General features: G+C 40.5%; 158 protein-coding genes, 2 tRNA genes and 2 pseudogenes. 92 read left to right on the top strand and 70 right to left on the bottom strand.

Going from position 1 to position 175,033, the window contains the following annotated elements; genetic code table 11:
* Nucleotides 1-77 precede the first annotated feature (77 nt).
* The 3 genes from ABWV72_RS12430 to ABWV72_RS12420 all read right to left on the bottom strand — a co-directional run bounded on the left by ABWV72_RS12430 (nucleotide 78) and on the right by ABWV72_RS12420 (nucleotide 1,322).
* Nucleotides 78-242 (bottom strand): hypothetical protein, encoded by a 165-nt coding sequence (locus ABWV72_RS12430; protein WP_353370830.1) that lies wholly within the window; start codon nucleotides 240-242, stop codon nucleotides 78-80.
* 94 nt (nucleotides 243-336) lie between these two features.
* Nucleotides 337-876, bottom strand: a complete 540-nt coding sequence (locus ABWV72_RS12425) for a hypothetical protein (protein ID WP_342807360.1) — start codon at nucleotides 874-876, stop codon at nucleotides 337-339.
* 179 nt (nucleotides 877-1,055) lie between these two features.
* Nucleotides 1,056-1,322, bottom strand: coding sequence for a helix-turn-helix transcriptional regulator (locus ABWV72_RS12420; protein ID WP_216050139.1), 267 nt, complete (start codon nucleotides 1,320-1,322; stop codon nucleotides 1,056-1,058).
* Between the two features lie 234 nt (nucleotides 1,323-1,556).
* On the opposite strand from ABWV72_RS12420, the gene prfC reads away from it, so the two are divergent.
* From prfC to lysS, 4 genes are all read left to right on the top strand, one after another.
* The gene (gene prfC / locus ABWV72_RS12415) at nucleotides 1,557-3,134 is read left to right on the top strand and encodes a peptide chain release factor 3 (RefSeq protein WP_353370827.1); all 1,578 of its coding nucleotides are present in this window, start codon (nucleotides 1,557-1,559) and stop codon (nucleotides 3,132-3,134) included.
* 34 nt (nucleotides 3,135-3,168) lie between these two features.
* Complete coding sequence (gene argS / locus ABWV72_RS12410; protein WP_353370825.1) at nucleotides 3,169-4,905, top strand: arginine--tRNA ligase; 1,737 nt, start codon at nucleotides 3,169-3,171, stop codon at nucleotides 4,903-4,905.
* Nucleotides 4,906-5,092: 187 nt separating this feature from the next.
* A protein-coding gene (prfB, locus tag ABWV72_RS12405) for a peptide chain release factor 2 (RefSeq protein WP_216050192.1) occupies nucleotides 5,093-6,191 on the top strand; the annotation gives its coding sequence in 2 pieces (ribosomal slippage) (nucleotides 5,093-5,167 and nucleotides 5,169-6,191; 1,098 coding nt in all).
* A gap of 44 nt (nucleotides 6,192-6,235) precedes the next feature.
* On the top strand, nucleotides 6,236-7,780 hold the full coding sequence (gene lysS / locus ABWV72_RS12400) for a lysine--tRNA ligase (protein WP_353370823.1): 1,545 nt from the start codon (nucleotides 6,236-6,238) through the stop codon (nucleotides 7,778-7,780).
* A 33-nt stretch (nucleotides 7,781-7,813) separates the two neighbouring features.
* Here lysS and ABWV72_RS12395 read toward each other — a convergent pair whose 3' ends face one another.
* From ABWV72_RS12395 to ABWV72_RS12380, 4 genes are read right to left on the bottom strand one after another with little or no spacing between them, the layout of a single operon-like run.
* Entirely contained in the window at nucleotides 7,814-8,698 is an 885-nt protein-coding gene (locus ABWV72_RS12395) for a ketopantoate reductase family protein (RefSeq protein WP_342807364.1), read from the bottom strand.
* Nucleotides 8,698-9,066 carry a VanZ family protein gene (locus ABWV72_RS12390; protein WP_216050195.1) on the bottom strand — a complete coding sequence of 123 codons (369 nt, stop codon included), beginning with the start codon at nucleotides 9,064-9,066 and terminating at the stop codon, nucleotides 8,698-8,700. Before ABWV72_RS12390 ends, ABWV72_RS12395 begins: the two co-directional genes overlap by 1 nt.
* Nucleotides 9,063-9,764 carry a TIGR01621 family pseudouridine synthase gene (locus ABWV72_RS12385; protein ID WP_216050196.1) on the bottom strand — a complete coding sequence of 234 codons (702 nt, stop codon included), beginning with the start codon at nucleotides 9,762-9,764 and terminating at the stop codon, nucleotides 9,063-9,065. Before ABWV72_RS12385 ends, ABWV72_RS12390 begins: the two co-directional genes overlap by 4 nt.
* A 21-nt stretch (nucleotides 9,765-9,785) precedes the next feature.
* Nucleotides 9,786-10,346, bottom strand: coding sequence for an Hpt domain-containing protein (locus ABWV72_RS12380; protein ID WP_353370820.1), 561 nt, complete (start codon nucleotides 10,344-10,346; stop codon nucleotides 9,786-9,788).
* Nucleotides 10,347-10,483: 137 nt separating this feature from the next.
* Between ABWV72_RS12380 and ABWV72_RS12375 the strand changes: the two genes are divergently transcribed.
* From ABWV72_RS12375 to ABWV72_RS12365, 3 genes are all read left to right on the top strand, one after another.
* On the top strand, nucleotides 10,484-13,330 hold the full coding sequence (locus ABWV72_RS12375; RefSeq protein WP_353370839.1) for a M16 family metallopeptidase: 2,847 nt from the start codon (nucleotides 10,484-10,486) through the stop codon (nucleotides 13,328-13,330).
* A gap of 134 nt (nucleotides 13,331-13,464) precedes the next feature.
* The gene (gshA, locus tag ABWV72_RS12370; protein WP_502902144.1) at nucleotides 13,465-15,069 is read left to right on the top strand and encodes a glutamate--cysteine ligase; all 1,605 of its coding nucleotides are present in this window, start codon (nucleotides 13,465-13,467) and stop codon (nucleotides 15,067-15,069) included.
* Nucleotides 15,070-15,173: 104 nt separating this feature from the next.
* Nucleotides 15,174-15,815: a transglycosylase SLT domain-containing protein gene (locus ABWV72_RS12365; RefSeq protein WP_216050198.1), complete on the top strand. Its 642-nt coding sequence runs from the start codon at nucleotides 15,174-15,176 to the stop codon at nucleotides 15,813-15,815.
* An 18-nt stretch (nucleotides 15,816-15,833) separates the two neighbouring features.
* On the opposite strand, the gene ABWV72_RS12360 is transcribed toward ABWV72_RS12365, so the two are convergent.
* Both ABWV72_RS12360 and smrB read right to left on the bottom strand, forming a co-directional pair.
* On the bottom strand, nucleotides 15,834-16,562 hold the full coding sequence (locus ABWV72_RS12360; protein WP_353370818.1) for an NAD(P)-binding domain-containing protein: 729 nt from the start codon (nucleotides 16,560-16,562) through the stop codon (nucleotides 15,834-15,836).
* A gap of 453 nt (nucleotides 16,563-17,015) precedes the next feature.
* On the bottom strand, nucleotides 17,016-17,618 hold the full coding sequence (gene smrB / locus ABWV72_RS12355) for an endonuclease SmrB (RefSeq protein ID WP_216050200.1): 603 nt from the start codon (nucleotides 17,616-17,618) through the stop codon (nucleotides 17,016-17,018).
* A 97-nt stretch (nucleotides 17,619-17,715) separates the two neighbouring features.
* On the opposite strand from smrB, the gene prmB reads away from it, so the two are divergent.
* The 4 genes from prmB to ABWV72_RS12335 all read left to right on the top strand — a co-directional run bounded on the left by prmB (nucleotide 17,716) and on the right by ABWV72_RS12335 (nucleotide 21,925).
* Nucleotides 17,716-18,657 carry a 50S ribosomal protein L3 N(5)-glutamine methyltransferase gene (gene prmB / locus ABWV72_RS12350; RefSeq protein WP_342807372.1) on the top strand — a complete coding sequence of 314 codons (942 nt, stop codon included), beginning with the start codon at nucleotides 17,716-17,718 and terminating at the stop codon, nucleotides 18,655-18,657.
* 20 nt (nucleotides 18,658-18,677) lie between these two features.
* Complete coding sequence (gene aroC, locus ABWV72_RS12345; protein ID WP_353370815.1) at nucleotides 18,678-19,775, top strand: chorismate synthase; 1,098 nt, start codon at nucleotides 18,678-18,680, stop codon at nucleotides 19,773-19,775.
* A 59-nt stretch (nucleotides 19,776-19,834) separates the two neighbouring features.
* Nucleotides 19,835-20,968, top strand: coding sequence for an MFS transporter (locus ABWV72_RS12340; protein WP_353370835.1), 1,134 nt, complete (start codon nucleotides 19,835-19,837; stop codon nucleotides 20,966-20,968).
* A gap of 153 nt (nucleotides 20,969-21,121) precedes the next feature.
* Nucleotides 21,122-21,925 carry a hypothetical protein gene (locus ABWV72_RS12335; RefSeq protein WP_353370813.1) on the top strand — a complete coding sequence of 268 codons (804 nt, stop codon included), beginning with the start codon at nucleotides 21,122-21,124 and terminating at the stop codon, nucleotides 21,923-21,925.
* Between the two features lie 6 nt (nucleotides 21,926-21,931).
* Here the strand turns inward: ABWV72_RS12335 and ABWV72_RS12330 are convergent, their stop codons facing one another.
* The 4 genes from ABWV72_RS12330 to ABWV72_RS12315 all read right to left on the bottom strand — a co-directional run bounded on the left by ABWV72_RS12330 (nucleotide 21,932) and on the right by ABWV72_RS12315 (nucleotide 25,096).
* Nucleotides 21,932-23,095 carry a retropepsin-like aspartic protease family protein gene (locus tag ABWV72_RS12330; protein ID WP_342807376.1) on the bottom strand — a complete coding sequence of 388 codons (1,164 nt, stop codon included), beginning with the start codon at nucleotides 23,093-23,095 and terminating at the stop codon, nucleotides 21,932-21,934.
* Nucleotides 23,096-23,119: 24 nt separating this feature from the next.
* Complete coding sequence (locus ABWV72_RS12325) at nucleotides 23,120-23,527, bottom strand: acyl-CoA thioesterase (protein WP_252729404.1); 408 nt, start codon at nucleotides 23,525-23,527, stop codon at nucleotides 23,120-23,122.
* Between the two features lie 107 nt (nucleotides 23,528-23,634).
* Nucleotides 23,635-24,336: a DUF8198 family protein gene (locus ABWV72_RS12320; protein ID WP_353370811.1), complete on the bottom strand. Its 702-nt coding sequence runs from the start codon at nucleotides 24,334-24,336 to the stop codon at nucleotides 23,635-23,637.
* A 7-nt stretch (nucleotides 24,337-24,343) separates the two neighbouring features.
* The gene (locus ABWV72_RS12315; RefSeq protein WP_353370809.1) at nucleotides 24,344-25,096 is read right to left on the bottom strand and encodes a CBM9 family sugar-binding protein; all 753 of its coding nucleotides are present in this window, start codon (nucleotides 25,094-25,096) and stop codon (nucleotides 24,344-24,346) included.
* Between the two features lie 167 nt (nucleotides 25,097-25,263).
* On the opposite strand from ABWV72_RS12315, the gene ABWV72_RS12310 reads away from it, so the two are divergent.
* The 6 genes from ABWV72_RS12310 (at nucleotide 25,264) to ABWV72_RS12285 (ending at nucleotide 29,661) form a co-directional block, all read left to right on the top strand.
* Nucleotides 25,264-25,806: an elongation factor P hydroxylase gene (locus tag ABWV72_RS12310; RefSeq protein WP_353370807.1), complete on the top strand. Its 543-nt coding sequence runs from the start codon at nucleotides 25,264-25,266 to the stop codon at nucleotides 25,804-25,806.
* Nucleotides 25,803-26,933 (top strand): ATP-NAD kinase family protein, encoded by a 1,131-nt coding sequence (locus ABWV72_RS12305; RefSeq protein ID WP_342807380.1) that lies wholly within the window; start codon nucleotides 25,803-25,805, stop codon nucleotides 26,931-26,933. Before ABWV72_RS12310 ends, ABWV72_RS12305 begins: the two co-directional genes overlap by 4 nt.
* 40 nt (nucleotides 26,934-26,973) lie before the next feature.
* Nucleotides 26,974-27,255, top strand: a complete 282-nt coding sequence (locus ABWV72_RS12300; protein ID WP_216050208.1) for a YfcL family protein — start codon at nucleotides 26,974-26,976, stop codon at nucleotides 27,253-27,255.
* A 278-nt stretch (nucleotides 27,256-27,533) separates the two neighbouring features.
* Nucleotides 27,534-28,154: a FlgO family outer membrane protein gene (locus tag ABWV72_RS12295; RefSeq protein ID WP_216050209.1), complete on the top strand. Its 621-nt coding sequence runs from the start codon at nucleotides 27,534-27,536 to the stop codon at nucleotides 28,152-28,154.
* Nucleotides 28,155-28,169: 15 nt separating this feature from the next.
* Entirely contained in the window at nucleotides 28,170-28,922 is a 753-nt protein-coding gene (locus ABWV72_RS12290; protein ID WP_353370804.1) for a FlgO family outer membrane protein, read from the top strand.
* A 4-nt stretch (nucleotides 28,923-28,926) separates the two neighbouring features.
* Nucleotides 28,927-29,661, top strand: coding sequence for a FlgO family outer membrane protein (locus ABWV72_RS12285; RefSeq protein ID WP_353370802.1), 735 nt, complete (start codon nucleotides 28,927-28,929; stop codon nucleotides 29,659-29,661).
* 16 nt (nucleotides 29,662-29,677) lie between these two features.
* On the opposite strand, the gene mnmC is transcribed toward ABWV72_RS12285, so the two are convergent.
* Complete coding sequence (mnmC, locus tag ABWV72_RS12280; RefSeq protein WP_353370800.1) at nucleotides 29,678-31,702, bottom strand: bifunctional tRNA (5-methylaminomethyl-2-thiouridine)(34)-methyltransferase MnmC2/FAD-dependent 5-carboxymethylaminomethyl-2-thiouridine(34) oxidoreductase MnmC1; 2,025 nt, start codon at nucleotides 31,700-31,702, stop codon at nucleotides 29,678-29,680.
* Between the two features lie 210 nt (nucleotides 31,703-31,912).
* On the opposite strand from mnmC, the gene fabB reads away from it, so the two are divergent.
* The gene (gene fabB, locus ABWV72_RS12275) at nucleotides 31,913-33,127 is read left to right on the top strand and encodes a beta-ketoacyl-ACP synthase I (protein ID WP_216050212.1); all 1,215 of its coding nucleotides are present in this window, start codon (nucleotides 31,913-31,915) and stop codon (nucleotides 33,125-33,127) included.
* 35 nt (nucleotides 33,128-33,162) lie between these two features.
* Here the strand turns inward: fabB and ABWV72_RS12270 are convergent, their stop codons facing one another.
* The gene (locus ABWV72_RS12270) at nucleotides 33,163-33,855 is read right to left on the bottom strand and encodes a Crp/Fnr family transcriptional regulator (RefSeq protein ID WP_353370798.1); all 693 of its coding nucleotides are present in this window, start codon (nucleotides 33,853-33,855) and stop codon (nucleotides 33,163-33,165) included.
* Nucleotides 33,856-33,953: 98 nt separating this feature from the next.
* Here ABWV72_RS12270 and ABWV72_RS12265 point away from each other — a divergent pair, with 98 nt between their 5' ends.
* Nucleotides 33,954-34,709, top strand: a complete 756-nt coding sequence (locus ABWV72_RS12265) for a class II aldolase/adducin family protein (RefSeq protein WP_353370796.1) — start codon at nucleotides 33,954-33,956, stop codon at nucleotides 34,707-34,709.
* Between the two features lie 247 nt (nucleotides 34,710-34,956).
* Here ABWV72_RS12265 and bamJ read toward each other — a convergent pair whose 3' ends face one another.
* Both bamJ and ABWV72_RS12255 read right to left on the bottom strand, forming a co-directional pair.
* Nucleotides 34,957-35,427, bottom strand: a complete 471-nt coding sequence (gene bamJ, locus ABWV72_RS12260; protein WP_342807390.1) for a BamJ family beta-barrel-assembly machinery protein — start codon at nucleotides 35,425-35,427, stop codon at nucleotides 34,957-34,959.
* A gap of 59 nt (nucleotides 35,428-35,486) precedes the next feature.
* Nucleotides 35,487-36,881 (bottom strand): M20/M25/M40 family metallo-hydrolase, encoded by a 1,395-nt coding sequence (locus tag ABWV72_RS12255; protein ID WP_303500247.1) that lies wholly within the window; start codon nucleotides 36,879-36,881, stop codon nucleotides 35,487-35,489.
* Between the two features lie 240 nt (nucleotides 36,882-37,121).
* On the opposite strand from ABWV72_RS12255, the gene ABWV72_RS12250 reads away from it, so the two are divergent.
* The 5 genes from ABWV72_RS12250 to ABWV72_RS12230 all read left to right on the top strand — a co-directional run bounded on the left by ABWV72_RS12250 (nucleotide 37,122) and on the right by ABWV72_RS12230 (nucleotide 48,631).
* The gene (locus ABWV72_RS12250) at nucleotides 37,122-41,120 is read left to right on the top strand and encodes an eCIS core domain-containing protein (RefSeq protein ID WP_353370793.1); all 3,999 of its coding nucleotides are present in this window, start codon (nucleotides 37,122-37,124) and stop codon (nucleotides 41,118-41,120) included.
* A gap of 695 nt (nucleotides 41,121-41,815) precedes the next feature.
* A complete protein-coding gene (locus ABWV72_RS12245) occupies nucleotides 41,816-42,352 on the top strand; it encodes a hypothetical protein (protein WP_353370791.1) in 537 nt (178 codons plus the stop codon).
* A 379-nt stretch (nucleotides 42,353-42,731) separates the two neighbouring features.
* A complete protein-coding gene (locus ABWV72_RS12240; protein ID WP_353370789.1) occupies nucleotides 42,732-43,862 on the top strand; it encodes a 4-phosphoerythronate dehydrogenase in 1,131 nt (376 codons plus the stop codon).
* Between the two features lie 58 nt (nucleotides 43,863-43,920).
* Nucleotides 43,921-44,937 (top strand): aspartate-semialdehyde dehydrogenase, encoded by a 1,017-nt coding sequence (locus tag ABWV72_RS12235; protein WP_216050221.1) that lies wholly within the window; start codon nucleotides 43,921-43,923, stop codon nucleotides 44,935-44,937.
* 406 nt (nucleotides 44,938-45,343) lie between these two features.
* Nucleotides 45,344-48,631 (top strand): FimV/HubP family polar landmark protein, encoded by a 3,288-nt coding sequence (locus ABWV72_RS12230; RefSeq protein ID WP_353370786.1) that lies wholly within the window; start codon nucleotides 45,344-45,346, stop codon nucleotides 48,629-48,631.
* Nucleotides 48,632-48,938: 307 nt separating this feature from the next.
* Here the strand turns inward: ABWV72_RS12230 and ABWV72_RS12225 are convergent, their stop codons facing one another.
* Nucleotides 48,939-49,634, bottom strand: a complete 696-nt coding sequence (locus ABWV72_RS12225) for a DUF6090 family protein (RefSeq protein WP_342807400.1) — start codon at nucleotides 49,632-49,634, stop codon at nucleotides 48,939-48,941.
* 343 nt (nucleotides 49,635-49,977) lie between these two features.
* Between ABWV72_RS12225 and truA the strand changes: the two genes are divergently transcribed.
* The 6 genes from truA to purF all read left to right on the top strand — a co-directional run bounded on the left by truA (nucleotide 49,978) and on the right by purF (nucleotide 55,898).
* Nucleotides 49,978-50,775, top strand: a complete 798-nt coding sequence (truA, locus tag ABWV72_RS12220; protein WP_303500242.1) for a tRNA pseudouridine(38-40) synthase TruA — start codon at nucleotides 49,978-49,980, stop codon at nucleotides 50,773-50,775.
* 194 nt (nucleotides 50,776-50,969) lie between these two features.
* A complete protein-coding gene (accD, locus tag ABWV72_RS12215; protein ID WP_303500241.1) occupies nucleotides 50,970-51,818 on the top strand; it encodes an acetyl-CoA carboxylase, carboxyltransferase subunit beta in 849 nt (282 codons plus the stop codon).
* Entirely contained in the window at nucleotides 51,818-53,089 is a 1,272-nt protein-coding gene (gene folC / locus ABWV72_RS12210) for a bifunctional tetrahydrofolate synthase/dihydrofolate synthase (protein ID WP_353370783.1), read from the top strand. Before accD ends, folC begins: the two co-directional genes overlap by 1 nt.
* A 48-nt stretch (nucleotides 53,090-53,137) precedes the next feature.
* A complete protein-coding gene (locus ABWV72_RS12205; protein ID WP_216050227.1) occupies nucleotides 53,138-53,794 on the top strand; it encodes an SPOR domain-containing protein in 657 nt (218 codons plus the stop codon).
* Nucleotides 53,795-53,870: 76 nt separating this feature from the next.
* Nucleotides 53,871-54,362: a CvpA family protein gene (locus ABWV72_RS12200; RefSeq protein WP_216050228.1), complete on the top strand. Its 492-nt coding sequence runs from the start codon at nucleotides 53,871-53,873 to the stop codon at nucleotides 54,360-54,362.
* A 9-nt stretch (nucleotides 54,363-54,371) separates the two neighbouring features.
* The gene (gene purF, locus ABWV72_RS12195; RefSeq protein ID WP_216050229.1) at nucleotides 54,372-55,898 is read left to right on the top strand and encodes an amidophosphoribosyltransferase; all 1,527 of its coding nucleotides are present in this window, start codon (nucleotides 54,372-54,374) and stop codon (nucleotides 55,896-55,898) included.
* Between the two features lie 143 nt (nucleotides 55,899-56,041).
* On the opposite strand, the gene rnt is transcribed toward purF, so the two are convergent.
* Nucleotides 56,042-56,665 (bottom strand): ribonuclease T, encoded by a 624-nt coding sequence (gene rnt / locus ABWV72_RS12190; protein ID WP_303500240.1) that lies wholly within the window; start codon nucleotides 56,663-56,665, stop codon nucleotides 56,042-56,044.
* 204 nt (nucleotides 56,666-56,869) lie between these two features.
* Between rnt and ABWV72_RS12185 the strand changes: the two genes are divergently transcribed.
* The gene (locus ABWV72_RS12185) at nucleotides 56,870-57,733 is read left to right on the top strand and encodes a flagellar protein MotY (RefSeq protein ID WP_353370780.1); all 864 of its coding nucleotides are present in this window, start codon (nucleotides 56,870-56,872) and stop codon (nucleotides 57,731-57,733) included.
* Between the two features lie 58 nt (nucleotides 57,734-57,791).
* Here the strand turns inward: ABWV72_RS12185 and glpQ are convergent, their stop codons facing one another.
* Both glpQ and ABWV72_RS12175 read right to left on the bottom strand, forming a co-directional pair.
* Complete coding sequence (gene glpQ, locus ABWV72_RS12180; protein WP_353370778.1) at nucleotides 57,792-58,772, bottom strand: glycerophosphodiester phosphodiesterase; 981 nt, start codon at nucleotides 58,770-58,772, stop codon at nucleotides 57,792-57,794.
* Between the two features lie 78 nt (nucleotides 58,773-58,850).
* Complete coding sequence (locus tag ABWV72_RS12175; RefSeq protein WP_303476392.1) at nucleotides 58,851-59,744, bottom strand: LysR family transcriptional regulator; 894 nt, start codon at nucleotides 59,742-59,744, stop codon at nucleotides 58,851-58,853.
* 144 nt (nucleotides 59,745-59,888) lie between these two features.
* Between ABWV72_RS12175 and ABWV72_RS12170 the strand changes: the two genes are divergently transcribed.
* The gene (locus ABWV72_RS12170) at nucleotides 59,889-60,875 is read left to right on the top strand and encodes a zinc-dependent alcohol dehydrogenase family protein (RefSeq protein WP_353370775.1); all 987 of its coding nucleotides are present in this window, start codon (nucleotides 59,889-59,891) and stop codon (nucleotides 60,873-60,875) included.
* A gap of 128 nt (nucleotides 60,876-61,003) precedes the next feature.
* Here the strand turns inward: ABWV72_RS12170 and ABWV72_RS12165 are convergent, their stop codons facing one another.
* Nucleotides 61,004-61,915: a LysR family transcriptional regulator gene (locus ABWV72_RS12165; RefSeq protein WP_353370773.1), complete on the bottom strand. Its 912-nt coding sequence runs from the start codon at nucleotides 61,913-61,915 to the stop codon at nucleotides 61,004-61,006.
* A gap of 119 nt (nucleotides 61,916-62,034) precedes the next feature.
* Here ABWV72_RS12165 and ABWV72_RS12160 point away from each other — a divergent pair, with 119 nt between their 5' ends.
* From ABWV72_RS12160 to ABWV72_RS12150, 3 genes are read left to right on the top strand one after another with little or no spacing between them, the layout of a single operon-like run.
* Nucleotides 62,035-63,231, top strand: coding sequence for an MFS transporter (locus tag ABWV72_RS12160; RefSeq protein WP_353370771.1), 1,197 nt, complete (start codon nucleotides 62,035-62,037; stop codon nucleotides 63,229-63,231).
* Between the two features lie 10 nt (nucleotides 63,232-63,241).
* Nucleotides 63,242-64,396, top strand: a complete 1,155-nt coding sequence (locus ABWV72_RS12155) for an MFS transporter (RefSeq protein ID WP_353370769.1) — start codon at nucleotides 63,242-63,244, stop codon at nucleotides 64,394-64,396.
* On the top strand, nucleotides 64,393-64,929 hold the full coding sequence (locus ABWV72_RS12150; protein ID WP_353370767.1) for a redoxin domain-containing protein: 537 nt from the start codon (nucleotides 64,393-64,395) through the stop codon (nucleotides 64,927-64,929). The genes ABWV72_RS12155 and ABWV72_RS12150 overlap by 4 nt, the downstream gene beginning before the upstream one ends.
* 82 nt (nucleotides 64,930-65,011) lie before the next feature.
* Here ABWV72_RS12150 and ABWV72_RS12145 read toward each other — a convergent pair whose 3' ends face one another.
* Entirely contained in the window at nucleotides 65,012-66,412 is a 1,401-nt protein-coding gene (locus ABWV72_RS12145; RefSeq protein WP_353370765.1) for a M20/M25/M40 family metallo-hydrolase, read from the bottom strand.
* Nucleotides 66,413-66,904: 492 nt separating this feature from the next.
* Here ABWV72_RS12145 and ABWV72_RS12140 point away from each other — a divergent pair, with 492 nt between their 5' ends.
* Together ABWV72_RS12140 and ABWV72_RS12135 are read left to right on the top strand one after the other, a co-directional pair.
* Complete coding sequence (locus ABWV72_RS12140; RefSeq protein ID WP_353370763.1) at nucleotides 66,905-67,318, top strand: hypothetical protein; 414 nt, start codon at nucleotides 66,905-66,907, stop codon at nucleotides 67,316-67,318.
* A gap of 33 nt (nucleotides 67,319-67,351) precedes the next feature.
* Nucleotides 67,352-68,023 (top strand): hypothetical protein, encoded by a 672-nt coding sequence (locus ABWV72_RS12135; protein ID WP_353370761.1) that lies wholly within the window; start codon nucleotides 67,352-67,354, stop codon nucleotides 68,021-68,023.
* Nucleotides 68,024-68,097: 74 nt separating this feature from the next.
* Here ABWV72_RS12135 and ABWV72_RS12130 read toward each other — a convergent pair whose 3' ends face one another.
* Both ABWV72_RS12130 and ABWV72_RS12125 read right to left on the bottom strand, forming a co-directional pair.
* Nucleotides 68,098-69,117 carry a serine hydrolase domain-containing protein gene (locus tag ABWV72_RS12130; protein ID WP_353370759.1) on the bottom strand — a complete coding sequence of 340 codons (1,020 nt, stop codon included), beginning with the start codon at nucleotides 69,115-69,117 and terminating at the stop codon, nucleotides 68,098-68,100.
* Between the two features lie 300 nt (nucleotides 69,118-69,417).
* The gene (locus tag ABWV72_RS12125; RefSeq protein ID WP_353370832.1) at nucleotides 69,418-70,596 is read right to left on the bottom strand and encodes an MFS transporter; all 1,179 of its coding nucleotides are present in this window, start codon (nucleotides 70,594-70,596) and stop codon (nucleotides 69,418-69,420) included.
* 155 nt (nucleotides 70,597-70,751) lie between these two features.
* Between ABWV72_RS12125 and ABWV72_RS12120 the strand changes: the two genes are divergently transcribed.
* Nucleotides 70,752-71,633, top strand: a complete 882-nt coding sequence (locus ABWV72_RS12120; protein ID WP_342808254.1) for a LysR substrate-binding domain-containing protein — start codon at nucleotides 70,752-70,754, stop codon at nucleotides 71,631-71,633.
* 86 nt (nucleotides 71,634-71,719) lie between these two features.
* Here ABWV72_RS12120 and ABWV72_RS12115 read toward each other — a convergent pair.
* The 12 genes and pseudogenes from ABWV72_RS12115 to ABWV72_RS12060 all read right to left on the bottom strand — a co-directional run.
* Nucleotides 71,720-71,968 (bottom strand): annotated as a pseudogene (locus tag ABWV72_RS12115) (iron-sulfur binding domain-containing protein); the annotation flags it as partial.
* A 565-nt stretch (nucleotides 71,969-72,533) separates the two neighbouring features.
* Nucleotides 72,534-72,977: a DUF3015 family protein gene (locus ABWV72_RS12110; RefSeq protein ID WP_216050247.1), complete on the bottom strand. Its 444-nt coding sequence runs from the start codon at nucleotides 72,975-72,977 to the stop codon at nucleotides 72,534-72,536.
* Nucleotides 72,978-72,988: 11 nt separating this feature from the next.
* Nucleotides 72,989-74,830: an Lnb N-terminal periplasmic domain-containing protein gene (locus ABWV72_RS12105; protein ID WP_342807422.1), complete on the bottom strand. Its 1,842-nt coding sequence runs from the start codon at nucleotides 74,828-74,830 to the stop codon at nucleotides 72,989-72,991.
* A gap of 194 nt (nucleotides 74,831-75,024) precedes the next feature.
* Nucleotides 75,025-75,657: an endonuclease III gene (gene nth / locus ABWV72_RS12100; RefSeq protein ID WP_216050249.1), complete on the bottom strand. Its 633-nt coding sequence runs from the start codon at nucleotides 75,655-75,657 to the stop codon at nucleotides 75,025-75,027.
* Nucleotides 75,658-75,670: 13 nt separating this feature from the next.
* Complete coding sequence (locus ABWV72_RS12095) at nucleotides 75,671-76,369, bottom strand: electron transport complex subunit E (protein ID WP_353370756.1); 699 nt, start codon at nucleotides 76,367-76,369, stop codon at nucleotides 75,671-75,673.
* Between the two features lies 1 nt (nucleotide 76,370).
* On the bottom strand, nucleotides 76,371-77,033 hold the full coding sequence (gene rsxG, locus ABWV72_RS12090) for an electron transport complex subunit RsxG (RefSeq protein ID WP_216050251.1): 663 nt from the start codon (nucleotides 77,031-77,033) through the stop codon (nucleotides 76,371-76,373).
* Between the two features lie 3 nt (nucleotides 77,034-77,036).
* Entirely contained in the window at nucleotides 77,037-78,149 is a 1,113-nt protein-coding gene (rsxD, locus tag ABWV72_RS12085; protein ID WP_353370754.1) for an electron transport complex subunit RsxD, read from the bottom strand.
* Nucleotides 78,150-78,154: 5 nt separating this feature from the next.
* Nucleotides 78,155-80,497, bottom strand: a complete 2,343-nt coding sequence (gene rsxC, locus ABWV72_RS12080; RefSeq protein ID WP_353370752.1) for an electron transport complex subunit RsxC — start codon at nucleotides 80,495-80,497, stop codon at nucleotides 78,155-78,157.
* An 11-nt stretch (nucleotides 80,498-80,508) separates the two neighbouring features.
* On the bottom strand, nucleotides 80,509-81,063 hold the full coding sequence (gene rsxB, locus ABWV72_RS12075) for an electron transport complex subunit RsxB (protein ID WP_216050254.1): 555 nt from the start codon (nucleotides 81,061-81,063) through the stop codon (nucleotides 80,509-80,511).
* Nucleotides 81,063-81,644, bottom strand: coding sequence for an electron transport complex subunit RsxA (gene rsxA, locus ABWV72_RS12070; RefSeq protein WP_216050255.1), 582 nt, complete (start codon nucleotides 81,642-81,644; stop codon nucleotides 81,063-81,065). Before rsxA ends, rsxB begins: the two co-directional genes overlap by 1 nt.
* Nucleotides 81,645-81,796: 152 nt before the next feature.
* Nucleotides 81,797-81,873: transfer RNA gene (locus ABWV72_RS12065), tRNA-Asn, on the bottom strand.
* A 21-nt stretch (nucleotides 81,874-81,894) separates the two neighbouring features.
* Nucleotides 81,895-81,971, bottom strand: a tRNA-Asn gene (locus tag ABWV72_RS12060).
* Nucleotides 81,972-83,044: 1,073 nt separating this feature from the next.
* Here ABWV72_RS12060 and ABWV72_RS12055 point away from each other — a divergent pair.
* From ABWV72_RS12055 to ABWV72_RS12045, 3 genes are all read left to right on the top strand, one after another.
* Nucleotides 83,045-84,409 carry an MATE family efflux transporter gene (locus tag ABWV72_RS12055; protein ID WP_216050256.1) on the top strand — a complete coding sequence of 455 codons (1,365 nt, stop codon included), beginning with the start codon at nucleotides 83,045-83,047 and terminating at the stop codon, nucleotides 84,407-84,409.
* An 18-nt stretch (nucleotides 84,410-84,427) separates the two neighbouring features.
* A complete protein-coding gene (uvrB, locus tag ABWV72_RS12050) occupies nucleotides 84,428-86,446 on the top strand; it encodes an excinuclease ABC subunit UvrB (protein WP_303500224.1) in 2,019 nt (672 codons plus the stop codon).
* Between the two features lie 228 nt (nucleotides 86,447-86,674).
* A complete protein-coding gene (locus ABWV72_RS12045; RefSeq protein ID WP_216050258.1) occupies nucleotides 86,675-87,598 on the top strand; it encodes a LysR family transcriptional regulator in 924 nt (307 codons plus the stop codon).
* Between the two features lie 69 nt (nucleotides 87,599-87,667).
* Here the strand turns inward: ABWV72_RS12045 and ABWV72_RS12040 are convergent, their stop codons facing one another.
* Nucleotides 87,668-89,302 (bottom strand): M28 family metallopeptidase, encoded by a 1,635-nt coding sequence (locus ABWV72_RS12040; protein WP_353370749.1) that lies wholly within the window; start codon nucleotides 89,300-89,302, stop codon nucleotides 87,668-87,670.
* Between the two features lie 66 nt (nucleotides 89,303-89,368).
* Here ABWV72_RS12040 and ABWV72_RS12035 point away from each other — a divergent pair, with 66 nt between their 5' ends.
* The gene (locus tag ABWV72_RS12035; protein ID WP_353370747.1) at nucleotides 89,369-90,511 is read left to right on the top strand and encodes a DUF3025 domain-containing protein; all 1,143 of its coding nucleotides are present in this window, start codon (nucleotides 89,369-89,371) and stop codon (nucleotides 90,509-90,511) included.
* An 11-nt stretch (nucleotides 90,512-90,522) separates the two neighbouring features.
* Here ABWV72_RS12035 and ABWV72_RS12030 read toward each other — a convergent pair whose 3' ends face one another.
* Entirely contained in the window at nucleotides 90,523-91,227 is a 705-nt protein-coding gene (locus tag ABWV72_RS12030) for a YIP1 family protein (RefSeq protein ID WP_353370745.1), read from the bottom strand.
* 236 nt (nucleotides 91,228-91,463) lie between these two features.
* On the opposite strand from ABWV72_RS12030, the gene ABWV72_RS12025 reads away from it, so the two are divergent.
* Together ABWV72_RS12025 and ABWV72_RS12020 are read left to right on the top strand one after the other, a co-directional pair.
* Nucleotides 91,464-92,249, top strand: coding sequence for an ABC transporter ATP-binding protein (locus ABWV72_RS12025; RefSeq protein WP_342807440.1), 786 nt, complete (start codon nucleotides 91,464-91,466; stop codon nucleotides 92,247-92,249).
* Nucleotides 92,249-93,442: an ABC transporter permease gene (locus ABWV72_RS12020; protein WP_353370742.1), complete on the top strand. Its 1,194-nt coding sequence runs from the start codon at nucleotides 92,249-92,251 to the stop codon at nucleotides 93,440-93,442. Before ABWV72_RS12025 ends, ABWV72_RS12020 begins: the two co-directional genes overlap by 1 nt.
* Before the next feature lie 56 nt (nucleotides 93,443-93,498).
* Here the strand turns inward: ABWV72_RS12020 and ABWV72_RS12015 are convergent, their stop codons facing one another.
* From ABWV72_RS12015 to putP, 7 genes and pseudogenes are all read right to left on the bottom strand, one after another.
* Nucleotides 93,499-94,464, bottom strand: a complete 966-nt coding sequence (locus ABWV72_RS12015) for a transposase (protein WP_342807444.1) — start codon at nucleotides 94,462-94,464, stop codon at nucleotides 93,499-93,501.
* A gap of 167 nt (nucleotides 94,465-94,631) precedes the next feature.
* Entirely contained in the window at nucleotides 94,632-96,359 is a 1,728-nt protein-coding gene (locus ABWV72_RS12010) for an SLC13 family permease (RefSeq protein ID WP_216050265.1), read from the bottom strand.
* Nucleotides 96,360-96,377: 18 nt separating this feature from the next.
* Nucleotides 96,378-97,787, bottom strand: a complete 1,410-nt coding sequence (cysN, locus tag ABWV72_RS12005; protein ID WP_216050266.1) for a sulfate adenylyltransferase subunit CysN — start codon at nucleotides 97,785-97,787, stop codon at nucleotides 96,378-96,380.
* A gap of 3 nt (nucleotides 97,788-97,790) precedes the next feature.
* Complete coding sequence (gene cysQ, locus ABWV72_RS12000; protein ID WP_216050267.1) at nucleotides 97,791-98,576, bottom strand: 3'(2'),5'-bisphosphate nucleotidase CysQ; 786 nt, start codon at nucleotides 98,574-98,576, stop codon at nucleotides 97,791-97,793.
* Complete coding sequence (gene cysC / locus ABWV72_RS11995) at nucleotides 98,576-99,172, bottom strand: adenylyl-sulfate kinase (protein ID WP_216050268.1); 597 nt, start codon at nucleotides 99,170-99,172, stop codon at nucleotides 98,576-98,578. Before cysC ends, cysQ begins: the two co-directional genes overlap by 1 nt.
* A complete protein-coding gene (cysD, locus tag ABWV72_RS11990) occupies nucleotides 99,172-100,086 on the bottom strand; it encodes a sulfate adenylyltransferase subunit CysD (RefSeq protein ID WP_216050269.1) in 915 nt (304 codons plus the stop codon). Before cysD ends, cysC begins: the two co-directional genes overlap by 1 nt.
* 179 nt (nucleotides 100,087-100,265) lie before the next feature.
* Nucleotides 100,266-101,778, bottom strand: a pseudogene (gene putP, locus ABWV72_RS11985) (sodium/proline symporter PutP).
* 159 nt (nucleotides 101,779-101,937) lie between these two features.
* On the opposite strand from putP, the gene ABWV72_RS11980 reads away from it, so the two are divergent.
* Nucleotides 101,938-102,387: a GNAT family N-acetyltransferase gene (locus tag ABWV72_RS11980; protein WP_353370738.1), complete on the top strand. Its 450-nt coding sequence runs from the start codon at nucleotides 101,938-101,940 to the stop codon at nucleotides 102,385-102,387.
* Between the two features lie 69 nt (nucleotides 102,388-102,456).
* Here ABWV72_RS11980 and ychF read toward each other — a convergent pair whose 3' ends face one another.
* Genes ychF through ABWV72_RS11965 form a run of 3 tightly spaced genes read right to left on the bottom strand, consistent with a single transcriptional unit; the run spans nucleotide 102,457 to nucleotide 104,828 of the window.
* Complete coding sequence (gene ychF / locus ABWV72_RS11975) at nucleotides 102,457-103,548, bottom strand: redox-regulated ATPase YchF (protein WP_216050272.1); 1,092 nt, start codon at nucleotides 103,546-103,548, stop codon at nucleotides 102,457-102,459.
* Between the two features lie 48 nt (nucleotides 103,549-103,596).
* Nucleotides 103,597-104,181, bottom strand: coding sequence for an aminoacyl-tRNA hydrolase (pth, locus tag ABWV72_RS11970; protein ID WP_216050273.1), 585 nt, complete (start codon nucleotides 104,179-104,181; stop codon nucleotides 103,597-103,599).
* Between the two features lie 5 nt (nucleotides 104,182-104,186).
* Nucleotides 104,187-104,828, bottom strand: coding sequence for a 50S ribosomal protein L25/general stress protein Ctc (locus tag ABWV72_RS11965; RefSeq protein ID WP_216050274.1), 642 nt, complete (start codon nucleotides 104,826-104,828; stop codon nucleotides 104,187-104,189).
* Between the two features lie 232 nt (nucleotides 104,829-105,060).
* Here ABWV72_RS11965 and ABWV72_RS11960 point away from each other — a divergent pair, with 232 nt between their 5' ends.
* Complete coding sequence (locus ABWV72_RS11960) at nucleotides 105,061-106,437, top strand: amidohydrolase family protein (RefSeq protein WP_353370735.1); 1,377 nt, start codon at nucleotides 105,061-105,063, stop codon at nucleotides 106,435-106,437.
* A gap of 80 nt (nucleotides 106,438-106,517) precedes the next feature.
* Here ABWV72_RS11960 and ABWV72_RS11955 read toward each other — a convergent pair whose 3' ends face one another.
* From ABWV72_RS11955 to lolB, 4 genes are all read right to left on the bottom strand, one after another.
* Nucleotides 106,518-106,925, bottom strand: coding sequence for a hypothetical protein (locus ABWV72_RS11955; protein WP_216050276.1), 408 nt, complete (start codon nucleotides 106,923-106,925; stop codon nucleotides 106,518-106,520).
* Nucleotides 106,926-107,069: 144 nt separating this feature from the next.
* Nucleotides 107,070-108,017 carry a ribose-phosphate pyrophosphokinase gene (locus ABWV72_RS11950; protein ID WP_216050277.1) on the bottom strand — a complete coding sequence of 316 codons (948 nt, stop codon included), beginning with the start codon at nucleotides 108,015-108,017 and terminating at the stop codon, nucleotides 107,070-107,072.
* Between the two features lie 106 nt (nucleotides 108,018-108,123).
* Nucleotides 108,124-108,996, bottom strand: coding sequence for a 4-(cytidine 5'-diphospho)-2-C-methyl-D-erythritol kinase (gene ispE / locus ABWV72_RS11945; RefSeq protein ID WP_342807452.1), 873 nt, complete (start codon nucleotides 108,994-108,996; stop codon nucleotides 108,124-108,126).
* Entirely contained in the window at nucleotides 108,993-109,601 is a 609-nt protein-coding gene (gene lolB / locus ABWV72_RS11940) for a lipoprotein insertase outer membrane protein LolB (protein WP_353370732.1), read from the bottom strand. Before lolB ends, ispE begins: the two co-directional genes overlap by 4 nt.
* A gap of 188 nt (nucleotides 109,602-109,789) precedes the next feature.
* On the opposite strand from lolB, the gene hemA reads away from it, so the two are divergent.
* The 7 genes from hemA to kdsA all read left to right on the top strand — a co-directional run bounded on the left by hemA (nucleotide 109,790) and on the right by kdsA (nucleotide 117,692).
* Nucleotides 109,790-111,067: a glutamyl-tRNA reductase gene (hemA, locus tag ABWV72_RS11935; protein WP_216050280.1), complete on the top strand. Its 1,278-nt coding sequence runs from the start codon at nucleotides 109,790-109,792 to the stop codon at nucleotides 111,065-111,067.
* Entirely contained in the window at nucleotides 111,064-112,152 is a 1,089-nt protein-coding gene (gene prfA, locus ABWV72_RS11930) for a peptide chain release factor 1 (RefSeq protein ID WP_216050281.1), read from the top strand. The genes hemA and prfA overlap by 4 nt, the downstream gene beginning before the upstream one ends.
* Nucleotides 112,142-113,002, top strand: a complete 861-nt coding sequence (gene prmC / locus ABWV72_RS11925) for a peptide chain release factor N(5)-glutamine methyltransferase (RefSeq protein WP_303500213.1) — start codon at nucleotides 112,142-112,144, stop codon at nucleotides 113,000-113,002. Before prfA ends, prmC begins: the two co-directional genes overlap by 11 nt.
* A gap of 626 nt (nucleotides 113,003-113,628) precedes the next feature.
* A complete protein-coding gene (locus tag ABWV72_RS11920; RefSeq protein WP_353370727.1) occupies nucleotides 113,629-115,179 on the top strand; it encodes a DUF3369 domain-containing protein in 1,551 nt (516 codons plus the stop codon).
* 195 nt (nucleotides 115,180-115,374) lie between these two features.
* Nucleotides 115,375-115,746 (top strand): SirB2 family protein, encoded by a 372-nt coding sequence (locus ABWV72_RS11915; RefSeq protein WP_252729378.1) that lies wholly within the window; start codon nucleotides 115,375-115,377, stop codon nucleotides 115,744-115,746.
* Between the two features lie 81 nt (nucleotides 115,747-115,827).
* A complete protein-coding gene (locus tag ABWV72_RS11910) occupies nucleotides 115,828-116,643 on the top strand; it encodes a SirB1 family protein (protein ID WP_353370725.1) in 816 nt (271 codons plus the stop codon).
* Nucleotides 116,644-116,840: 197 nt separating this feature from the next.
* Nucleotides 116,841-117,692: a 3-deoxy-8-phosphooctulonate synthase gene (gene kdsA, locus ABWV72_RS11905; RefSeq protein WP_216050287.1), complete on the top strand. Its 852-nt coding sequence runs from the start codon at nucleotides 116,841-116,843 to the stop codon at nucleotides 117,690-117,692.
* A gap of 17 nt (nucleotides 117,693-117,709) precedes the next feature.
* On the opposite strand, the gene ABWV72_RS11900 is transcribed toward kdsA, so the two are convergent.
* Nucleotides 117,710-117,985, bottom strand: a complete 276-nt coding sequence (locus ABWV72_RS11900) for a hypothetical protein (protein WP_216050288.1) — start codon at nucleotides 117,983-117,985, stop codon at nucleotides 117,710-117,712.
* Nucleotides 117,986-118,217: 232 nt separating this feature from the next.
* Between ABWV72_RS11900 and ABWV72_RS11895 the strand changes: the two genes are divergently transcribed.
* Genes ABWV72_RS11895 through rlmM form a run of 4 tightly spaced genes read left to right on the top strand, consistent with a single transcriptional unit; the run spans nucleotide 118,218 to nucleotide 121,164 of the window.
* A complete protein-coding gene (locus ABWV72_RS11895; protein WP_216050289.1) occupies nucleotides 118,218-119,135 on the top strand; it encodes a transcriptional regulator GcvA in 918 nt (305 codons plus the stop codon).
* Complete coding sequence (locus tag ABWV72_RS11890) at nucleotides 119,119-119,736, top strand: alpha/beta family hydrolase (protein ID WP_353370722.1); 618 nt, start codon at nucleotides 119,119-119,121, stop codon at nucleotides 119,734-119,736. The genes ABWV72_RS11895 and ABWV72_RS11890 overlap by 17 nt, the downstream gene beginning before the upstream one ends.
* A complete protein-coding gene (locus tag ABWV72_RS11885; RefSeq protein ID WP_216050291.1) occupies nucleotides 119,733-120,104 on the top strand; it encodes a DUF423 domain-containing protein in 372 nt (123 codons plus the stop codon). The genes ABWV72_RS11890 and ABWV72_RS11885 overlap by 4 nt, the downstream gene beginning before the upstream one ends.
* Nucleotides 120,100-121,164 (top strand): 23S rRNA (cytidine(2498)-2'-O)-methyltransferase RlmM, encoded by a 1,065-nt coding sequence (gene rlmM, locus ABWV72_RS11880; protein ID WP_216050436.1) that lies wholly within the window; start codon nucleotides 120,100-120,102, stop codon nucleotides 121,162-121,164. Before ABWV72_RS11885 ends, rlmM begins: the two co-directional genes overlap by 5 nt.
* Before the next feature lie 50 nt (nucleotides 121,165-121,214).
* Here rlmM and ABWV72_RS11875 read toward each other — a convergent pair whose 3' ends face one another.
* From ABWV72_RS11875 to ABWV72_RS11865, 3 genes are all read right to left on the bottom strand, one after another.
* Complete coding sequence (locus ABWV72_RS11875; protein WP_353370720.1) at nucleotides 121,215-123,242, bottom strand: transglutaminase TgpA family protein; 2,028 nt, start codon at nucleotides 123,240-123,242, stop codon at nucleotides 121,215-121,217.
* The gene (locus tag ABWV72_RS11870) at nucleotides 123,239-123,946 is read right to left on the bottom strand and encodes a DUF58 domain-containing protein (RefSeq protein ID WP_353370718.1); all 708 of its coding nucleotides are present in this window, start codon (nucleotides 123,944-123,946) and stop codon (nucleotides 123,239-123,241) included. Before ABWV72_RS11870 ends, ABWV72_RS11875 begins: the two co-directional genes overlap by 4 nt.
* A gap of 262 nt (nucleotides 123,947-124,208) precedes the next feature.
* Nucleotides 124,209-125,126, bottom strand: a complete 918-nt coding sequence (locus ABWV72_RS11865; RefSeq protein WP_342807474.1) for an AAA family ATPase — start codon at nucleotides 125,124-125,126, stop codon at nucleotides 124,209-124,211.
* Nucleotides 125,127-125,399: 273 nt separating this feature from the next.
* Between ABWV72_RS11865 and seqA the strand changes: the two genes are divergently transcribed.
* From seqA to ABWV72_RS11830, 7 genes are all read left to right on the top strand, one after another.
* Nucleotides 125,400-125,996, top strand: coding sequence for a replication initiation negative regulator SeqA (gene seqA, locus ABWV72_RS11860; protein ID WP_216050294.1), 597 nt, complete (start codon nucleotides 125,400-125,402; stop codon nucleotides 125,994-125,996).
* 29 nt (nucleotides 125,997-126,025) lie between these two features.
* A complete protein-coding gene (gene pgm, locus ABWV72_RS11855) occupies nucleotides 126,026-127,678 on the top strand; it encodes a phosphoglucomutase (alpha-D-glucose-1,6-bisphosphate-dependent) (protein ID WP_216050295.1) in 1,653 nt (550 codons plus the stop codon).
* Between the two features lie 195 nt (nucleotides 127,679-127,873).
* Nucleotides 127,874-130,366 carry a glycogen/starch/alpha-glucan phosphorylase gene (locus tag ABWV72_RS11850; protein ID WP_353370715.1) on the top strand — a complete coding sequence of 831 codons (2,493 nt, stop codon included), beginning with the start codon at nucleotides 127,874-127,876 and terminating at the stop codon, nucleotides 130,364-130,366.
* A gap of 180 nt (nucleotides 130,367-130,546) precedes the next feature.
* Complete coding sequence (locus ABWV72_RS11845; RefSeq protein WP_353370713.1) at nucleotides 130,547-131,860, top strand: putative bifunctional diguanylate cyclase/phosphodiesterase; 1,314 nt, start codon at nucleotides 130,547-130,549, stop codon at nucleotides 131,858-131,860.
* Between the two features lie 69 nt (nucleotides 131,861-131,929).
* Entirely contained in the window at nucleotides 131,930-132,955 is a 1,026-nt protein-coding gene (astE, locus tag ABWV72_RS11840; protein ID WP_353370711.1) for a succinylglutamate desuccinylase, read from the top strand.
* Between the two features lie 9 nt (nucleotides 132,956-132,964).
* A complete protein-coding gene (locus ABWV72_RS11835; protein ID WP_216050299.1) occupies nucleotides 132,965-133,390 on the top strand; it encodes an HIT domain-containing protein in 426 nt (141 codons plus the stop codon).
* Complete coding sequence (locus ABWV72_RS11830; protein WP_216050300.1) at nucleotides 133,384-133,707, top strand: heavy metal-binding domain-containing protein; 324 nt, start codon at nucleotides 133,384-133,386, stop codon at nucleotides 133,705-133,707. Before ABWV72_RS11835 ends, ABWV72_RS11830 begins: the two co-directional genes overlap by 7 nt.
* 11 nt (nucleotides 133,708-133,718) lie before the next feature.
* Here the strand turns inward: ABWV72_RS11830 and ABWV72_RS11825 are convergent, their stop codons facing one another.
* Entirely contained in the window at nucleotides 133,719-134,219 is a 501-nt protein-coding gene (locus ABWV72_RS11825; protein ID WP_303500202.1) for a DUF2244 domain-containing protein, read from the bottom strand.
* A gap of 52 nt (nucleotides 134,220-134,271) precedes the next feature.
* On the opposite strand from ABWV72_RS11825, the gene ABWV72_RS11820 reads away from it, so the two are divergent.
* The 6 genes from ABWV72_RS11820 (at nucleotide 134,272) to ABWV72_RS11795 (ending at nucleotide 140,451) form a co-directional block, all read left to right on the top strand.
* Nucleotides 134,272-135,156: a sulfite exporter TauE/SafE family protein gene (locus ABWV72_RS11820; protein WP_342807478.1), complete on the top strand. Its 885-nt coding sequence runs from the start codon at nucleotides 134,272-134,274 to the stop codon at nucleotides 135,154-135,156.
* 42 nt (nucleotides 135,157-135,198) lie between these two features.
* Nucleotides 135,199-136,026: a formate dehydrogenase accessory sulfurtransferase FdhD gene (gene fdhD / locus ABWV72_RS11815; protein ID WP_353370708.1), complete on the top strand. Its 828-nt coding sequence runs from the start codon at nucleotides 135,199-135,201 to the stop codon at nucleotides 136,024-136,026.
* A gap of 26 nt (nucleotides 136,027-136,052) precedes the next feature.
* On the top strand, nucleotides 136,053-137,357 hold the full coding sequence (locus tag ABWV72_RS11810) for an alpha-amylase family glycosyl hydrolase (protein WP_502902143.1): 1,305 nt from the start codon (nucleotides 136,053-136,055) through the stop codon (nucleotides 137,355-137,357).
* On the top strand, nucleotides 137,347-137,910 hold the full coding sequence (locus tag ABWV72_RS11805) for an isochorismatase family protein (RefSeq protein WP_342807482.1): 564 nt from the start codon (nucleotides 137,347-137,349) through the stop codon (nucleotides 137,908-137,910). Before ABWV72_RS11810 ends, ABWV72_RS11805 begins: the two co-directional genes overlap by 11 nt.
* Before the next feature lie 43 nt (nucleotides 137,911-137,953).
* A complete protein-coding gene (locus ABWV72_RS11800; protein ID WP_216050306.1) occupies nucleotides 137,954-138,385 on the top strand; it encodes a DUF3859 domain-containing protein in 432 nt (143 codons plus the stop codon).
* 512 nt (nucleotides 138,386-138,897) lie between these two features.
* On the top strand, nucleotides 138,898-140,451 hold the full coding sequence (locus ABWV72_RS11795; protein ID WP_353370704.1) for an amidase: 1,554 nt from the start codon (nucleotides 138,898-138,900) through the stop codon (nucleotides 140,449-140,451).
* A gap of 182 nt (nucleotides 140,452-140,633) precedes the next feature.
* Here ABWV72_RS11795 and ABWV72_RS11790 read toward each other — a convergent pair whose 3' ends face one another.
* Both ABWV72_RS11790 and ABWV72_RS11785 read right to left on the bottom strand, forming a co-directional pair.
* A complete protein-coding gene (locus tag ABWV72_RS11790; protein ID WP_303500198.1) occupies nucleotides 140,634-141,002 on the bottom strand; it encodes a hypothetical protein in 369 nt (122 codons plus the stop codon).
* A gap of 20 nt (nucleotides 141,003-141,022) precedes the next feature.
* Nucleotides 141,023-141,196 carry a hypothetical protein gene (locus ABWV72_RS11785; protein WP_216050309.1) on the bottom strand — a complete coding sequence of 58 codons (174 nt, stop codon included), beginning with the start codon at nucleotides 141,194-141,196 and terminating at the stop codon, nucleotides 141,023-141,025.
* Nucleotides 141,197-141,641: 445 nt separating this feature from the next.
* Here ABWV72_RS11785 and yoaA point away from each other — a divergent pair, with 445 nt between their 5' ends.
* From yoaA to ABWV72_RS11730, 11 genes are all read left to right on the top strand, one after another.
* Entirely contained in the window at nucleotides 141,642-143,570 is a 1,929-nt protein-coding gene (gene yoaA, locus ABWV72_RS11780) for a DNA repair helicase YoaA (RefSeq protein ID WP_216050310.1), read from the top strand.
* A gap of 4 nt (nucleotides 143,571-143,574) precedes the next feature.
* Entirely contained in the window at nucleotides 143,575-144,258 is a 684-nt protein-coding gene (tsaB, locus tag ABWV72_RS11775) for a tRNA (adenosine(37)-N6)-threonylcarbamoyltransferase complex dimerization subunit type 1 TsaB (protein ID WP_216050311.1), read from the top strand.
* 108 nt (nucleotides 144,259-144,366) lie between these two features.
* A complete protein-coding gene (locus ABWV72_RS11770) occupies nucleotides 144,367-144,687 on the top strand; it encodes a hypothetical protein (RefSeq protein ID WP_216050312.1) in 321 nt (106 codons plus the stop codon).
* A 310-nt stretch (nucleotides 144,688-144,997) separates the two neighbouring features.
* On the top strand, nucleotides 144,998-145,651 hold the full coding sequence (locus ABWV72_RS11765; protein ID WP_342807490.1) for a Slp family lipoprotein: 654 nt from the start codon (nucleotides 144,998-145,000) through the stop codon (nucleotides 145,649-145,651).
* Nucleotides 145,652-145,794: 143 nt separating this feature from the next.
* Nucleotides 145,795-146,649, top strand: coding sequence for an alpha/beta fold hydrolase (locus tag ABWV72_RS11760; RefSeq protein WP_342807492.1), 855 nt, complete (start codon nucleotides 145,795-145,797; stop codon nucleotides 146,647-146,649).
* Between the two features lie 95 nt (nucleotides 146,650-146,744).
* Nucleotides 146,745-148,397: a long-chain-fatty-acid--CoA ligase FadD gene (gene fadD, locus ABWV72_RS11755; RefSeq protein ID WP_303500193.1), complete on the top strand. Its 1,653-nt coding sequence runs from the start codon at nucleotides 146,745-146,747 to the stop codon at nucleotides 148,395-148,397.
* Between the two features lie 87 nt (nucleotides 148,398-148,484).
* Nucleotides 148,485-149,633 (top strand): ribonuclease D, encoded by a 1,149-nt coding sequence (gene rnd, locus ABWV72_RS11750; RefSeq protein ID WP_216050317.1) that lies wholly within the window; start codon nucleotides 148,485-148,487, stop codon nucleotides 149,631-149,633.
* Nucleotides 149,633-149,935 carry a YcgL domain-containing protein gene (locus ABWV72_RS11745; protein ID WP_303500192.1) on the top strand — a complete coding sequence of 101 codons (303 nt, stop codon included), beginning with the start codon at nucleotides 149,633-149,635 and terminating at the stop codon, nucleotides 149,933-149,935. Before rnd ends, ABWV72_RS11745 begins: the two co-directional genes overlap by 1 nt.
* Nucleotides 149,932-150,921 carry a lytic murein transglycosylase gene (locus ABWV72_RS11740; protein WP_342807496.1) on the top strand — a complete coding sequence of 330 codons (990 nt, stop codon included), beginning with the start codon at nucleotides 149,932-149,934 and terminating at the stop codon, nucleotides 150,919-150,921. The genes ABWV72_RS11745 and ABWV72_RS11740 overlap by 4 nt, the downstream gene beginning before the upstream one ends.
* Complete coding sequence (locus tag ABWV72_RS11735) at nucleotides 150,922-151,596, top strand: fumarylacetoacetate hydrolase family protein (protein WP_353370698.1); 675 nt, start codon at nucleotides 150,922-150,924, stop codon at nucleotides 151,594-151,596.
* Nucleotides 151,593-152,084, top strand: a complete 492-nt coding sequence (locus tag ABWV72_RS11730; protein WP_216050321.1) for a YcgN family cysteine cluster protein — start codon at nucleotides 151,593-151,595, stop codon at nucleotides 152,082-152,084. Before ABWV72_RS11735 ends, ABWV72_RS11730 begins: the two co-directional genes overlap by 4 nt.
* Nucleotides 152,085-152,116: 32 nt before the next feature.
* Here ABWV72_RS11730 and dsbB read toward each other — a convergent pair whose 3' ends face one another.
* Nucleotides 152,117-152,641 carry a disulfide bond formation protein DsbB gene (gene dsbB / locus ABWV72_RS11725; protein ID WP_216050322.1) on the bottom strand — a complete coding sequence of 175 codons (525 nt, stop codon included), beginning with the start codon at nucleotides 152,639-152,641 and terminating at the stop codon, nucleotides 152,117-152,119.
* A gap of 22 nt (nucleotides 152,642-152,663) precedes the next feature.
* On the bottom strand, nucleotides 152,664-154,250 hold the full coding sequence (gene nhaB, locus ABWV72_RS11720; protein WP_216050323.1) for a sodium/proton antiporter NhaB: 1,587 nt from the start codon (nucleotides 154,248-154,250) through the stop codon (nucleotides 152,664-152,666).
* 264 nt (nucleotides 154,251-154,514) lie between these two features.
* Here nhaB and fadR point away from each other — a divergent pair, with 264 nt between their 5' ends.
* From fadR to ABWV72_RS11705, 3 genes are all read left to right on the top strand, one after another.
* Nucleotides 154,515-155,225 carry a fatty acid metabolism transcriptional regulator FadR gene (fadR, locus tag ABWV72_RS11715; protein WP_216050324.1) on the top strand — a complete coding sequence of 237 codons (711 nt, stop codon included), beginning with the start codon at nucleotides 154,515-154,517 and terminating at the stop codon, nucleotides 155,223-155,225.
* Between the two features lie 234 nt (nucleotides 155,226-155,459).
* On the top strand, nucleotides 155,460-155,813 hold the full coding sequence (locus ABWV72_RS11710) for a phasin family protein (protein ID WP_216050325.1): 354 nt from the start codon (nucleotides 155,460-155,462) through the stop codon (nucleotides 155,811-155,813).
* Nucleotides 155,814-155,908: 95 nt separating this feature from the next.
* On the top strand, nucleotides 155,909-156,481 hold the full coding sequence (locus ABWV72_RS11705; protein WP_216050326.1) for a hypothetical protein: 573 nt from the start codon (nucleotides 155,909-155,911) through the stop codon (nucleotides 156,479-156,481).
* A gap of 411 nt (nucleotides 156,482-156,892) precedes the next feature.
* On the opposite strand, the gene ABWV72_RS11700 is transcribed toward ABWV72_RS11705, so the two are convergent.
* Nucleotides 156,893-158,380: a DUF3336 domain-containing protein gene (locus ABWV72_RS11700; protein ID WP_353370694.1), complete on the bottom strand. Its 1,488-nt coding sequence runs from the start codon at nucleotides 158,378-158,380 to the stop codon at nucleotides 156,893-156,895.
* A gap of 451 nt (nucleotides 158,381-158,831) precedes the next feature.
* On the opposite strand from ABWV72_RS11700, the gene ABWV72_RS11695 reads away from it, so the two are divergent.
* Nucleotides 158,832-160,034 (top strand): DUF445 domain-containing protein, encoded by a 1,203-nt coding sequence (locus tag ABWV72_RS11695; protein WP_216050328.1) that lies wholly within the window; start codon nucleotides 158,832-158,834, stop codon nucleotides 160,032-160,034.
* An 18-nt stretch (nucleotides 160,035-160,052) separates the two neighbouring features.
* Here ABWV72_RS11695 and ABWV72_RS11690 read toward each other — a convergent pair whose 3' ends face one another.
* A complete protein-coding gene (locus ABWV72_RS11690; RefSeq protein ID WP_436792313.1) occupies nucleotides 160,053-160,814 on the bottom strand; it encodes a ParA family protein in 762 nt (253 codons plus the stop codon).
* Nucleotides 160,815-161,154: 340 nt separating this feature from the next.
* Between ABWV72_RS11690 and ABWV72_RS11685 the strand changes: the two genes are divergently transcribed.
* On the top strand, nucleotides 161,155-161,805 hold the full coding sequence (locus ABWV72_RS11685) for a TetR/AcrR family transcriptional regulator (RefSeq protein WP_216050330.1): 651 nt from the start codon (nucleotides 161,155-161,157) through the stop codon (nucleotides 161,803-161,805).
* 28 nt (nucleotides 161,806-161,833) lie between these two features.
* Nucleotides 161,834-163,333 (top strand): wax ester/triacylglycerol synthase domain-containing protein, encoded by a 1,500-nt coding sequence (locus tag ABWV72_RS11680; RefSeq protein WP_216050331.1) that lies wholly within the window; start codon nucleotides 161,834-161,836, stop codon nucleotides 163,331-163,333.
* Here the strand turns inward: ABWV72_RS11680 and ABWV72_RS11675 are convergent.
* A complete protein-coding gene (locus ABWV72_RS11675; protein ID WP_353370690.1) occupies nucleotides 163,330-164,055 on the bottom strand; it encodes a DUF1439 domain-containing protein in 726 nt (241 codons plus the stop codon). The two genes, ABWV72_RS11680 and ABWV72_RS11675, sit on opposite strands and share 4 nt — an antisense overlap.
* 232 nt (nucleotides 164,056-164,287) lie before the next feature.
* On the opposite strand from ABWV72_RS11675, the gene ABWV72_RS11670 reads away from it, so the two are divergent.
* Complete coding sequence (locus ABWV72_RS11670; protein ID WP_353370688.1) at nucleotides 164,288-165,907, top strand: GMC family oxidoreductase; 1,620 nt, start codon at nucleotides 164,288-164,290, stop codon at nucleotides 165,905-165,907.
* 6 nt (nucleotides 165,908-165,913) lie between these two features.
* On the opposite strand, the gene ABWV72_RS11665 is transcribed toward ABWV72_RS11670, so the two are convergent.
* Entirely contained in the window at nucleotides 165,914-166,537 is a 624-nt protein-coding gene (locus ABWV72_RS11665) for a TetR/AcrR family transcriptional regulator (protein WP_303500183.1), read from the bottom strand.
* Nucleotides 166,538-166,728: 191 nt separating this feature from the next.
* Between ABWV72_RS11665 and ABWV72_RS11660 the strand changes: the two genes are divergently transcribed.
* Entirely contained in the window at nucleotides 166,729-167,601 is an 873-nt protein-coding gene (locus ABWV72_RS11660) for a crotonase/enoyl-CoA hydratase family protein (protein ID WP_353370686.1), read from the top strand.
* 23 nt (nucleotides 167,602-167,624) lie between these two features.
* Complete coding sequence (locus tag ABWV72_RS11655) at nucleotides 167,625-169,664, top strand: FAD-dependent oxidoreductase (RefSeq protein ID WP_353370684.1); 2,040 nt, start codon at nucleotides 167,625-167,627, stop codon at nucleotides 169,662-169,664.
* 659 nt (nucleotides 169,665-170,323) lie between these two features.
* On the opposite strand, the gene ABWV72_RS11650 is transcribed toward ABWV72_RS11655, so the two are convergent.
* Nucleotides 170,324-170,905: a superoxide dismutase gene (locus tag ABWV72_RS11650; RefSeq protein ID WP_216050336.1), complete on the bottom strand. Its 582-nt coding sequence runs from the start codon at nucleotides 170,903-170,905 to the stop codon at nucleotides 170,324-170,326.
* A 335-nt stretch (nucleotides 170,906-171,240) separates the two neighbouring features.
* Here ABWV72_RS11650 and ABWV72_RS11645 point away from each other — a divergent pair, with 335 nt between their 5' ends.
* Nucleotides 171,241-171,582, top strand: coding sequence for a Grx4 family monothiol glutaredoxin (locus ABWV72_RS11645; protein WP_216050337.1), 342 nt, complete (start codon nucleotides 171,241-171,243; stop codon nucleotides 171,580-171,582).
* A gap of 70 nt (nucleotides 171,583-171,652) precedes the next feature.
* Here the strand turns inward: ABWV72_RS11645 and ABWV72_RS11640 are convergent, their stop codons facing one another.
* Nucleotides 171,653-171,847 (bottom strand): bacterioferritin-associated ferredoxin, encoded by a 195-nt coding sequence (locus ABWV72_RS11640; protein ID WP_216050338.1) that lies wholly within the window; start codon nucleotides 171,845-171,847, stop codon nucleotides 171,653-171,655.
* 277 nt (nucleotides 171,848-172,124) lie between these two features.
* On the opposite strand from ABWV72_RS11640, the gene ABWV72_RS11635 reads away from it, so the two are divergent.
* Nucleotides 172,125-172,730 carry a peroxiredoxin gene (locus ABWV72_RS11635; protein ID WP_216050339.1) on the top strand — a complete coding sequence of 202 codons (606 nt, stop codon included), beginning with the start codon at nucleotides 172,125-172,127 and terminating at the stop codon, nucleotides 172,728-172,730.
* Nucleotides 172,731-172,816: 86 nt separating this feature from the next.
* Here the strand turns inward: ABWV72_RS11635 and ABWV72_RS11630 are convergent, their stop codons facing one another.
* On the bottom strand, nucleotides 172,817-173,416 hold the full coding sequence (locus ABWV72_RS11630) for a Yip1 family protein (RefSeq protein WP_216050340.1): 600 nt from the start codon (nucleotides 173,414-173,416) through the stop codon (nucleotides 172,817-172,819).
* A gap of 378 nt (nucleotides 173,417-173,794) precedes the next feature.
* Entirely contained in the window at nucleotides 173,795-174,697 is a 903-nt protein-coding gene (locus ABWV72_RS11625; protein ID WP_353370681.1) for a LysR family transcriptional regulator, read from the bottom strand.
* Between the last annotated feature and the right edge of the window lie 336 nt (nucleotides 174,698-175,033).

The raw sequence follows: 175,033 nt of genomic DNA, 5'->3' as shown, positions 1-175,033 counted from the left end.
GAGCGTTAGCATAGCGGCTTTGATTAGTGTGTTGTGTTTCATGGTTATTCCTTAAATTAGTAAATGGATATGGTGGCTTAGAAGTTGAACAAGCTAATAATACTGTCGTACAAGGCGCTTGCATTAACTGTTTCGGCTATAGGGGGTTTTTGTTTAGAACCTGCATAAGCGTTAGAAGCCACAACAGAGGTGGTCAGTAGTAACGTGAGCAGGGCGACTTTGATTATATTTTCGCTTCTCATTGCTTTTCCTCATCTTTAATCAAAATGCAAAATGTGGATTTAAATCCACAACAGTGTAACAGTATGCGTTTTTTTTAAACAATTTTGCAGTGATTTATGCGCGAAGTAGCTTAGGAATTAACAATTTATAGCTTTCGTAGAAAACGATCCAGATAAGGTAGGTATAGCAAAGTTGAGCTAGGTATGGATAAGAAGTCCAAATCAACAGTACTTTTTTATATTCGAATACACTACGAATTATGTATTCAAAAATCATAAATAGTTGAAGTACGGCAAACAGGGCATTTAATTTATACATCTGCCAATCAAGGTTGATTGATTCAATTTTTTGTTTGGGCAGAATATCTGACATGTAAGCAACACGCATGAAAAAAAGGTGCCGCGCAAATAAATAGGAAGACTGTAAGGTAATATACCAATAGATTTCAGGGGCGAGTTGTTGATTCAATATCCAATAAAATTCAGCGGATAAAGAAATGATAAGACCTAAAAGCAGTAACCTGGATGCTTTGTCGTATTTGATTTTCCAATAGACCGCGATACTAAGAAGGTAAAACGAGGCTTTTATTAGATCTGCAAATTCTAATTCGCTAATCGACCATGCGGTTTCTTCAACCAGTCTTTGAATTACCAAAATAATGACAACCCCTAAAACGTTGACATTTTTTCGACAGACGATAGCGGTAAATACAAGGATACAAATAAACAATCGGTCGAATAAAAGGGGGTTACCAAAAGTATACATACCCGCAAAGATAAAAAGCCCTCCTAGGAGGGCTGTTAGCAATTTGGGTAAATAATGGGAAAGTAGCATCAGCTATGGGAAAAGCCGAAATAATCCATCACTGTTGAGAAAAAAGACTCTCTAGTTTGTTCTGAGGCCCTTTGGCGGCATACTGACCACCATTTACTAATAACTTCCACGCCGATACTGTTCATCGTTTCAGGTTTGTCATTTTCAATAGCTGACACAGTCTCTCTGCTGATCCCAACTCGCTGACCAAGCTCTTCTTGAGTGTATCCAGCTTCTTTCCTCAAAGAACGCAGTTGCTCGCCGCTAAATCTTTTTCTTCGTGACATCGGATCTTCCATTAAAAAATTATGAACAGGTAAAAAACTTACCAGTCCAAAATATAAGCTAAAAAAATCTAACAGTAAATCTAAAATTTCAATTTTTTACTTTATTTTTAAAGATCTGAGGTTATTTTACTGAAAAAGTTGAAACAATTAACAAGCAACGGGACTTTTTCGCCTATCTCATATACAATTCGCGCCCGAAATTCTTTGTAATAATTTAGCTAGATTGAAGGGCCCATGTCATATCAGCAAGAAGTCGATAAACGTCGCACCTTTGCGATCATCTCGCACCCGGATGCGGGTAAAACCACGATCACTGAAAAAGTGCTTTTGTTTGGAAATGCTTTGCAAAAAGCAGGAACCGTCAAAGGTAAAAAATCCGGTCAGCACGCTAAGTCTGATTGGATGGAAATGGAAAAAGAGCGGGGTATCTCCGTTACTACTTCAGTGATGCAATTTCCGTATAAAGAGCATCTGGTAAATTTGTTGGATACGCCTGGGCACGAAGACTTCTCAGAAGATACTTACCGAACTCTGACTGCTGTAGATTCTTGCTTGATGGTGATAGATGCAGCCAAAGGTGTTGAAGCTAGAACTATCAAACTTATGGAGGTAACGCGTCTACGTGATACCCCAATCATTACGTTTGTAAATAAGTTAGATAGGGATACTCGCGATCCTATCGACCTATTAGACGAAATCGAAGACGTAATGAAAATTAAATGCGCACCTATTACTTGGCCAATAGGCATGGGCAAAGAATTCAAAGGTGTCTACCACTTACTTAGAGATGAAACCATTCTTTACCAAACGGGAATGGGTCACACTATACAAGAAGAACGAATTATCAAAGGTATTGATAATCCGTTGTTAGACGAAGCTATTGGTAGTTATGCAGAAGAACTCCGTGAAATGCTGGATTTAGTAAAAGGCGCTTCACATGAATTTGATATGCAAGAGTTTTTAGATGGCGAACTGACACCGGTTTATTTTGGTACAGCTCTAGGTAATTTTGGTGTTGATCATATGTTGGATGGGTTGGTCGAATGGGCGCCAAAACCACAGGGAAGAGAATCTGATACTGGAGCTGTATCATCTGACCAAAATAAGTTCAGTGGCTTTGTGTTTAAAATACAAGCCAACATGGATCCAAAACACCGCGATCGTATTGCTTTTTGCCGCATTGTTTCTGGTAAATACGAAAAAGGCATGAAAATGCATCAAACTCGAATTGGCAAAGATGTACGTATATCTGATGCGCTTACATTCTTGGCCGGTGATCGCGCATTGCTAGAAGAAGCCTACGCTGGTGATATTATCGGGTTACATAATCACGGTTCGATTCAAATTGGTGATACTTTTACTTGGGGTGAAAAATTTCGCTTTGCTGGTATTCCTAATTTCGCACCAGAGTTATTTAAACGCATTCGTTTAAAAGATCCATTGAAACAGAAACAGCTACAAAAGGGCCTAATTCAATTATCCGAAGAGGGCGCTGTGCAGGTATTTAGACCATTAGTGAACAATGATCTAATTGTAGGTGCTGTTGGGGTTTTGCAATTTGATGTGGTCGTGGCGCGTTTAAAAGCTGAATATAATGTAGACGCATTATATGAGCATGTAAATGTCAGTACAGCCCGTTGGGTTTACAGTAAAGATGCTAAAAAGCTGGATGAATTTAGGCGTAAAGCAGAAATCAATTTAGCCCTAGATGGTGGCGACAACCTGACATATATCGCTCCTACTATGGTGAATTTGAATTTGTCTCGGGAACGCTATCCTGAAATTGAATTTCATACTACTCGTGAACACTAATACTTATAAATTACTAAGAAATTAAGTTTAAATTATGAATTTACATACTGTCTTGTTAGACCGTTTTAAAGCCGCTTTAGTCGCCATAGGTGCACCCGAAAACGCCCCTGCGCCTCTGGCAAAAAGCACGCGCCCAGAGTTCGGTGAATATCAATTCAATGGCGCTATGGCGTTGGCAAAGTTATTAAAACAGAAGCCTAGAGATATCGCAGCAAAAATTGTGGATGCCGTTGAGTTAGATGATATCGCTAAAAAATTGGAAATTGCCGGTCCGGGTTTTATCAATATTCATTTGAACCCGCAATGGTTAGCAACACAATTACAAACTGCGTTTAGCGATGAGCGTTTAGGGGTTGAAAAGCAAGAAGCGAAAACCGTAGTGGTTGACTATTCTTCTCCTAATCTCGCCAAAGAAATGCATGTTGGCCATCTTCGCAGCACAATTATAGGTGATGCCGTTGTAAAAGCCCTAGAATTTATGGGGCATAACGTTATTCGTCAGAATCATATGGGGGACTGGGGTACACAGTTTGGAATGTTGTTAGCCCATTTGAGTGATAAAATTGCCGCTAACCAAGTAGCGGAAACCGCTTTATCTGACTTAGAAGATTTCTATCGTGAAGCTAAAGTTAGATTTGACGAAGAGCAAGGCTTTGCCGATCGCGCTAGACAATACGTAGTGAAACTGCAAGGTGGCGACGCTCACTGTTTGTCGTTGTGGCAAGATTTTATCGATATCTCAATTAAGCATAGCGAAGAAGTGTACAACAAGTTGAATGTTTCCCTTACGCGCAAAGATATTATGGGTGAGAGCGCATATAACGATGATTTAAAGCCTACCGTTGACGAGCTAAAGCAAAAAGGCATCGCTGTAGAAGACCAAGGTGCGTTAGTTGTATTCATTCAAGAATTAGCCAATAAAGAAGGCGAGCCGGCAGTATACATAATCCAAAAGTCTGGTGGTGGGTATTTGTATTCAACAACCGATCAGGCTGCAATTCGCTACCGCTGCCAAAAGCTCCATGCAGATAGAACCCTAATCTTTACTGATGCACGTCAAGCTTTACATTTTAAACAGACTGAAATCGTTGCGCGAAAAGCTGGTTTTATTTCGGCACAACAAACCTATGAACATTGTCCGTTTGGCATGATGTTGGGCCAAGACGGTAAACCATTTAAAACGCGCAGTGGCAGTACCGTAAAACTAGCTGATTTGTTAGATGAAGCTGTAGAGCGTGCCGAGAAATTGATGGCGGCCAGAAAATCAGATTTCAGTGAGCAAGAACGTCAACAAATTGCTGAAAAAATTGGTATAAGCGCAGTTAAATACGCAGACTTGAGTAAAAATAGAACCACTGATTATATTTTTAATTGGGACTCAATGTTAAGTTTCGAAGGCAACACTGCGCCCTACATTCAATATGCTTACACCCGAGCCAATAAAATATTTAAAGATGGAGCCGGCGACACCAGCAATTTTGTGGCTAATTTTAATTTACAAAGTACACAAGAGCGCACGTTAGCGGTTAAATTATTGCAATATGTTGAAGCGTTGAACTTGCTTACTAGTGAAGCAACGCCTCACGTTTTATGTAGCTACTTGTACGATTTGGCCAGCAACTTTATGACTTTCTACGAAGCTTGCCCGATATTTAAAGATGGGGTAACTGATGAGCAAAAAAATAGTCGCATCGCGCTTTCTGCTTTAACGGCAAAAACCATTAAGTCTGGTTTGGATTTGCTGGGTATTAGTACATTAGAGAAGATGTAGTTAAATGTACTATCCGTTTGCTAAAACTGCGGTATACATTTAGCTTCTAGGTTAAAACGAAGGAATTGTTTTAAGATTAGCTAAAGGCAGTGTGATTAATACTGCCTTTATGCTGTTTGCTATCTGTCCAAACGCCGCGAAATCCGGTAGAATCCACGCCCTAATTTAAAATACTCATATAAGATTTATGTTTGAAATCAATCCTATACAAAATTTGCTAGCAGACGTTAGAGAACGTAATGCTTTGCTTCGGGGGTATCTTTGACTTCGATCTTAAGAAAGAACGCTTAGAAGAAGTTAGCCGCGAACTAGAAAGTCCTGATGTTTGGAATGAACCTGCGCGTGCGCAAGCATTAGGTAAAGAGAAAGTTGCTTTAGAACAAGTTGTTGAAACTATTGAAAAACTTGATCAAGGAACGGAAGATGTGGAAGGCTTACTTGAATTAGCTGTTGAAGCAGAAGATCAAGAAACCTTCGATGAAGCTCAAGCTGAACTAGACCAGCTTGTTGAGAAACTTGAATTACTCGAGTTTCGTCGCATGTTCTCAGGACCGAACGATAGCAATGATTGTTATCTTGATATTCAATCGGGATCTGGTGGCACCGAAGCCCAAGATTGGGCCAACATGATTCTGCGCATGTATTTGCGTTGGGGTGAAGCCCACGGCTTTAAACCAGAGTTAATTGAAGTCTCCGATGGCGATGTGGCAGGCATCAAAAGTGCCACTATTCGATTCGCTGGTGAATATGCATTTGGTTGGTTACGCACTGAAACAGGTGTACACCGCTTAGTAAGAAAATCGCCATTTGACTCGGGTAACCGTCGACATACGTCGTTTGCATCCGCGTTTGTTTATCCTGAAATCAATGATGATATAGAAATTGATATCAACCCTGCTGATTTGCGGATAGATACTTATCGTGCATCAGGTGCGGGGGGACAACACGTTAACCGTACAGATTCAGCGGTGCGAATTACTCATTTACCCACTAATATAGTGGTGCAATGTCAGAATGACCGTTCACAACATAAAAATAAAGATCAGGCGTTTAAACAACTGAAGGCGAAACTTCACGAATACGAAATGCAAAAACAGAATGATGAGAAGCAAGCCATGGAAGACAGTAAGTCAGATATTGGTTGGGGTAGTCAAATTCGTTCTTATGTTTTAGATGATTCGCGAATTAAAGATTTACGTACAGGTGTTGAAACCAGAAATACCCAAGCCGTGTTAGACGGTGACTTAGATAAATTTATTCAGGCCAGCTTAAAGTCTGGTCTTTAACAAACATAGTCTTTTTAAAGATATAAACACTTTCAGGAAAGTCGATGACTGACATTCAGCAAGATGAAAACAAATTGATTGCGGAACGCCGCAGTAAACTAGAACAAATTCGGAGCGAATGCAGCTCTAATGGTTTTCCAAATTCATTTAGACGTGAATTTTATAGCCAAGATTTACAGAACGAGTTTGGAGAGCACGAAAAAGAAGCCCTTGCTGACTTGGGTAAAGTGGTTAGTATCGCTGGACGTATACTCGCCAAACGTGGTCCATTTTTATTATTACAAGACATGAAAGGGCGTATTCAATCTTACGCTGCCAAAGATACCCAAAAAGATATTAAAGCCCGATACGGTAGCTTGGATATTGGTGACATTATTGGTGTAAAAGGCGTCTTACATAAATCTGGTAAAGGCGACTTGTACGTCAATATGGATGAATATCAGTTGCTCACAAAGTCATTGCGTCCATTGCCTGAAAAGTTCCACGGCTTGGCTGATCAAGAAACCAAATATCGTCAGCGTTATGTTGATCTGATCACTAATACGCAAACTCGTGATACTTTCATGATTCGCAGTAAAATTGTTACTGGTATCCGTAATTTCTTAACTGAAAGAAATTACATGGAAGTCGAAACGCCAATGCTTCAAGTGATTCCTGGTGGGGCTACAGCGAAACCTTTTGTCACTCATCATAATGCGCTCGATATTGACATGTACCTCCGTATTGCGCCTGAACTTTATTTGAAGCGTCTAGTGGTCGGTGGTTTTGAACGTGTGTTTGAAATTAACAGAAACTTCCGTAATGAAGGTTTATCGACACGTCACAATCCTGAATTCACCATGCTTGAGTTTTATCAGGCGTATGCCGATTATCATGATTTGATGAATTTGACCGAAGACATGTTGCGCACTCTGGCGCAGGATGTATTGGGTAGCACTATTATTAAAAGTACTGAAAAAGACATTGAAGGCAATGTTATTAGTGAGATCGAATATGACTTCGGTCAACCTTTCGAACGCCTGACTATGAATGACGCTGTCTTAAAATATTGGCCTGAAGCCAATGAAGCGGCAATTAAAGATCCAGAAAATCATTTGGATGAACTAAAAGCCATGGCGAAACAGCTGAATATCAAAGAACCTGAAGTGGATGGTATTTGGGGAGCGGGTAAGTACTTGTGTGAAATCTTTGAAGCAACCGCAGAAGAAAAATTAATCCAACCTACTTTTATCACCGCCTATCCATGGGAAGTTTCACCTTTGGCTCGCCGTAACGATGAAAATCACTTTGTTACCGATAGATTTGAGTTTTTTGTAGGTGGACGTGAGTTAGCCAATGGGTTCTCGGAATTGAATGATTCTGAAGATCAAGCTGCACGATTTAAAAAGCAAGTAGAAGAAAAAGATGCTGGGGATGATGAAGCCATGCATTTTGATGAAGATTACATTACGGCACTTGAGTATGGTCTTCCACCTACTGCTGGCGAAGGGATTGGTATCGATCGCTTGGTCATGTTATTCACTGATAGTCCAACTATTAAAGACGTTATTTTATTCCCGCATATGAAGCCTCAGGCTCCACAGGAATAAGTTTAAAGTTTGGATCAGATAGAGACTTATTATCTAAAGGTAATAAGTCTCTATTTTTTTGACCTGCTCAAACAACTCGTTGTTGAATGGCACTGGTATCGATAATTGTTTTCCTTGGCTAACCACATAGCCACTAATATTTTCAATTTCTGTTTTGCGTTTATACTGCACATCTTGATGCATTGAAGAATAATTGCCTGCTGTTTTTTCAATAATTGCCATACAATTAGCGAACAATTCCTGCTGTGTTACCGCTAAATTTACAGCATTCATGAGCGCCGAGATTTCCTTAGTGACACCCATAATTGTGCTGCGATATGGTTGTTTAGCTAATTCACCATTGGCAACGTTATGAATCGCGGTAAGTGGATTAATCACTGAGTTTACCGCTAATTTTCGCCACAAAATCTGTAAAATATCTTTATGCCAACTGCAGGGCGGCAATAGCTTTTCAAATACTTGTTGGTAACCCAAGTTATCGTCGCTGTTTCTTAACCATCCAGCTTGAGTTGCACCTATTCCTGTTACATTTAAGCCATCATACTGGGGTTTAAATGCTCCATAACTCGTGGTCGCAACTAAAATCGGATTGTTTGGTAACAACTCCAAAATCTGTGCATGATCCACCATCCCATTGTGCAACAAAACCAACGGGACCTCAGCGCTCAATTGCGACTTAAATTGCCCGATAGCTGGAATGATTTGATAGGCCTTGAGTGGCAAAATGAATAAGCCTTGCTCAATAGTATCACTGCTACGCTGATAAACTGGGCGCAGTATTTCTTGTTGATGTACAGTCTGGCAACGTATTTCTGATGGCGATTGATTGCGCACTACAATACGATAATCAAATTGCAAGTGGTGGCATTGCAAGGCCAATAAGTTACCTATTGCACCATTGCCTACTATAGTCAGCATTAAACCCCGCTCCGCCACGCTTGATAAATCCGAATGGCTATTTCGATAATTAGGCACGCTACAGAAATACCAATAATATCAGCATAGAGATCTTCCCAACTGCCGCTGCGGTAAGGTATCAAGTCTTGAATACACTCACTTGCTATTGCCAATATTGCTAGGAAAATACCAATAAACCAATGATTAATACGCAAACATGCTGAGATTGAGCAGGTTAAAATGAGAAAAACGCAGGCGTGTTGTATTTTGTCGTACCGGGTATCAACGGGTATGTATTCGACGGGGATCACCATGGCAATGGAAAACGTGAGAAAAATCGACACAGCGATCAAAACGCCAATTGGATGTCGAATATAGCTGTTAATCATTTGTTCGATTTTTTAATGGTTAATTTAGGCCAAACTAAGTCCCATGGAGACAACAAAGCTACGGCTTTTTGATTGTCAGTTGGAATTGTAAAGTGTTGTCCTGAGACTGGCATGCAGCTTATCTGAATTTGTTGTCCACAATCCTCGAAGGCTAGTCCGTATGCGTGCAGGTAAGTACGCTCAGATTCGGTCCCAGCATAAGTATTATCGCCGAGAATTGGACTGCTTAAGCTTTTTAACATGACTCTAATTTGATGGGTTTTACCGGTATGGGGTTTGATTACAAACAAACGTAGCCCATTACCTAGACCGGCACTAAAAAATTGTCCAGCGGCTGGTTGATGCAGCGATGTTTTTAAGGCCCACTTTCCATCACGTATTTTATGCATGTCGCCGATCACTGCCCCCTGTTTTTTCTTGGGCTTTTTGTCACTGATCGCTAAATAATATTTTTGAATTTTACGCTCAGCAAAATACTGACTTAATCGACTTGCTGCGCTGGCGTTTTTAGCTAATAGAAGCAAACCTGATGTGACTTTATCTAATCTGTGAACCAGCCACAATTTGTCTAACTGCAATTGTTTTTGAATGTACGGCAGAATACCTGATTGCAACTGTTCATTTTGAACAGCTACACCGTCAGGCTTATTTACAATGACAAAATCGTCATTTTCAAACACAATGGGAATTGTCTTCATCTATCTAATGCCGTGAGTAAATTAGCTGTTTTTATTTATTACGCTGAGGGCTTCTTCGTAATCTAAGTCACCAATCGCATTGTGCAATGCTTGTTTCTCCATTTCGGAAATCGCGCAGTCAGCGAGCAAGGAGTTTAGCTTATCAGGGGTAATGAATTCGTTATTTTCTAACATCTCAATTAATATACTTTGACTACTTTTGTCCGCTTGTTCTGCACCCGTATCCGCAGAGGCGTTTTCGTCGTTGGCTAAACTGTTAATTTTATTCACAGTGGCGTTGAGTTGATTAACAAAATTTTCTTCAAGTTCAGTAAAATCGTTTTGATTGATAACTGATGTTTCCAACTTTTTAGATGCAAAATGCAATGCGTTTAGACCCAAGTTACCGGATACCCCTTTTACCGTATGAATAACTTCCTTGTAGGCTTTGAGATCGTTTTTTTCTTTTAAAACAACTAACTCTTGCCCTAAGTTTTGATATTGATCGTTGAACTTCAACAGTAATTTAATCAGTAATGATTGATTGCCACTTAGCTGAGAAACAGCAAAATTTAAATCAATAATTTGTTCTTCTTTATTCATTTCATTCCCATCGTACACATTTTCTAACAACATATTACTTTATTTGTACCATCAAGGTAGACTTAATACACATAGTTAAACAAAAAATCACGAATAGCATATTAATATAAGGCAGTATTGTGAAGAGACTCGTTTTGATGTTGGGAAGTGTGACTTTACTTCTCGCTGGATGTTCCACTGATAATCAATCTAAACCGCAAGTATTTATCGATAATTTACCCGCTGGTGTACAACTAGTTGAGCAACACTTAGCTAACCAAGATGGCGATGTTTCCATCCCTTTTAGTAAATATAAGTTAGATAATGGTCTCACCGTAGTGTTGCACGAAGACCATTCCGATCCTTTGGTCCATGTTGACGTTACTTACCATGTTGGCTCTGCTAGAGAAGAGATTGGAAAATCCGGTTTCGCACACTTTTTTGAACACATGATGTTTCAAGGTTCTAAGAACGTGGCGGATGATGAACATTTTAAGATCATCACTGAAGCTGGCGGCAGTATGAATGGCTCAACCAATAGTGACAGAACTAACTATTATGAAACTGTGCCGGCCAATCAATTGGAAAAAGTGCTTTGGTTAGAATCTGACCGTATGGGGTTTTTACTCGATACTGTCACCCAAGAGAAGTTCGAAATCCAACGTGAAACTGTTAAAAATGAACGTGGACAAAGTTACGACAACCAACCTTACGGATTGAGAAGTGAGCGCAACAGTGAAACTTTATATCCCGTAGGCCACCCGTATTCTTGGTCTACCATTGGCTACGTCGAAGATCTTGACCGCGTAACCGTGGATGACTTAAAAGCATTTTTCAAACGCTGGTATGGACCAAATAATGCGGTGTTAACCATAGGCGGAGACATTGATACAAACAAAACCTTGGCCTGGGTTAAAAAATATTTTGGTAGCATACCTGCAGGACCAGCAGTAGAAGCGCCAGAGAAAGTGGCGGTGACATTGGAAAACGACCGTTACGTCACAATCGAAGACCAGGTCTATTTACCGCTTATTCAATTAACATTTCCAACCGTGTATGTCAGACACCCTGATGAAGCACCATTGGACGTGCTGTCTGATATTTTAGGTGGTGGTAAAACTTCACTGTTTTACAAAAACTTAGTGAAAGATAACCATGCTGTTCAAGCAATGGTTTCTCATCCTTGCAGAGAACTTTCCTGCGAATTTCAATTAATTGCCTTAGCTAACCCAGCTAAGTCCACAAAGCTATCTGATTTGCAAAAGCGCATTGAAGAGTCTTTGGTCGAGTTTGAATCACGCGGTGTCAGTGAAGATGATTTAGCTAGAACCAAAGCAAGCATCGAATCTTCGACCATTTTCGGTTTACAGAGTGTTTCAGGCAAAGTCTCTACGCTAGCAGCAAATGAGATCTTCGACGCTAAGCCAGATTTAGTTCAATATGATCTTGATCGATACAACAATGTCACTGCACAAGATGTTATGCGCGTTTATCGCCAGTACATTAAAGGTAAAGCCAAGGTTGTATTGAGTATTGTGCCCGTTGGACAAACTGAATTGGTCGCAAAACCACAGAATTTTGAGTTACCAGAACGTCAAATTACCACTACTACGGTCAACCAAAAAGTCACCGCTGAGGTGATAAATGATAATTTTGACCGCTCGATTATGCCCAAGGCTGGTCCAAACCCTACGGTGAAGGTGCCTGAGTATCAACGTACTCAATTTGCCAATGGGATTGAAATGTTGACCCACAGCACGGATGAAACACCCACAGTCACACTTTTATTGAGTTTAGAAGGCGGCCCACTGCTTGATCCAATAGAAAAAGCCGGATTAGCCAGCTTTACTGCTGAAATGATGAATGAATCCACCACCACAATGTCAAATGAACAAATGGCTAATGAGCTAGCATTGCTGGGTAGCCAGATTAGCTTCAGCGCAGGTGGTCGATATACACAAATTCGCGTTAATTCTTTAGTGCATAATTTAGATAAAACACTGGCACTATTAAAAGAAAAATTGTTTAAGCCTGCGTTTTTGCCTGAAGATTTTGAGCGTAACAAACAAAATTTAGCGCAACAGTTGCAGCAACAATTAAAAAATCCGTCAGTGTTGGCGGCGCGTGCCACTGATACTTTATTGTATGGGCAGGATAATCGTATTAGCTTACCTGACTCGGGTAATTTGACCACCTTAAGCAATATTGAACTTAACGATGTTAAGGCTTTCTATCAGCAATACTATTCGCCAGTAATGGCTAATTTGGTCATCGTGGGAGATATCGATCAACAGCAGATTGCCAACGATATTCAGTTTTTAATTGACTGGCAAGGAGCGCCTTATCAAATTCCTGAGTACCAGACATTTCCTAAGCACAATGAAGGTAAAATTTACCTCGTTGATAAACCTGATTCGGCGCAGTCTGTAGTGCGCGTTGTTGAACTTGCGTTACCTTATGACGCTAGCGGAAAACAGTTTAAAAGTAAGCTAATGAACTACCCATTAGGGGGCATGTTTAACAGTCGTATTAATCTAAATTTACGTGAAGATAAAGGTTACACCTATGGTGCTTCAAGTCGCTTTATTGGTGGCAAAACCTTAGGGCGTTTTCAAGCTTCAGCGGATGTGAAGCAAGAGAATACGGGTGACAGTATCGTGGAAATTCTCACAGAAATAGATACCTTTAGTAAAAGCGGTATGACCGAAGCTGAATTGTTGTCTATGCGCAGTGCATACACGCAAGCAGATGCGTTGAGCTACGAAACCCCATTTAGTAAAGCGAACTTTTTAAATCACTTATTAACTTATGACCTAGAGCGCGAGTATCGCGATAAACAAGGCGAAGTAATTGAGAATATCACATTGGCAGAGTTAAATAGCTTAGCGCGTTCTTTGCTTGATATTAACCGTATGCAAGTTATTGTAGTGGCTGATGCTAAAAAGGTTAAACCGCAATTAACTAAATTAGGCCGTGAAATTGTTGAAATACACGTTTCTGAATAATATTTGTTATTATTTGCTTTAACTTTAAAATAGGGGGGAGGGAATATGTATTTAGTCGATATTTGGCGATTTTTGCTTGAAAATCAGATATTTTTCCCCACCTTTAAAATTCGATTTTTCATTAGGAATGTATTTTGACGTCCAGTTCAATGTCTTTTACTGATCGGTTAGCGATCCTTCAACGCCCAGAAGTGCGTGCTACTTTACCTCAAATCAAACATGGTGTAGAGCGTGAAACTCTGAGAATTAATGCCGATGGAGGCCTAGCGCAAACTCCCCATAATGAAAAATTAGGGTCAGCGTTAACCCATGATTTTATCACCACCGATTTTTCTGAGTCTCTGCTTGAATTTATTACACCACCAGAGTCTGATCCCAATGTTACTATCGAACAACTCCGTGATGTTCACAAATATGTGATGGAAAATATTGGAGATGAACGTTTGTGGCCAATGAGTATGCCGTGTTTTATTAATGGTGAAGACAATATTCCTATTGCTAATTATGGTAGCTCGAACGTCGCAAAAATGAAGAGTCTCTATCGGGTTGGATTAAAAAATCGTTACGGTAGTATGATGCAAGCCATCGCAGGGGTGCATTTTAACTTTTCGTTGTCGACAGAGTTTTGGCAGCAATGGTTAGCTAACCTTGATGGGACTAAAGCCGACAAACACAGTATTTCAGATGCATATTTTGCAATGATAAGAAATTATCGACGTTTTTGTTGGTTAATCCCCTTTTTATTTGGTGCTTCGCCAGCTATTTGTGGTTCTTTTATTCGTGGTAAAAAAACAAATTTACCGTTTCAGCATTTGGCTAAGGGAACTATGTATTTGCCTTATGCGACGTCTTTAAGAATGAGTGATCTAGGATATACCAACTCAGAACAATCGGGTTTGAATATCTGCTACAACCAAATGGACAGTTATATTTCATCGGTGCGCAAAGCGATTAATACACCTTCGGAAAAATATGCCGAATTTGAGGCCAAAGAAGGTGAAGAGTATCGCCAACTCAACAGCAATGTATTGCAAATTGAAAACGAGCTTTATTCTCCAATTCGTCCTAAACAACCAACCTTGCCGCTAGAGAAACCTACGGATGCATTAGCGAAAAGAGGCGTTAATTATATTGAAGTTCGAGCCCTTGATGTGAACCCGTTTAGTGACATCGGTATCGCGAAAGAACAGTTTTATTTCTTGGATGTATTCCTAACCTATTGTCTCATTGCCCCAAGTGATTTTATGACCCAGCAACAATACGCTGAAACCGAGTCTAATCTAAAAGCGGTAGTGGTGAATGGTAGAGATCCAGAATTAAAATTAAGTGATGATTCTGTAGCCAAATCTATTCCTCAATGGACAGAAAAGCTGTTCGCGGAAATGGCACAAGTTGCCGCTGTATTAGATGAAGCTAATAATTGTACGCTTTATACTCAAGCCCTTGAACAACAAAAGCAAAAGGTTGCGGATCCCTCCTTAACGCCTTCTGCACAGTTGTTGGACATGTTGATTACCCAAAACAAAGATAATGGTCGATTCGGTGTAGAGCTTGCACAGAAGTATCGTGACGAGCTTATGTCTGCTGATTATAAGGTGTATTCCAAAGCATCATTTGAACAACAGGCTAAAGACTCCATTGCGATACAAAAACAAAAGGAAAAAGAAGACACTGTGTCTTTTGAAGATTTTTTGAAGGATTATTTTGCCGCTCCTCAGAGCAATTATTTAGCCAAGTAACTAAATTGTAGGCAAAAAAATGCCTGACTCTAGGTCAGGCATTAAACTACTACCAGGGAAAACACACAATAACTTAAACACACACAGGTATAGAGTCAGTAGTAATGAGAAAGTTCACAAAAATTCCTAGTTTTTTTATAAAAACTTTCTTTATCGCTACGATATCTTTATTTTTTGTGGGCTGTAGCACCACCCCTCCCAAAAATATCAGCAATATTTGTAATATTTTCGAAGAAAAAGATCATTGGTACGACGCTGCTAAAGATATGAATGAAAAATGGGGCGTACCCATACATGTTCCTATGGCGATGATGTATCAGGAGAGTTCCTTTAGGCACGATGCATTGCCGCCCAGAGATTACGTATTTTTTGGTTTAATTCCTTGGGGAAGAATAAGTAGCGCTTATGGTTATTCTCAAGCAAAGACGCCTACTTGGTCTGACTACATTAGAGAAACTAATAATAGCGGTGCAGATCGCGACGATTTTGATGATGCCATTGATTTTATGGGATGGTTTATTTCTAAAACCTATAAAGTGAATGGGATTTCCAAGTGGGACGCGTACGCGCAATACCTGAACTACCATGAAGGTTGGGGGGGCTACAAAAGGCGTACCTACAATAAAAAAGCTTGGTTAGTAAAAGTCGCTAAAAAGGTCAACGCCCGTTCTCTGCGCTACGCGACTCAACTTAAAAAATGTGAAGCCGAGTTAGACAAAAGCTGGTTTTGGAAGTTATTTGACTAACTCTGGGTGTTTCATTTTTTAATCTGAATTCAGGCTTGCAGCGACCCCCACATTTTTCAATCCGATATCTAAGGTGGAAAATAACCTGGAAGCGGCATTTGCACTTTTATTGTCGTGGGCGCCTTGCAAAATACCATCATGTATTTTGGCTGTTGAATATTGGCTTTTGTGAGCAACATATAAGGGCAAATAGCACAAACCAAAATCTTTACCACAGCGCTTGTTTGACCACTTCTCTATGATCGGTTTTAAGTGCTGCTCACAACTCGTTGTTTCCAAGTTGCTATGAATCACAACCAAGTGATACTGACCTTTGATTGCTAAGGTTGCGCCAATTTGCTGGCAAACAGTTTCTATATTTTTGGCTACTGTTGATTCCTTTAAATCGATTTTCCCAATACAGACTAAGGTCACTTCTGTTTGCAAAATTGCATTATGCAAATCGCTAGTTGCAATCAAATTACGCTTGTTTCGCGCTGATACTATAGCGGCTTCTAATTCGGCGTCTTGAATGGGGGAATGATTTTGGTTGATACCATTTACTTTGCGAGAATCCATATCAACCGCAATCACTTTATGATCATTGTTGGCAAAAGAAACACTGAGTAGACTCCCCATCAAACCGATACCCACTACACTAATACGTTCGTTCTGCGAACTGACAGCAGAGTTTATAGGGGAGGTCGCTGGGTGTCTGTAATTGTAGATAGGGCGTGTTCTTGCTTGGCTTTGGAGTGAGTGATACATGATAAATTACCTACTTAGTACTTTAAAAACGTATGTTTAGAATCGGTATTTAATGTATCGCATAATTCATTCCAATGTTTAAAAGTGTAGCTGTATCAATGGTTTATGGAATATCTTTGGTTTTTGAAAGTTCTGAGTGATGCTTTTTGCAGACACTTCATGTGAGGGCTCCCAAATTATGGGTTAATTTGTTGATCCAGATCAGTTCGACTTTTTCCTTCGATCTTATACTTAGCTCATAAATTAGTTAATCAAATTACATCGCTATGAGGAAAAAGACATGTTTGAATTATTAATAAAAGATCCTGTCGTTTGGGGTTCACTATTAGGTTTATCTGTAGTGGTTGGAATTTGTGTTTATTACACTTACTTGTTTTTACACAATACTAATCAGGATTTATAAAACACGGCTTTTTGAGCTAAAGTAACAGAGGTTTAAGTTTGCTTGCCGAGTCAGTATAAATCTTTAAACGACTCAGGTTGCTCGATTAAGACTAAAAGTGCGCCTTTGCCACCCCATTCCAATGGTGCTTGGTGAAAACCTTCGACATCGGGATGTTGAACCAGCCAATTGGGCACGGCGTTTTTTAAAATCAGTGAGCCAAGACCATGAACAATGCAAACACAGTGCGCATTTTGTTTCTTGGCCGCAACAATTAATGCCGCTATCTCCAATTTTGCATTTTCTCTGGTAAGTCCGTGTAAATCCAAAATTAAATCCGGTGGGTATTCTCCCCGTCGCAGTCGTTTTACTTCATAACTCGGTTTTCCCGGTTTTATATATTTCAGTGGTCCTTGCTCAGAAAAGTAGGCTTCAAACCCATCTGAAAAATGAAATGACGCCATTGCTTGTTTCGTTTCGCGGTTTTCTTGCTGCTTTTTAAGCTGTAAATGCGAAATCTGCTTGCTGGAAGGACGCGGAGGCGTTATTTTGTCCTGCTTAATTGGCGCAACATCCTTAAATTCACCTCTAAACAGTGAATGGTCATCTGGCTCGACTGGTTTAACCGATGCTACAGATAACGTTTTAAGTGGGTTGTTGGGCTGCTTTTTCATATTTTGTTATGGTTTATGCGTAATTCGACAGGCAATTTTGTTTGAAGCATAGCAAAATACTGACTGGCACTAAACATCTTAAATAAGACCATTTTATATGACATCAATTGACTCCATTGATTTGGAAAGCACGGCAACTGAACTTACCTCCATTTTGGATATAGTAAGATGGTCCATGAGCCAATTTAATCAAGCAGATTTATATTTTGGCCATGGTACTGATAATGCCTGGAGCGAAGCACTTACCCTTGCTCTTCAAGTGTTACATTTACCGCAAAATATGCCCGAAGAAGATATACGCATGTTGCTGCAATCAACGCTGACAACGGCTGAAAAGAATCAGATTTTGGCATTGGTAAAAAGGCGTATTACTGAAAAAGTGCCTGTAGCCTATTTGACCAATCAAGCTTGGTTCTGCGGATTGCCCTTTTATGTGGATGAGCGTGTGTTAGTACCCCGTTCTCCTTTCGCTGAATTGATTAATCAACACTTTTCTACGTGGTTAAAGACTGAACCACAACATATTCTTGATTTATGCACAGGCAGTGCATGTATTGCGATTGCATTGGCTTATGAATTTTCAGAAGCGCAAGTAGACGCCGTTGATATCAGTGATGATGCGTTGGAAGTTGCCGAGATTAATATTCAAGAGCATGCTCTGAATGAACAAGTTTTTCCAATTAAGTCAGATTTAATGAATGCACTGCAAGGCCAAAAATACGATTTGATTGTTAGTAATCCGCCATACGTCGATGCCGAAGATATGGCTGATTTGCCAGATGAATTTCAGCACGAACCAGAACTTGGCTTAGCCGCCGGTGATGATGGATTAGAGTTGGTTGATCACATACTCCGTCAAGCAGTAGAGCATTTAAATCCCAATGGTTGGTTGTTCGTGGAAGTGGGTAATAGTGAAGTGCATATGAACCATAAGTACCCGGATTTAGATATTCAATGGGTCGAATTTGAACACGGCGGAAGTGGCGTGTTCGCTATTAACCAAGCTAAGCTTAAAGCATATTGGGCTACACATAGTTAACGTTAGGAATTGAAATAAATATGGCTGGAAATACATTTGGTAAGCTGTTTACCGTAACCACATTCGGTGAAAGTCACGGTATCGCGATCGGTGGAGTAGTGGATGGTTGCCCACCTAACCTTGAAATTAGCGAAGAAGATTTACAAATAGATTTGGATCGTCGCAAACCCGGCACATCGCGCTACACCACGGCAAGACGAGAAGGCGACGAAGTGCAAATTTTGTCCGGTGTATTTGAAGGTAAAACTACGGGCACGAGTATTGGTTTATTAATCAATAATACAAATCAGCGTAGTCAAGACTACTCAAAAATTAAAGATACCTTTCGTCCTGGACATGCTGACTATACTTACCAGCAAAAGTATGGGTTACGTGACTATCGAGGCGGTGGCCGTTCTTCTGCTCGTGAAACAGCTATTCGTGTGGCCGCGGGCGGTATTGCTAAAAAGTACCTGAAACAAATGCATGGCATAGAAATACATGGCTATTTGTCACAATTAGGGCCAATAAAAATTGATAGTGTTGATCAAAGCGTGACCAATACTAATGCGTTTTTCTGTCCAGATGCCTCAAAGTTGGATGCGCTCGACGAATATATGCGAGATCTAATCAAACAGGGTGATTCCATTGGCGCTAAGGTCTCAATTGTCGCGAAAAATATGCCGGTTGGATTAGGTGAGCCAATATTTGATCGTTTAGATGCGGATTTGGCGTCGGCTATGATGGGCATCAATGCAGTAAAAGGCGTTGAGGTTGGCGATGGCTTTGATGTAGTAGAGCAAAAGGGAAGTGAACATCGCGATGAGATCACCCCGCAAGGTTTTAAATCCAATCGTGCTGGTGGCATATTGGGTGGCATTTCGTCTGGTCAAGATGTGATAGTGCATTTGGCGCTAAAACCCACATCTAGCATCAGCGTTCCTGGCGATTCGGTAGATATTCACGGAGAAGCGGCGGAAATTATCACCAGAGGTCGACACGATCCCTGCGTAGGAATCCGCGCTGTGCCTATCGCTGAAGCTATGATGGCCATTGTTTTAATGGATCATTTACTGCGGCACCGTGGACAAAATGCAGATGTCAGTTCTATCACTCCTATCATTCCCGGGCAGGCGTAACACCATTGCCCGGAGCCAGTTCCTCTGTTAAGCAAGCAAATTCTAAAATAAATTTAATCTTGTTGGCGATTACCTATCTTCTCTACTTTGGGCAGTTGGGTGTTCTGGTGCCTTACTTGGGTGTTTTTTTGGATGGCCGAGGCTTCAGTTCGCAACAAATTGGCGAATTGTTCGCGCTTATCACAATTGCTCGTATTCTAGGCCCCAATCTCTGGGCTTCGATGGCCGATAAATCAGGCAAAGGCCTAGCTATCTTACGCTTAGGTAGTTTACTCACGGTTGCAACATTTTGTCTGGTGTTTTGGCTGGATGGTTTTTGGGGATTAACTTTAGCATTTGCTTTAATGATGATGTTTTGGACTGCGGTTTTGCCTCAGCTTGAAGTATTAACACTTAATTGCGTAGCCAGTGATCCAAGTCGTTACAGTCGTATTCGGTTGTGGGGAAGCGTTGGTTTTATCATCTTAACCATCATTACCGGTAAAGCCATTGACATTAGCTCATCAGAAGCACCTATTTATGTAAGCGCAGCGGTTTTGTTGTGTTTATTTTTTTCTACTTTGTTTATTTACGAAGGTCGCAGTTCAGTTAAAAGTGCGCCTGCGCAAGGCAATATATGGCGTAAAGCGAGCACCATACCTTTTATATTATTTATGCTCAGTGCGATATTTTTACAAGTTAGTTTTGCAACCTATTACGGATTTTTTGCGTTATATACTCGAGATTTAGGTTACAGCGGCCAAACCACCGGCCTATTGTTGGCTTTGGCTGTTGCTGCAGAAATAGTAATCTTTTTGCTGGCCGGAAAATTAATTAAAATATTTGGACTTAAATGGATTTTATTTATCAGTATTGGGCTAACTGCGGTTCGTTGGTATGTGTTAGCCGTTGCAGCAGAATACCTGTGGATACTTATTTCAAGTCAAATCATACATGCATTTAGTTTTGGTATGCATCATGCGGCTTCAATAAAATTCATCCACGACTATTTTGGACAGGCATACCAAAGTCGTGGACAGGCGCTGTATATCAGCATCGCATTCGGGTTTGGTGGGGCAGCGGGCAATTACGTATCTGGATACTTGTGGCAACAAGGGGCTGGTTCTTACAACGCCTTTATTTTCTCTGCCATTACAGCCTTACTAGCGGCTTTTTTCTTGTTGGCAATTAGTGCTAGAAAAATGTCGTACTGATTTCAATTCTTCAGCCAATCACATTCTTGAGTTAACTGCGCACAAGTAACCGCCTGCACACAAACCTGCATTTTGACCTCACTTGGGTATATACTCTATTTACAAATTTAAAATCACTGATTTTACAACCAAGCCAGAGTGTGAAGTTTAATTATGCTTAGAAGTATCTGTATAGCCTGTACACTTTTAGTTTCAAACGTCTTTGCTCAAGATGATAAAAATCTGTCCAGCTTAACTCGTTTTGACAGTAATCTTAATCTCAATGTCCATTCGCAAATGGATATTCGTGATGTCAGAATTGGCGATAATGTATTGGGCCAAGCTCTTAATCTGATTAACAAAAATGGCGAAGTACAATATATCTCTGGTGGAAATCGCAGTGAAAAAGTAGACATTATTTTTAGGCAAGCGTATTTAGAATCCGAGCTTCTGCAAACACTATCGTTACTATTTGATAAAGATCTTGGTTTTGTGAATCAGGTATCTCTGACCTATCGGATTGCCAGTCGCTATCTCGATATTTTGCCGGTTTACAATAAAACCGTAGATCAAGCGATTATAAAATACGGTCAACCTATGAGTTTTAAGCAAGTACAAGAGATGACCCAGGACAAGGGGGATAAAGTCAGGTTAAGCGCCTTTGTTGCCAAGTTACCCCATAAAGCCGAAATCGCAGATTTAATTAAAGGGTATTTCAAGTACTTGCAAGTCACCCCTAAAACCCATTTCGTGGAAACAGATACAGGGCACGCACTGTTGTTAACTGGATTTAGACAGTGCTACTTTTGGCCACTTAATGAGTTTGAAGAGTTATTGAGCTTGTGTTCCTTTCAGCCATCTAGTGGCAATATGAAGGGGCAGGGAATAACACTCACCCTGCGAAATTTTGCAATTCAAAACAAAATTGAACATTTCGAATTAGAGCAACAGCAACCTGAAATAGAGATTACCTTTTAACCTGAACTAAGAACTGGTTCTGTTTAAAAGCAATAGATCATTTTGTTGGTCAATTTTAAAGTCGAATTGGCGTAGAATGTTCATACCAAGAAGACCGTCAGCGTAGCTGAATTCTGGCATAGGTAACACCACGACCGCGACATTATCCAGTCGAAAACCGGCAAAAAATACTTGCTTGATTTGATAAACTGGCGCATCAAAAAGACCGCCAGCGGTATTTATTTTATAGGTTCCTACATATTCCCAACTCGTCCTTCTGGAGATTTTATCGAATGCTTCCGAGGTCAGTACCGTTGTTGTTGCGCCTGTATCCAGCATTAATTCGTGGGTGCTTCTGCCAATCATTATTGGGGTTGTGTAATGATCACCCAAAGAACGCAATTTAATATTACGTTCATAGTCTTCAGCCAGTGGATCCTTCTCTTGAATAGGATCTGAGTGATTGATGACGGTCGTTTGTTGTCCTAAGATTTGCCGTATTCGCGCAGCATCTAAATCACCTTGTTGTAAAGATGCCAACACATTTTCCATCAGAAATTCCTGATTTTGATAAGCATAGGCTTCAGCAAGTGCGACAATAATGGAGCGTCGAGTTGGGTCAAATTGCCACAGCGGCTCAAGAAATGTAGCCAGTACATCCCAAGAACGAATGCCTTTGAGTTTATTAATATTAGTGTTGGTCAGATCGGTAATCAGTGCAAGTACTTGGGCTTTTTGCTCAGTTTCTAAGGGCAAGTCTAGCAACCCATAATAGTGGGCCAATACTTCGCTCGTGGAGGCCGTTTTGGCAATCAGTTGTCCTTCTAGCAATAAGTAATCAATATTTTGTGGTTGATTGCGCAAATAAGCTTGTATCGCCTCTTTAGCATCTACCAATTCGCCAGCGGCCAGTTGCTGCTTAATCCAATAGATGGCTTTTTGATATTGACTGTTTTTGTTCGTATTGATTGTTTGATCAAGGGGTTGTTGTTCCGCAGTTCCACTACCGGAAACGAGCAAAGGATCGCTGCTTGCATTGCCGTTATTGGCGCTAAACGGTTGTTGCTTTTGTGGTCTATTATTCGTGTTGGCAGTGGATTCCGCTGATGTTAATTGATGCCAGAAAAACACATTCAAAGACACCGAAATCCCTAAGCATAACAAACCAAAAATAGCCCAATATTTGCTCATTGCTCAGTGGCCCTTAAATACAATTTATTCACTGGATAAACATACGTTGCCATATGTCTCGCTAAATTCAATGGGCATACGTTTGGGTTTTCCTGACGATAAAGCGATGCACACGAAGTCCGTTTGAGCCGTCAATACAGTGACCCCATCCGATTCACGAATAAACTGAAATCGACGAGACAGTTTTAATTTTCCATCACACTTTGTTACCCAAGTTGCACACAGCAAATGATCACCTAATAAGGCCGCAGCATGGTATTCAATCACATGTTTACTAATTGCCATACCTCTGTCTAATTGCTGATATATGCCAATATCCAAACCTAAAGACATCGAGTGTGACCAAGATACTCGCTCCAATTGCGAAACATAGGCAACATTATTTACATGGTTATAGTGGTCGATTTGCTCGGGGGCAATAATCCATTTCATAATGTGTGGAGAAGGTAACTGCCATTGGAAGTTATCTTGATAAGCAGTTTGATTGTTCGCCGTTTTTTGCGTCTCAATTTTATCTATCATCGACTCGTGTGACATGATTACACCTCAACATCGGGCAGGGGATTGGGACGTTGTTGGGCAAAAAGCGCATTTTTTAAAGCCCGCTCTCGAGTAATAATTGGTTGAATAAATTCATCCACATTACCGAGTTTTTTGAAGGATTTAAATCCGGACTCAAGAAATGTATGAAGACTTTCCACACCAGCCATTTTGGCAGGCTTACGCGACAACATTAATAAGGTTGAAATACCTTTAATTTTGACCACGTCGGCTAAATCCACGCCTAACCTTTCAAGTAGCACTATTTGCTCTTCACGCATAGCTTCATTGTCACATTTTAAGTAGGCTTGGGCATAACTTTCTCGAGAAACAGGCGTTGTCGATAATTGTTCTGTTAGGGCTATATCCAATTCCAAGGATAAACTATTCAAGCGCAGGGCAGCCTCTAAAGATTCTAAAGCTTGTTTGGGGATTATCTTGGCCATTTTGGGTACGACTCTGGCTAACTCTTGATCCCGTTGGCTGAAGTCCTGCGGCCCGTATAATTCATCAATGAAGAAACTCATTGCGGGACGAAAACGTTTGCTTTCCCATAAATCGTGATGGGTAGCTAAAAGCCGTTTGGTTTGCCAATGTTGCAACTCCCGTAACGGCTCAGTCAGATTAGCCTCAATGGTATGCTCATGCATTTCGTTGGCATGGTGAAGGTGTTGGATAATATTATCCAAAATTAAACTCATAACTTTCTTATTCACTCAAAATTAAAGTATCAAACACGCTGGCATCTATCCAACCCCGGTTTTTGTCGCCATTTACTGCTTCAACATCTTTTGAGCCAATGAAGTGCTCGCGAACTTCACTGTTGTCGTTATCGCAGTAGGCCAGCATGAAGCCGACCTTTTTACCGGCAGTTAAACTCACAGGAGAGTTAGACTTGGTTGGATCAAAATCATCTGAATAGAGCGAAATTGCCGCTTCCCAAATAATTTTATGAGGTGCATTGACGTCTCTTTTCCAGCGACTCTCTATGTGATCATTGAACAGCGCAAAAGTACGCTCTGGCGTTATATCAACAACTTGGTTATCTAAAGCGATGTGGTAAGCAAACGCGTTATAAGAATACTGATGATTACCGCCTGATGCGTCTTCGTCCAAAAAAATTTCTAAGGTATCGTCATCCCAATATTTATCCAAGGGATCGGCATTAAAATCGACTAAGCGGTCGTCGACGATTTCAACTTGTAAATAAAGCTTGTTGGCGTCCCACAGCAATCGGTACTGACCTTGGAAGTCTTGTTTACTTAACGGACCGCCCATAATGACTTGGTCAATTGGCAACCATTTCGCTTTTTGCCATTGAGCTTCGTTGTTTTCGCCATCAATGATCGGAGGAGTGGCGGTGGCGACTACATCGATAGCAGAAACCCGTCCACTGAAAATCAATGAAAAGAATAAAACGATTGTGCTTAGCGCGAAAATTTTCATGCGAAGTATATTCATATTCATTCCTGTTAAGTTATTAACCTTAAGTGCTAGCTTGTCTTAAACCAGCTTTTATAACAATAACTAAATACATCAATTGAAGACAAGGGTTGATGGTGGTTGAGTTACCCAGTTGCAATTGGTTACAATAGCCCTCTAAATTGCAACCTTGTTTCGGATAATTTGTGCATCACTATCGTGACTTAATTGACATATTTAATCAGTGCTTCGAAAAAAGCGAGAATACGCGGTTAATTAAAGGGGAAAGTGAGCCGATTTATTTGCCCGCCAACGAACAGGTTGACTATCATCAGGTTGTTTTTGCCAATGGTTTTTTTGCCAGTGGTTTGCATGAAATAGCCCACTGGTGCATTGCGGGTAAGCAAAGGCGACTACTAGAGGATTATGGCTATTGGTACTGTCCAGATGGTCGTGACGAACAGCAGCAACTAGCATTCGAACAAGTTGAAATAAAACCTCAAGCAATTGAGTGGGCGTTCAGCTTAGCCGCGAATTTCCCCTTCCAGGTCAGTACAGACAATTTGAATGGTGTTCAGCCTGACAGAGCTGCATTTCAACAAAAAGTGCGTCTACAACTAGAGTACTATCAGCAACATGGTTTTCCACCAAGGGCGCTGGTGATGATTGGGGCGCTGTGTTCGTTCTATCAGGTTTCTTTGCAATCCATTATTGTTTCTCATTGCCACTCAAATAGATTAAGCGCATGAGACATTTTAAATTAGGTCTGGTTATCAATCCTTATGCGGGAATCGGTGGCGCGCTGGCGTTAAAAGGCAGTGATGGCCCCGAAATCCGAGCAAAAGCTCTGGCAATGGGGGCTGAAAAACGCGCCAATGCAAAAACAAAGTTAGCACTGGAAGAATTATTAGCACACAAAGAAAATCTGACTATCTACACGGCAGCAGGAGAAATGGGCGAAGACCTAAGCCGTTCAATGGGGTTTAACACCCAAGTAATATATACACCAGAAACCTCTCAAACAGAGGCGTTTGATAGCCAACAGGCCGCCGCTTGTTTGCTCGATGTTAATGTGGATCTAATACTGTTCGCTGGAGGCGATGGAACTGCCCGTAATATTTATGACACTGTCGCTGATAACGTCGCAGTGTTAGGCGTGCCCGCAGGCTGTAAAATTCATTCTGGTGTTTACGCCATCACACCTAAATCTGCCGGTCGGGTTGTGAATATGTTGATTCAAGGGGAAATCGTCAGTTTGAGTGAAGCTGAAGTGAAAGATATCGACGAGGAGCAGTTTCGCCAAGGCCGAGTGAGTGCACGATATTATGGCGAAATGCGAGTCCCCACTGAGTTGCGTTATGTTCAAGCTGTTAAAATGGGCGGCAAGGAATCAGAAGAGTTAGTGTTAACTGATATTGCCGCGCAGATTATAGATTTGATGCAAGATTTGCCCGAGACTGTATTCGTGATGGGGTCGGGGTCAACAGTAGCCGCCATCATGCATGAGTTAGGACTGGAAAACACTCTGTTGGGCGTTGATATAGTGATCGACCAGCAATTAGTCCATCAAGATGCAACTGAACAAGATATTTTAGAATTCATTAAGGATAAACCCAGCAAACTGGTGATCACATTAATCGGTGGTCAAGGACATATCTTTGGACGAGGAAATCAACAACTTAGTCCGCAAGTAGTCAATACTATCGGACGTCAAAATATCAATATAGTCGCCACTAAGACTAAACTGCAATCTTTGCAAGGTCGGCCATTAATTAGTGACTCAGGGGATACTAAGTTGGATGCCCAGTTATCAGGGTTAATTCCGGTGATAACCGGTTATCGTGACCAGGTTTTATATCCAATTGCAGAAACTTAAAAATTACAATATTTATCATTATCAATAGGAAGTTATCGTAGTGTCGCACCAGCAATTAGAAAATTTTATTCAACAAGCCGAATCTCAGTTAGATGGAGTGGTGGAAACAGGCACCGATGACGAACTTTTTATTGCTGGTTATTTGCATGGCCACTTTTCACTCGTTGTCAGTCAAGCGCTAAGCAGTGAGCAAGCCAATATCGAAACCTTAGATACCTTGTTATCTGAAAACTTAAACAGCGCCTTTGAGCAAAAGGAGCTGGAACCAGAGGATCAGCAAAAAGTGTTGATGTTGTGGCAGTCCATCTTGAAAAGCGCTTAATACTCATCAAATTCTTGGTTAACCACCTTCGATTTCGCCTAAACTTTGCCGCTAAAAGGTGATTCATTGCCGTTTTTTTAGATTATCTTACCAAACATACATCATATATAGCTGAATTGAGTGTGATACACGGCCATTTATGAAATGGCTTAATATTTGCTTTTGAGCCTATTAACCAGCATGTCTTTGCGCATGTTAACAATGGATGATGAAAAATATCTCATCATCTATTGTTGAGATAATTGATGGCTGAATGCCCAAGACCAAGAGAGTAGAGTGTGAAGATTCTAAAAAAACAAAAACTGCATGGCTGTGTATGGACGATTCTAGCTTTGTGTTTGACAGGCTGTTCTTCTATGTCGGATTCTGAAAATCAGCCAAAAATGCAATATGAAGAATCTTTACCGGCACTTGGCAACATTGAATATCACACGTCAATACTCGCCAATGAATTGTTTGCAGGTGTGACCGCCAATCGCGATTATCGCTATGCTGTGGTGAGCTTTGTGCCTGTGACCAATCTGCAATTTGATAAAACTTATCAGCATCCGTTGATGCTTTTAGGGCATCAATTATCGGAAGGAATGGTCACTGAAGCGAGTCGTCGTGGATTTATTACTCAAGACTATAAGATTACAAACGATATATTAGTAACGAAAGAAGCAGAATACGCCTTAAGTCGTGACGTTTCTCGATTGGCGCCATTGCAAAATGTAGACTTTTATATTGCCGGTACTATTACCGAACAGCAAGAAGGGGCTATTGTAAATGCGAGAATTATTCACGTGGAAACTAAAGATGTTGTGGCTTCGGCAACTAAATTTTTTCCTGCAGAACTGTTTTGGCAAAGAGAAAAAGTCACCATGAGAGGTGGCATGATTTATCGCACAGGTTCTTAAATAAAGGAGTCTTAAGTGACTAGACTAATATTATTATTCACTGCCACCTTACTTATGTCAGGTTGTTCAAGCTTTTCTTTATTTGGAGAGTCAGACTCACAAAAGCCTGAGAATAACTCTAAAACGGAAATGACACCGCAAATGCAGGTAGTCAATATTGTTGCTGATCCTGCTATGCAATCTACTGACAATACAAAGTCATCAACCTCGTCACAGCCAGATTTATATGGCAGTGAACAGGCAGACGCGCTTTACGGTAATGGCAGCGGTACTAGTGCGCGCATGGTAACAAAACATGTTGGAGATTATGTGCAAAACATGACCCAAGATTTGATTTCTAACATGGAGTACATAACCGATAAAACTCCCGTTGGTGTGACTAATTTTGCGCTAATCGACAGTAACCTGCAAAGAAGTAACCTTTTAGGATTTCAACTCACCGAGTCTTTTATGCATGAATTGCACAAATTTCGGATTCCCGTGATTGATTTCAAAGCCACTGAATATATTCGTGTTACCGAACATGGAGACTTTTTGCTAAGCAGAGATTTTTTAGAGTTAACAGAGCAATCTCCAATCGAATATATCCTAACGGGTACTTTGACTAAGCATCAAGGTGGATACATTGTTAATGCACGGATACTTGGTTTAAAAAGTAAAGCCGTGGTGGCAAGTGCACAAATGCTGATGCCGTTTTACGTGGTAGATGCTTTATTACCAAGTGAACACAATATGGTTGATGGTGTGCAATTAACCCAAGGGGAATAGAGCCGTGAAGTGCATTAAAAATATTCCAGTTTTATTGACTTGCACATGCTTGTTGATAAGCGGCTGTGCTTCGACTGAAAATGCATTTGCTAACTGGTTCTCGACTCCTGAACCTCCTCCCGAAGCACCTGCTGTAAAGGTCGATATGTCCCCAGATCCTGACACTGGATTGGTTTATCGTGCTGACTCGAGGCAGCGGATGAAGGATTCAAATTTGCAAAGTGAGCAGCAGTCTAGGGCAATTTATCGTGCCCCTAACTCCTTGTATCAACCCGCGTACACCCACAAATCTCTAGCTGACTATGCTGAGCAGTTGACTATGGAGCTGGTCAGAAATGGCCGACAATTAGACACCCAAAGTAAAGTGGGGATTGCATCTTTTGTAAACTTCGACAATACATTAAAACACACTAGCGTACTAGGCAATCAATTGGCTGAAATGTTGATTGTAGAAGTGCAAGGGTTTGGTGTGCAAGTAATCGATTTTAAAACTACCGATTACATAGGTGTTGGGGCCAACGGAGACATGGTGTTTAGCCGTGATGCGCGAAAATTGTCCAACCAGTTAGGGCTAGATTTTATCTTGTCAGGTACCTTGGTTCGCAATGAAAAGGGAGTTCGTGTGAATGCAAGAATTATCTCCATGGATTCTAAAATTGTGGTTTCTAGTGCTTCGGTACTTATCCCCAATTTTGTTGTGAAATCCTTACAGCCGGAATATGTTTTAGTCGGCGAATAAGCTCTAAACTTTCAATTTAATCGTAAATCCGCCTGATTAAATTTTTAATTAAAAACCGATTTGGATTAAGCGCATTGAGCAACTGATTAGCCATTGGGAGTGGTTCATTACTAATCTGCGATGCCAATAGCTCTGACAGTAAAGGGGCGGTGGTTAATCCTCTTGAGCCTAAACCTGCAAAAATAAATAATCCTCCTAAATCCTTTGCATCTTCATAATGCTCAATGGGTAACGCTTTGTATAAATGCTTAAATTGCTGTGCTTGTTGACTGGATTCAAACGCTGCACCTACTGCTGGAAGGTGATCTGGTAAGGAACAGCGAATCGCCGCCCGTCCTGTTTCTTGTGCATAAATACCTTCTGCCCAACTGGTTTTTGCTAAGGCTTTTTTGTGCATGTCTAAATTACTAGCTTGTTCTTTTTCTCTATAAACCTGACTAGTATCTTGTTTGACATAGGTGGACCCTAAAGCATGAAACCCATCCAAAGCAGGTGTCATGTAACCTTTGTGGCATAAAACTGTTCGCAGATTATCCAACGGTGGTTGGGTTGGAATTGCTTCAACCTGTCCTCTTACTAACTGGAAAGGAATTGCATCACAGTACGAAAAATGTGGAATATCAGAGCCTGTGGCAATAATTAACCCATCAAATGTCTTACACTGACTGTGATACTTCTCAGGAAGGTCTACAACCCATTGCTCGTCTTGTTTAGTAATTTGTGAGACTTCTGCATCTAATAGAATGTCGCAATGACCTTGCTCTTGTGCCCATTTAAACATTGCATTGACTAAATCTGGTGGACTTAACCATCCCCCTTGTTGAATAAATAATCCTTCGTAGGGCAAGTCTAGGCCGGAGACGAGAGTGGAGTTTTGCTCATCACTGTAATTTATTAAAGTGTCTGGCCAAATGCCATTTTGCAATAGGTTTTGCTGGCGCTTTAGTACCGCAGGATTAAATCCCACTTGCAATACGCCACACCATTGGTGAGCGTATTGGTAGCCTTGGTTTAGCAGTTGTCGGTATCGACGACAGGCAAAACCAAACGATAATGCTTGAATACGGCTGGAAATATTCGCTTCTGCGTTGAGCTGTGGATAAAAACCGCCTTGGGGGTTACCTGAAGCGCCTTGGGCCAATTTAGCGTCCTTACACATGACTGTCACTTGAAATCCTTTTTGGATAAGTGATAGGGCTAAATTCGCAGCAGCTATGCCGCCTCCCACGATGCCAATGGAGCGTTTTTTTGCTGACGTGAGTTGCATACCATGGCGTTGGAAATAGCGACTAGATCGGCGATTAACGCCAGCCTGGTTAAACTGACCCACTAACATGTCCCGTTTGCGCCCAAACCCTTTGACCTTTTTTACTTCAAACCCTTGTTCGGCTAAACCTCGCTTAACAATTCCAGCAGCGGTGAAAGTGGCAAAGCTAGCCCCTTGTTTGCTCAGCCTTGCCATTTGTTGATAGAGATCAGAGTTCCACATCTGAGGATTTTTACTCGGTGCAAATCCATCTAAAAACCAAGCGTCTACGAGACCTTGAGGTTGATTGTGCATACTTGAAAAAACCTCGGTAGCTTCTCCTAACCAAAGGTCTAGGATAACTTTCCCTTGGGCAAAGCTCATACGATGGCAACCAGCAACCAAATCCGGGTATTGGTCAATTAGTTGCGTAGCGTACTGTTTTAGGTCTGGCCATTTATCTAAAGCAGTGATTAAATCAGCTTTGGGTATTGGAAATTTTTCACAACTTATAAAGTGTAAACACGAAGGTTCAGATTTTTCTGAATGAAGGGAAAATTGTTCGAATAGCTGCCAAGTGGCCAAAAAATTTAAACCGGTGCCGAAACCAGTCTCAGCAATTACAAAACTTCTTTGACTGTGTGTTGTCCAACTTTCCGGCAATTGATTGTTTTTCAAAAAAACGTATCGACTTTCTTCTAAGCCATTGTGATTAGAGAAATACACATCGTCGAAATCTTCTGCCACGGGAGTACCATCTGAGTTATATACAATTTTGGCAGGTTTGATAGTCAACGGGTGTCCTTAATTCATCTTTGAATTGTTGAGATAACTAAATTTAATTTTAATTGTGTTTAAAATAGTGATTTTTAGGTAACTTAGTAATTCACATGCTAGCATTACTGAATACATTATTTCATTTAGCAGAAGAGCAGACCAGTTAAGTCTGTAAAATCATTATTATATGCGAAAAATTTTTCGACTAAATCGTAAAAAAGGTGAAAAATGAGAAGAGCAGTCATAACAGGTATCGGCATTGTTTCTAGCATAGGTAATAACCAGCAAGAAGTTCTGGAATCTTTGCAACAAGGTCGTTCAGGCATCACCTTTTCAGATGAGTTCGCGGAAATGGGTCTGCGTTCACAGGTCTGGGGAAAGGTAGATATTGATTTTAAAGAGCACATAGATCGTAAACAGTTACGCTTCATGGGTGACGCAGCGGCTTATGCATACATTGCAATGCAGCAAGCTGTTGAAGATTCAGGTTTGCCTGAAGATCAAGTGTCTAACATTCGAACTGGTATTATTGCTGGTTCTGGCGGCGCATCGTCTAAAAGTCAGGTTGATGCTGCTGATATTTTGCGTGAGAAAGGGGTTAAGCGCGTTGGTCCTTATATGGTTACCAAGTCGATGGCTAGTACTGTTTCTGCATGCTTGGCAACGCCATTTAAGATCAAAGGGATTAATTACTCAATTGCTTCAGCCTGTGCTACCAGTGCCCATTGTATTGGTAACGCGTTAGAGTTGATTCAATTAAACAAACAAGATGTTGTGTTTGCTGGTGGTGGTGAAGAACTTCACTGGACCTTATCCGTGCAGTTTGACGCTATGGGTGCATTGTCATCTAAATATAATGACAATCCGTCAGTCGCGTCACGCACCTATGATGCTGACCGCGATGGTTTTGTCAGCTCTGGCGGTGGTGGCATGGTCGTGGTTGAAGAACTTGAACATGCTTTGGCCCGTGGCGCTAAAATTTACGCTGAAGTTGTAGGCTATGGTGCCACTTCTGATGGTGTGGATATGGTAGCCCCTTCAGGTGAAGGCGCAGTGCGTTGTATGAAAATGGCAATGCAAGATGTCGATACACCAATCGATTATCTAAACACTCACGGTACCTCTACACCAGTGGGTGATGTTAAGGAATTAGCAGCCATTCAAGAAGTGTTTGGAGGTAAAAGCCCAGCAATTAGCTCAACTAAGTCTATGACTGGTCACGCGCTAGGTGCCGCGGGGGTTAACGAAACTATTTACAGTATTTTGATGATGGAAAATGACTTCATTGCACCATCTATTAATATTGATAATTTGGACGCAGCCGCTGAGGGGTTAGATGTGGTGACTTCACCACGAGAAGCTAAGCTCAATACTATTATGTCGAATAGTTTTGGTTTTGGTGGTACTAACGCCACATTAGTTTTGAAAAAATACGAAGCTTAATGATTTGTATAATGAGCAGGGTGTAACCTTGCTCATTATATTTCACACAGTCTTTCTAACGCCTGCATATTTATAATTTCTATTGTCCCGTAGTCAACTTTGACAATTTTCTTTTGATTCAACTCATTCAATAGTTTATTTACTGTCTGCCGCGAACTATTAATCATATGTGCCAATGATTCTTGAGAGATCGCGATCCGTTTGCTTTTTTGCTTTTGGTTGCTGTTATGAAGTCCGTTGGCCAGTAATATAATTCGGCGCGCCAATTGTCCCAATAAAGATAAACCGCCAGTTTCGTCGATTAGATTAAACGTGACTCTGATACGTTGACACAACATACGCATAAAATGCGGATAGAAGTGTGGTTTATTTTGCAGTAAATTCTGAAATGTTAGTTTAGGGATCATTAGCAAGCTGGTGGTTTCATCCGCATGGGCGTCATGGCTTCTAGGCAAATCGTCAAACATCGATATTTCACCAAACCAAGTCCCACTTTCCAGCCAAGTGAGAACCATTTCCTTACCCTGTGAATTGACGTTACTAACTCGAATTTTTCCTTTCAGAATACAATAAATTCCGTCTGCACTATCGCCTTTAGCATGCAATATTTGCCCTTTGCTGAGCATCTTTATTTTACTCACTGAAATTAATGCTTGAATGACATCAATAGGCAACTGATCGAGCCAATTGTTGTGTTTGAAAAGATACTCTATCTCTGAATTATCCATTGCTATTCCATTGAAACTGTCAAATAGACGACAGTCTAACCTGTAAATATACCTTAGAGTGTACAAATGTTATTAAAATGTAATATCGGAGCGTAAAAGTGGATTCCAAAGTTCAAGAATTAGTAAGTGAGCAAGAGTGGCAAATGCGCGTTAATTTAGCCGCGTGTTATCGTATCGTCGCCCATTATGGTTGGGATGATTTGGTGTTTACCCATATTTCCGCCCGTGTACCTGGACCAGAGCACCATTTTTTAATTAATCCGTATGGCTTAATGTTTGACGAGGTGACAGCTTCCAACTTAGTCAAAGTTGATCTGCAAGGAAATATAGTGATGGACTCGCCGTATAATATTAATCCTGCTGGATTTACGATTCACTCTGCAGTGCATGAGGCCAGAGAAGACGCTTTATGTGTAATGCATTTGCATACCATTGCTGGCGTTGCGCTTTCAACCCTTGAAGGTGGACTACAGGCTTATAGCCAGCAATCCTTATTCCCTCTGTCTTCATTGGCTTATCATGATTATGAAGGGGTTGCCCTTAATCCCGATGAGAAAATACGCCTAGTTGCTGATTTGGCTGATAAAAACTTTATGATTTTGCGCAATCATGGTTTATTAACTTGTGGTGAAACCGTAGCTGACACGTTTTTGTATATGTTTTTGTTGCAACGCTCCTGTGAAATTCAACTACAGGCACAGGCAACAGGACAGCCATTGATTAAAATTCCAGATCCCATTTTAGATGGTATTCAAGCTCAGGCGAAACAAGTCACACGTTCCGTTGGTGGTGCTTTGGCATGGCCAGGAATTTTGCGCAAATTAGACAAAGTTAGCCCTGGTTACGATCAGTAGATAGAACCCGTGGTCTAAGTCAGATTATCCTGGACACAGCTCATCGTGGACAGGCATTGAATTAGCTCATCGTGCACAGGCATGTATAGTCAGATCATCGCAAGATAAAATTAGCATGGACAGGCATGTTTTAATTGGGTGAGTAGTGTTTATCGATATCAGGAACGCAGAAATAATGAGGTTTTTCAGGTATTGAAAAACCTTATTTTATATTCGCTACAGTTGGTGAATATGTATGTCAGAATGATTATTGTATTTCTAACAGTTCCACTTCGAAAATGAGCAAAGAGCCCGGTGTTATTTTTCCGGTAGCACGGTCACCATAGGCTAAATCAGCAGGTATGAAAAACTTAAACTTATCTCCAACCACCATCAATTGAACACCCTCGGTCCAACCTGGAATAACTTGGTTCAATGGAAAACTGATAGGTTCGCCTCGGTCAACTGAGCTATCAAACACACTGCCATCTATTAACATGCCGTGGTAGTGTACTTTAACAGTTGAGTTGGCTTTTGGATGTTCGTCACCATTACCTTTTTGCAATATTTGATATTGCAGCCCTGAGGCTGTTTCCACAACATCTTGGTTCGTTTTGTTGTTAACCAAAAATTCTTTTCCCACAGCAGTATTTTCAATTGCTAACTTTTTATTATTTGAATTTCTATTGAAGTAGAATATTGCAATTGCAATGACCACAGCTAAAACAATAAATTTCATCACTTTTCCTATTTATTTTGATTAATTAATGTAAATGCCTAACAAGGTTTTTTTCTAAGTTAGTTGCCCGCCAATTCCTTCAGAATAATACTCCAATGATCTAATCCATCATAAAATGCTTTGATGGGCAGCCGTTCATTAAGGCCATGGGCATACATGTCGTCTGGATTGATAAATGCACTGGATATCGCCCATGTTGGAATCCCAGCTTTACGAAAATGCTTACCATCGGTGCCGCCTGATTCCATATAAGCGATGATATCTAGGTTGGGATACCTTAGATGTACGGCTTTGGCAATGGCAGACATTACGTCTTCTCGTAACTCGGAAATGGGGCTTTCAACCGGTTCATCTAGCGTGACAATCTCAATTTCATCGTTATCGACCACTTTTTGTAAGGTTTGTTTAATTTTTTCTACGGAAACCCCTGGAAAAACGCGACAATTCACAGTTGCAGTTGCGGATTGAGGTAGGGCATTTTCAGCGTGTCCAGCATTTAACATAGTCGCAACGCATGTGGTACGTGTTGTACCTACATAAGATGATTCTATCTGTAAGCGGTCAGAGGCTTGTTTATCGGTAGGATCTTTAGCAAAAGCGATCATCGCCTCACCCAATTCGCCGCCAAATTGATGCCCTGAGACTTTAAAAAACTTACGGGTCATATCACTCCACATGACAGGAAAGTGGTAGTCTTTGATATTTAGTAAGGCGCTAGATAGTTCGTAAATTGCATTATCAGTGCGTGGTCTTGAACTGTGCCCACCTTTATTGCGCAATGTCAGCTCAAAGCTCACGTAAGTTTTTTCTGCAGCCTGAACAAGATACGCGATGGCATTACCATTTTCATCCAAGTCACCACCACCGGCATCCGAATTTAATGCGAATTCAGCCGTTGCTAATTCAGGACGTTCATTGGCTAACATACGGGTTGTGACCATGCCAGTTTCTTCATCACCCGAAAAAACCAGATAGAGTTCTCTATTAGGAACAAACCCTTGCTTTTTTAAACGTATAAACGTTGATGAAAGCATGGCAATCCCAAACTTATTATCAATGCTACCCCGTCCATAAAAGTTTTTGTCATCTTGGGTCAGTTCAAATGGTGGTCGTTGCCAATCTTTTGCCAAGGCTTCTACTACATCCATGTGACCTAACAACAAAATAGGCTGCTTGTCACTTAAACCATTTGTTGGATAACGCACAATTAAGGAAGCCGTTTCTCCGCTAGGAATAATCTGAATGTCGTCGTTACTAAACCCTACCGCTTTAAATTCACTTGCCAAATATGCCGCCATTTTGGGCACATTTCCTTTGCCGGCTACCGTGGGGATACCGATAATCGTTCTATAAATTTCCAAAGATTTCTTCGCATGTTCGGAATTTTTTAAATCGTTTGCCAGTGCCGATGCGGTCGATATTAGCAAGATGCAAAATACTAAAGCATTTTTCATTGGTTAGCTCTTTATTTAAATTAAGTAGGTCGTCTAGATTAACGGCAACGAAGGGTAAATGCATTCATCCCTTTAACTTTATTTATACTGGACTCTATTTAATTGCTATCAGGAGTATATTTAAACGGCTTTTCTAGACGATTTTAGTATTTATTCCTATACTCATTTTAACATCGGCAGGATTCTGATTAGGTTATAACTGAGGGATATAGGTCCATTCTAGACCTACTAATAATAGATATGATGAACGGTCGGCATCATGCCACAAAATCAAGCAAAGACTCCACTGCGGGCGAAACTAAAAACGCTCGAGCGAATTCTGCGCTATCTAAAATAGCAGAACAAAAACCTCCTGAACTGAATCAACATTGGCAGCAACTGACGATGTCTGCAGCAAGTAGCGCGAGCCAATACATACAAAGGAAATGCAACGGTTGTGCGAGCTCCCAAACACCCTGCGATGATCATATTGATTCTTTTATGCAACCTAAGCTCAATATTGGTATGCCTAATGACCATTTTGAACAACAAGCTGATTTAGTTGCTGAAAAAGTAATCTCTGGTAGTCACGATGCAATTATGCCGAGCAAGGTACTTGCTAAACCTGTACAAACTAGTTTAAAAAATACCGCGACAGATCCAGTCAATATGCACACTAATATTGAAAGTCAACTGAAGACTCACAACTCTAAATCTCCAGGTAGGCCAATTAACAAAGAGATTAAAGATAAAATTGAACCGGTTATTGGAGCTGATTTAAGTCAGGTGAGGGTGCATTCCGATTCAAAAAGCCATCAAATGGCAGCCTCAATCAATGCAAAAGCGTTTACCCTTAAAAATAATATCTATTTAGGAGCGCAACAAAGCTCAACTGATTTAGGCCTCATTGCACATGAGGCAACCCATACGGTTCAACAAAGCAGATACACAAATAGAATTCAACGGATATCTGATGACTATTTAAATTTTAATACCCCACCACAATCGTTAGCCGTTGAAGTCATTGCAACTGATATTTCTGCTTGGGACGATGAGCGCAAAATAGCGGCGATAAGGCAATTACTTAATACTTGGTGGGTCACACCTTCAGAAGAAAATGCGTTAGAGCGTCTCTGGTCTAGCTTTGGCGAGCGTTTCCCGCAAATGGTTAATCTCCATATCACTCTTTTTCGGAAAAGTTATGAAGCAGGATTGGCTATTACTGACATGCAATTACCGGTAGTACAGAACTTTTTAAATCAGTTCAAAGGTGCTGCTGTTGAATTCGTCCTCAACATTCTAGAGCTCAGCAAAATCAATGTGAATAATGAACGGATACGCTATGGTCTAGTCAATGTTACTCAAAACCCCGTTTCTTTAAGCATTATGGTTGACTCACCTGAAACCCAAGCGCTTAGATTAGCCGCATCGCAGTTATCAGACCGCCGGGCACACATTAATCGCTTATCGGCTGAGCGAGGAAGTTTAGAGCAGCATGGTACTGGGGGGAATGCAATAGGTGGAAGAATCGTGTATGACATGATTCGCAATCCTGACCGACATGAGGCTTTGGGGAGGCAAATTAGTGAACAACAAGAAGTACTTAATGCTCTACAATCTGTCCACCAACAGAACTTTCCTATTCTAGCCGCTTATGCAGAACCAGGTTACGGCAATGACAATGCATTAAGGGCGATTGCATCAAATGATGATATTCCCTTAGATAGCATGATGTCACCAGTGGCCCAACAAGTTGGCGAAACGATATTTGAGACCCTTGAAAATATAGCTGAAACGAGAGAGCGCATACTTGATGACAATGATGTTATTTGGGAGTTGCCCCGTATTATTGATTGGACAAAACGTGAACTTGGTTATGAAGATGGTGGACTACAATCTGAATTGGTCAACGCTATGCGCGCCCAAACTGAAGAAGACCAAGCTTTTATAGACATGGCACTTGGGGTGCTCGCCTTGGGTTTTGGATTGCTTGCTGCGATTCCTACTGGCGGCAGTAGCTTAGTTGCAGGTATTGCAGTTGTGGGGGCAGGGGCTAGTTTAGCGGTTAATACAGCGATCGCCCTTCGTAGTGTAGATCAATATCAATTGGATGTCGCCGCCTCTGGTAGTCATTTCGAAAAAGCCCAAGCTGTATCAGCAGCTGATCCGTCGTTACTATGGGTGGCCGTTGATATTGTCGGCGCGGGTCTTGAGCTTCCTGCAGCTAGGCAAGTATTTCGTGGAGCTGCATCGAGTATTCGACGGGCGATGAATAGTGCATCTGATGAAGCACTAGATGTAATGGAAAATAGAATTATCGAACTTGTTGAGCAATCAGCCCGTGCTGAGCCTGGAGGTGATGCAACCCGAACTATGGCTGAAAGTATCGCTCGCGGTATCCGCCAGAAGGTGACTCAATCTCAGAATGCACAATCGGCGTTACACCGGGTTCAGTCACAAATTGACGAGGTCACGTCGAGTCTGCGAAACGGGACTGATGATTTAATTGAGCAAGCACGTTTAATCAGTGAAATAGAAAATGGTGCGCATCATTTAAAAGCTGCTGGCAACGGCATGCTCATTCGCTGTAGTGATCAATGTACACTTATTCGGTCTTTTTATCGTCAAGAGTTAGCGGAGCATAGTGGTTTATTGGCTCGCTTAGATGCTGTTGAGTCCGCAGCGCGTAGGGCACCTGAAAGTCCAGCTTGGCGGCAACAGGCCCGCGATTTAGTTGCTGAACTCAAACAACAGCGTGCTCGGCCAATACGTGCGGCTTTATCTGATAGTGCAGATCTAGATAGGTTACTAGCCAGAGAATTAGCACCTGAATTGTCTGATAGAGTTTTGCAGTCTTTGTCTGATGTCGTTGCCAGTGGTGATTTTAACTCTGAAATGTTTCAACGGATGGTAACTGTTATTGCTGGCACCGAAGAAGGTTTGCTGCGTCAACTGTTGCAGACACAAGTGCGTATCAACTTAAATACGGCCGGTGATAGGCGTGTTTTTCACTTATTCGAATCTGTTCACTGGGACACACTTGGATCTCATGAACAAATAAATATGTTAGAAGCTCAAGCTCGAGGTTATCGAGTTTCAATGGGCGCGACTCGTCGAATAGACACAGGCGCCAGTGGGCGCCTTATTGATGAGGCACAACAGCTTGGCTCTGCAAATACTAATATTCTAATTGGCGATGGTGTGAATCGGCAGGGGTATGAATCCATACTTCCTACGCGTTCAGAAATAGCCGGTTTGAGCGATGATGCCAGTGATTTTGCTTTGTCTATTCGGCAACAAGCAGATGAGGCAGCTATACAAGCTCAGGCGGCTGTAATGAGAGGCGATGTTGATGCAACGGAATTAGCCTCTCATGCGGCTGAGTTAGGCCGTCGAGCAGATTTGGCTGCTAATGATCCTATGAATCAATTATCTCGACTATTGAGTGATATGTTTGCTGAGCGACTACATGCTTCTGGAGCTGGGTTTGGGATTGAGTTGCGCACAGGCATCGCCTACGGCCCTGAAGTGGTTAATCAAATTTACCAAAATCAAGGTATCGAAAGATTAATTCGTGAGCTACATCAAATGCGTGCACCTGGCACTCGATTCCGTGTTCATCTCGATTTAAGTTTGACTCCTCATAACGGTTTTGACGTATTGGAGCGCATTACTTATCGTGTTGAAATGGTAGAAGAAATGGCTGGTGGCGGATTGACTGAATTACGACCTATGTTCGAAGCCAGCATTACCGTTCCGCAAGGAGATATTCGACGTTCTGCTAGGAGCCAAAGGGGAGGGCGAGATATTGCTATTGAAGGAATAGAGTTAGATGTTGAAACACAGTTTGGTGCATTGGCCGAACATTTTAATTTAGGCCATTTACCAGACTTACCTAATAGCGGAAGTTTTGATGATTTAGCGGGAGCGGGCCAATTACATGATGTTGATTTAGTGGAACTAGCGGGAGGTGAGTTAGGCGATCTCGTCCTCGATCATCGTAGTTTCCAAAATCTGCCAATGGATGGTGTTAGCTTACGCAGAGCTCAGCTTAGGCATTCGGACTTTCGTAATGTGGACTTAAGCTATACCGATTTACGAGGAGCAGATTTAACCGGTGCTAATTTGCAGGGCGCAACACTTAACGTATCGCGTTTGAATTTAGACACCACTTTGCCGGATGGTTCACCTTTTTACTCTCCTGTTGACTTAACACGGTTTACTGATCCTGAACACCCTAATTTTTTCCAGATAAATTAGTAGGCTAATGCATTGTAAAGTAAGTATTGGACTGCAGACTTAGTCATAAAAATAACCCGTCAGGTGTTTGCTTTACGAAATTTTAGTAGTACAAGGTTATGAGGGAAATACGCACTAATATTGGCATGCAATCTCTAATATGATTAACCCTAGAACATAATTACGGCCTATTTTGTTTAAGTGGAAAACTATGTAGACAAAAACTATATGGACAGTCAAGAATTTAAATTGTTGGCCAATTCAGTGGCGACCTCAGAGCGCGCATTAGCTAATATATGAGTTGTGATCATTCCTGTTTCTTCATCGCCGGAAAAGCCTCGATTCAGTTTGCGATAAGCAATAAAGCGGGCTTTCTTTAATTGGATAAATTTAGGCTCGCTAGTTTATTGGCTATGCTAACTCGCCTAAGAAAGTAGTTAATATTTTGGCTTCTATGTAAATTGAAAGCATTTACAATCTTTTATTACATCCATTTGAGCAATAGATAAAACAAGTTTTTGTGACTATTTTTTCGTCAATTATTTTTACAATGTAAAAAAGTTATCTTGAAAAATTTTTTTAACTATTTGATTTTAAATTGGAATTTAGTGTGGCTTTGAAATTGCTTGTAAGTGATGAGTCATAAGTGCTAAATCAAGTGGATTGATTCAAACATGTTAGTTCAATAAGGTTTAATAAAAAAATAGGAAATCGTTGTGAAAAAAATAAAAATCGCTTTTTGTACTTTAATGTTAATGATGTTATCGGGGGGTGCTAACTCAGCCGCAATCACTTTTCTTTGGGATTACCAAAGCCCGACGCTGACAGGTATTACCACCATTGACGGCAGTATTGTGCAGTCCGCAGATTTCAGTATGCAATATCTTGGAAACTATGTATTGTTCAATAGTCAAATTCTGTTAACTGATTTGGATTTTTCATTTAACATTTTAGATGGCATCGGTAATCTTTTACACACTTGGGAGATGCAAGGCGCAGCGGGTAGCTCATCTTTTACTACTCCTTTCTTAAGCACTGAAGCTGGGGCGCTGACATCGTTAGCAGGTGGAACAGATATCGTTGCTAATGGCAATATTCAAACAGTCGGAAGTTTCTTTACAGCCGATGATGTATATACTCTGCAATTTAGAACTAACTTAGTGGCTGCTGCAGTACCTAACATATCTTCTATAGCCCTTCTAGGATTGGGGCTTGCTTGTTTAGGTTTAAGCCGCAAGAAATTAAAACGCTAACAAATCACGGCTAGAAAACCTTATTTCTAGAAGGTTAAACGTGACTTGAAAACAATTGGACAACTGCATTTGGGGTACATTGTTTTAATTAAATCCGAAGGTAAAATACCTTCGGATTTTTTTGCGTTTAATGGTCGTGAAACTTAGGGAAATTATATATTTAACAGTGATTTTCAATAAAATATACCCCTTTTAAATTTGCTCCATTTATACTCGAAAAGTCTAGGTGTTGATGTTTTTTGAAATTAAAGGTATAAACTAAGATTTAGATAATGGTCGGAAATGATCATGAATTACCACTTAGCCCAGTTTCGCGAGCAAGATAGTAGCCCTTTCGTTTTTCAAAGATTTTTCCTAAACCAACGGAATAATGCTAGTCATGAAAATTTTATATGAAGACTCGATGCCCTATGCCGAGCACTTTTTCTCACCCCTTGGTGATATTCAGTCATTCTCAAGTCAAACCTTAACACCAGAAGATCTTAAGGATATTGACGTTTTACTTGTTCGCTCAACAACTAAAGTAACCGAGCAATTACTCAGCAAAGCACAAAAACTGAAATATGTGGCCACTGCAACAGCGGGTTCTGATCATATTAACAAAATCATGTTGGCTGAAAAATCGATACCTTGGGGCAGTGCGGCAGGCTGCAATGCAATTGCGGTGGCAGAATATGTGTTGAGTTGTTTGGTAAACGAATATGCAGATAACCTAACCGCTTTGGCTGATAAAACGGTTGGTATCGTTGGGGCTGGGCATGTAGGCACGCAGTTAGATAAACGTTTACAAGTGCTGGGTATAAACACTAAGTTATGTGATCCTCCATTACAAAAAGCAGGGGATACTAGACGTTTTTATTCCTTCGATGAGATTTGTCAATGTGACATTATCAGCCTGCACGTTCCTTTTGTTGCTGAAGGAGACGATGTAACCCATCACATGTTTGATCTTAAGCGCTTGTCCGAGTTACATGACTCTCAATTATTAATCAATGCTTGTCGTGGTGAGGTCATTGATAACCAAGCCGCAAAAAGCCTATTACAAAGTGGTAAAGGCTTACGTCTAAATATGGATGTATGGGAAAATGAACCAGGGATTGATTTTGACTTGGTTCCCTACAGCCGCATTGCTACAGCCCACATTGCTGGACATACTATTGAAGGTAAAGCCAGAGGTACCTACATGCTGTATGAACAGTTGTGTAAACGATTTGACCTACCGCAAAAATTAAATTTTGAAAGTTGTCTGCCAGCGGCTGAAACGATTGAAATTAGAGGCCTTTGTGATAAAACCAAATTTGAGCAAGTCAGCGCTGCAATTCTTAGCACTTACGATGTTAAAATGGATAGTGACTCGTTCAAACAAGGTGTCAAATCAGCCGCAGACTTCGTTTATAGCCGAAAACACTATGCTATAAGAAGAGAATTTGCATCTGTAACCTTAAAAACTGGAAATTTAGACATTTCCGAGGCACTCTACGGCCTTGGTTTTAATACCATTGAAGAGTAAGCTGCGTGTTTGTTCACGATTCGCTTAATTTGATTATATTTTTTGGAGTAATGCACTAATGTCTCGCGCTTTTGATGTTGCTGTTTTAGGGGCAACTGGTTTAGTTGGTCAACACATGATTGAAATTCTCGAACAACGAGATTTTCCGGTTAATAAATTGTATCCATTGGCGAGCAGTCGCTCCGCGGGTGGTAAAGTGACCTTCAAGGGCAAAGAGATTACCGTGTTAGATGCAGATACATTCGACTGGTCGAGTGTTCAACTTGGTTTCTTCTCTGCTGGTGGCAGTGTTTCCGAAATTTTTGCACCTAAAGCGGCTGAAGCTGGCTGTGTGGTTATCGACAACACGTCGCATTTTCGCTACGAACCCGATATTCCATTGGTAGTACCTGAAGTGAACCCTCATGCATTGGCCGATTTTAGAAACCGCAATATTATTGCTAATCCTAATTGTTCAACTATTCAAATGATGGTGGCATTAAAGCCAATTCAAGATGCCGTTGGCATAGCTCGTATTAACGTGGCCACTTATCAATCTGTTTCTGGTGCCGGTAAGTCAGCTATGGAAGAATTAGCTAAACAAACTACCGATCTGCTAAGCGGCAGAGAGATAACACCTAAAGCCTTTAGTCGTCAAATCGCATTTAATGTAATCCCTCAAATTGATGTATTCATGGACAATGACTACACCAAAGAAGAAATGAAAATGGTCTGGGAAACGCAAAAAATAATGGGCGATGATTCTATTTTGGTCAACGCAACTGCGGTACGAGTACCTGTATTCTTTGGTCATGGTGAAGCTATACATTTAGAAACCCATTCACCTTTGGATGCTGAAGATGCTAAAAGACTATTAGCTGAAGCGCCTGGTGTGAAATTGATGGAGAATCCAGAAGACTTCCCAACTCAAGTTGGCGATGCTAGTGGCCATGATGAAACATTCGTTGGTCGAGTAAGAAACGATATCTCTCATCCAAATGGCTTAAACATGTGGGTAGTGTCTGACAACGTAAGAAAAGGCGCTGCATTAAACAGTGTTCAGATAGCCGAAGTGCTTGTCCGAGATTACATGTAATAAGATTAATATTGATGAAAGGTCAGACTGACGTCTGGCCTTTTTTTTGATTTATTTTTAGTAATCAACCGCTATGCCGATAACCAAAAGTAAGTATCTAGAAAAATGGCAAGTTTGGGTTGTTAAAACAGCAAAAAACAGCGATATGGCGCTTAATTTTCTATCTATGTAGATCATCCATCTTATGTGGTTTATATTTGTATTAATCGATATTTATTGATCACTATTTTTGAATCAACTTAGTATGGAATGAGTTTTGCTTGATACTCATTTTATAGAGCTCTAATTTTAACTGCACAGTAATAAAGGTTGATTAGAGATAAAACTTCACAATTAGTTTTTATGGAATTGTTCACATCTAGGTGAGCAAAAAATAATAATTATTACAGGGCGACGACTTAATTATATGAATGTGCGACAGGTAGCGTTTTTACTATTTGCCAGCGTAGGACTTTGGTCTATTAGCGCCACTACTGATGCCCAACAATTACAAATTAGAGGGCCCAAAAGTAACACTGCAGAGCTCTCTGGAACTACCTATGGTCCAGTGGTACCTGAAGATACGTTATGGCGAATCGCCAGTAGGTACCGTCAGAATAAGAACCTTTCTGTATACCAAGTTATGCAGGCGATTTATCAGCTCAACCCTGATGCCTTTGAAGATCAAAACTTCAACCACCTAGTTGATGGCAGTATCCTGCAACTCCCTTCTGAACGTTATGTGGCGAGAATAGACCCTAAAGTTGCTCAGATGAAAGCCGAGCAAGACGATAGCGCATGGCAAGCTTTCAGCAAAGGTGAAACCGATAAAGTCGTGGTTCGACGTTCAAAAGAAGCAGCCAGTAAAGATGACTTATCGGAAACCAAACAGGTTATAGAAGATAAATTAAGTGCTCTTGATGCGGAACAAAATCGCCAGTTTACGGCAATTCGGCAGCAATTTGCCGAATCAATTGAAAGCGTGCAAAGCTTACTTAATGAAAACCGCAAACTAGTTGAGCGTTTAGATACAGTCGATACCGAAATTAGCAGTTTGCGTGGGCGTGTTGATGAAGAATTACAAGTGCAAATGGACCAGATGCTGGCATTGCAAAACGAACTTTTAGCGATTTCCCGTGAAGCAGAAAACCAGCGTAAAGCTGAGCTGGAAAAAAATAGTTTCGCTTGGCTAACCGACCCGCTGTTTTTAATTTTTCTTTCAGTACTTTTGACCATTAGTTTACTCGGCGCATTGGCAATGTGGTTAATTCGTCGCAAGCGCACTGAAGCTGAAACTGACGCCATACTAGATGAAAATCACGCTGCGATATTGGAGCAAAGTGATGAAATGGATGATCTGGCTGATGCCCTAACCAATGAATTAAGCGAAGAACTAGATGATAGCGACGATGACGACTTATTTGGCGATGACGATCTCTTAGATGATGTTTTGGCCGAAGAGTTAGAAGAGTCTTTAGATGCAGACAGTGACGACAATTTCGAAGCCTTTGATGATTTGGATGATGAAAGTCTAGATCCAGTGATAGAAGAGTCGACCGATGATATTGCAAAGGAAGACAACCCGCTTGAAGACGATCTAGATAATTTATTTGATGAAGAAGAAGACTTACTTGCTGATATTGGTGATGAATTAGGCGAAAGCGACAGTTTAGCAGAAGCAAAAAGCGATGACGTGCTAGCTGATGATGAATTGGATTTGTCGGAATCTAACCTTGATGTCAGTGCTGATGACGAGTTAAGCGAAGAAATAGCTGATTTAGATATTGATACGTCAGAAAACGACGTTGAGCAAATCGATTCAGATTCCAAAGCCGCAGATCTGGATGCGGAATCAAGCCCTTCAATTTCAGCCCCAGACATTGATGATGAGCCCGACAAACCAGAAATCAGTATCGATGAATTGCTCGAACAGCCACTAGCAGAAGAAGATGGCGATTCAATTATTTCTGATAACTCAGATTTAATGAATGAGGAAATGCTGCAGAGTATTGATAAAGAAATTCATCAACAGAATGCCCAACTGGATAATATTACTGATGAGTTGCTCAATGAAATAGAGCAACTGGAGCAAATGGGCGGGATGCTCGAGGAACAGCCAGAAACGCCTGCGGATGACGAGTCGACTGAAAGTCAGATGGGAATTCAGGAATTAGATTCACTGTCGGAGAGCATTGAAGATGACGATGATATCAGCGTTGATGTTGACGATGGTGAAGAGCTCGATATTGCGGATGAGCTGTTTGATGCGATCGAAGATAGTGAAACAGAAGCTGATGTTGACAGCGAAATTGAAACCTCTGCAGAGGTTCAACCTACAGAAGACCTAGATGCAGGTATATCCAACGACAATCAAATCGATGAAAATCAAAATATTGTTGATGTTGATGACATCGACGATTTACTAAATCAACAAAGTGTTGATAACAGCAGTGTAGAATCTCTGTCTGCAGACGAACTTTTAGCCGAAATTGAAGCTGATAAACAACAACCTGCGGACGAAGCCGTCATACCTGAAACCGATGCTCAAGGCCAGTCTGAAGAGCCTGTTGTTGAGCAGTCTCAACAAGATATAAATGTAAAAAGTGAAGACGTAGAGCAAGTTCAAGACGTCGAAGAGGCTCAAGAAGTCGAACAAGTTCAAGATATCGAGGAAGCTTTAGATGTTGTAGAAGAACAACAAGACCTTGAAGAGACAGAGCACGCTGAAGAAGATTTAACTGCCGAACAAAGTAGCGAGAGCGATACCGACATAAATAAAGCCGAAAATCACGGCATCGAAGATCTCGACAAGGCGCTAGATGAATTTGAGCAAGAAGTGGTATCTGAAGCCACAAGTTTTGATGTTGAGTTAGATGATGAAACCTTAAGCTCCGCAAGCGAAGATCTGGATGATATGCAATTAGAGCAGATTATCCCGCCAGAGAAAGATGACGATATAGAGAAAGTATTATCGGGTTTTGATGAAGAGATCCCAAGTATTGATGATATTGATAGTTTGACGGGTGAGGATTCGGATGGTTTTGATGATGCCGATTTAGACGAAGCTCTCAAAGCATTTGATGAAGGCTATCTAGACGAGCAAGACACCCAGACGGAAAAACAACCATCTGAAAAGCGTGAAAATGTAGAGTTAGATGATTTACCAGGGTTAGGTGATTGGTTGTCCTCTGATGATGCAGAAGAAACGAACTCCCTTGATGAGCTAGAGAATACAAGCTTTGATGAGTTGCTCGATAGTCTTGATTCAAGCGAAATGGACGCACCGGAAAATTCACCGATTGTTGATAAAGATCCATTAGCCAACATTGATAGTGGTTTGGATTTCGACGCACTTCTAAATGATATAGATGATGCGCCAGGGCAAACCAAAGAAACAGTAACTGAGGAAAAATCAGAAGACGATTTTCTAGATGTGGATGATTTAATCAACGAAAGTATCGAGGCCGAAGGGACCCTTGATATTGACAAGGAACTTAATCTTGCTGCAGCCTTCGAATCTTACGAAGGTTTTGGTGAAGCCGACGAAGTGGATGTTGACTCAGACAACGGCATTGGTGCTAAGTTAGATTTGGCCCAAGCCTATTTGGAAACTGACGATATTGACTCAGCTAAAGAGTTGTTGGAAGAAGTATTACAAAAAGGAGACCAAACACAGCAAGAGGAAGCTAAAGAGCTACTGGAAAAACTTGCTTAAAGTCTTCACCAAGTGAATTATTGGCCTTGTTGACGAACTGCCGTATTGGTTATTAAGACAACGACGGTAATCGGTGAAGGTTGATTATTCTTTTGTACTGTTAGCGCTACTTATCCGATGTTCTTTACACTAGCAGCCAAATTGTATTGCTTCAATCATCGGCTGCATTGAAATAGAGTAGGCTCAGTTCTTTCTTACCCTAAAAAATAAATTCAAATATCAATGGCTTAAAAGGTAACTGCTTAAAATACTGAGTAATCAACTCAATGATTTCAATGTGGAAATATGTTTTGTAATCAAAGTTACTCTATTTTTTACTCTCTTCGATGAGGATGTTTTTGAGATTATCAAAGCTCTCTCTATGCGCCTCAAATATTGCTAACTGACCTTCGAAAGCGCCTTTGTAGAGGCTAATTGCAACAATAAGATCTGCTCTAGAGCCTGACGAGGAAATTGCTTCATCCATTGGTAAAACGTCGATCAATGAACTCAACCGCACTAACGAAACGAGATAGGGCCTTGTCCATTCTCGATTAGCTTGATTTGCATGAATAAAATAATCTGTTAAAGAGGCGTGATAAACAAGTTTAGCGCGCAAAGTTTCGTTATTTAAAACACTCATATCGCCGTTAGTAACAAGCTGCTGGTAGGTTTCTGACTGGCCTTCTGGGCGGGGTAAAGAAAATGCAGTTTCAAAAAAACGTTGCATCAGTTCAATATCAGCACCATTAGGGTAATTGAGAATTTGCTGTTCAAACTCTTCTACAATTGGCGTATTTGATTTAATGAATTCAATAGCCTCGACAGTATCGTTCTCAAGCATTGTAAAGTCGGAGTGCAAACGAGTAATGATTTGTAACTCACGTTTGCTGTCTTTGCGTGCTTCATTCCAACTTGTTATTTGAAAAGCAATCAAAATACCTGCAACTACAATAAAAAAGTCGATTGCTACAGCGAACCAATCTTGTGCTTTAACGTGTTTTGAAATTCTTCTCAATAACATGTCGAGTCCCTACGTTTGTGTTCAACAAGCTTAGCATACTATTAAACCTTGTATATGGCACTCAGGTTCGCTTTGGTGGTAGTGACCTTAAACAAATTGCATCGTTAAAACGCGTTAAAATCGGTAGTTTTAAGTTCCAGTGCGGCCGTTATCAAATAGTAATTTTGAATATTTATTGTGTGTTATCGACTATGATTTGGAAACTTAACCTATCTTTCAATCTACTATTTACAAACATGCTATGAAAAGTAATGTAAATTTCATTACAATGTCGCAATTTTTAGCATTGAATAGCGCAAATAATGCGTTTAGTGGAATTCAGAACTTTTAAACAAGGGCCTCAGTGGAACAACAACAAACAAATCGAATCGCATTAGGGATTGAATACGATGGCAGCAATTATTATGGCTGGCAAAGACAATCTCAAGTCACTAGTGTGCAATTGCATTTAGAAAAAGCCTTGAGCAAAGTTGCAAATCATCCTGTCGCTGTATTATGTGCTGGCAGAACAGATGCTGGGGTTCACGCTACTGGTCAAGTAGTGCATTTCGAAACACCTGCTTTTCGACCAGAAAGAAGTTGGACATTAGGGGTGAATACGCATTTGCCCAAAGATATTGCTGTCAAATGGGCGAAGCAAGTGAGTCCCGATTTTCACGCGCGTTTTTCTGCGGTAGGACGACGCTATCGTTATATTATTTATAACAATCCATTTCGCCCAGCAATACTGGCAGGTGGCTTGACACATATGTATACTGAACTTGACCATCAAAAAATGCATGAAGCAGCACAATGTTTGGTGGGAGAGCATGATTTTAGTGCATTCAGAGCCTCGTTATGCCAAGCTAATTCGCCAGTGCGTAGGCTTGAACATATTCAGGTTACACGACGCGGTCAATACATTATGATTGATGTGCAAGCAAACGCATTTTTGCATCATATGGTACGAAATATTACCGGCAGTCTTGCCGTAATAGGCAGTGGTGAGCAACCGGTTGAATGGATGAAAAAATTGCTTGATCAAAAAGACAGGGCTAAGGCAGGGGCTACGGCTAAACCAAATGGCTTGTATTTAGTTGATGTACTTTATCCTGAGCATTTTGGGATTCCTGAGATTCCATTAGGTCCGGCATTTTTCTGAGTGTCATTCGATCAATCGGAATCAGTGTTACTACTTCTTAGACCAGTTTTGTTTTCTTCCCAAGACTAAACTATGTTTTAATGGCGAGAATAGATATTTTACGTCGATAAGATGTCGATAATGCGATATTAATCATGATTTTGGCGAAAATAGCAGCATATACAGCGCAAATTTTTGCAATTAGGATGAATTGAATGAGTTGGATACAAAAAATACTACCGCGAACCCAGTCCTCTATTAAAAGTAATGTGCCTGAGGGGATTTGGACTAAATGTGGATCTTGTGGAGCGGTTTTATATAAAACCGAATTAGAGAAGCAGCTTGAAGTGTGCCCTAAATGTGATCACCACATGCGCATCACGGCTCGAGCAAGAATTAACTCCTTTTTAGATCAGGCCGATCGAAAAGAAATCGGAGAAGATTTAGAGCCTCAAGATGTATTGAAATTCAAAGACTCTAAACGTTATAAAGATCGCCTAGCCGCCGCTCAAAAAGCAACCAAAGAAAAAGACGCTTTGATTGTTATGCAAGGCAAATTGAAAGGCATGCCAGTAGTTTGTGCCGCATTTGAATTCTCATTTATGGGTGGCTCCATGGCCTCGGTTGTTGGCGCTCGTTTTGTCAAAGCAGTAGAAGCTTGTTTAGAACATAATATGCCATTGGTGTGCTATTCAACCAGTGGTGGCGCGCGTATGCAGGAAGCATTATTTTCCTTGATGCAAATGGCTAAAACCAGTGCAGCTTTAGCGCGAATGAGTAAAAAAGGCTTACCCTATATATCAGTTTTAACTGATCCTACTATGGGTGGAGTTTCCGCCAGTTTGGCTATGTTAGGTGATATTAATATCGCTGAGCCTAAAGCATTAATCGGATTCGCAGGTCCAAGAGTTATTGAGCAGACCGTACGTGAAACTTTACCTGATGGTTTCCAACGCAGTGAATTTTTAGTGGAGAAGGGCGCTATCGATATGATTGTTGACCGTCGCCAGATGCGTGACAAAATCTACGATTTATTGAAAAAGCTACATACACAGCCCCATTAATGTCAAATAACACATCTACAGAAGACCAGAACAAGCCTAGTTTGTCCTGGTCTCTTTCTACTTGGCTAGATTATTTACAAGCCATCCATAGCAAATCTATCGATATGGGTCTTGCCCGAACCCAGCAAGTCTATGAGCGTTTGAATTTAGATTTTTCAAACAGTTCTGTGGTGACTGTTGCCGGAACTAATGGCAAAGGCACAACTTGTCGAATGATTGAGATGGGGTTACGCATGCAACAACAAACTGTTGCCGTGTATAGTTCACCGCATATTATTGATTACACAGAGCGAGTGCGCATTAACGGCTTGATGCTAAGCGAACAAGAGCATGTGAATGCGTTTATGCAAGTAGAGCATGCTCGAGGTGCTATTTCGCTTACCTATTTTGAGTTTGCTACCTTAGCTGCGCTAGTGTTAATTGCCAATCAGCAACCAGACTTTGTGGTGTTGGAAGTTGGTTTAGGCGGTCGTTTGGATGCGGTTAATATAGTTGATCCCAATCTCGCTGTAATTACAAGTATTGCCCTTGACCACCAAGATTGGCTAGGGGATACCCGAGAGCTTATTGCTACAGAAAAAGCCGGCATAATGCGTCCCAAGGTTCCTGTAGTTGTAGGCGAGCCAGTGCCGCCAGAAACACTGTTAATAGCGGTTGATAAAATGCAAGCGCAACCATCTTGGCAAGGAAAAGAGTTTGGCTTTGAGGATTGTGATACAAGTTGGTGTTGGTATAATCAGTCAGTCCAATTTAGTGATTTATCAATTCCATTGATCCCAATGCAAAACGCGTCAACGGCGTTGCAAGTATTGAGTTTGTTAGGGCATTTACCTCGCAATCAAGATGAGGTCAACGAACTCATCGAAAAATCGAGCTTACCTGGGCGCTTTGAAGAGATTAGTCAGCAGCCTAAGATCATTGTTGACGTCGCCCATAATCCGCAAGCAACCGAGTTATTGGCCGCACGAATTGGACGAATGAAATACACGCAATTGCATCTGGTTGTGGCTATGTTGGAAGATAAAGATATCGCCGGTAGTTTTTTACCACTTGAATCGCTGAAAGCCAATTGGTATGTTGCGTCTCTTAATGTGCCTCGCGGCGCAAAGAGTAAACAATTAAAAACAGTGCTCACTGAATCACAAAAAGTGGTAGAGTTTGAGCATGTTTCTGATGCGCTACTTGCAGCAACGAAAAATGCTGGAAATGATGATTTGATCATTGTGTTTGGTTCATTTTTCACGGTAAGCGAAGTGTTGCAAGCATCTTAATTCGACTGAATAAATATACGATGCTACTGGTCTAAAAGAGGAAAAGTCTTGTCTTCAGCACTACAAAACCGATTGGTGGGCACCATTATAGTCGTTGCATTAGCAGTGATTTTTCTGCCTGATTTGCTCGATGGTGAAAAACAAACTAGCCAAGATCTATTTGAATCAATACCAGATCAACCTAAAATGCGTGAACTTAATGAAACGCAAGATTTCCCTCTCGAGCAAGTCGAACAAGAAGTAAATCGCAAGGTTGAAATTGTACCTGACGTAGCAATCGACGATTTTGAGATTAACCAAAATGAAGATAACAACGAGCTGGCATCGCGCCAAGACTCGCCGGTTAATGATTCATCTTCTCAAAAAACTGAAAATAAAAAAATTACCCCGAGCGAAATAGATCACCCGATTGAAGACAAAGTAGAAGTCAATCCCGGTAAAATGGACAATCGTTTACTAGCCAAAGCAGGTTGGGTTGTTCAATTAGGTGTGTTTCGTCATCAAAAAAATGTCAGCGAATTGCTTAGTACACTGCGAAATGCAGGTTATCAAGCATTCAGTCGACCAGTTCAAACGAGCACTGGTGAGTTAACAAAAGTGTTTGTTGGACCTGAGTTAAATAAAGAAAAACTGCAAAAAGCGGTTCCACATCTTCGCGAATTGACTAAGTTGCAGGGTCGAGTAACACCATTCACAGTGAAATGAATACTAGAAATATATGCTATCTCTGATAGAATGCGCGCGATTTTAACGAACCAACAATTAATATGACCGGGTCATTATGAATTGGATAGATTTCACCATCATTGGCGTTATCGCTGTCTCCACCATTATAAGTTTGGTACGGGGATTTATTAAAGAAGCTATCTCTTTAGCTATTTGGTTCGCCGCTTTTTTTATTGCTAGCCAATTTTATGAATACCTTGCCGTCTACATGACTAAATTTGATGATCAGATGGTCAGAAATGGGGTGTCCATAGCGATTTTGTTTGCCAGTACGCTGATTCTAGGCGGATTGATAAATTACTTAATTGCGCGCTTAGTACAGTTTACTGGACTCACAGGTACCGACAGAGCCCTTGGCTCAGTTTTTGGTATTATCCGTGGCATTCTGATTGTGAGTGCTGCTTTGTTCTTCTTAGATACCTTCACTACTGCTTCCGAGTCATCTTGGTGGATAGAGTCAGTATTAGTTCCTGAATTCACTCCCATTATTGAGTGGTTTTTTAGTTTTATACAAAATAACTCCAGTTTTTTAACGCCGAATAAATAGGTAAATTGCATGTGTGGTATTGTCGGAATTGTTGGAAAGAGTGCAGTAAGTCAAGCACTTTATGACGCGTTAACTGTTCTTCAGCATCGTGGGCAAGATGCCGCAGGGATCATGACTATAGATGATAAAATGTTTCATCTAAGAAAAGCGAATGGATTGGTGCGAGATGTATTTCACAACCGCCATATGCAACGTTTAACAGGCCAATTTGGTATTGGTCATGTGCGTTACCCCACTGCAGGGTCTTCAAGCTCAGCAGAGGCCCAACCGTTTTACGTCAACTCGCCATTTGGAATTGCTTTTGCACACAATGGGAATTTAACCAATGCCCATGATTTGCAAGATGAAGTATTCCGTATTGCCAGACGACATATCAATACGACGTCTGATTCAGAACTTTTATTAAATATTTTTGCCCATGAATTACAACAATGTGCGGGTTTAACCTTAACCCCTGAAGAGGTTTTCACCACGGTTGCCAATGTGCACAAGAAGATTCGTGGCGCTTATGCTGTGGTTGCTGCGATTATCGGCAATGGCATGGTTGCGTTTCGAGACCCATATGGCATACGTCCTCTTGCTTTAGGTAAGCGTAAAACTGAGCAGGGTGATGAATATATGGTTGCATCCGAAAGTGTTGCTCTAGATGCCGTAGGTTTTACGTTTATTCGTGATGTCGCACCAGGCGAAGCAATATATGTGACTGAAGAAGGTGAATTATTTACTAAACAGTGCGCGCAAAACCCTAAAAATATTCCCTGTATTTTCGAATTTGTTTACTTCGCAAGACCTGATTCCTTTATCGATGGAATATCAGTATATGCCTCGCGGGTGAATATGGGTAAAAAACTAGGTCAGAAAATAGCCAAAGAATGGGCTGATTTAGATATTGATGTGGTTATTCCTATTCCGGAAACGTCTTCCGATGTAGCGTTGCAAATTGCTATAGAGTTGGACTTACCTTACCGTCAAGGCTACGTAAAGAACCGTTATATCGGTCGTACTTTTATCATGCCAGGTCAAACGCTTAGACGTAAGTCGGTGCGACGTAAACTTAACGCCATTAAATCAGAATTTAAAGACAAAAATGTTCTTCTGGTTGATGATTCAATTGTACGCGGCACTACATCTGAACAGATTATTGAAATGGCCCGTGAATCAGGTGCCAAGAAGGTGTATTTCGCGTCAGCTGCGCCAGAGATTCGTTTTCCAAATGTTTATGGTATTGATATGCCAAGTGCAAATGAATTGATCGCTTACGGCCGCGATATCGACGAAATTAGTGAGTTAATTAAAGCTGATGGGCTGATTTTCCAAGATATTCAAGATCTAGTTGAAGCGGTTAGTGCTGAGAATCCTGCCATTACTCGTTTTGAAACGTCTGTATTTGATGGTGAGTACATAACTGGTGATATTGACCAAGCTTATTTAGAGAGAGTTGATGGGGCCCGTTCTGAAGGGGCTAAAAAATCAATGATACAAACTGAATTAAGTAATTTGGAAATGCACAATATTGATTCGGATAATGACGATTAAGCCTATATTTAATCACTGTGATTAAATTTGCGGTTTATCGTTGATTTACATTAAGTGAGGCTCAGGCCTCACTTTTTATTTCAGCCTTGTAAACCCGTTACTGCTATTTTGAGCACGTTAAAAGCATCCCTTGGAATTGTGAATTATATCGGCCAGCCACCAAGGGCTTTCCATCTATTGACCATAAAACAAAATAACTCGGCGGTTTTCATCGTATCGTAAAGTGCTGAGTGGGCTTCTCTTTGGTCAAATTCGATTTGTGCCGCTTCACAGGCCTTAACCAGCACCGTCTGACCTAAGGTTAAACCGGCTAAACTGGTGGTATCAAATGATACAAAAGGATGGAAAGGAGTGCGTTTAATATTACACCTTTCAATGGCTGCATTCACAAAGCCTTGGTCGAATGATGCATTGTGGGCAACAATCACTGAGCGTTGGCATTCCGCTGCTTTTTGTTCTTTTCGGATCTCTTTGCACAAATTTTTAATTGCTTCAGATTCATCAATCGCGCCTCGTAATGCACAATAAGGATCAATACCGTTAAAGTCCAAAGCGGCTTGTTCGAGGTTTGCGCCCTCGAAAGGGTTAATATGGTAATGGAACGTTTTATCTATCTGAATGTCTCCAGAAGCTGTCATTTTCAATGTCACTGCTGCTAATTCTAATAAAGCATCAGTTTGCGCATTGAATCCAGCTGTTTCAACATCAATGACGACTGGGAAATACCCTCTAAATCGTTGGTTCAACAGGTGAATTGGATCTGACATGATAACCTTATTAATCGACAACATAGCTTGCTATTATGTCAACCTTTAAAGCCTTGTACCAGTTCAGTTGTGAATATGTTTAGGCGCATTTGCATTTGATAGGTCTAGTTGGTTATTATCCGTACACAACGGGTGATTAAACTTTTTGTTTCTAGTGTCGATATCTATAATGGATAAACACTATTTACTGGATTTCTGTCTGATATGAAAAAGTGCGCGATTTTTTTGGGCTTAACCCTCAGCTTTGCTAGCCAAGCTAGCTTGCGTCATTATGCAGCGCCAGTTGAGGATTCTCAGTGGCAAGTCAGTCAAAAAAGTCGCTTGCAATGTACTTTGAGTCACCAACTTCCTGGTTATGGAGAAGCTGCTTTTTACAGCACGGCTTCTAAGCAACTGAATATGGAATTTGAGTTGCAGATGTTAAGGTTACCAAACACCTATTCTGTTGCCTCCGTTTATTCAGTCCCACCCAAATGGATGCCAGGACAAATGCAGCGTGAAATTGCGCAAATGCCAATTCGCAAACAATACAATAGTGATTTACCGCAAAAAGCCGCTTGGACAATGTTAACTGAATTGGAAAAAGGTTTTTGGCCAACACTATATTATCAAGATTGGTATAGTGACTTCGATCGTATCGCTGTGGGTTTAAATGCCAGTAACTTTTCGAAACCCTATGTTGAGTTCGCTGAGTGTGTCGCTAATTTATTACCTTTTGCATTTGAAGATATTGCATACACAGTGCTAAGTTACAACAGCAATAGTACAGACTTAACCAAATACTCTAAAAAACGCCTACAAATGATCGGGGACTATTTAAAAGAAGATACAGATCTTGAGCTGGTTTTGTTAGATGGATACTCAGATAGTTATGGTGGTCGTTGGAACAACGAACAATTATCTATTCGTCGAGCAGAGGAAATTAAGGCGTACTTCACAGAGATGGGTGTTGATCCTGATCGCATAGAGGTCACCGGACACGGCGAACGTCGTCATGCGGCGACCAATACGAATAAGATGTCTCGTGCTAAAAATCGTCGAGTCATCATTCGAATGGCTAAACCCTAAATTCACAAAGCTCGCAATCGCGAGCTTGTTAGTTTTTACTAGTGACTCTAGAGCAATATCATCGCTTTTCTAAGTAATTTTCCAGCACATCGGTAAAGTCGGTAAATAAACCATCTACTTTTAAATCTTCGAATAGGATGTCTAGCACCTGTTGCGAAGAATACTTGGCTGGGAGGTCGTCTTTTCTAAATGTATAAGGATGAATTAGCAGCCCTGCTTGATGGGCATTGGCTAGTAAACTAGTTGGTGTTTTATTCGCAAAATCAAATAGTTGTGGAATCCATGGCCCAATACCTTGGGCTACTTTTGCAATTTCTTTGAGACCTTGTGCGGATTTCAAATATTCATAGTCAGAATTCGACTCTTGCCAACTGTTTTCAGCAATAAGCTGAATTAACTTCACCTTGGCATTTAACTCGTTCCTAAGACGCTGTGTTTCTGCGAAGTCAAAGCATTGCACATAAACATGGCTGTCTTGGTTATCCAAACCGTATTTACGCAGGATATTCAGGGTGATTTGACTTAAGTCCGCTCCGTGAGTTTGGTGCCAAAGGGGCGATTTGATTTCCACATAAAGACCCACATCTCGCTTAAATTGCCGATTAAGTTGTTGAATCAAATTAATTTGTTGTTCAAATGTGGCGATCTTGAATGGTGACTGTCCATGATAACGTTGGGGGTAAACCTGTTCGCCTTTTTGGGTTGTACGTTCATGTACATTTAAGGTTTGCAATTCTTCTAGGGTGAAGTCAAACGCATAATATCGACCATCAGTCCGATGACGTTTAGGAAAGACTTGTTCGACGTTGGTCACGGTTTCCAAGTGAATATCATGCAATACCACCGGGATTAAGTCTTTACTTAAGACCAAATCTTGTTCTATAAAGTCCGCCCCTTGGGAAAATGCGAGGACGGCGGCTTCTATGGTATGCTCTGGTAAATACCCAGAAGCTCCGCGGTGGGCGATAACCGTTGGCTTAGCATAAAGTTGCGTACCAAACAGGCACAACCACATTAACAACGGAAATTTGTACGACATACCTTCCTACCTCTGTTTCATTTGCACAAATAATTATGACAACAATAACACTCACATATGAAGGTTCAGTGAATATTGTCACAAATCCCAATAAGGAATATCGCCAAAATACGCTGTAAAATAGTCAATAAACACGCGTACTTTTGGCGCTAGTAGTCGTGAACTCGGAAAAACCGCCCATATGTCTGTTTCTGATAATAGCGGGTAATTGGATAAGACAGGAACAAGGGTTTTCTCTTTTAAATGTTGGTAAACGCTCCATGTGGAAGCAACGGTAATGCCTAATCCATTTACACTGGCGTCTCTTGTGGCCTCACCATTATCAGTAGTAAACCTGCTAATCACTTTAATCGTTTGAGTAGTACCGTCAGTTTGGAAATGCCAGTTATCTAAACCGACCAAGGTAATACAACTGTGCGCTTGCAAATCATCGGGAGTCGCTGGCGCACCATACTCGGCAATGTAATCGGGTGATGCACAGACGATCCGTTTATCTGTCGCTAATTTCTTGGCAATCAGGCTAGAGTCTTTTAATGAGGCGTCTCTAATTGCAATATCAAAGCCGCCTTCAACCAGATCGACTATGCTATCGGAAAGTCGAAGATCAATATCTATATCTGGGTAGTGTTTGAGAAAGCCGGCCAGAGCAGGCACTAGATGCATACGTCCAAATGAAGCGGGTGCGGTAATTCGCAACCTTCCCTGGGGAGTCACTTTGCCAATGCCCACGGATGCCATAGCCGATTCCACACTCATCAATACGTTTTCAGCATGGGGTAAAAAGGTTCTACCTTCTTCTGTTAATGATACTTTGCGAGTTGTTCTGTGGATCAGCCGAGTGCCTAAACTTTCTTCAAGTTTACTGATGTAGTTGCTCGATACTGCAGGGGATAGGTGAAGTTCATTACCTGCGGCACTGATATTGTTCAATGCCGCTATGCGTACAAATAATTTCAAATGATCTAAATTCATGTTCTTTGTTCTCCTCGATAAATACTATTATCAATAAAATTTATTATCAATAAAATGTATAAAGTCATTTAATATTTTCGGCTATTATCAATTTGTAGGTGGTTGCATATACTGATTTCATCAAATCAATAAGGAGTCAAGAATATGAAAGCAATGATAATAAATGCCTATGGTAGCAGCGACGTTTTCGAAGCAGCCGAGGTGGCTAAACCTGAGGTTAAGTCTGGTCATGTACTGGTTAAGATTGCCGCTACTAGTGTCAATACAGTTGATACTATGCTGCGTCAAATGGGCGCTGAACTACCTATTTCCCCGCCACTTCCGGCCATTTTAGGAATGGACTTCGCCGGCACAGTGGAAGCCGTAGGTGAAGGGGTTAGCGAGTATCAAGTAGGAGATGAAGTATACGGTTGTGCTGGTGGCTTGGCTGATTTACTCGGTACCTTAGCAGAATACATTGTAGCGGACGCTAATTTGATTGCCCCTAAAGCAAAAAATGTTTCAATGCGCGAAGCAGCTGCGATTCCTTTGTGCGGCATAACCGCTTACGAAGGCTTAAAACGCGCTGGTGTAAAACCTGATCAAACCGTTTTGGTTCATGGCGGCTCAGGTGGTGTAGGACACATCGCGTTGCAATTGGCCAACTATTTTGGGGCTAAGGTCTTTTCGACTGGCGGTGGGCAATCTCAATTAAACTTGATTGAAAAGCTTGGTGCAATCGCAATAAATTATAAAACAGAAAAAGTAGAAGATTACGTTGCTAAACACACTGATAACGCTGGTTTTGATGTGGTTTTTGATTCTGTAGGTGGCGCCAATATGCTCAACTCATTTAAAGCTGCCGCATTAAATGGTCAGGTGTCCACTACGGTTTCCATGGTTGAATTGGACTTAACCGAAGCGCATTTTAAAGGGTTGTCTTTGCACGTGGTATTTATGCTTATTCCAATGTTGTATAACTACAAGCGCGCTGAACACAGTCTTATTCTTAAAGAGCTTACTAAAATAATTGAAGCTGAAAAGTTAATACCTGTGTTAAATGAAAATCACTACAGCCTTGATCAAGCTAGCCAAGCCCATGATAGATTAGCCAGTGGCAAAGGGTTAGGCAAAGTGGTTATTGAAATCTAGTATTCACTTTAAACTGAATTCAGGCTAAAACGCTTTAGCCTGAATTTTGCAATTCGTTTGACTAACCTAAGGCTGCCATGCCAACGCTGTCTTAAGCTAATTCTAGGCTTAAGCTACGAGAATATGGGTTAAATCGTCATGCTGCGCTGAATTTCACTTTTGGCCGCTAAAGCGACATTTAGGAAAGCATTCACAGTCGCGCTAGGGTTATTCTGTTTGAATTGAATTTGCAGGGGAATTTGTGTGTCGACATTTTCCAGTGCAATAAAATGGCAGCCTCGGCTATACAATTTACTAACACAAAATGGTGCGATCGCCACCCCTAAACCTGCAGCCACTTCTGTCACTAAGGTTTGCATATGCTTTGGTTGACTTATGATATCCGGTGAAAATCCGGCTTGTTTGCACAGGATGATAGTTTCATCAAAGAGCCCAAGGGCCTCATCACGATTGAAAATAATAAATTGTTCAGTCTTTAACTTAGCCAGCTCAACCTGTTTAGCACCTGCAAGAGCATGGCTTTGGCTGACTAGTGCAACGAATTTGTCGATATAAATATCGTGACGAATAAACTCATCAGCAATTGGCGTGGGCAGGGGCCTTGAAAATGCAATATCGATTTTATCTTGCTTAAAGGCTTCAATTTGTTCCGTTGCTGTCATTTCAAATAGGCTAACATGGACTTCAGGAAACTGGGATTTGTAGGTTCGGATCAAAGTGGCCATAAATGATAAACAAGCTGAGCTTAAGTGAGCAATATTCAGTGTACCCACTTTTCCACTGTGGGCACGCTTAACCTGGCTTTTTGCCTTATCTGTAAGGGTTAGAATCGCGCTAGCATCTGTTAACAGCTGCTCACCGGCTGGGGTTATCACGACATCTCGAGAGTTTCGATTAAATAACCTTACCCCAAGCTCCGCCTCTAATGCAGAAATATGTCGGCTAATGGCCGGTTGTACAGTATGTAACTCTCGCGCAGCTTCTGAAAAGCTTTTGTGTTTAGCCACAGTTATAAAGCTTTTTAATGTTTTTATGTCCACGATTGCCCCCAAGTTTACTTATATATAAAATCTGTATAGATTCCATAAAATGTTATCATTTTTGTTATTAATAAATAAGCCCTATGCTGGCGCTATGATTTATTTACCTGACATAAAATATGACTCATTCGGAGCCAGAGCAGTTGTTAAGTCCCTTTATGCTACTGCTAATGACCACAGCCATTGCCTCAACAGCCGCAAACTTGTATTACAGTCAACCAATTTTGCCGCTAATCGCCAATGAGTTTAATTTAAGTGATTCGCAACTTGGCAGTGTTCCAGGATTAACCCAACTGGGTTATGCCTTTGCTTTATTGTTTATATCCCCACTCGGTGATTCAGTCGTGCGGCGGCAACTAATAGGTATACTATCCTGCGTGCTAGTGTTTGCTTGTGGAATGGCAGTGTGGGCACCTAACATCACAATACTGTTAATCGCAGTGTTTTTAATTGGTGCCAGTGCCAATATTACTCAGCAGTTAATTCCTTTTGCCGCCTCAATGGTGTCTATGGAAAACAAAGGTACAACCCTTGGCACATTAATGATGGGATTAACCATTGGTATTTTACTGTCTAGAACCTTAAGTGGATTGGTCGGGGAGCTGTTGGGTTGGCGCAGTGTATTCGTTATGTCAGCGTTATTGGCCGCCTTACTTGGTGTTTTGCTTTGGGTATTTTTGCCGTCAAATAAACCCCAAGCATCGCTGCGCTATTGGCCATTAATAAAAAGTACCTTGAGCCTATTTTGCCAGCATAAATCACTGCAGCTGTTTACCTTTTCCGGCGCACTTTGGTTTGCTTCTTTTAATGTCCTGTGGGCAACATTGGCTATTTATGTCAGCGAAGCCCCCTTTGATTACAATGCTCAACAAGCCGGATTGTTTGGTGTGATTGCATTGGCTGGTGTGATTGGGGCGAAGGTTTCCGGTAAATGGGTGAATAGATTTGGTTCTAAAACCTTAATCAAAATGGCCCTCGTTTTAGCCGCTGTAGGATTTGCCATAACGGGATTATTTGCTGGCAATCTTATATCGTTAATTATCGGAATTATTCTTATCGACTTTGCCATTTTTAGTGCTCAGGTGGCTAATCAGGTGCGTGTTTTTAGTATTGATCCAACCGCCCAAAGCCGAATTAATGGTATTTACATGCTCGGCTATTATCTTGGTGGAGCATTAGGCTCGGTTGCTGGTCTGCGGGCATTTTCACTTTTTCAATGGCCCGGTGTAGTAGCCATCAGTATGCTATTTATTTTGTTTAGTGCGGCTTTTAATTCGATGGCAAAAACTAAACAGCATTCACTTTCAACAGTATGAGAGACTTTTCATGACTAAACTCAACAGGCTAGGTCGCTATACCTTGCTCTGTATTGCCTGTTTAACCATTATGGTAGGGGCCGTTATAGCACCAGGATTGGTCAGTATATCCAATGCCCTTGGGGTAGCTGACAATGCCATATTATTAGTTACATTGCCCGCCCTGGGCGCGGTTATCTGTGCGCCTATTGCGGGAAAATTGATAGATAAATATGGCGCTTATCCAGCGCTGATTATTGGTTTATTTTTGTATGGGCTGGTGGGGACGAGTGTATATTGGTTGCACGCGCCGGCTTGGATATTTGCCAATCGTTTTTTACTCGGGGGAATGACGTCGGTCGTGATGGCCGGATGTACGGTGTTAATTTCCCATTGGTATTTTGCTGAAGAACGTTTAAATATGATCGCCAAACAGGGCATGGCAATTGAATTAGGTGGGGTGGTATTTTTGTTTGTAGGTGGTTTGCTATCCGCTCAACATTGGGCGTTACCGCTGTCACTTTATTTAATTGCTTGGGTGTTTTTGGTGATGCTGCTACTTTTCGTTCCTCGTCGATATCCGGCTGGAATACAAGCGGAACCTGAAGAAGACTCGCCAAAATTACTCTCTGGCTTTTCCCTCAACAGTGTTTACCTTAGTGCAATGCTGTCGATGGTTTTATTTTTCACTGCCTTTGTTTTAATGCCCAGTAATATGCAAGAGCAAGGTTACAATGAAACACAAGTGGGCTTTTTATTAGCCTTTATTTCATTGATGGCGGTACTCGCAGCCTCTTTTCTCCCCAAGCTTTGTAGACTATTCAGTGAACAAGGTGTTTTATCCGTGGCGTTTATTAATTTTGCGGTGTCTTACATGTTCTTTCTACAAACAGGCACAGTCTGTTTAGTAACTGGTGCGGTTATTATCGGCTTTGGTTTTGGATTTAGTATTCCTTTATTAAATCACATGACCGTTGCGCGAAGTGCAGTAAAAGTGCGAGGTCGAAATTTATCGTACTTCACCATGGCGGTGTTCTTAGGGCAATTCTTAACGTCTTTTGTTGAGTACATACCTGGTGGAATAGACAATATATTTTTAAGCTGTATGGTGCTATCTGTGTTCATTGCCAGCATTTTATGGATTAAAACGCTGAGATTCACAAACAAGGTAAAGAGTTCAACATGACAAATTTAGTAAAACCCATTCCTGGTAGTACGTTTCCGTCCATTGAAGCAACGCTTCTTGATGGCTCTAGGGTTAATTTAGGACAGGCGCACGGTGATGCCGACTGGCAAATGCTGGTGGTGTATCGAGGCAAACATTGCCCCTTGTGTGTACGCTACTTAAACTTATTAGAGCAGCACAAAGAAGCGTTAAATGCTATTGGGGTGAGTGTCACTGCCGTCTCAGCAGATTCAAAGGCACAACTAACCGACAACATGGACAGCTTAGATGTGTCTTTTCCTATCGCTTATGGGTTAACCGTTGAGCAAATGAAACAGCTAGGCTTGTATATCTCGGCTCCACGCTCTGATAAAGAAACCGATCATGATTTTTCAGAACCGGCCCTGTTTGTCATAAACGGGGAGGGGGTATTGCAGGCTGTGGATATTTCCAATGGGCCTTTTTTACGCCCAGAATTAGACGTGGTAGTGAGAGGGTTAACCTTTGTTCGTAAACAAACGGACTACCCGATTCGCGGCACACTAGTCTATTAGTTATTATTTTCTAAACCCCTAATCCTAGGTAAGTTTGAGGATTAGGGGATTTAGGTTGATAGGCTAAATTTACCGCTGCTATTTATGGCTTTAATTCAACATCCGAATCGGCAAGTAAATAAATAGTGGCAGCATAGGCCGCAATATTCTGGGCTAATTCATCGGCATCAATTTTATCCAGGGTATCGTCAGGGGTGTGGTGTAGATCAAAATAATCCTGCCCGTTTTGATTTAAACGAATTGTTGGTACGCCTTTGGCGGCCATTGGAATAATATCCGGTCCACCACTAGGCGCATCTGAACGACCTCTAACGATACCTAATGGGGCTAGAATTTTGCCAATTTCATCGATTAACAAGGTGGCTTCGGGGTTGAGGTTCGATTCTAGCTGCCACACGCTTTGCGCGCCAAAATCTGACTCCGTGGCCAGTACATGATTGCTTAAATTCGCTGCATGCTGTTTGGCGTAGGCAAATGCACCTAAAAGCCCGACTTCTTCTGCACCGAACATGACCACCCGAATAGTCCGTTTAGGACGTTTAGGTAACTTTGCAATCAGGGCTGCGGCAGCAGTGGTAATAGCAACACCCGCACCATCATCTACAGCACCAGTACCTAAATCCCAGCTATCTAAATGGCCACCTATTAGCACAATCTCTTCCGGTTTTTCGCTACCAATTAAATCAAAAACAACATTTCCGCTGCTGACTTCACCCTTCCAGTCAGATTCAGAGTGAAGAGATATGCTAAGGGGCTTATCTAAATTATGTAAACGACGAAGGTGGTCAGCATCTGGATTAGAAATGGCAATAACCGGAATACTTGCCCATTTGTCACCATCTTTACTCATCATGCCTGAATGCGGGAATCGATGGGAGTCTGAGCCCACTGAACGCACGACTAATGCATCTGCACCACCGCGCTGAGCGTGTTGCCATCCTACTCTGCGGCGTTGGTTTGCCTGTCCATAACCTGCGCCAACCTGACTCTTAACCATGATATCGCCATCAACAAACGCGATTTTGCCTTTTAGCGCTCCTTCTTTTACCTCCATTAGTGCGTGAATATCTCTAAAATAGACCACTTCAGCATTAATGTTTTGTTTTGATGGTGCGGCTCCACCTAAGGCTGTGCCGTATAATTCTTGGTTGTAAGGAGAGGTAAGGGATATGTGTAAGTTGCCTCTATCCCAGAATGGCATGGTAAAGGGTTCAATGTTCGCTTTATCAAACCCTAAACTTTTACCTAGTTTTAAGCCCCAATCTCTGGCACGTTTTTCCGCTTCAGAGCCCGCTAGACGAGGGCCAACTTCAGTAGTCAATGATGTGACTATTTCCATTCCAAGCTCGCTTTTAAGAGCGGTTTGCATAAGCTGCTCGGCGGTTTGCTTCTGTTCAGTGCTCACAATGGCTTCAGCGGCCAACAATTGAACACTAAAAAGACTCAGTATTGTGCCAAGAACAAGACGTTTACGAAGGTGCATGATTTCTCCATTTATTATTATAGGTGCTCAGGTTGGTTATCGTATTAGTAACAGTTTGGTGAACGTTTAGGGTTAAACGTAATTGGAAAATAACAATCGTCTGAACATCTTAACTAAAACACTATCTAAATTCGATACGCTAAGTAAAATTTCCTCGGCTAACCTATAGTTAATGTGCAACTTTATGTTGCCATTAGTCTTATTTTTAAGCTCAAAGAGGCAGGAATCATACTTGCCGCTCTTGTCTTTTTTCCTGTCATTGCCGATATTGTCTTAGCCTCGGCAATAATTTGCCTAATTGCTTTTATAACCCCATTGAAAATCAGCCTAAGGGGTTAGCCCGCAGCCTAATGGCGCAGCTCCTGTTAGTTAACCTGTATCAGCCTAAATCAAAAACAGTACCTTTGGCATAGTCATTGCTGCTCAAACTTATCATGCTAAACAAACCGATAATTAGTGGAGATTAGCACTAAATTGACTAATGGGAATGTAATGGAAATAAATAACAATAGTCAGCTGAGTTCTATCTATCAAAGCAGTAAAAACCAAGGTGTAGATACCACTCTTTCTAACCTGTTATCTAACAATGACAGAGCTGCAGATAAAGTCACTCTGAGCCAGGCCGGCCTTGATGCAGAAACAAAATTACAAGAAATCGCTAGTCAGTATGATACGACTAATATGTCATATAACGAATTAACCCATATGTCGTCAGAGTTACAACTAAATGGGTTAATCACGCCACAAGAGGGATTAGCAATGAGAGCGCCTCCAAGTCGAGATTTTGATGCCGATGAAAAATATGACGTATTAGCCTTGGCAAGAAAGTCGGTGGAGTTTGATCAGTCTATTGGCACGGTACAAAACAAAGATGCAAAGCTAAGAGCCAATGTATTAATGTTTTAGAGAGCTTACAAAGTCAAAATTATAGAGGTTAAAATGGACGTCACCAATCGTATTTTAAAAACTCACTCACAAACTCTACTGCAACCTAATCAATCGAAAGGAAACAATGGCTTTTCGGAATTATTAGCCGCTTATCAACAAAATCATCAGGTTCAAAAGGTAGAAAAGCCCGCTACGAATGCGGTTTTCAGTATGAATACTTCCCAAGGTGACCAACAAGAAATCAATCTAGATGAATATCTCACGCCTGGCGCGCTACCTAACCCGGTGAATTTAAAGGACATACCCTTATTACTGCCAACAGCGCACAACATTGATACCTTATCTAAATACTCGCAAAACGAGTTTAAAGCATTGTTAGCACAATATGGCATACCCTCACCACCGGCAAGCATAGAATTCAACACTCAGGGACAGTTAGTTTTACCGGCCGATTATGCATATTCGACACAGTTGACGCAGGCGTTTACAGAAAACCCCAAAGTTGAAAATGCACTGCGCACAACAGCCGCTATCGCCAGTCATTATGCCGGTATTATGGAAGGGCAGCCTTTTCGTGACGAAATGTCGACAGCAAGAAATCAAGTTGATAGAGATAGAATAGTGGCGAAATACAGCTATTTATTTGACGATAACCGCCCAGCAATACAGATTGTTTTAAGCTTTTTAGACGATGGCAGTATGTTGTTAGGTGAAAAATCATAGGTGATAAAGGTTTGCGGAGCTGTGGCGGGAATGAGGTAATTAAACCTTACCAATACCTAGTCAAACAATTCATTTTATTGGCTTCGTAAGATACTCATAATTCGGTCATATATGATGCCTGTAAGTATCACTCTATCTTCACCGGTAGTGTTGGTAAATTGAATGACAACGGTATCAATATCTGGGTGATATCGGGCAATACTTGAATAGCCGAGCACCCAGCCTGTATGATTATACTCATACAGTGACGCATATATTTTTCTTTCTTTTGGTGTAAATAAACTGCCGTCATTCAGCGCCCTTAAAAAAATCCCCACATCTTGGGCGCTGGCAACGTAACCTTGATCGAGGTGTTTAAAGTCTTGATCATAACCTACGTAATATCCGCTCATCAGCTGCTCACTATCTACCTCGTTGATGGAGAAAAACGTGGAATTTAAGTTTAATGGCAAAAGGATCTCATTCTTTATGTAGCGAGAGTAGTGGTAACCTAAGGTTTCTGTCATTATTTTTTCAAGCAACAGATAGTTAGTATTGGAGTATGCGTAATCGGTTCCAGGCTCGAAATCAGCAGGTTTGTCTAATACTAAGCTGAGTACATCAAGGGAGTTTGAGGCCCAATCAAACCCATCTTGATCGGTAAAGTTAGGGATCCCACTGCGATGTTCAACCAGCATACGTAGAGTAATTTGATCAGCATACTCAATACGTTCAGCCAATTGGGGTAAATAGTCAGCAATGTTCTTATCTAATTCAAGCTGCTTGGATGCAGCTAATTTGGTAACTGCCGCCGCTTTATATAACTTAGCAATACTGGCAATTTTAAAAAGTGCATTGCCATATGCCGGTATTTTTTCTTGTCTATTATGCCAACCACTGACATACAATTGTGCAGGGTTATTTGCCTTTTGCACATAGACAATGATCCCGTCTATTCCTTGGGTAGTTGCCTCGTTAACTTGTTCCTCAATTGTGCTGGGCACTGGAGTTAAATAATACAGTGCATATTCCCAAGGAGCGAAGAAGTAAATACTGGTCGTGGTAAGGGAAAACGCGAGCAAAACTTTAAGAGTAATCTTTTGCCACTTATTCATAAGCGCTCCTTGTTTGAACTAGGGCTGGACTAGTAAAGCCTGCCCTTAATGCCATTTTCTATTAGTATATAGCTGGCTTTTGATTTAAATTAAAGCCTTTAAAAACAACCTCAGTGGCATAGTAGTTCAAATAGAGCGCTAGAAATATACACAAAAACCGCCTCCTATCTTAATCGCAAAAATATCAGCGGTCACTTTTGACAACAATAGCGCCCCCCAAAAAAGTCTGAAACTGATAATAATCTCAATACTAAACGCTGTTTCACTAAATAGGACGTAAATGGGGTTTAAATACAAACTTTAACTAAACTTTAAGTTTCCCGCATTTCTATCAAGCATTCCACTATAGCGAGTTAAAACAAGTGCAACTAAAACAACCATTGCACCAACCCAAGGAGTATTCATCAAACCATGTTCAGCAACAATATAGCCACCTCCCCATGCGCCCAATGCAATACCAACATTAAAAGCAGCAATATTTAATCCAGATGCGACATCTACTGCATCAGGAGTGTACTTTTCGGCTAGTTTAACTACGTAAACCTGCAAACCGGGTACATTTCCAAAAGCAAATGCTCCCCAAATCAGAATAGTAAACACTGCTGTAATAGCGTTATAAGCGGTGTAGTTCAACATTAATAATATGCCGGCAAGACCTGCGAAAATGATGGTTAATGCTTTAATTGGACCCAAATTATCAGCCATTTTACCACCCCAGATATTGCCTACAGCGACTGACACACCATAAACTAGCAGTATCAGCGCAACAGAACTTGAATTAAAGCCGCTCACCTCATTAAGGATTGGGGCTAAGTAGGTAAAGGCGATAAACGTTCCCCCATAACCAATAGCGGTAATTGCATAAACTAATAGTAATCTAGGGTGTGTTAATACTTTTAACTGTGATGAAATGTGAGTAGTTTTAGCTTGTTTTAAATTATTAGGCACTAGAATAGCACTGCCAATCATAGCTAATAAACCTAAAATTGATACTGTTAAGAAAGTAGCCTCCCAGCCAAACACCTGACCTATAAAAGTGCCTAGTGGTACACCTGTGACTAACGCTACAGTTAACCCTGTAAACATTATGGCGATGGCACTTGCTCCTTTTTCTTTAGGCACCAAACCTGTTGCAATAGTAGATCCAATTGAAAAGAAAACACCATGAGCCAATCCTGTTAAGATTCGGGCTATTACCAATGCTTCGAAACTCGGTGCTTGCCAAGCAACTAAATTTCCAATGACAAACAATCCCATCACTGATAATAAAACATGCTTTCTATTCCACCTACTTGTTAGCGCAGTTAATACAGGTGCTCCTATGGCTACACCTAAAGCATAGAGGCTAACCAATAAACCTGCTGAAGGTATAGATATATTAAGGTCTTGAGCCATTGTTGGCAGTAATCCAACAATCACGAATTCTGTTGTTCCTATGGCAAAAGCGCTAAGCGCTAATGCTATCAATGCTAGTGGCATCATTGTCTCCAAAATAATATGTTTAATAGATGTAAAGTAACCAGTTAAAGTAAACCGCTTCTTTTATTTGTTGATGCAATTATTAACTGATAGACTTTTGTAATAAATAGCGTTATTTGCAAAATACTTTTGTAATAAATGAGGTTAATTTGAATTTGAAAACAAGATCTGATGACTTAGAACTTTTATTGGCTGTCATAGAGTTTGGTGGCTTTTCTGCCGCAGCAGATGCACTTAATATTCAGGTCGCTCGTATTTCCCGTTCCGTTTCTAAAATTGAAAATGCTCTCAACACGACTATTTTAAATAGGACTACTAGGCGAGTGATGCTAACCGATACAGGTAAAAAGTTTATCGATTCGGTAAGTTTAGGATTGCAACATATTCAACGTGCTGAAGCAGACATTATTGCTATCGGTAAGATGCCTCAAGGTAAATTGCGTGTTGACGCTGCTAGTCCATTTATATTTCACCAATTAACTCCACATATAAGTTCATTTCTTAAAGCTTATCCTGAAATAGAGATAGAACTGAATTCCAACGAGGGAATTATTGATTTAATTGAAAAGCGCACAGATGTTGCGATAAGAATAGGAAAATTAGAAGACTCGACTCTGTATGCGAGAACCTTAGGTAGAAGTCCTCTTTTTATTGTCGCATCCCCGGAATATATTGCACAAAATGGTGAACCTAAAACGCTTAATGAGCTTAAAAGGCATAATTTAATTGGTTTCTCTAATATAAAGTCACTCAATCAATGGCCTATTAAAGATTGGGGTAACGTAATTCCAACAATGACAGCTAGCAATGGAGAAACCATTCGGCAACTCGTTTTATCTGGAAATGGTATCACTTGTTTATCTGGTTTTATGGTTAATGGCGATATTGAATCGGGTCGACTCATATCATTGCTTGAGCCATATAGGCAAGTTGGTACTGACCGTGAATTGATTAATGCTGTTTACTATAAATCCTCATCGGTTGCAGAGAATGTGACTGCTTTTATTGATTTTATTAAGCCAAGGTTAACATTGTAGTCGTTCATCTAATTGTCTGCTTTGCCCGGCAGTTGCCATCATTGATCAGAGGTGAGAGGCAGTTAGTCACTTATATTGAAGGGAAGTTACTCGGTTTTATCCTTAAACTCACACAAGTCTTCAATAACACACGCGCCACAGCGAGGTTTGCGTGCCACGCAGATGTATCGTCCGTGAAGAATAAGCCAATGGTGCACATCCACTTTAAATTCTGCAGGCACCACTTTAAGCAGTTTTTGTTCGACCTCATCGACGTTTTTACCCATGGCCAGTTTAGTGCGATTGGAAACGCGGAAAATGTGGGAGTTCATGGCGATGGTGGGCCAGTCAAAAGATAAGGAAAGTAGATATGGAGAAGTTAAATTTTAGTAATGCTATCCAACTAAAATGGAAAGTTGTGTTAGCTTGCTGACAGACTTTTGATTGTATATTGCTGAGCTAATTCAACGTTATATCGAGTCATATATTAAGAGCTATTAGAACCTACAGTAAGCTTATCGATGTGAACGCTACTGCTCAAATGTGATTGAAGAATAAAAACAGGTTAAGGTTTTATGTCTGTCAGAGAATAGCAATTAGCAGCGTTATTTTCAGGGATAGTTACAAAAGTTGTAGGCACCTAAATTTAAGTAATCAATCTGTTTTTTTGGTAAGTAAATATAATAGGAATGAGACGATAGAGAGCGATTATCGCTTGTGATGTTGAGCCTCGACAATTAATTTACCTAAGTGACTGTTGTGCTAGTCCCATACCATCAAACGCTTTGATGGGCGCTACGGTTGTATCGTTTGTCTATGTGTTTACGAAAGATAAGAGGTAAAATGCTACAACCAGTGATCCGTGCTACGTTTCACTGGCAATTATTTTAATACGGTAGGAAAACTGACCTAATTTCGCACTTAGATGCTTGCAACAACAATGTTATAAACACTTTCAGGCGTAGCTGAATTAGCAGCAATTGCAATAGCAGCATTGCTACGGACATTTGCAATAACGTCTGCACGCGAATCAATTTCAACTTCTAGAATATCGAGTATTGCGTTTAAGTGGTCGCCTTCACCTTGGCTGATTTGTTCAACAACGATATCAAAGTTTTGTTGAATAAAAAGACCTGCGGTAACGTCGATACCTTTGCAGCTGTCTTGCGAAGAAACGTTTGAAGACACGGCTGTTGTACCAAGATCCCAAATAACGTTAGAAATCGCCGCTGCGGTTCTATTGTCATCAAAAATCATTGCACCAATACCACATTGCTTCCACGGATTAACTTTCTTTTCCTGCGCGGTTGCAGAAGTAGATAAGCAAGCTGTAACTAAAGCAATTACAAGTGTAGTTTTTTTCATAATTGTTATCCTCAATAATATAAAGAAAAATTAATGGCATACTCAAACGATTCATCATAGTTAATCGATGTCCGTATATCATATGAACGGTGTTCCAAAAAACGCTGTTCGAATGCCAAATATTTACGATCTTGTGTCAGATCATTTAAGTACGACTGATACCCTATTGCTAGGAATACAGCATATTGCGGTGTGATGTTAAACACTCCACCTATCTCGGGTCCTGCAGAAAGATATCCACCAGACTCGTTAGATCCTCTTGCACTTACAGAAAGTGCTCCGTAAGCAGCCAAGCTTTTTCCACGTGACCATGCTTTACCTATAAAACCGTCAACGTATGCGTTAGAACAACGAGTACAGGATAACGATTGTGGTTTGTAGCCTACAGCGACCTTCCACGCATACTCGCTATCAAAGGGTAAGTCAGTATTAGAAGCGTTAAGATTAATAATGCGTAATAGTGTTAATTCTCGCATCTCAAGAGATGAGTTATCCTGAGAATACAATAATCTCAAATCGAAGGTGCTTAGTTCTGAAAACGGAATACGCGCAGCGTTGACGCTCAGTAAATCATAGTAGTTCGCTCGAAATCGCAGTTCTAATGCTTCTCCAAATTTTTCATTGTGCACTGCGCTGACCTGAAGCATCGTCGTATCTTGCGCCATATGTGGCGGTTTCTGGATTGGAGTTACCCATTGTGTTTTACCTGCGGGTAGCGCAAAGCGCGCTAATAATAGTTCTTTCTTTTTTGCTGCTTGTTCTTCATCTAACTCACTTTCTTTTACTTCTATGAAAGCGTAATAGTCATATAGCGTATCTATAACTTTTTTGGCCGATTGTGATGTGAGTTTGACTAATACTGAACTTACTTTTATTGAAGATGTTCCTATGATTTCAACAAGACTTTTCTTTTCTTGCTTGCTGAGCTGATTCCACTTAGCGTACAAGGCTTCTTGCCGAGATCCTCGATAAGCGACATCGACAATAAGATGATGCTCAGCGTCGTGTCTATTGAGCATCATAATAAGGTCATATGGCATTACCCATGATTTATGGGGTGCAATTATCGGGACATCTATGACAAGTTCAAGCAATTTTGCGAGCTGGAATGCACAATTTTGCTTAAAAAAGTAATACTTCATTTTTGTATTTTCTAATTCATATAAATGGGCAAGTAAAAATAAAATATCATCTTCGCCAATATTGAGCTTATATTCCCATAGGTCCCTAAGCTCTGACTCATTATAAGTCAAATGTTGGTGGTGATATTTTTGGTTGGAAAACTTACCTTCGTAACCTCCAAAAATACCTTTTGCTACATACACTAACGGAGATTCATTTTCAGGTACCTTTGCGCCATAAGAAAACGTATTATCGAGCAGGTTATGTTCAACCTCATCGTTAAATTTTAAAAACACGTGCCCGTACATTGAAGCAGGATTGCCTAAATATCCACTTGCATATATGAGACTCATACTTTGGGTTTGAAAGGCATCTAAATACGCTTTGTAGCCTTCGCATTGGGTTTTTGGGAGAGCTAAATTTGGAAAATTCTTGACGATAAAAATTGCACGGGCTGGAAACTGACATTGAGTGTGTGCAACGTTAGTCAAAGCATCGATCGTCGCGATTAATTCAGCTTTAGCGTCTTTTCTTCCATCTGGCGATAAAAAAAAGTCTGAAGTGTTAACGCCGCTTCTTGCTCCATGAAAATAGCCAGCCTCAAAATGTAAGAGCTTGTGCCAAACAGCACTATTACTGACTGCCGTTACTAATGATTGATCATTGACGAAAACAGATGCTTTACTAGCTGATGGGGCTAAAAATAATATTACAACAAACAATCTGAACACAGAATCCATGCCTTGAGGTTAATTTGATTGAAATTCCTTTGTCAATACCAGAAAGTATACGCTTAAAAAAAAAAGTAGGTCAATAAATTGTCCGGGCGTGAGATTCAGGCAAATTAAATGTCGTTACGTTTTGTCATTTCAGCTAATTCTTCAATCAGCGAGTCTGTACTTTCCCCGAAGCCGTTTATCGAAGACTACTCAATTTTATCCTTAAACTCACACAAGTCTTCAATAACACACGCGCCACAGCGAGGTTTGCGCGCTACGCAGATGTATCTGCCATGTAAGATTAGCCAATGGTGCACGTCCACTTTAAATTCAGCGGGCACCACTTTAAGCAGTTTTTGTTCGACCTCATCGACGTTTTTACCCATGGCGAGTTTAGTGCGATTGGAAACGCGAAAAATATGGGTGTCTACGGCTATTGTTGGCCAGCCGAAGGCGGTGTTGAGTACTACGTTAGCGGTTTTACGTCCCACGCCGGGTAGGGCTTCTAAGGCTTCACGGTTTTCGGGCACTTCACCGCCGTGCAAGTCCACCAACATTTGGCAGGTTTTCATGGTGTTGACGGCTTTGGTGTTAAACAAGCCTATGGTTTTGATATAAGATTTAAGCCCGTCTAAGCCTAAATCTAATATGGCTTGTGGTGTATTGGCCACCGGGTAAAGTTTGGCCGTGGCTTTATTGACGCCCACATCTGTGGCTTGAGCTGATAACAATACGGCTATCAATAATTCAAAGGGACTAGAATAATTCAATTCTGTGGTTGGCTCAGGATTTTCTGCTCGCAGTCGCGTCAGAATTTCCCGACGTTTTTGGTTATTCATGACTTCAACTACCTTAACTTTCCGCCGTCACTCTGGCGCGCTGTACCACTTTATCTTGTTGTGGTGTCACCACCCAAGATTCAACCCGTTTATCTAACGCATTCTTAAGAGCAATAAGTAACCCCATGCCGAGGAAGGCACCTGGCGGCAGTATGGCTAGTAAAAAAGGGCTATCGGTTTCGAATACCGTCACTTTTAACACACCTGCCCATTCACCGAACAGTAAGTTGGCACCAGAGAATAGGGTGCCATAACCTAAGAGTTCACGCATGCCTCCCAAAATCACTAGCACAAGGGTAAAACCAAGCCCCATCATCAAACCATCGAATGCAGCATGACCCACAGGGTTTTTCGACGCGTAGGCTTCTGCACGTCCAATGATGGCACAATTGGTGACTATCAAAGGAATGAAAATGCCTAGCGCTTCATAAAGTCGAAAAGTGTAGGCATTCATTAACAATTGCACAACGGTAACAAAGCCGGCAATTACCATCACAAATATTGGTATACGAATTTCATTAGGGACTAAATTGCGCACCAATGAGACTGTGCAGTTTGAGCCAATTAATACCAAAGTTGTGGCAAGACCTAAACCTAACCCATTGATGACTGTCATGGTCACAGCTAGGAGTGGACATAGTCCAAGCAGTTGTACTATGGCGGGGTTATTTTTCCATAATCCTTGCCAACTGAGTTCTTTAAACTGATTCATCTTATTCTACCTTGCCGTTAATTGGCTGGTCATTCATGGCTTCACAGGTCTTTGTGGCGTTAAAAAGATCTTGCTGGTGGTGCTGAAAATATAACACCGCATTTTTGACCGCTTTTACCACTGCCCGAGGGGTAATAGTTGCGCCGGTAAATTGATCAAATTGGCCACCGTCTTTTTTCACTTGCCAATCTTTGTGGTTATCAGTAGTAACAGACTTGCCAGTAAATGCTGTAATCCAATCAGTGATACGGATATCGATTTTGTCACCTAAACCTGGAGTTTCTTTATGATCCAAAATACGTACTCCGGTCACTTCCGATTGCATATTAATGCCTACTATTAGCTCAATTTTACCACTGTATCCGTCTGGCGCAGTTGTTTCAATTGCAACCGCAGAAGGCGCGTTGTTCATTCTTGCTAAATATACGGTCTGGGGGTCTTTCGAGCCTAAATATTCAGTATCTACAACCTGAGTGCAATCATGGTGAATATCATTATCGTATAAAGACTGCGGAATAATTGCGTTCAAAATAGCCAGGCGCTTTTGTATTTGCTGCTCGGTTATTTGATCTTCAGTTACGGCATAGGTTATGGCTATGATCGCCGTTGTCACTAAAGCAAACGCGGTGAGTTTAAGACCATTGCTAACGATACTTTGTTTCATTAACTAGTCCTCCTTACCAGTATTTCCGCTATCTATCTGTTTGACTTTAATCACGTTTTTGTGTTCTGTGTGATGGCCATAAGTCCTTGGTCTGGTGTAATAATCAATCAAAGGAACACCCATATTCATGATCAATACAGCAAATGCGATCGCATCAGGGTAACCCCCCCAAGTACGAATAATGTATACCCATGCACCTATCCCAAAACCAAAAATTATACGTCCTCGATTGGTGGTGGTCGCGGATACCGGATCGGTGGCAATAAAGAACACCCCAAGCATGAAGCCACCACTGAATAGGTGGAACATTGGACTTGCATAGACTCCATCATCTACCAAGTACATAACCAGTGACAATCCTATAATGCCAGCAATCATGCCTACCGGAATATGCCATTTAATGACATTTACTTTTAATAACAGTAAACCGCCTAAAAGATAGGCAAAATTGACCCAAAACCAGCCCACGCCCAGACCATTATTAAACACAGCGGTTTGCATGCTTTCCTGTACGGTTAAGCCTTGGGAAATTGCGGTTTTCACAGCATCAAGAGGGGTGGCCATTGTATAGCCATCAACGTGAGTTCGCAGTTGCTCAATACTGTAGCCGTCAGCACTAAAGCCGCTAAAAATGATACTAAATGAATCTAAAAATGATTGTGGAAATTGGCTTAATGCTTGTGGAATCGCCCAAGTAGACATTTGCACTGGAAACGAGATAAGCAGCATCACATAAGCCGCCATGGCAGGGTTGAATAAATTAAACCCTAATCCACCGTAAAGTTGTTTGACTATCGCAATGGCAAAAATACTACCTATTACTGTGATCCACCAAGGAGCAAATGGTGGAATACTCACGGCGATTAAAAAAGCGGTAACCAAAGCACTGCAATCTTTTATCGCGACTTCAAAATTCTTTTTACGCATTTCAAGAATGGCAGCTTCAGTGACTATGATGGTGATGCTGGCGATCATAAAATGAATTAATGCTCCCCAACCGAAAAACCATGTTTGTACAGCTAAGCCTGGAATACCTGCATACATAACTAAACGCATTACCTGACCAGTATTACGTTTTACTCTTTGGTGGGGCGAGCTGGCAAATTTAAAACTCATGGGGATTAACTTTCATCCTTGTCTGCTGTGGAGCTAGACGGCTTTTTAGCGGCCTTTTCGGCACGCTTTAGTTTCGCAATACGATTTTGTTCTCGTGCTTTTGCGACTGCGGCTTCGACTTTTTGTTTGCGAATTTGTGCAGCAGTTAATTTTTCTGGTTGCTGGCTTGTTTGCAACTCATCATTAGCGACTTCAGGTTGTTCTGAATTTTTTTCAGTGGATATTTGTTTTTCTACCGATGGACTTGCTGCGGGCTTAGCGTTAGCTAATTTTTTAGCCTTGGCTTTGGCAATTGCCGCTGCTATTGCTTTTTGTTTTGCTGTGGGCTCTGATTTTTCCTGATGCACATCTTTAGTTTGCAGTTGTTGTTGCTCGTCGGTAACTGGCGTCGTTTTTAGCGCAGTCTCTGTTGCTGCTACTGTTTTTGCTGTTTCAGCTTGTTGCGCCTGCTTAATCGCTTCGCGTTTTGCTTTTGCTTTAGCGATAGCAATCGCCACTTTTTCTTGTTTGTTGGAATTGGCAGCTTTGGCTGGTGCTTCAGGTACAACATCACTTGTTGTGGGAGCTTTATTTGCGTCCGTTTCTTTTATTCCAGTATTGCTATCTTCCGACGCGGGGGTGGCTTCTTTTTCCGCCGCTTCCTTGGCCGCTGCGCGTTTCGCTTTGGCTCGAGCAATAGCCGCTGCAACTTTGTCTTGTTTGCTATTATTAGCTGTTTGCGGTGCTTCTGAGGCTTCGCTTGTTTGTGCTTTTTGAGGAGACGCTTGTTGCGACTCTAACTGAGCCGAGTTGGCTTGTTTTTTAGCTTTTGCTCGAGCTAAGGCCGCCGCTATCTTGTCTTTCGCATCATTGCCTTTTTCGCTCATTGCTTTTCTGCGCGCTTCGGCCGCTTTGGCATGTTTTTCTTCGCGCTCTTTTTGCTCTCTTTCTAAGCGTTCTTTACGTGCCTCGAATCTTAATCTGGCTTTGTCGGCTTGTGCTTTTTCCTGTTCTTGGGTGCGTATATCGGCTTTGGCAACACGATAATAGTGAACCAGTGGAATTTCACTGGGGCAAACGTATGCGCAGGCACCACATTCAATACAATCAAATAGGTTTAATTCATTGGCCTTTTCATATTCTTTCGCTTGGCTGTGCCAAAATAATTGTTGTGGCAGCAAGCTAGCAGGGCAGGCGTCTGCACAGGCACTGCATCGAATACAAGGCTGTTCTGCGCCGGGAGCTTGAATTTCATTGGCGGATGGGGCAAGTATACAATTGGTTATTTTAACCACCGGCACCTGATCATCAACAATTTCAAACCCCATCATAGGCCCACCCATAATGAGCTTTCGATCCCGCTGTTTGTGAGCCTTATATTGACCAATTTCCAATAAATGTGAGATGGGTGTACCTATGGGCGCCCAAACGTTCTGCGGACGTTTGAATGCTTGTCCGGTTAACGTAACCACGCGCCGAATAAGAGGAGTCCCAGTAAAAATAGCATCGGCAATGGCGAAACAGGTTCCTACGTTTTGCATAATGACACCCACATCAATGGGCAGTCCGTTTCCGGGGACTTCGCGATTAGTTAAAATTTGAATCAGTTGTTTTTCACCGCCCGCGGGGTATTTGGTTGGGATGGCAACAACTCTGTACTTAGCATTTTCCTGACAAGCAACTTGCATAGCTTCAATTGCTTCAGGTTTATTGTCTTCAACCGCAATAATCACTGACTTTGGTGCTAACAGGTGCACTAAAATATCAATACCTTGTCGAATCTGCCATGCATGCTCGCGCATCAGCCGATCGTCAGACGTTATGTAGGGCTCACATTCCACACCATTGATAATCAAAAATTCAACATTTTTCTTCGGAGACGATTTAATATGGGTTGGAAAACCAGCTCCTCCCATACCGCTAATACCAGCATTACATATTGCTTCAACGATTTTTGATTTGGGTTTTTGTTGATAATCTAAAATAGGGTTAAGGGGCGCCCAAGTTTCGAATTCATCTGTGCTGATTTCTATGGCAAGCTCTGGCAAGCCCGAAGGGTGAGCTGATACATGGGGTCCAATGTGACGAATGTAACCCGATGTGGGGGCATGTACAGGGACCGAAAAGGGATTTGTACTATGACTCAAAGGTTGTCCTTTGAGTACTCGATCGCCTTCCTTGACTAATAAGCCTCCCTCTACGCCAATATGTTGCTTCACCATAACATGCAGAGTTTTTGGCATGGTTATAGTTTCAATGGCTTTTTGATTAGAGAGTGATTTCAGCTCAGGTGGATGCACACCGCCATGAAAGTCCCACAATCGGCCTTGATTTAATCGTTGTAAAATACTGTCATAATCAGAATACAATTTAAACTTCCTCAATTGACTTGTTTTACTGGAATAGCATCGAGTTGCCATCGCCATGAAGAAGTATTCTGTTCAACCGGAATCATGTCGATACAATCAACTGGACAAGGCTCCACACACAAATCACATCCGGTACATTCATCTTGAATAACCGTGTGCATTTGTTTGGCTGCACCAATAATCGCGTCCACTGGGCAAGCTTGAATACATTTAGTACAGCCAATACATTCATCTTCGCGAATAAAAGCGACTTTTTTGACGTCTTCTTGCCCATGGGCGGCATCTAAAGGTTTCGCTTCAACCCCCATTAACTCGGCCAATTGTTTGATGGTGGCGTCTCCACCAGGAGGGCATTTGTTAATGTCATCACCGTTAGCAATGGATTCTGCATAAGGACGACAACCTGGAAAGCCACATTGGCCACATTGGGTTTGAGGTAAAAGTGCATCTATTTGTTCGACTAGGGGATCACTTTCAACGCGAAATCGAATCGCGGCATAACCGAGTATCGCGCCGAAAATAAGCGCCATGATTCCTATTACAATAAGTGCGATCACTAACGTCATTAAAACTTCACCAAACCAGTAAAGCCCATAAATGCCATCGACATTAAGCCCGCGGTAATCATTGCTATGGAAGCTCCTTTAAAAGGAGAGGGCACATTTGCAGCAGCTAATCGCTCACGCATAGCAGAAAAAAGTATTAACACTAAGGAGAAACCAAGCGCGGCGCCAAAACCATAAATAACCGACTCTACAAAATTATGATCTTGATTAACATTAAGTAAGGCAACACCTAAAACCGCACAATTGGTGGTGATAAGCGGTAAAAAAATACCAAGTAAACGATATAAGGTTGGACTTGTTTTATGCACCACCATTTCAGTAAATTGCACAACTACTGCTATAACGAGTATAAAACTCAAGGTGCGCAGATAACCCATACCTAGTGGCTGAAGAACATAATGTTCGACTAAGTAGCTGGTTAAAGAGGCGAGGGTAAGTACGAAAGTCGTTGCCATTGACATGCCAATCGCAGTTTCTAACCGGTTAGACACACCCATAAACGGGCATAGACCCAGAAATTGGACCAATACGAAGTTATTTACCAGTACTGTACCTACTAATAAAACTAAAAATTCACTCATTTGATATGTGTATCGCCCAACGATGATGCAAACAGTGTCTATTATCTCTGTTTACAGACCGATTAACAACTTGATATTCATAAGGTTATTGCGGCCAAAATTTAGCCAAATTTGTACATTAAAAAGATATTAAGAGATAGAGCCAGGAGATTTGGCTCCCCCTCCCCGACTCGAACGGGGGACCTGCGGATTAACAGTCCGTCGCTCTAACCAACTGAGCTAAGGGGGAATCAAATTGTGTCGTTGAAGTTGGCTCCCCCTCCCCGACTCGAACGGGGGACCTGCGGATTAACAGTCCGTCGCTCTAACCAACTGAGCTAAGGGGGACCTGATTTCAACGGAGGCGAATATTAATGAGCATCAACCGTTCTGTCAATACAATATCTTAGTTTTTTAGGCTTTCTTTCAAATTGATTGAATAAGCAGCTATTTTCGCTTTAAAAATAGCTCATATTTAGCAGTTAGCGCTATTTTTATTACTCAAACTCGATTTTGATAAAATTAAAAATTTTAAAAAAAAACTACTTTTCCGGCTAAAACAACATCTCTTTTTCTTTTAGCAAATTAGAAAAGCACTAAAAAATTTCGCGTACTAGATATAAAAAACTTCAAGCTGTCATTTTTAAAATTTAGAAAGAACTGTTTTTACGTTACAAATTAGCAACTAAATTGCGCAATAATTCGGCAATAAAAGTGCCAGAATTACTTTGAACTTTAATTAGCAAAAATACAGCTTACTATACTATTTTGTTATAAAGATTTAGTTGATCACTGTGTTTTACAACAGTGTTTAATAAATCTGAAACATAAACTTATAGCCCGTCAGGTTAGCGTTGACTTACCTAATTTTTAGTCACATTACTGTAACATAGCGGCTTTATTGGTGTTAGTGCAGTTATCCACTAATCCTGTGGATAAGTTTGTGTATAACACTTGAAAATAACAAAATCTAATTTGTTTAAAGAAGTCAATATAGCATTTGATATTTTTATGAAAAAATATTTTATTCATTATTATCAATGGTTTATTGTGTTTTCGATAGAAATTGCACCAAGGTGGTACATAAAGTTACCTAACATTCGTTTTCCTGTGTGTAGTTTTGCTAGGTAGATAGAATCTGTTTAGTAAGATGTTGAAAAATTGACAATTTATTAACATTTTTCGGCAGTTAATAAAAACTTAAAATTTTCCGTTCCGAGACGATCAGATCAATGGGATCCTTATCTAAGCAGTAAAAAATATATAAATAGGCATATATTCGAAAATCTGTCTGTCATATAATTATGCGCTTGCTTTCGCAGCGCAATTACACCCCAAATAAAGTAAAAAGTAGTTTAGGCATAGTTAATTTTCACTATGTCTATTATCATTGTCGATTAGCCTTAACGAGTACAAATACAGTGAATGAGTCCAAAGCAACAAACCGAAACAATGATTTGCTGAATGGTCCCATTTTCGAAACATTAAGACGGATGACCTTGCCAATGATTTTGGCGATGATTATGTTGATGACGTTTGGATTAGCCGACACGTTTTTTGTGAGTATGTTGGGTACTGAAGAACTGGCAGCAATCAGCTTCACATTTCCTGTCACATTTACCATTATTAGCTTAAACATAGGTCTTGGCATCGGCACCTCAGCGATTATTGGTCGTTCCTTGGGGTCAGGTGAAACTCACTTAGCCAAGGAATTTGCCACTGGCGCTTTAATGCTCTCTTTTATTTTAGTCGGAGCGTTGGCTTTTATCGGTTATTTAACTATTGACCCCATTTTTCGTTTGATGGGGGCAACAGATGACTTATTGCCTTACATAAATGACTATATGGTGGTGTGGTATGCAGCGGCCATATTTTTAGCTGTTCCCATGGTGGGAAATAGTGTTTTAAGAGCCGCTGGAGATACTAAAACCCCCAGTATTATTATGACCTGTGGTGGCATAATTAACGTTATTTTAGATCCCATCTTTATTTTTGGTTGGGGACCCGTTCCAGCGATGGGAATTCAAGGTGCGGCGCTAGCTACCGCTATTGCTTGGGGAATAGGGCTGCTCTATATATTGTATTTACTTGCCGTAAAACGGAAATTAATGCTTCCTCGGTTATTGACCTTAAAAGAGCTAAAGCTGACCAGTGGTGGGGTTTTACGAATAGGTTTACCTGCGGCTGGAGCCAATATGCTAACTCCAATTGCTGGCGGCATAATCACTGCAATTGCTGCTGGTTATGGTCCTGGAGCCGTAGCGGCTTGGGGCGTGGGAAGTCGCTTAGAATCGATTGCCAGTATCTTGGTGTTAGCACTATCAATGTCGTTACCTCCGTTTATCAGTCAAAATTTTGGGGCTAACAAAGTTACTCGAGTTGCTTCTAGTTACGTACTTTCGCTTAAGTTTGTACTCATTATTCAGCTAGTTGTTTACCTTCTTCTGTGTTTAGTCGCACCATTTGTTGCCTCTTTGTTTGCCGAAGAACAGCAGGTTGCAGACTTAATTGTTTTATTTTTGTATATAGTGCCCCTTGGTTATGGATTGCAGGGCGTTGTTATTCTCACAAATTCTTCCTTTAATGCCATGCATCAACCGATATCAGCATTGATCTTAAGCGTCATTAGGTTATTTTTGTTTTTTGTACCATTGGCTTATTTAGGAAGCGAGTTGTTAGATATTAAAGGCATGTTTTTTGGCATTATATTAGCTAATATTTGTACCGCAATTGTAGCTTACGTTTGGTTTACGAAGAGCATCAATACGCGACACCAACCTGCCTAATTAAGTAAGGAAAAAGAATTGAGTCGACCATTTGAATTATCCTCACATTATCAACCCGCGGGTGATCAGCCCCAAGCGATCGAAAAACTTGTCGATGGCTTGGAAAGCGGGTTAGCAAATCAAACATTGTTGGGGGTAACTGGTTCTGGTAAAACCTTTACAATGGCGAATATTGTCTCGCAAGTACAAAGACCGACGTTAATTCTTGCTCACAATAAAACCCTCGCAGCGCAATTATACGGAGAAATGAAAGAGTTTTTTCCTAACAACGCTGTTGAGTATTTTGTTTCTTACTACGATTATTATCAGCCCGAAGCTTACGTTCCGAGTACTGATACCTTCATTGAAAAAGACTCTTCCATAAATGACCATATTGAACAAATGCGCTTGTCAGCCACCAAGTCTTTGATGGAGCGTCGCGACGTTATTATTGTGTCGAGTGTTTCAGCTATTTATGGACTAGGTGATCCTGAGTCTTATATGAAAATGTTGTTACATTTGCGTCAAGGGGATTTAATGGATCAACGGGCTATTCTTCGTCGCTTAGCGGAGTTGCAATATGCTCGCAACGATGTCTCTTTTGAGCGTGGTACTTTTCGTGTGCGCGGTGATGTAATTGATATTTTTCCGGCTGATTCGGAGAAGCAAGGAATCAGAGTCGAGTTGTTTGATGAAGAAATCGATGCCATTCGATTATTTGATCCATTGACTGGCAGCGTTGAACAAACTGTTACTCGCGCCACTGTCTTTCCGAAAACGCACTATGTTACTCCACGGGAAAAGATCTTAGAGGCAATAGGGCATATTAAAGTAGAGCTCAAAGATCGCAGAGAACAACTGAAATCAGTACATAAATTAGTTGAAGAGCAACGCATAGTGCAGCGTACTCAATTTGATATGGAAATGATGCAAGAGTTAGGGTACTGCTCTGGTATTGAAAATTATTCTCGGTATTTATCAGGCAGAGCGCCTGGTGAGCCACCGCCAACATTATTAGATTATTTTCCAGCCGACGGTTTGTTGTTTGTGGATGAGTCGCATGTGACTGTTTCGCAAATTGGTGCCATGTACAAAGGCGACCGTTCTCGTAAAGAAACCCTCGTTGAATTCGGTTTTAGGTTGCCTTCAGCATTAGATAACCGACCATTAAAGTTTGAAGAATTTGAACAAATTTCTCCACAAACTATTTATGTTTCAGCCACGCCCGGTAAGTATGAAATTGAAAAGTCCGGTGACGATATCGTTGAGCAAGTTGTTAGACCAACAGGTTTGTTAGATCCTGAAGTAGAAGTGAGACCCGTTGCTAGCCAGGTTGACGACGTAATGTCGGAAATAAACTTGCGTGTGGTGAAAAACGAAAGAGTGTTAGTAACCACGCTAACCAAACGCATGGCGGAAGACCTCACGGATTATCTGGATGAACATGGCATTCGAGTAAGATATCTGCATTCAGACATAGATACGGTTGAGCGTATTGAAATTATCCGCGATTTACGATTGGGTAAATTCGATGTTCTAGTGGGGATTAACCTGCTTCGAGAAGGTTTGGATATGCCAGAAGTTTCATTAGTCGCCATTTTAGATGCTGATAAGGAAGGCTTTTTGCGCTCTGATCGCTCACTGATTCAGTCTATGGGGCGGGCTGCTCGAAACGTGAATGGCAAAGCAATACTCTATGCCGACCGAATCACTGGTTCAATGCAACGAGCAATGGAAGAAACCGAGCGCCGACGGGAGAAGCAACATCAACATAACCTTGATAATGGTATCGTGCCCACGCAATTAAACAAACCTATTACCGATATTATGGATATAGGAGAGGGTAATTCGGTGGATGTTGGTGGCAAAGTTAAATTGCGTAAAATTGCTGAAGCGAATAAAACATACAAAGCAATGACAGCCACAGAGTTGATGGCGAAAATTGCTGAATTAGAAAAGCAAATGTTCACTGCAGCCAGAGAGTTGGAATTTGAAAAAGCGGCGAGTTTACGAGATGAAGTGGAACTTCTTCGTGAGCAAAGTGTAAAACTATCTTAGGGGGATTGAAGATAGTTTTGCTATGTACTAATGGCTACTTACTTGTGATGACGAGAGTGTTGAGGGGCAAAAAGGTATGAGTTTAGATAAGGTTGTGACTTTGAGTTAAGTGTTTTAAATCCCTAAAACATCAATAGAATAAACTGTAATTAATGATTGTAATACAGTGGCAGCTTGCCTAATATAGCAATTAGAGTATCTATTTATATACCTTAACTTGGTGTTTTTATGTTAAACCGCTTACAAGAATCAGACATAAAATTGTTACGTGTTTTCTATGCTGTCGCCTCATGCAACGGCTTCACCGCTGCTGAACCTGTGCTTAGAATGCAACGTCCGAATATCAGTGCTGCAATTAAAAAGCTCGAAGAAAGATTAGATCTAGTGCTTTGTCATCGAGGCCGTGGCGGTTTCCAAATGACCAAAGAGGGTGAAGTAGTTTTTCAGGAAACTAAACGAATCTTTAATGCTTTTGATAATTTTGTGTTTAACTTGAAGAGTTTACATGATGATTATTCTGGCCATATCACACTAGTATTGATGGCCGGATTACCTCTTTCTATGCAGTTAGCTGTTAGTAAAGCAGTTAAAAGCACAATGAAGAAGTTTGATGATATTCACGTCAATATACAAACCCGACTTTACAATGAAGTTGAGCATGTGGCCTTATCCGGCGAGTGTCATTTAGTTATCTCAACTTATGACATGGTAAAACCAGAATCGGTAACCTTCCATACTGTTGATCATATTTGTCATGGAAGATTATATTGCGCCCCTTCACATCCGTTGGCTAAGTATAAAGAAGCTTTACCTGAGACCGTGAAGATAGAAGATTATCCGGCAATTGGGATTTCAGGGTTGTCCTCAGCTAATTATATTCAAGATGAAAGACGTTTAGCTATTCAAACGTTTTCTGACTCTTTCGATGGCTGCATGTCGGCTATCATGACTGGTGAGTATGTAGGTTTGTTGCCTGATTATATGACCAAAGAACAAGGCGCTGGCTTAGGCTTAGTCCCTGTTGGTGGTGGTAATATGTTCAAATTTGAACATGAGTTATTTGTTATGAACGGCAAAAATACACGCTTAAACCCAGTATTGCGTCACTGCATCAAAGAGCTCAGTCACTTTATCAAAGAAAGTCAGAAGTAAATGTGAATTTTAATTCATAAAAAAATGCCAGCATAATTGCTGGCATTTTTGTTTTAGATAGTATTATTTTTAACGCTGAAATTCGCTGGTTTTACTCCATTGTGGCCAATCATTTGAGTTGGCAATGCTGTAACCCACATCGAATAACATTTGCGTATCTTCTTGAATGCCGCCAAAGTCCCAGTTTTCTCTGAATTGATCACATACCTGATGGTAACAACCTTTTACTACTACACTGGCGCGTTTACGATATTTAGCGGTCGCTTCGTCTATTGGTTCGTTGCCACCTTTAGCATAAAGGGCAGGGACCCCTTGTTTTGCGAAACTGAAATGATCGGAACGATAATATGATCCAGCTTCCGGTCTATCTTCTTGTGTCAGATAACGGCCTTGCTTAGTGACGGCTGACTGAAGATAGTTCTCTAAATCAGATTTCCCCATTCCCACAACTGAAACATTTTTTGTTCTGCCTAAAACGTTGAGGGCATCCATGTTTAGATTTGCTACGGTTTTATCTAACGGAATAATTGGGTGTTCGGAATAGTATTTAGAGCCAAGCAAACCTTGCTCTTCAGCTGTTACAATTAAAAAGGTAATTGAACGTGCTGGACGAATAGAAAGCTCTGAAAATGCTTTTGCCATAGTTAAACTGGCGGCTACCCCTGTCGCATTATCGTGAGCACCATTATAGATTTGGTCCCCTTTTAAACTGGTGTCCATGCCTAAATGATCCCAGTGCGCGGTGTAAATTATGTGTTCGTCAGGAGCGACGCTGCCAGGTAATGTTGCGATAACATTATTGCTCACTGACTTTTTCAGCTTACTGTTTATTGTAATTGAAGCTGTTGTGCCTAATGCTTTGGAGTAGGGGCCTTGCATTGCTTGCGCTTTTTCATGGCTGAAATCAAGGCCTGCTTCGGCAAACACTTTGTTGGCGGCTTCAAGACTAATCCAACCTTCTACCGCGACTCTGTCTGAGTTACCATTTTTGGAAACTAAACTGTATTGCGGGCCGCTCCAGCTGTTGGATACAACTGACCAACCGTATGAGGCTGGCGCTGTTTCATGGACTATAATGGCTGCTTCAGCGCCTTGACGGCTGGCTTCTTCATATTTGTATGTCCAGCGACCATAGTAAGTCATAGTTTTACCTTGAAACTTACCACTTTCGGGATTTTCGAACCCTGGATCATTAACTAAAATGACCACGGTTTTGCCTTTTACATCTAGGCCTTCATAGTCATTCCAATTGTATTCTGGTGCATTTACACCGTAACCAACGAATACAATTTCGGAGTCATTCAGATTAACTTGGGCAGTTTCACGTTTCGAAGATGCAACCATATTTTTTTGGTATTCAAATGTATTTTGTCCCATGCGTAGTTGCATGTTTGGATCAGCAGTAATTTCCATTAATTCCACTGCTTGAAGATAACTATTACCATTGCCAGGTTGAAATCCTAGCGTTTTGAAATTATTCACTAAATACTCAAGGGTTTTCGTTTCCCCTGCTGAGGTTGGTGCTCTACCTTCAAATTCGTCAGACGATATAGTTTTGACGTGCTGTTTCAACTCCTGTTCACTGATGCTGTCATACACCTGCTGGAAGTTACTTTGCGGACTATTGCTGTCTGGGAGTTGTTCACATCCGGCCAAAGCCAAAATCGAAAAAACAACGGGAAAAATAAAACGTCGTGATTGCATATTGTTACTCTTATTATTACATTTGCGTCCAGTATAAGAAATCCATCAAAAAGACTCTAGTAGCCAATGACAACACTTAACCCAACATCGCCTAGCGAATGCCAAGAATTGTGGACAGGCATTGCAAAAAGGCCGCCTTTTACTGAACTTGAACAGCGTTATAGCTTAACTAAATTTGAGCACTTATTGCATGCAGACACGCTCAACACTTTAAAAAATAGGCTTATTACCACAGAGAATGGCTCTACCCAACGTGGACATACCCAACGTGGACAGGCACCGCAAAATGATTTCAGTCAGCATACCCAACGTGGACAGGCACCGCAAAATACCCAACGTGGACAGGCACCGCAAAATACCCAACGTGGACAGGCACTTCAAAGCAGCCTAGCGTCTCTTGAACGTGGACAGGCACCGCAAAATGATTTCAGTCAGAGTTTGAATCATGGACAGGCATGTCAAATTGATTTTAAACAGTCTTTTAAATGTCAAAATTCCATGTCTGATTCGGAAGACTATTACGAAACCATCATTTTCAAAGACAAAATTATTCCTACCCGACCTAATTCTTGGCATGACTTATTTAATGGTTTGATTTGGCTTAATTTTCCTAAAACTAAAACACTTTTAAACGAGTGGCATGTTGAAGATATTCAATCCCATGGTTTAACACCGCGTACCCATCGACGAAACCAAATTACACTGTTTGATGAATGTGGCGTTATTTTGGCTGTCTCGGATCCACAAATATGTGAAAACCTGTCTAATCATCAATGGCAAAAGGTTTTTATTGAAGACAGACATAAGTGGGCAAATTATAACTCGTATTTACATCACGATTTGGAGCGGCTAAATAACCAGGACAGTCATGTTAAAAATAACCAAGACAGTCATGTTAAGATGCCGGCAGCTAAAGCGTTTGTTTTTGGACACGCAAATTATGAAATGCTTCTAAATCCTTTTATCGGGTTGACTGGGAAATGGTTAGCTATAAGAGTTGATAACAGTTTTTTCGAGGAAAATTATGATCGGCAGTTAACTATTTTAGATTCTGCTATTTATGACCTTTTAAATCGTAAACATTTGCTTTCAAACTCGAGAAAACTATCACCCATTCCGCTTTTAGGCATACCAGGTTGGCACTTAGCAAACGAGAACGAAGACTTCTACATGAATCAGGACTACTTCAGACCAGCTCGCTCAAAATAACTTTGCCATGGTTATTTCATTAATAACAAGAAAAACCACAGTACTATTATTATTGCAAAAGGCGCAATTGCAATTGTATAAATCTTCGAACTGTTAAATTTGGTCCAGCGGCTAAGTCCCACAGCTATCAGGTAAATACTAAAAAATAGTTCAGGCTTTATTAAATTAGCTAACCCATACCACTTTGAACCTTCGTCTAAACTTAACCAATACGACAAAGCTAGAGGGTTTAATTTGCCAATGGAAATTTGATTGTTTTCAGCTAAAGTCAGGCTGATTAAGGCCGCAATAAAACCAATTACCGAGGGTAACGAGACCCACCATGTAAAACCGTACCAATCTGTAAACCCATTAATACACTCATCATCTGTTTTAGCGACTAAGTTGAGATAAGCAGCAAGTATTAAATTGATGATTACTTGGAATAAAAAAGCAACGATAAGCATACCAGTAACTAGAAAATCTGGTTTGATTTGCGCTCGAATATTATTTTGTTCGGCAGGACTAAGATTACCAGCTGTACTATTAACGATAAAATCACGATACCATTCAAAATCAACAAAATTGTAATATAAATATATTGGTAGTAATACAAAACTCATAACTAATATGAAAGGTATCCAAGACCAATTATTATTATTGTTAGCAGCTTCAAAAACTCCATTTGGTTTTGTGAATATTTGTAGAGATGCTTGGAATGGATTAGTGGGTTGCATAACAAAGGTGCTCTCGTTAGGTTAAAGTTTTTCTTGATTCACTCTAAATGGCGTAGTTGTTTTATTTTATATAAATGTAAAGCAGAACTTTTTCAATTATATGTAATAAATCCAGCAAGTTATACACTATTGAACAAGTATGTCCGAATTACAGGCATTTGCTTGAATATTGACTGTTTAGTTTACTTTATAAATCTGTAGAGTTTATCTAGCTAAAATGCAATCAGGGAAAAGTAATGATAGAAATAAAGAGCTTAGCTAAAAAGTTTGAGGTTGAGAATCCCAAAAAACTTAGCGAGCAAGAAAAGAAAGATCCTCGCCTTAAAGGCCGGTACTTCCATTCTGTATTGGATGTGACGTTTAAAGTAAATAAGGGGGAGGTACTTGGTTTACTCGGCCCTAATGGGGCAGGTAAAACTACAACTTTAAGAATGCTATCTACGGCCCTGCAACCAAATCAGGGAAGTGTCTTTATAAACGACGTTAATGTATTAGAAGATCCCTTAGTTGCTCGTCAGAAAATTGGATTTCTATCAGGTTCCACAGGGTTATATGGTCGTTTGACTGGTCGGGAAAATATTGAGTATTTTGGACAGTTGCACGGTATGCATAAACAAGAAATCGAAAGTCGCATAACAGAATTATCAGACTTGTTAGAAATGGGAACTTTTTTGGATCGACGAAGTGAAAACTTTTCTACTGGAATGAAGCAAAAAACATCAATTGCCAGAGCTGTAGTCCATAATCCTGAAGTCGTTATATTGGATGAGCCAACTACAGGTCTAGACATAATGGCGACTCAAACTGTGCTGGATTTTATTCGTAGTTTGAAAAACAAAGATATCCCCGTCATTTTTTCGACTCACCATCTCAGTGAAGTGGAGGAGTTATGTGACAGAGTAACTGTTATTGATAAAGGGATTAGTCAGTTTGATGGCAGTCTTGATGAATTTAGGAGACAGGCAATAGATGGTAATTTACATGATGCTTTCTTAGCCACCATTCAAAAGGGAGTGTCATAATGTGGTTGGTGTTTTTAAAAGAATTAAAAGAACTAGTCAGAGATAAAAAAACGCTATTTTTTATGATTGCGGTTCCCATACTTGTAATGCCTGCTTTCGCTGGTATAGCTATTTATTTTGCGCAAAATGCCGCGACTGAAGCACAAAATAAAGTGTTGAATTATGCGTTGATAGGAGGGCAGTACGCTCCTGATATTGATGCTAAATTAATGCAAATTGATGGTTTTAAAAGAGTTGACATCAATCAGCAGACGGATTACAAAAAATTGATCCAAGAGAATACAGTCGATTTTGTCTTAGAAATTCCTGCAAATTACTCTGATGACGTTTTGCAATCTGGACAGGCACTGCTAAAACTTCATCTAAATGATTCTGGCTTGAATCGCGTTTTTTATCGTGTAAATGAAATAGTTGATGAACAACTTCAAAAATTAAGGGCGTCCGCTTTTGCTAAATTGAATTTATCAGAAGAACAACAAATTGCTGTTTTAAATCCGATTATTCTAGAGAAAGTTAATACTGCTGACAGCCGCGAAAATTGGGGAGAGAAAATAGGTGGTTTGATACCTTACTTTATTTTTATATTGTGTCTTCAAGGGGCAATGTTTCCGGCTGCAGATTTAGGGGCGGGAGAAAAGGAAAGAGGAACCTTAGAGACCTTGTTAATTTCGCCTATTGAGCGCTACAAACTAGTATTAGGTAAATTTCTAACTATCGCCTTTGCAGGTTTAACTTCAGCACTCATTACCGTCACCAGCATGGCATTATGGGGGCTGATACTTAGTCAGGGTTTAGCGATTGAGTTTGTGGTGACATTTATGTCATCCATTGGCGCTGTAGACTTTATTCTAATGTTCCTGATGTTAATTCCCGTGGTAGCTATTTTCGCATCTATTTTATTAAGCCTGTCCATCTACGCTAAAAGTTACAAGGAGGCGCAAAGTTATATGGGGACGTTGATGATGTTGTTGTTTATCCCTATCTTTTTAGCCATGGCGCCCGGGGTTGAACTGAAAGGGATTTGGGCTTGGGTACCTTTAACTAACGTTGCATTGGCTATAAAAGAATTGATTAAAGGTACAATGGATTATTTTCAGTTGATTGCAATTTTCGGGTCTACGGCTTTGATTGCCGCAGGTTTGTTGGCATTTTGCGTAAACTGGTTTAATAAAGAAAAAGTTCTGTTCCGTTAATTGTAAATTGGTCGCATTAGAATTTGTGTTGCAGATATTATTCTTTAGGCTCTTACTCAATAATAATTATCTGTGACACTTAGTATTCTTTTCCTGTTCGTATGTTCTTTGAATCGTTTTAAGGCGTGATAACTACCTGCTGCAAGACCATAAATCGCTTCGAATTGGTGACTGAGAGTAAACCAAGTTGATTCAATAAAATTCAGTTTGGTTAGAATACTCTGTTGAGAAGTAGTAACTAAATTGTCATGCGATGGATTGGATATTTTAGCTGTTTCCCTCACTAAGCTTATATAATCGATCAAATTTAAAGGTAAGCACGACTCTTTGTCGTTTTCAGAAACAAAAGGCATTAATTCGCGAGGTTGAATACCTTTTTGAAATGCCGCAATGCGTCGTTTAATGCTAGTGTGACTTGAAGTTTCAGGTGTAGCCTCTATCTTAGCTCTAATAGGGTTTAAATCGACATATACCATGCAAGCGGTTAGCGCTTTTTCGTCTAGCAACGCTTGGGATTTAAATCTACCTTCCCAAAAATGCCCAGTACACTTATCTTCTAGATTTGCCCGTCGAGCAATCGGTTCATTCAACTCGCGCATAAACCAACTAATATCAAATAAGCGCTGACGATATATTGATATTGTATTATTGAGGGCTTGTCTTTGGGTTTCGTTCAATTCCGGTGATTTAGTTTGGATAAACTGCAGAGCTAATTCGGTTGGCTTGTGTATTTTTTGCCAATTTTTGATGACGTCTGTGTCTGATAAACCAAGTGCTTTAGTTTTATTTACATGCAATACCACGTGAATATGGTTGTTCATGACTGCATAGGCACATACATCAATGCAAAAAACAGATGTGAGTAATAATAATCGGTCCTCAACCCATTGGCGTCGATGTTCATAATTTTGACCGCTATGAGTGTCTATGCCACATAGGTAGGCACGGCGAACGCACCTAGATACACAGTGGTAATACGGCGTATCAACCAGGCTAATTTGATGCTTCCTTGCAACAGGCATTTTTTAATCCATTTTTAATGCAATTCACAATAGCTTAGTAGTAATTTTGGTAATGAGAAGTCTAGTTTAAATTGAATTCAGGTCTAGTTTGGTTGCCTGTCCACAAATTGTAGTTTTGGTGCCTGTCCACGATTTGGTACCAAAATTTTGTAGTAGGAATTTTAGAATTAGAGGCTGTAAGAATACTTCAACAGCAGCAAAACGATACTCGAATACAGTAAAGAAACTGGCCAACCAAAGTTGATAAAATGTTTAAATTTATAATTGGCGGCATTAAACGCTAATAAATTGGTTTGATATCCATAAGGTGATAAAAAACTAGCGCTGGCAGCGAATGCTACCGCTAATGCGAAGGGCATAAGTGGAACTTCTAGCAGTTGAACTACACCGTATGCGAAAGGAAACATCAGGGCTGCGGCTGCATTGTTGGTGACCAATTCTGTCAACAGTAGGGTTAACCCGTAGACAACCAGCAAAGCTATAAATGGACTGCTGTCACTTAAAAAGGGTTTTAAGGAACCGGTTATTAGATCAATTACGCCTGAAGAAGATAGGGCAGACGCTAAACTCAATGCGCCAACAATCACAATTACTAAGTTAATTGGAATGTTTCGTTTTAGCTCTGAATTATTAATAACACCGGCGACGATTAACGCTGCCATGAAAAATAATAAGCCTGAAGATAAACTGAGTACCGAAGTTGCAGCTAATAAAATGGTTAATAAAAATCCACCAATGGTCAAAATTTCTTGAGGTTTATTTAGACGGGTTGAAATTTTTTGTTCAGAAATGATAAAGAAGTTTTTACTCAGGTTGTGCCTGTTAACAAAATCTTGTCCCGTTGCAAGTAAGAGGAAATCTCCGGCTTGCAATTTAATGTCTCCCAATTTACCAGATAACTGCTCACCATCTCTTCGAATAGCAACAACTGCAGCATCAAATAGGGCTCTAAACCCAACAGCTTTAAGGGTTTTGCCTATAATTTGAGCTCGATTTGAGATGATGACTTCGGTTAAGTTATCTCTTAAAAGGCCATCTGTTTCGGCAAATAACACTAACCCCTTTATATGTGAAAGGCTGTCTACGTTCTTTATGTTTCCAGAAAAAATTAATTTATCTTTTTCTAAAATCATCAGGTCGGGAGCTACTGGACTAATTAATTGCCCGTCACGAATGATTTCAACTAAAAACAATTCAGGTAAATTTCGTAAATGATTTTGTTCTACGGTTTTTCCGATCAATTCCGAATCAGCTATCACTTCAGCTTCTATAAAGTAATATTGAAAATTCCCTTTGCGGGTCTCAATATTTGGCAAAATTGGTGTTAATAAAAACATTAATAAGCCACAACTTAAGCCTGCAATCAAACCGTAAAAGGTAAAGTCCCAGAACTGGAAACCAGGGTGTCCTTGTTCAATCAGGAAGCTATCTACAATCAAGTTGGTAGATGTTCCTATAAGCGTGACTGTCCCGCCCAATATTGCGGAGTAGGACAGCGGAATAAGTAACTTTGATGCAGGATGATGTTGATTTTGACTGATTGGAGCAATCATACTGGCAACCACTGCGGTGTTATTTAGTAGTGCTGAGGATGCAAAAGTGAGTCCAAACAATCGCCAGTAACTCGCTTTAAAACTGGCTGTAATCAGTTTTCTGCCTAAACTTTTAATCATGGATGTCTTATCAACGGCGGTGCTAACTAACAGCAAAATAATAAGGGTCAGTAAGCCTTCGTTGGTAAGGTTATGGGCAACTTCTGAGAATGTTATTTGGCCAAATAGCATTAATGCTAATGTGGAACCTGCAAACACAGAAGAAGGGCGCTTATCAGTAAAGATAAGCGCCGCAATAGTTGCGAAAAAAATCGCGATAACAGCAAATTGATTAAAATCCACAGCTGGGAGTTCGAGTAATTATAACTTGGTTATGTCAGTGGCATTCCAATGTGGGAAGTGTTTTCTAACCAAAGTATTGAACTCAATTTCAAATTCTGAGAATTGATTCACAGCCGTTGTCGCCTGTGTCTGCTCGATTATCATTCCTGCGCCCACAGTTCCATTTGTTACCCTATCTATAATGATAAACGCACCTGTAGCACGATTTTCAGTATAGGGGTCACAAGCAACCATCTGAGTAAGCTTGATATTAGCAACCGCAATCTCATTTAAGTTCAGATGTACTGCTTCTTTCTTTTCCATGGTATTGACGTCAATTAAATAATTGATATTGGTGACCGAACCCGGTACGAATTTCGTCGCAAATTTAAAACCATACTGCTTGTTTGGAATCAATGCTTCTTCATCCATCCAAACCAAATGGGTCTTAAACGTATTTCCATGTAATGGTAAATTATCCGACTTAACAATCATATCGCCACGAGATATATCAATTTCGTCTTCTAAGGTTAAGGTCGTAGTCAATGGAGCATGAGCAAGCTGTTGTTCACCTTCAAAGTTAACGATTGATTTTACCGTTGACTGTTTTCCAGATGGCAAGGTCGTAACCTTATCGCCTACTGCAATTTGACCAGATACAACTGTACCAGCAAATCCGCGGAAGTTAAGATGTGGGCGATTGACATATTGCACAGGGAAGCGGAAATCATCCAGATTGAGATCTTTACCGATTTCTATATTTTCCAACGCTGTCATCAAGGTACTTCCAGTATACCAAGGCGTGTGTTCGCTTTTATTCACCACGTTATCGCCATCAAGTGCAGACAAAGGAATAAAAGTGATATCAGGAATGTCTAGTTGTTTAGAAAACTCCAAATAATCTTGCTTAATCTCTTCAAAAACAGTCTGACTATAATCCATCAAATCCATTTTGTTGATAGCAACAATGACGTGTTTGATACCTAACAACGAGACTAAAAATGAGTGACGACGAGTTTGCGTTTTCACGCCAGCACGGGCGTCGACTAAAATAATCGCCATTTGGCAGGTTGAAGCACCTGTTACCATGTTACGCGTATATTGTTCGTGTCCTGGAGTATCTGCAATGATAAATTTACGTTTATCAGTCGAAAAATAACGGTAAGCTACATCAATGGTGATACCTTGCTCACGCTCTGATTGTAATCCATCAACCAACAAAGCAAGGTCAACTTTTTCGCCTGTTGTGCCTACTTTTTTACTGTCTTTGGTAATCGCTGCTAACTGATCTTCATAGATCATTTTTGAGTCGTGTAACAAACGTCCGATAAGCGTACTTTTGCCGTCATCTACACTTCCGCAAGTAAGGAATCGAAGAAGATCTTTTTTCTCATGTTGATCTAAGTAAGACAATATATCTTTTTGTAGTAATGTGTTTTCGCTATTCATATTTTAGCAACTCACCAAAAAATAAGGGTTTAATACAGAATCTTTTTGATTGTAACGTAACGCTGGGGCATCAGGATCCAATGGGTTGTCTGAATTGATAACGGTAACTTTACCGCCAGCAGCTTCAACTACAGCTTGTGCTGCACCTGTATCCCATTCAGATGTTGGACCTAATCGAGGATATAAGTGAGCCTTGCCTTCAGCAACCAAACACAGTTTAAGTGAACTTCCCATTGCTACTAATTCTGTCTGGCCAGGCAGAGAATCCAGTAATGATTTAATTTCAGGGCTTTGGTGTGAACGGCTACCTACGACTTGCCAGGTTTCGCCATCTTGGTGTGGTTTAACGCTAATATCGTTAATTTCTCCACCATCTATCTTATATGCGCCTAGTTCACTAACACCAACGTAAGTGGCATTTAGTACTGGGGCATAAACTACGCCTAAAACAGGCTTTCCGTTACTAATTAAAGCGATGTTAACGGTAAACTCACCGTTTTTCTTTACGAATTCTTTAGTGCCATCTAGTGGGTCAACCAGCCAGTAATCATCCCAGGTTTGTCTAGTTTTCCAGTCAATACTGGCAGACTCTTCTGATAAAATAGGCAGTTCCGAAATCGCTTTGAGTCCATCCACAATGATGTGATGTGCGGCTAAATCTGCTTCGGTCAAAGGACTTTCATCAGACTTTTCGTAAATAGCGAAATCTTTTTTATATATTTCAAGTATGGCTGTCCCTGCTTTATGGGTTATTTCAGCGACTTGCGTTGCGAGAGCATGGTCAAACATCAGTCTAAAAATCCTTTTTCCTGTAACATTTTAAACAATAACTCAGCAGATTCTTCCGCGCTTTGTCCTGAAAATGTTAAATGAATTTCTGGATTCTCTGGTGTTTCGTAGGTGGAATCAATTCCCGTAAAGTCTTTAATATCGCCCTGACGAGCTTTTTGATAAAGTCCTTTTGGGTCCCGTTGCTCGCAAACTTCTAAGGGAGTATCGACAAACACTTCGATAAATTCCCCTTCGGCCAGCAAACTACGACAAAAATCTCTGTCCGCTTTGAATGGCGAAATGAACGCTGTGAGTACGATTAATCCTGAATCTACAAAAAGTTTAGCCACTTCGCTGATTCGGCGTATGTTTTCAACTCTATCAGAGTCGCTAAAACCTAGGTCGCCACACAAACCGTGACGAACATTGTCACCATCAAGCAAATAAGTATGCTTGCTGGCTTCAGCTAGTTTCTTTTCTAATAAATTAGCAATAGTCGATTTGCCAGAGCCACTAAGACCTGTTAACCAAATTACTGATGGTTTTTGTGCTTTTGCTTTGGCTCTGCGTTGCTTGTCGACATCATGTTGATGCCATACGATGTTGTTAGCCATTAGAAATATCCTTCCATCTTTTTCTTCTCCATTGAACCTGAAGAGTCATGATCTATAACCCTTCCTTGACGCTCTGAAGTTTTAGTTAACAACATTTCTTGAATGACTTCAGGTAAGGTATCCGCTGTAGATTCGACAGCACCCGTTAGTGGATAACAGCCTAAGGTTCTAAATCTAACTGAACGCATTTGCGGTACTTCACCCTCTTCTAAAGGCATACGATCGTCGTCAACCATAAACAAAACCCCATCTCTTTCAACAACAGGTCTGGGTTTGGCTAAGTATAGTGAAGGGATTTCAATATTTTCTAGGTAAATATATTGCCAGATATCTAACTCAGTCCAGTTAGACATAGGGAATACACGAATACTTTCCCCTTTATTGATTTGCGAATTATAGATATTCCACAATTCTGGACGTTGATTTTTTGGATCCCAACGATGGTTATCATCACGGAAAGAGTAGACTCTTTCTTTAGCACGAGACTTCTCTTCATCGCGACGAGCCCCACCGAAAGCGGCATCAAATTTATATTTGTTCAGAGCTTGTTTTAATCCAGCCGTTTTCATTATATCGGTATGCTTGGCACTACCGTGGGAAAACGGACCTACGCCCATATCGATACCTTCTTGGTTGATATGAACTAGCAAATCTAAATCATGCTTCTTAGCCATCTTGTCACGGAATTCGATCATTTCGTGGAATTTCCAAGTGGTGTCGACATGTAATAAAGGAAAAGGAATTTTACCTGGGGCAAAAGCTTTGCGGGCTAAGTGTAATAAGACCGAAGAGTCTTTTCCTACTGAATAGAGCATTACTGGGTTATCGAATTCTGCAGCAACTTCTCTGAAAATATGAATACTTTCAGCCTCAAGCTGTTTCAAATGAGTCACTGACGGAATAGAGTTAGTCATGTTTTATTTCCACGTAAATTCTAGCGTTAGACAAAATACTTATATGCATAGAACAATAACATACTTTAGAGCAGAATAGGTATGACCATTTACTATATTTAGCAACAAAATCGTTTAAAAAAAGCAAAGGTAAATAACTTGTTAATAGCTTGTTTACCTCTGTGTTTTTTCGCCGTTTTTTACAAATCTTCTAATTCACGGTCAACGCTATCGAATGTCTGGCAAATAGTTGCTGTAGGCTTGGCTGTTATAAGACTGACACCCACAGTAAAGATACAACTTACAATAAACCCAGGTACTATTTCGTAAATGACATCGCTCAATGCCTGTCCATTAATCGTTAAGTCTGCAAAAACCCCATATGAGTACCGTTACTGCACCGGTAATCATACCGGCTAATGCACCAGCAAATGTCATGCGCTTCCAGTACAAACTAATGATAACCAATGGTCCAAAAGCCGCACCAAAACCAGCCCATGCGTTACTAACTAATGTGAGGACTGTGCTATCTCGGTCATAAGCGAGCATTACCGCTACAAAAGCGACTAAAGCCACCGATATACGACCTACCATGACCAACTCTTTTTGACTGGCTCCACGACGTAAAAATGCTTGATAAAAATCACCCGTCAATGAGCTTGAGGTCACCAGTAGCTGCGATGAAATGGTACTCATAATTGCGGCTAGAATTGCTGCGAGTAAAAAACCGCCGACAAATGGGTTAAATAACAATTGTGATAACACAATAAAAATAGTTTCAGGATCTTCAATATTTCCTTGGGTTTTAGTCATATAGGCTAAACCAAACAAACCCGTTGCCACTGCGCCTGCCAAAGAGACGATCATCCAACTCATGCCAATCCGTCTCGCTACTTTCATGTCTTTGACATGTCGAATAGCCATAAATCTTACAATTATGTGTGGCTGTCCAAAATAACCGAGTCCCCAAGCAAGTAACGAAATGATGCCGATGGCCGAGAGTGCCTGTCCAGTTGATGCATCTACCCACAAACTCATCATATTCTCACTAACACTCGATATCTGTTGGGTGACTTCGCCTATACCGCCCACTTCAAACAACACAACTAAGGGAACCATAATAAGAGACACAAACATTATGCAGCCTTGCACAAAGTCAGTCATGCTCACGGCTAAGAAACCACCAAATAAGGTATACGCAACCACCACACCGGCTGTCACATAAAGACCGGTTTCGTATGTTAAACCAAAAGAGGATTCAAATAGCTTGCCGCCAGCAACGACACCGCTGGAGGTATAAAGGGTAAAAAATATAATAATCACGACGGAGGAAATAACTCGGAGTAAGCGGCTTTTGTCTTCGAATCGGTTTTCAAAATAGTCGGGTAGGGTAATAGAATTATTAGCCACTTCAGTGTAAACCCTAAGCCTTGGAGCAACCAAAATATAATTCAGGAAAGCACCTATGGTTAATCCTGCCGCGATCCAGATACTCGATAGTCCGGATACGTACATTGCGCCAGGAACTCCCATTAACATCCAACCACTCATGTCTGACGCACCTGCAGATAAGGCTGTCATTTTAGGGCTTAACGTCCTACCACCGAGCATGTATTCTGTCATGTCGGATGTGGACTCTCTGAAGGCGTAAAGGCCTATACCAAGCATCACGATAAAATACACGGTAAGTGATATGAGTGTACCTAATTCCATTGAAAATCCTTTGTTTTTAATATTTATCTCTGTATGAGTTGATCTATGCTAACAAGCATAGCGGTGGCATACTAGGGGCATCCATCTAAGCCGTAAAAATATTATTACAGTTGACCTAGTGCAACGACTAATATTAAGGCATCGAGAATTCTTAGTTTTATGAATTATTGTTTTTATGCATTTGAGCAATTAAGCCCGAATCAGCTTTATCAAATTTTGCGTTTACGCCAGAACGTTTTTGTTTTAGAACAAAAAAGTTTTTATGACGATATTGATAATCTGGATCAACTATCCAAACACTTATGTGTCTATTCACAGACGCAGCAATTGTTGGCTTATTCACGATTACGGATTGCTGGCGAAGCATCGGTTATCGGGAAAATAGAACGAGTTGTTGTAGACAGCCATGCTCGTGGTCAAAGATTAGCAGCTCAAATGATGGATGAAATTATTGAATATTTCCAACAAGATACGAAGGTTGAAGGGCTTTTATTATCGGCTCAGGTAGATGTTATTGCGTTTTATAAAAAGTGGGGATTTGAAATAAAAAGTGAGCTATACGATGATGGCGGTATCGACCATGTGGATATGTTTCTCTCTTTTAAATAGGTCGTATGGGAAATAAAAAAGACCCAATTAATGGGCCTCTTCAAATATCAAATTGTCGAACACTACAAGTTAGACGTTAAAGCGGAAGTGAATAACATCACCGTCTTTCACAATGTAGTCTTTGCCTTCCAAACGCCATTTACCGGCGTCTTTGGCTCCTTGCTCACCTTTAAATTCTACGAAGTTGTCGTAACCAATTATTTCAGCTCGAATAAAACCTTTTTCAAAGTCTGTATGGATTTTACCGGCAGCTTGTGGTGCAGTTGAGCCTTCAGGGAAAGTCCAAGCTCTTACTTCTTGAACTCCAGCTGTAAAGTAAGTTTGTAAGGTCAATAAGTTGTAGCCCGCACGAATGACTCGGTTTAGGCCGGGTTCTGTTAAACCCAATTCATCCATAAATTCTGCTTTTTCTTCTTCATCTAACTCTGCTATTTCAGATTCAATTTCTGCGCATACTGCGACAACTACTGCATTTTCTTTTTCAGCAATAGCGCGAACTTTGTCCAGATAAGGATTATTCTCAAACCCATCTTCGTTAACGTTTGCTACATACATTGTCGGTTTAAGCGTCAGTAAGTTCATGTAGCTAATTGCGGCTAGTTCTTCTTTTTCTAGCGCCACACCGCGAAGTAAAGTTCCTTCATCCAATGCTGGCTTAATCTTTTCCAATACTTTTATTTCGAATTTTGCATCAGAATCACCACTTTTAGCTTTTTTGGCCACTCTAAGTAGTGCTTTTTCAACGGTTTCTAAATCAGCCAAGGCCAATTCAGTGTTGATAACTTCAATGTCATCTTGTGGATCTACTTTACCTGCAACATGCACGATGTTGTCATTTTCAAAACAACGAACAACATGTCCTATGGCATCTGTTTCGCGAATGTTTGCGAGAAACTTATTACCTAAACCTTCGCCTTTAGAAGCACCAGCGACCAATCCTGCAATATCAACAAATTCCATTGTGGTAGGAATGACGCGTTGCGGTTTAACGATCTCAGATAGTGCAGTCAGTCTTTCATCTGGCACAGGTACAACACCTGTATTGGGTTCAATCGTACAAAACGGAAAATTAGCCGCTTCTATGCCAGCTTTTGTTAATGCATTGAACAACGTTGATTTTCCGACGTTGGGCAAACCAACTATTCCACATTTAAAACCCATTTGGTGTTCCTTAAACTATTTGGCGCTCAGATAATCCGGCGTATGCTGTTATTCTACTTTGAATGAATGAAGGCGATTCATTGCCTTTTTTAAATCATCCTTTAACAATATTTCGGTACAACGCAATGCTTCGTCTATTGCGGCATCGATTTTTTCTTGATCTTGTTTTGACGCTTTTCCTAACACATGGCCGGTAACTCTGGATTTATCACCTGGATGACCAATGCCAATACGTAAGCGTAAAAAGTCTTTAAAGTTTCCCAGTTTTGAAACTATATCCCTGATCCCATTTTGACTGGAACTGCCGCCAACCTTGAATTTTACAATACCGGGTGGTAAATCAAGCTCATCAAAGGCAACCAACATATTTTCAGGGGGGATTCGATAAAAACTGCTTAGAGCTGAAACTGCCTGACCACTTTTATTCATATAGGTGGTAGGGATCAGTAATCTAATATCCTGTCCAGCATAAGTAATGCGGCCAGTATATCCAAAAAATTTATTTTCCAATTTGAGCGTGCACCCAAATTGTTTTGCCAGTGCTTCAACAAACCATGTACCGGCATTGTGACGGGTATTTTGATATTCGGGGCCTGGATTTCCCAGGCCCACAATAAGTTGAATGTCAGACAAGCAACTTATTCCTCAGATGCAGCTTCTTCAGAATCGCCTTCTTCAGCTTCTTCTGCGCTTGGTCCTTTAGCTGTTTTAATTGTTGCTACAGCCAAGTCATGAGACTCACCTTTAGCAAGCTCAACTAAAACTACACCTTCAGGAAGCACAAGGTCAGACAAGTGAACAGTTTCACCTAGACCAACAGACTCTAAGTTAACTTCGATGAATTCTGGAAGTACGCCAGGTAAACATGTTACTTCAACATCATTCATGTGATGTTCTGCGTGACCGCCTTCAGTTTTAATTGCTTCCGCTTTATCTTCGTTGATGAAATGAAGAGGTACATTGGTTGTAACTTCTTTATTTTTATCAACACGCAAGAAATCTATGTGTGTAACTTTTGGTTTGAAAGGGTGACGTTGCATATCTTTAACAAGCGCGTCTACTTTTTCACCAGCAATGTTAAGAGTAAGAACGTGGCTATAAAAAGCTTCGAATTCTTGCGCTTGAATTACTTTGTTATGAGCTAGTGTTAGAGATACTGGGTCTTTACCAGCACCGTAAAGGATAGCAGGGACTTTGTCTTCACGACGTAGGCGGCGGCTCGCACCTTTCCCCAAGTCAGAACGAACTTCTGCATCCAAGTTGAAAATTGCATCAGACATTTTGGAACTCCAAATTAAAAAATTAAATTTTGTAGTTTCTTGCGACCAGAAACTACATAAATGCAAGTATTACCTTGCTACCCATTGAAAACGGGCGCGGAAGTCTACCACTCGAGTGCATACTTAACAAGCACTTGGTACTTTATTTAACTAGCTGTCTAAGATTTTGTATCACTTGTGGATATAGGATAGATTAGCTTTTTAGTTATTCTCAATATAGGAAATAGTTTGAATGAATCATCTTAAATCTTGGGTCGTAATATTGTGTGCCAGTTTAATCAATTTCAGCGTTTTTGCTGAGCAAACAGCGTTAGTTGGTGGACGCTTAATTGATGGGTTTGGGCACCAACCTATAGCGAATAGCGTCATTTTAATCAAAGATGGAATTATTCAACAAGTAGGCACAGTTGATACTTTACCTGTGCCTAAGGGGGATCAAATTGTTTCCACCGAAGGGATGGATGTGTTACCTGGTCTGTGGGAAAACCATGCTCATTTAATGCTCAATGGTCACTCAGACTATGTGCATTGGGATAAAGCTTACATAAACCGTTTGGCTGATGAAATTATGCCCGCGAGTGCTGTGCAACTATTGCTCGCAGGGATCACGAGTGCTCGAGATTTAGGAGCACCTTTAGATGACACCATAAGCGTTAAAAAACGAATTGAAGATGGCACTATTCCTGGTCCTAACTTATATGTGTCAGGGCCGTTCTTACAACATGAAGCCTACCCAGGAACGGAACAGTTTCGTTGGGGCATCAATGGGGTGCGTGATGCAAAGCAAAAAGTTAATAAATTAGCTGATGCAGGTATGAACATCATTAAATTAATTGATCAGGATAAAATGGAATTAGAAGAAGCCCAAGCTATTGTCGATCAAGCGCATAAAAGAGGCCTTAAAGTTATCGCGCATTCCCATAGACCGAATGAAATTAGACGCGGTCTTGAAATCGGAGTCGATAATTTTGAACATACTGGACTAACAACCTCTCCTGAGTACCCCGAAGATATTGTAAAAATGCTAAAAGAACGCACTGCAACTGGTCGAGTAGCGGGCGGACCTTTATTTTGGACACCCACCGTTGAAGGTTTGTGGAATTATCCTGCCACTGTTGCCAATCCTGAAAAATTAGACAGCCAATGTTGGAAGCGTGGACTTAAGGAAGACACAATTGCTGATATCAAAGGATCGTTAGAACATGTAGGGCAACTGGACTACATGCAACTGACACCGCTACGTAAACCTACGTTGAAACGCAAGATCGCGCAATTGAAAGACGCGGGTGTGGTTTTTCTAGTTGGCACTGATAGTGGTATTCCGGCGAAGTTTCATTGTCAAAGTACCTGGAATGAAATGGCAGTATGGGTAGATGAAATGAATATAAGTGCTATGGATACGATTCGTGCAGCAACTTATTGGCCCGCAGTTATGATGGGTGTCCATGAAAAAACGGGTACGGTTTCAGCGGGTAAAGATGCCGATATTATCGCGGTTCACGGAGATGTTTTACGTTACATTAATTTATTACAGCGGGTCGACTTTGTGATGAAAGGTGGTGTGGTTTATAAATCAGAAGGTGTGCCGGTAGAGAAAAATTTAGATTAATCTCATGTTCAAATAGATTAATATGGTTCGAGAGCCCGACATTGTTCGGGCTCAATTTTTTATACAAGACGAGAGAGGGCTCACCAAGCGTCTTTTTGCTTAACTTTACTTCTATCAATTTCAATAGCTTCTACTACTTTGAGTACTTCACCATATTGTTGAAACGTTAGTACATCAGTTAAAACATAGCCTTTTACTTCGACAACCATGCCATTTTGCAATAGTTCTTTGTTCATTCCTCTGGGCATGTATTTTTTGCCATCATTTGCGTCTAAGCCAAAAAATCCACCTTCCATACCTTTATAAACAATGGTGCCAGTAATAGTGAGCATTTCTGTTTCCTCTTGTGTGGCTTCACTGTTGTTCGCTTTTTTCAATTCTACAGCCGGTTTTGCTTGAGCCGCTGCAGACACGCTGGTGTCGGCAGTATCAGTACCTGAACAACCCACAAAAAATATTATCGAAAATAGACACAGTAACTTATTCATTTTTATCCCATCAATATTATTTTGCACAATATACAACCATGTATAACACGATACTTTGACAATTACATTTTATAAAAGTGCATAAAAAAGCCGTTTGATTTTACAATCAAACGGCTTTTAATCAATCTCGTGTACTGTTAGAAATTAGTACTCGAACATCGCTGAAATGGATTCTTCATTACTCACTCGACGAATTGCTTCAGCTAACATGTTGGACAAGGTTAGTTGTTTGACACGGCTCAAAGCTTTTATGTCATCAGCAAGTGGAATACTATCGGTGATGATAATTTCATCAATCACTGAGTTTTGAATATTTTCCACTGCATTACCAGAGAAGATCGCATGAGTTGCATAGGCATACACGTTTCTTGCACCGTGAGCTTTTAGTGCTTCAGCTGCTTTACCTAATGTACCGCCAGTGTCGATCATATCATCGACAATGATACAATCTCGATCGTTTACATCACCAATGATATGCATAACTTGTGCGACATTAGCTTTGGGACGACGTTTATCAATAATCGCCAAATCTGTGTCATTAAGCAGTTTTGCCATTGCTCGGGCTCTTACTACACCACCGATGTCTGGCGAAACTACTACTGGATTATGAAAATCACGACGACGCATATCGTCTAGCAAAATCGGTGTTCCAAATGCGTTATCAACTGGCACATCGAAGAAACCTTGAATTTGTTCTGCATGCAAGTCGATGGTTAATACGCGGTCAACACCCACGTTCGATAAGAAATCAGCCACTACCTTTGCGGTAATAGGAACACGCGCCGAGCGAACTCGTCGATCTTGACGTGCATAGCCAAAATATGGAATTACAGCGGTTATACGACCTGCTGATGCGCGACGAAGTGCGTCGATCATCACGATCAATTCCATTAGGTTATCGTTAGTTGGGGCACAAGTTGATTGAATGATAAAAACGTCAGAACCACGTACATTCTCATGGATTTCGACGCTTATTTCACCATCACTGAAGCGGCCCACACTAGCGTGGCCAAGTTTAGTATAAAGTCTATCTGCTACTTTTTGGGCGAGTTCTGGTACTGCATTACCAGCGAAAAGCTTCATGTCCGGCACAAGAAATTTCCTCAGTGCGAAAGTGTTAAGGGTAACCAATGGGCTACATTGATTCATCGCGTTTCAGGGTTGCCGCGAGCTTAGTCTAGATTGCGTTTGTCAGCAGTTAAGCCGAGGTTAATTGCATTATAGCTAAATACTCATGTAAGGGTGATGTATTAATACCTTTTGCGACAAACGCCTGACAATCTTCAGGCAAGATTCGTTTAACCTGCTCAGCTTGTTCGAAAGTGTCAAAAACAGAAAATAAGCACGCTCCTGTCCCTGTCATTCTCGACGGCGCGTATTCTAACAACTGACGTAATAAATTTGCAACTTTAGGATAGCGATCACAGACTAATTTTTGGCAATCATTGCGAGTTTTCGTAAATTCGTAATCTTGCCAGGCTATTTTAGCTGAATTTCGGATTAAATCATCCGCCGCAAAAATTTCCGCAGTGGACACGTGACAATTTGGAAAAACAATCAGATAAAATTTCGAAGGAAGCTCGGTTGCTGTGATTTTTTCTCCCACACCCTCTGCAAAAGCGGTTTTGCCATAGATGAATATAGGGACATCGGCACCTAGGGTTAATCCGATGTCAGCTAATTGCGATTCTGACAATTTCGTTTTCCACAATGCATTGAGCGCAACCAAGGTTGTTGCCGCATTGGATGAACCTCCGCCAATGCCACCTCCCATTGGAAGCTGTTTATCTAACCAGATATTGCAACCTAAAGTTGAGCCTGAAAGTTGCTGTAATTGTTTGGCTGCTTTGTAGATTAAATTATCTTCTTGGGCTACACCTTCTAGTTCGCTTTTTATGCTAATGACGCCGTCATCAGTGACTTCAAACGCTAATTGATCACCAATATCCACTAATTGAAATAATGTTTGCAATAAATGATAACCTTTTTCATTTTGTCCATTGATGTGCAAAAAAAGGTTTAATTTGGCGGGGCTAGGCCACCAATGTTGAGGGAGCGGGCTCTGTATCATTGCATTCTCTGCCAAGAAGATATTTTAATTTTAATTTGATTCGCGGTATTTTGCGTGTTGGTCAGCTCAATAGCATGGGGTAACCAAAGTTCTTCCACTTTTTTGTAGTCAGAATAGGTTAACGTCCAAGGCACGCATTTTTTGCATTTAGCTTCTAACTTACTGACTAAACCGTACTCATCGTACACCACGTTATCATTTTTTGTATGTTGTCCTTTTACCCAAAGTCCGAGCTTTTCTACCGGAATATTCCAACCTGTTACCCGTAAAATCAATTTATTGGGGTCAGTATCGGTGAAGGTTTGGTCATCAACTTCTAATTTTGCGTAGTTATCACCACTTTGCATTTTTAAAATGCTGGTACCTATAAAGGTATTTAATTGTAAATCAAATTGAGTTAGTTGCTGCTGCCAATTCATGTAAGCACTAACTTTATCTTCTTCACTTTTGAATGCTAAGCGCCCTTTGATTTTCCAATGGGTTAAATCTGAAAGCTGGTGTTGATGACGTTCGCTATCGATACTTTGATTAATTCTAGTCGATGTTACACAACCTGATAATAACAGTATGGTCAAACAAGCAGATATGACAAAAATCGATTTCATGCAAAGTGCCAAATTGAGATTTAGATGATTTTTTATGCGTTAATTAAGACTTCTGATAAAAAACAGCTAAAATTGAGTTGGATTGTTATTTTATATGGGAACACAGAAGCTCCACTACTTTCAATACTTTTGGCTTTTGCGTACAATGCCGCTCCCAATAATATTGCACGGTTGACTAGCATTTCTCAATGACACTGATTGCTGTAGGAATTAATCACAAAACGGCCCCTGTGGTTTTACGCGAGAAAGTTGCCTTTCCTGTGGAATCCATGGTGGAAGCGCTTGCCTCTTTGCGAGAGCATTTAGGTGCTGAAGAATCAGTAATTCTATCTACCTGCAATCGAACTGAAATTTATATATCAACTGAACATTCGTTAGGCGATAAGCTGATCAAGTGGCTTGCTAACTTTCATAATTTAGATACCAACGAACTTATTTGCCATAGTTATCTGCTTGAAGAACAAGAGGCTATCCAGCACATTTTGCGAGTCGCCAGTGGTTTAGATTCTTTAGTATTGGGTGAGCCGCAGATTCTAGGGCAGGTAAAACAAGCGTATACGAGCGCCAAAAATTATGGCGCAGTGAATAGTCAACTTGAAAAGTTATTCCAACATACTTTCTCGGTGGCAAAGAAAGTTCGAACAGAGACAGACATTGGTGCTAATGCGGTTTCCGTTGCTTTTGCTGCTGTGCAGTTATCAAAACAGATATTCTCTTCATTATCAAAAACCAAAGTTTTGTTAATAGGGGCTGGTGAAACAATAGAATTGGTTGCTAAACATCTGACCAATAATGGTGTGAACAAGATTACCGTTGCCAACCGGACATTAAGCCGTGGTAAAGAATTAGCAGAGCAAATAAACGCTAACGTTATTACACTTGCGCAAATTCCCAATGTTTTGCATGAAGCCGATATTGTCATTAGTTCTACTGCAAGTACTTTGCCCATTATCGGTAAGGGGATGGTAGAAAGTGCGCTAAAAGACCGTAAACATAAGCCTATCTTCTTCGTGGACCTTGCGGTACCTAGAGATATAGAAACCGAAGTCGCAGATTTAGATGATGCTTATTTGTATTCGGTTGATGATTTACAACATATTGTCGAACAGAATTTGGCCAGTCGCCAACAAGCTGCCGACGAAGCTGAGTTGATCATAAGAGAACAGGCTCAGGTCTACTTTAATTGGCAAAACTCACTAGAATCGATTGATTCATTGAAATTATTTCGTCAGCAAAATAATGACGTTAAAGTTAAATTACAACAACGTGCTCTAAGCCAATTGGCCGAAGGCAAAGATCCGCAAGAAGTCGTGATAGAATTATCAAATAAACTGACCAATGCGTTACTACACGCGCCAACCAAAGCGCTGAGCCGTGCTGCATCAGAACAAGACCAAGATACATTGTCATTGCTAAGGCAAACATTGGGTCTGGATGTCGAAAAAGAACAAACAGGAAAATCATGAAAGATTCAGTAGTCAGTAAATTAGAAACCCTTATCGAACGATTTGAAGAAGTTCAGGCGTTGTTAAGTAATGCAGAAATTATTGCTGATCAAAATAAATTCCGCGCGTTATCTAAAGAATATTCTCAATTAGAAAGTGTTGTTAAAACCTTTAAGCTTTATCAGCAAGCCCAGGAAGACTTAAAATCTGCGCAAGAAATGATGCAAGAAGATGATGCAGAAATGCGCGAGATGGCACAAGAAGAGTATAAAGAAGCTAAGTCGAAAATCGAAAGTTTAGAAAATGACTTACAAATATTATTGCTGCCAAGAGATCCTAATGACGATAGCAATTGCTTCTTGGAAATCAGGGCTGGGGCTGGTGGAGATGAAGCCGCTATTTTTGCTGGTGATTTATTTAGGATGTATAGCCGTTATGCTGAGACACAAGGCTGGCGCGTAGAGCTTATCAATGCAAACGAAGGTGAGCACGGTGGTTACAAAGAGGTGGTTGCGAATATTATCGGCGACGGCGTCTATGGAATCATGAAATTTGAATCCGGTGGACATCGAGTTCAACGGGTTCCTGAAACGGAATCTCAAGGCCGAATTCATACCTCTGCTTGTACTGTTGCTGTATTGCCTGAAATACCAGAATCTGAAGCAATTGAAATTAATCCTTCAGACCTAAGAATTGATACGTTCCGGGCATCGGGGGCGGGAGGACAGCACGTCAACAAAACAGACTCTGCAATTCGTCTAACTCACATACCTACAGGCGTTGTAGTCGAATGTCAGGATGAACGTTCTCAGCACAAAAACCGTGCTAAAGCTATGTCTGTACTGCAATCTAGATTGAATCAAATCGAGGACGATAAACGCGCTGCAGAAGAAGCTTCGACACGCAGAAACTTGGTTGGGAGTGGGGATCGCTCAGAGCGCATTCGTACTTATAATTTTCCCCAAGGCCGAGTGACCGACCATAGAATCAATTTAACCTTGTACAAATTGGATGACGTAATTGCCGGCGATGTGAATGCGTTGCTGGAGCCAATTAGACAGGAGCATCAGGCTGACCTGTTAGCCTCTTTGTCTGATGGAAACTAATCCAAATTTGACTGCAGGTTCCTGCGTTTCAGAACTGTTGAATTGGGCCTATCAGCATCTGTCAGAGGGCGAAAGTCCGAAAACGGATGCTAGATTGTTACTAGCTTACTGCATCGGAAAATCAACGACTTACCTGATGACTTGGCCAGATCAAATCGTTGATGAGAGCGCCCAATCACGTTTTCAGCAATTGGTTTGTAAGCGCAAGCTAGGTCATCCAGTAGCACATTTAATTGGTAAACGAAATTTCTGGACACTCAGTCTAGAGGTGACACCTGATACGCTGATTCCGCGCCCTGAAACTGAATTATTGGTTGAACAAGCGTTGCAATTACCCTTAAATCAAAAGGCAAAAGTGCTAGATTTGGGCACAGGTACAGGAGCTATTGCATTGTCTTTAGCTCAAGAAAAGCCTGAATGGGATGTTTTAGGTGTGGATGTCATTGAAGATGCAGTCGCTTTAGCAAAGCGCAACGCAGTTGCCAATCAATTGTCTCATGTCAAATTTTTGCACAGTAGTTGGTTTAGTGAATTAGGCGCTAACACTTTTGACTTGATTGTTAGTAATCCGCCTTATGTTGAAAGTGACAGCCAATACCTTTCACAAGGTGATGTGCGTTTTGAGCCTGTATCTGCTTTAACTTCTGGAAAAGATGGTTTAGATGACATTAAAATAATCATTAAGCAATCACTTCAGCATCTAGAAGCAGGGGGTTGGCTGCTTATTGAACATGGATACAATCAATCTGAGGCTATCGGTAAACTATTTGCTCACTATCAATATATAAATATATTTCATAAAAAAGACCTGAATAACCAACCCCGTATAAGTGCAGCTCAAAAACGCTAATTCTATTACACGTCAACTGACCTATCTCACTTCAGCTTTCTAGCAAATACGCAAAATAACAACAAAGATAACAACAAAGACAGCCATGTTTATATCTATTCTGACCAGATTTTATGTCATGTGAATTAAAGGTGGGTGTCCTGGTTAAAGTGCTGGGCAAAACTAACAACAAAGACAGCCATGTTTAAACCTATGCTGACCAGATTTTATGTTATGTGAATTAAAGGTGGGTGTCCTGGTTAAAGTGCTGGGCAAAACTAACAACAAAGACAGCCATGTTTAAATCTATTCTGACCAGATTTTATGTCATGTGAATTAAAGGTGGGTGTCCTGATTAAAGTGCAGGGCAAAACTACTTGAAAGTGAACTAACAACAAAGACACCCATGCTTAAACCTATTCTGACCAGATTTTATGTCATATGAATTAAAGGTGGGTGTCCTGGTTAAAGTGCATAAATTAAAGGTGGGTGTCCTGGTTAAAGTGCAGGGCAAAACTACTTGAAAGTGTATGAGGTTCGATGAATTTGTTAGGTTAAGCCTGTTGTTTTTGAGGTATTAAATTTCTGTGGCTCAAGTAGTTTCTAAATGGTAGATTGTCTCGGATATTTATCTATGAGGTTATGCTATGTCTGATATGTTTCTGTTTGCTGAAGACACAGACGAAAAAATTGAAGTTCAGAAAGGTGTATGGAAAGTCCTTATAGTTGACGATGAACCTGAGGTTCATGCGGTTACCAAGCTTGCATTGAACGATTTTGTTTTTCAGGAAAAAGGCCTTCGTTTTATTAGCGCATACAGCGGGAAAGAAGCTAAAGAACTTTTCCAGCAGCATGATGATATTGCGGTTGTGTTGTTAGATGTTGTAATGGAAACAGATGAAGCCGGTTTAGACGTTGCCCAATATGTACGTAACGAGCTTCACAACAATTTCACTCGTATCATTTTACGCACAGGGCAGCCCGGGCAAGCACCAGAGCGTGATGTGATTCTAAATTACGATATTAATGATTATAAATCGAAAACCGAACTTACAGCTCAGAAATTATTCACCGTGGTAATTGCGGCTCTTCGCTCATATCGAGATATCATGGTAATAGAAGAGAATCGACAAGGTTTAGAAAAAATCATTTCCGCTTCTGCAAATTTATTTACTATTCGTTCCTTAGAAAATTTTATCGAAGGTATTATTCAGCAGCTATCTTCGCTACTAGGAGGAACAAAGGACGCTGCTTATATCACTTCAGCCATTGCCGCACCTAATCCAATTGATGTCTTCGAGCCTAAGGAGTTTTACGTGTTCTCTGGAAAAGGAGAGTACCATGGACAAGAAGGAGCCTTGTTAGAAGATGTTGTAACCGAGGATGAGCTTGCTGCCTGTAGAAAAGCATTGAAAGAAAAATCACTGGTTTATGGCGATGAATACGTTGCAGCCTATTGTCAGGGTAAACATACTAATGGATCCCTGTTGTATTTATCTGGTATTCCCAGAGCAATGAATCGCTATGATAAAAAGCTTCTGGAAATATTCAGTAATAATGTCCAAATCGCTTTTGATAACGTGCTTCTCACAAAAGATATTGAAGACTCCCAACGAGAAATAATCGAACGTTTGGGCGATGCTATGGAAAAACAGTTTAGCGTTGGAAAGCACATTCAAAGGATGGTTGAAATGTGTAAACTGCTCTCCAAAGAGTATGGTTTATCTGAGACACAAATTGAAATGCTCGCCTTAGCTGTGCCATTGCATGATGTCGGAAAATTGAAAGTTCCAACCGATATATTAGGTAAACCTGGTCCGCTCAATGACTTAGAAAAAGAGGCTGCCAAACGGCACGCTCAAATCGGCTATGATTTGTTGAAAGATTCTCGTCGCAAAATTATTCAGTCAGCAGCCCAAGTCGCTCGCGATCACCATGAACATTGGGATGGCAATGGCTACCCTCGAGGTTTGAAAGGTGAAAAAATCCATATTTTTAGTCGGATTACGGCCATTGCTGATGTTTATGATGCCCTGCGTAGTAAACTCAATTACAAAGAGGCTTGGCCGTTGGATAAAGTGCTAGATACCTTCAAAGAGGCGCGAGGAAAACAGTTTGAACCTAAACTGGTCGACATTTTACTCGAAAATATCGAGAAAATAGAGAATATACAACAGCAATACCCTGATCCTGTTTAATCAATAATCGCCAGTTTCAAACGTTAATACAAGCAAGCTTACGGGGAACGCTGCTTATCAAAAAAATAATCAAAGGCTTCTCGATTTGACTACTGGTCTAGTATAAAGTGTTGGCCGCCTCAAAAGTCTTCCTTTATATTGAGGTGCAAATTTTCCAACTGAAAAACATAATAATTAGAAGGGCGTTTTATGTACATGATGACCAAACATCTTCACCTTACTGCAGTGGCATTAAGCATTATTTTATTTATTTTACGATTTGTATGGTTACAGCGTAATTCAACATTGTTACATAAAAAATGGGTGAAAATAGTACCGCATGTAATTGATACCCTGTTGCTGGTTACTGCTATAACTCTATGTTTTATCGTACCTTTTAATCCTATCCAACATCCTTGGTTGTGGCAAAAAATTGTTCTGGTTATCGCCTATATTGGACTAGGGTTTTACGTACTAAAATTTGCTGATTCAGCGATAAAACAATGGGGTGGTTTTACCCTCGCTATTGTGTGTTTAATGTTGGCTGCTAACTTAGCGGTTAGTAAACAAGCACTTATTGGCTTTTAACAAATAGATCATGGATAAGTGTTAAGGTTTCACTACGCTAACCCGATAACAACACATAATGTCAAATTGTTAGAGGATACTGTGAAAGCCTTACACCATGCTATCAATGAGAAAGACTCTTTGTTGGCGAGTTTATTATTAACTCAACAATTTGGAAACAGCATCAACGTACTTAAGTACGTTGCGCAAATTGCTGTACTAGCCAAACAAGTCGCAAAACATATCGATTCTAATGGGTCGGAACTGGATAGGTTTCAACAACTAATCGACGGTTTCTATACTCAATTGGCATTTAGCGGCGATGAAAACAATTTTTTTAATGCCAAGTATAGTTTAGTAGACCAAGTTATTGACTATCACACCGGGATTCCCGTCACCCTATCCATTGTTTTTTCTGCTATCGCCAATCAACTTGGATTCAATGTGGCAGGGGTTAACTTTCCTGGGCATTTTTTAATTCGTTTTCAAAGTCAGGAAAAGCGTTTACGCTTTATCGATCCACTTAATGGCAACACTATTAAGTGGCAAGAGTTAGAAGCGTTATATTTTAGTATCGTAGGTGAAACAGAAGATGAGGAAATGCCCTCAGACACACTCAATGTTGCCTCTACAGAAGAAATATTGGTTAGGTTATTACATAATTTAAAAGCGTCCTATATCCGAGAAGAAAATTATCAAATGGCACTTCGCGCGGTGGATTTGCTAATTGAACTTTGTCCTGATGACCCTTACGAGCGCCGTGATCGTGGTTTTTTACTTCATCAGTTAGAGTGTCCTCAAGTGGCGAAAGCCGATTACCAGTTTTTCATAAAACGTTGTCCTCAAGACCCTTCCGCGCAACTACTAAAAATGCAAATGCGGCATTGGGAAAGCGCTTTGACTGTGGTTTTACACTAAATTTTTATGCAACTTCAATGGCGCGATTTGACATCTGTAATTTATAGACACGTTAACCAAAGCAGCGCAAAACTCGCTAAACATTAATCTCAATTTGTTTACTCGTGCCACCGACAAATTTCCTTTACTCCGCACTTTAATATTCCTACTATAGCGCTAACTTACGTAATAAATTCAGCTATAGAGAAGCAATTTAAGTGAATAATCAACAATCTATTTCGGTAGGCAATGTAGACGTTGCGAATGACAAACCTTTTGTATTGTTTGGCGGTATGAACGTACTAGAATCTCGTGATCTGGCAATGCGGATAGCAGAACACTACAAAGAAGTAACAACTCGATTAAATATCCCTTATGTTTTTAAGGCTTCTTTTGATAAGGCCAATCGTTCATCGGTTCATTCTTATCGTGGCCCTGGAATGGAAGAAGGCTTAAAGATTTTTGAAGAAATTAAAAACACCTTTGATGTGCCGCTGATTACAGACGTTCATGAACCTCATCAGGCGCAACCAGTTGCTGAAATTGTAGATGTTATTCAGCTACCTGCATTTTTAGCACGTCAAACAGACCTAGTCGTTGCAATGGCTCAAACCAATGCCGTCATTAACGTTAAAAAACCACAGTTTTTAGCGGCCCATGAAATGCGTCATATCATTAATAAGTTTTTGGAAGCGGGCAATGACAAAGTAATATTATGTGAACGGGGTTCTTGTTATGGCTATAACAATCTCGTAGTTGATATGCTTGGTATGGATGAAATGAAAGATTATGCACCTGTCATTTTTGATGCAACCCATGCTCTTCAAAAGCCTGGTGGACGTTCTGATTCTGCCGATGGTCGCAGAGCGCAAGCGGCTCAGTTGGCTCGTAGCGGCATGTCACTTGGTCTCGCTGGATTATTTATTGAAGCTCACCCAGAGCCAAATCAAGCTAAATGTGATGGACCTTGTGCATTAAAGTTGGATAAATTAGAACCTTATTTACTACAAATGAAACAGCTAGATGAATTGGTTAAAAGTTTTGAACCTTTAGATACTAGCGCTAACTAATAGCCGTAACGGCGAACTTATTCAGTTAGTTTCGCCGTGTTGTTTACACTTGAAGTTTCTTCAATTTCAACTATAAATTTTTGTAGTTCTTTTTTGGCAGCATTAGATCCTAACAAAAGTTTAGAAGCTTCAATTGAGTTCAATGGTTGCAAGTCTTCCAAGTTTTGTTGAAGTAAAGCGTCAATGGTTGTTGCTAGTGACAAGCCCATTTCAGTTGTTTCATTAGCGCTAGCAAAACTGATAGCACTGGCGTTTAAAGCAATCGCAATTGTAAGATATTTTAAGTTTTTCATATTTTCTCTAAATTATTTTCATTTAACATTATCATTTTTGCTATATTTATTTAACAAAAACGTACAAATAAGTTAATGTTTTATATGCATAAAATTTTAACTTGGAGCTATTTTATACAATAACGTGAAACCTTGAAAATGACATTTAGTATGGATAATCATTAGAAAAACTAATGATTAAAAAGCGTTTCTAGTTTATCCTTAACACAATTCACTAAAAATAAGATTTGTCATGAATCGCCGATTGCCCCCATTGAATGCCCTTAGAGCATTTGAAGCTGCTGCAAGGCATTTAAGTTTTACGAAAGCGGCAGATGAGCTTTACGTAACGCAAGCCGCAGTTAGCCATCAAATTAAAAGTTTGGAAGAGTATCTTTCGATCAAATTATTTTTACGTAAGAATCGTTCTTTGTTACTTACAGAGCAGGGACAAAGCTATTACCTTGAATTAAAAGAACTGTTCGAATCACTACACTCAGCTACTGAGAGGCTTCTCGCGGCAGGCGCTAAAGGTGCTCTAACTGTGGCCATGCCTCCAAGCTTCGCCATCCAATGGTTAGTGCCTCGGGTGAACCAATTTAGCCAGCAATACCCTGATATAGATGTGCGAATCAAAGCCATAGATTTTGATGATGGTTTCTTAGAGGACGATGTTGATGTGGCTATCTATTATGGGCGAGGCAAATGGTCAGGGCTAAAAGTAGACAAACTTCATACTGAGTATTTGACACCTGTTTGCTCGCCAATGCTATTTAACGGTACTAAGCCTTTAGATAGTCTCGATGATCTTAAATACCATCGTTTGTTACACGACAGTACCCGCGAAAGTTGGAAAACGTTCATTAGACAATTTCATGTTAGCGGCGTCAAAGTCGAGCAGGGGCCCATTTTTAGTCACACTATGATGGTTCTTCAAGCCGCGGCACTTGGGCAAGGAATTGCGCTTGCAAATAGTGTGTTAGCACGACCTGAATTAGCTTCTGGACGATTAGTCTGTCCATTTGAAGAGCGTTTAGTGAGTAAAAGTAGTTATTATCTTGTTTGTCATGAATCTCAAGCCGAGTTAGGTAAAATTGCGACTTTTCGGCATTGGTTGTTAGAACAGGTTAAAGAAGAGCAAGATGGGGAGCAAGATGAAGTGCTTAATTGATCGTCCTGAAAAGCCGTTTGCTCGGTTTATTTTTGCCCATGGAGCTGGCGCGAATAAACATAGTGAGTTTATGCAACAGGTTGCCGAATTACTCTGTCAAGGTGGAGTAGAGGTTGTACGCTTTGACTTCCCATACATGCTTCGAGCAGCGGAAAAAAATAAACGCCAGCCCCCTGATAGAGCTAATATTTTGCTGCAAGATTTTACAGAGATGATAAATAGTGCCGATACAGAGCTACCATTATTTATTGGTGGTAAATCCATGGGGGGAAGAATGGCCTCGATGCTTGAGTCACTTGCTCGAGTTAAAGGTGTTATTTGTTTAGGGTACCCTTTTCACCCACCAGGTAAACCTGAAAAGGAACGCACTGAACATCTATATTTATCAAACGCACCTATACTGATTATTCAGGGAGAGCGGGATACATTCGGGAATCGCAGTAGAGTGGAGTCATATCCACTCCCTAAAAATATAGAAGTTCAATTCTTAGCAGCGGCAGACCATAGTTTTGTACCGCTTAAATCGAGTGGAATTACAGCCGTTGAACATATTAATTCTGCAGCCGATAGAATGATAAAATTTATGAAGGGACAAATATGAAGTTTTTATTAATGTTCGCTGCTAGTAGTGCAGCGCTATCAGTATTGCTCGGGGCTTTCGGGGCGCATGCATTAAAGACCTTGTTAACTGAGAATTCGTTAGGCTACTTTCACACTGCTGTGCAATACCAAATGACCCATAGTCTTGCTATGTTGGCATTTTTAGTTTTTTACAGTTTTTGGAAAAATGAGTGGTTAATTTGGGGAGCACGTTCGTTTGCTTTTGGGATTATTTTTTTTAGTGGCAGCTTATATACGTTAGCATTGACTAACTTAAAGTGGGTTGGTCCAATTACACCATTGGGTGGATTATGTTTTATAGCCGGTTGGGTATGTTTATTAGTGGCAGCTTACGAATATGAGAATTAATTCTCTACTATTATATTGCCGAGCAGGCTTTGAGGCTGATCTGTGCACTGAACTGCAAGAACAGTTGAGTAAGCTAGGTGTATTTGGTTATCCGCTGTTTTCCAAAAAATCGGGTTTTGTCCGATTTATCTGTCATCAAGATGGAGATCCAGAAAAAGTTATTCAACAACTGGCCGTAAAAGATTTGGTCTTTGCTCGTCAAATGTTTGCGTGCACAGAACCTATTTCTCTCACTGATACTGCAGATCGTATCTCTCCCATCTTAGAAAATTTGCAAGACCAAAGTTTATTTGGTGAACTGCGGGTTGAACATGCAGACACTACAGATGGTCGCGAACTATCTAAGTTATGTCGAAAGTTAGCGGTACCATTACGACAAAGTTTACGTAAAAACAACTTACTGACAGCAAAAGAACAAACTAACAAACCTTGTTTATTTGTATTTTTTGTCACTGGTGTTGAAGTGATTCTTGGATTCTCTAACCCTAAAAAGCACAGTCCGTTGCCGCTAGGCATTTTACGTTTGCGTTCACCTTCATCTGCACCCAGTCGTTCAACCCTTAAATTAGATGAGGCCATTCAGGTTTTTATCCCCAAAGCTGAGATGCAAATCCGTTTTGAACCAGGTATGCACGCCGTAGATTTAGGGGCATGTCCAGGTGGCTGGACATATCAATTGGTGCAGCGAGGGCTTTTTGTGCAAGCGGTTGACAATGGCGCTATGGATGCAGCTTTGATGGAAACAGGGCAGGTTAGCTACTTTCCTGAAGATGGCTTTAAATACGAACCCCGTAAAAAGAATGTTCATTGGCTAGTTTGCGATATGATTGAGCAACCCCAGCGCGTGGCGAAACTTATGGCTAACTGGCTAATTAAGGGATGGTGTAAAGAAGCTATTTTTAATTTAAAGTTGCCCATGAAACAAAGGTACGAATCGGTTACCCAAGCGAAGCAACTTGTGCATGAAATGATGGACAAACATGCGATTAAATATGAATGGCAAGCGAAACACCTTTATCACGACCGAGAAGAAGTGACCGTTCATATTAAAACCCTCTAGCGTTTTAAAGCGCGACTTTCAGCTTAGGCTTATCCGCTTTTATTTAATGATTAGTTTTTAAGCTGTCGATTAATTGCTTTTTTTAAGGCTTGCCACTGTTGTTTTATTCGTGTTCTATTACTCGATTTTTGAGCATTGGTGTTTTGCTGGTAATGATGGCGCATATAAATATGCGTCACATTGCTAAAAGGTTGGTGTAGTGAATTGGGAAGCTTGTTTTTTACATTATTGGCAAAGTCTAGTGGCCCTTGGGATTTTGCCCGGTAGATTTTAAGCTTGTTCAAGAGCTTTTCTGATTTTTGATAGTACAGGGTAATATGATCAGGTTTTTTGCGATGTAACGATGGCAGAAAGAAAAATGCCAATAAAAGCACGATCAAGCCGATCACACTGAGTCCAAATAGGGCTAACTTTTTTGGGGTCAACTCGCCAATTAATGATTTAATTAAGTCTTTTTGGGAGTTTTTATCGAAACCTAACACCCACTTGGTCCATACGAAATCAATATCTTTTAGTAAAAGCCTAAACTCATTTAACCAAGCTATTGCGCTATAGCGACTAAGTGAGAAGGGGGAGTCAATCAATTCTGCTGCTTCTTCTATTGCTGATCTTAACCCATACTCTACTCTATCAGGAGCTACCACTGCAGTTGGATCATAGCGCTGCCACCCCAAATCTGAATGCCATGCCTCAATCCATGCATGGGCATCATATTGATACACACTCATGTAATTTTGCTCACGCATTTCGCCGCCTTGATAACCTGTCACTAAGCGAGTTGGAATCCCTGCAAGTCGCAGAATATACGCCATAGCAGAAGCATAGTGGGAACAAAACCCTTGCTGTTGTGCAAATAGAAACGTATCTACAGTATCTATTTGCATTAACGGAGGCTGTAAGGTGTATTCAAAAGGTTGCTCAGCAAAATATGCCAATACTTGGCGTATGAATTCCTGATCATCGGGATATTGCGATCGCAGGTTATTAACCCAAATTTGAGTTTTGGGATTTCCTGTGTCCGGCAGTTGCAAATTAATCCGCCTGTCTACACTATAGATAGCTTGGTTAAGAGGTGTCTCGGGATACGATCGCAATGTATATTGAAAGTTACTTACCAGCGGCGTGTGACTTGTTAATTGATATTCGTGGCTTTGCCAAATCTGGTTTGCACTCTTGGGACCTTCTGGAACGCCAACATCAATACTATATAACCAGTTTTGATGGGTTGGCTCAGCAATAACCTCATAGCTATAGAATTTTCCAGTAAGTGTGGGAGTGAATTCTTTATTAAACCGTTTGTACTGGCGCTGAATCGCTTTTCGTTCTGCAGATACTCGCCAAGTTTTACCGTCGAACTCTTCCATAACCAGAGCCCGCCAATAGCGTTCTTGAGGGACAGGGATGGCGCCTTTGAATGTTACTCTAAATGCTAATTCTGCACTTTGAGACAACTGCGCAATATCTCCAGGAGTGACCTGTTCTGCTAATCCGGTTTGATGCGATTTGGCCGTGGGCATTTGCCACAATGGGCCTATTTTGGGCAGTACAATAAACAATAAGGCGGTGATAGGTAAAGCCTGCCCTGCCATAATCGCGATTCTTTTTAAATTAGCGTCAAAGCCGACGCTAGGACTGATATTGCAGGCTAGAGAAAGCAAAAGCAGCAATGTTAGGAACAAATAAAAAATGCTAAAACCTATGCTATTTTGGAATATAAAACCGCAACCAATCAGGAAGCCACAGCAGGTTATTAATTGATAATAATCTTTCATACTGCGTAACTGCATTAACTTTAATGAGCAGGCTAAAACTAACAGGTTTATCATGCCTAGAAGTACCCCTAGCTGGAAACTAAAATAGGCCAGTACAATTGCACTTAACAGTGCTAAGAGGTTGAGTGTACGTACAGATGGAGCATGCTTGTGTAACTCTAAGTACAGTGCGCTGCGCATCACAACAGCGCACACCACTAAAATGAGAATCCAGCCCATTACTGGCTCAAGTAAACTCAAACTAATACACAGAAATACCATAGTCAGTATGATATGAGCATGATTTTTAGCAGAAGAGTTCATCATTTAACGCCTTCCAAATAAGGCGTGTGCAAAGCAAGCGCCTTTAAACAGGCATATTGATGTTCTATTCCACTACTAGGCGTAATTTTAAGGTTACCCAAGTCCAAACCAAATACACCATTGTTCCTAGTTAATTCAATAACTTGAAAGCTCAACTCGCTGAGTTTGTGTTCTAAATCATGGGAATTTAGCGACGCCAAGATTAACCAGCCTGTTGCACCTGATTGATTGGAAAACTGTTTGGAGATCATGCCTTGGCCTTTGGCGACTTGTTTCCAGGCCACATGATAAAGGGGCTCACCTTGTTTGTATGGCGCTAGGCTATCAAAATCATCGTGACCTTTGAGCGACGAATCTGCTTGGTTGAGGTGCACTGAGTCTTGTTTATCAATTAGGCGAACTTTGCTAGCCAAAGGTTTGGGGTAAACCACAATATCAGATGAAAAAGCTAGGTGAGTCCAACAACTGATTAATCCCAAAGGAAAAGTACTGGTTAGTGTGACTCGGGGTAATTTCAATCTACCTCTTTGTGGGCAATCCAAAGGAAGGTAAATAGGATTCGAAAAATTGTCCAAGTCCACATTAATATTATTTTTCACCTTCCAAAAATTCAGTTTAAGGATTCCGTGGGAAACTTGTTTATTATTGTTAAACCAGATTGGTATTTGTAGCTTTTCCCCTGCAAATCCATGTTGAATTTTACCCAATTGAATTTCCAACTTGGCAAAATTTAGATATGCGATAAATAAATTCAGAAGGAATAATGAGACTAAAAAATAACATAACATTATCATTAAGTTATTTTGATAATTGGTTCCTAAAATAAATAAACCCACACATAACAGGATAAACAATCCTCCGAAACGCGATGGAAAAATGAAAATACTACGGTAGTTCAATTTATAGTTATTGGCTTCAGGAATGCGCCTATCTAACCATCTCTGTGCAGTTGATTGACAACCAAACATATTAGGCTGCCAACGGGTCAATGGCTTCTAGTAGCCGATCACTCAAACTCGTTTGCCCATTAAAGTCGGACAAAGCTGCGCGCATTCGATGTTCTGCTACCGACGGTAACACCGCTTGGGTATCTTCAGGTATGACGTAATCTCTGCCGTGCAAAAACGCCCAGGCTTTGGACGCTTGCATCAGTGCCTTACTTGCTCGTGGGGACAAGGGATTAGGGAAACCTTCGTTTTCACGGCTATGGGTTACTAATTTTAGAATGTAATCCAATATGGCATCAGATACATTTACCTTATTTATTTGCTCTTGCATTTGTGTAAATTCGGTAACAGTTAAGCAGGCTTGTTGGGGTTTTTTAGTCCCGAAATCTTGCTCCAAAAGCATTTTCTTTTCAGCTTGCCAATCTGGATAACCTAATTGAATACGCATTAAAAAACGATCCAATTGAGATTCAGGTAAAGGGTAGGTCCCTGATTGATGCATTGGATTTTGTGTCCCAATAACAAAAAATGGGGTAGGTAAAGCTCGTGTTTCACCGTCTAGACTAACTTGTTTTTCTTCCATGGCTTCTAACAAAGCGCTTTGGGTCTTGGGACTAGCGCGATTAATCTCATCAGCTAAAATCAATTGATTGAAAATCGGTCCTGGATGAAATTGAAAGGATTGTTTGGTGCTATCAAAAATGTTTAAACCCAGCATATCCGCAGGCAATAAATCAGAAGTAAATTGAATGCGGGAAAAATCCAACCCCAATACTGCCGCAAGTGCATGGGATAGGGTAGTTTTGCCCATTCCGGGTAAATCTTCTATCAACAAATGACCATTAGCCAATAAACAGGTAAACGCTAATTTAATCTGTTGGTGCTTGCCAATGACTTGTTCTGAAACCTGACTTATCGCATTTTGCAATTGTGGGTGCATAGTTGGCAATACCTTGTTTTTTATTTTAGTATTTGAAAAGAAACAGTTACTCTATTTAATTCTAGACCATGCTGAGAGTCGTGTAACTGTCAGGGTTAATACTCACGTATAGATCTTATTCACTTTTTTATGTCAGGGTGTCAAGAAGCCAACTTAATCACAATAAACGGCAGGAAAGTCAGCCAATTAGAACAGAGAAGTGAATTTTTTACTGAAATAAAAATGTCATTAGTCTTATAATAGTGGCACTTTTAAATAGCAGTTATTAGAAATATGAAAACGATTACTATCGACGACGAATTATATGGATTTATTGCCTCTCAAACGAAGCATATCGGTGAAAGTGCTTCAGATATCTTGCGCCGAATTTTGATAGATGAATTAGGCTTAAAAGCAGGGGAAAGTCCTAGAGTTGATGTATCCAAGCCAGCAGAAGTAAATAAAGAAGTCAAAGATATAAATAAAATTAAAAAAGTTCGTGACGTGCAAGCAAAAGAGCAAAAAAACACTGATGAGGTGGTTGATGCAACGTCGTTGTTCGATTTATTGAACCAAGAGACTTTTGATCAACCCATGAGCAAGGTAGAACGTTTTTTAAAGATGTTGGGCGCTTTACATCAAACCCATCCGGATCGTTTTAATGCGGTTTTGGAAATCAAAGGTAAAGGTCGACTCTATTTTGCGACTGACAAAAATGTATTATTAAAAACGGGCAGCAGTACTAACCCAAAACAAATACCCGGTTCAGAGTATTGGGTAGTCACAAATAACAATACAGAGAAAAAATGTACTATGCTAACCAATACCGCTGCTATCTTAGGGTATTCTAAAAGTAATGTAGAACGCTTAGGTAAAATATTTAAAGCCTAAACTCACTCAAACTCACTACTAGGATTATTATGGCAATTCATCCACAGGCAGGACAGCCGGCAGCTCCAGAACAACTAGTCAATGTAGCGCGCTTAGTCAGCGCTTATTATTCCAATAAACCGAATCTAGACGATCCTACACAAGCTGTGGCGTTTGGGACTTCTGGTCATCGTGGTAGTGCTTTTTTAAATACGTTTACGGATGTCCACATTGCGGCTATATGCCAAGCATTGGCGGAATATAGAAGTATTCAAAATACTAGTGGTCCTATGTACATTGGTATGGACACCCATGCTTTATCAGAGCCTGCTTTTATTACTGCAGTGGAAGTTTTAGCCGCAAATCAGGTCAACATGATAGTGCAAGAAAAGCGAGGCTATACTCCTACACCGGTCGTTTCTCACGCTATTCTTAACTACAATCGCGGTAAGCAATCCGGCTTGGCAGATGGGGTGGTGATTACACCTTCGCACAATCCTCCCGAGGATGGTGGATTTAAATATAATCCCACTCACGGTGGTCCCGCGGACGGGGATGCCACAAATTGGATCCAAGATAGAGCGAATCGCATTATTGCCGCAGGATGCAAAGAAATTAAGCGCATGGACTTTGATGCAGCAATGAAATCAGGGTTTGTTCAAGAGGTTGATTTATCCGCACAATATATTAGCGAACTTGATCAAGTCGTTGATCTCAAAACAATATCTGAAGCTGGTTTAAGTCTTGGAACAGATCCTTTGGGTGGAGCTGGTTTAGGCTATTGGGACATCATCGCCGACCGTTACAATCTAAATATCAAAGTGGTTAATAACAAAGTTGATCAACAATTTGGATTTATGCACCGCGATAAAGATGGCAAAATTCGTATGGATTGTTCATCGCCTTACGCCATGGCTGGACTCATTGAGCTCCGTCAAGATTTTGATGTCGCCTTTGGTAATGATCCTGATTTCGACCGTCACGGAATAGTCACTAAGACCGCAGGTTTGATGAACCCTAATCATTACCTTGCTGTAGCCATCAATTACCTATACCAGCATCGCAGCGACTGGCCTAGCAATTTGAAAATTGGTAAAACCCTTGTTTCCAGCAGCATGATTGACCGTGTCGCTAAATCTCTGGGACGTGAATTAGCGGAAATGCCAGTTGGTTTTAAGTGGTTTGTACAAGGTATGTTAAACAGCGAATTCGGTTTTGCTGGAGAGGAAAGTGCTGGTGGAATTTTCCTACGCAGGAATGGTCAGCCTTGGGCTACAGATAAAGACGGCATTATTTTATGTTTATTAGCGGCTGAGATCATGGCGGTTACCGGCATCGATCCAGGCGAACATTATCAGAAACTGACAGAACAGTTTGGCTCGCCAAGTTATAAACGTATTGATGTTGCAGCCAGTCATGAACAAAAACAAGTATTGAGTAAGATGGATAAGTCGGTAATTACCTCTACAGAATTAGCGGGTGAGAAAATTAACAATATCCAAACTCATGCGCCAGGTAACAATGCCGCTATTGGTGGCGTGAAAGTGAGTACCGAAAATGGTTGGTTTGCTGCACGTCCGTCTGGTACAGAAAACGTTTACAAGATCTATGCAGAGAGTTTTAATGGCGAAACACACTTAGATAGTCTTTTAAATGAAGCTCAAAACCTAGTGGATGGTGTGTTTAAATCCAAAAATGTTTAATTAATGTTTGTTTTCGGTTCTATTTTAGTTAAACAACTCGTGTTTTGTAGAATATTTACGAAAATAGTCTAAAAATTAACATTTATTTAATAGAATTGATTAGGAATTCCTGCTAAAACTACGTTCATACTGAAAACTGTAATTTTATTACAGTTTCGAATTGAATAGAAAGTCGCAAAAGTGGGAATTCCTGTCATGCCAAAAGTTAATCTTAAAAGTAAGGCTCTAAGTGAGCCTGCAAAATTAGACAAGAGTGATATCAAAGAAGCAATTGTTCGTCACCTTCATTGTTCTTTAGGTACAGACGAAAATAAAGCCAACAACCACGCTTGGTGGAAAGCGGCATGTGCAGCCGTGCAAGAACAAGTCCTTGAGCGTTTACGCCGCACCCAGAAATCCCACTACCTAAACGATACCCGAGCCGTTCACTATTTTTCCGCTGAGTTTTTAATGGGCCGTTTAATGTCCAATAACCTGCATAATTTGGGTTTATTTGAAGTGACACAACAAGCCTTGCAAGAGTTGGGGGTCAGTCTTACCGATGTGATGGAAGAAGAACCAGACATGGCACTAGGTAACGGTGGGTTGGGACGTTTAGCTGCTTGTTTTATCGATTCATTAGCGACAATGGACTTGCCCGCAGTAGGTTACGGAATCCATTACGAAAATGGTTTATTCCGTCAAGAAATTAAAAATGGTGCGCAAATAGAACGTCCCGATAGTTGGCGTGACTACGGTAATCCTTGGGAAATATGCCGTCCTGAATCAATTCAAGAAGTACCACTATTTGGTTATGTGGAAACCAAATATGGTGAAAACGGTCGCATATTAAAAGAATGGCATCCTGGTTCTATTGTCAAAGGTATTCCATGGGATATTCCAGTCGTCGGTTTTGGCGGTAAAACGGTAAACGTCCTGCGTTTGTGGCAAAGCCAAGCGTCAAATTATTTCAATTGGGATGTTTTCAATGCGGGTGGTTATGTTGATGCCCAATCAGAAAATGTGCAAGCTGAAACCATTTCTAAAGTACTATATCCAAATGACGAAACCGAAGCGGGTAAAGAACTTCGTCTAATTCAGCAATACTTTTTCTGCGCTTGTTCACTAAAAGACATTATACGACGCTACAAACGTGCCCATGGTGATGATTGGAGCCGTTTCTCGCAACAGGTCGTGATTCAACTGAATGATACCCATCCAGCTATCGCTATCCCTGAATTGATGCGTATCTTGGTTGACCGAGCAGAACTCGATTGGGATGACGCTTGGGCGATTTGTCATAAAACCTTTGCTTATACTAATCATACCTTGCTGCCAGAGGCATTAGAAAAGTGGCCGGCCAGAATGATTGAAAAAATACTGCCTCGTCATTTAGAAATTATTTACGAAATTAACTCCCGCTTTTTAGCTGAAGTAGAAAAAAAATGGCCTGGCGATAATAAAATTAAGCAAAAGCTGTCAATTATTGAAGAAGGCAACAATAAAATGGTACGCATGGGCAATCTATCCGTGATTGGCTCATTTGCTGTTAATGGTGTGGCTGAAATCCATTCCAAGTTAGTTAAACAGAATCTTTTTCCAGAATTTGACCAAATGTGGCCAGATAAACTCACCAATGTAACTAATGGCATAACACCTCGTCGTTGGCTAAAAGCATGTAACCCAGAACTGTCAGCATTAATTGATAAGAAGATTGGTACTGATTGGCCGTTAAACTTAGAAAAATTAAAAGACTTAGAAAAATTTGCAACTGAGGCAAAGTTTCAAAAAGACTTTATGAAAATTAAGCTTAACAATAAAATCGCACTTGCCAGTGAGGTGAAAAAATTAACTGGGATCGACATTGATCCTAAGGCCATATTTGATGTGCAGATTAAACGTTTACATGAATATAAGCGCCAGCATCTAAACTTGCTGCATATTATGGCTCTGTATCGCAGATTATTAGAAAACCCAGCCTATGACATGCAGCCTAGAGTCTTTCTTTTTGGAGCGAAAGCTGCGCCAGGTTATAAATTAGCCAAAGACATTATTTACGCGATTAATATGGTTGCAGAACGAATTAATAATGACGAGCGGGTAAACAAAAAATTAAAAGTGGTGTTTTTACCCAACTATCGAGTCAGCTTGGCTGAAAAAATGATCCCTGCTGCTGATGTTTCCGAGCAAATTTCGACAGCCGGAAAAGAAGCATCGGGTACCGGAAATATGAAGCTATCGCTAAATGGTGCTTTGACTATAGGTACGATGGATGGTGCCAATATAGAGATTGCTGAGGAAGTGGGCGACGAAAACATCTTCATTTTTGGGTTAACGGTTGAGGAAGTCGATAAATTACACGCCAAAGGGTATAACCCATATGATTACTACTACCAAAATGCGGAACTCAAGGCCATTTTAGATTGGTTAGAAACCGACTATTTCACGCCTGGAAAGCCTGGTGCTTTATCCTCATTGAAGCATAGTCTGCTTGATGGTGGTGATCCATATTTAGTGTTAGCAGATTTCGAGGCATATTCGCAAGCTCAAAATAAAGTGGATATAGCCTATCGAGACAGTAAAGATTGGGCTCGCATGGCAATTTTAAATTGTGCCAGAATGGGTAAATTTACTTCCGACCGCTCGGTTCAAGATTACGTAGATCGAATCTGGAAGTTAGATGCATGTGAAGTAGAGCAATCATTTTGAACCTAATAGACTTAGATAGTTGCTGCTAACCTAGCACTCATATGGTTACAGTTTAGATTTCAAAACCGCTGATATGTTATTAAAAGGCTCAATTTTTCAATTGAGCCTTTTCTTTTGCCCTCAGATACGTATAGAATCTTAGTAATTGCCTAGCAGTGCGCCTAAATAAGAAAAATTAGAATGGGTCAAGCTCACCAAACGTTAGCAACTATCCCGAATCGATATGCATTTTTAGATCGCATAGATGAAGCGGTTAAACTCGATAACAAATTATCCTTAATGTTAATCGATGTCGTACGCTTTTCAGACGTTAGTAGTTCCCTTGGTTATCAAGTCGGCGTCATCATTTTGTTGGCGATAGCTAACCGCATCAAATATTTATTTGGACGAGAAGTCCTATTCGGCAGAATGAGTGGTGATATTTTTGGTATTGTCATTCCAGGACGTCATGGAGACAGACAACTTCGTTACCACTTCAATCATTTAGTCGAACACTTTAAAACGCCTATTAACATTGATGGGCACGCCTTTATCGCTGACTTCAATGTTGGTGCTGTAGCCAATGAAGCGGATAATCAAGATACCATTAAATTACTGGCTGCCGCAGAGTCTGCGTTAAAACAGGCTAAAGAAAATAAATATGAGAATTTACATATTCTTAGTATGAGCCAAAGAATGCATAGTGGTCGTTCTTTAGCGTTAAAAGCCGATTTGAAACGCGCTTTTCAAAATGATGAATTAGAAATTTATTTCCAACCTAAAGTGAATTTACAAACCCTAAAGATTACTGGTGCTGAGTGTTTATTACGATGGAATCACCCGTTAGACGGCGTGTTGTTTCCCGGTGCATTAATCGAAGCTGCTGAATCTTATAATATGATGAACGAATTGGGTAACTGGACGTTGGAAAAAGCATTTCAAAGTGCGGTCTTCTTTAAACAGCAGGGCATAGATATTGTTCTGTCGGTAAATATGTCGCCCACTCAACTTTACGACTTCAAATTCATTCCTAAATTACGGGAACTGCAGAAACTTTATGACATTGATTTGAACTGTTTAGAACTTGAGTTAACAGAAGATGTGGCGCTGTCTAATTCGTTAATGGTTAAACGTCAGTTATCTGAAGCTCGAACTTTGGGAATGAAAGTATCGGTGGATGACTTTGGTAAAGGTTATTCGAATTTAGCCTACATTCGCGATCTGTCTATTGATGCGATAAAAATAGATAAAACATTTGTTATGAGCTTGGAAGACAATCCGGTGAATTTGGCGATTATTCAAGCTGCCCAAGTGATTGGTCGGGCACTGAAATGTGACATAGTGGCAGAAGGAATTGAAAGTGTAGAACAAATGCAAATGTTGCGAGAGATTGGCATTGAATGTGGGCAAGGATTTCTTTTTTCTAAGGCCATTAAGCGTGACGATTTTGTGCAGCTGTTTTACACAGATTTGATTGTTGGAACGTCAAAGACATTTTTGTCTAGACCTGCTTAAGCACGGCTTATGCTGCCAGTTAAATGACAACTTGCTATACTTTCATGATTTTAACAGTTAAGAGGTTCTATGTTAGTTGATAAACTTACCGTATCAGGCCAATTTTTGGCGCTTTCCAGATTCGATCCTCAATTATTTAAGCATCCCGTTGAATTCATTTTAGCCAATGGCGTAAAAGTCAATATTAGCAGTCCTGGAATCATTCAGTTTACCCCATCAGGCACTTCAAAAAAGGACATAGTTTTATCCTGTGGTGTGCATGGCAACGAAACGGCTCCGATTGAAATATGCGACGATTTAGTTGCACAAATCCTACGTTTAGAACTAACTCCACAACATCGGCTTTTGGTGATTTTTGCTAACTTACCTTCAATGGATATCGAGAAACGTTTTGTCGTTGAAAATTTAAATCGCCTGTTCAGTGGTGCTCACGCAACGTCCAGTGGCGAGAATAATCAGGAGCGTCAACGAGCCAAAGAACTTGAGCAAGCGGTGGCGAATTTCTATACCCTAGGTAGTGCCTCGTCTGAGCGCTTACATTACGATTTACATACAGCCATTCGTGCTTCTAAAAACGACAAATTTGCGGTTTATCCCTTTTTACACGGAAAACAACATAGCCTTGAACAACTGGCTTTTTTGTATGCTTGTGGCGTCAATACATTTTTGCTTTCTGAAAGTCCTACAACAACTTTTAGTTATTACTCTTCCCACCAATTTGGTGCTCATGCGTTTACTGTTGAGTTGGGTAAAGTGCATCGTTTTGGCGAAAATGACATGTCGAAATTTGCTGCAGTGAGAGAAACCTTGACCGCTCTGATCGTCAATAAAGAATTAAATATACCTGCATTTCCACCTCAAAAAACCTATATTTATCGGGTTAATCAGGTGATAAACAAGCAGCAACCAGATTTTAAATTACACTTCGATAACGATACCCCCAATTTTACTGACTTTAAAAAGGGACATTTGTTAGCCTCTGAGACGGGTGCCGAATATCGCTGTGAGTTTGATAATGAAGCCATTGTTTTTCCGAATGAAAATGTGGCAATTGGACAACGGGCACTGCTAACAGTAGTCGCAACAAAATTATAAGGAGAAAGCATGCACAATGCTGATTTCCAACTCGATCCGCAATTGGCCAAAGATTGCTTTGAAGTATGCAATTTACCTCTGAGTAAAATCTTATTGTTAAACGACTATCAATACCCCTGGTTTATACAGGTGCCCCGCGTGAATAAAGTCACCGAGATAATTGATTTGAACGAAGCGCAGCAGAGTCAGTTATGGTACGAGTCAAAAATTCTTAGTGAATCAATTAAACACTTGTTTCAACCATACAAATTGAATATCGCAGCCCTTGGTAATATGGTTTCCCAATTGCATATTCATCATATTGCTCGATTTCAACATGATGTCGCATGGCCCAAACCTGTGTGGGGTGTGGCTGCTGCCAAACATTATGAACTGAGTGATTCAAACAGTTTGATTGAAAAAATGTCTACATTATTGGGAGATAAAATATGTTAGTAACGACGACAAACAATTTAGATGGCAAAAAGATTGAGCACTACTACGGTGTTGTAGTGGGAGAAGCCATTATGGGAGCGAACATACTCAAAGATATTTTTGCTTCGATACGAGACATTGTAGGCGGGCGTTCTGGTTCGTACGAACAAGAGTTAACCAAAGCCCGCAAAATTGCATTTACGGAATTAACCGAAGAAGCCAGGATGATGGGCGCGAATGCCGTTATTGCCGTTGATATTGATTATGAAGTGATTGGCCAAAATGGAAGCATGTTGATGGTTAGTATCTGTGGTACTGCGGTCAAGTATGTGGATTAAACCTTACTAAATTATTGTCGCTTCCACCATTTGTTGCTGACTTCCATGACGCCATTGTGCTTCAACAAATTACGCGCGATAAGGCAGTCTTGTTGATTTAAAAATTGTCCCAACTCAATGCTGATATTTTCATCGGTTAAGATCATGTGTGGTCGGTCAAATGAGCTTTCAGCTTCGATGACCGACAAGTGTGTTTTATGCCGTTCAAACTGCCAATTGAAAATGGGATATTGAATTCCACATTCAATTATTAGGGTTTTTGGGTTGATGGTAATGATTTGCTTGCTGTAACAATGGCGGTTCACTTTATGCATTAAAAAGGCAAGTAAAGCGACTTCAAATCCGGCAAAAGGTAAAATTAGCCACATCCCTAACAGTGCCCAAATCGACGCGATTAGCAGTACACATAGGGCCATAATAAATACAATCATTTTGGCTTCAGCCCAAGTAGCAGAACGATTTGGGCTCAGCGTAATCGTTGTGATATTGTTTTGCGTAAAATGCTTAACCATAATAATTTGAAACGCGATACACTGAGTCGCCAAACACCTTTAAGATACTGCTATGTTGCACGTCATAACTGCCAATCAAATCCGATGTTTCCTTTTTGTAACCTGGTTTGGTGTATTGCTTTTCCAAGCAGAACCACTGTTGTTAATAACAGAGTATAGCGCTTTTGCAATTTTAGGTGTGGTGGGCGCTATTTTTGCCAACGCAACAGGCGCTGGTGGTGGTGTAATATTTGTCCCATTTTTTAATCAATTGGGATTCGATTCCAATTCTACAGTGGCAACCAGTTTTGCCATTCAATGTTGTGGGATGACAGCTGGCGCCATAACTTGGTGGGCATTTTATCGCAAACAGCATATTGATGATAAGCATTGGCACGAGATCAGCAAAATACTCAAGCTAACAGTACCTTTTTCTGTATTGGGCATTTGGCTTGCACAACTATTTCAAGCTGCCCGAGGTGGAATAGGCGAAGCTGAGCAATTACATGCAGGTTTTGGCGTATTCTCTATTGGTTTGGCGATCGCGTTATTTGCGAGTATTCCTTTGCTTAAAAAGCAGTCCTTTTCCTCTGACTTAGCACGGTTTGATTGTTATGCCTTGACGATAATCGCATTTATCGGTGGCATCATAACAGCCTACTTATCAATTGGAGTGGGGGAGTTAGTCGCCATTTATTTAATCATTCGTAAATTCAGTATCACTTTTTCCATCGCTTTAGCCGTTATTCTAAGTGCTTTTTCAGTGTGGAGCGCCATCATCTATCATGGCTTTTTTAGCGTTGACGTTTACTGGCCTGTGGTTTTATTTGCTGGAGCTGGTGCGATTATCGGTGGTATCTTGGCTAAGCAAGTGGTGTTATATTTTTCAGCAACAAATTTAAAAATCTTTTTTGCCAGTTGGGTGTTATTTCTTGGCTTCAGCGCATTACCCTACTGATGCTCGATTCTGGCAACTAGATTTTTCTAACAAAAGCGCGGTATGCAAGAATCTATTCAATACAATATAGTGAGTTATAAGAATTCAGCGACCTATAAAGCCGACTGGATTGCGTGTGAGCAACCCTTGGAAATTTGGTTGAAATTTTATAAAACGCCGAACCAAACCGAAAAGCTTTATTTGCATTCCACCATGCGTACTCCTGGTGATGACATCCATTTGGTTAAAGGCTGGTTGCTTTCTATTGATTTGGTTTCCCTTAACGATATATTCAGTATTGAACATACTGGCACAGACAGATTAAAAGAAAATCATAGCAATCGGATCCTGATTACTCTGAAACCGGGTGTATCTGTTGAATTATCGAAATATAAGGCGAACCCATTGTCCGTTTCTAGTTGTGGTGTCTGCGGACAACAGAATATCGACAAACTGCTAGAAAATTTGTCTCCTATCGATGAACAAAATAGGGTTTCATTAGCGGCAAAGTCGATATGTGATTTACCGAATAATCTGAGATTACAACAACCGGTTTTTTTTAGGACTGGCGGTGTTCACGCAGCAGCGCTGCTGGATCACAAGGGTGATCTTGTAGGAACCAGTGAAGATATTGGTAGGCACAATGCGCTGGATAAGTTAATTGGTAAACATTTAGCCCTTTTACCTGGCCAATATGCGGTGCTATTGAGCGGTAGGGTGAGTTTCGAAATGGTGCAAAAATCAGCTAGAGCTGGTATTAGTATGATTATTGCGGTTGGCGCACCGACCAGTTTGGCCGTAGATTTATGTAAAGAATTGGATATTGCACTGATTGGATTTATCAAAGCGACGCAATTTAATCTGTATCATGGAGAAAGGCAGTTAATTTAAACAGTTTATCTAACAAAAAGGACTTTTTGAAAATGGATCATACCCCTAAAAACTATGTGCAAATTGTCAGTCCAGTCTGGGCTAAAGACGCAATTATATACCAAATTAACACCCGCCAATTCACCTCTGTGGGCACTTTCAATGCAGCCCAATCACACTTCCCACGTTTAAAATCCTTAGGTGTCGACATTTTGTGGATTATGCCAATTCATCCTATTGGAGTTAAAAATCGTAAGGGCACACTAGGGAGTCCTTATGCGGTGCAAGACTATTATGGTGTGAATCCAGAATTTGGTGATTTGAGCGCATTTCAAGATTTTGTCAAAACCGCCCATTCATTTGGTTTCAAGGTTATTATAGATTGGGTATGCAATCATTCTGCTTGGGATAATCATCTAGTTGAAGATCATCCAAAGTGGTACGCTCGGGATTATAAGGGCGATTTTACGCCAACACCTTGGTGGGATTGGAATGATGTCATTGACTTTGATTATCAAAGTATTGAATTACGTGAGTATATAGCCAAAGCGATGCGCTATTGGGTTGAGGTGGCCGACATTGATGGATTTCGGTGTGATGTGGCCGGTTTTATTCCAAATGATTTCTGGGCAGCTGTTAGGGCTGATTTAGAGACCATTAAACCGATCTTTATGTTAGCTGAGTGGGAATCCAAAGATCTACATCAAAATGCCTTTGATATGACCTATGCGTGGAGTTGGAATGAAATCATGCATGGTATTACGTGCAATGGTTTACCTATTAGTAAACTTTTTAAATACTACTCTTGGAACGAAAAATCCTATCCAGCTGAAGCACATCGAATGACGTTTGTCAGTAACCATGATAAGAATGCATGGGATGGTACTCAGCAAGAGCAATTTCAAGATGGCCTAGAAGCCGCTATTGTGCTGTCGGTTATTGGTGAAGGTATGCCACTTATTCACAATGGACAAGAAGCCGGTGAAACAAAACGTTTAGCGTTTTTTGAAAGAGACCCGATTCACTGGCAGGAACATCACATTGGTGATTTATATCAACGATTAATTCAACTTAAAAAATCACATTCCGCGCTACATAATGCCCAGTGGGGCGCGCGGATGATTCACGTCGCTAATTCTGAGCCAGAAAGAATATTCAGTTTTGTGCGGACCGATAAAAATAGTAAAATTTTTGTCGTATTAAATTTATCAAGTCACTCGCTGCAAGTGAATTTCACTGGAAGTTTGTTTTTAGGTGAGTACGATTCTTTTTTCGAAAATAAAAGTTTAGTGTTTAAGCAATATTCCGAACTGACAATAGCACCATGGGGATATCAAATTTATGTCAATTGAAAAAATTAAACCCGAAACAACGCAAGTGTTAATGGTCGATATACAACAAAAATTGTTTGCTCAAATGAGTAATCACCAAATGATGTTGCGTCGCAGTCTTACTTTACTGGCAACTGCTCAGATATTTCAAATTCCCATTACGGGCGTAGAGCAATATCCCAAAGGCTTAGGTGAAACCCACGAATTGTTGCAGCCTTATGTACAACATAACTTTACCAAGACCGCATTCTCTGCTTTTGGGCAAAAGGATTTAGTCGCGCATCTTGATCACATCCGATCATCAAGTGACAAGCCAAATTTGTTGCTCTTAGGGGCTGAATCCCACGTTTGTTTATATCAAACTGCCATTGATGCTCTCAAGGCGAACTATACAGTTTCCATTGCGTGGGACGCTACTGCTTCTCGTTATGAATCCGATCGGGAATTAGCCAAGCAGCAATTAATCGCAGCTGGTTGTAATTTGCTTTCAGTGGAAATGGTGGTTTTTGGGTGGTTGAAGGATGCCAAACATGAACATTTTAAACGTGTCAGTAATTTGCTCAAGGCCCACTAATTAAAAATAAAGCCCCCTAATAGCATTCAAGAGATTAGCAGTAATGGCGAAACATAAAGCGCAATTTGAAATGACCAGTTATGGTCTCTATGAAGGGTGGGACAACAACAGTAAAGAATTACCATCGATTCGCAACTTTACCACCAAAATCCCAGCCACTTTAGATGTGGAATTTGGTTTTATATTGGAAGTTAAAAAAGGCAAAGGATTACGGTTAGATTTCACTATTTATCATCCAAATATCCCAGATAAAAAAGGCAATGTTATGGAACCGTTTAGCGGTGATGTTTATGTGCGAAACAATAACTGGGAGTTCTACTTAGGTGATACTTTATGGGCTCCTATTGACGACAAAGTCGGGGACTGGCGTATGGTAATTGAGTGTGACGGCAAAATCGTGGCTGAAAAAACATTTACCGTTTTAGAAGAGTATGCCGATGGCGAGATTCAATTTTGGAAAAAACGCGGTTACTGAAGCCATTTTTGTAAACAGACATTTTATTCTTTAAATGAGCTTCGCTGTGGATAAAAAATGAATCACAGTGAAGCGGGTTGATGTTCTGATAGGTTTTTATATCTACTCGTTACCCATGGCGATGGAGTGATACTGCGCTGTACTTTCCTATTGCTAATTCGAATTGGCGTATTTTCTGAAGATTAACTTTAAGAAATTTAAATGTATTAACAAAACTAATCTTCTCATTACAATTTACTTTCGTAACCATACTTATCAAACTAAGAGCTATTGCAAATATATATTTTTTCATATTATTAGCATACTTCTTTGATTGAAAAGATGTCTGTCCATATGACCCTATTGAATAGCGTTAATAGGTGTTTTATTCTGTCATAATACAAGGTCTTGTACTACGAGTGTTCAGTTATGTTGGCATTAAATGCATCGTTTGCGGGCGATTAAACATATGGCGAACATTCTCTGAAACTTTGCTCAGGCCACCTTTTTCATTTTTACTGACTGGCCCTTAAATGCTCAAATTAACTGCGTTACCCACTAAATTTATACTGTTATCGATTTTTGTCGCATATTTGCAAGGGTGCCAGCAACATAGAACATCGGCAAAAGAGATTGATCTCACAGAGCTGACTATTGCCCAAATTCACCAAGACTATAAAAATGGCGAGTACAATAGCCAAGACTTAGTTAAGACGTACCTAAAACGAATCGCCCAGCATAATGATAAAATTAATGCTATTAGTGTGGTCAATAACGATGCGCTAATGATTGCCGCAGCCTTAGATAAAGAGTTTATACAAACAGGAAAGCTTCGCCCGTTACACGGCATTCCTATTTTGGTGAAGGATAATATCAATACCGCTAATTTACCCACCACCGCAGGCTCTCTTGCGTTAGTCGATTACATTCCCAATCAGAATGCTTTTATCATTCAAAAACTCGTTGACGCGGGGGCTATTGTTTTAGCGAAAACGAATATGGCGGAGTGGGCATTTAGTCCAAAACATACCGAAAGCTCTACCAGTGGAATCACTCGTAACGCGTATAACCAAGATTATGTTCCAGCAGGATCTAGTGGCGGAACAGCTGCTGCTATTGCCGCTAATTTTGCAACTGTTGGTTTAGGTACCGATACGGGTAATTCTATTCGAGGACCTTCTTCCCATGCAGCGCTAGTGGGCTTAAGAACCACTATTGGCTTAGTGTCACGCAGTGCCATAGTGCCTTTGTTTCTGCGCAATGATGTTGTTGGCCCAATGGCCAGAACAACCGAAGACGCTGTTCGCATATTAGACGTAATTGCTGGCTACGATGAGCATGATCCGATCACGGCCCATTCGGACGGTAAGATGCCGGCTAGTTATTTGTCGTATTTAAACGAAGATGGGTTGAGTGGAGCACGCATAGGTGTGTTGAATCAACTTAGTGATGACGGCCTTGATCCTGAAATTTTAGCCTTATTCCAACAGTCCCTTCGAGATTTACAGAGGCTAGGGGCAACAATCGTTGATCCAGTTGAGATCCCTAATTTTGATAGTTTAAAAGCCAATCAATGGTGTGCAGAATTCCAACAAGATGTAGAGCAGTTCTTAGCAACCTATGTGAAAAGTGACACCCTGGAGCGCTTAGAAGATATTATCGCAGTTGGCTCCACCTCAGAGTTTGCAAAAGCGAGATTAAAAGCAAACCTTGCTGCAAGCGGTCGTTATGGTGAGTCCAATGTTGAATGCGGAAGTGCTTATTCTGATCCACTGCGCATAGCGTTTAGGCAAGGTATTGAGAAGGTGATGAACGACTTAAATCTAGATGCGCTAATTTATCCTTCTTGGAATAACAAAGCCGCTCTTATCAGTCGTTTTGAGGAAGATTACATGGGTGACAACAGTCAAGTTATTAGTCCACACACAGGGCAGCCGGCGTTTACGGTTCCAATGGGGTTCACTTCGGAAAACTTACCCACAGGGCTTCAGTTTTTAGGCAGAATGTACAATGAACCTAAGTTAATACAGCTCATCTATGCCTATGAGCAGGGGACAAAACACAGAAAACCAGCAGAGTTGAATTGAAGCACTGTTTCAGATTTCGATTTTCAGTGCTAATTAGTGAAAAATATTCAATACGAAAATCAGTCGATAGCTTGAAAAGATACAAGCTTATTTAGGCTGCTGAATAAACAAAAAAGAGCGAAAAATCGCTCTTTTTTTTGGGATAACATAAAGTGTCTCATTTTAAAGACACCCGATTGTAATTAATTACAATCTGATACGTCACCACCTGTTTTTTCTTTCATTTTGATACAAGCTTCTTTTAGCTTATCAGCGCTAGCTTCTTTCATGTCTTCTATTTCGTCGCCAGCATCTTCCATCATTTCAGAGGCTTTATCTTGTGCATCATCTTTCATTTCTGATGCTTTTTCGCTTGCTGAATCCATCATATCACCGGCTTCATCTTTAACATCGTCAAGATAATCAGCAGACTCTTCTTTCATGTCTTCCATTTCTTCAGTCATTTCAGCTTTAGTATCGCTAGCGGATTCTTTCTGAGCTTCTGAACATCCCGCTAAGCCTAAGCTAGCTAAAAATATTGCTAGTACGAGTTTTTGATTGATTGTTTTCATTGTGTTTCCTTTAGTCCATTTTAAAGTGCAGTTTCTTTCTTAAGTGACCGAGCAAACGTCATTGTCACAAATAAAAAGATACCGATATAACATATAGCAGAAATTACAGCTGACATTAACTTGCTAGATAAATCGGCAGGTTTGAAAATTGCCACCAAGGTGACAATAGTCGCTAAGATTAACCAGAATAACATAATCGAACTCCTTACTGTGTGCCACTTGAAACAATTGGGTTTTCACCTGTCGTTTCCATCATTAATAACAGAGAAATCTTTCTGTTTTGTGATGAATAAATTAATAATTTGTCTATTGCTTGAGATATTGCTTAATTCGTGCCACTAATTTATCTATTTGATTAATAACAATATTGTTTGCGAATGGCGTTGTTTTTAAGCGTGTTTGCAATAAATGCGTCTGTTTTTAAATACACCTTTGGTGCGGAGTGTCTTTTTTGGGGCAATTTTTTAAACAATATTTATATCACAAGGCTAAGCAATGGCTATCTTCCTCTAACAATGCTTGCATTTTTTTGGCATACTCACCGCCAATTTCTCGCGCTGCGGGACAAGCTAAGAATTTGCGAATAACGGATAACGATAGTGATACTAATTTGTGACAGTAAAAGACAGGCAAGGGTGCATGATTAAAACATCAGAATTGTTTGCCGAAGATGGGGTTTTATCTACGGCAATTGCTGGGTTTAGCCCACGTGCATCGCAAATTGCAATGTCTGAAGCCATTGAACAATGTATTGACGATCAAGTTCCGCTAATTGTCGAGGCTGGTACGGGAACAGGTAAAACCTTTGCATACTTAGCCCCAGCAATGATCAGTAACAAAAAAGCAATAATCTCAACGGGTACAAAAAATCTTCAAGAGCAGTTGTTTCACCGTGACCTACCGTTACTTAAAAAAGCCTTAGCCAGTAATCGTCAGGCAGCGCTGCTTAAGGGCCGTTCAAATTATCTTTGTTTACATAGGTTAGGTCAGCATAGTGGCAACAGTACCTTATTGGAGCGGGAAACCCTGGATGAATTAACCCAAGTTAGACAGTGGGCGTCTACCACTAAAACCGGTGATATGGGAGATTTAAAGTCACTGTCTGAGAATGCCAGAGTATTACCTTTGGTGACTTCTACAGTTGATAATTGTTTAGGTCGAGATTGTCCTGATTATGAAGATTGTTATTTAGTCAAAGCGCGAAACAAAGCAATGGACGCCGATATAGTGGTGGTGAATCATCATTTGTTTTTTGCAGATATGGCTTTAAAAGACACAGGCTTTGGTGAGCTAATACCGGAAGCTGATGTGGTGGTATTTGATGAAGCTCATCAAATACCCGATATTGCCAGCGAATACTTTGGTGAAGCTCTCTCAAGTCGACAAATACATGATTTAGCGCGAGACATTGAGATTATAAAACGTACTCAACTAAAAGATGCCGAACAACTAGTAAAAGTTGCTGAGAAGTGTCGTTTGATTGCGGCTGACTTGCGTATTTTGTTTCCAGTCACTCCAGAGCGGGGCAATTGGCGACAAATGTTAAAACGCCCAGAGGTCGAAGCGCAAATCAATAAATTGGACGAATCACTGACGGTACTTTACGAAGTGGTTAAAATTCATCTGGGTCGAGAAAAAGAACTTGATACTTTGTTTGAAAGGGTAACTCACGCCAAATCCAAACTGGCTGTTTTAAACGATGTAAATCAAAAAGGTGTGAGTTTATGGTACGAAACCACACCTAAGCACATTGTGCTGCATTTAACCCCACTTAGTATCGCTAAGCGCTTTGCTGATTTTATAGAAGAACCGAAAAGAAGCTGGGTGTTTACCTCTGCAACTTTGATGGTGGATGGCGGTTTTGCCCATTTTCAGCGTTTAATGGGCTTAGATAATGCAAAAACATTAGCCTTGGACAGTCCATTCGATTACCAAAAACAAGCTATTTTGTGTGTACCTCGATATTTACCAGAGCCTAGCAGCCGTGAGATGCGACAGAATTTATTGGAAGTAGCAGTGACCTTAATTAAGGCGAGCAAAGGCCGTTGTTTCCTGTTATTTACTTCCCATGCGATGCTGAAAATCATTGCCCAAAGCTTGCCTGAATATATTGATAACCCAATATTAGTGCAAGGCACCACAACCAAGCGTGCGTTATTAGACGAGTATGTAACCAATAAACAAGCCGTACTGTTAGGCACGGGAGCATTTTGGGAAGGAGTTGATGTACGTGGTGATGATTTAACCTGCGTAATGATTGATAAATTACCCTTCGCCGCCCCAGATGATCCACTTCTGCAGGCTCGAATTGAAGATTGTCGAAAGTCAGGTGCCAATCCTTTTGCACAAATCCAGATCCCCCAAGCGGTTATTTCCCTCAAACAAGGGGCTGGGCGGTTAATTCGTGATGAAAAAGACAAGGGGGTTTTGGTGATCTGCGATAATCGCCTAATCACGAAAGACTACGCAAAAACCTTTTTAGCCAGTTTACCGCCCATGAAGCGCACTCGAGACTTGTCGGTGGCGGTTGATTTTTTAACTGAATTACATACCTCTGAAGGCCTGTGAATTGATGAAAATACTTGCGATAGATACAGCCACTGAAGCCTGCTCTGCAGCCATTTTTGTAGATCAAAAAACCGATTCAATATTTGAAGTTTGCCCTCAACAACATAGCCAAAAACTGCTTCCGATGGTCGAGCAATTATTACAACGAAATAATCAAACATTATCGGCTATCGACTATCTCGTGTTTGGTCGTGGTCCAGGTAGTTTTACTGGCGTGCGTATTTCAACAGGTATTATTCAAGGTTTGGCGTTGGGAACTGAAAAGCCGGTTGTTGGTATCTCTACTTTAGCTGCAATGGCGCAACAAGCGATTGATGAATCTCAGGCCAAGTTGGTTGCTGTAGCGATAGATGCTCGCATGGATGAAGTCTATTTCGCATTATTTCGCAATGAAAATAACCTAGCCCGTTTAATCGAAGAAGAGCAGGTGCTAGGGCCGGAAGCTGTGCTTGAAGGCTTAACCGAAATACCGGATGTATTATGCGGTACGGGCTGGACTGCCTATAAAGCTTTCCAGCAAATCGTCGAGCAGGTCGGTCAGCCATCCATTCTTTTTCCATCAAGTAGTGCAATGATCCCATTAGCTATAGATGCTATCGCGCAGGGCAATTTTAGCGACGCAGAGAATATTCAACCGGTTTATTTGCGAGACAAGGTGACCTGGAAAAAGTTGCCTGGTAGAGAATAGTGGTTTTAACTGGATTAGATTGGTTTTACGCGATAGTTCGTATCTTGTGCATGATTATTGCAGTTAATTTTGGTTTGACACCTAAAAAGGATGCAATAGTTTAGCTAAGTGGAAATTGAATCTTCGTTAGTTGCCGCGCAAAATCAACTAACTATTACTCCCACTGCCCGTGAGCCGCAAAAACAAGCGGAAGCACAAGAGCAGCAAAATCAAAGACGTGACACTCAGTTGCCACGTCAGCAGGTTGTTACGCGTCAAAATTCCCCTGAAGCATATGCACAAGCCGAACGTTTTCGAGAACAAAAAAATAGTGCATCACAACCTCAAGATTTTAGTGCTCGCCAGGCAATAGACGCCTATCAATCCCTTGCCAAAGAAAGTCAACGTAGTGAAATCCAATCGTTACTGGGAATTGATACCTTCGTTTAATCTTATCCAATTAGGCTCGAATAAAATGATCACTTTGGTGTAAAATTTTTCGCCTATTTGTTATGCTGAACAACGGATTATGATGATTTTATATCCCGAAACTATGTTGATTCAGCCAATAACGCAACGTGTTATTGGCAATAGGTGTTAGTATTAGCAACATATCTAAACGATTCTATAGCGTTAATTAGTAATTAGTAGTTTCATGCTTTAGTAGGTAAATAGCCTAATTGGTGAACTATCTAATCAGTTAAGAGTTTATTAAGGTAAAAGTTTAGCAAGTTAAAATTTAGCGGTAGAGAGGATTCTCATGTTAGCGAAAATTGCGGTGTTTTGTTCAGTAGTACTGATGGCTGGCTGTTCTGTCATACCTGACAGTATACAGGTGGAAGATGAAGCAAACTTAGTAGAATATCAGCAGGTTACAAGTAATCCCGAAAGTAATATTGGCAAGACTGTTCGTTGGGGGGGAGTGATTGCTAAAGTCGAAAACTTACCTGATGCAACCATGATCGAAATGGTCGATTTTCCATTGCGTTCTTATGCTCGCCCTCGAGTCTCAAATCAAAGCATGGGCCGGTTTCGGGTCTATATTGATGGATTTATCGATCCAGTGGTCTTTGAAAAAGGTCGTAGCGTTACCTTTACCGGAAAAATTACTGGTTCCGAGGAAGGCATGGTAGGTGAACACAAATATGTTTTTCCGACGCTTAAATCATCTGGATACCATCTTTGGAAAGAAATAGAGCAAGTGAATGTGAGTAGCTTGAGCATGTGGCCATATAATCCATACTGGGGATGGCCATACCGACCTTATCACCAACGCGTTATTATACGTCGTAATAGTGATAGTCCCTCTGGCGGCGCAACAACTCCCAGTCGAGCGACTCAACCTAACCGTCAACAAAGTACCCGTTCAGCTACGCGTAATAATGGTATAGGGCCAGTTGATAAAGAGCCTTAAAGGCTGATTTTTATAGGATTATAACTAATCAAAATAGCTGAGTATCACGGCGGATAATTTCCGGTGACGGCAATAAAGTGTTAAAAAGCGGCATGTAATTGCCGCTTTTTTTGTTTATAAAAAACGCTCAACAGGATACTAAAATGCATGATGTCAGGTTCTCTTTACCTAACTTAGAGTTAGCAGGTCTTGCAAATGGACACACCGATAAACCCCTAATTATTGCTTTGCATGGTTGGTTAGACAATGCCGCGAGCTTTATTCCTTTAGCCAAATATCTGAACGATTACCATTTGGTCGCAATTGATTTTGCTGGGCATGGACTCTCCAGCCATCGCAGTGCTGACGCTCATTATCACCAAATTGATTTTGTCCACGACTTGCATGAGTTAATTTTAAGTCAAGGGTATAAAAAGTTCATTTTACTGGGGCACTCCATGGGAGGGATCGTCGGTTCGATGTACGCTAGCAGTTTTCCTGAATTTGTTTCCCATTACATCACGATTGAATCCTTTGGTCCTCTTTCAAAAAATGCGCAAAGTAGTCCGTCACAAATGCGTGAGGCCATAGAAAGCAGATTAAAATTGCAAGCTAGAGAGCCGCAACATCCCAAAAGCTACGAAGCCGTAATCAAAGCCAGAGCATTAGCTGGGGACTTAACTGAAGATGCGGCAACATTGTTGGTTAATCGCAATTTAATTGAGCAAAATGGCGAGCTTCGTTTTCGCACCGATAGAAGGCTTCGTACGCTCTCGTCAATTCGAGTGACAGATGAGCAAGCTAGACACTTTATGCAAAATATCCAAGCACCGACATTAGCAATAATGGGCACAACCGGGTACGAAGTCATGCGTGAAAAAGTCAAAGAAAGGTTTGATTGGGTGCCAAATTTAACCCATGTAACTTGTGAGGGGGGACATCACTTACATATGGATAATCCCGCCGACATTGCTAAAAAATTGCTGGATTTCCTAGCACTTAATCCATTAAATCACTAAAATTAAGCTACAATCAGGTCTTACCTGTATTAATTTAAATGTTCATTGGTTAACATCGTGTAATCGTATTGAGAAGCATAAGCCCTGGAGGCAAAGTGGACAAAATTTGGTTAAAACACTACGACCCTAAAATTCCTGCAGAAATCGACCCAGAGCGTTATTCTTCAATAGTAGATATATTTGAGCAATCAGTATCGACTTACGCTAACAACACTGCATTTATCAATATGGGACACAGCATAAGCTTTGCTGAGTTAGATAAGTTATCTGCTCAATTTGCTGCTTATTTACAAAACGAGGGTTTAAAGAAAGGTGATCCAGTCGCCATTATGATGCCTAACGTTATTCAATACCCTGTTGCATTATTTGGAATATTGCGTGCTGGATTAACGGTAGTAAATGTTAATCCACTTTATACCGCTCGTGAGCTAAAACATCAGTTAAACGACTCAAACACCAAAGCTATTGTTATTATTGAAAATTTTGCAAGTACTTTAGCTCAAGTGATTGAACAAACTAATGTGAAAAAAGTACTGCTGACCCAAGTAGCAGATATGTTCCCAGCCCCCAAACGCTGGATAATGAATTTTGCGGTAAAATACATTAAAAAAATGGTGCCGAGTTTTACTATCGCGAATACCGAAAACTTCACATCTGCAATTAAAAAAGGTGCTTCTCTTACCTACACCAGACCAGAAATAAGCAGTGACGACATCGCTTTTCTACAATACACCGGCGGCACTACAGGTGTATCTAAAGGGGCAATGCTTACTCACCGTAATATGGTGGCAAACTTAGAGCAAATTTCTTCAGTATTGGAAACCGTTATCGAGCCAGGTAAAGAGTTGGTGGTGACGGCTTTACCGCTTTACCATATTTTTGCCTTGCAGGCTAACTGTCTGACTTTTGTTAAATTTGGCTGTCCAAGTTTACTGATAACCAATCCACGAGATATGGTCGGTTTTGTAAAAGAAATGGCACAACATCACTGTACCGTAATAACAGGTGTGAATACTTTATTTAATGGTCTTCTTAATACACCAGAATTTAGTGAGCTGGACTTCTCGGGTTTAAAGTTTGCTTTAGGTGGTGGTATGGCAGTGCAACGTTCAGTGGCTGAGAAGTGGGAAAAAGTCACTGGAAAGGTACTTTTGGAAGGCTATGGTTTAACCGAATGTAGCCCTGTTGTTACCGTTAACCCACCACAGCTTGAAAGTTATAAAGGGTCAATTGGTATGCCCGTATCTTCTACGGATATCAAGTTATGTGACGATGATGGCAATGAAGTTCCTATGGGGGAGCCTGGGGAAATGTATGTTAAAGGTCCTCAGGTAATGAAAGGCTACTTGAACCGCCCCGAAGCGACAGATGAGGTTATCAAAGATGGCTGGTTATTAACGGGGGACATCGCCACCGTTGATGAACAAGGTTACTTCTATATTGTCGATCGCAAGAAAGATATGATTTTGGTATCTGGCTTCAATGTGTTTCCTAATGAGATTGAGGAAGTCGCAGCGATGCACGATCAAGTGGTCGAAGTGGCAGCTGTTGGTGTGCCTAGTGAATCATCTGGCGAAGCGGTTAAACTCTTTGTTGTTCGAAATTCAGATGAATTGACCGAGAAAATATTGATCGATCATTGTCGTAAAAATTTAACCGGCTACAAAGTACCAAAATTTGTTGAATTTAGAGACGAGCTTCCCAAGACAAATGTTGGTAAGATACTCCGCAAAGAGTTGCGCGATTAACTTAAACGAAATCATCTACTGATTTTATTTAAATTGAAGAGCCGACTCATGTCGGTTTTTTTATTTTCTAGGTGTCCATCTTTTCATATGCAATATACCCTAATAACTACGTTCGAAGCATTACACTCCTTTTGTGTTCAAGCCAATAAAGCATCTGCAATAGCCGTTGATACGGAGTTTGTTAGAACGAGAACTTTGTACCCTAGATTGGGCTTAATCCAAATTTATGATGGCATTACTCTGGCCCTTGTGGATCCATTGGAGATTGAAGATTTATCGCCTCTGGTGGACCTTCTAGCTAACCCTGATGTGGTCAAAGTCTTGCATTCTTGCTCTGAAGATTTAGAAACGTTTTGGCATAGTTTGAATGTGATACCGACGCCTATTTTTGATAGTCAATTTGCTGCATGCTTGTTGAATATGGGAGCGACATTGGGCTATGCAAATCTGATTGAGCTGATGTTAGATATTAAACTTGATAAAGGTGAATCGCGAACCGATTGGATTGCTCGTCCGCTGAGCGAACAGCAATGCCAATATGCAGCGAATGACGTACTCTATTTGTTGCAAATTTACCCTCAGTTGAGCGAACAAATCGCTGCTTTAGGCCGCACGGAATGGATTTACCAAGAAATGCAGCAATTGGCATTGAAAAAATCCATTAATCTCCCTGCAGAACTTGCCTATCTTAATATTAAGAACAGTTGGAAACTATCGGGCATATCTCTGTATTTACTGAAAACCTTAGCGAAATGGCGAATTGAGCAAGCGCGTTTGCGTGACTTGGCATTAAACTTTGTTGTGCGTGAATCCAATTTAGTAGAAATTGCACGCACTCTGCCTAGCCATAAAGGGGCTATTTTTGCCATTGATGGCATGACTCCTCAAGAAGCTCGGATTCACTCAGATGCATTACTCAGTTTGGTTGAAGAAGCGAAGATTGCACCGGTTGAGATATACCCATCGCCTGTAGAAAGGTTGATGACGCACAAAGGATTTAAAAAAGCCTCTGCTGAATTGAGAGCACTTTGCCAGCTAAAAGCGGATGAACTTGAGATACCCGTTGAAGTCCTGGGATCAAAAAAACAAATACAACAATTGTTAAAATATCATTGGCACAAACAAGATGAATTGCGAGAGATGGGGTTGAAACCTGATTTGATTCAGGGCTGGAGAGGGGATCTTTTGGGAGACCAAGTGCTTAAAATAGTCGCCAAATATGGGGAGCTGAACTAATGCTTGTATATGTATACAAAAGTAATAAAAAGCAACAAACGTATCTCTATGTCTTAAAAAAAGACAATTTTGATGATGTGCCCGAACAGCTTATGGCAACTTTCGGTAAACCCACATTTGTGATGATTTTAGCCCTGCAAAAGCGTCAAAAATTGGCTCAAGTGGATATACATAAATTAACCAACGAACTAAATTTAAATGGATTTTACTTGCAACTTCCTCCACCTAATGAAGATTTGTTAAAAGCCCATAAGCAAACACAAGATAAAAATAAAGAAAATAAAGGACAGACATCGAAATGAAAAGACTAATGAATGGGAGCTGCATTTTAGTTTCAATTCTGCTGTTGAGTTTCCCGCTACACGCTCAGAAAAACGAAAAAGATTACGCAGGTTATGTCGAACAGCTTAAAAGTGAAGCGATATCGGAAGGTTTCGATGCACAATTTGTAGATCAGGCGTTTGCCGACATAACGTTCTATAAAAGAGCCATTAAGGCAGATAAGAATCAACCAGAATCTAAAATCACCTTAGATAAATATTTACGCACCCGAGTCCCTGATTGGAAAGTGCAACAAGCCATCGATTTGTACCGTAAACACCAACAAATATTAAACAAAATAGGCAAAGAATATGGTGTGCAACCGCGCTTCATAGTGGCCCTTTGGGGAAATGAAAGTAATTTTGGAAAGATTATGGGGAATTACTCTGTTATCTCCGCATTGTCTACTTTGGCTTATGAAGGTCGTCGTGAATCCTTCTTTAAAAAACAATTGTTCGCAGCTTTGACTATCCTGCAGCAAGGTCACATTCAAAAACAACAGTTTGTGGGATCTTGGGCTGGTGCAATGGGGCAAAGCCAATTCATCCCTTCATCCTTCCTAACTTATGCGGTTGATTATGATAAAGATGGTAAAAAAGATATTTGGGGTAACCCCGCGGACGTATTTGCATCAATTGCCAATTACTTAAGCAAAGAAGGTTGGGATGACAGTATTACTTGGGGCAGACAAGTTCGCATTCCTAAAGGTTTTGATTTGGCCCTTGCAGGTTTAACTAAGTCTAAAATGCAATCTTTAAGCGCATGGCAGGCATTGGGGGTTAGGCGTTATGACGGCTCTGATTTGCCAAAGGTCGACTTGCAAGCTTCGTTGATCATGCCAGATGATGAAAATGGCCGAATCTATTTAGTTTACTCGAATTTCCATACATTAATGCGTTGGAATCGCTCGACATACTTTGGAAGCGCTGTGAGTTATCTTGCCGATCGAATTAAAAAGGGTTCTTAGATGGAGTATTTTCACAAAGATATTAATGGCCAGCCCATCCAACTGCCGGTTGGGAAGGTGGTGTGCGTGGGACGTAATTACGTTGATCACGTCAAAGAGCTTAACAATGAAGTTCCTGATACCCCTTTGTTATTTATGAAACCTTCCACAAGTTTATGTGATGTAAATGCAGGGGTGACCTTACCAGCCGATACGCTGGGAAGTTGTCACAATGAATTAGAGATAGCGATTCTGATTAAATCGCCACTCAAAAATGCATCACAGAGCGATTGTCAATCCGCTATCTGGGGAGTGGGACTAGCACTAGACTTAACCTTGCGAGATTTGCAGAGCAAATTAAAATCAAAAGGTTTACCTTGGGAACGAGCTAAATCCTTTGATGGTGCCTGTCCAGTATCAGGGTTCACTGAAATACACAATGTAGCTGATCTTCAAGCTTTAAGTTTCAGTTTAGAGGTTAATCAACAACTGAAACAGCAAGGCGACACATCTTTAATGATGTGGGGCGTTTATTCGTTGTTGTCACAAATAAGTGAGGTATTTACTCTGTTACCAGGTGATATTGTGCTGACAGGCACACCAAAAGGTGTAGGCCCTCTATTTGCGAATGATGAATTGTGTTTACGTTTGGATAAACATTTTAGCATTAATAGCAAAGTGCAGGGTGAAAAATGAGTTTAGAAGCAAATTTTTGGCAAACTAAATCGTTGAAGCAAATGAACCGTCAGGAGTGGGAGGCCATTTGTGATGGTTGCGCTAAATGTTGCTTACACAAAATCATCGATGAAGATGCTTCGCAAACAGATGGGCAACAAGCTGCCACCGAAGAGCTGCATTTTACCAATGTCGTTTGCAGTTTTTTGAATACCAAAACTTGCGCGTGCACCCAATATGCCGACCGTGATGAGCTGGTACCTGAATGTGTCACTCTATCCCAAGATAACCTTCATCAACTTGCCTATATGCCGCCAAGTTGCAGTTATCGCAGACTCAACGAGGGAAAGGGGCTTCCGAGTTGGCATCCATTATTGCATAAGAATAAAAAGTCAGAGATGCACAAGGCTGGCATGTCTGTGCGTGGTAAAACTGTTTTTGATCGGGACGTTGATGAAAGTAAGTTTGAAGACCACATCGTTATTTGGCCATTAAACGAAATCGATTAACTAGCTAGTTAATCGATTTCAAGTTGTTACGGCTAAAAACTTCTACGGGTAAATAGTCGGCTAAATAATACAATAGAAAAAACCGCTGTATAAATTGCAAATACAACAATCATCCATTCAGGCATACTCATATTCATAAATTCCCAATCAATATTGCCACAATCACCAGTAGCGGCAAACATATTGGGTAGCCAATTGTGCAGCGGCAAGAAAGCTGGGAAATTGGGAACAATTTCACAGGAAACAAAAAATGGATTTGATTCGTTCTGTATCCCCACATGTTCAATGGCGATAAACATTCCCCAAATCGCAGAGACCCCCCAAGTCACAAAACCTATGAATCGTGTTATGAGATTATTTCTTAGGGTAGGTAGTAGCCCAGCGAACAGCAGGCCAAACACTGCTGTTCGTTGATATATGCACATAATGCACGGCTTTAAATCTAACCCATATTGAAAAAATAGAGCTGCCACAATTAAGCCTAAAGCAGATAGCAACAACGTCAACCAAGCCCATCGTGTTGAAGCCATGTCGCCAAAGAATACAAATACATTCATGTTTATTAAATTAACCTAATTATTAGTGGGCGCTAGCTGCGCCAACTTCTGCATCTGGAACATGGTGATTTATCCAGTGCAAATCATATAAAACGTCTGTTAATTCCTGCAATCCAAAATAAGTCGCAGCCAATCCTACTAAGGTTAAGACAATCGTAAATGGGAATGCCATATAAACCATAGTACCGTAAGATAATCGCAATAACGGCGCGATGGCAGAGGTTAATAAGAATAAAAATGCAGCTTGTCCATTGGGGGTCGCAACACTGGGTAAATTCGTACCTGTGTTAATCGCAACGGCTAATAGATCAAATTGGTCACGGGTAATTTGGCCATTTTTTAATGCAGTGGTGACTTCGGTTATATATACCGAGCCAACAAACACATTGTCACTCACCATAGACAACAACCCATTGGCTAAGTAAAACATCACCATTTGTGTTTTACCCTCAAAGGTCAGAACATAGTTAATGACCGGCGTAAACAGACCTTGATCTATGATTACCGCCACAACGCCAAAAAAGACACACAGCAGCGCAGTAAAAGGAAGCGCTTCTTCAAACGCCTTACCAATTGAATGCTCTTCAATCACACCACACATGGTCGTCGCTAAAACGATGACCGAAAGACCAATTAATCCCACTTCTGCTAAATGCAGTGCAAGACCAATGATCAACCAAATACCAATTAATGCCTGAGTAAAAAGTCGAGCGGTATCTAACTTGGTGCGTTGTTTGTCCATTTGCGTGTTGTAATCACTTAATATGCCTCGCACAACAGGGGGCAACTTAGCGCCATATCCAAACCATCCAAACTTTTCCACTACATAAGCGGTAATCAGTCCCGAGAAGAACACCGGAATTGTCACAGGAGACATGCGCACAAAAAACTCACCAAAACCCCAAGATGCTTTTTCTGCAATGATTAAATTCTGCGGTTCACCAACCATAGTCATCACTCCACCTAAGGCAGTACCTATAGCTGCATGCATCATTAGGTTGCGAAGAAAGGCGCGGAAATTCTCTAAATCATCGCGGCTTGGTTGGCCTATTTCGTCGTCACTTGAATGATCGTGATCATTGTTGAAATCTTTTCCTGAGGCGACTTTATGGTAAATGCTGTAGAAGCCTAACCCCACAGCAATAATGACCGCGATAACTGTTAAGGCGTCTAAGAACGCCGACAAAAACGCCGATGCGATAATAAAAGCTAACGATAACGCTCGTTTATTTTCTATTTTAATCAAGAGCTTAGTAAACAAATACAACAGCAAGTCTTTCATAAAATAAATACCCGCAACCATAAATACCAGTAATAACACCACACTAATATTAACGGTTATCTCATGGTACATGTGGGAAGGCGATGTCATTCCAATGAAGAGGGCTTCGATCAGCAGTAACCCCCCTGGTTGCAATGGGTAGCATTTTAATGCCATTGCCAAGGTGAATATAAACTCCAGAACTAAAACCCAGCCAGCTATATAGGTACTAACAAAGTAAAATAGAATTGGGTTTAAGATTAAAAATCCAACAATAACTTGTTTGTACCAATCAGGAGCATGGCCTAAAAAGTTTTTGTAAATGGCTTGAGTCATAGAAACTTGCATATGGGAATCCTTTTACTCATCGACTTTAAGTGCGATTGCATTTATTTATGTCTTCATTTTTAAAAGGTCAGGGCAATAAATGCAAGGTAAATCTGTTGTTAATCAGTGAATTGATTCTATTTGAACAGATATTGTGCAGCTTTGCGACTGATAAAGTCTATTAAATATTTAACATGCTGTTAAACTTTCATTGTTCCATATAAAATTCATCTGGTACAATCAGTTATCAACATGACATTAAAACGATAATAAGAGAGCCGTTGCATGATTTACAAGGCACAAAGTCCAGCTGGATTTGCAGAAGAATATATTGTTGAGTCAATATGGAGTGGACGATTTCCGCCTGGGACGATCTTACCAGCAGAAAGAGAGTTGTCAGAACTTATTGGTGTGACTCGCACAACGTTACGTGAAGTATTGCAAAGACTAGCTCGAGATGGCTGGCTGACAATTCAACATGGTAAACCGACTAAAGTAAATAATTTTTGGGAAACCTCAGGTCTAAACATCCTTGAAACATTGGCTCGATTAGACCAAGACGGGATTTCTGAGTTAGTCGATCACTTATTAGCCGCAAGAACAAATTTAAGCGCTGTGTTTATTCGTGGTGCAATTAAAAATGATGCGCAGCGAGTTAAGGAAATCCTCAAAGGCTTCCCAGACATTCCTGAAGATGGTGCCGCATTTGCTTTGTATGACTATCGCATTAATCACGACATGGCGTTTGCCTCTGGTAATAAAGTATATGTGTTAATGATGAATGGTTTTAGAGGTCTATACTCGCGAATTGGAGGCTACTATTTTTCTTGTCCCAAATCCCGAGAGTTATCTCGCAACTATTATCAAAAGTTGATGGAGTTGGCCGATACTGGTGATTTTGCAGGCGTTGCTTCTGTCGTTCGTGAGTATGGTATCGAGTCTGGCAAAATTTGGCATGAAATTCGTGCTGAAATGCCCAATGACTTAGTCGATTAAATCAATTTTTTTGTAACCTCTGTTATTAGACATTCAAATCACCGCGTTATCTAGTTGGCAAAAGTTTGCATAAAATGTAAACCTTTCTGACTTCACTTGGTAATTTAAAAATACCATAAATCAATGCTTTGCATTAAAGTCCTAAATTAATTTTTATTATTTTAGGACTTTAGTATGCGCTTTCTAATTTAGATCGTTAATCTTGTTCACAGTCAACAAATCGAGGAAATAATCATGACTAAATTAGACGCAATCAAAAGTAAAGTTTCAGACGCTGAAGATTTTGCACGTAAAATCTGGTTAGCTGGTTTAGGTGCTTACGGTAAGAGTTTCGATGAAGCTCAAGGTCAATATGAGAAGTTGACATCTGAAGCAGGTAAAGTATTTGAAGAGTTAGTTGAAAAAGGTGAAGTTTTAGAAACTGAAGCTAAAGCTAAAATCAAAGCTAAAACTAATGTTGAAGAACGTGTAACTGAAGTTCGTAAAAAACTAGGTTTAGATTCTTCAAGTTCAGAAGACAAAGTAGAAGAACTTTCTGCAAAAATTGATGCATTAACTGACGCTGTTGCAAAATTAGCTGCTAAGTAATGTTATCAAGTTCAGGATTGTCTGTAGGCCTTAATTAAGGTCTACAGTACCTGAACACATTATATATGTACTTGGATAATTAAGTCGGGGGAGTTATGAAAGCGATAAAATCTGTTGAAGAAACTGGGCGTAAATCCTGGTTAGCTAGTGTTGGCGCATATGGGGAAAGTTTAAATAAATCCACAGATGCACTGGACAAACTCTATACAGACGGCAATGCTTTAGTACAGGACCTGATTATACGCGGTGAATCGGTAGAAGCGGAAATCAAAGCTAAACTAGAACACAGCCCAATATTTAAGGGGAAGTCGATGTTAAAAAGCAAAATTGATATGTTCAAGGCGAAATTGGGCATGCAAAGTCATAGTCGCGAAATTCAACTAGAAATACTCTCTAACAAAGTTGATAACCTAATTGATGTTGTCGCAAAACTTGCTCAGAAAAAAGCAGCTGAACAAAGTGCTGCAAAATCAACGGCAACACCTGCTGCTAAAGCGAGCACTAAGACAACTGCCGCTAAAACTGCTACTACACGTAAACCTGCCGTTAAAAAGACTGCTAGTGCTAAACCTGCCTCAGATGCAGCTAAAACGCCAGCAAAGACAACGTCAACGACGACAAGAACTCGTAAACCAGCAGCTAAAAAGCCGGCTGCAGATAAAGAATAGTAGAATAACTACTCGGTCTTGATGACCATCAATCTATAACGCCAGATTATAACAAACTTGCGACAAGTTGAGATGAGTTGGCGTTGTGGTGATTTGCTCTGGATCTTACACACTGCTCAGTTGAATTTGATGTCTTTGTATAGGACATACGCGTTGTATAAGCGGCATTGTCTTTACCACCAAAGCTGACTAGTGGCTTTTTAAAGAAGTGCTGACGACATGTTGTACTTAAGCGCATTTTCTCGCTTTCTTGTTACTCATTCCACATACAAATGCATTTGCGATTAAACACCTATGCTGTTTGCAACAGAATTTACTTGGCACAAATGAGAGTTCAAATGTGCCAAATTTTTACATTCTTTCAGCCATAATCCGCGAACAACTGTTTTGTTCTTCCTTCTACCACTGTGTTTACGCCGATTTAGAGTTGTTGACTAAGCTCAATCCATTGTGTTGAGTCAATACTCGTTCTTCTCTGGCTTTAAGCAACTTCAAGTATTTCCCGAATGTTTTGCTAATTTGGGTATCACGTTTGATCCGATCTATTTGTGGCCAGGTTGCTCTTTCTGCACTTGAAATTAGTTTTTCAATACTGCGTAACGACGGATTGGCTAAGATATGTTTTAAACTTGCGAATCCTCGTTTAGGTAAAATATTGATATCACCTACATACTGCTGATCTATGATTGAACGCAACTTGTGAATTCCCAGTTTTGCGCCTTTATGAGAAGTCATACCTTCTAAAACATCAAATGCGTAAATACTATTCAATTTGGTAATGTTAGCTAAGTGGCGCCAAGTTAAGGCTCCTATTCCTCGGCTATCTTTTTTGTCCCGAGATAAAAAAGGTACGGCTAAGGGATTAGTTTGACTAACAATACTATGGTTTACCCCATATAAGCGGGCGAGTTGTTTAAATGGCATGTCAGCCATCAATGAGCCATCTGCAAAACGTCGGTTAGGTATGTATGGAACAATCTTGCCATCTGCTTGTTTCGCTTTTAATTGCACTGGACTAAATACCAATGGAATGGCACAGGATGCTCTAACCGCTTGGGTAATAATTGCGTTAGGTGACGTTTTAGCATTGAGCAGACGTGAATACTGGTGCAAATCAGATGGCGACACGGTAACAGTCACATGTCGTCCAGTTTTCTTGAAAGCCTCTTCAAATGTCATCAAATCAAAGAGTTCAATGAATGCATTTTCTAAGTTGGTGCTATCCATTAAACTATTTTGACCAAAACCTTGCCAAATTCTCCAATTACTAAAATTTTCGTAGATATTTTGTGGCTCTAAGGCGATTTTGAGTTCTTCGTTGGTACGGGTGGCAATAAGACTTGCGATGATAGATCCGGCGCTAGCGCCTGAAATTACATCTGGCAGCAAGTCATGCTCAGTAAGTGATTTAACGACACCACCATGAAAAAATCCAAGCCCAGCACCGCCGCTTAACATTAAGCAACTTTTGCCAAAGGCATGGGCTGTTTCATCAAAAAATGACAATTTTTCGTAAAAGTCGATTTCAGACTCGTTTGCATGGTATATAAAATCTAATGACTCACATACTTGATCGATAAATTCTTGAATTAAATACTTGGTACCTATTTTACTGTGGTTTTTCATCGCAGGATTAGCAATATTGCCTAAATTGCCATGAATACCTTCGTGTAAAATGGACATCAAGCCTAATGCATCACCACGAGAACGCGCCAACTTAATTCGTTGAACCCGTTTACGAATTAGACGATAGTCATATTCCTTACAGGTATCCTTTGCCTTCCATTCTTCCGCGCCAGACAATTCATCATGTTCTTGGCAAGCTTCCTTATATTCTTCATAACTATCTGCATGATTAATTGCAGCTTCTAAATCAGTAAGCGAATTACGGTACGCCATTTGGACCACCTAGTTTAATTAAATACAACTTTTAAACATAAGGGTCTGTAAATTCGTTCAATTCAAACCCTAATTTTCGAATCTATAACACCACGCTATTGTTGCTAAACGTTAACATTAGTATTACTAAACGCTAACACTATGGTTAACCAATTAATAGTATCCTTTAGTGTGAGATTATTAATAACTTAAGTTTTTAGAAAGTGCTACCCAATTTAGCAGAATTGGGCGTTTCAACTATTTTACAAAGAGATTTTGTTTGAGAATGTATAATTTGCTGTCAATGGCACAAATTTGATTGACCATTGTAATCGCAAAGTTTAGCCTGATGGAGTAGGGTAGTAAGCCCGTTACTTAGCTGTGACTATTAATTTGCTTTTTTGTAGAGTGAGTTCACGGATTAAATTGTTATTTATTCCTTTTTAATAAATTAAAGGCATCCACGCCACTTATGCAATGGATTTTAGAAAATTACTTGCTGTTGTTGATTCCTATTACCAGCGGGATTGTTGGTTGGGCAACTAACTTTCTAGCAGTCAAAATGATGTTTTATCCAATAGAATTTATTGGTATCCGTCCGTTTTTCGGCTGGCAGGGACTCATTCCTATGAAACGCCAGGAAATGGCTGAAATTGAAGTGGAACTGGTTTTAGGCAAGTTGCTCAGTGTGCAGGAACTTGCAGGAAGAATTGAGGCTGACAAAATGACAGCCTCTATACAACGCCGACTTAAACAAGTTTTGCGCAAAGTGATTAATCAAGTGATGCAGGAGTCTGCTCCTCAAATATGGGCATCCATGCCTGTACAAGCCAAAAATTTGGTTTACAAGCGCGTTGAAGCTGACATTCCTAATATGGTCACTAAAATGATCGATGATTTCCAACATAATGTGGAAGAAATTCTCGATATCAAAGAGTTAGTGGTGAGTCATTTAGTCAATGAACCTGAACTAATCAACGAAATATTTCTTAAATCTGGTGAAAAAGAATTTCCATTTATTGAACGTTCAGGGCTCTATTTCGGTTTCTTATTCGGGTTACCCACTATGGCCTTCTGGTATTGGTTTCAGAGTTGGTGGATATTACCTTTGGGCGGCTTGATTGTGGGTTATGCAACCAATTGGATCGCAATTAAGATAATATTCGAGCCTAAACAACCAATTCGGTTATTTGGAATCACATTCCAAGGAATGTTTTTAAAACGTCAAAAAGAAGTCTCAGAAGTTTACTCTGAAATTATTGAAAAAAAGCTTATTAATTCGAAAAATATTACAGAAATTGTGCTCCATGGTTCGGGATCAGAGCAGTTACTCGAACTGATAGAATTACATGTAAACGATGCTATTGAACGATATGTTGCTATTGCCCAACCTTATTTTGCGTTGGGTGTTGGCTCTAAGCAGTATTACCGAATGAAAGCGTTAGCTGTGCAGTTGATTTTTGACAGTTCTGATAAATATTTACAGTACGCCTATGAATATGCCAATGATGCACTGAGAGTTGGCGATGATCTATGCGCTAGAATGCAATTGTTAACCCCAGAAGAGTTCGAAGGTGTATTGCGTCCTGCTTACCAAGCAGACGAATGGAAATTAATTGTGGTTGGTGCTGTGCTGGGTATGATTGCCGGATTTATGCAACTTTACTTAATTTAATACAGATTCCGATTCTACTTATTTGGTCTTTTCGATTAATTCAAATATACCTACCAGAGATAGGGTTAGCTTGTGTTTTGGGGCCATTTCTATAAGTGGGGACTTAGCCTGATGAGATTCGCGCATTTTAACTGATTGGGAAACGTACTCAGCTAAGACTGGATAATTTTCTTCGATTAATTCATTGATGATTTGTTTTGGCAGATTGGCGTTACTCATAAACTGGTTGGCAATAATACCTTCGATTTCTAAATCAGGGTTATGATCTTCTCTTATTTCGGCGATTTTTTGCTGCAAACTGTACAAGCCTTGTCTGGCAAAATCATCACAATCTATAGGTATCAAGCAGCGGGAAGCGGCAATGAGAGCTGATAGACTATAGAAGTTAAGCGCGGGCGCGGTATCAATGTAGATGCGATCATACTCAGTGCTAAGCGTTTCTAGTGCTTCTTTTAACTTATAGATTTTATGCCTACTGTCTAATTCACTTTCTAATTCCGACAAACGTGCTGAACCGGCAATAATGTCCAAGTTTGTTACTTTTGTTGGCTGACAAAATTCCTTCGCTGGTTTGCGGTGCAAATGAAATGTAATGGTTTGTTCAAATAGATTGGCAATAGTGCAATCATCGTCTTTTTTAATGGCGTCTAGATAGGCTGTACTGTTACATTGGGTATCTAAATCTACCAATAAGGTTTTAAAACCGTGGTGAGCTGAAATGGCCGCTAGATTGACGGTTAAACTGGATTTGCCTACTCCACCTTTTTTATTAAATAGCACTCTTATCAATGGGATTGCCTCTGGATTTGGATTGGCGAAACAGGAACCATTTTCGCTCTACTATATTATTGAACTGCGCAATTACCAGTCTTGATATTTGCTATGCTGTGGATAAATAATAATATTAATGACCAGAAAGTAAACATAATTTACCGAAAGCATGATACAAATAAATAAAGCGTTATTTCATTCGTAGCTCTTGTATGTTCACAACGGGTTATGAAATGATGGGTATTATTAATTTTGTCATATTTTTATACGCTACCGCATATCCTAGCGTAATTTAATTATCGTATTGGCAAGAAAGAGTAAATCGTTCGACTAACTTTGGTTGATCACTATGAAAACGGCAGAGAAAATACTAGTCACTTCGTTGGATTTATTTAACCAACACGGGGAGAGTAATGTCAGTAGTGTTGATATTGCGGTTGAATTAGATATTAGCCCCGGTAATTTATATTATCATTTCAAAGGCAAGGAAATGATAGTGGCCGCGTTATTTGATTTATATAAAAATCAAATAGATACAGCATTTAATTCTGCTACCAACAAAGATTTAAGTATTGAAGAGTTTTTTTATTTTCTATACGTAATTTTAGAAAAAGGCCATCATTTTCAATTTCTGTTTCATAATCAAGCTAATCTTGCTGAAAATTATCCGACGGTTGCCAAGAAGTTCAAACTGCTTATCCTCTCGCAAGAAAGGAGTATAGAAAAATTAATTAAGTCGTTTATTCAAAATAGCAGTTTAAAAGCCACTTTTCACCAAGGAATTCAAATTGTCGAGCTGGTTGGTCTAGTCTTTACTCAATCAGCGAACTATTATGCATTAAAAGGTCAAAATATCAGCGATGAGACGCATTTGTATAAGGGACTAGCGACCATTCTATTTGCTGTATTGCCCTATATAAACCTGCCACCTGGGGAATTGCATCATTTACAAGAAGCAATTGCTACCCAAACTTTGGTCAGTGGGTTAGGCGTTTCCTAAGAATCCGTACGTTTAAGGAATATTGAGATTGAGTAAAAAACTTTCATTTCTCGACAAAACATTTTGGATTACTGAGTCTGAAGATAATCCAAAACATGTCGCAAGTTTACAGCTTTTGGAAATGCCAGAAGATGCCTCCCCACAATACGTTGAAAACCTGTGTAATGAGGTGAAGCAATTCGATAAAGGCGTTAGTCCCTTCAATGGCACGGTTAAAACGTTTATGGGTTTTCCTATCGGCCTCAATGAAATTGACAAGTTAGATATGGATTATCACGTCAAGTACCATGTGGTTGACGACGTTAATGACAAAGAAGCGCTGCATAAATTTGTTGCCAAATTGCATGAAGAATGGCTGGATCGTGATAAACCTCTTTGGCAGTACCACTTTATTACTGACAATAAGAATAAAGAATATGCGATTTATGCCAAAGTCCATCATCTGTATGGTGATGGGGCAACGTTAATTCGTTGGTTCCAAGCTGGCTATCTGGCGGAAAAGAACACGGAAACATTTATTCCGGTTTGGGCGGCACAAAGACGAAGCCGCAAACGCCGTAAGCTAGGTATTTTCACCTTAGTATTTGGTGGCGCATTTGAACTGTTTATGGTGGTGTTTGACTTACTCTATATCGTTTTGCGTCTATTGATGAAGCTAACCCGCATCAACTCAACCTACATGCCTTTGCCTTTTTCTGGCACTAAAACCATATTAACTGGCCAAGTTAAGAAAGGTCGAGTGGTGTCCACGGTAGACTTAAACTTTGCTCGAGTTAGAGGTTTGAGTAAGCGTGCCAGAGCATCTGCCAATGAAATTTTACTCTGCTGTTTTGATATTGGGGTTCATCGATTTTTAATGGATAGAGGACACACTTTCAAAAAAGCGCTCTATACTAATATGCCAATCAACCTGCGAAAACCTGGTGATCAGGCCGCGGGGAACAAAATAGCTATCGTGCCTGTGCGCTTGGCTCACGGTAAAAATGATCCTTATTTACGCTTGCGCCAAATCATCGAGAATCATCGTATTGTAAAACGCGCGGCAAAGCGCTCCAGACCCTTAGCATTCAGTTATTACACTGTGCTAATACAGTCTTACTCATTGATATTTGAAATGTTGCGGCTGTCTGACTTTGTGCGTCCTATCGCCAATATTCTAATTTCCAATGTGCCTGGCCCAACAGATGTGCGCTATTTAAAAGACAGCAAATTATTGGCCTGTTATCCCATTTCAACGATGACCCCTGGTGGAGGCGTAAATATCACTTTAATTACCTATGCAGGAACTGCAAATGTGGGGATTGTTTGCTGTGATAAAAACGTAAAATCTTTGGAGACTTTATCTGTTTATTTCACCGAAGCTTTTGAGATGTTGGAAAGGTGTATTGATGATCCGTCTTTGAACATTGACGATATTGGTGAACGTGTGCGTCAAACCGACTTGTCTATTGTGGATGATGAGGTCTATGATGAAGAAGCCGATCACGACCACTTGGAGTCAGAAAATACAGCTAAAAAGTCTGCTTAGAATTTAAACCTGACACAACGTTGCTCTACACAAACTGATTGGCCATGTTGGATGAACAAAGCTTCTTGCCAATCGTTTTCGTCCAGTTTATAGACAAATTCTGGGTTGTGTTTTGTTTCATCTAGTAACTTAATAATCTGCGGTTTGTGGTAATCCAATACCCGTTGTTTGCTTCCTGATAAATATAATCGCAAGTAATCAGAGGCAATATCTGAACTTCCCGCAGTCATTAAGCCTAAAGCCGATTTGAAGGTACCAGATATTAAATTTTTTACGCTTCTAGGCAATACTAGATCGAGAAGTTGCTTTGAATCATTAAGTAACGCATATTCGTCATTAATCAACCTAATTGAATCCAAGTCTAGTGAGTCGATAGTCACAGTCTTATTTTCAGCATCATATTTGGGTGTCATATCCAATACAATTAGCAAATGCGCGCGATAAAGTGGATTGCTAACCGCATCAATATCTAAGCTTGAATAAAGCTGTACCTTTACGGTATTACTATTGCGTGGAATGTCTATTTCTGTCTCAAGAATGGTAAATGTGCCTTTACCCACAGGGACGTCGACGTCTAGGTGTTGCGGAAAATGTGGCCTTGCCAAATCATTTAACTCTTCGACGGTATAATCTACATGGCTTATTTTGCCTAGCTTGATCATCCATTTAGCAATGAACTTATTGAGTCTTAGTGAAAACCGTTTTCTAAGTGTTTCTGCCACGTAGTTGTTAACTTATTCATCATTATCCAGCACTAAGTGTGAAGGTGAGAGGCTTTTAATGTCAAGTTTGGCGTTATTTATTTCATTTCATTTGTACATTAAAGTAACAACCCATTTTATTTTTTGGTAAACTGACTGGTATGACATCAGAGCAGTTGACTAGCTTTGTGAACTTAAGTAACTATTTATTCGTAGTTGTAACTAACAAAAAACCTTTGAAGTAGAAGCCGACATGCATGAATTAAAACAGACCCAATTTGATTTTATTATTATTGGCGCAGGTTCGGCTGGATCCACATTGGCTTCTCGGCTAAGTGAAAATCCCAATGTTCAGGTCTGTCTGCTTGAAGCGGGTGGAAAAGACTCCAATCCTTTGATCCATATTCCCTTTGGTTTGTCATTGCTTTCAAGAATTAAAAATGTCGGCTGGAATTATAATACCGCGTCACAGGTTAACCTAGACAATCGAGAATTATATTGGCCTCGTGGTAGAACCTTAGGCGGTTCTAGTTCGATAAACGCAATGTGTTATATACGCGGTGATCAGAAAGACTACGATGACTGGCAAGCCCAAGGCGCTCAAGGGTGGGATTGGCAGTCAGTTAAACCTTATTTTATTAAATCTGAACGGCAACAACACGGTGGCAGTGACAATCATGGCAATCAGGGGTTGTTGCATGTTAATGACCTACGCCACACCAACAAATTATCCCAATCTTTTGTTAAAAGCGCCGCACAAGTGGGCATGCCAATTCTACAAGACTTCAACGGAGAAGAACGGGAAGGTTTAGGTTTTTATCAAGTAACTCAAGTAAATGGGCAACGATGTTCTAGTGCAAAAGGCTATTTGCAACCAGCTTTACAACGCTCTAACTTAACCGTGCTCACCCATGCACAAGTGGAACATATTGTTGTTGATGATGGTGTTGCTACTGGAGTTAAATTACATTTAAAAGACAAATTGATACAGCTTAACGCGAAGCAAGAAGTGCTGCTTTGTGGCGGAGCTATCAATAGCCCGCAAATACTCATGTTATCTGGAATTGGCCCTAAAGCGCATCTGGCTGAACATGGCATAAAGGTTAACGTTGATTTACCTGGTGTCGGGCAGAATTTACAAGATCATTTGGATGCTATCGTCCAGCAGCGATGTGAAGCCAGAGAAAGTTACGCTGTAGCGCTGCCGTCATTACCTATGTATATCAAATCAGTATTTCAATATTTATTTGGACGTAAAGGATTAATGACATCGAACATTGCCGAGGCAGGTGGGTTTGCTAAATCCAAATATGCTACCGACCGTCCCGATCTGCAATATCATTTTTTACCAGCAATTTTATTGAATCATGGTCGTAGCACCGCTTTTGGATATGGTTATGGTGTCCATGTTTGTTGTTTATATCCTAAAAGCGTAGGTGAAATAAGGTTGGCATCATCAGATCCATTGGCTCCGGCGATTATCGACCCAAATTATTTAAGCCATCCAGATGATATAGCTGTAATGATTGATGGCGTTCGCAAAGCCCGTGAATTATTGGCAACGAGTGAATTTAATCAGTACGGTTCCCGTGAAATCGGGCCAGGTATTGCTGCACAATCAGATGAAGAAATATTAGCTTATCTACGTAAACGGGCAGAGACCATTTATCATCCCATTGGTACTTGTAAAATGGGCAACACTGAAGATCCCATGACGGTGGTAGATAGTCAGCTAAAAGTGAAGGGAATAACAGGCCTGCGTGTGGTTGATGCGTCAGTGATGCCAAGTTTAATAGGTGGTAACACCAATGCTCCGACTATCATGATCGCTGAAAAAGCGGCCGATATGATAAAACAGCAGTACCAATTGTAACTATAATTAATCACTATCTTGGCTGTTTAATACAAACATTTGTAAAGCTGTTTCACACATCTCATCAATATGACTGGCGTTTGCATAAATTCCATCGATTAATAATCTTGCAATACCATGAATAGTCCCCCAAGTAACTTGGGATAAGCGCAGCGTATCTAAACTAGCCGGTAATAATCCCTTGTGTTGCCAATCACGGGTCATTTTCACTTGAAATTGAAATGTTGGGTAGGCGATGTCTTTCAACGAATCGGTAGCGCTGTTTTGTTTCCATATTGTTCTACCGAACATTAAATCATACAACTCTGGATTTTCAGCAGCATAACTAATATAGCCGTGAATAAATGCCCTTAATTTCTGTTTTTCATTTAAATTCGGATTTTCAAATATTTCATCCAGTTGTAACTTCCAATGGCTAAAACCTTGTTCCGCTATCGCGCATAAAAGCTCATTTTTATCTTTGAAATGGTGATAAGGCGCTGTGCGCGAAACACCAACCTGATCAGCTAGTTTACGTAATGACAAGCTCTCTACTCCCTGCGCCTTGAGCATTGAGGAGGCGGTAAGTATAAGGCTTGTGCGCAAATCACCGTGGTGATAACGGGCTTTGAGAGGCTTTTTATCGGTCATTCGTGCACTTTATCATAGATCTTGACAGCGTCAACATCTTACCTTATCTTGACATTGTCTAGATAAGGTAAGTTTAAGCGTTCCTTTGAGGAATTCATCCAATTTATAGGTACGCATAAGCTAACTAAACAGCCTCAATTAGGTAGGCGTGCTTTACTTATTACCTGTGTACCATCTTGGAGAAAATCGTTTTGGAAAACTCAAATAAAAATTTAGATTTTTCACAATTAACCACGTTAACTGTATCAATAGAAAATCATATTGCGCACATACAGCTGTCTCGACCAGAGCAACTTAACAGCATGATCCCCGAATTTTGGCATGAATTACCAGAAACTGTCCGACGAATAGATCATGAGTCGGCAGCGAGAGTGATTGTTATTTCCGCTTTAGGAAAGCACTTTAGTGCGGGTATGGATTTGTCAGTATTTACCCAAATGGCCAAAGATTTTAGCGGAGAACCTGCCCGAAGAGCTGAACGACTAAGACGTTCAGTGTTGGAGTTGCAAGATTCATTTAATGCCCTTGAGCAAGTAAGAATGCCGGTATTAGTTGCAGCCCAAGGTGGGGTTATTGGTGGCGCTGTGGATATGATTTGCGCCGCAGATTGCCGTTATTGCACCCAAGACACCTATTTCACTATCAAAGAAACTGAAATTGGCATGACCGCCGATGTTGGTACTTTGCAACGTCTACCGCATTTAATTCCTCAAGGTTTAGTTAGAGAGCTGGCATTTACCGGCAGAAATTGGAGTGCTGAAGAGGCGATGGCCCAAGGTTTTGTCAATAAAGTATTTGAAGATCAAGAATCGATGCTAGACGCTGTGATGAAAATCGCGCAAAAGATCGCCATGAATTCACCTATGGCCGTTGCCGGATGTAAAGAGATGATTAATTACACCCGAGATCACAGTGTTCAAGACAGTCTTACCTATATGGCGACATGGCAGTCTGGCATGTTCCAAATGCCTGATATTCAAGAAGCCATGGCATCGCAACAGCAAAAACGCATGCCGCAATATGCCGAGCTTCTGGATAAAAGCTCGATGATGACCAACAAATAAATTTAATACAGGACCAAAAAACAATGACCGCAGATTTAAAAGTTAGTGCACCTTATCCGAATTTATTTAGACCCCTTGATTTGGGTTTCACATCGCTAAGGAACCGAGTCATCATGGGCTCAATGCATACGGGGCTTGAAGAGGCCGAAAATGGCCATGTTCGTATGGCTGCCTTTTTCAGAGAACGGGCAAAAGGCGGTGTTGGCTTGATTGTCACCGGCGGGTTTGGACCAAATGAAGTAGGAGCAACCCATGCGAAAACTAATTTACTCGATAGTGATAAACGTATAGCCGAACATAAATTTATCACTGATGCTGTGCACGCTGAAGGCGGTAAAATATGTATGCAAATACTGCATACAGGACGTTATGCGTATAATCCCAAGCTCGTTGCTCCCTCGGCGGTTCAAGCGCCAATTAATCCATTTAAACCCAAAGCGTTAGATGAAGCTGGAATCCAACAGCAAATCGACGACTTTGTATTCACCGCCAAACAAGCACAAAAAGCCGGTTATGACGGGGTCGAAATAATGGGCTCTGAAGGCTATTTCTTAAATCAATTTATAGCTAGCCGAACGAATCACCGTGATGATGAGTGGGGCGGAGAGTACAGCAATAGAATCCGTCTTCCCATTGAGGTGGTTAGACGTGTTAGAGAAGCTGTGGGTGAACACTTTATTATTATTTATCGACTATCCATGCTCGATTTAGTGGAGGGTGGTTCAACTTACGAAGAAGTTGTGGAGTTGGGCCTTGCGGTAGAAAAAGCCGGCGCAACCATCATTAATACTGGTATCGGTTGGCATGAAGCGCGAATTCCCACCATTGCCACTAAAGTTCCTCGCGCAGCATTTACATGGGTAACAGCAAAGTTTCGCCGCGCGCTAAATATTCCAGTGATTACTTCTAATCGAATTAATACGCCCGAGGTTGCAGAAGAGGTGCTAGCTCGCGGCGATGCGGATATGGTTTCTATGGCTAGACCGTTTCTAGCGGATGCCGATTTTGTTGTCAAAGCCATGGAGAATCGCGCCGATGAAATCAATACCTGTATTGGTTGTAACCAAGCCTGCTTAGATCATGTATTTGAAGGTAAAGATACAAGTTGTTTGGTAAACCCTAGAGCGTGTCATGAAACTGAGCTTAATATAGTCGCAGCAGATGTGATTAAAAATATGGCCGTTGTTGGTGCGGGACCGGCCGGATTGGCAGCTGCAGTTTCCCTTGCCCAACGAGGTCATAAGGTAACCTTATTTGATAGTGCCAGTGAAATTGGCGGGCAGTTCAATATTGCTAAACAAATACCAGGAAAAGAAGAGTTTTATGAAACCCTTCGCTACTTTTCAAAACAATTAGAGCTGCATCACGTCGAGGTGAAATTGAATACTCGGGTAGATGCTGAGCTATTAAATAGCGGTGACTTTGACGAGGTATTGATTGCTACTGGTATTAAACCTAGAACCCCTCAAATTCCTGGTGTGGAACACTCCAAGGTTCTAAGTTATTTAGATGTTATTCGTGATAAGAAACCGGTGGGCAATTCGGTAGCGGTGATTGGCGCTGGTGGCATTGGTTTTGATGTATCTGAATATTTAGCCCATAAAGGGGAATCTACCAGTCAAAATATTCCTGCTTTTATGAAAGAGTGGGGAATCGACATGACTTTTAATGCACGAGCCGGCGTAGAGGGAGTGACACCTCAACCTAGTGCCTCTGGCAGAGAAATCTATTTACTGCAGCGTAAAACCACTAAAGTCGGTGCTAATTTAGGGAAAACCACAGGTTGGGCTCATCGTGCAGGTTTGTTAGCCAAAGGTGTGCATATGGTAGCCGGTGTAGAATATTTGAAAATTGATGATCAAGGTTTACACATTAAAGTAAACGATGAAGTTCAAGTTTTAGATGTCGATAACGTGATTATTTGCGCAGGCCAAGATCCGCTGCGCGAATTAGCCGATGGACTTAATAAACCATATCACTTGATAGGTGGCGCAGATGTAGCAGCAGAATTAGACGCAAAACGCGCTATCAATCAAGGAACTCGCTTGGCAGCCACCTTGTAGGCGAGTTTTTTAACTGCGTAAAAACCATTAAATCCAGGGTCTGAAGGCCGTGCTACAGGTTGTTATTCAATGTGATTTAACGATGAATCTGTGGGTGGGTGCTTTCGACCTGCATGAAGCCAATAAATCGACGGCCTGAAGGCCGTGCTACAGGTTGTTATTCAATGTGATTTAACGATGAATTTGTGGGTGGGTGCTTTCGATCTGCATGAAGCCAATAAACCCAGGGTCTGAAGGCCGTGCTACAGGTTGTTATTCAATGTGATTTAACGATAAATTTGTGGGTGGGTGCTTTCGATCTGCATGAAGCCAATAAATCCAGGGTCTGAAGGCCGTGCTACAGGTTGTTATTCAATGTGATTTAACGATGAATCTGTGTGGGGGGGGGGCTTTCGATCTGCATGAAGCCAATAAATCCAGGGTCTGAAGGCCGTGCTACAGGTCGTTATTCAATGTGGTTTAACGATGAATTTGTGGGTGGGTGCTTTCGATCTGCATGAAGCCAATAAATCCAGGGTCTGAAGGCCGTGCTACAGGTTGTTATTCAATGTGATTTAACGATAAATTTGTAGTCGGGTGCTTTAGCCCCGAGATTATCTTTGAATATAAAAAAACCAGTCATTTGACTGGTTTTTTTGATTTAGCTTTTAAACTAAAACTTATGCGAAATTCGCTGCCGCAAATTCCCAATTAACTAATGCCCAAAAACCACCTAAGTAGTTAGGACGAACATTACGGTAATCGATATAGTATGCGTGTTCCCATAAATCAACTGTGATAAGCGGTGTTACACCTTCTTCAGTGATTGGAGTACCAGCATTGCTAGTGTTAACGATGTCTAGGCTGCCGTCAGCAGTTTTTACTAACCAAGTCCAGCTTGAGCCAAAGTTATTTACCGCTTTGTCGTTGAAGGCTGCTTTGAAGTCGTCAAAAGAACCCCATTTGGCAGTTATAGCATCAGCTAACGCACCAGTTGGTTCGCCGCCGCCATTAGGGCTTAGGCTATTCCAGTAAAATGTGTGGTTCCAGATTTGTGCAGCATTGTTAAATACACCGCCGTCTGATTGCTTAACCACATCTTCCAATGACATATCTGCCATTGCCGTACCTTCAACTAAACCGTTTAGTTTAGTTACATAAGTAGCGTGATGCTTACCATAGTGGTAATCAAGAGTTTCAGAAGAAATATGCGGTTCTAGAGCGTTTCTTTCATATGGTAACGGGGGTAGTTCAAAAGCCATGTAAATTCTCCATTAATGTGAGCTTAGCGTTATTAAATTACTGTCAGGCTAAATGCTAGCGTGAATTTTTAGAATGTAAAGCCTCAATAAAGGCTTTCATTCTACTGTAATACTATGATTTATAAATGATGATCTGGGGATAAGATGCTAATTATCAACCCGAATTACAAATACTTTTTACGAAGTCGTTAGATTATTTATGAATTTGCATTTATTCAAGTATTTCCAATGATTGTGACAAATCTGCGTAATTTAGCAAACCTTTTGGAAAGCAGCGCTTGAAACAGGTAAACTAACACCCATATTCAAATTAACTTAATTTAGAGAGTGGTAAAATGGACACTGTAGAGAAAATCAAACAACAAATTAATGAAAACCCAATCTTATTGTATATGAAAGGGTCTCCGAAGCTGCCAAGTTGCGGTTTTTCTTCACAGGCTTCTCAAGCCCTAATGTCTTGTGGAGAGCAATTTGCGTATGTTGATATTTTGCAAAACCCTGACATTCGTGCCGAATTACCAAAATATGCAGATTGGCCAACATTCCCACAGTTATGGGTTGATGGCGAGCTAGTTGGCGGGTGTGACATTATAATGGAAATGTTTCAGCAGGGTGAATTGCAGCCTTTGATTAAACAGACTGCAGAAAAAAATGCTGAGCAAGACAAAGAAAGCTAAGTTTTATTTTAAGCTAGATTAAAAACTAAAAAAGGAGCGTAATGCTCCTTTTTTGTGATTTAAATTTGTTTTAACTGACTTCTTTGAACAGGCTTTCATCGATAATAGTTGTGTCAATGATATCTTGTGCCATTTGTATACAACGACCGCACTGGCTGCCGACACCAAATTTGGCGCGCAATTCTCGAGTGCTTCCAATACCGTCCTCGCGGACAGCTTTTGCAATAGCTTTATCAGTAATGCCGTGACACAAACAAACGTACATTTAATTACACCTCAATCTTCATGCAAATGATAATAGTTGTTATTTGTATCTTTTTCAATAGCTAATTTGCTTATTTGTTATACATTGTTTTAAAAAGTGATTGATAGCAGGGGATAGAATCGTGAATACTGTTTTTTGTCGATTTAATTAAAAAAAGTTTATTGTTTTCCTTGGGTTTTATTATTCTAGTCTTATATTGTGCTTACAAGGTTTTTAAATCGTTAATCGAACATGCATTTGCGTTTATAAATGCTTTCACTAATAAATGGAGAAAAAAATGAGTGTACTAGTTGGTCGTCCAGCACCAGATTTCACTGCCGCAGCAGTTCTTGGAAGCGGAGAGATTGTTGATAGTTTCACCCTTAGCGAAAATATTAAAGGTAAAAAAGCCGTTATCTTTTTCTATCCTTTAGATTTCACTTTCGTTTGCCCGTCAGAGTTGATCGCGTTTGATAAACGTTATGAAGAATTTACTAAGCGTGGCGTAGAAGTTATCGGTGTTTCAATCGATTCACAATTTAGCCATAACGCATGGCGTAATACCCCAGTTAATGAAGGCGGTATTGGTCCAGTGAAATATACTTTGGTAGCTGATACTAAACATGAAATTTGCCAAGCGTATGATGTAGAGCATCCTGACGCGGGCGTTGCTTTCCGTGGTTCTTTCTTAATCGATGCTGAAGGTAACGTACGTCACCAAGTCGTGAACGACTTGCCACTAGGCCGTAACGTTGACGAAATGTTGCGCATGGTTGACGCTTTGAACTTCCATGAAGAGCACGGTGAAGTTTGTCCTGCAGGCTGGCAAGAAGGTAAAAAAGGTATGGATGCATCTCCAGAAGGTGTTGCTAAGTATCTTGCAGAGAATTCTGACGCGCTTTAATTAGCAATAGCTGTTAATTAGTCATAGAAAATAAAAAACCGCGTAACTGTAAAGGTTTCGCGGTTTTTTTTATGAGCGTTTAAAATTTAGTGAGTAAATACGGGGTCGCCGATTACACTCCACAACAGCACCGAACCTACCATCAGTACTACAAGAAGAATAAGGCCACCGGTAACCACCGCACTAGAATATATAAAACCTTTATCTTCAGGTATGTGCAACATGATGGGCACACCTGAATACAACAAGTAAATAGAGTAGGAGATACCGATAAAAGCTACCACCATAACAAACCAAAGCGCAGGATAAAACGCTGCAAATCCACACATAAATAGCGGAGTTGCAGTATACGCAGCTAGTTCTAACGACTGTGTATAACTCGGGTTAGAATCGAACACTTTGGCAAGTTCATAAATGATAATAGCCAGGGCAATGACCCCTGCAATTAAGCCAAAATACATGCCTATACCCAAAGATGCGGCAGACATCTGATCTAATTTAATGACTTCTCCAACACCAATACTCCAGCCCAAATGATAGGAAGAGTAATAACTCAAAATAGCAGGAATGAGTGAAATGATGCATATGTGACTCAGACTGTAGAAGTAGCTTTCATGCCTTTCGTCAATTGCATGCCATTCTTCTTTTGGGTGAGTATAAATACCCCATAAGTGATTTAGTACCAAGATACGACTCCTTTGGTGGCTTTTTGTACCGTCATTAATTTTAAAATAACCAATTAATAACAAAATGTTAACAATAGTTTCTTTTACAAACGATTTTTCGTCAACTGATTTGTTTAGTTTTACGGCAAATAATCGTATTTAGGTGATGTTTATTGTAAATATTCCGCATAGTTATCTGAAAAAGCACAGATGATGGTATTTTTTAGGGTGCGAAGATCGGGCTATTTAGATTTTGCCGGACGAAATTTCGCCGATCTGTAAAAAAATGGGGGAAGTAACACTCAAGGTTAAAGGATTTATGTAAATTTTCAGGTTGATTGAAATGCCGTTATTTTGCGATGATTTTTCTGCAAACGCTACTTGTTCGACCAACTCGGTTTAGGTTACTTTCACTCGTTTGGATAATTCCATAAATCTATTCAAATACTCTGGTGGCGTTTCATTTTCTCGAATACCCAAGTGTATCGATTTCTGAATACCATTTTTGGCAGTCGGACTGATCAATGATATTGGCTTTATATCCATATGCTGTTGGTATTCTTCAATTAACCATCGCGGTAGCGCTGCAACGCCTCGATTTGCGGCTACCATTTGCAGCATTATCTCAGTATTCTCAATAATTTTATGCTGTTTAACGCTGGCACCTGAGGGGGTCAAAAAATGGCTGAAAATATCCAGGCGACTGGCTTCCACCGGGTAAGTAATTAAGGTTTGTTCGCTTAAATCCTCAGGATTAAGTTGTTGCAATTCAGCTAAGGGAGATTGTCCTGATACGACCAGAGCGTGTTCGTAATCGAATACCGGCGTATAGCGCACATTATGGTGGAATAAGGGATCGGGTGTAATCAATAAATCTATCTCATAGCCCAATAAAGCACTTAAACCGCCGAACTGAAATTTTTGCCGAACATCTACATCTACTCCTTCACACTGAGCCAAAAAAGGTTTGACAGTTTTCAACAACCATTGATAACAAGGGTGGCATTCCATTCCAATGCGTAATATGCCTTTTTTGCCATGGGCTATTTGTTCAAGTTGTTGTTCTGCATATTCAAACTGTGGCAGCAAACGGTTGGCAAGGTTAAGTAATTGGTTACCTGCTTGGGTAAGGCGTAGCTTTCGGCCTTCTTTTTGCCAAACTTGTACTTGATAGTGAAGCTCAACTTTCTTAATGGCGTGACTAAGTGCTGACTGAGTTAAACACAACTGCGAGGCTGCTTGGGTAACGGTACCTGTCTCAGCAACAGCCTTAATAATAGTGAGATGATTGCGATCCAACATATTGTGATTAATTTCTATGAAGTAAATTCATGAATACATAAAAATATACCACTATCTTTCATCTATTCAAATGCTGATTTTAAGCCAACGTTATCTCATTTGGCTATATAGATGACCAAAAGTAATAGTTGGTTTTGCCATTTTGGTGCTAACTAAGAATTGAGATTCACCTATAAGGTATATTGGAATAATCAGGAGACAGAACAAAAATTGTTGCAAAAATGGGCTGGTTATTAGAAAAGTGTTTAGCGCCAGGGTAATTTGGATTTGGCAGCAATAGGCGATTTCTGTCTTTATCTTCTGTTATGCTTTTTAAGGCATTTCATCAACATTAAA

The sequence above is a fragment of the Aliiglaciecola sp. NS0011-25 genome (genome assembly GCF_040370605.1).
Lineage (GTDB): Bacteria > Pseudomonadota > Gammaproteobacteria > Enterobacterales > Alteromonadaceae > Aliiglaciecola > Aliiglaciecola lipolytica_A.
Note: the sequence above shows the minus strand (reverse complement) of the source record. Positions and strands in the feature narration are given on the sequence as shown.

Coding starts and splice junctions, on each gene's coding strand:
- ABWV72_RS12430 (WP_353370830.1), bottom strand. CDS start 242: ATGAGAAGCGAAAATATAATCAAAGTCGCCCTGCTCACGTTACTACTG.
- ABWV72_RS12420 (WP_216050139.1), bottom strand. CDS start 1,322: ATGTCACGAAGAAAAAGATTTAGCGGCGAGCAACTGCGTTCTTTGAGG.
- prfC (WP_353370827.1), top strand. CDS start 1,557: ATGTCATATCAGCAAGAAGTCGATAAACGTCGCACCTTTGCGATCATC.
- argS (WP_353370825.1), top strand. CDS start 3,169: ATGAATTTACATACTGTCTTGTTAGACCGTTTTAAAGCCGCTTTAGTC.
- lysS (WP_353370823.1), top strand. CDS start 6,236: ATGACTGACATTCAGCAAGATGAAAACAAATTGATTGCGGAACGCCGC.
- ABWV72_RS12395 (WP_342807364.1), bottom strand. CDS start 8,698: ATGCTGACTATAGTAGGCAATGGTGCAATAGGTAACTTATTGGCCTTG.
- ABWV72_RS12390 (WP_216050195.1), bottom strand. CDS start 9,066: ATGATTAACAGCTATATTCGACATCCAATTGGCGTTTTGATCGCTGTG.
- ABWV72_RS12385 (WP_216050196.1), bottom strand. CDS start 9,764: ATGAAGACAATTCCCATTGTGTTTGAAAATGACGATTTTGTCATTGTA.
- ABWV72_RS12380 (WP_353370820.1), bottom strand. CDS start 10,346: ATGAATAAAGAAGAACAAATTATTGATTTAAATTTTGCTGTTTCTCAG.
- ABWV72_RS12375 (WP_353370839.1), top strand. CDS start 10,484: ATGTTGGGAAGTGTGACTTTACTTCTCGCTGGATGTTCCACTGATAAT.
- ABWV72_RS12365 (WP_216050198.1), top strand. CDS start 15,174: ATGAGAAAGTTCACAAAAATTCCTAGTTTTTTTATAAAAACTTTCTTT.
- ABWV72_RS12360 (WP_353370818.1), bottom strand. CDS start 16,562: ATGTATCACTCACTCCAAAGCCAAGCAAGAACACGCCCTATCTACAAT.
- smrB (WP_216050200.1), bottom strand. CDS start 17,618: ATGAAAAAGCAGCCCAACAACCCACTTAAAACGTTATCTGTAGCATCG.
- prmB (WP_342807372.1), top strand. CDS start 17,716: ATGACATCAATTGACTCCATTGATTTGGAAAGCACGGCAACTGAACTT.
- aroC (WP_353370815.1), top strand. CDS start 18,678: ATGGCTGGAAATACATTTGGTAAGCTGTTTACCGTAACCACATTCGGT.
- ABWV72_RS12335 (WP_353370813.1), top strand. CDS start 21,122: ATGCTTAGAAGTATCTGTATAGCCTGTACACTTTTAGTTTCAAACGTC.
- ABWV72_RS12330 (WP_342807376.1), bottom strand. CDS start 23,095: ATGAGCAAATATTGGGCTATTTTTGGTTTGTTATGCTTAGGGATTTCG.
- ABWV72_RS12325 (WP_252729404.1), bottom strand. CDS start 23,527: ATGAAATGGATTATTGCCCCCGAGCAAATCGACCACTATAACCATGTA.
- ABWV72_RS12320 (WP_353370811.1), bottom strand. CDS start 24,336: ATGAGTTTAATTTTGGATAATATTATCCAACACCTTCACCATGCCAAC.
- ABWV72_RS12315 (WP_353370809.1), bottom strand. CDS start 25,096: ATGAATATACTTCGCATGAAAATTTTCGCGCTAAGCACAATCGTTTTA.
- ABWV72_RS12305 (WP_342807380.1), top strand. CDS start 25,803: ATGAGACATTTTAAATTAGGTCTGGTTATCAATCCTTATGCGGGAATC.
- fabB (WP_216050212.1), top strand. CDS start 31,913: ATGAGAAGAGCAGTCATAACAGGTATCGGCATTGTTTCTAGCATAGGT.
- ABWV72_RS12270 (WP_353370798.1), bottom strand. CDS start 33,855: ATGGATAATTCAGAGATAGAGTATCTTTTCAAACACAACAATTGGCTC.
- bamJ (WP_342807390.1), bottom strand. CDS start 35,427: ATGAAATTTATTGTTTTAGCTGTGGTCATTGCAATTGCAATATTCTAC.
- ABWV72_RS12255 (WP_303500247.1), bottom strand. CDS start 36,881: ATGAAAAATGCTTTAGTATTTTGCATCTTGCTAATATCGACCGCATCG.
- ABWV72_RS12250 (WP_353370793.1), top strand. CDS start 37,122: ATGATGAACGGTCGGCATCATGCCACAAAATCAAGCAAAGACTCCACT.
- ABWV72_RS12240 (WP_353370789.1), top strand. CDS start 42,732: ATGAAAATTTTATATGAAGACTCGATGCCCTATGCCGAGCACTTTTTC.
- ABWV72_RS12235 (WP_216050221.1), top strand. CDS start 43,921: ATGTCTCGCGCTTTTGATGTTGCTGTTTTAGGGGCAACTGGTTTAGTT.
- ABWV72_RS12230 (WP_353370786.1), top strand. CDS start 45,344: ATGAATGTGCGACAGGTAGCGTTTTTACTATTTGCCAGCGTAGGACTT.
- ABWV72_RS12225 (WP_342807400.1), bottom strand. CDS start 49,634: ATGTTATTGAGAAGAATTTCAAAACACGTTAAAGCACAAGATTGGTTC.
- accD (WP_303500241.1), top strand. CDS start 50,970: ATGAGTTGGATACAAAAAATACTACCGCGAACCCAGTCCTCTATTAAA.
- folC (WP_353370783.1), top strand. CDS start 51,818: ATGTCAAATAACACATCTACAGAAGACCAGAACAAGCCTAGTTTGTCC.
- ABWV72_RS12200 (WP_216050228.1), top strand. CDS start 53,871: ATGAATTGGATAGATTTCACCATCATTGGCGTTATCGCTGTCTCCACC.
- purF (WP_216050229.1), top strand. CDS start 54,372: ATGTGTGGTATTGTCGGAATTGTTGGAAAGAGTGCAGTAAGTCAAGCA.
- rnt (WP_303500240.1), bottom strand. CDS start 56,665: ATGTCAGATCCAATTCACCTGTTGAACCAACGATTTAGAGGGTATTTC.
- ABWV72_RS12185 (WP_353370780.1), top strand. CDS start 56,870: ATGAAAAAGTGCGCGATTTTTTTGGGCTTAACCCTCAGCTTTGCTAGC.
- glpQ (WP_353370778.1), bottom strand. CDS start 58,772: ATGTCGTACAAATTTCCGTTGTTAATGTGGTTGTGCCTGTTTGGTACG.
- ABWV72_RS12175 (WP_303476392.1), bottom strand. CDS start 59,744: ATGAATTTAGATCATTTGAAATTATTTGTACGCATAGCGGCATTGAAC.
- ABWV72_RS12170 (WP_353370775.1), top strand. CDS start 59,889: ATGAAAGCAATGATAATAAATGCCTATGGTAGCAGCGACGTTTTCGAA.
- ABWV72_RS12160 (WP_353370771.1), top strand. CDS start 62,035: ATGACTCATTCGGAGCCAGAGCAGTTGTTAAGTCCCTTTATGCTACTG.
- ABWV72_RS12155 (WP_353370769.1), top strand. CDS start 63,242: ATGACTAAACTCAACAGGCTAGGTCGCTATACCTTGCTCTGTATTGCC.
- ABWV72_RS12150 (WP_353370767.1), top strand. CDS start 64,393: ATGACAAATTTAGTAAAACCCATTCCTGGTAGTACGTTTCCGTCCATT.
- ABWV72_RS12145 (WP_353370765.1), bottom strand. CDS start 66,412: ATGCACCTTCGTAAACGTCTTGTTCTTGGCACAATACTGAGTCTTTTT.
- ABWV72_RS12140 (WP_353370763.1), top strand. CDS start 66,905: ATGGAAATAAATAACAATAGTCAGCTGAGTTCTATCTATCAAAGCAGT.
- ABWV72_RS12135 (WP_353370761.1), top strand. CDS start 67,352: ATGGACGTCACCAATCGTATTTTAAAAACTCACTCACAAACTCTACTG.
- ABWV72_RS12130 (WP_353370759.1), bottom strand. CDS start 69,117: ATGAATAAGTGGCAAAAGATTACTCTTAAAGTTTTGCTCGCGTTTTCC.
- ABWV72_RS12125 (WP_353370832.1), bottom strand. CDS start 70,596: ATGCCACTAGCATTGATAGCATTAGCGCTTAGCGCTTTTGCCATAGGA.
- ABWV72_RS12110 (WP_216050247.1), bottom strand. CDS start 72,977: ATGAAAAAAACTACACTTGTAATTGCTTTAGTTACAGCTTGCTTATCT.
- nth (WP_216050249.1), bottom strand. CDS start 75,657: ATGAATAACCAAAAACGTCGGGAAATTCTGACGCGACTGCGAGCAGAA.
- ABWV72_RS12095 (WP_353370756.1), bottom strand. CDS start 76,369: ATGAATCAGTTTAAAGAACTCAGTTGGCAAGGATTATGGAAAAATAAC.
- rsxG (WP_216050251.1), bottom strand. CDS start 77,033: ATGAAACAAAGTATCGTTAGCAATGGTCTTAAACTCACCGCGTTTGCT.
- rsxD (WP_353370754.1), bottom strand. CDS start 78,149: ATGAGTTTTAAATTTGCCAGCTCGCCCCACCAAAGAGTAAAACGTAAT.
- rsxB (WP_216050254.1), bottom strand. CDS start 81,063: ATGACGTTAGTGATCGCACTTATTGTAATAGGAATCATGGCGCTTATT.
- rsxA (WP_216050255.1), bottom strand. CDS start 81,644: ATGAGTGAATTTTTAGTTTTATTAGTAGGTACAGTACTGGTAAATAAC.
- ABWV72_RS12045 (WP_216050258.1), top strand. CDS start 86,675: ATGTTAAACCGCTTACAAGAATCAGACATAAAATTGTTACGTGTTTTC.
- ABWV72_RS12040 (WP_353370749.1), bottom strand. CDS start 89,302: ATGCAATCACGACGTTTTATTTTTCCCGTTGTTTTTTCGATTTTGGCT.
- ABWV72_RS12035 (WP_353370747.1), top strand. CDS start 89,369: ATGACAACACTTAACCCAACATCGCCTAGCGAATGCCAAGAATTGTGG.
- ABWV72_RS12030 (WP_353370745.1), bottom strand. CDS start 91,227: ATGCAACCCACTAATCCATTCCAAGCATCTCTACAAATATTCACAAAA.
- ABWV72_RS12025 (WP_342807440.1), top strand. CDS start 91,464: ATGATAGAAATAAAGAGCTTAGCTAAAAAGTTTGAGGTTGAGAATCCC.
- ABWV72_RS12020 (WP_353370742.1), top strand. CDS start 92,249: ATGTGGTTGGTGTTTTTAAAAGAATTAAAAGAACTAGTCAGAGATAAA.
- ABWV72_RS12015 (WP_342807444.1), bottom strand. CDS start 94,464: ATGCCTGTTGCAAGGAAGCATCAAATTAGCCTGGTTGATACGCCGTAT.
- cysN (WP_216050266.1), bottom strand. CDS start 97,787: ATGAATAGCGAAAACACATTACTACAAAAAGATATATTGTCTTACTTA.
- cysQ (WP_216050267.1), bottom strand. CDS start 98,576: ATGTTTGACCATGCTCTCGCAACGCAAGTCGCTGAAATAACCCATAAA.
- cysC (WP_216050268.1), bottom strand. CDS start 99,172: ATGGCTAACAACATCGTATGGCATCAACATGATGTCGACAAGCAACGC.
- cysD (WP_216050269.1), bottom strand. CDS start 100,086: ATGACTAACTCTATTCCGTCAGTGACTCATTTGAAACAGCTTGAGGCT.
- ABWV72_RS11980 (WP_353370738.1), top strand. CDS start 101,938: ATGAATTATTGTTTTTATGCATTTGAGCAATTAAGCCCGAATCAGCTT.
- ychF (WP_216050272.1), bottom strand. CDS start 103,548: ATGGGTTTTAAATGTGGAATAGTTGGTTTGCCCAACGTCGGAAAATCA.
- ABWV72_RS11965 (WP_216050274.1), bottom strand. CDS start 104,828: ATGTCTGATGCAATTTTCAACTTGGATGCAGAAGTTCGTTCTGACTTG.
- ABWV72_RS11960 (WP_353370735.1), top strand. CDS start 105,061: ATGAATCATCTTAAATCTTGGGTCGTAATATTGTGTGCCAGTTTAATC.
- ABWV72_RS11955 (WP_216050276.1), bottom strand. CDS start 106,925: ATGAATAAGTTACTGTGTCTATTTTCGATAATATTTTTTGTGGGTTGT.
- ispE (WP_342807452.1), bottom strand. CDS start 108,996: ATGATACAGAGCCCGCTCCCTCAACATTGGTGGCCTAGCCCCGCCAAA.
- lolB (WP_353370732.1), bottom strand. CDS start 109,601: ATGAAATCGATTTTTGTCATATCTGCTTGTTTGACCATACTGTTATTA.
- hemA (WP_216050280.1), top strand. CDS start 109,790: ATGACACTGATTGCTGTAGGAATTAATCACAAAACGGCCCCTGTGGTT.
- prfA (WP_216050281.1), top strand. CDS start 111,064: ATGAAAGATTCAGTAGTCAGTAAATTAGAAACCCTTATCGAACGATTT.
- prmC (WP_303500213.1), top strand. CDS start 112,142: ATGGAAACTAATCCAAATTTGACTGCAGGTTCCTGCGTTTCAGAACTG.
- ABWV72_RS11920 (WP_353370727.1), top strand. CDS start 113,629: ATGTCTGATATGTTTCTGTTTGCTGAAGACACAGACGAAAAAATTGAA.
- ABWV72_RS11915 (WP_252729378.1), top strand. CDS start 115,375: ATGATGACCAAACATCTTCACCTTACTGCAGTGGCATTAAGCATTATT.
- ABWV72_RS11900 (WP_216050288.1), bottom strand. CDS start 117,985: ATGAAAAACTTAAAATATCTTACAATTGCGATTGCTTTAAACGCCAGT.
- ABWV72_RS11895 (WP_216050289.1), top strand. CDS start 118,218: ATGAATCGCCGATTGCCCCCATTGAATGCCCTTAGAGCATTTGAAGCT.
- ABWV72_RS11890 (WP_353370722.1), top strand. CDS start 119,119: ATGAAGTGCTTAATTGATCGTCCTGAAAAGCCGTTTGCTCGGTTTATT.
- ABWV72_RS11885 (WP_216050291.1), top strand. CDS start 119,733: ATGAAGTTTTTATTAATGTTCGCTGCTAGTAGTGCAGCGCTATCAGTA.
- ABWV72_RS11875 (WP_353370720.1), bottom strand. CDS start 123,242: ATGATGAACTCTTCTGCTAAAAATCATGCTCATATCATACTGACTATG.
- ABWV72_RS11865 (WP_342807474.1), bottom strand. CDS start 125,126: ATGCACCCACAATTGCAAAATGCGATAAGTCAGGTTTCAGAACAAGTC.
- seqA (WP_216050294.1), top strand. CDS start 125,400: ATGAAAACGATTACTATCGACGACGAATTATATGGATTTATTGCCTCT.
- pgm (WP_216050295.1), top strand. CDS start 126,026: ATGGCAATTCATCCACAGGCAGGACAGCCGGCAGCTCCAGAACAACTA.
- ABWV72_RS11850 (WP_353370715.1), top strand. CDS start 127,874: ATGCCAAAAGTTAATCTTAAAAGTAAGGCTCTAAGTGAGCCTGCAAAA.
- ABWV72_RS11845 (WP_353370713.1), top strand. CDS start 130,547: ATGGGTCAAGCTCACCAAACGTTAGCAACTATCCCGAATCGATATGCA.
- astE (WP_353370711.1), top strand. CDS start 131,930: ATGTTAGTTGATAAACTTACCGTATCAGGCCAATTTTTGGCGCTTTCC.
- ABWV72_RS11835 (WP_216050299.1), top strand. CDS start 132,965: ATGCACAATGCTGATTTCCAACTCGATCCGCAATTGGCCAAAGATTGC.
- ABWV72_RS11830 (WP_216050300.1), top strand. CDS start 133,384: ATGTTAGTAACGACGACAAACAATTTAGATGGCAAAAAGATTGAGCAC.
- ABWV72_RS11825 (WP_303500202.1), bottom strand. CDS start 134,219: ATGGTTAAGCATTTTACGCAAAACAATATCACAACGATTACGCTGAGC.
- ABWV72_RS11820 (WP_342807478.1), top strand. CDS start 134,272: ATGTTGCACGTCATAACTGCCAATCAAATCCGATGTTTCCTTTTTGTA.
- fdhD (WP_353370708.1), top strand. CDS start 135,199: ATGCAAGAATCTATTCAATACAATATAGTGAGTTATAAGAATTCAGCG.
- ABWV72_RS11805 (WP_342807482.1), top strand. CDS start 137,347: ATGTCAATTGAAAAAATTAAACCCGAAACAACGCAAGTGTTAATGGTC.
- ABWV72_RS11800 (WP_216050306.1), top strand. CDS start 137,954: ATGGCGAAACATAAAGCGCAATTTGAAATGACCAGTTATGGTCTCTAT.
- ABWV72_RS11795 (WP_353370704.1), top strand. CDS start 138,898: ATGCTCAAATTAACTGCGTTACCCACTAAATTTATACTGTTATCGATT.
- ABWV72_RS11790 (WP_303500198.1), bottom strand. CDS start 141,002: ATGAAAACAATCAATCAAAAACTCGTACTAGCAATATTTTTAGCTAGC.
- ABWV72_RS11785 (WP_216050309.1), bottom strand. CDS start 141,196: ATGTTATTCTGGTTAATCTTAGCGACTATTGTCACCTTGGTGGCAATT.
- yoaA (WP_216050310.1), top strand. CDS start 141,642: ATGATTAAAACATCAGAATTGTTTGCCGAAGATGGGGTTTTATCTACG.
- tsaB (WP_216050311.1), top strand. CDS start 143,575: ATGAAAATACTTGCGATAGATACAGCCACTGAAGCCTGCTCTGCAGCC.
- ABWV72_RS11765 (WP_342807490.1), top strand. CDS start 144,998: ATGTTAGCGAAAATTGCGGTGTTTTGTTCAGTAGTACTGATGGCTGGC.
- ABWV72_RS11760 (WP_342807492.1), top strand. CDS start 145,795: ATGCATGATGTCAGGTTCTCTTTACCTAACTTAGAGTTAGCAGGTCTT.
- rnd (WP_216050317.1), top strand. CDS start 148,485: ATGCAATATACCCTAATAACTACGTTCGAAGCATTACACTCCTTTTGT.
- ABWV72_RS11745 (WP_303500192.1), top strand. CDS start 149,633: ATGCTTGTATATGTATACAAAAGTAATAAAAAGCAACAAACGTATCTC.
- ABWV72_RS11740 (WP_342807496.1), top strand. CDS start 149,932: ATGAAAAGACTAATGAATGGGAGCTGCATTTTAGTTTCAATTCTGCTG.
- ABWV72_RS11735 (WP_353370698.1), top strand. CDS start 150,922: ATGGAGTATTTTCACAAAGATATTAATGGCCAGCCCATCCAACTGCCG.
- ABWV72_RS11730 (WP_216050321.1), top strand. CDS start 151,593: ATGAGTTTAGAAGCAAATTTTTGGCAAACTAAATCGTTGAAGCAAATG.
- dsbB (WP_216050322.1), bottom strand. CDS start 152,641: ATGAATGTATTTGTATTCTTTGGCGACATGGCTTCAACACGATGGGCT.
- nhaB (WP_216050323.1), bottom strand. CDS start 154,250: ATGCAAGTTTCTATGACTCAAGCCATTTACAAAAACTTTTTAGGCCAT.
- fadR (WP_216050324.1), top strand. CDS start 154,515: ATGATTTACAAGGCACAAAGTCCAGCTGGATTTGCAGAAGAATATATT.
- ABWV72_RS11710 (WP_216050325.1), top strand. CDS start 155,460: ATGACTAAATTAGACGCAATCAAAAGTAAAGTTTCAGACGCTGAAGAT.
- ABWV72_RS11705 (WP_216050326.1), top strand. CDS start 155,909: ATGAAAGCGATAAAATCTGTTGAAGAAACTGGGCGTAAATCCTGGTTA.
- ABWV72_RS11700 (WP_353370694.1), bottom strand. CDS start 158,380: ATGGCGTACCGTAATTCGCTTACTGATTTAGAAGCTGCAATTAATCAT.
- ABWV72_RS11695 (WP_216050328.1), top strand. CDS start 158,832: ATGCAATGGATTTTAGAAAATTACTTGCTGTTGTTGATTCCTATTACC.
- ABWV72_RS11685 (WP_216050330.1), top strand. CDS start 161,155: ATGAAAACGGCAGAGAAAATACTAGTCACTTCGTTGGATTTATTTAAC.
- ABWV72_RS11670 (WP_353370688.1), top strand. CDS start 164,288: ATGCATGAATTAAAACAGACCCAATTTGATTTTATTATTATTGGCGCA.
- ABWV72_RS11665 (WP_303500183.1), bottom strand. CDS start 166,537: ATGACCGATAAAAAGCCTCTCAAAGCCCGTTATCACCACGGTGATTTG.
- ABWV72_RS11655 (WP_353370684.1), top strand. CDS start 167,625: ATGACCGCAGATTTAAAAGTTAGTGCACCTTATCCGAATTTATTTAGA.
- ABWV72_RS11650 (WP_216050336.1), bottom strand. CDS start 170,905: ATGGCTTTTGAACTACCCCCGTTACCATATGAAAGAAACGCTCTAGAA.
- ABWV72_RS11645 (WP_216050337.1), top strand. CDS start 171,241: ATGGACACTGTAGAGAAAATCAAACAACAAATTAATGAAAACCCAATC.
- ABWV72_RS11640 (WP_216050338.1), bottom strand. CDS start 171,847: ATGTACGTTTGTTTGTGTCACGGCATTACTGATAAAGCTATTGCAAAA.
- ABWV72_RS11635 (WP_216050339.1), top strand. CDS start 172,125: ATGAGTGTACTAGTTGGTCGTCCAGCACCAGATTTCACTGCCGCAGCA.
- ABWV72_RS11625 (WP_353370681.1), bottom strand. CDS start 174,697: ATGTTGGATCGCAATCATCTCACTATTATTAAGGCTGTTGCTGAGACA.